Annotated in this window: 210 protein-coding genes and 2 tRNA genes (2 of these 212 only partly in view); 115 read left to right on the top strand and 97 right to left on the bottom strand. The window is 62.5% G+C overall.

Features of this window, described 5'->3' with window-relative positions; all coding sequences use genetic code 11:
• Both ACWHXP_RS09845 and ACWHXP_RS09840 read right to left on the bottom strand, forming a co-directional pair.
• On the bottom strand, positions 1-124 hold the 5' portion of the coding sequence (locus ACWHXP_RS09845) for an FxDxF family PEP-CTERM protein (protein ID WP_489633932.1). Its footprint begins 425 nt before the window's first position; 124 of the gene's 549 nt are visible here — the first part of the coding sequence; the start codon lies at positions 122-124; its stop codon lies beyond the left edge, outside the window.
• Positions 125-851: 727 nt separating this feature from the next.
• Positions 852-2,018 carry a glycerate kinase gene (locus tag ACWHXP_RS09840; protein ID WP_489633933.1) on the bottom strand — a complete coding sequence of 389 codons (1,167 nt, stop codon included), beginning with the start codon at positions 2,016-2,018 and terminating at the stop codon, positions 852-854.
• Positions 2,019-2,304: 286 nt separating this feature from the next.
• Between ACWHXP_RS09840 and ACWHXP_RS09835 the strand changes: the two genes are divergently transcribed.
• The 3 genes from ACWHXP_RS09835 (at position 2,305) to ACWHXP_RS09825 (ending at position 3,789) form a co-directional block, all read left to right on the top strand.
• On the top strand, positions 2,305-2,538 hold the full coding sequence (locus ACWHXP_RS09835) for a hypothetical protein (protein ID WP_489625345.1): 234 nt from the start codon (positions 2,305-2,307) through the stop codon (positions 2,536-2,538).
• Positions 2,539-2,720: 182 nt separating this feature from the next.
• Positions 2,721-3,581, top strand: a complete 861-nt coding sequence (locus tag ACWHXP_RS09830; RefSeq protein WP_489625346.1) for a hypothetical protein — start codon at positions 2,721-2,723, stop codon at positions 3,579-3,581.
• Positions 3,582-3,712: 131 nt separating this feature from the next.
• Positions 3,713-3,789: transfer RNA gene (locus ACWHXP_RS09825), tRNA-Pro, on the top strand.
• A gap of 240 nt (positions 3,790-4,029) precedes the next feature.
• Here the strand turns inward: ACWHXP_RS09825 and ACWHXP_RS09820 are convergent.
• Complete coding sequence (locus tag ACWHXP_RS09820; protein ID WP_489633934.1) at positions 4,030-5,109, bottom strand: acyltransferase family protein; 1,080 nt, start codon at positions 5,107-5,109, stop codon at positions 4,030-4,032.
• A 269-nt stretch (positions 5,110-5,378) separates the two neighbouring features.
• On the opposite strand from ACWHXP_RS09820, the gene ACWHXP_RS09815 reads away from it, so the two are divergent.
• Entirely contained in the window at positions 5,379-5,621 is a 243-nt protein-coding gene (locus ACWHXP_RS09815; RefSeq protein ID WP_489633935.1) for a hypothetical protein, read from the top strand.
• 88 nt (positions 5,622-5,709) lie between these two features.
• Here the strand turns inward: ACWHXP_RS09815 and dmeF are convergent, their stop codons facing one another.
• Together dmeF and ACWHXP_RS09805 are read right to left on the bottom strand one after the other, a co-directional pair.
• Positions 5,710-6,690 (bottom strand): CDF family Co(II)/Ni(II) efflux transporter DmeF, encoded by a 981-nt coding sequence (dmeF, locus tag ACWHXP_RS09810; RefSeq protein ID WP_489633936.1) that lies wholly within the window; start codon positions 6,688-6,690, stop codon positions 5,710-5,712.
• Positions 6,691-6,706: 16 nt separating this feature from the next.
• Positions 6,707-6,982: a metal/formaldehyde-sensitive transcriptional repressor gene (locus ACWHXP_RS09805; RefSeq protein ID WP_034330055.1), complete on the bottom strand. Its 276-nt coding sequence runs from the start codon at positions 6,980-6,982 to the stop codon at positions 6,707-6,709.
• Between the two features lie 247 nt (positions 6,983-7,229).
• On the opposite strand from ACWHXP_RS09805, the gene ACWHXP_RS09800 reads away from it, so the two are divergent.
• The 11 genes from ACWHXP_RS09800 (at position 7,230) to ACWHXP_RS09750 (ending at position 19,684) form a co-directional block, all read left to right on the top strand.
• Positions 7,230-8,813 carry a methyl-accepting chemotaxis protein gene (locus tag ACWHXP_RS09800; protein WP_489633937.1) on the top strand — a complete coding sequence of 528 codons (1,584 nt, stop codon included), beginning with the start codon at positions 7,230-7,232 and terminating at the stop codon, positions 8,811-8,813.
• 303 nt (positions 8,814-9,116) lie between these two features.
• On the top strand, positions 9,117-9,989 hold the full coding sequence (locus ACWHXP_RS09795; RefSeq protein WP_489633938.1) for a CheR family methyltransferase: 873 nt from the start codon (positions 9,117-9,119) through the stop codon (positions 9,987-9,989).
• On the top strand, positions 9,986-10,591 hold the full coding sequence (gene cheD, locus ACWHXP_RS09790; RefSeq protein ID WP_088753731.1) for a chemoreceptor glutamine deamidase CheD: 606 nt from the start codon (positions 9,986-9,988) through the stop codon (positions 10,589-10,591). The genes ACWHXP_RS09795 and cheD overlap by 4 nt, the downstream gene beginning before the upstream one ends.
• A gap of 77 nt (positions 10,592-10,668) precedes the next feature.
• Positions 10,669-11,745 (top strand): protein-glutamate methylesterase/protein-glutamine glutaminase, encoded by a 1,077-nt coding sequence (locus ACWHXP_RS09785; protein ID WP_034329513.1) that lies wholly within the window; start codon positions 10,669-10,671, stop codon positions 11,743-11,745.
• A 177-nt stretch (positions 11,746-11,922) separates the two neighbouring features.
• Complete coding sequence (gene cheY / locus ACWHXP_RS09780) at positions 11,923-12,318, top strand: chemotaxis response regulator CheY (RefSeq protein ID WP_006712751.1); 396 nt, start codon at positions 11,923-11,925, stop codon at positions 12,316-12,318.
• The gene (gene cheZ / locus ACWHXP_RS09775; protein WP_489625349.1) at positions 12,311-12,970 is read left to right on the top strand and encodes a protein phosphatase CheZ; all 660 of its coding nucleotides are present in this window, start codon (positions 12,311-12,313) and stop codon (positions 12,968-12,970) included. Before cheY ends, cheZ begins: the two co-directional genes overlap by 8 nt.
• A gap of 359 nt (positions 12,971-13,329) precedes the next feature.
• The gene (gene flhB, locus ACWHXP_RS09770; protein WP_489625350.1) at positions 13,330-14,505 is read left to right on the top strand and encodes a flagellar biosynthesis protein FlhB; all 1,176 of its coding nucleotides are present in this window, start codon (positions 13,330-13,332) and stop codon (positions 14,503-14,505) included.
• Between the two features lie 2 nt (positions 14,506-14,507).
• On the top strand, positions 14,508-16,616 hold the full coding sequence (flhA, locus tag ACWHXP_RS09765) for a flagellar biosynthesis protein FlhA (protein ID WP_039788504.1): 2,109 nt from the start codon (positions 14,508-14,510) through the stop codon (positions 16,614-16,616).
• Complete coding sequence (gene flhF, locus ACWHXP_RS09760) at positions 16,613-18,103, top strand: flagellar biosynthesis GTPase FlhF (protein WP_489625352.1); 1,491 nt, start codon at positions 16,613-16,615, stop codon at positions 18,101-18,103. The genes flhA and flhF overlap by 4 nt, the downstream gene beginning before the upstream one ends.
• A gap of 34 nt (positions 18,104-18,137) precedes the next feature.
• Positions 18,138-18,941: a MinD/ParA family ATP-binding protein gene (locus ACWHXP_RS09755; protein ID WP_489635861.1), complete on the top strand. Its 804-nt coding sequence runs from the start codon at positions 18,138-18,140 to the stop codon at positions 18,939-18,941.
• Positions 18,942-18,946: 5 nt separating this feature from the next.
• Positions 18,947-19,684: an RNA polymerase sigma factor FliA gene (locus ACWHXP_RS09750; protein ID WP_039788499.1), complete on the top strand. Its 738-nt coding sequence runs from the start codon at positions 18,947-18,949 to the stop codon at positions 19,682-19,684.
• 128 nt (positions 19,685-19,812) lie between these two features.
• Here the strand turns inward: ACWHXP_RS09750 and ACWHXP_RS09745 are convergent, their stop codons facing one another.
• The 3 genes from ACWHXP_RS09745 to flgA form a co-directional block, all read right to left on the bottom strand.
• Positions 19,813-20,271: a flagella synthesis protein FlgN gene (locus ACWHXP_RS09745; protein ID WP_134222202.1), complete on the bottom strand. Its 459-nt coding sequence runs from the start codon at positions 20,269-20,271 to the stop codon at positions 19,813-19,815.
• A 31-nt stretch (positions 20,272-20,302) separates the two neighbouring features.
• Entirely contained in the window at positions 20,303-20,617 is a 315-nt protein-coding gene (flgM, locus tag ACWHXP_RS09740; protein WP_039788497.1) for a flagellar biosynthesis anti-sigma factor FlgM, read from the bottom strand.
• Between the two features lie 213 nt (positions 20,618-20,830).
• Complete coding sequence (gene flgA / locus ACWHXP_RS09735) at positions 20,831-21,568, bottom strand: flagellar basal body P-ring formation chaperone FlgA (RefSeq protein ID WP_489633939.1); 738 nt, start codon at positions 21,566-21,568, stop codon at positions 20,831-20,833.
• 229 nt (positions 21,569-21,797) lie between these two features.
• Here flgA and flgB point away from each other — a divergent pair, with 229 nt between their 5' ends.
• From flgB to flgL, 11 genes are all read left to right on the top strand, one after another.
• Entirely contained in the window at positions 21,798-22,226 is a 429-nt protein-coding gene (flgB, locus tag ACWHXP_RS09730; RefSeq protein WP_039788493.1) for a flagellar basal body rod protein FlgB, read from the top strand.
• A 5-nt stretch (positions 22,227-22,231) separates the two neighbouring features.
• The gene (flgC, locus tag ACWHXP_RS09725) at positions 22,232-22,636 is read left to right on the top strand and encodes a flagellar basal body rod protein FlgC (protein ID WP_034329665.1); all 405 of its coding nucleotides are present in this window, start codon (positions 22,232-22,234) and stop codon (positions 22,634-22,636) included.
• Positions 22,637-22,650: 14 nt separating this feature from the next.
• Positions 22,651-23,376 carry a flagellar hook assembly protein FlgD gene (locus tag ACWHXP_RS09720; RefSeq protein ID WP_489625354.1) on the top strand — a complete coding sequence of 242 codons (726 nt, stop codon included), beginning with the start codon at positions 22,651-22,653 and terminating at the stop codon, positions 23,374-23,376.
• 39 nt (positions 23,377-23,415) lie between these two features.
• Positions 23,416-24,696 carry a flagellar hook protein FlgE gene (gene flgE, locus ACWHXP_RS09715; RefSeq protein ID WP_489633940.1) on the top strand — a complete coding sequence of 427 codons (1,281 nt, stop codon included), beginning with the start codon at positions 23,416-23,418 and terminating at the stop codon, positions 24,694-24,696.
• 110 nt (positions 24,697-24,806) lie between these two features.
• Positions 24,807-25,544 (top strand): flagellar basal-body rod protein FlgF, encoded by a 738-nt coding sequence (flgF, locus tag ACWHXP_RS09710; RefSeq protein ID WP_034331591.1) that lies wholly within the window; start codon positions 24,807-24,809, stop codon positions 25,542-25,544.
• Between the two features lie 65 nt (positions 25,545-25,609).
• Complete coding sequence (gene flgG, locus ACWHXP_RS09705; RefSeq protein ID WP_034331590.1) at positions 25,610-26,392, top strand: flagellar basal-body rod protein FlgG; 783 nt, start codon at positions 25,610-25,612, stop codon at positions 26,390-26,392.
• A gap of 60 nt (positions 26,393-26,452) precedes the next feature.
• On the top strand, positions 26,453-27,112 hold the full coding sequence (locus ACWHXP_RS09700; protein ID WP_489625546.1) for a flagellar basal body L-ring protein FlgH: 660 nt from the start codon (positions 26,453-26,455) through the stop codon (positions 27,110-27,112).
• Between the two features lie 38 nt (positions 27,113-27,150).
• Positions 27,151-28,281: a flagellar basal body P-ring protein FlgI gene (locus ACWHXP_RS09695; RefSeq protein WP_134135252.1), complete on the top strand. Its 1,131-nt coding sequence runs from the start codon at positions 27,151-27,153 to the stop codon at positions 28,279-28,281.
• Positions 28,282-28,327: 46 nt separating this feature from the next.
• A complete protein-coding gene (gene flgJ, locus ACWHXP_RS09690) occupies positions 28,328-29,299 on the top strand; it encodes a flagellar assembly peptidoglycan hydrolase FlgJ (protein WP_039788487.1) in 972 nt (323 codons plus the stop codon).
• Between the two features lie 145 nt (positions 29,300-29,444).
• Positions 29,445-31,766: a flagellar hook-associated protein FlgK gene (gene flgK, locus ACWHXP_RS09685; protein WP_489625355.1), complete on the top strand. Its 2,322-nt coding sequence runs from the start codon at positions 29,445-29,447 to the stop codon at positions 31,764-31,766.
• A gap of 20 nt (positions 31,767-31,786) precedes the next feature.
• Entirely contained in the window at positions 31,787-32,920 is a 1,134-nt protein-coding gene (gene flgL, locus ACWHXP_RS09680) for a flagellar hook-associated protein FlgL (RefSeq protein ID WP_034331585.1), read from the top strand.
• Between the two features lie 114 nt (positions 32,921-33,034).
• Here flgL and ACWHXP_RS09675 read toward each other — a convergent pair whose 3' ends face one another.
• The 16 genes from ACWHXP_RS09675 to fliF all read right to left on the bottom strand — a co-directional run bounded on the left by ACWHXP_RS09675 (position 33,035) and on the right by fliF (position 49,334).
• Positions 33,035-34,435, bottom strand: coding sequence for an efflux transporter outer membrane subunit (locus ACWHXP_RS09675; protein ID WP_489633941.1), 1,401 nt, complete (start codon positions 34,433-34,435; stop codon positions 33,035-33,037).
• A gap of 11 nt (positions 34,436-34,446) precedes the next feature.
• Positions 34,447-36,411, bottom strand: a complete 1,965-nt coding sequence (locus ACWHXP_RS09670) for a MacB family efflux pump subunit (protein ID WP_489633942.1) — start codon at positions 36,409-36,411, stop codon at positions 34,447-34,449.
• Positions 36,412-36,418: 7 nt separating this feature from the next.
• A complete protein-coding gene (locus ACWHXP_RS09665; RefSeq protein WP_489625358.1) occupies positions 36,419-37,633 on the bottom strand; it encodes an efflux RND transporter periplasmic adaptor subunit in 1,215 nt (404 codons plus the stop codon).
• 132 nt (positions 37,634-37,765) lie between these two features.
• Entirely contained in the window at positions 37,766-38,569 is an 804-nt protein-coding gene (gene fliR, locus ACWHXP_RS09660) for a flagellar biosynthetic protein FliR (RefSeq protein ID WP_489625359.1), read from the bottom strand.
• A gap of 36 nt (positions 38,570-38,605) precedes the next feature.
• Positions 38,606-38,875 (bottom strand): flagellar biosynthesis protein FliQ, encoded by a 270-nt coding sequence (gene fliQ, locus ACWHXP_RS09655; protein WP_034331685.1) that lies wholly within the window; start codon positions 38,873-38,875, stop codon positions 38,606-38,608.
• 18 nt (positions 38,876-38,893) lie between these two features.
• Positions 38,894-39,691 (bottom strand): flagellar type III secretion system pore protein FliP, encoded by a 798-nt coding sequence (gene fliP / locus ACWHXP_RS09650; protein WP_371925453.1) that lies wholly within the window; start codon positions 39,689-39,691, stop codon positions 38,894-38,896.
• Positions 39,675-40,277, bottom strand: a complete 603-nt coding sequence (fliO, locus tag ACWHXP_RS09645) for a flagellar biosynthetic protein FliO (protein WP_489633943.1) — start codon at positions 40,275-40,277, stop codon at positions 39,675-39,677. The genes fliP and fliO overlap by 17 nt, the downstream gene beginning before the upstream one ends.
• A 19-nt stretch (positions 40,278-40,296) precedes the next feature.
• Positions 40,297-40,752 (bottom strand): flagellar motor switch protein FliN, encoded by a 456-nt coding sequence (gene fliN / locus ACWHXP_RS09640; protein ID WP_121039746.1) that lies wholly within the window; start codon positions 40,750-40,752, stop codon positions 40,297-40,299.
• Between the two features lie 2 nt (positions 40,753-40,754).
• Entirely contained in the window at positions 40,755-41,759 is a 1,005-nt protein-coding gene (gene fliM / locus ACWHXP_RS09635; RefSeq protein WP_017450944.1) for a flagellar motor switch protein FliM, read from the bottom strand.
• 29 nt (positions 41,760-41,788) lie between these two features.
• Positions 41,789-42,304, bottom strand: a complete 516-nt coding sequence (fliL, locus tag ACWHXP_RS09630) for a flagellar basal body-associated protein FliL (RefSeq protein ID WP_121039749.1) — start codon at positions 42,302-42,304, stop codon at positions 41,789-41,791.
• Between the two features lie 125 nt (positions 42,305-42,429).
• Complete coding sequence (locus tag ACWHXP_RS09625) at positions 42,430-43,767, bottom strand: flagellar hook-length control protein FliK (protein WP_489633944.1); 1,338 nt, start codon at positions 43,765-43,767, stop codon at positions 42,430-42,432.
• A 104-nt stretch (positions 43,768-43,871) separates the two neighbouring features.
• Positions 43,872-44,312 (bottom strand): flagellar export protein FliJ, encoded by a 441-nt coding sequence (gene fliJ, locus ACWHXP_RS09620; RefSeq protein ID WP_034338552.1) that lies wholly within the window; start codon positions 44,310-44,312, stop codon positions 43,872-43,874.
• 37 nt (positions 44,313-44,349) lie between these two features.
• Complete coding sequence (gene fliI, locus ACWHXP_RS09615; protein ID WP_121039755.1) at positions 44,350-45,756, bottom strand: flagellar protein export ATPase FliI; 1,407 nt, start codon at positions 45,754-45,756, stop codon at positions 44,350-44,352.
• A 38-nt stretch (positions 45,757-45,794) separates the two neighbouring features.
• A complete protein-coding gene (gene fliH, locus ACWHXP_RS09610) occupies positions 45,795-46,502 on the bottom strand; it encodes a flagellar assembly protein FliH (protein WP_039788445.1) in 708 nt (235 codons plus the stop codon).
• A gap of 59 nt (positions 46,503-46,561) precedes the next feature.
• Entirely contained in the window at positions 46,562-47,557 is a 996-nt protein-coding gene (gene fliG / locus ACWHXP_RS09605) for a flagellar motor switch protein FliG (protein ID WP_034338562.1), read from the bottom strand.
• Positions 47,550-49,334, bottom strand: a complete 1,785-nt coding sequence (gene fliF / locus ACWHXP_RS09600) for a flagellar basal-body MS-ring/collar protein FliF (protein ID WP_489633945.1) — start codon at positions 49,332-49,334, stop codon at positions 47,550-47,552. The genes fliG and fliF overlap by 8 nt, the downstream gene beginning before the upstream one ends.
• A gap of 248 nt (positions 49,335-49,582) precedes the next feature.
• On the opposite strand from fliF, the gene fliE reads away from it, so the two are divergent.
• Entirely contained in the window at positions 49,583-49,939 is a 357-nt protein-coding gene (gene fliE / locus ACWHXP_RS09595) for a flagellar hook-basal body complex protein FliE (protein WP_489633946.1), read from the top strand.
• Positions 49,940-50,057: 118 nt separating this feature from the next.
• Here the strand turns inward: fliE and ACWHXP_RS09590 are convergent, their stop codons facing one another.
• The 10 genes from ACWHXP_RS09590 to lexA form a co-directional block, all read right to left on the bottom strand.
• A complete protein-coding gene (locus ACWHXP_RS09590) occupies positions 50,058-50,813 on the bottom strand; it encodes a flagellar brake protein (protein WP_121039763.1) in 756 nt (251 codons plus the stop codon).
• 23 nt (positions 50,814-50,836) lie between these two features.
• The gene (locus ACWHXP_RS09585; RefSeq protein ID WP_034332781.1) at positions 50,837-51,181 is read right to left on the bottom strand and encodes an EscU/YscU/HrcU family type III secretion system export apparatus switch protein; all 345 of its coding nucleotides are present in this window, start codon (positions 51,179-51,181) and stop codon (positions 50,837-50,839) included.
• The gene (gene fliK / locus ACWHXP_RS09580; protein ID WP_121039766.1) at positions 51,168-52,352 is read right to left on the bottom strand and encodes a flagellar hook-length control protein FliK; all 1,185 of its coding nucleotides are present in this window, start codon (positions 52,350-52,352) and stop codon (positions 51,168-51,170) included. The genes ACWHXP_RS09585 and fliK overlap by 14 nt, the downstream gene beginning before the upstream one ends.
• Before the next feature lie 2 nt (positions 52,353-52,354).
• Positions 52,355-52,684, bottom strand: coding sequence for a flagellar protein FliT (locus tag ACWHXP_RS09575; RefSeq protein ID WP_034332793.1), 330 nt, complete (start codon positions 52,682-52,684; stop codon positions 52,355-52,357).
• A gap of 5 nt (positions 52,685-52,689) precedes the next feature.
• Positions 52,690-53,151, bottom strand: coding sequence for a flagellar export chaperone FliS (fliS, locus tag ACWHXP_RS09570; protein WP_034332785.1), 462 nt, complete (start codon positions 53,149-53,151; stop codon positions 52,690-52,692).
• A gap of 28 nt (positions 53,152-53,179) precedes the next feature.
• The gene (fliD, locus tag ACWHXP_RS09565) at positions 53,180-55,249 is read right to left on the bottom strand and encodes a flagellar filament capping protein FliD (RefSeq protein ID WP_134222213.1); all 2,070 of its coding nucleotides are present in this window, start codon (positions 55,247-55,249) and stop codon (positions 53,180-53,182) included.
• Positions 55,250-55,480: 231 nt separating this feature from the next.
• Positions 55,481-55,840 carry a flagellar protein FlaG gene (locus tag ACWHXP_RS09560; protein ID WP_034332788.1) on the bottom strand — a complete coding sequence of 120 codons (360 nt, stop codon included), beginning with the start codon at positions 55,838-55,840 and terminating at the stop codon, positions 55,481-55,483.
• A 78-nt stretch (positions 55,841-55,918) separates the two neighbouring features.
• Entirely contained in the window at positions 55,919-57,007 is a 1,089-nt protein-coding gene (locus ACWHXP_RS09555) for a flagellin N-terminal helical domain-containing protein (protein ID WP_489625362.1), read from the bottom strand.
• Positions 57,008-57,329: 322 nt separating this feature from the next.
• The gene (locus ACWHXP_RS09550) at positions 57,330-59,312 is read right to left on the bottom strand and encodes a tetratricopeptide repeat protein (protein ID WP_489633947.1); all 1,983 of its coding nucleotides are present in this window, start codon (positions 59,310-59,312) and stop codon (positions 57,330-57,332) included.
• A gap of 202 nt (positions 59,313-59,514) precedes the next feature.
• A complete protein-coding gene (gene lexA / locus ACWHXP_RS09545; protein ID WP_034332791.1) occupies positions 59,515-60,171 on the bottom strand; it encodes a transcriptional repressor LexA in 657 nt (218 codons plus the stop codon).
• Positions 60,172-60,498: 327 nt separating this feature from the next.
• Here lexA and rpsF point away from each other — a divergent pair, with 327 nt between their 5' ends.
• The 7 genes from rpsF to ACWHXP_RS09510 all read left to right on the top strand — a co-directional run bounded on the left by rpsF (position 60,499) and on the right by ACWHXP_RS09510 (position 65,565).
• A complete protein-coding gene (rpsF, locus tag ACWHXP_RS09540; RefSeq protein WP_006462645.1) occupies positions 60,499-60,864 on the top strand; it encodes a 30S ribosomal protein S6 in 366 nt (121 codons plus the stop codon).
• A 23-nt stretch (positions 60,865-60,887) separates the two neighbouring features.
• Positions 60,888-61,187 carry a primosomal replication protein N gene (gene priB, locus ACWHXP_RS09535; RefSeq protein ID WP_288066116.1) on the top strand — a complete coding sequence of 100 codons (300 nt, stop codon included), beginning with the start codon at positions 60,888-60,890 and terminating at the stop codon, positions 61,185-61,187.
• 55 nt (positions 61,188-61,242) lie between these two features.
• Positions 61,243-61,527 (top strand): 30S ribosomal protein S18, encoded by a 285-nt coding sequence (gene rpsR / locus ACWHXP_RS09530; protein WP_006462643.1) that lies wholly within the window; start codon positions 61,243-61,245, stop codon positions 61,525-61,527.
• Positions 61,528-61,553: 26 nt separating this feature from the next.
• Positions 61,554-62,006 (top strand): 50S ribosomal protein L9, encoded by a 453-nt coding sequence (gene rplI, locus ACWHXP_RS09525; RefSeq protein WP_121039788.1) that lies wholly within the window; start codon positions 61,554-61,556, stop codon positions 62,004-62,006.
• A gap of 204 nt (positions 62,007-62,210) precedes the next feature.
• A complete protein-coding gene (locus tag ACWHXP_RS09520) occupies positions 62,211-63,656 on the top strand; it encodes a replicative DNA helicase (protein WP_039788420.1) in 1,446 nt (481 codons plus the stop codon).
• Between the two features lie 203 nt (positions 63,657-63,859).
• On the top strand, positions 63,860-64,486 hold the full coding sequence (locus ACWHXP_RS09515) for a DUF47 domain-containing protein (RefSeq protein WP_034330265.1): 627 nt from the start codon (positions 63,860-63,862) through the stop codon (positions 64,484-64,486).
• Positions 64,487-64,557: 71 nt separating this feature from the next.
• On the top strand, positions 64,558-65,565 hold the full coding sequence (locus ACWHXP_RS09510; RefSeq protein ID WP_039788418.1) for an inorganic phosphate transporter: 1,008 nt from the start codon (positions 64,558-64,560) through the stop codon (positions 65,563-65,565).
• Between the two features lie 98 nt (positions 65,566-65,663).
• Here ACWHXP_RS09510 and ACWHXP_RS09505 read toward each other — a convergent pair whose 3' ends face one another.
• The 10 genes from ACWHXP_RS09505 to ACWHXP_RS09460 form a co-directional block, all read right to left on the bottom strand.
• Positions 65,664-67,367, bottom strand: coding sequence for a PhoH family protein (locus tag ACWHXP_RS09505; RefSeq protein ID WP_199725020.1), 1,704 nt, complete (start codon positions 67,365-67,367; stop codon positions 65,664-65,666).
• A gap of 461 nt (positions 67,368-67,828) precedes the next feature.
• Complete coding sequence (locus ACWHXP_RS09500) at positions 67,829-68,305, bottom strand: peroxiredoxin (RefSeq protein ID WP_489633948.1); 477 nt, start codon at positions 68,303-68,305, stop codon at positions 67,829-67,831.
• Between the two features lie 92 nt (positions 68,306-68,397).
• Entirely contained in the window at positions 68,398-69,339 is a 942-nt protein-coding gene (locus ACWHXP_RS09495) for a polysaccharide deacetylase family protein (RefSeq protein WP_134222218.1), read from the bottom strand.
• A 271-nt stretch (positions 69,340-69,610) separates the two neighbouring features.
• Entirely contained in the window at positions 69,611-70,666 is a 1,056-nt protein-coding gene (locus tag ACWHXP_RS09490; RefSeq protein ID WP_051057356.1) for a bifunctional UDP-4-keto-pentose/UDP-xylose synthase, read from the bottom strand.
• 29 nt (positions 70,667-70,695) lie between these two features.
• Positions 70,696-71,613, bottom strand: a complete 918-nt coding sequence (locus ACWHXP_RS09485; RefSeq protein WP_489633949.1) for a formyltransferase — start codon at positions 71,611-71,613, stop codon at positions 70,696-70,698.
• Positions 71,610-72,566, bottom strand: coding sequence for a glycosyltransferase (locus ACWHXP_RS09480; RefSeq protein ID WP_034330258.1), 957 nt, complete (start codon positions 72,564-72,566; stop codon positions 71,610-71,612). Before ACWHXP_RS09480 ends, ACWHXP_RS09485 begins: the two co-directional genes overlap by 4 nt.
• A 219-nt stretch (positions 72,567-72,785) precedes the next feature.
• Entirely contained in the window at positions 72,786-73,907 is a 1,122-nt protein-coding gene (locus ACWHXP_RS09475) for a DegT/DnrJ/EryC1/StrS family aminotransferase (protein WP_134135257.1), read from the bottom strand.
• A 98-nt stretch (positions 73,908-74,005) separates the two neighbouring features.
• Positions 74,006-74,377, bottom strand: coding sequence for an EamA family transporter (locus tag ACWHXP_RS09470; RefSeq protein ID WP_121039800.1), 372 nt, complete (start codon positions 74,375-74,377; stop codon positions 74,006-74,008).
• Complete coding sequence (locus tag ACWHXP_RS09465; RefSeq protein ID WP_489625365.1) at positions 74,374-76,101, bottom strand: glycosyltransferase family 39 protein; 1,728 nt, start codon at positions 76,099-76,101, stop codon at positions 74,374-74,376. The genes ACWHXP_RS09470 and ACWHXP_RS09465 overlap by 4 nt, the downstream gene beginning before the upstream one ends.
• 56 nt (positions 76,102-76,157) lie before the next feature.
• Positions 76,158-76,538 (bottom strand): Mth938-like domain-containing protein, encoded by a 381-nt coding sequence (locus ACWHXP_RS09460; RefSeq protein WP_039788406.1) that lies wholly within the window; start codon positions 76,536-76,538, stop codon positions 76,158-76,160.
• Between the two features lie 390 nt (positions 76,539-76,928).
• Here ACWHXP_RS09460 and ACWHXP_RS09455 point away from each other — a divergent pair, with 390 nt between their 5' ends.
• Together ACWHXP_RS09455 and ACWHXP_RS09450 are read left to right on the top strand one after the other, a co-directional pair.
• Complete coding sequence (locus tag ACWHXP_RS09455; protein WP_489625366.1) at positions 76,929-78,158, top strand: pyridoxal phosphate-dependent aminotransferase; 1,230 nt, start codon at positions 76,929-76,931, stop codon at positions 78,156-78,158.
• Between the two features lie 72 nt (positions 78,159-78,230).
• Positions 78,231-79,541: a homoserine dehydrogenase gene (locus tag ACWHXP_RS09450; protein WP_034340975.1), complete on the top strand. Its 1,311-nt coding sequence runs from the start codon at positions 78,231-78,233 to the stop codon at positions 79,539-79,541.
• Positions 79,542-79,638: 97 nt separating this feature from the next.
• On the opposite strand, the gene ACWHXP_RS09445 is transcribed toward ACWHXP_RS09450, so the two are convergent.
• On the bottom strand, positions 79,639-80,076 hold the full coding sequence (locus ACWHXP_RS09445; RefSeq protein WP_034340981.1) for a surface-adhesin E family protein: 438 nt from the start codon (positions 80,074-80,076) through the stop codon (positions 79,639-79,641).
• 332 nt (positions 80,077-80,408) lie between these two features.
• Between ACWHXP_RS09445 and thrC the strand changes: the two genes are divergently transcribed.
• The 10 genes from thrC (at position 80,409) to ACWHXP_RS09395 (ending at position 90,236) form a co-directional block, all read left to right on the top strand.
• Positions 80,409-81,869 (top strand): threonine synthase, encoded by a 1,461-nt coding sequence (gene thrC / locus ACWHXP_RS09440; protein ID WP_489633950.1) that lies wholly within the window; start codon positions 80,409-80,411, stop codon positions 81,867-81,869.
• Positions 81,870-82,093: 224 nt separating this feature from the next.
• On the top strand, positions 82,094-83,323 hold the full coding sequence (locus ACWHXP_RS09435; RefSeq protein ID WP_489635862.1) for a molybdopterin molybdotransferase MoeA: 1,230 nt from the start codon (positions 82,094-82,096) through the stop codon (positions 83,321-83,323).
• A 16-nt stretch (positions 83,324-83,339) separates the two neighbouring features.
• A complete protein-coding gene (locus tag ACWHXP_RS09430; RefSeq protein WP_039788398.1) occupies positions 83,340-84,182 on the top strand; it encodes a DUF817 domain-containing protein in 843 nt (280 codons plus the stop codon).
• Between the two features lie 28 nt (positions 84,183-84,210).
• Positions 84,211-84,468, top strand: coding sequence for a molybdopterin converting factor subunit 1 (gene moaD / locus ACWHXP_RS09425; RefSeq protein ID WP_489625367.1), 258 nt, complete (start codon positions 84,211-84,213; stop codon positions 84,466-84,468).
• A 1-nt stretch (position 84,469) separates the two neighbouring features.
• Positions 84,470-85,123 carry a class I SAM-dependent methyltransferase gene (locus tag ACWHXP_RS09420; RefSeq protein WP_489625368.1) on the top strand — a complete coding sequence of 218 codons (654 nt, stop codon included), beginning with the start codon at positions 84,470-84,472 and terminating at the stop codon, positions 85,121-85,123.
• Positions 85,124-85,254: 131 nt separating this feature from the next.
• Positions 85,255-86,652, top strand: a complete 1,398-nt coding sequence (locus ACWHXP_RS09415) for a GntT/GntP/DsdX family permease (protein ID WP_489633951.1) — start codon at positions 85,255-85,257, stop codon at positions 86,650-86,652.
• Positions 86,653-86,719: 67 nt separating this feature from the next.
• Positions 86,720-87,172, top strand: a complete 453-nt coding sequence (moaE, locus tag ACWHXP_RS09410; RefSeq protein WP_134222225.1) for a molybdopterin synthase catalytic subunit MoaE — start codon at positions 86,720-86,722, stop codon at positions 87,170-87,172.
• Positions 87,173-87,236: 64 nt separating this feature from the next.
• Positions 87,237-88,583, top strand: a complete 1,347-nt coding sequence (locus ACWHXP_RS09405) for an Nramp family divalent metal transporter (protein ID WP_489625370.1) — start codon at positions 87,237-87,239, stop codon at positions 88,581-88,583.
• A gap of 75 nt (positions 88,584-88,658) precedes the next feature.
• The gene (locus tag ACWHXP_RS09400) at positions 88,659-89,948 is read left to right on the top strand and encodes a type II toxin-antitoxin system HipA family toxin (protein ID WP_489633952.1); all 1,290 of its coding nucleotides are present in this window, start codon (positions 88,659-88,661) and stop codon (positions 89,946-89,948) included.
• Entirely contained in the window at positions 89,949-90,236 is a 288-nt protein-coding gene (locus ACWHXP_RS09395) for a helix-turn-helix domain-containing protein (protein ID WP_121039830.1), read from the top strand. It abuts the gene before it with no gap.
• A gap of 53 nt (positions 90,237-90,289) precedes the next feature.
• On the opposite strand, the gene ACWHXP_RS09390 is transcribed toward ACWHXP_RS09395, so the two are convergent.
• From ACWHXP_RS09390 to ACWHXP_RS09375, 4 genes are all read right to left on the bottom strand, one after another.
• Complete coding sequence (locus ACWHXP_RS09390) at positions 90,290-91,264, bottom strand: HlyD family secretion protein (RefSeq protein WP_489633953.1); 975 nt, start codon at positions 91,262-91,264, stop codon at positions 90,290-90,292.
• Positions 91,265-91,331: 67 nt separating this feature from the next.
• Positions 91,332-91,532 carry a DUF1656 domain-containing protein gene (locus ACWHXP_RS09385; protein WP_039788384.1) on the bottom strand — a complete coding sequence of 67 codons (201 nt, stop codon included), beginning with the start codon at positions 91,530-91,532 and terminating at the stop codon, positions 91,332-91,334.
• Complete coding sequence (locus ACWHXP_RS09380; protein ID WP_489633954.1) at positions 91,522-93,726, bottom strand: FUSC family protein; 2,205 nt, start codon at positions 93,724-93,726, stop codon at positions 91,522-91,524. Before ACWHXP_RS09380 ends, ACWHXP_RS09385 begins: the two co-directional genes overlap by 11 nt.
• Positions 93,723-95,186 carry an efflux transporter outer membrane subunit gene (locus ACWHXP_RS09375; RefSeq protein WP_489633955.1) on the bottom strand — a complete coding sequence of 488 codons (1,464 nt, stop codon included), beginning with the start codon at positions 95,184-95,186 and terminating at the stop codon, positions 93,723-93,725. The genes ACWHXP_RS09380 and ACWHXP_RS09375 overlap by 4 nt, the downstream gene beginning before the upstream one ends.
• A 210-nt stretch (positions 95,187-95,396) precedes the next feature.
• Here ACWHXP_RS09375 and ACWHXP_RS09370 point away from each other — a divergent pair, with 210 nt between their 5' ends.
• The 6 genes from ACWHXP_RS09370 (at position 95,397) to ACWHXP_RS09345 (ending at position 103,694) form a co-directional block, all read left to right on the top strand.
• On the top strand, positions 95,397-96,377 hold the full coding sequence (locus tag ACWHXP_RS09370; protein WP_489633956.1) for a LysR family transcriptional regulator: 981 nt from the start codon (positions 95,397-95,399) through the stop codon (positions 96,375-96,377).
• Between the two features lie 19 nt (positions 96,378-96,396).
• A complete protein-coding gene (gene crcB, locus ACWHXP_RS09365) occupies positions 96,397-96,771 on the top strand; it encodes a fluoride efflux transporter CrcB (RefSeq protein ID WP_121039842.1) in 375 nt (124 codons plus the stop codon).
• Positions 96,772-96,876: 105 nt separating this feature from the next.
• Positions 96,877-99,465, top strand: a complete 2,589-nt coding sequence (gene clpB, locus ACWHXP_RS09360; RefSeq protein WP_489625374.1) for an ATP-dependent chaperone ClpB — start codon at positions 96,877-96,879, stop codon at positions 99,463-99,465.
• Between the two features lie 474 nt (positions 99,466-99,939).
• Positions 99,940-101,688, top strand: a complete 1,749-nt coding sequence (locus ACWHXP_RS09355) for a diguanylate cyclase (protein WP_489633957.1) — start codon at positions 99,940-99,942, stop codon at positions 101,686-101,688.
• 49 nt (positions 101,689-101,737) lie between these two features.
• A complete protein-coding gene (gene rraA / locus ACWHXP_RS09350) occupies positions 101,738-102,238 on the top strand; it encodes a ribonuclease E activity regulator RraA (protein ID WP_489625375.1) in 501 nt (166 codons plus the stop codon).
• Positions 102,239-102,333: 95 nt separating this feature from the next.
• Positions 102,334-103,694, top strand: a protein-coding gene (locus tag ACWHXP_RS09345) for an IS3 family transposase (RefSeq protein WP_489637770.1) whose coding sequence is annotated in 2 segments (ribosomal slippage) — positions 102,334-102,817 and positions 102,817-103,694 — 1,362 coding nt in all. Because the reading frame shifts where the segments join, the coding sequence is not laid out codon by codon here.
• Positions 103,695-103,766: 72 nt separating this feature from the next.
• Here the strand turns inward: ACWHXP_RS09345 and ACWHXP_RS09340 are convergent.
• The gene (locus ACWHXP_RS09340; protein ID WP_343725060.1) at positions 103,767-105,998 is read right to left on the bottom strand and encodes an FUSC family membrane protein; all 2,232 of its coding nucleotides are present in this window, start codon (positions 105,996-105,998) and stop codon (positions 103,767-103,769) included.
• 493 nt (positions 105,999-106,491) lie between these two features.
• On the opposite strand from ACWHXP_RS09340, the gene aceA reads away from it, so the two are divergent.
• The gene (gene aceA, locus ACWHXP_RS09335; protein WP_034333643.1) at positions 106,492-107,796 is read left to right on the top strand and encodes an isocitrate lyase; all 1,305 of its coding nucleotides are present in this window, start codon (positions 106,492-106,494) and stop codon (positions 107,794-107,796) included.
• 153 nt (positions 107,797-107,949) lie between these two features.
• On the opposite strand, the gene ACWHXP_RS09330 is transcribed toward aceA, so the two are convergent.
• From ACWHXP_RS09330 to modA, 3 genes are read right to left on the bottom strand one after another with little or no spacing between them, the layout of a single operon-like run.
• On the bottom strand, positions 107,950-108,618 hold the full coding sequence (locus ACWHXP_RS09330; protein ID WP_489633958.1) for a sulfate/molybdate ABC transporter ATP-binding protein: 669 nt from the start codon (positions 108,616-108,618) through the stop codon (positions 107,950-107,952).
• A 46-nt stretch (positions 108,619-108,664) separates the two neighbouring features.
• On the bottom strand, positions 108,665-109,339 hold the full coding sequence (gene modB / locus ACWHXP_RS09325; RefSeq protein ID WP_489633959.1) for a molybdate ABC transporter permease subunit: 675 nt from the start codon (positions 109,337-109,339) through the stop codon (positions 108,665-108,667).
• Positions 109,340-109,360: 21 nt separating this feature from the next.
• Positions 109,361-110,131, bottom strand: a complete 771-nt coding sequence (modA, locus tag ACWHXP_RS09320; RefSeq protein WP_204725402.1) for a molybdate ABC transporter substrate-binding protein — start codon at positions 110,129-110,131, stop codon at positions 109,361-109,363.
• A gap of 147 nt (positions 110,132-110,278) precedes the next feature.
• Between modA and ACWHXP_RS09315 the strand changes: the two genes are divergently transcribed.
• From ACWHXP_RS09315 to ACWHXP_RS09300, 4 genes are all read left to right on the top strand, one after another.
• A complete protein-coding gene (locus ACWHXP_RS09315; protein WP_134135268.1) occupies positions 110,279-110,656 on the top strand; it encodes a winged helix-turn-helix domain-containing protein in 378 nt (125 codons plus the stop codon).
• Positions 110,649-112,385 carry a ClcB-like voltage-gated chloride channel protein gene (locus tag ACWHXP_RS09310; RefSeq protein ID WP_134222238.1) on the top strand — a complete coding sequence of 579 codons (1,737 nt, stop codon included), beginning with the start codon at positions 110,649-110,651 and terminating at the stop codon, positions 112,383-112,385. Before ACWHXP_RS09315 ends, ACWHXP_RS09310 begins: the two co-directional genes overlap by 8 nt.
• Before the next feature lie 199 nt (positions 112,386-112,584).
• Positions 112,585-113,472, top strand: coding sequence for a 23S rRNA (adenine(2030)-N(6))-methyltransferase RlmJ (locus ACWHXP_RS09305; protein ID WP_121039868.1), 888 nt, complete (start codon positions 112,585-112,587; stop codon positions 113,470-113,472).
• Between the two features lie 151 nt (positions 113,473-113,623).
• Positions 113,624-114,982: an EAL and HDOD domain-containing protein gene (locus ACWHXP_RS09300; protein WP_134222239.1), complete on the top strand. Its 1,359-nt coding sequence runs from the start codon at positions 113,624-113,626 to the stop codon at positions 114,980-114,982.
• An 89-nt stretch (positions 114,983-115,071) separates the two neighbouring features.
• On the opposite strand, the gene ACWHXP_RS09295 is transcribed toward ACWHXP_RS09300, so the two are convergent.
• Both ACWHXP_RS09295 and ACWHXP_RS09290 read right to left on the bottom strand, forming a co-directional pair.
• Positions 115,072-115,686, bottom strand: coding sequence for a hypothetical protein (locus ACWHXP_RS09295; RefSeq protein ID WP_489625379.1), 615 nt, complete (start codon positions 115,684-115,686; stop codon positions 115,072-115,074).
• Between the two features lie 7 nt (positions 115,687-115,693).
• Complete coding sequence (locus ACWHXP_RS09290; RefSeq protein WP_489635863.1) at positions 115,694-116,581, bottom strand: methylglyoxal synthase; 888 nt, start codon at positions 116,579-116,581, stop codon at positions 115,694-115,696.
• A 192-nt stretch (positions 116,582-116,773) separates the two neighbouring features.
• Between ACWHXP_RS09290 and greB the strand changes: the two genes are divergently transcribed.
• Both greB and ACWHXP_RS09280 read left to right on the top strand, forming a co-directional pair.
• Positions 116,774-117,331 carry a transcription elongation factor GreB gene (gene greB, locus ACWHXP_RS09285; RefSeq protein WP_034334847.1) on the top strand — a complete coding sequence of 186 codons (558 nt, stop codon included), beginning with the start codon at positions 116,774-116,776 and terminating at the stop codon, positions 117,329-117,331.
• A gap of 122 nt (positions 117,332-117,453) precedes the next feature.
• On the top strand, positions 117,454-118,794 hold the full coding sequence (locus ACWHXP_RS09280) for a DUF3422 family protein (RefSeq protein ID WP_489633960.1): 1,341 nt from the start codon (positions 117,454-117,456) through the stop codon (positions 118,792-118,794).
• Between the two features lie 72 nt (positions 118,795-118,866).
• On the opposite strand, the gene ACWHXP_RS09275 is transcribed toward ACWHXP_RS09280, so the two are convergent.
• The gene (locus ACWHXP_RS09275) at positions 118,867-119,475 is read right to left on the bottom strand and encodes an FMN-dependent NADH-azoreductase (protein WP_489633961.1); all 609 of its coding nucleotides are present in this window, start codon (positions 119,473-119,475) and stop codon (positions 118,867-118,869) included.
• Between the two features lie 142 nt (positions 119,476-119,617).
• Between ACWHXP_RS09275 and ACWHXP_RS09270 the strand changes: the two genes are divergently transcribed.
• On the top strand, positions 119,618-120,586 hold the full coding sequence (locus tag ACWHXP_RS09270) for a LysR family transcriptional regulator (protein WP_039788350.1): 969 nt from the start codon (positions 119,618-119,620) through the stop codon (positions 120,584-120,586).
• Between the two features lie 7 nt (positions 120,587-120,593).
• Here ACWHXP_RS09270 and ACWHXP_RS09265 read toward each other — a convergent pair whose 3' ends face one another.
• The 5 genes from ACWHXP_RS09265 to ACWHXP_RS09245 form a co-directional block, all read right to left on the bottom strand.
• A complete protein-coding gene (locus ACWHXP_RS09265) occupies positions 120,594-121,820 on the bottom strand; it encodes a DUF2252 family protein (RefSeq protein WP_489633962.1) in 1,227 nt (408 codons plus the stop codon).
• A 212-nt stretch (positions 121,821-122,032) separates the two neighbouring features.
• Complete coding sequence (locus ACWHXP_RS09260) at positions 122,033-124,294, bottom strand: RelA/SpoT family protein (protein WP_039788346.1); 2,262 nt, start codon at positions 124,292-124,294, stop codon at positions 122,033-122,035.
• Positions 124,295-124,329: 35 nt separating this feature from the next.
• Positions 124,330-124,533 (bottom strand): DNA-directed RNA polymerase subunit omega, encoded by a 204-nt coding sequence (rpoZ, locus tag ACWHXP_RS09255; protein WP_008328299.1) that lies wholly within the window; start codon positions 124,531-124,533, stop codon positions 124,330-124,332.
• 75 nt (positions 124,534-124,608) lie between these two features.
• A complete protein-coding gene (gene gmk, locus ACWHXP_RS09250; protein WP_039788345.1) occupies positions 124,609-125,247 on the bottom strand; it encodes a guanylate kinase in 639 nt (212 codons plus the stop codon).
• A gap of 67 nt (positions 125,248-125,314) precedes the next feature.
• Positions 125,315-126,229 (bottom strand): YicC/YloC family endoribonuclease, encoded by a 915-nt coding sequence (locus ACWHXP_RS09245; protein WP_121039897.1) that lies wholly within the window; start codon positions 126,227-126,229, stop codon positions 125,315-125,317.
• A 315-nt stretch (positions 126,230-126,544) separates the two neighbouring features.
• On the opposite strand from ACWHXP_RS09245, the gene rph reads away from it, so the two are divergent.
• From rph to sodC, 6 genes are all read left to right on the top strand, one after another.
• Positions 126,545-127,273 carry a ribonuclease PH gene (gene rph, locus ACWHXP_RS09240; RefSeq protein ID WP_039788342.1) on the top strand — a complete coding sequence of 243 codons (729 nt, stop codon included), beginning with the start codon at positions 126,545-126,547 and terminating at the stop codon, positions 127,271-127,273.
• A 153-nt stretch (positions 127,274-127,426) separates the two neighbouring features.
• Positions 127,427-128,017, top strand: coding sequence for an RdgB/HAM1 family non-canonical purine NTP pyrophosphatase (gene rdgB, locus ACWHXP_RS09235; RefSeq protein ID WP_489633963.1), 591 nt, complete (start codon positions 127,427-127,429; stop codon positions 128,015-128,017).
• On the top strand, positions 128,014-129,258 hold the full coding sequence (gene hemW, locus ACWHXP_RS09230) for a radical SAM family heme chaperone HemW (protein WP_489625384.1): 1,245 nt from the start codon (positions 128,014-128,016) through the stop codon (positions 129,256-129,258). Before rdgB ends, hemW begins: the two co-directional genes overlap by 4 nt.
• 141 nt (positions 129,259-129,399) lie before the next feature.
• On the top strand, positions 129,400-130,599 hold the full coding sequence (locus ACWHXP_RS09225) for an EAL and HDOD domain-containing protein (protein ID WP_489625385.1): 1,200 nt from the start codon (positions 129,400-129,402) through the stop codon (positions 130,597-130,599).
• Between the two features lie 5 nt (positions 130,600-130,604).
• Positions 130,605-132,677, top strand: a complete 2,073-nt coding sequence (locus ACWHXP_RS09220) for a putative bifunctional diguanylate cyclase/phosphodiesterase (RefSeq protein WP_489625549.1) — start codon at positions 130,605-130,607, stop codon at positions 132,675-132,677.
• Positions 132,678-132,936: 259 nt separating this feature from the next.
• Entirely contained in the window at positions 132,937-133,473 is a 537-nt protein-coding gene (sodC, locus tag ACWHXP_RS09215) for a superoxide dismutase family protein (RefSeq protein WP_034335522.1), read from the top strand.
• A 264-nt stretch (positions 133,474-133,737) separates the two neighbouring features.
• Here the strand turns inward: sodC and ACWHXP_RS09210 are convergent.
• The 3 genes from ACWHXP_RS09210 to ACWHXP_RS09200 form a co-directional block, all read right to left on the bottom strand.
• Positions 133,738-133,831 (bottom strand) — tRNA-Ser (locus ACWHXP_RS09210).
• 143 nt (positions 133,832-133,974) lie between these two features.
• The gene (locus tag ACWHXP_RS09205; RefSeq protein ID WP_006462578.1) at positions 133,975-135,228 is read right to left on the bottom strand and encodes an aspartate kinase; all 1,254 of its coding nucleotides are present in this window, start codon (positions 135,226-135,228) and stop codon (positions 133,975-133,977) included.
• Between the two features lie 528 nt (positions 135,229-135,756).
• Entirely contained in the window at positions 135,757-136,035 is a 279-nt protein-coding gene (locus ACWHXP_RS09200; RefSeq protein ID WP_489625386.1) for a DUF4148 domain-containing protein, read from the bottom strand.
• Positions 136,036-136,285: 250 nt separating this feature from the next.
• On the opposite strand from ACWHXP_RS09200, the gene ACWHXP_RS09195 reads away from it, so the two are divergent.
• The gene (locus tag ACWHXP_RS09195; protein WP_489633964.1) at positions 136,286-137,197 is read left to right on the top strand and encodes a LysR family transcriptional regulator; all 912 of its coding nucleotides are present in this window, start codon (positions 136,286-136,288) and stop codon (positions 137,195-137,197) included.
• 37 nt (positions 137,198-137,234) lie between these two features.
• On the opposite strand, the gene ACWHXP_RS09190 is transcribed toward ACWHXP_RS09195, so the two are convergent.
• Positions 137,235-137,663: a thioredoxin family protein gene (locus ACWHXP_RS09190; protein ID WP_034329278.1), complete on the bottom strand. Its 429-nt coding sequence runs from the start codon at positions 137,661-137,663 to the stop codon at positions 137,235-137,237.
• Between the two features lie 111 nt (positions 137,664-137,774).
• Here ACWHXP_RS09190 and tsaB point away from each other — a divergent pair, with 111 nt between their 5' ends.
• The 4 genes from tsaB to ACWHXP_RS09170 are packed head-to-tail and all read left to right on the top strand — an operon-like array spanning position 137,775 to position 141,028.
• Positions 137,775-138,494, top strand: coding sequence for a tRNA (adenosine(37)-N6)-threonylcarbamoyltransferase complex dimerization subunit type 1 TsaB (gene tsaB, locus ACWHXP_RS09185; RefSeq protein WP_286867423.1), 720 nt, complete (start codon positions 137,775-137,777; stop codon positions 138,492-138,494).
• Positions 138,491-138,988, top strand: coding sequence for a ribosomal protein S18-alanine N-acetyltransferase (gene rimI, locus ACWHXP_RS09180; protein WP_310835541.1), 498 nt, complete (start codon positions 138,491-138,493; stop codon positions 138,986-138,988). The genes tsaB and rimI overlap by 4 nt, the downstream gene beginning before the upstream one ends.
• Positions 138,985-140,004: a uracil-DNA glycosylase gene (locus ACWHXP_RS09175; protein ID WP_489633965.1), complete on the top strand. Its 1,020-nt coding sequence runs from the start codon at positions 138,985-138,987 to the stop codon at positions 140,002-140,004. Before rimI ends, ACWHXP_RS09175 begins: the two co-directional genes overlap by 4 nt.
• Positions 140,005-140,017: 13 nt before the next feature.
• The gene (locus ACWHXP_RS09170; RefSeq protein ID WP_489633966.1) at positions 140,018-141,028 is read left to right on the top strand and encodes a DUF1853 family protein; all 1,011 of its coding nucleotides are present in this window, start codon (positions 140,018-140,020) and stop codon (positions 141,026-141,028) included.
• A gap of 33 nt (positions 141,029-141,061) precedes the next feature.
• Here the strand turns inward: ACWHXP_RS09170 and lplT are convergent, their stop codons facing one another.
• Positions 141,062-142,333: a lysophospholipid transporter LplT gene (lplT, locus tag ACWHXP_RS09165; RefSeq protein ID WP_121039922.1), complete on the bottom strand. Its 1,272-nt coding sequence runs from the start codon at positions 142,331-142,333 to the stop codon at positions 141,062-141,064.
• A gap of 268 nt (positions 142,334-142,601) precedes the next feature.
• Between lplT and alr the strand changes: the two genes are divergently transcribed.
• On the top strand, positions 142,602-143,681 hold the full coding sequence (gene alr, locus ACWHXP_RS09160) for an alanine racemase (protein WP_489625390.1): 1,080 nt from the start codon (positions 142,602-142,604) through the stop codon (positions 143,679-143,681).
• An 83-nt stretch (positions 143,682-143,764) separates the two neighbouring features.
• Complete coding sequence (gene radA / locus ACWHXP_RS09155) at positions 143,765-145,150, top strand: DNA repair protein RadA (RefSeq protein WP_489633967.1); 1,386 nt, start codon at positions 143,765-143,767, stop codon at positions 145,148-145,150.
• 12 nt (positions 145,151-145,162) lie between these two features.
• Here radA and ACWHXP_RS09150 read toward each other — a convergent pair whose 3' ends face one another.
• The 3 genes from ACWHXP_RS09150 to ompR are packed head-to-tail and all read right to left on the bottom strand — an operon-like array spanning position 145,163 to position 147,882.
• Entirely contained in the window at positions 145,163-145,732 is a 570-nt protein-coding gene (locus ACWHXP_RS09150; RefSeq protein WP_489625392.1) for a flagellar protein FlhE, read from the bottom strand.
• Positions 145,725-147,086: a sensor histidine kinase gene (locus tag ACWHXP_RS09145; protein ID WP_204725417.1), complete on the bottom strand. Its 1,362-nt coding sequence runs from the start codon at positions 147,084-147,086 to the stop codon at positions 145,725-145,727. The genes ACWHXP_RS09150 and ACWHXP_RS09145 overlap by 8 nt, the downstream gene beginning before the upstream one ends.
• Before the next feature lie 37 nt (positions 147,087-147,123).
• Positions 147,124-147,882 (bottom strand): osmolarity response regulator transcription factor OmpR, encoded by a 759-nt coding sequence (gene ompR, locus ACWHXP_RS09140; RefSeq protein WP_039788315.1) that lies wholly within the window; start codon positions 147,880-147,882, stop codon positions 147,124-147,126.
• Positions 147,883-148,071: 189 nt separating this feature from the next.
• Here ompR and ACWHXP_RS09135 point away from each other — a divergent pair, with 189 nt between their 5' ends.
• Complete coding sequence (locus tag ACWHXP_RS09135; protein WP_039788314.1) at positions 148,072-148,353, top strand: hypothetical protein; 282 nt, start codon at positions 148,072-148,074, stop codon at positions 148,351-148,353.
• 98 nt (positions 148,354-148,451) lie between these two features.
• On the opposite strand, the gene ACWHXP_RS09130 is transcribed toward ACWHXP_RS09135, so the two are convergent.
• The 8 genes from ACWHXP_RS09130 to dapC form a co-directional block, all read right to left on the bottom strand.
• Positions 148,452-149,111, bottom strand: coding sequence for an amino acid ABC transporter permease (locus tag ACWHXP_RS09130; RefSeq protein WP_199900340.1), 660 nt, complete (start codon positions 149,109-149,111; stop codon positions 148,452-148,454).
• A gap of 95 nt (positions 149,112-149,206) precedes the next feature.
• Positions 149,207-150,010, bottom strand: coding sequence for a cystine ABC transporter substrate-binding protein (locus ACWHXP_RS09125; RefSeq protein WP_121039936.1), 804 nt, complete (start codon positions 150,008-150,010; stop codon positions 149,207-149,209).
• 134 nt (positions 150,011-150,144) lie between these two features.
• Positions 150,145-152,127 carry an ATP-binding cassette domain-containing protein gene (locus tag ACWHXP_RS09120; protein WP_209580587.1) on the bottom strand — a complete coding sequence of 661 codons (1,983 nt, stop codon included), beginning with the start codon at positions 152,125-152,127 and terminating at the stop codon, positions 150,145-150,147.
• 51 nt (positions 152,128-152,178) lie between these two features.
• Positions 152,179-153,069, bottom strand: coding sequence for a 50S ribosomal protein L3 N(5)-glutamine methyltransferase (gene prmB / locus ACWHXP_RS09115; RefSeq protein ID WP_489633968.1), 891 nt, complete (start codon positions 153,067-153,069; stop codon positions 152,179-152,181).
• 23 nt (positions 153,070-153,092) lie between these two features.
• Complete coding sequence (gene dapE / locus ACWHXP_RS09110; RefSeq protein ID WP_489633969.1) at positions 153,093-154,220, bottom strand: succinyl-diaminopimelate desuccinylase; 1,128 nt, start codon at positions 154,218-154,220, stop codon at positions 153,093-153,095.
• 2 nt (positions 154,221-154,222) lie between these two features.
• Positions 154,223-154,582 carry an ArsC family reductase gene (locus ACWHXP_RS09105; protein ID WP_489637769.1) on the bottom strand — a complete coding sequence of 120 codons (360 nt, stop codon included), beginning with the start codon at positions 154,580-154,582 and terminating at the stop codon, positions 154,223-154,225.
• A gap of 118 nt (positions 154,583-154,700) precedes the next feature.
• Positions 154,701-155,534 (bottom strand): 2,3,4,5-tetrahydropyridine-2,6-dicarboxylate N-succinyltransferase, encoded by an 834-nt coding sequence (dapD, locus tag ACWHXP_RS09100; protein WP_039788307.1) that lies wholly within the window; start codon positions 155,532-155,534, stop codon positions 154,701-154,703.
• 65 nt (positions 155,535-155,599) lie between these two features.
• Entirely contained in the window at positions 155,600-156,811 is a 1,212-nt protein-coding gene (gene dapC, locus ACWHXP_RS09095) for a succinyldiaminopimelate transaminase (protein ID WP_489633971.1), read from the bottom strand.
• A 356-nt stretch (positions 156,812-157,167) separates the two neighbouring features.
• On the opposite strand from dapC, the gene ACWHXP_RS09090 reads away from it, so the two are divergent.
• The 6 genes from ACWHXP_RS09090 to def all read left to right on the top strand — a co-directional run bounded on the left by ACWHXP_RS09090 (position 157,168) and on the right by def (position 168,164).
• Complete coding sequence (locus ACWHXP_RS09090; RefSeq protein WP_489633972.1) at positions 157,168-158,940, top strand: methyl-accepting chemotaxis protein; 1,773 nt, start codon at positions 157,168-157,170, stop codon at positions 158,938-158,940.
• A gap of 208 nt (positions 158,941-159,148) precedes the next feature.
• Positions 159,149-162,679 carry a chromosome segregation protein SMC gene (gene smc, locus ACWHXP_RS09085; protein WP_084320190.1) on the top strand — a complete coding sequence of 1,177 codons (3,531 nt, stop codon included), beginning with the start codon at positions 159,149-159,151 and terminating at the stop codon, positions 162,677-162,679.
• 400 nt (positions 162,680-163,079) lie between these two features.
• Positions 163,080-164,420, top strand: coding sequence for a cell division protein ZipA C-terminal FtsZ-binding domain-containing protein (locus ACWHXP_RS09080; RefSeq protein ID WP_489633973.1), 1,341 nt, complete (start codon positions 163,080-163,082; stop codon positions 164,418-164,420).
• 24 nt (positions 164,421-164,444) lie between these two features.
• Positions 164,445-166,517, top strand: a complete 2,073-nt coding sequence (gene ligA / locus ACWHXP_RS09075) for an NAD-dependent DNA ligase LigA (RefSeq protein WP_489633974.1) — start codon at positions 164,445-164,447, stop codon at positions 166,515-166,517.
• A gap of 126 nt (positions 166,518-166,643) precedes the next feature.
• Positions 166,644-167,534, top strand: a complete 891-nt coding sequence (gene galU / locus ACWHXP_RS09070) for a UTP--glucose-1-phosphate uridylyltransferase GalU (RefSeq protein ID WP_039789660.1) — start codon at positions 166,644-166,646, stop codon at positions 167,532-167,534.
• Positions 167,535-167,627: 93 nt separating this feature from the next.
• On the top strand, positions 167,628-168,164 hold the full coding sequence (def, locus tag ACWHXP_RS09065) for a peptide deformylase (RefSeq protein ID WP_489625397.1): 537 nt from the start codon (positions 167,628-167,630) through the stop codon (positions 168,162-168,164).
• Between the two features lie 79 nt (positions 168,165-168,243).
• Here def and cphA read toward each other — a convergent pair whose 3' ends face one another.
• Together cphA and ACWHXP_RS09055 are read right to left on the bottom strand one after the other, a co-directional pair.
• The gene (cphA, locus tag ACWHXP_RS09060; protein ID WP_489633975.1) at positions 168,244-170,817 is read right to left on the bottom strand and encodes a cyanophycin synthetase; all 2,574 of its coding nucleotides are present in this window, start codon (positions 170,815-170,817) and stop codon (positions 168,244-168,246) included.
• A 61-nt stretch (positions 170,818-170,878) separates the two neighbouring features.
• The gene (locus tag ACWHXP_RS09055; protein ID WP_134222264.1) at positions 170,879-173,077 is read right to left on the bottom strand and encodes a cyanophycin synthetase; all 2,199 of its coding nucleotides are present in this window, start codon (positions 173,075-173,077) and stop codon (positions 170,879-170,881) included.
• A gap of 647 nt (positions 173,078-173,724) precedes the next feature.
• On the opposite strand from ACWHXP_RS09055, the gene ACWHXP_RS09050 reads away from it, so the two are divergent.
• Complete coding sequence (locus ACWHXP_RS09050) at positions 173,725-176,001, top strand: cyanophycin metabolism-associated ABC transporter (protein WP_489633976.1); 2,277 nt, start codon at positions 173,725-173,727, stop codon at positions 175,999-176,001.
• A gap of 3 nt (positions 176,002-176,004) precedes the next feature.
• Positions 176,005-176,490: a cyanophycin metabolism-associated DUF1854 family protein gene (locus ACWHXP_RS09045; RefSeq protein ID WP_121039976.1), complete on the top strand. Its 486-nt coding sequence runs from the start codon at positions 176,005-176,007 to the stop codon at positions 176,488-176,490.
• A 75-nt stretch (positions 176,491-176,565) separates the two neighbouring features.
• Here the strand turns inward: ACWHXP_RS09045 and ACWHXP_RS09040 are convergent, their stop codons facing one another.
• The 3 genes from ACWHXP_RS09040 to map all read right to left on the bottom strand — a co-directional run bounded on the left by ACWHXP_RS09040 (position 176,566) and on the right by map (position 180,945).
• A complete protein-coding gene (locus ACWHXP_RS09040; RefSeq protein WP_034332946.1) occupies positions 176,566-177,312 on the bottom strand; it encodes a pseudouridine synthase in 747 nt (248 codons plus the stop codon).
• Between the two features lie 110 nt (positions 177,313-177,422).
• Complete coding sequence (locus tag ACWHXP_RS09035; RefSeq protein ID WP_489633977.1) at positions 177,423-179,975, bottom strand: [protein-PII] uridylyltransferase; 2,553 nt, start codon at positions 179,973-179,975, stop codon at positions 177,423-177,425.
• A 145-nt stretch (positions 179,976-180,120) separates the two neighbouring features.
• Positions 180,121-180,945, bottom strand: a complete 825-nt coding sequence (gene map / locus ACWHXP_RS09030; protein ID WP_489633978.1) for a type I methionyl aminopeptidase — start codon at positions 180,943-180,945, stop codon at positions 180,121-180,123.
• A gap of 341 nt (positions 180,946-181,286) precedes the next feature.
• Here map and rpsB point away from each other — a divergent pair, with 341 nt between their 5' ends.
• The 17 genes from rpsB to ACWHXP_RS08945 all read left to right on the top strand — a co-directional run bounded on the left by rpsB (position 181,287) and on the right by ACWHXP_RS08945 (position 197,994).
• Positions 181,287-182,027 (top strand): 30S ribosomal protein S2, encoded by a 741-nt coding sequence (gene rpsB, locus ACWHXP_RS09025; protein ID WP_039788284.1) that lies wholly within the window; start codon positions 181,287-181,289, stop codon positions 182,025-182,027.
• A gap of 136 nt (positions 182,028-182,163) precedes the next feature.
• A complete protein-coding gene (gene tsf, locus ACWHXP_RS09020; protein WP_034332958.1) occupies positions 182,164-183,051 on the top strand; it encodes a translation elongation factor Ts in 888 nt (295 codons plus the stop codon).
• A 316-nt stretch (positions 183,052-183,367) separates the two neighbouring features.
• Positions 183,368-184,084, top strand: a complete 717-nt coding sequence (gene pyrH / locus ACWHXP_RS09015) for a UMP kinase (RefSeq protein ID WP_006462540.1) — start codon at positions 183,368-183,370, stop codon at positions 184,082-184,084.
• 116 nt (positions 184,085-184,200) lie between these two features.
• Positions 184,201-184,761, top strand: coding sequence for a ribosome recycling factor (frr, locus tag ACWHXP_RS09010; RefSeq protein WP_034332968.1), 561 nt, complete (start codon positions 184,201-184,203; stop codon positions 184,759-184,761).
• A 193-nt stretch (positions 184,762-184,954) separates the two neighbouring features.
• Positions 184,955-185,713 (top strand): polyprenyl diphosphate synthase, encoded by a 759-nt coding sequence (gene uppS, locus ACWHXP_RS09005; RefSeq protein WP_083859609.1) that lies wholly within the window; start codon positions 184,955-184,957, stop codon positions 185,711-185,713.
• Positions 185,713-186,540, top strand: a complete 828-nt coding sequence (locus tag ACWHXP_RS09000) for a phosphatidate cytidylyltransferase (protein WP_039788277.1) — start codon at positions 185,713-185,715, stop codon at positions 186,538-186,540. The genes uppS and ACWHXP_RS09000 overlap by 1 nt, the downstream gene beginning before the upstream one ends.
• A 26-nt stretch (positions 186,541-186,566) precedes the next feature.
• Complete coding sequence (ispC, locus tag ACWHXP_RS08995; protein ID WP_489625401.1) at positions 186,567-187,739, top strand: 1-deoxy-D-xylulose-5-phosphate reductoisomerase; 1,173 nt, start codon at positions 186,567-186,569, stop codon at positions 187,737-187,739.
• On the top strand, positions 187,736-189,109 hold the full coding sequence (rseP, locus tag ACWHXP_RS08990; protein WP_310157683.1) for an RIP metalloprotease RseP: 1,374 nt from the start codon (positions 187,736-187,738) through the stop codon (positions 189,107-189,109). The genes ispC and rseP overlap by 4 nt, the downstream gene beginning before the upstream one ends.
• A gap of 193 nt (positions 189,110-189,302) precedes the next feature.
• Positions 189,303-191,678: an outer membrane protein assembly factor BamA gene (bamA, locus tag ACWHXP_RS08985; RefSeq protein WP_489633979.1), complete on the top strand. Its 2,376-nt coding sequence runs from the start codon at positions 189,303-189,305 to the stop codon at positions 191,676-191,678.
• A 45-nt stretch (positions 191,679-191,723) separates the two neighbouring features.
• Positions 191,724-192,233: an OmpH/Skp family outer membrane protein gene (locus ACWHXP_RS08980; RefSeq protein WP_227022628.1), complete on the top strand. Its 510-nt coding sequence runs from the start codon at positions 191,724-191,726 to the stop codon at positions 192,231-192,233.
• Positions 192,234-192,361: 128 nt separating this feature from the next.
• Positions 192,362-193,450, top strand: coding sequence for a UDP-3-O-(3-hydroxymyristoyl)glucosamine N-acyltransferase (gene lpxD, locus ACWHXP_RS08975; RefSeq protein ID WP_121039991.1), 1,089 nt, complete (start codon positions 192,362-192,364; stop codon positions 193,448-193,450).
• Entirely contained in the window at positions 193,443-193,907 is a 465-nt protein-coding gene (gene fabZ, locus ACWHXP_RS08970) for a 3-hydroxyacyl-ACP dehydratase FabZ (protein ID WP_006462531.1), read from the top strand. The genes lpxD and fabZ overlap by 8 nt, the downstream gene beginning before the upstream one ends.
• Positions 193,908-194,042: 135 nt before the next feature.
• Complete coding sequence (gene lpxA, locus ACWHXP_RS08965) at positions 194,043-194,831, top strand: acyl-ACP--UDP-N-acetylglucosamine O-acyltransferase (RefSeq protein ID WP_039788266.1); 789 nt, start codon at positions 194,043-194,045, stop codon at positions 194,829-194,831.
• Positions 194,815-195,990 carry a lipid-A-disaccharide synthase gene (lpxB, locus tag ACWHXP_RS08960; protein ID WP_489633980.1) on the top strand — a complete coding sequence of 392 codons (1,176 nt, stop codon included), beginning with the start codon at positions 194,815-194,817 and terminating at the stop codon, positions 195,988-195,990. The genes lpxA and lpxB overlap by 17 nt, the downstream gene beginning before the upstream one ends.
• 59 nt (positions 195,991-196,049) lie before the next feature.
• On the top strand, positions 196,050-196,682 hold the full coding sequence (gene rnhB / locus ACWHXP_RS08955) for a ribonuclease HII (RefSeq protein ID WP_121040000.1): 633 nt from the start codon (positions 196,050-196,052) through the stop codon (positions 196,680-196,682).
• Positions 196,683-196,693: 11 nt separating this feature from the next.
• A complete protein-coding gene (locus ACWHXP_RS08950) occupies positions 196,694-197,485 on the top strand; it encodes a TrmH family RNA methyltransferase (protein WP_288066209.1) in 792 nt (263 codons plus the stop codon).
• Between the two features lie 14 nt (positions 197,486-197,499).
• Positions 197,500-197,994, top strand: a complete 495-nt coding sequence (locus tag ACWHXP_RS08945) for a DUF6314 family protein (RefSeq protein WP_489633981.1) — start codon at positions 197,500-197,502, stop codon at positions 197,992-197,994.
• Here ACWHXP_RS08945 and ppsR read toward each other — a convergent pair.
• Complete coding sequence (ppsR, locus tag ACWHXP_RS08940; protein WP_039788257.1) at positions 197,975-198,829, bottom strand: posphoenolpyruvate synthetase regulatory kinase/phosphorylase PpsR; 855 nt, start codon at positions 198,827-198,829, stop codon at positions 197,975-197,977. The two genes, ACWHXP_RS08945 and ppsR, sit on opposite strands and share 20 nt — an antisense overlap.
• 49 nt (positions 198,830-198,878) lie before the next feature.
• On the opposite strand from ppsR, the gene ACWHXP_RS08935 reads away from it, so the two are divergent.
• The 5 genes from ACWHXP_RS08935 (at position 198,879) to ACWHXP_RS08915 (ending at position 204,380) form a co-directional block, all read left to right on the top strand.
• Positions 198,879-199,184, top strand: a complete 306-nt coding sequence (locus ACWHXP_RS08935) for a hypothetical protein (protein ID WP_489633982.1) — start codon at positions 198,879-198,881, stop codon at positions 199,182-199,184.
• A 10-nt stretch (positions 199,185-199,194) separates the two neighbouring features.
• A complete protein-coding gene (gene ppsA, locus ACWHXP_RS08930) occupies positions 199,195-201,549 on the top strand; it encodes a phosphoenolpyruvate synthase (protein ID WP_240733890.1) in 2,355 nt (784 codons plus the stop codon).
• A 151-nt stretch (positions 201,550-201,700) separates the two neighbouring features.
• Complete coding sequence (locus ACWHXP_RS08925) at positions 201,701-202,135, top strand: NfeD family protein (RefSeq protein ID WP_489625408.1); 435 nt, start codon at positions 201,701-201,703, stop codon at positions 202,133-202,135.
• Between the two features lie 43 nt (positions 202,136-202,178).
• Entirely contained in the window at positions 202,179-203,090 is a 912-nt protein-coding gene (locus ACWHXP_RS08920) for an SPFH domain-containing protein (protein ID WP_034336986.1), read from the top strand.
• 69 nt (positions 203,091-203,159) lie between these two features.
• A complete protein-coding gene (locus ACWHXP_RS08915) occupies positions 203,160-204,380 on the top strand; it encodes a serine hydrolase domain-containing protein (RefSeq protein WP_489633983.1) in 1,221 nt (406 codons plus the stop codon).
• A 107-nt stretch (positions 204,381-204,487) separates the two neighbouring features.
• Here ACWHXP_RS08915 and ACWHXP_RS08910 read toward each other — a convergent pair whose 3' ends face one another.
• Positions 204,488-205,912, bottom strand: a complete 1,425-nt coding sequence (locus ACWHXP_RS08910) for an ATP-binding protein (RefSeq protein ID WP_039788249.1) — start codon at positions 205,910-205,912, stop codon at positions 204,488-204,490.
• Position 205,913: 1 nt separating this feature from the next.
• A complete protein-coding gene (locus tag ACWHXP_RS08905) occupies positions 205,914-206,603 on the bottom strand; it encodes a response regulator transcription factor (protein WP_039788247.1) in 690 nt (229 codons plus the stop codon).
• A gap of 371 nt (positions 206,604-206,974) precedes the next feature.
• Here ACWHXP_RS08905 and ACWHXP_RS08900 point away from each other — a divergent pair, with 371 nt between their 5' ends.
• Positions 206,975-207,712, top strand: a complete 738-nt coding sequence (locus tag ACWHXP_RS08900; RefSeq protein ID WP_489625410.1) for a hypothetical protein — start codon at positions 206,975-206,977, stop codon at positions 207,710-207,712.
• A gap of 46 nt (positions 207,713-207,758) precedes the next feature.
• Positions 207,759-209,339 carry a glycosyltransferase family protein gene (locus tag ACWHXP_RS08895; protein ID WP_489633984.1) on the top strand — a complete coding sequence of 527 codons (1,581 nt, stop codon included), beginning with the start codon at positions 207,759-207,761 and terminating at the stop codon, positions 209,337-209,339.
• Between the two features lie 73 nt (positions 209,340-209,412).
• Here the strand turns inward: ACWHXP_RS08895 and smpB are convergent, their stop codons facing one another.
• A complete protein-coding gene (gene smpB, locus ACWHXP_RS08890) occupies positions 209,413-209,862 on the bottom strand; it encodes an SsrA-binding protein SmpB (RefSeq protein ID WP_088753876.1) in 450 nt (149 codons plus the stop codon).
• A gap of 67 nt (positions 209,863-209,929) precedes the next feature.
• Between smpB and ACWHXP_RS08885 the strand changes: the two genes are divergently transcribed.
• From ACWHXP_RS08885 to ACWHXP_RS08855, 7 genes are all read left to right on the top strand, one after another.
• Positions 209,930-210,361 carry a type II toxin-antitoxin system RatA family toxin gene (locus ACWHXP_RS08885; protein ID WP_034336959.1) on the top strand — a complete coding sequence of 144 codons (432 nt, stop codon included), beginning with the start codon at positions 209,930-209,932 and terminating at the stop codon, positions 210,359-210,361.
• The gene (locus ACWHXP_RS08880) at positions 210,354-210,659 is read left to right on the top strand and encodes an RnfH family protein (RefSeq protein ID WP_039788241.1); all 306 of its coding nucleotides are present in this window, start codon (positions 210,354-210,356) and stop codon (positions 210,657-210,659) included. Before ACWHXP_RS08885 ends, ACWHXP_RS08880 begins: the two co-directional genes overlap by 8 nt.
• Positions 210,660-210,791: 132 nt before the next feature.
• A complete protein-coding gene (guaB, locus tag ACWHXP_RS08875) occupies positions 210,792-212,261 on the top strand; it encodes an IMP dehydrogenase (protein WP_489625412.1) in 1,470 nt (489 codons plus the stop codon).
• A 105-nt stretch (positions 212,262-212,366) separates the two neighbouring features.
• Positions 212,367-213,959 carry a glutamine-hydrolyzing GMP synthase gene (gene guaA, locus ACWHXP_RS08870; protein WP_039788239.1) on the top strand — a complete coding sequence of 531 codons (1,593 nt, stop codon included), beginning with the start codon at positions 212,367-212,369 and terminating at the stop codon, positions 213,957-213,959.
• An 80-nt stretch (positions 213,960-214,039) separates the two neighbouring features.
• Positions 214,040-214,231: a hypothetical protein gene (locus ACWHXP_RS08865; protein WP_489633985.1), complete on the top strand. Its 192-nt coding sequence runs from the start codon at positions 214,040-214,042 to the stop codon at positions 214,229-214,231.
• Between the two features lie 105 nt (positions 214,232-214,336).
• Complete coding sequence (locus ACWHXP_RS08860; RefSeq protein WP_489633986.1) at positions 214,337-214,660, top strand: helix-turn-helix domain-containing protein; 324 nt, start codon at positions 214,337-214,339, stop codon at positions 214,658-214,660.
• 157 nt (positions 214,661-214,817) lie between these two features.
• Positions 214,818-215,525: a hypothetical protein gene (locus tag ACWHXP_RS08855; protein ID WP_489633987.1), complete on the top strand. Its 708-nt coding sequence runs from the start codon at positions 214,818-214,820 to the stop codon at positions 215,523-215,525.
• 4 nt (positions 215,526-215,529) lie between these two features.
• Here ACWHXP_RS08855 and nadB read toward each other — a convergent pair whose 3' ends face one another.
• Entirely contained in the window at positions 215,530-217,134 is a 1,605-nt protein-coding gene (gene nadB / locus ACWHXP_RS08850) for an L-aspartate oxidase (RefSeq protein WP_121040032.1), read from the bottom strand.
• Between the two features lie 169 nt (positions 217,135-217,303).
• Complete coding sequence (purT, locus tag ACWHXP_RS08845) at positions 217,304-218,515, bottom strand: formate-dependent phosphoribosylglycinamide formyltransferase (RefSeq protein WP_489625416.1); 1,212 nt, start codon at positions 218,513-218,515, stop codon at positions 217,304-217,306.
• 322 nt (positions 218,516-218,837) lie between these two features.
• On the opposite strand from purT, the gene ACWHXP_RS08840 reads away from it, so the two are divergent.
• A complete protein-coding gene (locus ACWHXP_RS08840) occupies positions 218,838-219,092 on the top strand; it encodes a hypothetical protein (protein ID WP_083859734.1) in 255 nt (84 codons plus the stop codon).
• Between the two features lie 58 nt (positions 219,093-219,150).
• Here ACWHXP_RS08840 and ACWHXP_RS08835 read toward each other — a convergent pair whose 3' ends face one another.
• The 3 genes from ACWHXP_RS08835 to ACWHXP_RS08825 are packed head-to-tail and all read right to left on the bottom strand — an operon-like array spanning position 219,151 to position 222,158.
• Entirely contained in the window at positions 219,151-219,456 is a 306-nt protein-coding gene (locus ACWHXP_RS08835; RefSeq protein WP_034336919.1) for an AtuA-related protein, read from the bottom strand.
• Between the two features lies 1 nt (position 219,457).
• Complete coding sequence (locus ACWHXP_RS08830) at positions 219,458-220,813, bottom strand: acyclic terpene utilization AtuA family protein (protein ID WP_489633988.1); 1,356 nt, start codon at positions 220,811-220,813, stop codon at positions 219,458-219,460.
• Positions 220,814-220,856: 43 nt separating this feature from the next.
• Entirely contained in the window at positions 220,857-222,158 is a 1,302-nt protein-coding gene (locus ACWHXP_RS08825) for a CitMHS family transporter (RefSeq protein ID WP_489633989.1), read from the bottom strand.
• Between the two features lie 214 nt (positions 222,159-222,372).
• Between ACWHXP_RS08825 and ACWHXP_RS08820 the strand changes: the two genes are divergently transcribed.
• Positions 222,373-223,311, top strand: coding sequence for a LysR family transcriptional regulator (locus tag ACWHXP_RS08820; RefSeq protein ID WP_121040041.1), 939 nt, complete (start codon positions 222,373-222,375; stop codon positions 223,309-223,311).
• Here the strand turns inward: ACWHXP_RS08820 and ACWHXP_RS08815 are convergent.
• The 6 genes from ACWHXP_RS08815 to ACWHXP_RS08790 all read right to left on the bottom strand — a co-directional run.
• A complete protein-coding gene (locus tag ACWHXP_RS08815; RefSeq protein WP_166675059.1) occupies positions 223,308-224,297 on the bottom strand; it encodes a methyl-accepting chemotaxis protein in 990 nt (329 codons plus the stop codon). The two genes, ACWHXP_RS08820 and ACWHXP_RS08815, sit on opposite strands and share 4 nt — an antisense overlap.
• Position 224,298: 1 nt before the next feature.
• Positions 224,299-224,673 (bottom strand): response regulator, encoded by a 375-nt coding sequence (locus ACWHXP_RS08810; RefSeq protein WP_034309554.1) that lies wholly within the window; start codon positions 224,671-224,673, stop codon positions 224,299-224,301.
• 76 nt (positions 224,674-224,749) lie between these two features.
• Positions 224,750-224,989 (bottom strand): hypothetical protein, encoded by a 240-nt coding sequence (locus tag ACWHXP_RS08805; protein ID WP_034341450.1) that lies wholly within the window; start codon positions 224,987-224,989, stop codon positions 224,750-224,752.
• Positions 224,986-227,397, bottom strand: coding sequence for a chemotaxis protein CheA (locus ACWHXP_RS08800; protein WP_489625419.1), 2,412 nt, complete (start codon positions 227,395-227,397; stop codon positions 224,986-224,988). Before ACWHXP_RS08800 ends, ACWHXP_RS08805 begins: the two co-directional genes overlap by 4 nt.
• Positions 227,394-227,780: a response regulator gene (locus ACWHXP_RS08795; RefSeq protein ID WP_034309545.1), complete on the bottom strand. Its 387-nt coding sequence runs from the start codon at positions 227,778-227,780 to the stop codon at positions 227,394-227,396. Before ACWHXP_RS08795 ends, ACWHXP_RS08800 begins: the two co-directional genes overlap by 4 nt.
• Positions 227,777-228,587 carry the 3' portion of a CheR family methyltransferase gene (locus ACWHXP_RS08790; protein WP_489633990.1) on the bottom strand. 50 nt of this gene lie beyond the right edge of the window, so the window shows 811 of its 861 coding nt (coding positions 51-861); its start codon lies off the right edge, out of view; it ends in the stop codon at positions 227,777-227,779. The genes ACWHXP_RS08795 and ACWHXP_RS08790 overlap by 4 nt, the downstream gene beginning before the upstream one ends.

Below are 228,587 nucleotides of genomic sequence, written 5' to 3'. Positions count from 1 at the left end.
ACTTGGGCGAGCTGATAGCTGCGGTACCGCCGGTGGTATCCAGCGCAAAGGTAGTTGCGTAGGCTGCGGTGCCGGCCATCGAGAGTGCCAGTGCAATGGTGGTAGTGGCGAGAAGTTTTTTCATGGGACCAATCCTTAAGTTCGTAACTATGTGTGAAGAGGATTGCGCGTGGCGCTCTCCATTCATAAGCAGATCAACTCACTTTGCTGCTGGATTGCCCTGAGACACTTGCGTCGCAGTCAATCTTTTTATTGCCCGAAAACAAACAATTCCTGACAAAATCTGACGGTTGTTACAAAAAATGTGTTGATGTCGGAAATATAACATTCTGACCTCAGCAGGGCAATGATTTTTGGTCTCAAAATTCACTTTTTTATTTTTTTGTCGTTAGCCAGAAACCCGCTCCAGTAAAGGCTTTCAACAGTTTCTGCGGGGCACTATTGCTGAGTTGTGCGCTGCGGAAACGAACAAATCTGCACGGCAATATTATTGATATTTAAACAATGAAATGTGCGGGATTTATTATCTAAATGATATCTTAAATTATATTTTTATTAATGACAAATTGGAAATAGCGAGAGGCTCATCTTTACATGCGTGCAGCGGTGCAAAAAAGCTGTACAGTTCGCTCGAATTGGAGTTTGGTTGTTTTTTTGGAAATGACTGGGGACTTGTCCAGCGTTGGACGCGAAAGAGCGATTGACTACCCGGCGGTGCGGAAAGCTTAGTTGGTCATGCGAATGCATTCCCGGCGCAAGCGAGGCCGTGTCTAAAGCTGAGAAAGAGGGGGGGCGAGAGGAGGGGGAGTGGGGGGGCAGATCACTGGCGCCCCCTTGCACACGCAGTCTGCCTAGCCTTGTCGGACTGCAGAAGCCTGCCACAGGCGTGCCAGCTGCTCGCCGCTGTCCTTGAGCAGTCCAGGTGCTTGTGCGATCGCGTCCGGCAGGCTCATGGGCCCGAAAGCAATCGAAAAGCATCCCGAGAAGCTGCTTTGCAGTTTCTCCAGTGACTTCATGTCGATACCGCCGGAGAGCAGGGTTGTCGGCACCCCGGCGCGACGCGCGCGCTGGCTGGCGATGAAGGGCGCCTTGCCGTGCAGCGTCTGAGCATCGCTGCGGCCTTCCCCGGTGATGAGCCAATCTGCCCCTGCCAAGGCCTGATCCAGTCCAATATGGTCGGCCACGGTTTCTGCGCCAGAGCGGAACTGTGCGCCCAGCATCAAGAGGGCATAGCCAAGTCCACCTGCGGCACCTGCGCCGGGCAGGCGGGACGCCTGGCGGCCCAGTGCCGCCTCCAGAAGGCTGGCAAAGTGGGCGAGGGCCTGATCCAGCGGGGCCACCTGCTCCGGCTGGACGCCTTTCTGGGGGCCAAACACGGCGGTAGCACCTTCTTCGCCGCACAGTGGGTTGTCAACATCCGACATGGCAACGAAGTGCGCTTCCTTCACGCGGGGATCAAGCGCAGAGGTGTCAACACTGGCAATGCGCTGCAACTGTGAAGCAATCGGGGGCACGGAATCGCCCGAGGCATCGAGGAACTTCACGCCCAGTGCCGCCAGCAGGCCCGCGCCACCATCGTTGGTGCTGCTTCCTCCTAACGCCACCAAGAAATGGCGGGCACCGCGATCGAGCAAGTCCAGGATGGCATCACCCACGCCCAGGGTGGTGCGCTCTGCGACGGCGACGGCAGTTCCAGCCAGGTCGGTCAATCCGACGATGGCCGCCGATTCCACCACGGCGCTGCCGTTTTTGAGGATGCCTACCGGGGCGCTGAAGTATTGGCCTGCGGCATTGCGGCAGTTGACGCTCAAGTGCTCGCCACCGGCATGCATGAGCGCGTCCAGAGTGCCTTCACCGCCGTCGGCAATCGGGCAGAGCCGGACCTGGGCATCAGGAATTGCGGCCCGAATGCCGGCACCGATGGCAGTCGCAACTTCCTCAGCGGAAAGTGAACCTTTGAATGAATCGGGGGCGATGACTACGACAGGGGCACGGCGCGAGGAGGTAGGGGTGGTCATGGTGAGCGGCTTGTTCTGGAACCCGGCGCCGCGAGGGCAAAGCGCGCGAGTGGTCTCGTTTTATGATGGACCGGCGATCGTCCGGCCCGGCTTGGTAATGCTAAATTATATAAGTTGCTCTCGGTCGTATTATGCTCGCGCTGGTATAGACAGTCGAAATGGTGGGTGGGCATTCGCTGCTCGCCTGGATGGTGGGCTCCCGTAACAAACGGTAAGCAGATTGGTCATTGCGGCGTGTCTGAGGGATAGTATGACGTTGGCGTTGCCACGCCTGAGGAGCATTGATATGAAGCATCTGGTGCGTGTTGCACTCATGTTGTCAGGGCTGTTGGCCGTGCTGGTGTTGACTGGTTGCGTGGCAGTGCCTGCTAGCCCCTATAACGGAGTAGCTGTTTATCCGGCGCAGCCGGTCTACTCGCCCTATTATGCTTACCCTGCCTATCCGGCATACGGTTATCCTTCTTCTTCCTTCTACTTCGGCTATAGCAGCGGTTGGGGCGGGCACGGCCGTTGGCGATGACGGGTATGCGTCGCGTTTGTGCGCATCGTGCTCAGGTGTTCGGGTCAAAACCGGCTAGAATGACGCCTTTATTGATCGGAATGCATGGAAGGATAGGAGCGGGGCAAGGCGCATGGGGTGCCTGGACCAGCGTTAGTGTGCGTTAATCGCAGATTGTTCAGCCATCGCTGTCTTCACACCGTATGAGTTTTTCCGTTTTGTCGACCCGAACAGATGTGATCTTGCGATCCCGGTGCCGTACCGCGCTAGGGATTGTTTTGTCCGTGCTGGTACACGCGGTATTGTTCATGTTTGTTCGGGCCAAGCTGAATGAGGCACCTCCAAAGTTTGATGCCCCTGGCCGACCTGATGCGCCGTTGCAGGTGAGCTTCGTCCGACCTGCTGCGACAGTGGTGCAGCCTGAGCTGCCCAAGCCTGTGCTGGAGCCCAAAAAGCCCGAGCGGATTCCGAAGAAGCCGATGGCCAAACCAACGCCCCGGCACAACACTCCGTCGGTGCGGCAGTCCGTGCCTCAGCGCACGCCGCTTCCGGTGACGCAGGCCCCAAGCAGCAATGCGCCTGCGGCCGCAGCGGATGTGCCCGCTGAAGACTTCATGACCGCCATCAATCGCAATCGTCAGAAGCGGCAAGAGGCTGAGCAGGCAGCCGCGCAGGAAAATGCCGCAGCGCGCGCTGCGGAAAATCCTTCTGCCAACGAGATAGCACGCGCCAACATCGCCTTTCAGGAGCAACGTGGTCGAGGCACGAATGGTGTCTTCCAGATCCTGAGCATGGGGCCACGCGTGGCGCAATACAGTTTCCGTGGGTGGACTACCGACCAGCGGCGCAGCCAGAATCAAGTCATTGAGGTCGATGCTGGCTTTGGCGGCAACGTACAGTTGGCGGTGGTCAATAGCATGATTACCTTGATCCGGCGCTACTATCAGGGAGACTTCAATTTTGATTCGCAAAAGCTGGGTAGGGTGGTGACCTTGTCGGCGCGATTGGAGGACACCAAGGGGTTGCAGAGCTTCTTGCTGAACGAGTTCTTTGGGGGGCGGTGAATACTTGAATTTTGCGGTGGCCAAATACTCTTGCAGAACCGTCGACCTTTCCTCCGCATCTAATGATTAAAAATGTTTTGCAGAAACAGTTGATTTAATAACACAGGCAATCTATAATCTTTGTCTTCAGTCGGGGCGTAGCGCAGCCTGGTAGCGTACTTGCATGGGGTGCAAGGGGTCGTGTGTTCGAATCACACCGTCCCGACCAAACAAACAAAGCAGCATAGTAAAAACGATTGGCATAAAACGGCACTACGAATTTCGTAGTGCCGTTTTGCTTTGTGTCCTCGTTTTTCGTGGTGATGGATCTCCCCGCTTGCGGTCTGCTTGATCAGAATGTGCGCAGTCAGAATGTTTGCGGCTTCATGGCCGAACGGGGCAAGTGATCATTCACAGAGCCCACTCCCTTTCGAGTGCAAAGCCAGTCGCGGTAGCTCTGCAAGCAATCTCATTTCAACTGTGCGCCTGCACTGGATGCCGAAAATGCTTTTGCGCGCGCGTTGATGTAATTGCGCAAGGGCGCGTCATACCAGTGATGAAGGGCCCAGGCAATCGTGATCAGGGCGGCAAGAAATACGATCCCGGCCCACGGAGTGAATTCAGCCAACTGGCGCCCGCCGGTGAAAGCCGGAAACGCGTTCCTGACCAGTTCAGCCAAGGGGCTGTGGGCGATGTAGATTGGATACGAGATCACTCCGAGAAACTGGCAGATCCTTGCCAGGTGGCCCGTGGGCTGGAAGCGCATCCCTGCATACACTAGTAGCGGGAAAGCCATGCACACTGCAAGGATGTCATAGAGGGGAACCAGGCTTGCAGGCGGGGTCATCATCAACGTTACCGCTACGCCGAGGGTGATGAGCGCTGTCCGGGTGTTGCTGATCGTGGTGCGTTGACCTTTGCGTAAAACTCGACGATACAGCAAGACCCCAGCTGCAAAAGAAAATCCCACGCGCAACAGGCTGACATAGTAGGTCTGTCGATGGAAGCCTGCGTCCAAGCTTTGCTGGGAAGACAGGACCACAAAAAGAATCATTCCGGCCAGGCAAGCCAGCATCAGTGCTGTCAGCACGCGGTCGCTCAGCTGGCGGACTTTCCAGCCATAGACAACGTTGGCGATCATTTCCGAGGACAGTGACCATGCTGGACCATTGAGCGGAAAGAGTACGGTCGAGTAGAGTGCCGGAAGCATCAGTAGCCCGGTCAGCGCCGCAATCGGCAATTTTCCCTGGAAGGCCGACAAGCCAGCTACTACCGCGAAAATCCCGATGCAAATCCCCAGAAAATAAAGCGGATACAGTCGCAGCAAGCGGATCCACATGAATCTGCTCAAACTCATGTCATTCAGTAGTCGCTGCTCGTAAGAGCGTGCCACGACGGCACCACTGAGCAAGAAAAACAAATCCACGGCCAGATAGCTGGAAAAGAAGGGGTTATCGCCGAAATACCAGGTGCTATGCCTCAGCACAACTAGGAGGGCGGCAATACCGCGGAAGCCATCCAACGTAAGAAAGTGGTCTTTATGGCTCATGTTCAGCTCGCGATTCTTGGTCAGTTTTTTGGCTTCACTTCGCGGTGCCGGACGCGCCTTCGAAGCTGCTGGCAATTTGAGCGATGCTGACCAAGTAGTTCCCTGATGAGCTTGGGTTTATTTTTGCGCGGTCGATGATTGCGTTACAAAAACAAACAATTTGGCGTGTTCTTCCTCACGTCTGTGTTCGTTATCTGTTCACCACCATCGTGGTCAACGGCGTCTGCTCACGCCGTCACATTCCGCCAAACAAATTCAGGAGCAAGACCATGAAATCCCTACTATTGATCCCGGCACTGGCCGCGGCCTTCGGCCTGAGCGGCTGCGTGGTGACCCCGCCCACGGTACACCCGGCCTATGTGGCCCAGCCGGCCTACGTTGCGCCGCCGGGGGTGGTGTACGTGCAGCCCACCTATGCTTCGCCCGGTCCGGGCTGGGTCTGGGAATACCACTCCTACTATGGCTGGGGCTGGCATCACCCGCACTACGGCTGGCATCGCGGCTGGCGTTGAGCCAGCACGCTGCACCCGGCAGATGTAAAGACAGCGGCCTCGGCCGCTGTCTTTTTTGTTCATCGTTTCACGCCAGCCTGCCGCTCACTCATCCGGCCTGATGCAGTTCCAGCGTCAGATGGCGCAGCTCGCTCACCGCCGCCAGTTTTACCCGCAAGCGTGCTTCCGTGACGGACTGACCGCCGGACACGCTGACGATCGCCGCGCGCGCCGCAGGACCGATGCGCCAGACGTGCAGGTCCTCGATGTGCACCGCTTCGTCCGCCAGCGCCTGCTCGATGCGTGCCGCGACCTGTGCATCGGTCACATCCAGCAGCACCGCAGCACTGCTCTGCAGCAGGCTCCACGACCAGCGCGCAATCACCACCGCACCCACCACGCCCATCAGCGGATCCAGCCAGGTCCAGCCCAGGTAGAGGCCGGCCAGCAGGGCGGCAATGGCCAGCACCGAGGTGAGCGCGTCGGCCACCACGTGCAGGTAGGCAGAGCGCAGATTGTTGTCGTGGCCGTCATGGTCATGGTGCTTGTGGTGTCCATGCCCGTGCGCTTCATGCCCGTGCTGCGCATGTCCGGCGTCGTGCGCATGTGCATGACCGTGGCCATGGTCGTGTCCATGATGTCCCTCACTGAGCAACAAGGCACTGGCGATGTTGACGATCAGTCCGACGATGGCAATCGGGATCGCCTCGCCAAAATCCACCGTGCTCGGACTGGCCAGCCGCCACACTGATTCGCCGCCAATGCCGATGGCGATCACCGCCAGCACCAGCGCCGATGCAAAACCGGCCAGGTCGCCGACCTTGCCGGTGCCGAAGCTGAAACGGCCATCATGCGCGTGGCGACGTGCGAACACGTAAGCGCCGGCAGCAATGGCCAGCGCGCCGGTATGGGTGGCCATGTGGAAACCGTCCGCCAGCAGGGCCATGGACCCCGTGAAGTAGCCGGCGGCGATCTCGGCCACCATCATCACGGCGGTCAAGGCCACCACCCACAGCGTGCGGCGGGTGTTGCGGTCATGGTTGGAACCCAGATACATATGTTCGTGGCGGTAAGTGGCGGGACTGGTCATGGCGACTCCTTGGACTTCATTTGGCATAGCGCCGAATTGCCTCCAGGACTTCTTCCAGTCCCTGTTGGCGTTGTTCATCGGTCAGGCCGGGGGCGGCCACGTGTTCCCGCGCATGCGCTTCGATCAGCTCGTCCATCAGGCCATGCACGGCGCCACGGATGGCTGCCGCCAGATGCAAGGTCTTGGCACAGTCTGCTTCGCCTTCCAGTGCGCGTTCCAGTGCCTGCACCTGGCCGCCGATGCGACGCACGCGCTTGAGCAGGGCATCCGTCTGTTGTGTGAGATGGGCCATATACCATACCCCCCTATCCTATTAAAGGAGGGAATTATAGCTTCATTGCGCTGGACAAGTGCAATTGGCCTTGGGGCAGGGGTACCGGCGCTCTTGTGCTGTGGCAATATGGCTATATGAAGCGTTGTTCATTCAGTTACGCGTAAGCTGGCCGCTATAGCCTCTGGACAATGCGGCGTGTTTCGTCCGCACTCAAACCTGTAGTGGATCAGGTGAAGAAAAGCGGAAAATCCGCGAGGAGACAAGGATGGGGAAGAACAAGGGAGCCGGTGCATCCGCCCGGGCATGGACGGGTGGATTGCCCTGGGTGGCGGGCCTGGTGCTGGGTGGGGCAGGGGCCCTGGCCCTGCAGGCGACCGGTGCCGCGCAATGGCTGAGCGCGCCTGGTTGCAGCGGTGTGGCCGTGGTGCTGGGGCTGGCCGGGTTTGCCCTGGCGCAGCGGCGCGCACAGCCCGGAGAAGGACAACTGGTCGACAAGATCAGCGGCGAGATCGATCACATCATGATCGGGGCGGCGGAGACCTCCTTCTTTGTCGATACCATCAAGACCAAGATCAGCAAGGACGTGGTCGCCGCCGACCGCATCGCGGCCAGTGCCGAGCAGAACGCCGCTACCACTGAACAGATTGCCGCCAATGCCGAGCGCGCCTCGGCCATTGCGGCGGAGGTGCGTACCGAGAGTGTCAGCGGCCGCTCGGAAGTGGATCGCGGACTGCAGCAGATCGGGCAGGCCCGCACGGATGCCTTGTCGGCCTCGTCGATGATGGCGCAGCTGCAGGAAAAGTCGCGCCGCATCCACGGCATCACCGAAGTCATCAGCGAGATCGCGGCCCGCACCAACCTGCTGGCCCTGAACGCCGCCATCGAGGCGGCGCGCGCCGGCGAGCAGGGGCGCGGGTTTGCCGTGGTGGCGGGCGAAGTGCGCCAGCTGGCCCAGCGGACCAAGGAAGCCACGGATGATATCGGCGTGATGGTGCGGGCCATCACCGAAGAAGCCGAGCGCGCGGCGACCGGCATGAATTCGCTCAGCAGCCGGGTGCTGGAGGCGGCCCAGAATGTGGAGAAGGTACACGGCCTGCTCAACAGCATCGAACGCTCTTCCAGCCAGTCGCAGGAGCAGATCGAGGAGATCGCGGTGGCCTCGCGCGAACACGTGCAGACCACGCAGGAGATTGCCGAGGCCATTACCGACATCCGCAACGGCATGCTGCACACCGATCAGGAACTGCCGCGCGTGGCGGCGTCCGCCATGGTGTTGTCGGAGCGTGCCGAAGCGGTGTTCGAAGCCATCATCGATGGCGGCGCTCGCAGCGGACACGACGATATCCGTGTCGCCGCCACGGGTGCGGCGCAGGCCGTAGGCAAGCTGTTCGAGACCGCGATCCGTTCCGGCCAGATCAGTGAGGCGGCCCTGTTCGACCGTACTTACAAGCCTATCCCCAACACCTCGCCGCAGAAGCATTCCAGCCAGTTCGACGGCTTTACCGACCGGGTGCTGCCAGCGATCCAGGAAGCCCTGCTGGCCAGCATGCCGCAACTGGCCTACGCGGGTGCAGTGGACAACAACGGCTACTTCCCGACCCACAACAAGAAGTTCTCCCAGCCCCTGACCGGCGACTACGACACCGATCTGGTCAACAACCGCACCAAACGCATCTTCAGCGACCGCACCGGCAAGCGCTGTGGATCCAATACCAGGCCCTTCCTCCTGCAGACCTACAAGCGCGACACTGGCGAGGTCATGCACGACCTGTCGGTGCCGATCTACGTGAACGGCAAGCACTGGGGCGGCTTCCGGGTGGGTTATCGTTCCAGTCACGCACCGGTATAGGCTCCCGGGATGGCGCCTGCGGCGTTTGGCTGTGGCAGTGCCAGCCTCGGCCCGGCGCAGTTGCCCGGGCGCTCCGTCCCACGTTTTCCGTGAGGATTTCCAAGGATTGAGAAGTCTATGCACGGCTGCCCCCGATTGACTTGTCGCAATAGGGGGGTAAAACCGTTTCATTTCCAAGGCTGATTCGCTTGACCCCGCCAGGCGGCTGATAGATTATGCGCCAAGGGGATGTCCGCCCAGATGGGGCGGGCGACAGATAGCAAGCAGCGCCGCGACGTGCGCTGCGCCAGGGAAGGGAAGACAGTGAAGCCGACGGTACCAGGCAAGGGCGAATCATCCGGCAAGGAGTTCGATTTCAACAGCCGTGATTTCGAGCGAGTGCGTGGCCTGATCTACCAGCGGGCCGGCATCGCATTGGCCGACAGCAAGCAGGAAATGGTTTACAGTCGCCTCGCGCGACGCCTGCGCGCCACCGGCATCACTTCCTTCCAGCAATACCTGGACATGCTGGAGCGCACCCACGACTCCGAAGAGTGGGAAGCCTTCACCAATGCGCTGACCACCAACCTCACCTCGTTCTTCCGCGAGGCGCACCATTTCCCCATCCTCGCCGACTTCCTCAAGACCCTGAAGGAACCCGCGACCATCTGGTGTTCGGCTGCCTCCACCGGAGAGGAACCCTATACCATCGCCATGACCGCCTGTGAAGCCTATGGCTCGATGACGCCGCCCGTACAGATCGTGGCCACCGACATCGATACCAATGTGCTGGCCACCGGTGCCAATGGCGTCTATCCCATGGAGCGCATCGAGAAGATGTCGCCCGAGCGCGTCAAGAAGTTCTTCCTGCGCGGCAAGGGCAGCCATGAAGGCTACGTGCGCGTGCGTCCCGAATTGCGCAAGCTGATCACCTTCAAGCAACTGAACCTGCTGGGCGATGGCTGGCCCCTCAGCGGCCAGTTCGACGTGATCTTCTGCCGCAACGTGATGATCTATTTCGACAAACCTACCCAGAGCAAGATCCTGTCCCGATTCGTACCCTTGATGAAGCCTCACGCCTTGCTGTTCGCCGGCCACTCGGAGAACTTCCTGTATGTCTCCGACGCCCTCAAGCTCAAGGGCAAGACGGTCTATGAGCTCAACGCCAACCAGCGCGTCGTGAGGGCCAAGCAATGAGCCACGCCTCGGAGCAGATTGCCACCAATCTCTACTACGACCGCACTTTCGATTGCGACGCGGCCAAGATCCTGCCGGGCGAGTACTACTTCACCAGCAAGGACATGATGATCGTCACCGTGCTGGGCTCCTGCGTCTCGGCCTGCATCCGTGACCGCGTCTCCGGCATCGGCGGCATGAATCACTTCATGCTGCCCGATGGCGGCGGCGACGATGGCAGCCCGGTGTCGGCCTCGGCGCGCTACGGCACCTATGCCATGGAAGTGCTGATCAACGAAGTGCTCAAGTCCGGCGCGCGGCGCGAGAACCTGGAGGCCAAGGTGTTCGGCGGCGGCAACGTGCTGCGCGGCTTCTCGGCCATCAACGTGGGCGAGCGCAATGCCGAATTCGTGCGGCGCTATCTGAAGGCCGAAGGCATCCGCGTGGTCGCCGAAGACCTCAATGATATTTATCCGCGCAAGGTGTACTTCTTCCCGCGTACCGGCAAGGTGCTGGTCAAGAAGCTGAAGCAGATGCACAACGACACCCTGGTGAACCGCGAAAAAGCCTACGCCAGCAAGCTGGTCACCAAGCCGGTCGGCGGCGAGGTGGATCTGTTCTGATGGGGCAGGGTGGACGACACCCGACCCATCTCAGGGCAACCTGCAACATTGAGTTTGAGTGATTGAGTGATTGAGTGATGAAAATTAAAGTTCTTATCGTCGACGATTCGGCACTGATCCGCAGCGTGATGCGCGAGATCATCGGCAGCCAGCCGGACATGGAAGTGGTCGGCGTGGCGCCGGACCCGATCATTGCCCGCGAGCTGATCAAGCAGACCAATCCGGACGTGCTGACGCTGGACGTGGAAATGCCGCGCATGGATGGCCTGGATTTCCTGGAAAAGCTGATGCGCCTGCGCCCCATGCCGGTGGTGATGGTGTCTTCGCTGACCGAACGCGGCTCCGAAATCACCCTGCGTGCACTGGAGCTGGGTGCGATCGATTTCGTGACCAAGCCCAAGATCTCGATCCAGAGCGGCATGCAGGAATATGCCGACATGATCGCCGACAAGATCCGCGCCGCCGCCAAGGCGCGCGTGCGCGCCCGTCCGTCGCGCGCCGCCGAGCAGGCGGCCACGCCCGGCGAGGTCTTGCCGCAGATCCGCAATCCGCTCACCAGTAGCGAAAAACTGATCATCATCGGGGCCTCCACCGGCGGCACCGAAGCCATCAAGGAATTCCTGATCCGCATGCCCTCGGATTGCCCGGGCATCCTGATCACCCAGCACATGCCGGAGGGCTTTACGCGCTCCTTCGCCCAGCGCCTCAACAACCTGTGCAAGATCTCGGTGGTGGAGTCCGCCGGCAACGAACGCGTGCTGCCGGGCCATGCCTACATCGCGCCGGGCCACTCGCACCTGAAACTGGTGCGCAGCGGTGCCAACTACATGACCCAGCTCGACCAGGGCCCGCCGGTGAACCGGCATCGTCCTTCGGTGGATGTCCTGTTCCAGTCGGCCGCTACCTGTGCCGGCAAGAACGCGGTCGGCGTGATCCTGACCGGCATGGGCAAGGATGGTGCCCAGGGCATGCTGGAGATGCGCAATGCCGGGGCCTACAACTTTGCCCAGGATGAAGCATCCTGCGTGGTCTTCGGCATGCCGCGCGAAGCGATTGCGATCGGGGCCGCGCACGAAGTGCTGTCGCTGCAATCCATGCCGGGGCGGGTGCTGGCGTGGCTGGCAGAACACGGAAGCCGCGCATTGCGGGTATGAAGCATTTTTCAGCGCTTATTGTTCTGCCAATTTTGTTTTGCTGCACTACAATGCGTTGCAGATAAGAGGCAGCATGGGCTCTCCCGCCCGTGCTGAGGTAAAAAAGAGAGGTCGGTTCAAGTTCGTTGCGCAACTTGCCGATCATCAAGAATTCAATTGTTCAGATGGAGTCTTAGCATGTCGGGTCCCAATACCAAGTTCTTAGTCGTCGATGACTTTTCGACCATGCGCCGCATCGTGCGCAACCTGCTCAAGGAATTGGGCTACACCAACGTGGACGAGGCCGAAGACGGCGTGCAGGCGCTGCAGAAACTGCGCAGCGACCAGTTCGACTTCGTCGTCTCCGACTGGAACATGCCCAACATGGATGGCCTGACCATGCTGCAGGAAATCCGCAAGGATCCGGCCCTGTCCAAGCTGCCCGTGCTGATGGTGACGGCCGAAGCCAAGAAGGAAAATATCGTCGCCGCCGCCCAGGCCGGTGCCAATGGCTACGTGGTCAAGCCTTTCACCGCGGCGACGCTGGATGAAAAGCTGGGCAAGATCTTCGAAAAAATGGCCGCAGGTGGCTGAGGTGGACAACGCCGCTCATCCTGCTCGCACGCCCTCCGCCGAGGGCACCGGGGTCAACGACGAGGTGCTGGTCCGTATCGGCCACATGACGCGCAACCTGCACGACAGCTTGCGCGGCCTGGGCTTCGACCGGCTGCTGGAAAAAGCCGCCAGCGACATGCCGGACGCGCGTGACCGCCTGGAATACGTGGCCCGCATGACCGAACAGGCCGCCCAGCGCGTGCTCAACGCTACCGAACTGGCGAGCCCGCTGCAGGAGCGCATCAATGAAGGTGCCAGCGAGCTCAAGGCGCAATGGGATGCGGCTGCTACCGCCAGTTTTGCCGAAGCCGATGTCCGCGCGCTGGCGGCGAAGACCTCCGCCTTCCTGGCCCAAACCAGCGAAGACAGCAGCGTCACCAAGCAGCAACTGCTGGACATCATGATGGCGCAGGACTTCCAGGATCTGACCGGCCAGGTCATCAAGCGCGTCACCAAGCTGGCGCACGACCTGGAATCGCAACTGGTGCAGCTGCTGGTGGACTACGCGCCCACCGAGACCAAGCGCGAGGATACGGGACTGCTCAACGGTCCCCAGATCGATCCTGCCGGCAAGGATGTCATCGCCAACCAGGGGCAGGTGGACGACCTCCTGGAGAGTCTGGGCTTCTGAAGCCGCTTTCTCCGCATCTCCCGACCCGGACAGACGCTTCGGCACTTGCCAATCAGGCAAGTCCGGAGCGTTTTGTCTTGATGTGGCCGCTACGCCACGCCGGGCGGGCTTTTCAGGCCGGGCGGGTGGCCGCAAGTGCCCGTCCAGCTTGACTTTCTTCATATTTTGACGGCCCGATACGCAGCGTTTTGTCCAAGGCAGACCCTTGCGGTTTTGCCTAGTCCGAAATGGGGGACCTTTTCGCCCCTATTCCCCTGATGATCCGGGCGGCCGCTCGCCAATAATCCTAGCCTATTGTTCTACAAATCCGTCCAGCGCCGGCGCTGGCGGAAAAGCGGTTTAGCAGGGGGATACGGCGGATGGCCGAAGACAGCGACATGGAGCGGACCGAACCCGCCACGGGCAAACGCATTGAGCGTGCCCGTGAGCAGGGGGATGTCCCGCGTTCGCGCGAATTGGCCACGACCTTGATGCTGCTGGTCGGCGGCAGCTGTGTCTGGCTTTTCAGCGGCCCCGTAGTGACCGCCCTGGATCGCATCATGGTGGCGACCCTGACCTTCGAACGGGCGGCCGCCTTCGACCCGGTGCTGCTGTTCGACATGCTCAGTGCCCATATGCTGGATGTGGCCGTTTCCATGATCCCGCTGGCCTTCCTGATGACCCTGGCCGCCATGGCCGCGCCGCTGATGCTGGGCGGCTGGCTGTTCAACGTCGATTCGCTGGCGCCCAAATTCAGCAAGCTCAATCCCATCAGCGGCTTCGCCAACATGTTCTCGATCAATTCCCTGGTCGAACTGGGCAAGGCGGTGCTCAAGACGCTGCTGGTCGGTACCGTGGCCTGGATCGCCATCCGCAGCCAGCTCGATGCCGTCATGGGCCTGGGCGTGGAATCGCTCAAGACCGCCGGTTCACATGCCGCGCAGCTGCTGTGGATCAGCTTCATCACCATGGTCTCGGCGCTGATCCTGATCGCGGCGCTGGACGTGCCTTATCAGATCTGGAATTACGGCCGCAAGCTGCGCATGACGCGCGAAGAGGTCAAGCAGGAACACAAGGAATCCGAAGGCGATCCGCACATCAAGGGCAAGATTCGCGCGATGCAGCGCGCCATGGCCCGCCGCCGCATGATGGCCGAAGTGCCGACCGCCGATGTGGTGGTGACCAACCCGACCCACTTCGCGGTCGCCCTGAAGTACACCGAAGGCAAGATGGGCGCGCCCAAGGTGGTGGCCAAGGGCGCCGACGACGTCGCCGCCAAGATTCGCGAACTGGCACGCGAGCACAAGGTGCCGTTGCTGGAAGCGCCGCCGCTGGCACGTGCGCTGCACGCCCATACCGAGATCGGCGACGAGATTCCCGAAGCGCTCTACACCGCCGTGGCCGAAGTGCTGGCCTACGTGTTCCAGTTGCGTACCTTCGGTCAGTTCGGCGGCAACCGTCCGGTGGAACCGACCGAACTGAACGTGCCCAAGGACCTTGATCCGGCCACTGCGCCCAAGAAGCCTCGCGGCCCCAAGAATAGAAACAGGCAGTAACGATGGCAACCAAACTCAATACCATGAAAATCCCGGCCTGGGTCCCGCTCAAGAGCGGCCGGGCGCTGGCGGCCCCGATCCTGATCGTCATGATGCTGGCGATGATGGTGTTGCCGCTGCCGGCTTTCATGCTGGATCTGCTGTTCAGCTTCAACATCTCGCTGTCGGTGATCGTGCTGATGACTGCGCTGTACACCGTCAAGCCGCTGGACTTCATCGCCTTCCCGGCGGTTCTGCTGGTGTCGACCATGCTGCGCCTGTCACTGAACGTGGCCTCCACCCGGGTGGTGCTGACCGAAGGCCACACCGGTCCGGATGCGGCCGGCAAGGTGATCGAAGCCTTCGGCCACTTCCTGATCGGCGGCAACTACACCGTCGGTATCGTGGTGTTCGTGATCCTGACCATCATCAACTTCATGGTGGTGACCAAGGGTGCCGGCCGTATTGCCGAAGTGGGCGCGCGCTTCACCCTGGACGCCATGCCCGGCAAGCAGATGGCGATCGACGCCGACCTCAACGCCGGCATGATCGGTGAACCCGAAGCCCGCGCCCGCCGCAAGGAAGTGGCGCAGGAATCCGAGTTCTACGGGGCCATGGACGGTGCCTCCAAGTACGTGCGCGGCGATGCCGTGGCCGGCATCATCGTGACGGTGGTCAACATCGTCGGCGGCCTGGTGGTGGGCATGGTGCAGCACGACCTGGCCTTCGATGCCGCGCTGAAGAACTACACGCTGCTGGCCATCGGTGACGGCCTGGTGGCGCAGATCCCTTCGCTGATCATCTCGACCGCCGCCGGTGTAGTGGTCTCGCGCGTGGCCAACGACCAGGACGTCGGCGGGCAGCTGATCAATCAGCTCTTCGCCAAGCCGGAAGTGCTCTACATTACCGCCGTCATCATCGGCGGCATGGGCCTGATCCCGGGCATGCCGCACATCGCCTTCCTGCTGCTGGCTGCGGCCATGGCCGGCGGTGCCTACGCCATCAGCAAGCGGGTGCAAACGGCCAAGGCCGAAGCCGCCGCGGCCACTCCGCAGGCCGCTGCCGCCGCAGCTGCGCCCTCGGAAGCGGAAGAGGCGACCTGGAACGACGTCATGCCGGTCGATACCCTGGGCCTGGAAGTCGGCTATCGCCTCATCCCGCTGGTTGACAAGGGGCAGGGTGGCGAACTGCTCAAGCGCATCAAGGGCATCCGCAAGAAATTCGCCCAGGAAGTCGGTTTCCTGTCGCCGCCGATTCACATCCGCGACAACCTGGAACTGAAGCCGTCGGCCTACCGCATCACCCTGAAGGGTGTGGAAGTGGGCAACGGCGAGGCGCATGCCGGCCAGTACTTGGCCATCAATCCGGGCATGGTGACTGGTCCGCTGCCAGGGATGATGACCTCCGATCCCGCTTTCGGCCTGCCGGCCGTGTGGATCGACAGCAGCCTGCGCGAACAGGCTTCCACCATGGGTTACACCGTGGTCGATGCCGGTACCGTGGTGGCGACGCACCTGAATCACCTCATCACCACGCACGCGGCCGAGCTGCTGGGCCGCCAGGAAGTGCAGAGCCTGCTGGATCACCTGGCCAAGGAAGCCCCCAAGCTGGTGGAAGACCTGGTGCCCAAGATGCTGCCGCTGGGCACGCTGCAGAAGGTCTTGCAGAACCTCTTGCTGGAAGGCGTGCATATCCGCGATATGCGCACTATCATCGAAACATTGGCCGAACACGCCGCCCGCATTCAGGATCCGACCGACCTGACGGCGATTGTACGGATTGCGCTGGGACGCGCCATCGTGCAACAGATTTTCCCGGGCGAGAGCGAGCTGGCCGTCATGGCCCTCGATTCCAAGCTCGAACGCCTGCTCATGCAGGCACTGCAGGCCAGTGGCGACACCGGCGGCATCGAGCCGGGCCTGGCCGATTCGCTGGTGCAGCAGACCGAAATGGCGGCGCAGCGCCAGGAGCAGATGGGCCTGTCGCCCGTGCTGCTGGTCGGCGCACCGCTGCGGACCTTGCTGGCGCGCTTCCTGCGCCGCGCCATGCCGCAGTTGCGCGTGCTGTCGCACGCTGAAGTACCCGAGTCGAAAACGATTAAAGTTACCAGCCTAGTTGGAGGGCAAGCATGAACGTCAAGAAATTTATCGCCAATTCTTCTCGCGAGGCCTGGCGTCAGGTGCGCGAGGCGCTTGGCCCGGATGCCGTCATTCTCTCCAACCGCAATATTCCTGACGGGGTGGAGATCCTGGCCATGGCCAACGAGGACATGACCACCCTGGTGGCCCCGACCGGCGCGCGCGACCCCAATGCTCGCCCGCAGGCGGCCTCGCTGCAGCAGCAGTCCGGTGCGCCGAACGCACAGCAGGCCAAGCGTCCGGCGCTGCTGTCGTCGCCGCTGGCCCAGCAGCCGCCCCGCGCCGCGCGCCCCGAGCATGCGCCATTGCTGGACCAGCCGGCCCACGGCCGCGCGCCTGCGCGCCCGGTGGAAGCTGCTCCGGCCAGCGATGCCCGCGTCTGGCGCAGCCGCCGTGCGGAGCAGGAGGCCGGTGGCCGTCCGGCCTCGGCCCAGCAGGCGCAGGAATCTGGTGAACATGACCAGCGTCCACGTTCGGCCCTGCCTGAATTCGATGGCAAGGACTACGACGAAATCCTTTCCGAAGTCATGAGCGAGATCCGCTCCATGCGCGGCGTGCTGGAAACCCAGCTGGCCGAGATTTCCTGGGGCGGTACGCAGAAACGCGATCCGCTCAAGGGCGTGGTACTGAAGGAAATGCTGGCGGCCGGCTTCTCGGCCAGCCTGTCGCGCCTGATCACCGAAAACCTGCCTGCCAACTCCAAGTCGCAGGACATCATGTTCTGGGTCAAGTCGGTGCTGGCGCGCAATCTCAATACCCTGGCCAACGAAAACGAACTGCTGGAAAACGGCGGCGTCTTCGCGCTGGTCGGCCCCACTGGCGTTGGCAAGACCACCACCACCGCCAAGCTGGCGGCGCGCTGCGTGATGCGCCACGGCTCCGGCAAGCTGGCCCTGATCACGACCGACGGCTACCGTATCGGTGGTTACGAACAACTGCGCATCTACGGCAAGATCCTGGGTGTGATGGTGCACTCGGTCAAGGATGAGACCGACCTGCGCATCGCCCTGGAAGAGCTCAAGGGCAAGCACACCGTACTGATCGATACCGCCGGTGTCGGCCAGCGCGACCAGATGGTGGCCGAGCAGGACGCCATGCTGGCCGGTGCCGGCGTGGACATCAAGCGCCTGCTGTGCCTCAATGCCACCGCCACCGGCGGTACGCTCAATGAAGTGGTACATGCCTATTCCAGCTCCGGGCTGGCCGGCTGCATCATCACCAAGCTGGACGAAGCCGCCACCATCGGCAACGTGCTGGATGTGGTGATCCGCCACAAGCTCAACCTGCATTACGTGGCCAATGGCCAGCGCGTGCCGGAAGACCTGCACGTGGCCAACAAGCTTTATCTCGCCGACCGTGCCTTCAAGCAGAAGCGTGAAACGGCCCCTTTCGAATTCCAGGAAGGTGAGTTGCCGGGCGTGATCGGTCCTACTGCCATGTCCATGAATGACCGGGGACTGCGTGAGGTGAGCTTTGGCTAGTTACGATATCGACCAGGCAGCAGGGTTGCGCCGGATGCTGGAGCGTCCGGTGCCCAGGCTGTTCACCTTCTTCTCGGTGCTGGGTGAGGAAGAGAAGAGTGCCATGCTCATCAATCTGGCGGCGTCACTGTCACAGGCCAAGCACAGCGTGCTGGTGGTGGATGGCGACGTGGCCACAACCGGTCTGCTGACCCGCATCGGCCTGCGTCACGACGTGGCGACGCTGCAGGAAGTAGCGCGCATGGAGCGTCCCATGGCGGAAGCCACACGGCTCCTGCCGGAAGGTTTTTCGATGGCGCGCATCGCCCGCCGCAACGTGCCCTCGGCGACCGATCCGCATGCCGGCCGTCTGGCGGAGATCTTCGACAGCCTCATCGAGCAGGCCGAGATCACACTGGTCAATGGCGTGCTGGCACGCGACCTGTCGCTGCCTGTGCCGACCATGGAAATGGGTGAGATCGTGATCCAGGTCTCGACTACGGCGTCTTCGATCAAGGCGGCTTATGTGCTCCTCAAGAGCCTGAGCGACCGCATCGGTCGCCGTCCTTTCAGTCTCATCGTCAACGATGCCACCGAAGCCGAAGCCCGTACCGTCTACGCCAACATGGCCCAAGCGGCCAGCCGCTACCTGGCGGCGCAGCTCAATTTCATCGGCGCGATTCCGGCGGATGACCATATTCGCCGCGCCACCGGACAGGGGCGGGCGGTGATGGACGTGTTTCCCTTTGCCGGTGCCGCGCTGGCCTTCCAGCGCCTGTCCAAGCGCTTCACCGCCGGTCCGGATGCGGCCCGCAGCAGCTACGGGATGGCCACCGACGGCGCCAGTCTGGGAGTGTGACGTGCATGTATAACGTCAAGGGAAAAAAGGGCAAGAACGACGTACTGGAGCAGCATGCGCCGCTGGTCAAGAAACTGGCGCATCAGCTCAAGGCCAAGCTGCCCCCCAGCGTAGAGGTGGACGACCTGATCCAGGCCGGCATGATGGGCTTGCTCGACGCCGTCAACCGCTACGAGGAAACCCATGGCGCGCAGTTCGAGACCTACGCCGTGCAGCGTATCCGTGGTGCCATGCTGGATGAGCTGCGCAGCAGCGACTGGCTGCCGCGCAGCATCCGCCAGAATGCGCGCAAGGTGGAGGAAGCCATGCAGTCCCTGCTGCAGCAACTGGGCCGCCAGCCGCAAGAAGCGGAAGTGGCGCAGCACATGAAGATCAGCCTGGCCGAGTATCAGTCGCTGCTGACCGACTGCGGCGGCCACCAGTTGATCTATTACGAAGATTTCCACGACGACGATGGCGGCCACGAACACTTCCTGGACCGCTACCAGACCGGCGACGGCGAGGATGATCCGCTGCAGAGCCTGATCAATGGCGGTTTCCGCGAAGCCGTGGTGGATTCCATCAAGGCCTTGCCCGAGCGTGAGCAGATCCTGATGGCGCTCTACTACGAGCAGGAAATGAACCTCAAGGAAATCGGCGCCGTCATGGGCGTTTCCGAATCGCGCGTGTGCCAGTTGCACAGCCAGGCGATCTCGCGCATGCGTTCGTATCTGCGCGAGCATTCCTGGAGCGGGGTGGCCTGAGGCTGCCTGCCTTCAGGGCGCAGATCCGAGAGAGGACGCAGGACTCGTTAACGACAAAGCCCGGCAAATGCCGGGCTTTTTGTTGATGCGATCTTGCTGTGCTTCCGTGAGCGGGAAGCGGCTGAAACTTATACCACGCCCAGACGGCGTCCCGAGGATCGGATGCTGTTCTGGCCGTCCGGGCCATAGAAATTGCCGGTGCCGGTCTTGCCTTGCAGGATGGTCAGGGCGCTCTGATTGATGGAGAGCTTCTTGCCAATCAGCAGGCCATTGACGCGGTTCAGTTCCTTGGCGTCCTGCGCCAGTTCGAACAGGCTGGCCCAGATCTCGCGGTCAGCGTCGCTGGCTTGCTCATTCATCCACTGTTGCATGCCGCTTTCATCTGCACTGTAGCCGAGGCTGCCCAGCAGCGCGTGGCGATTGCCGGCCAGCGTGGACATTTCAGCAACGATAGCGGCCTTTTCGGTAATGATGTCGGTCAGGCCTTCGGCGGTGGCTTCCGCCAGCAGTGCCTGTTCCTGGCTCAGTTTTTCCACCAGGCGCGACAGCGCGGCGTGTTCCAGGGACAGGTTGCTGGCCGGATTCATGCGAAAGATCCTCTGAGCGGTAAAACGGGAATCAGGCCGGGCGGGCGCTGATGAGATTCTTGACAGTATCGATCACGCCGTCGGCGATCTTGTCGGCATCGATCTGGAAAGTGCCGTTGGCGATGGCCGCTTTCAGCTTTTCCACTTTTTCGGCATTGAAACCGCCGTTTTTGGTGTCCTTGGTTTCCAGCGCCTGATAGGTGCTGGACAAGCGCACGCTGTCCGAAGCCGCTTTGGTGGCGGCCGGGTCGGTGCCCGCAGGATTGGCGGCAGTCGTGTTGCGGGTCTGCGTTTGCGTCTGCTCGGTGTTGAGGGCAGCAGATTTGAGGGCGTCGTTAACGTTCACGGCAGTATTCCTTGTAGGGTGGGGGCGCTTCGCACCCGCCTGTCGTATGGATTATCGACCAGTTCTGGGCAAACTTTAACATTCCCGCACCTGAATTAAGCTGAATTCGGGTACTTTTCTTCATATTCCTGTCCGGGCGATCCGCTGCGTTCCGCGCAGGACTTGCCCTGCGGGAAATTGCTTCATATCAATAGAGAAACCGCGGCCACCGGCTCAATAGTTGATTTCCAGAATCCCGCCCGCTTTGGCAATACCGCTCACCACCTGGCCGGCCGCCGTCCGGGCCTGGGCCATCTGGCCTTCGTTGGCATTGGTCAGGGCGCGCGCTTCGGTGGAAATCTGGAAGCCCGGACCGATCGATACGACCCGTACCGCCTGGCCTTGCTGCACCACGCGCTGGTTGCGGATGGTGTCGAGGCGCAGCGGCGTACCGGCGCGCAGCGACATGTTGGCGACGCGGCCGATGACCTGTGATTCTTCGGTGATCACGCCGCTGGGCAGCGCCGACATGTCGCCGCGAATGCGCGTGATGTCGCTGGCGCTGATGGTCTGGCCCTGGGCCAGCGGGACCGCGGCGACCAGGTAATCCGAGATCACCTGCACGTTGGCGCGCAGGTAGATGGTCCAGGGGGAGGGGGCCACGCACTTGATGCCGACCGTGGTGCGGCCGAACAGGCGGCCGCCATTGGGCATGAAGGCTTGCGGTTCAAGACAGGCCGCCAGCGTCAGGCGTGCATCGGCCGGATCGATGGTGACCGTGACGCTGCCGGGCAGGCCCAAGGTCTGGCTTTTCAGGAATTGCTCCGCCACTTGTTGCAAGGCTTGCAAGTCCTGCTTTTGGGGGGAGTTGGGGTCGTTCTGGGCGAGTGCAGGCGCAGTCGCCCCCAGGCCGGCTGCAAGCAAGGACAGGACGGCGAAAGTGCGGCGCAGGGCGCGGAAAGCGTGTTTCATTTTGTGCAACTTGCCCGCAGGGCATAGGCGAATCTTGGCACTCATGGTACGTCGCGCGCGCGAGGTCAAAAGGGCAAACAGGGGAGGCTTTTCTCTCTTTATCGCCCCTTAGAGTTCGGGGTGCGAACGTATGATCAAGCCTACGTAATTCCATCATCGGCGCAGTCCGCAAGCGGCCCGGCAACCGGCCGGGCAGGACAGGGGGGCGCTGGTACTTCCGGAGGACCTGATGGTCTCTAAGCTCGACGATTATTTCCGTTTCAACGAGATGGCGCTGAACCTGCGGTCGCAGCGCCAGCAGGTGCTGGCGTCCAACATCGCCAACGCGGACACGCCCAACTACAAGGCGCGTGACGTCAACTTTGCCGACGCGCTCAAGAATGCGCTGGACAGCAAGTCCAACACGATCCCGCCGCTGCAGCTGGAGCGCACCGCTGCCACCCACGTGGCCGGCACTGCGCCCGACAACGGTCCGGGCAGCATCGGCGGCACCGCTTTGCAGTACCGCACGCCGGCCCAGGGCAGCGTGGACGGCAATACGGTCGATATGGATGTGGAGCGCAATGAATTCCTGGACAACGGCATCCGCTACGAAGCCGGCGTCACCTCCGTGAACGGCCAGATCAAGGCCATGCTGAACGCTATCCAACCGGGCTGATAAACATGTCTCTTTCCAACATCTTCAACGTCGCCGGCTCGGCCATGAGCGCCCAGGCACAGCGCCTCAACGCCACGGCCAGCAACATCGCCAACGCCGACAGCGCGACCAGCCCCGATGGCACGCCCTACAAGGCCAAGCAGGTGGTGTTCGAAGCCATTCCGGTGGGCAGCGTCAAGGACAGCGGCGTGAAAGTGGCGGCCGTGGTCGAGAATCAGGCCCCGCCCAAGCTGGTCTACGACCCCAAGCATCCCATGGCCGATGGCAATGGCTACGTCGCCATGCCCAACGTCAATCCGGTCGAGGAAATGGTCAACATGATCTCGGCCTCCCGCTCTTACCAGACCAATGTGGAAACGATGAACACGGCCAAGGCCATGCTCGTCAAGACCCTCACCATCGGCCAATAACCAGGACCTGAATCATGGCAATCGTCTCCAGTGATCTGCTCACCGCAATGAATGGCACGAGCAGCAGCTCGTCCACCACCACCAGCTCTTCCAGCCTGGACAACAACAGCCCGGACGCGATCCAGAACCGCTTCCTGACGCTGTTGATCGCGCAGATGAAGAACCAGGACCCCAGCAACCCGATGGACAACTCGCAGCTGACTACCCAGATGGCACAGTTGTCGACGGTCACGGGCATCAGCCAGCTGAACGATTCGCTGTCCACGCTGATGAGCAACCTCAATTCCTCGCAGGCGCTGTCGACCGCCAACATGATCGGCCACAGCGTGCTGGCCCCGGGCAACAGCATCCAGCTGACCAGCGATACCACCAAGGATGCCAGCGGTACGGAAACCACCAGCCAGAAGGCGGTGTTCGGCGTGAATCTGTCCGGTACCGCCTCGTCCGTGGTGGTCACCATCAAGGATTCCTCGGGCGCCGTGGTGCACACCACCGACTTGGGCACCCAGGCCGCCGGCGTGGTGCCGGTGATCTGGGACGGCTCCAACGATACCGGCGGCAAGGTGGCCGACGGCAATTACACCTTCACCGTCAGTGCCTCCAACAACGGCACTGCAGTCACCGCTTCGACCCTGTCGTTCGGTACCGTTTCCAGCGTCTCGACTGCGTCGGACGGCGTCAAGCTCAACGTCACCAATGTCGGCACCATCAAGCCGACCGACGTCGTGCAAATTCTTTAATCGTCATTACCGACAACATTCGGAACAAGGGGATATCTCATGAGTTTTCAGCAAGGTCTGAGCGGACTGAACGGCGCAGCCAAGAGCCTGGACGTCATCGGTAATAACGTGGCCAACGCCAGCACGGTGGGTTTCAAGCAGTCGCAGACGCAGTTTGCCGACATGTACGCCAATTCCATGAACCGTTCCGGCAATTCGCCGGTCGGTATCGGTGTGACAGTCGCCAATGTGGCGCAACAGTTCACCCAGGGCAATATCACGTCGTCCAACAACCCGCTGGATATCGCCATCAATGGTGACGGGTTCTTCCAGTTGGCCGCCAGCTCCAGCGACCTGTCGCCGATGTACGGGCGCAATGGCCAGTTCCAGCTCGACAAGAACGGCTACATCGTCAACCCCAGCATGAACGGGGCCTTCCTGATGGGTTATGCAGCCGGTGTGACCGGTGGCGATCCGGTGCGGCTGCAGATTGATACCTCCTCGATCCCGGCCACCGCCACCACCACGATCAGCACCAAGGTCAACCTGGATTCGCGCGTGACCGTGCCGACCACGACCACCTTCAGCGCCACCGACCCGACCTCGTACAACAACTCGACCGGTGTGACCATCTACGACAGCTTGGGCAACCCCTATAGCGTCCAGACTTTCTATGTCAAGAACACGCCGACCGGCACGCCGCCCACGACCACGTGGGACGTCTATGCCACCGTCGATGGCACTACGCTGACCACTACCTCAGGCGGCACTACGCCCTTGAAGCTGGGTTCAATGGTGTTCGACTCGACCGGGACACTGACTTCGGGTGGCGCGATGACCATCGACTTGACCACTGCTGGCACCAATCCCGGCATCGCCAAGGCCGGCGGCAACTTCGCCAGCACCATCGCGCTGAGCTACACCGGCTCGACCCAGACCGGTTCGGCCTTCGTCAACCTGGCGCAGAGCCAGAACGGCATGCCCCCGGGCACCCTGTCGAGCTTCTCGATCGACAAGGACGGTACCATCGTCGGTTCCTACAGCAACCAGCAGACCAAGAATCTGGGCAGCGTGGTGCTGGTCAATTTCGCCAACCCCAACGGCCTGCAGCCGCTGGGCAACAACCTGTACTCCGCCACGGCGGCCGCCGGCAGCCCGCTGGTGGGCAAGCCGACCACCGGTACCTTCGGTACCCTGCAGGCCCGTGCGGTGGAAGACTCCAACGTCGACCTGACCGCCGAGCTGGTCAACATGATCGTGGCCCAGCGTGTCTACCAGGCCAACTCGCAGACCATCAAGGTGCAGGATACCGTGCTGCAGACCCTGGTCAGCCTGCGTTAACAGGGTGATCCGGCGCGCCTTGCGGCGCGCCTGCTTCAAGGCTGCCGGCGTCGCCGGTGGCCGGTTTCAACCGGTGGTGCCAGGGATGGGTGCCACCACTAAGGGGTGATATGGATCGTCTGGTCTATACAGCGATGTCGGGCGCCAAGCACACGCTTGAGCAGCAAGCCAGCGCCAGCAACAACCTGGCCAATGCCACGACCACGGGCTTTCGTGCCCAATTGAATACCTTCCGTTCGGCACCGGTGGTGGGGCAGGGCTTGCCGACGCGTGCTTTCGTGGTGGACTCCACCGCAGGCAATGATTTTTCGCAGGGTCCGATCCAGGACACCGGCCGTGCGCTGGATGTGGCCATTCAGGGCCGTGGCTGGATCGCGGTGCAGACCGCCGATGGCGGCGAAGCCTACACCCGCAACGGCAGCTTCAAGATCAACGAGAACGGCATCCTGCAGACCCAGAACGGCCAGTCCGTGCAGGGTGACGGCGGTCCGATCACGATTCCGCCCGATACCACCGTGGCCATCGCGGCTGACGGCACGGTGTCGTCGATCCCGACCAACGGCATCCCCAATGCGGTCAACGTGCTGGGCCGCATCAAGCTGGTCAACCCGGACGAGAAGAACCTGAAACGCGGCGACGACGGCCTGTTCCGCACCATCACCGGTGCCGCCCAGCCCGACGCCAATGTGCGCCTGGCCAGCGGTGCGGTCGAAGGCAGCAACGTGAACGTGGTGGAAGCGATGGTCAACATGATCAACCTGTCGCGCCAGTTCGAAATGAACATGAAAGTGATCCAGACCGCCGAAAGTGATTCCACCAAGGCGACCACGATCCTGTCGCTGTCTTGATGCTGCTCACGCACCTGACCTCACCGATGCACCCGCAGCGCAAGCGCTGATTACCGGAGAAACAAATGATTCGTTCCCTGTGGATTTCCAAGACCGGCCTGGATGCGCAACAGACGCAACTGGACGTGATCTCCAACAACCTGGCCAACGTCAGCACCAACGGTTTCAAGCGTTCGCGCGCCGTGTTCGAAGACCTGCTGTACCAGACCGTGCGCCAGCCCGGTGCCCAGTCCTCGCAGCAGACGCAATTGCCCTCGGGCCTGCAGATCGGTACCGGCGTGCGTCCGGTCGCCACCGAACGTATCTTCACCCAAGGCAACGTCAACCAGACCAACAATGACAAGGATCTGGCGATTCAGGGCAACGGCTTCTTCCAGATCCTGCTGCCGGACGGCACCACCGCCTATACCCGCGACGGTTCCTTCCAGACCGACAGCCAGGGTCAGATGGTGACCTCCAGCGGCTATACGCTGCAGCCGCCGATCACCATTCCGCTCAACACCACCAAGCTGACCGTGGGCCGTGACGGTACCGTCTCGATCATGCAGGCCGGTTCGACCGCCACCACCCAGATCGGCACCATCCAGGTCGCCACCTTCATCAACCCGGCTGGTCTGGAAAGCCGTGGCGAGAACCTGTACGTGGAAACCGCCGCTTCCGGTACCCCGAACCCGAACACCCCGGGCACCAACGGTGCCGGTGCCCTGTGGCAGGGTTATGTGGAAACCTCCAACGTGAACGTGGTGGAAGAACTGGTGAACATGATCCAGACCCAGCGCGCCTACGAAATCAACAGCAAGGCCATCACCACTTCCGACCAGATGCTGGCCAAGATTTCGCAGCTGTAATGCAGTCGTGCAGTGGTTTTTGAACAAGGCAGTCGGTAGCAGAAGAAGGACGAGGCAATGATGAAAAGCATGCTGAAATTGGCCACCATCGTGGGCGTGTTGGGCGTGAGCGCCTGCACCACCGTGCCGGACAGTATCGTGACCGGGCCGAAGACGGCGCGTCCGCAACCGGCTTCCTATGCGCCGCCGACCTCGGGCGCGATCTTCCAGTCGGCGGTCTACCGGCCGTTGCTGGAAGACCGTCGCGCGCGCCTGGTGGGTGACACCATCACCATCGTCATCAACGAAAAGACCAGTGCCGTCAAGTCGGCCGGGAGTTCGGCCAGCAAGACAGGCACGGTAGCCTCGCCGGCACCGACCATCTTCGGCACATCCATCAAGGAGTTGTCCGCCTCCGGTACCTCGTCCTCCAAATTCGAGGACAAGGGCGCCACCAGCTCCAGCAACACCTTCACCGGCACCATCGGCGTGACCGTGGTGGAAGTGCTCCCCAACGGCAACCTGGTGGTCTCGGGTGAAAAGCAGGTGGCGCTGGACAAGGGCGTGGAATATGTCCGCTTCTCCGGCACCGTCAGCCCCGACAACATCCAGACCGGCAACACCGTTTCGTCTACCCTGGTGGCTGACGCCAAGGTCGAATACCGTACCAATACCCGCGTCGACATGGCTGACTTCATGTCCTCGCTGGGCCGTTTCTTCTTCAGCGTTTCTCCTTTCTGATGTGGAGTAGTGCAATGACCCGGAAAGGATTTTTCGCCATGGACATGATCAGGATGGGCAGCAAGCTCCTGTCAGCTGCTGCCGTGGCCGCACTGTGCGTGGCCGCTGCTGCGCCGGCCCACGCCGAGCGCCTCAAGGACCTGGCCAGCATCCAGGGCGTGCGTCAGAACCAGCTGGTAGGTTACGGGCTGGTGGTAGGTCTTGACGGCAGCGGTGACCAGACCACACAGACACCCTTTACGGTGCAGAGCGTGGTGAGCATGCTGCAGCAACTGGGCGTGAACGTGCCCAGCGGCACCAGCAGCAACATGCAGCTGAAGAACGTGGCGGCAGCGATGGTGACGGCGACTTTGCCGGCCTTCGCGCAGCCGGGCCAGCTGATTGACGTGACGGTTTCTTCCATCGGCAACGCCAAGAGCATTCGCGGCGGCACGCTGCTGATGGCTCCCCTGAAGGGTGCGGACGGCCAGATCTATGCCATCGCCCAGGGCAACATCGTGGTCGGTGGTGCCGGAGGTTCGGCTGCCGGCAGCAGCACCGTCATCAACCAGCTGTCGGCAGGCCGCATCTCGGGCGGTGCGACCGTGGAACGGGCGGTGCCCAGTTCCCTCGGTGGCGGCGACATGGTGATGCTGGAACTGAACGACAATGATTTCTCGACCGCCAGCCGGGTGGTCGATGCGCTCAACAAGCGTTTTGGCAGCGACACCGCCGTGGCCCAGGATGGCCGCGTGATCCGGGTGCGCGCACCGATCTCCAGCGGCGACCGCGTGGCCTTCCTCGGCGCGCTCGAAAACGTCGATGTCACCCCCGGCAAGCTGGCCGCCAAGGTGATCCTGAATGCCCGTACCGGCTCGGTGGTGATGAACCAGAGCGTGATGCTCGATACCTGCGCGGTCTCGCACGGCAACCTGTCGGTGGTGATCCAGGCCGACAATGCCGTCAGCCAGCCCAATGCCCTGGCCGGTGGCCAGACCGCGGGCGTGCAGAATGCCCAGGTCTCGATCAACAAGGAGCCGGGCAAGGTCATGCTGTTGAAGGGCGGCGCCTCGCTGTCCGATGTGGTCAAGGCGCTCAATGCCATCGGTGCCACGCCGCAGGACTTGCTGGCCATCCTGCAGGCCATGAAGGCGGCCGGTTCGCTGCGCGCAGAACTCGAAGTGATCTGACGCTCCGGACTGATCCGACACCCAACGCTTTCCTCCAAGGTAATCCATGCTCAACAAGATCAACCCATCCAATCCGACCGAGGGACTTGCCGTCGATGCGAATGGGCTGAACGGCCTGCGTGAGGCTGCCAAGCAGAACACGCCGGAGTCCGTCAAGGGCGCAGCCAAGCAATTCGAGGCGCTGTTCCTGAACATGGTGATGAAGAGCATGCGGGATGCCACCCCGCAGAACGGCCCGTTCGACAACGAACAGACCAAGATGTTTACCTCCATGCTGGACCAGCAACTGAGCCAGAGCCTGGCCCAGCGCGGCGTGGGCCTGGCTGACGTGCTGACGCGCCAGCTCTCGGCCTCGCTGCCCAAGAAACTGCCGGACGCGCAGGACCTGGAAGGCAGTCCCTTGCCGGGCGAGGAGGGCCTGCCGATGGGCATTCCGCTGGTCAAGGACATGAGCGATGCCGACCGCGCCAAGTTCATCCAGAGCTTCGCCAGCCAGCAGGCGGCGGAGAGTACGGACCAGGATGGCCGCAACAAGCAGCGCCGCAATTCCAACAAGCCGGCCCACGTCGAAGCCTTCCAGAACCGCCTGCAGGCCGACGCCGAAATGGCCAGCAAGATGACCGGCATTCCGGCCAAGTTCATGCTGGCGCAGGCCGCGCTGGAAACCGGCTGGGGCAAGAAGGAAATCGTCACGCGCGATGGCCGCTCGGCGCACAACCTGTTCGGCATCAAGGCCACCGGCAACTGGACCGGCAAGGTGGTCGAAGCCACCACCATCGAATACATCAACGGCAAACCGCAGAAGCGCGTGGAGAAATTCCGCGCCTATGATTCCTATGCGGATGCCTTCAAGGATTACGCCAACTTGCTGCGCAGCAATCCGCGCTACGAGAAGGTACTGGCCAGCGCCCAGGATGCCCACGGCTTCGCCTATGGGCTGCAGCGCGCCGGCTATGCGACCGATCCGCATTATGCGGAGAAGCTTTCGCGCATCATCCGCCAGTCGCTCTCGGCCTGATTTTTCAGCGCCGCAGGGCGTGTCCGGGCGGCAAGCTCATCGGTTCCGGCCGGAAACAAATTTGGCCCGCAGCCTCTAAAGTTTTGGTCAATCCTGCCGTTGACTTGGTTATTCCGCTAAAAGCTTTCAGGGACGACAACCTAGCATGGCAACTAACATCTTCAGTATCGGGCAAAGCGCGTTGCAGGCGGCCATGGCGGCGCAGGCCACCACCAGCCACAACATCTCCAACGCCACCACTCCCGGCTACAACCGTCAGGAAGTCGTGCAAAGCTCGGCCGGCGGCATCAACTACGGTTACGGTTTTGTCGGGCAGGGCACCCAGGTCACCGAGATCAAGCGCATCTACAACGACTTCCTGACCAAGCAGGCGCTGGCCTCGCAGAGTTCGGCCAGTTCGCTGGATTCGTACTACTCCCAGATCTCGCAGATCAACAACATGGTGGCCGACACCAAGGCCGGCCTGTCGCCCGCGCTGCAGGATTTCTTTGCGGCAGTCCAGAACCTGGCCTCCAACCCGAATACCCAGGCTTCGCGCCAGTCGGTGCTGTCGCAGGCGTCGACGCTGGTGGCGCGCGTCTCCAGCATCAATGACCAGCTGGCCCAGAGCAGCGCCAGCGTCAACAGCCAGATCACCTCCACGGTGACCAGCATCAATTCCTATGCCCAGCAGATCGCCAAGCTGAACCAGGCGATCGTCAATGCCAACGGCACCGGTGGCGGCCAGCCGCCCAACGATCTGCTGGACCAGCGCGACCAGCTGGTGTCCGAGCTGAACAAGTACGTCAAGATCACCACCGTGCCGCAGGATACCGGCGCGGTGAGCGTGTTCATCGGTACCGGCCAGGCGCTGGTGACGGGCGACCAGGTCACCCAGATGGTGGTGACCAATTCGCCGACCGACGTCTCGCGTCTGCAGATTGGCCAGGTCACATCGGGTGGTGGTACGGTCACGATCCCCGACAGCTTCTTCTATGACGGCGGCAGCCTGGGCGGTCTGCTCAAGTACCGCACGGAAACGCTGGATCCGACCCAGAACGCTTTGGGGCGCATTGCCATCGCCATGGGCACGGCCTTCAACCAGCAGCAGAAGCTGGGCCTGGACCAGAACGGCAATGCCGGCACGGCCATGTTCAACGTCAGCTCGCCCAACCTGATCGGTTTCCCCGGCAATACCGGGACCACCGACCTGACGTCGACCATCAGCGATCCCTCGGCCCTGAGCACCAGCGACTACACGCTGAGCTATGACGGCACCAACTACACCTTCACTCGACTGTCGGACAACACCAAGACCGTCAAGGTCGCGGGTGATTTCCCGGTCACGCTCGATGGCGTGACCTACTCCAACGGTGCGACCCCGGGTGGTGCGCCGACCATGGCCAGCGGCAACACCTACAAGATCCAGCCGACCGCCAATGGCGCAGCGGCCTTCTCGCTGGCGCTCAACAATACCCAGTTGCTGGCCACGGCCGCGCCGATCACCACCGCGATCAACGCCACCAACAACGTCAATGCCAGCACGCCGGGCACCAATACCGGCAATGCGATCATCTCCAACACCTCGCTGGATCCGACCACCTTCACGCAGGGTTCCTCGGTCGCCTTCACGGCTTCGCTGAGCGGCACCCAGGTGCAGTTGACGGCGGCCTGGACCGGAGCAACGCCGGCACCTGCGGTGACGTATACCAATCCGGACGGCACCACCGGTTCGGTGGCAGCCGGCACGGCATTCAACTACACGCCGGGCATGACCATCAGCAGCGGTGGCGTGACTTACTCGCTGACAGGCACACCATCGGCCGGCGACCAGTTCAACTTCGCGCCGGTGGCGGCCAACAAGGGCACGGCGACGATCGACACCGGTTCGGTCACGGCGGCTTACCTGACCACCACCACGCCACTGACCAAGCCGACCACGCTGACCTACAACACCGCGGCCACGCCGCCGGCGTTCACCATTTCGCCGGCCGTGCCTGCCGGTGGCGGCACCATCACCCACCAGGATGGCACCACCACCGCCATCGCGGGCGGTGCCACCAGCCTGGCCTATACCGCTGGCGACACCTACGAGATCAGCGGCGTCAAGTTCAAGATTTCGGGCCAGCCGTCCAATGGCGACCAGTTCACCATTGCCGCCAACACCAGCGCCGCGTCGGACAACCGCAACGCGCTGGCCATGGCCAACCTGCAGACGGCCAACACCATCAATGGCACCAGCTTCCAGGGTTCCTACTCGCAGCTGGTGGCCACCATCGGCAACAAGACTAACGAGATCAACGTCACCAACACGGCCGAGAAGACGCGCCTGACGGCGATCCAGGCCCAGCAGCAGTCCGAGTCCGGGGTCAACCAGGACGAGGAACTGGCGCAGATGATCAAGAACCAGCAGCAGTACCAGGCCGCGGCCAAGATCATCCAGGCCGCCAGCGACATGATCAATGTCCTGCTCACCCTGGGCGGTTAATCAGTTAAAGGAAGACGACCATGCGTATTAGCACCCAGATGCTCTATCAGTCGAGCAACAATGACCTGACCAGCATGCAGAGCCAGATCCTGAAGCTGACGCAGCAGGTGACGGCGCAGCAGAAGGTGTTGCTGCCGTCGGATGACCCGGTGGCCGCCGCCCGCGCCTTGGACATGACCCAGACCTCGGCCCTCAACGACCAGTACAAGACCAATCGCCAGAACGCCAACAGCGCGCTGTCGACCGTGCAGGGGACCCTGGACAGCCTGACCAACATGCTGACGAAGCTGAAGTCCAACGTCATCACGGCCGGCAATGCCTCCTATTCGAACGCCGAGCGCATCAACATGGCGTCCGAGATCAAGGGCAACCTCAACGAAGTGCTGGGCTATGCCAATGCCCAGGACGGACAGGGCAACTACATCTTTGCCGGCTTCAAGAGCACGACGCAACCCTTCACGCTGGACGGTACCGGCGGCGTGGTCTACAACGGCGACCAGGGTGCCATGACGCTGCAGGTGGACTCGACCCGCCAGATGGATATCAGCGCCTCGGGCCAGACGGTGTTCCAGGGCAATGGCCAGGACATCTTCAAGACCATGACCAACCTGATCAACGTCTTGTCGGTGCCGGTGACCGAAGCCGCCAACAAGGCCGATGACACGGCCGCCAACAACTACGTCTATCCCGCCGGCAGCGGCCAGACCCCGATCGCCGCCTACAAGGCGGCCCAGGCTACCCTGGATGCCATGAAGCCGGACGATCCGGGCTACCAGGCGCAGTTCACCTCGACCGCCGCGCTCAAGCTGCAGTCGGATGCGGCCAATGCGGCACGTACCCCGGTGGTCGGCAGCCAGGCGGCACTGGCACGCAACCTGGCGCAGTTCAATACCCAGATCGACTCGATCTCCAGCAGCGTGTCCACCGTCAAGGCATCCATCGGCGCGCGCCAGAACGAGCTGGACAACCTCGACGCCGCCGGTGAAGTCAACAAGGAAAACTATACCCAGACCATCAACAACCTGCTGGGCCGCAACCTGTCCGATACCAGCGAGCTGATCAGCGACCTGACGCTCAAGCAGACCTATCTGTCGGCGGCGCAGAAGGTGTTCGTCACCACCAGTGGCCTGACTTTGCTGAATTACCTGAAATAATGAATTAACTTTCACAGCGACGGCGTTCCAGGCCGATCGCCGTGAAGGAAAATGCAAAAAAGGCGAACCCGCGGGTTCGCCTTTTCATTTGCTGCGGACACAAACCGCCGCCGCTCATTGCGGCGGAGTCGCACGGGCATCGCCGCCCAGGGCCTGGTACAGCGTCATCTGGTTTTTCAGCTGGTTCAGGCGGACCTGCGCCAGCGTATTCTCGGCACTGCGGCGTTTGTCCTGCTGATCCAGCCAGGATTGCAAGGTCACCGAGCCGGCCCGGTAACGCAGTTCGTAGAGCTGTTCGGCTGCCCGTGCCACCTCGACGTTGCGCGCCAGCAGCGCCTGCTGCCGGGCATATTGCGTGCGCGCCGAAAGGGCGTTCTCGACGTCGCTGAAGGCGGCGTACAGAGTCTGGCGGAACTGGGTGACGGCGCTCTCATAGTCGGCCTGCGAGACCTTGATCTGCAGCTTCATCTGGGTCTGCTGCAAAAACGGCAGGCTCAACTGCGCCGCCAGCGAGGCCACCGGATTCTGCACCAGGCGCAGCAAGGCGTCGCTGCTGGTCCCCAGCGACCCGGTGAGGCTCAGCTTCGGATAGAAGCTGGCGCGCGTCAGGTCGACGTTGGCCAGCGACTCGCGCAATCGCAACTCGGCCGCCCGCAGATCCGGACGCCGCGCCAGCAGCTCGGCCGGCAGTCCCGCCTCCAGCACCGGCAGGGGCTGCTCCGGCAGCGCCGGTGGCAGGCTGCGGCGCTGGCCGGGTGGACTGTCGAACAGGATGGCCAGGGCATTGTCATTTTCCACCTGCTGCTGCACCAGTTCGGTATAGCTGGCTTGCTGGCTCAGCAGGTTCTGCTGTGCGGTCAGCACATCCACTGACGACACCGCCCCTGCGCGATACTGGGTATTGATCAGGTCCAGGGTCTTCTGCGCATAGGCGATGCTCTGCTCGGCAGTGCGCAGCCGCTGGTTCAGGTAGGCACCGGTCCAGTACAGGTTGGCGGTGGTGCCGACCAGCGAGAGCGCCGTGGCCGCGCGGTCTTGCTCGGTGGCCAGGGCTTCCCAGCGGGCCACGTCGTAGTTGGCCCCCAAGCGGCCCCACAGGTCGACTTCATAGGACAGGCTCAGCGAGTTCTGGCTGCTGCGGGCGGTCTGGCGATTGCCATCGAGCGCCTTGCTGGCGGTGCTGCCCACTTGTCCGCTGAGCGCCGGGACGAAGGCATCATTGGCGATCCCGGCCTGCAACTGGGCGCGCCGGACCTTGATGGTTGCCAGCGCCAGGTTGTTGTTCTTGCGCAGGGCCTCATCGATCAGGGCGCTGAGGGTCTCATCGCCGAAGCCTTGCCACCAGCGGCTGGCGTTGACGGCAGCGGCCGGGTCGCGCTGTTGCCAGGCGGGCGGGGTCTGGGTCACTGGTGCGGTGTAGGGCGTGCGCACCAGCGAACTGCAGCCGCCCAGCAGGGCCAGCGCCAACAGCAGCGCGAGGCGGGAAGGAGGAGGGAAGGACAGGAACTTGGACATGACGGGCAATTTCATTCGCGGGCGAGGGCATCCACCGGATTGAGGCGCGCAGCATTGCGCGCCGGCAGGAAGCCGAACACCACGCCGATCAGGGTAGAGCAGGCGAAGGCACTGACGATGGAGGCAGTGGAATAGATCAGGTGGAAGCTGCTGACGAAGTGCGCAAACACCGCCCCGAAGGACAGCGCCAGCAGCACGCCCAGCAGGCCACCGGCCAGGCAGACCAGTACCGCTTCGATCAGGAACTGCTGCATGATGTCGCCCTGGCGCGCGCCTACGGCCATGCGCACCCCGATCTCGCGGGTACGCTCGGTGACCGAGACCAGCATGATGTTCATCACGCCGATGCCCCCGACCACCAGCGAGATCAGCGCAATCATCGACACCAGCAGGGTCAGCGTGGCCGTGGCCTTTTCGATGGTCTGGCGGATGCTGTCGGTGTTGAAGATGTAGAAGTCCTTGGTGCGATGGCGCAGCGTCATCAGCTGGGTGATGCCTTGCTCCGCTGCCGCGCCGGGGACCTTGTCGCTGACCCGCACCGTGATGCCGCTCAGGTAGCGCTGGCCGATCACGCGCGTCATGGCGGTGGTATAGGGCACCCAGACATTGAGCGAGCTGTTGTTGCCGAAACCGTTCTCGCGCTTCTGCGTCACGCCGATCACCCGGCACGGCACGCTGCCGAGGAAGATCACTTCACCCAGCGCATTGCCGCCGTTGGGAAAGAGCTTCTTGTAGGTATTGGCATCGATCACCACTTCCTGCGCCTGGCGGCGGATGCTGTCGTTGTCGAAGCTCATGCCCTGTGCCATCTTCAGTCCGCGCACGCGGAAATACTGTTCACCTACGCCATTGATGGTGGCCGTGACCGAGATGTTGCCGTAGCGCGCCGAGGAGGCTGTGGACACGCTGGGCGTGACGCTGTCCACGTAATTCTGTTCAGCCAGGGCGGCGGCATCGGCTGGCGTGAGGGTGCGGATGGCGGCGGACTTCATGTCGCCGAAATCAGTGCCGGGGAAGATGTCGATGGTATTGGTGCCCATGGAGCTGATGTCGGACAGGATCTGTTCGCGCGAGCCACTGCCCAGGGCGACCACCGAGACCACCGAGGCAATGCCGATGATGATCCCCAGCATGGTCAGGAAGCTGCGCAGGCGATGTGCGTTCATCGCCAGCAGCGACATGCGCAGCGCTTCCTTGAAGCGGTCCAGCGCGGCGCGCCAGGCGCTGGCTTGCCGGTGTTGCTGGCGCTCCTGCTTGATGATGCCGCTCACCGCTGCCGCTTCGGGAGCGTTGTTGCGGCGATCCGCGATGATCAGGCCATCCTTGATCTCGATGATGCGCTGGGCATTGCTGGCCACCTGCATGTCGTGGGTGACGATGATGATGGTGTGGCCTTCGGCGTGCAATTCCTTGAGGATGTTCATCACCTCGTGGCCGCTGTGGCTGTCCAGCGCGCCGGTGGGTTCGTCGGCCAGGATCACGTCGCCGCCGTTCATCAGCGCGCGCGCAATCGAGACACGCTGCTGCTGCCCGCCCGAGAGCTGGCCGGGCTTGTGGTGGCCACGGTCGGCCAGACCGAGGCGCGCCAGCAACTGGGCGGCGCGCTGGCGACGCTGCGCCGGTTCCTGGCCGGCATAGACGGCGGGCACTTCCACGTTGGCGGTGGCGTCCAGGTCCGACAGCAGGTGATAGCGCTGGAAGATGAAACCGAAATGCTCGCGCCGCAGCTGTGCCAGTTCGTCCGGGGCCAGCTTGCCGGTCTCGCGTCCGGCGACCAGGTAGCTGCCGGCGCTGGGCTTGTCGAGGCAGCCAAGGATGTTCATCAGCGTCGACTTGCCCGAACCGGAGGCCCCGACGATGGCGACCATTTCGCCGGCGGCGATGTCGAGGTTGACGTCGTTGAGCACGGTGATGCTGTCATCCCCGGCCGGGAAGTCGCGGCGCAGTGCGCGCAGTTGCAGCAATGGCGTCGTCATGGCCACCTTACATGCGCGGCGGCGGACCGCGATGTTCGCTGCTGCTGTCCGCCGTGCCCGGAACGGCGGTGCCGGTGACGACGCGCTCGCCGGCCTTCAGTCCTTCGATGATCTGCACCTGGGCATTGGTATTGATGCCGGTGCGCACCTGGCGCTCCTGGGCCTGGCCTTGCGCATCCAGTACGCGCACGGTGTAGCGGCCCTGGGCATCCTTCGCACCCAGCGCCGTGGAGGGCACCACCAGCGCGTCCTTGGCCTCGGAGAGCACGATGTTGACCTGGGTGGTCATCGAGATGCGCAGCTTGCCATCGGGATTGGGCAGGTCCAGCAGGCCGTTGTAGTAGATCGCCGTCGAGCTGGAACTGCTGGTGGTAGTGCTGGTGGTGCTGGTGGTGGTGTCATCCTGCAGGATCGAGTCCGGTGCCGGTTCGATGGCGCGCAGGGTGGTGCGGTAGCGATGCTCGGGGTCGCCGAGGATGGTGAAGTACACCGGCAGGCCGGGCTTGACGCGTACCACGTCGGCTTCCGAGATCTGCGCCTTGACGGTGACCGTATCCATGCGTGCCACCTTGATGATGGTCGGGGTGGACTGGTTGGCGTTCACGGTCTGGCCTTCCTGAGCCACGATGGCGACCACTTCGCCATCGATGGGAGCGGTGATGCGGGTGTAGCCCAGGTTCAGGCGGGCGGTGTCAACCTTGATGGCACCGTCCTTGATCTGCGCCTGCAGGGCGGCGATGTCGGCACGGGTGGAGTTGAGGGTGGCTTCGGCCGTCTCGAAGTTCTCGCGCGAGCTGGCGTCGCCGGCCAGCATCATCTGCTGGCGCGCATAGGCCAGTTGCGCCTGTTTCAGCGTGGCTTCCTTGGCGCGCAGCTGGGCCTGCAGGTTCTGCAGCGAATATTCGGCGCTGGCCAGGGCATTGGCCTGGGTCAGGGAATCGATCTCGGCCACCAGTTGGCCCTTCTTGACGCGCTCGCCCAGCGCCACCTTGAGCGATTTGATCTGGCCCGACACCTGCGCGCCCACGCTGACCTGCTTGTAGGCCTTGACGGTGCCGCTGGCCAGGACCACGTCCTGGATATCGGCTACGGACGCGGTGGCGGTCAGGTAGCTGGGCGGCGCTGGCGGCGTGAGTGCGCGATGCACGAGGTAGCCCCCTGCCAGCAGGACGGCGAGACTCAGGAGCAGGATCTTGGGGCGGCGGAAGTAGGCGATATTCATGCGAGAAAATGAGGGGCGGCCACAGGGGCGGCCGGATGCACAGCGGTGCCGCAGGCAAAGGCGTCATTGTGAGGCCGTCGCTGCCGTGCGTGTGTCAGCAGACGTAAATGTTGTGCAAGCAAAGCTTGCCGCTTACGGTTTGGGCAGCGCATTGACCGGCGGCACGCTGCCCAGCAGGCGGACCATCTCGACGCCATCGGACAGGAAGCGCTGCAGCGGGGTGAGCATATAGGGCAGGGCGAAGGCGATCAGGATGAATCCCGCCAGCATGGTAATCGAAAAACCGATCCCGAAGAGATTGAGCTGCGGCGCGGCGCGGGTGAGGATGCCCAGGGCGAAGTTGGTGATGAGCAGTGCGATCAGCAGCGGCAGCGACAATTGCAGTCCCATGCTGAAGACCTTGGCCCCCCACAGGCCGAGCTGATGGAAGCCCTCGGTGGTGATCGGCACGCCCGTGATGGGCAGGGTGTGGAAGCTCTCTGCCATCACCTGCAACAGCAGCAGGTGGCCGTTCAGGTTGATGAACACCATGGTGGCCAGCAGCGAGAACACCTGGCTGATGACGGCCGTACGGCCCTGTGTCTGGGGATCGAAGAAGGCCGCGAAGGACAGGCCCATGGTCGAGCTGGTCAGTTCGCCCGCCGCTTCCACGGCGGCGAACACCACGCGCATGGCAAAGCCCATGGACAGGCCGATCAGCAATTGCTGCAGCAGGATCAGCAGCCCGGTCATCGACATCGGATCGATGGCCGGCGGAATCGGCACATCCGGTGCCAGCACCGCGCCGATGACGATGCCCAGCAGGATCTTGACCAGCATGGGCACGCTGGCGCTGCCGAAGGGCGGGGCGATGGACAGCAGCCCGAGGATGCGCGTGGTCGGCCAGATGAACATGGCGACCCAGGCGTAGAGTTGCTGGCTGGTGAAGGTGAGCATGGATCAGGAGCCGCCGGGCCTGCCCGGCGGACCGGCTTACTGGACCATGGCGGGAATCCCGCTGAACATGGTGTGCATGTAGTCGAGGATGATGGTCAGCATCCACGGGCCGGCGATGATCAGTGCCAGGAACACGCCCACCAGCTTGGGAATGAAGGCCAGGGTCTGTTCGTTGATCTGGGTCGCGGCCTGGAAGATGCTCACCAGCAGCCCGATGAGCAGGGCCGTGATCAGCATCGGGGCGGCGATCAGGAGAGTGACTTCCATGGCCTGGCGGCCCATGGTCATGACGCTTTCGGGTGTCATACGTATCCTTGCCTTGGGCTAGTAGAAACTCTGGGCCAGGGAGCCGATCAGCAGCTGCCAGCCATCCACCAGCACGAACAGCATCAGCTTGAAGGGCAGCGAGACGATGGCCGGAGACATCATCATCATGCCCATCGACATCAGGATACTGGCCACCACCATGTCGATGATCAGGAAGGGGATGAAGATGGCGAAGCCGATCTGGAAAGAAGTCTTCAGTTCACTGGTGACGAAGGCCGGGACCAGCAGGCGCAGCGGCACATCCTCCGGACCTTGCAGGGCCGGACCGCGCGACAGCTTCACATACAGCGCCAGGTCGGACTGGCGGGTCTGCTTGAGCATGAATTCCTTGAGCGGCGCGGCTCCCTTGTCCAGGGCTTCCATCATCTGGATCTTGTTTTCCGCGAAGGGCTGATAGGCCTCGGTATAGATGCGGTCGAACACCGGACTCATGACGAAGAAGGTCAAAAACAGCGACAGGCCGACCAGCACCTGAGTGGGCGGCGTGGACTGCGTGCCCAGCGCCTGGCGCAGCAGCGACAGCACGATCACGATGCGGGTGAAACAGGTCATCATCAGCAACGCCGCCGGTATGAACGACAGCGAGGTGAGGAACAGCATGGTCTGGATCGGCAGCGAATAATTCGTACCGCCGCCCGGGGCGGGCATGCTGTTGAGCGCGGGCAGGCCTTGCTGGGCCGAAGCGGCCAGCGGCAGGCACAGCAGCGCCATCCACCAGTAGCGGCTGCGCAGCAGCGCGCCGCTCCGGCGGAGCAGGAAAGAGAGAAGGCCTTGCGGCTTAGGATGTGCTGCCATCATTACCCGGACGGTCGCCGTTGCCGGCACCGCCATTTCGTTTGTCCATGGTGTGCTTGAGCCAGCTGGCGAAGGCCGGTCCGGCGCTGGCGGGTTGGGCGGCGACGCCTTCCTGGCGCGGCAGGGTGGCCAGGGCATTGACCCGCCCGGGAGCGACGCCGACCACGATCCACTGGTCGCCCACTTCGACCACCATCACCCGTTCGCGCGTGCCGACCGACACGCCCCCGACCACCTTGGCCACGGCATTGCCGCCCAGGCTGTTGGCCAGGCCCATGCGCTTGAACAGCCAGGCGACGGCAGCCATGACGGCCAGCACCGCCACCAGTCCGAAGAGCATGGTGAACACACTGCCGGAGGAAGAGGGAAGGGAAGCGCCGACAGCCACTGGCGCGGCTGCAGCCGGAGCGGCCGGCGCTGTTGCAGGTGCCGCCGCAGCGGCAGTGGCGCTGCCGGCGGGGGCATTGTCGGCCCAGGCGTGGGCGGCAGCCACCAGGCTGCCCCCCAGGAAGACCAGGGCCGACATCGGCGCCGGACGGATCCGGCGCAGGCCCTGCCACATCGATGCTGCGTAAAAACGTGTCATCAAACTCAAGCCATCCCGCTCAGCGGTTGAGCTTGCGGATGCGTTCTGCCGGCGTGATGATGTCGGTCAGGCGGATACCGAACTTGTCATTGACCACCACCACTTCGCCTTGGGCGATCAGGCAGCCGTTGACCAGCACGTCCATCGGTTCACCGGCCATGCCGTCCAGTTCCACCACCGAGCCTTGCGCCAGTTGCAGCAGGTTCTTGATGGCGATCTTGGTGCGGCCCAGTTCCACGGTCAGCTGCACCGGGATGTCGAGGATGAAGTCGATATCGTTGGGAGTGTTGGTCTTGATATCGGCGGCGCTCAGGTCCTTGAAGACGGTGGCCATCGCAGGGGCTGCGGTGATGCCTTTCTCGTCTTCCATCTCGCCTTTTTTCTGCGCCTCTTCAGCCTCGGTTTGCTCGGCCATGGCCGCGCCCCACGGATCGTCTTCCGCTGCGCCTGCGCCTGCTACGTTCTCATCAGCCATTACTAATCTCCTTGAAAGCTTTCCGGTGTTTCTTGATGGGTGATGGACAGCAGTTTTTCAACGCGCAAGGCGTATTGGCCATTGGACTGGCCGTAGCTGCATTCCATCACCGGTACGCCGTCAACCTGTGCCTCGACGGTCGTATTGGTCTGCAGCGGAATGACGTCGCCGACCTGCATGTGCAGCAGATCGGTGAAATTGACACGGGCGGTGCCGAAATTGACGATCAGTTCGACCTCGGCCGTCTGGATCTGCTGCTTCATCAGGCGGATCCAGCGCTTGTCCACTTCCAGCGCCTCGCCTTGCATGCTGCTGGTGAGGCGGTCACGCACCGGTTCGATCATCGAATAGGGCGTGCAGATGTGAATCTCGCCCGACACCGGTCCCAGCTCGACGGTGAAGGTGGTCGAGACCACCACTTCGTTGGGCGTGGCGATGTTGGCGAACTGCGTATTCATTTCCGAGCGAATGAACTCGAATTCGATCGGATAGATCGGTTCCCACGACTTGGCGTAGGTCTCGAAGGTGATCTCCAGCACGCGCATGATGATGCGCTGCTCGGTGGGCGTGAATTCGCGGCCTTCGATGCGGGTGTGGAAGCGGCCATCGCCGCCGAACATGTTGTCCACCAGCATGAACACGAACTGCGGGTCGAACACCACCAGCCCGATGCCACGGAAGGGCTTGATGTGCACCAGGTTCAGGTTGGTTGGCACCACCAGGTTGCGGATGAATTCACTGTACTTGGACACCTTCACCGGACCGACCGAGATTTCGGCGGTACGGTGAATGAAGTTGAACAAGCCGATGCGGAACAGACGCGCGAAACGCTCGTTGATGATTTCCAGCGTGGGCATGCGCCCGCGCACGATGCGTTCCTGCGTGGCCAGGTTGTAGGTACGTACCGTACCAGGAGCTTCTTCGACGATTTTTTCTTCGTCTTCATCTCCCGTCACGCCCTTCAAAAGGGCATCGACTTCTTCCTGTGATAGAAAATGCTCGGCCATGGTCGACGATCTCTGACTTCGATACGGTGTTACTGCTGTTGGATCACGAACGAGGTGTAGAACACGTCGGTGATCTGCGGTCCCTTGCCCTTGCCCGAGAACGGTTCGCCCAGTTGGTCGATGATCTCGTCGGTCAGGCGGCGCTTGCCTTCGCTGGTGAGCAGCTCCGAGGCCTTCTTGCTGGACAGCACCATCAGCAGGCGGCTGCGTACTTGCGGCATGTACAGTTTGAGGGCTTCAGCGGTCTGGCCGTCCGGCACTTGCAGGGTCATTGCCACTTGCAGGTACTGGTCGCCGGTTTCCTGCTGCAGGTTCACCACGAAGGGTTCGATCACCACGAAGGTCGGTGCCTTGGCTTCAACCTTCTCTTCAGCGTGATCATCACCCTTCTTGCCCTTGCCACCCATCATGAAGAACGCTGCAGCACCGCCGATGACCAGCACCAGCACTGCGCCCACGATGATGAACAGCATCTTCTTGCTGGATTTTGCCGGTGCTGCATCTGCTTCAGCTCCCTTGGCCGGGGCTTTTCCTTTTGTTGCCATCTACTGTTCCTTTCAGTTCGTCAGCGCGGTATGTGACGTTATCTGCTTATCGGCAGGCAAATCACATTGTTGAGTCTTGCACAGACGAAAATTGCTTGATTTTTAAGGTTTCCGGGGCCCGCCGCTTATGCGAAGGTGTCGACCAGGCCGAGTCCGCTGGTGGTCGCCGTCGCGGTGGCCGTGCCGTTGACGGCCACATCGGCCTCCTGCTCCTTGCCGAAGCTGCCGGAAGAACCACTGCGCGCCTGCTGCTGACCGTTGTCGGCACCTTGCTGCTGATTGGGCATGCCGGTCTGGACATTGGCCTGTCCGAGCTGGATGCCGGCCTGGTCCATCATTTCACGCAGCTTGGGCATGGCCGCTTCCAGCGCCTGCTTCACTTCGGGCTGGGCGGTGATGAAGGTAGCGTCGGCTTGCTGGTTGTGCACGTTCAGCACCACCTGCATCGGGCCGAGGTCGGGCGGATTCAGGCTTAGCGAGGCGCTTTGCATGCCCGCCGTGGCCATCCAGGTGATCTTGGTGCCCAGGGCCTGATTCCAGCCGGCACTGCCGACGTTGGACTGGATCTTGTCGCTGTAGGCCGGGGTGAACACGGCCTGCGGCTGGCTGGCGACAGCGGCTTGCTGCATGGCTGGCAGCACCACCGGGGTCGGCGCGGCCGAGGCAGCATCCTGCTTGGCGGCCGGAGCGGCGAGCTCGGGCGTGGCCTTGTTCAGTTGGGCGCGGGCGGTGAGGGCGCTGGCATCGTCCTTGGGTTCGGCCTTGGCGGCAGCACCCAGGTCGATGGCGGGCTTGGCGTCCTTCGTATTGCTCGCCTGCGGAGCCGGGTTGGCCTCGGCATTGCTCTTGCGGGCCAGTTCGCTGGCGGCGGCATCCTGCTTGCCCTTGGCGGCGGCCAGGGCATCCTGCAGGGCGGCCGGGTCGACCTTGCCTTGCTTGTCGTCCGCCAGGGCTTGCTGCTGGTCGCTCAGGGACAGCTTGCCGCTGCCGCGCTTGCCCTGGGCCAGCAGGTCGGCTGCGCTGCCGTCACCCTTGGCCTTGCCATCGGCGGCCGGCTTGACGGCGTTCTGGGCGATGTTGGCGACCAGAGCCAGCAATTCAGCCGAGGCCTGGGTGGCGGTGTCGCTGCTGTCCTCGTCTTCATCCTTGTCGCTGACCTGGCTGCTCTGGTCGCTGCCATCGTTGGCGGCGCTCTTGCTGGCATTGTTGGCGGCAGTCTGGGATTGCTGATTGGCAGCGGCCTGCTTGGCGGCAGCCTGGGCATTGGCCGCCTGGGTGTCGGCATTCTGCTGGGCCTGGCGCGCCTGCGCCTGGTTGTCCTGTACGCGCGTGCTGACCTGGCTGTTGAGGACCTGGTTGAAAGGCACATCGGCCGAGAAGCTGTCGGCAGGATTGCCCGAGCGCGAACCCGTGGCGGCCTGGGAGCCGGTGATCACGTTCAACAGCGGCAGGGAAGTGTTCATGATGGTGGCCTGTCGGTAAATGCGGTCTGCTGCTCTGGATGCTGGTTGCGATTCTGTACTTGCGCGCGTTCGGTTCGGTCTTGCCTGGCTGGCTGCTTCAGCGGTCAGCGCTTGTAGAAGCTGATGCGGGCGGCATGCTCGTCCATGGACTTCTGGTCGCGCTTGTTTTCCTTGCGCATTTCCTGGTCGCGCGCCCGCGTGGCCAGTGTGTCGTAGGACATGCGCTTGCGCTCGCAGGCCTGCCATGCGGTACGGGCCTCGGCCACGCGCTGCTGGCTGCTTTGCACCACGTTGACCTGGCCATCGATGGCATTGTCGATCTTTTCCAGGAACAGCTGGAAGTTGCGATACGCCAGCGCGGTCAGGCCATTGGTCAGGGTTTCCTGGAAGCGCGCGGCGTAATCGTCGCGGTATTGCTGCAGGATCCCCAGCTTCTGTTGTGCTTCTTCACTCACGCGAATAGCCCGGCCGAGGCGTTTGGTCGCTTCGTCGGTTTCTTTGGTCGCCAATTCAATCAGCGTATCAAGTGCGGAGGGAGTAGCCATGATCACTCTGATTATATTTTTGAGGATGCGCGCTCAATCACCCGAATAGAGCGGTAAGTTGCCTCAAGCTCTCTGATACATCGGCCTGCTCATGGATGCCCTGCTGCAAAAAGGACTCCATTCTTGGCAACAAGGCAATAGCTTCATCCAGCACGGGGTCGCTGCCGGCGGCGTACGCGCCGACGCTGATGAGGTCGCGGTTGCGCTGGAAACGTGAATACAATTGCTTCAGATGCCGCGAACGCCGCTGATGGTCGGCATCCGTGATGCTGTGCATGGCACGGCTGATGGATTGTTCGATATCGATGGCAGGATAGTGGCCAGCCTCGGCCAACTGGCGGTTCAGCACGATGTGGCCGTCCAGGATGGCGCGGGCGGCGTCGGCGATCGGGTCCTGCTGGTCGTCGCCTTCGGTCAGCACGGTGTAGAAGGCGGTGATGGAGCCGCCGCCTTCATCGCCATTGCCGGCGCGTTCCACCAGGGCCGGCAGCTTGGCGAACACGGAAGGCGGGTAGCCCTTGGTGGCAGGCGGTTCGCCGATGGCCAGGGCGATTTCGCGCTGGGCCATGGCGTAACGGGTCAGCGAATCCATGATCAGCAGCACATCCTTGCCCTGATCGCGGAAATACTCGGCAATGGAGGTGCAGTACGCAGCGCCCTGCAGGCGCATCAGCGGCGGCGTGTCGGCGGGCGCCGCCACCACGACCGAGCGCGCCAGCCCTTCGGCACCCAGAATCTGTTCGATGAATTCCTTCACTTCGCGGCCGCGTTCGCCGATCAGTCCGACCACGATCACATCGGCGCTGGTATAGCGCGCCATCATGCCCAGCAGCACGCTCTTGCCCACGCCGGAACCGGCGAACAGGCCCATGCGCTGGCCACGGCCGACGGTGAGCATGGTGTTGATCGCACGAATGCCGGTATCCAGAATGTCGCGGATGGGCGCGCGTCCCAGCGGGTTGGCCGCACGCACGGCCAGCGGGGCCGAGCGTTCGGTATGCAGGGGGCCGAGATTGTCGAGCGGGCGGCCGGCTCCGTCGAGCACGCGGCCCAGCAGCTCGTCGCCGACCGGCAGGCGACGGCTGTGCTCGTCGACGCGGCGCGGAGTGAAGCTGATGGGGCCGGTGCGCGGAGGAGGGCGCACCGGTTCGACCGGATAGACGCGGGTGCCAGGGACGATGCCTTCGACATCGCTCTGCGGCATCAGGAACAAACGTTCATCCTGGAAGCCGACGACTTCCGCTTCGATCATCGTGCCGTTGGGCAGCGGGACGTTGCAGGGGCTGCCCACAGGAAGCTTCAGTCCGACCGCTTCCATCACCAGGCCGGCTACGCGCGTGATGCGCCCGGCCGTGCGGGTAGGCTCGGCCATGGCGACCAGGCTGCGACAGTTGTGCAGGTAGGCTTGCCACAGGCTGCTATGGGAAGGCATCGGGGAGTTCATGCGGGTCTCCCGTTCAGGTAACTATCACTTCGGATGAATCATTCCAGCCAGTCGAGCTGCTTGGACAGCGACTCGCCCAGGCGCTGCCAGCGCGTCGGGGTGGTGGCATCGATCTGGTTGGTGCGGGTTTCGACACGGCAGCCGCCGCGGTCGAGATGGGCGTCTTCCTCGATCTTCCAGCCTTGCTGGGCCAGTTCCTCGCCCAGGTGTTTGCGCACCAAGGCGGCATCTTCGGGATGCAGCGTCAGGCTGGCCGGCAGCTGCAGCACCGGCAAGGCGTGGATGGCCGCGCTGACGGTCGGCAGAATCAGTTCGGGACGCACGTTCAGGGCCGTCTTGAGCATGGATTTGGCCAGGTCCAGCGCCAGGTCCAGCAGTTCGGGGGCCATCTTTTCACTGCACTGTGAGACTTCGGTGCTGAAATTGACTGCGATCTGGCGGAAGTGCTGGATGATTTCGTTGACTTCCTGCTGGCCTTGCTGGAGCCCGGCGACGTAGCCTTCGGAGCGGCCAGCCTGCAGGCCGTGTTCGCGGCCCTCGGCAAAACCTTCCTGGCGGGCGGCCTCGCGGATGGCATCAAGCTGTTCGGCTGTCAGTTGCGGGACCGGTGGCGGCTCTTCGAGGAATTCTTCTTCCTCGGGCAGCATTTCGGGCTGCGGCTCCGGTTCGGGTTCTTCGTTGAAGGACGCCAGCTCCCATCGCTGGTAGGGCGTCATCTCTTCCTTGGGAATGATCTTTGCACGCATGGCTTCTTTGACTCCTCAGGCCGGCATGCCGACGGCACCCTGCATCTGCCTCAAACGCATCAGACGAACGCGTCCTCGCCCTTGGCACCCAGCACGATCTGGCCTTCGTCGGCCAGGCGGCGCACGATCTGCAGGATGGCCTTCTGTTGCGCATCGACTTCGGACAGGCGCACCGGTCCCTTGGATTCCAGGTCTTCCTTCATCATCTCGGCCGCACGCTGCGACATGTTGGCGAAGATCTTGTCGCGCAGGCCTTGCGAGGCACCCTTCAGCGCCACGATCAGCGACTCGGACTGGACTTCGCGCAGCAGCAGCTGGATGCCGCGGCCGTCGATGTCGATGATGTTCTCGAAGACGAACATTTCGTCCATGATCTTCTGCGCCATGTCCTCGTCGTAGGAACGCAGGTTGTTCATCACCGCGGTCTCGTTCTCGCCCGACATGAAGTTGAGGATCTCGGCCGCGGTGCGGATACCGCCCATCTGTTGTTTCTTGAGGCTTTCGTTGCCGGTCAGCAGCTTGGTCAACACGTCGTTGAGTTCGCGCAACGCGGCCGGCTGCACGCCGTCCAGGGTTGCAATACGAAGGATGACGTCGTTGCGCAAACGTTCCGTGAAATTGTTGATGATGCCGCAGGCATGGTCGCGCTCCAGGTGGACCAGGATGGTGGCGATGATCTGCGGGTGTTCGTTGCGGATGAGCTCGGCCACCGACTGCGCGTCCATCCACTTGAGGCTTTCGATACCGGAGGCATCGCGCCCGCCCAGGATGCGGTTGAGCAGGGAAGTGGCCTTGTCGTCGCCCAGCGCCTTGGTCAGCACGCTGCGGATGTATTCATCCGAATCCAGCCCCAGCGACGAGGCCTGGCCGGTTTCGGCGACGAAGGCTTCCAGCACTTCGTTGATTTCCTCGAAGCTGACGTTGCGCAGGGCCGACATGGCCGCGCCCAACTTCTGGACCTCTTTCGGGCCCAGGTATTTCATGACTTCGGCGGCCTCATCCTCGCCCAAGGCGAGCATGAGGATGGCACCTTTCTGAACGCCGTCGTTACTCATTGTTCACCCATGACTTGATGATGCTTGCCACCAGCTTCGGATCATTCTTGGCCCACTGCTTGGCGGTTTCCAGGTTGGCCTTGTACTGTGCACGTTCGTCGACTGCCGGCTCGCCGGAGAGGTTGACGATGGCGTCCGGATCGTCCGGATCGAAGCCGGCGGCAACCGCTGCGGCAGCGGCGGCGGCCTCGGCCTCGGCCTTTTCCTTGGCCAGGCGCTCGCGCTCTTCGCGGCCCGACAGCTTCCAGACGATCGGGCGCAGCACGCGGAAGTAGAGGAACAGCAGGACCGCGGCCACCAGCACGTATTTGCCGATTTCCTTGGCCAGTTCGATCATGCCTGGCTGCTTCCACAGCGGCACTTCCGGTTCCATGTCGGTGCTGAACTGGGTATTGACCACGTTGAGCGAGTCGCCGCGATCCTTGTTGTAACCCATCGCTTCCTTGACCAGGTCGGTGATCTGGTTGCGCTCGGCCTCGGTCAGCGGGCGCATCACGATCTTGCCGGTATTGTCCAGGGTACGCTTGTAGTTCACCACCACGGCCACCGTCAGGCGGCGCACGCCACCCATGGGTTGTTGGGTGTAGCGCACGGTCTTGTCGACCTCGTAGTTGATGGTCTCGTCCTTGCGCGAATTGCCGCTGGCCGCGGGGGTCGGTGCTGCGCCGTTGGGCGTGGCCGCCGTACCGTTCTGGTTGGCCGCACCATTGGCCACTGCCGGGTTGACGATCGGCGCGGTGGCAGGGGCAGGGGGCTGGTTGGTCAATGCACCCGGAATGCCCGAGGTACCCGAGGTCGCGCTGTTGGCCTCGCTGCTCTGCTTGCTGCGCACGGCAGCGGTGTCGCGCGTCTGGTTGGGCTTGTAGGCCTCGGAGGCCTGCTCGCTGCGGGAGAAATCGACATCAGCCGTGGCCTCGGCGCGGACGTTGCCGTTGCCGACGATGGGGGCGATGATGGACTCGACGCGCTTGACGATGTCCTGCTGCATGTCCTGGACATACTTCAGCTGGGTCGGGTCGAGCGTGTTGGTCTGGGCTTGCTTGGTGGTGTCGGAGAGCAGATTGCCGTTCTGGTCGACGATGGTCACGGCCTTGGGCGAGAGCTCAGGCACGCTGCTGGCCACCAGATGGACGATGGCGCTGACTTGCTGCTGGTCCAGGAAGCGGCCTGGGTAGAGGCTGAGGATCACCGAGGCGGTCGGCTTCTGCTGGTCGCGGACGAACACCGAGGCCTTGGGCAGGGCCAGGTGAACACGGGCGGTCTGCACCGAAGCCAGCGATTGTACCGAGCGTGCCAGTTCGCCTTCCAGCGCGCGCTGGAAGTTGACCTGCTCCAGGAACTGGGAAATGCCCAGCTTCTGGTTTTCCATCAGTTCGAAACCGACGTTGCCGCCCTTGGGCAGGCCTTGCGAGGCCAGCTTCAGGCGAGCGTCATGCACCATGTTCTCGGGGACCAGGATGGCCGTGCCGCCGTCCGAATACTTGTAGGGCACGTTCATCTGCTGCAGCGAGGCCACGATGGCTCCGCCATCGCGGTCGTTGAAATTGGCGAACAGGACGCGGTACTCGACCTTCTGGCTCCACAGCCAGATGCCCGCCATCAGCGCCAGCGTGGCGGCGGCGGCAATGATGAGCAGAATGCGCTTGCCCTGCGGCGAACGGGCGTAGCCCATCACGCCGCCTTGGGCGGCCTGCCCGTGGGGCATACCCTCAATATTGCCGAGTTCGCCCGGATTGTTGGGTTCGCCGGTCATCGTGCCGTCGGCTGCTACCGCCATGATTTCCCCTCTGGCGTTCCCTCGATTGCCAGCTTGATAAAGACTTTGATCACTGCCTACCTTTGTGAGGTTTTTTGCTCAGTGTGGATTGTCCGTTGGCAGGAAGAATTTGATCGCCCGAACAGAATGGCAAATTCCCCGCTTATTGGTGCGATTTGTCAATGCAGCAGTGTTAAGGTGCTGCTGTAGATGGCGAAGGTGCGTATTGTGCTTTTGCCAAGCGGCAAAATGAACTCAAGAGGTGGCAGATGGCAATCGACAGTGTGATTGATACCAGCAAGATCGAGGCAATGGTGGCCCAGCTGAAGGCTGCGGCAGCCCGCGCCCAGGGTGGCGTGGACTCGGTCCAGAGCGGCGTCGCGGCGGAGAAGCCGGCGCAGCGCGTGGACTTCGCCGACGTGCTCAAGGGCGCGATTGACCAGGTCAATGATTCCCAGGCAAAAGCCGCCAAGATGTCGCAGGCCTTTGCCATGGGGGATGACAGCGTGAATCTGTCGGATGTGATGATCGCTTCCCAGAAGGCCAGCATCTCCTTCCAGACCAGCATCCAGGTGCGCAACAAGCTGGTTTCGGCCTACCGCGACATCATGACCATGCAGGTGTGAAGTTTTCTGCTGTGGGGCGGGCTGGATTGTTGCTCGTCCTTCCATGAAAAAACACCCCAGAACCGGTTTCCGGTTGCTGGGGTGTTTTTTCATGGGCGCGCCGGGAAGCGGCGTAGAATTACATCATGCCCGAGGCCTTGGCGTTCTGTTCGCGTTCCAGCTTGGTGATGAAGCGTTGGATGGCGGCCAGGACGGTGCGCGGGATGTCGATGAACTGGCAGCCGAAGCGATTGACGACCTTGCCGTTGGTCATCTTGAACTCCTTGCAGTCGCGCACCTGCAGCTTGACCGAGACCAGGGTGTTATCTCCCAGTTCGAGCTGGCAGTCTTCATACATGGCGCCCGGGGTAGTGGGCAGCAGCTTCTTCTCGTCGGTGATGCCGACGCCGCCGGCGCTGATGTTGTTGAGCAGCGTGACCACCGTGACGAAGGAGCCGTCTGCTTGCGTGATGCGGAAGGTGCAGCGCAGAGGCTTGGCGATCGGAGTCGGGATGCGGAAATACTCACGGCGCTGCAGGCGCACCAGGCTTTCCGGAATGCCGACCTTCAGCGCCGGGCGGCTCTGATACTCCACCTGCCGTGCGCCGTCCACGTTGAAGGTGATGCGGATGCTGTTGTACAAGGCTTCGAAGCCGATGCGCTTGCTGGCCACGATGCTCTCGTTGAGCATGGCGCTGGGAGCCGCGTCGATGATGAGCGAGTCGTCATCGGCATCGACTTCCAGAATGGAAGTGATCACGGACTCGGATCCGCCCTTGATCAGCAGGCTCAGGAGCTGGTTTTTCTCCATCATGCTGGTCAGCAGGGCAATGATCTCCCGCCGTGAATGAACCCGGTATGGGCTGTCGTCGTCGATCTCGTCGTTGTTAGCCATCTGTGCGTCGTGTACGTCGGAATTCAGCGAGTAGGATCGCTTTCCCCAGAGGAATTATTGGAATAGTTTGACCCTGTATCATACATCACTGACCCGCTTAATTGCATATTTTCAATACGATATAGCCAGGCCAGCAATTCGGCGACAGTGCGGTACAGGGCGGGGGGGATTTGCTGGTCCAGTTCGACCTGCATCAGCAGCGAGACCAGTTCCTTCGATTCATGAACGTAGACGCCGGCATCACGCGCCCGCGCGATGATGGCTTCGGCCACCAGGCCGCGGCCCTTGGCCACTACCTGGGGGGCTGCCTGGCTGGCGTTGTAGGCCAGGGCCACGGCATTTTGCAGCGGAATATTAGGTTTCTCCATCGGCTTGCTTGACGATCAGGGAGTCGAGAGAGGTGCCGGCTGCCGCCATGGCATTGGCAAACAGGCCGGTGTTGCCGCGCAGGGCTGCGGTGGCAGCGTCATTGTCCGCCTTGACCTGCACGTGGATCTGCTGGCCGATCAGGCGGATCGAAGCCGAGACGCTGCCCAGGTGGGCGAAGTTGAAGCGCACCACGCTGTGCCAGGTGGGGGCGTTTTCGTCGTCGGTGGCACCCTGTTTCGGGGAGTCCTGGCCATGTTCCTGGTTGATTTCCCATTCCATCTTCTGGCCCGGCCAGACTTCGCCGTGCCAGACCACACGCTGCTGTTCCAGTGCATTGAGCTGGAGATTGATGATCTGCCCCAACTGGTTCTGGGCGGGGTCGCTGTCGCTGAGCAGGTTGATGTTGCCGCCCTGGCGCGCCGCGACCTGGGCTTGCGGTTCCTTCATCAGTTCGTCGGCCGGGCGCTGGCCGGCGGCCCAGGCAGCGACGTGCGATTCATAGAAGACTCCGCTGTGGGCAATGGCATCCTTCAGGGCCGAGGCCATCTGGTCGACAGGGACGCCGGCCTTGGGCAGCAAGGGTGTGGCCGCATTGATGTGATCGGTGACGTCGCCTTGTTGCGACGCGTGCAGCAGCGTGTCGATGAGACGGCCGGCGTTGCTGAGGGTGGTAGTGCTGCTGGCGGGCGGGCCGGACTGCCCCTGGCGCGCACCCTTGGCCTGGGCATCGGCGATGTCCTCGTTCTGGGCGATCTGTCCGGCACCGCTTTCGTCACGGGTGACGAACTGCAGCGACTTGAGGTCCTTCTGCATCGCGCGGCCGGCGGTGCTCAAGGCGACCGATGCACTTTCCTCGTCGGGACGGATGCTGCCTTCATTGACCGAGAAGGTCGGACGCGGATCCTTGGAGACCAGCGTCAGGGTCAGGGTGTCGCCGACCTGGGCGCTGTTGGGCAGCACCATGCGCGCCGCCGTATTGGCGATGCGCACCAGGAAGGTACCGTCGTTGAAGTTGGAGAGGATGCGGCCCGACATCTGCTGGCCGATCGCAATCTGGGCCAGGCGGCTGAAGGCTTCCTGCCGGGCATCAGCAACCGAAACGACGGCCGTGGCCGCTTCGACAGGATTGACGGGCTGGACGGCGCTGGCGATATCGGCCCGCGGCAACATGGTCAACTACCCATGCCGTAGGTATTGAGGAGCTTCTGTTCGGTCTGGTTGCTCTGGATCAGCGCCGACAGCTTGCGCAGTCCCGGTTCGGTGAGATTGCGGATGTCGCGGTCGTCTTCCAGGATTTTCTTGATGATGTCGACCTTGCGATGGCGCAGCGGCTCAGGCAGGGTGATGTTTTCCTCGCTGTCGCGCAGGCTGGCGATGTGCTTGCCGCACTGGGCTTCCAATGCTGCCAGCAGATCCCAGTCGCCGGCACGGGCGGCCGACAGCATCTCGTTGGTCAATTGCGAGATCGACTCATAGAGGGCGATGACGTCGTCACCGTTCATGTCAGTCATGCCTTTGCAAAGCTGGAAAGAGAAACATCCTGGGTCATGGCCATCGGCGGGGCAGCAGACTGCACTGCATTCGGTCCGATCTGTTCCCAGGCGGAGCGGATGTCGTCGAGCAAACCGTGGATTTCGTCGAGGATGGCCGGATTGTTCGTGGCATTGGCCTCGAACAGGCGGCGGCTCATGTATTCATACAGCGAATCCAGATTCAGCGCCAGTTCGCCGCCGACTTGCTTGTTCAGGCTGGCGCGCAGTCCATTGTCGATGATCAGGATGGCCTTGGTGATGGATTCGCCCTTGTCCTTGATATTGCCTTCGCCCATGGACTTCTTGCCCAAGGCGATGGCCACCAGTGCACCGTCGAAGAGCATGGTGATCAGCTTGTGCGGGCTGGCGGCGATCACGCCGGTTTCCACCCCGATGTTGGCGTAGGCATTGGCCCCGCGCTTCATGCTTCCGAACATGACGTTCTCCTATGTTCGCGGTGTCGCTTCAACTGCTCTTGGCCAGACTGGCCAATTGCTGGGTCAGGTAGCTTTGCGTGGACTGCATGCTGGCCAGCGTGACGTTGAGGCGGTTGAACTGATTGGTGTAGTCATCCTTCAGATTCGACAGGCGGGTCTGCACCGTGGTCTGGCGATCCTGATTGATCTTCAGGCTGGCCTGCAGGCCATTCGTCTTGGAGGCGATGATGCCGCTGTCACTCAACAGACTGGTCATCAAGGTCTGCAACTTGGTGACGATACCATTTTTGGACGACGTAGTGTTGGTCGTATCCGGATCGGTGCCAGTGAAGAGATTGGCAATGCCGGCGAAATTGTTGGTAGCCGCCGTGGCCAGCTTGGTGGAGTCCAGCGCGAGGGTGCCATCCTTCTGGAAGCTGATGCCGATGTCGGACAGGCTGCTGATTCCATTGCCGCCGTCCACTGTGGCGAACAGGGTATTGCGCAGCTGGTTCATGATGGTCTGCACCGACGACTCGCTGGCCAGCGGAGCCGAGTTGTTGGCCTGGCCCAGGGTGGTGGAGGGCGTCTGCGCAGTCATCCCGGCCACTGCCTTGGCCAGCGTGTTGTAGGCCGTCACGAAGCTGTTGGCGGCGGTGGTGATGCCGGAGGTGTCGTTGCTGATGTTCAGGGTGAAGTTGTCAGAAGAGGTGGTGACCTTGGCCAGATTGAGTGTCACGCCTGAGATCGCGTTCTCGACCTTGTTGCTGGTGCTGGTCACCGCCACGCCGTCGATGGACAGCTTGGCGTCCTGCGCCTTGAGCAACTGGCCCATGCCGCTCATGGTCAGTCCCGAATAATCGCCGCTGCCGGTCAGCGAGACTGCCGCCGTCGCACTGCTGCCAGTCGGAGTCAGTACCAGGTGGTTGTTGGTGCCGTCGTTGCTGATGGAGGCGGTCACGCCTGCGCTGGCGCTGTTGATGGCGCTCATGACCTGGTTCAGGTCAATGTTGCCGCTGCCATTGGCGGTCGGGTTGATGGCCACCGTGGTGTCGCCTACCTTCAGGCTCAGCGTGCCGGAGCTGTAAGTCTGGCTGGTGCTGACGTTGGGCGAGATCACGGTCCCGCTGGGGTCGGCGCTGAAGACGGAATAATTGCCGGTGCCGGTGATCTTGATGGTATTGGCCGCGCCGCTGTCCTTGGCAGTAATCACCAGGTGGTCGTTGGTGCCGTCGCTGACGATGGTGGCGTTCACGCCGGCATCGCTGCTGTTGATGGCATCGCGCACGCCAGCCAGAGTGTTGGTGGCAGGCTGGATGATCGCGGTGGAACCGGTGCCGGTCTTGATGGCCAGAATGCCGTTGTCAAAGGTCGTGCCCGGCGTGATGCTGGCCGAGCTCAATTTGGCCGTTTGCGCCAGTTGCGACACGGCCACCGAGTAGGTGCCGGATGCGGCTTTGGTGGCGTCGCGCGGGGCCTGGATCTGCGTCATGGTGCTCGGTGTCGAGCTCGACGGATCATAGGCAAATGCGGACAGGCTGTTGTTGGCCGTGACCTTGATGGTGTTGGCTGTGCCGCCGGTGGCCGATTCCAGGACCAGGTGGTCGCCACTGCCATCGGTGGTGATGGAGGCGGTGACGCCTGCCTTGGAGGCATTGATCGCATCACGTACGCCAGCCAGGGTCGAGTTGGCTTGCAGGGTGATGAAGGTGGGCGAATTGGTGCCGATCTTGATGGCGATCGAATCGCCGGCGTTGTAGGTCGTGCCGCTGCTTACGCCGGCCGACTGCAGTTTCTGCGCCAGGATCTTGGTCGAATCGTCGCTGTTGACATCGGCGGTGAACGGGTCGGTGGTCAGCGTGGTGCCGGTGCCGGCGTTGCTTACCGAACTCTTCTGGGAGCTGAAGCTGGCCGAGGTCAGTGAGGTGATGGCCGACTGATAGCTCGACAATGCGCTCTTGAGGCTGCCATAGGCGGAAATGAGGGTGTTGTAGCTGCTCGCCTGGGTGGTCAGCGGCGTCAGCTGTGTCTGGCTTTCGGCCGAGATCAGTTGACTGACCAGTGTGGAAACATCGAGCGGGCCTGCCGATGTGGAAATGGTGCCGGTGGAAGTCGCCACGGTTCAACTCCTGAAACTTTGCGTGAGGCACAGCGCTGTGCGGTTGTCCAGCGCGGTCAAGAGGAGATGGGCTCTCAAGTACGGCGTCGGGTAGGGCAGAGGGACGCTGTGCGGAATAACTATCTGAATCCGTTATGAACTGGGGTAGCCGATTCCGTCATGCGCAATGGACGGGCATTGACGCATGCGGTTGTTCAGCCACTGCAGTTCGTACCAGACTCGAGGGGATACTCAAGCCTTTTCCTTGATCAGCAAGCCTTGCATCTTGTCGATCGATTTGGCGATGGCAATCGCTTCTTCGCTGGGAATCTGGCGAATCACGGTGTCAGTAGCCGTATCGACAACCTTGATGATGGTCTTGCCGGTGTCCTGGTCTTTCGAGAAATTCAGTGCGGCAGCATTGGCGGCCGCAAAGTCGTTCAACTTGCCGACGGCATCGTTGACTTCACTTTCGGTTGCGCGGCGTGCTTCCGGAGTGGCCGCCGGTGCGACCGTCGATACCACGGGATCGGGCTTCTCGGCGGTCTTCGGTGCTGCATAGGCAGTACCGGAGTCACCAGCAGCAGTGATATTAAGTGGGGCAATCGACATGGTACTACTCCCTTCCTTAAAGGAACGTGCGGAGAATAAGGTCTATCCCCCGCACGTCATCCTACCTAGCTATCTGGCTTATTTCAACAGCGAGAGAACCTGCTGCGGTGCCGAGTTGGCCTGCGACAGCATCGCGGTACCAGCTTGCTGCAGGATCTGCGCACGGGTCAGGTTCGCGGTTTCCTGCGCGTAGTCGGTATCCATGATACGGCTGCGCGACGCGGTGATGTTTTCGCTCGACACTTGCAGGTTGCTGATGACCGCGCTGAAGCGGTTCTGCACTGCACCGAATTCTGCACGCTTGGAGGAGATCAGGCTGATGGCCTTGTCCAGGTTCTGGATGGCCTTCTGAGCGTCGCTCTGAGCGGACGGGGCGGCAACTGCCTGATCCAGCGACAGCTTGGCGCTGTCAACGGCAGCTTGCAGGGTCACGGCCGACGAAGCCAGTGCCGAGGAGGACAGGGACGAACCGGTAGCGAACAGGTTGTCCAGGGCAGCCTTGGCCGAGGTGTAGGTCGCTTGCGCGGTGCTCACGCCGGAGGTGTCGCCCAGACCGATCAGGCCCTTGGCGCTGGTGCCGATGACGGTAGCGATGGTGGAGTTGTTCGACAGGTCATCCAGGGTGATGGTGATCTGGTCGTTCAGCTTGTTGTCTTGCACGTTGGCGCCGACCTGGAACGACAGGGTCAGGGAGGCCGACACGTTGTTGGCGTCGGAGCCAGTACCGGCCGATGCGCCTTGGCCAACACCGGTGAACAGGTTCTGGCCGTTGAAGCTGGTGCCGTTCAGAACACGGAACACTTCCTGCGACAGCTGGGTGTATTCGTCGTTCAGGGTCTTGCGGTCTTGTGCGCTGTTGGTGCCGTTGGCTGCTTGCACAGCCAGTTCACGCATACGCTGCAGGTTGTCGCCGACGGTCGACAGAGCGCCTTCAGCGGTTTGCGCCATCGAGATACCGTCGTTGGCGTTACGTTGTGCAACTGCCAGACCCTTGATCTGGGAGTTCATGCGGTCGGCGATGGCCAGGCCGGCGGCGTCGTCCTTGGCGCTGTTGACGCGCAGGCCGGACGACAGACGTTGGATCGAGGTATTGAGCGACGACTGCGAGGAATTCAGGTTCCGTTGCGTATTGAGCGACGGAATATTGGTATTAATGACTGCTGCCATGTTAATTCTCCTAAGATTTGAGACCGATGATCCGAGTTTCAGTGCCTAACGTTGGTCTTCTACCCATGAGCCCCAGGCGTTTCAACCTCTGTTGATTGCTTTATCGGGCAGTCTTGGAAAAAGTTTAGGGCTTTTGCAAAAAATCTTTTTCAAGGCTTTCCGAACTAAAACTGCGTGCTTTGAAACTCCAAGCAAATCCTTTTTCGACGGCAATTCCAAAAACTTTAGGAAAATTGCTGTTGCGGCCAAGAAAAATGTTCCGAAAAGCAAAAACCGCCCGGGAAGGGCGGTTTCCTGCAATGGCTGGGCGCTCCTTGCCAGCTCAGCCTTGGGCTTTCTTATGTTGCAGCAGCGTTAATTCTTCGCCAACCTTTTTCAGGACCGAGTCCCAATCGCTGACTGCCGGCTGGCGGAACAGGCGCATGCCGGGATACCACGGGGAATCATCGCGGTCGTTGAGCCACCGCCAGTCGGGGACATGCGGCAGCAGTACCCAGGTGGGGTGGCCTAGTGCTCCGGCCAGGTGGGCCACCGAGGTATCCACGCAGATGACCAGGTCAAGATTGCTGATGGCGGCAGCGGTATCGGCGAAGTCCTGGCACTCATTGCCCAGGTCAAAGACGGGCCAATCGGTCGGCAATTCCTTCAGGCCGTCTGCCGGCTTGCCTTTTTGTAATGAATAAAACTCCATCCTGGGAATTTCAAACAACTGCTTGACTTTCTCCAGCGGAATCGAGCGATGGCGGTCATTGCCATGCTCCGGATTGCCGCCCCAGACGATGCCGACGCGCAGATTGTCCGCTGATCGTGTCAAGGTGGAAATCTTCTGCTTCCAGTGCGCCGCCAGCGACGCATCGGCAGACAGATAGCCTTTCGCATAGCGCGGGATATCCTCTACGCTATGGGTGCGCAGGGCATAGGGCAGGCTCATGAGCACATAGGCGCAGTCGCAGGGTGGCAGGGGGTCGCTTTCGCGCACCAGTGTCACTGCCGGTGTGAAGGATTGGAACAGGCGGTACAGAGGATTCTTCACATGCAGCGCCACGCTGGCACCTTGCTCCATGAGCAAGCGGGCATAGCGCAGGAACTGGATGCTGTCGCCAAAGCCTTGCTCGTGCATCAGCAGGATGCGCTTGCCCGCCAGCGAGGACTTGCCATCCCATTTCGGAATGACCTCGAACAGCTTGTGGATCAGGCGGTAGACGTGGGCGCGTTCCTTGGTGGTGAGGCGGCTCTCGTGGCACTCCCAGCCTTCCTCGAACTGTCCGCGCAGCAACAGGGTCAGTGCCAGGTTGTGCTTGGCGGTCGGGTAATTCGGCCGCAGCGCCAATGCCGTGCGGAAATTGCCGAGCGCATCGTCATAATCGCCATGATCGTGCTGGATCGCGCCGATGTTGTTGTAGGTGAGGGCGTGCTTGGGGTCCAGCGCCAGGGCCTGCTTGAACATGCGCATGGCATCGTCGAAGCGGTCGCCCGTGTTGAAGTAGCTTGAACCGAGCTTGACGTAGCCATTCGGATCCTTGGGCGCGATCTCGATGACGCGCAGCAGGTGTTCGTGAGCTTCTTCGATTTTGTTGATTTTCAGATAACTATCGGCGATCTTGTTGTGGGCGTAGGTGTCCTGGGGATCGAGCAGGATGGCGGTCTTGTGGGACTCTACGGCCTCCTTGTACATCTCCATGGCATGAAAGGCTTCGCCCAGGGCGGTGTGGGAGGGAGCGAAATTGATCTGGTATTCGAGCGACTTCAGAATCGTGGCGACCGCCTCGTCAAAGCGCCGTGCGTCGATCAGGGCGCGGCCCAGGTGCGACAGCGGGCCCGGCGCATTCGGTTCGCGTCGGGCCGCATCCTCGAAATATTTGATCGAGGCTTCCGGATCATTCTTTTCGTGCAGGGCATTGGCCAGGCCGATGCGTGCCGCCCGGTTCTCCTTGTCGATGGCGATGGCGCGCTCGTAGATGGCGATGGACTCGTCGATGCGATCCTGACTCAGCACCGTGCCGGCCAGGTTGCTCAGGTATTCGGCGTTGTTCGGATCGGCCTCGATGGCCTTGCGCAGGTATTGCTCGGCTTGGGCGAACTGGCCTTCCTGCATGGCGATCAGTCCGCGCGCGTGGTTGGCAAACACCAGATTGGGGGCGCGGGCCAGTACGGCTGTACAGATCGTCTTGGCTTCCTCGGTCTTGCGATTGTCGAGCAGGTCCAGACATTTGCGAACGTCCAGCAGATCCTGCAGGTTGGACTTGGCGGCCGCCGGGGCCGGAATATGTTTGCCGTGCTTGTTGCTGCTCTTGCGCGTCGACATCGAAAAGGGTCCTCTTGGTTGGGCGCATCCATTGCGCCGGGCATAGCTGTCCAGCAAGGATGATATGCGTAACCGGTCACAGGTGAAGAGCTAAATAGAAAGCAAAAAACCTCCGTTTTAAGCGGAGGTTCATGCATAAACAAGCGATCAGTCGCCGCTGGCAGCGTCTTTCCTGCGGTCGGGCCTGCGCGCCGGCCTGAATTCAGTTCCAGCTGCGCAGCAATCCCACGGCCAGTCCTTCGAGTGCGAACTGGTCGTCTTCCGGCTTGACGATGATGGGCTCGAATTCCGGATTCTCGGGGAAGAGGGTGATGACGCTGCCGCTCTTCTGGTAGCGCTTGACCGTGACCTCGTCAGCCAGGCGGGCCACCACGATCTGGCCATTGCGCGCCTGGTCGGCGCGCCGCACGGCCAGCAGGTCGCCGTCCAGGATGCCGGCGTCGCGCATGGACATGCCGCGCACCTTGAGCAGGTAGTCGGGCTTGGCCGGGAACATGGCCGGGTCGACCTGGTAAGTCTTTTCCACGTGTTCCTGGGCCAGGATGGGGGAGCCCGCTGCGACGCGCCCGATCAGCGGCAGGCTCAGCTGCATCAGGGCGGGATGGGGCAGGGCCATCTGGCGTGCAGTACTGATGCCTGTGGTACCTGATTCGCGCAGGCGGATGCCGCGCGAGGTGCCGGGGGAAATCTCGATGGCGCCCTTGCGGGCCAGGGCCTGCAGATGCTCTTCGGCGGCGTTGGCGGAACGGAAGCCCAACTCGGCAGCGATCTCTGCACGCGTGGGAGGGAAGCCGGTGTTCTCGATGGCGTTCTTGATCAGGTTCAGGATCTGTTCCTGGCGCGCAGTCAGTTTGAGCATGAGGGTGGCCTTTCTCGGAGGGAAGGCTGTCTGGATGAACAGTCTGTATTTTTATACAGGTGCAATCCTTGTGTCAACGGCAACATGCATATTCCGGGGCGGAAAAGGCAAGCTTTCTCATTTATATAGAGCGCGCTGCAACTGAAGAATCTGGTTTTGAGCCGCTGGCGGCGATGTGCAGGGCCCGCGTTGTGGCCCCGCGGCCGCAGTGGCGTGACGCTGGCATTGCTGTCAGGACGGAAACCTAGTATGATCTCGGGTTTTCCTCTTCCCACACCCGTCTTGACGCCGGGGTGGGCGTCTTCAATAAGTCCATAAGGAGTCTACATGCGTCATTATGAAATCGTATTTATCGTCCACCCGGACCAAAGCGAGCAAGTGCCGGCGATGATCGAGCGTTACAAGGGCATCGTCACCACCCGCGGCGGCAAGGTCCACCGTGTCGAAGATTGGGGCCGTCGCCAACTGGCTTACCAGATCCAGAAGCTGGCCAAGGCTCACTACGTCTGCCTGAACATCGAAGTCGACAGCGAAACGCTGGCTGAAATCGAAACCGGCTTCAAGTTCAACGACGCCGTCCTGCGCCACCTGACCGTCAAGATGAAGAAGGCCGAAACCGGTCCTTCGCCCATCCTGAAGGCAGTGCAGAAGGAAGACGCGGCCAAGAGCCGTACCGAAGCTCCGGCAGCTTAAGCGCTGCGACACCATAGCGGAGAGTGAACCAGCTTCAAGTCATCGCCAGCCTGGCCGAACGTGATGTATTGCGTTATACGCCGGCCGGTATCCCGATTGTCACTGCCAGGTTGCAGCATCAGTCGGAGCAGACGGAGGCTGGCATGAAGCGTCAGGTCGAATTCGAGATCGCGGCGCTGGCAGCGGGGGAAATCTCCGGTGCGCTCAACAGGGCGGCACTGGGTGAAGTCTTCCGGTTCACCGGCTTTTTGGCCCGCAGGAATCGCAACAGCAAGAGCGTCGTGTTTCATATCGTTGATTTTGGCCCGGTCGCGCCGGATTGAGCGGCGCAAGGTAGCCAAACAGACCTTACCCAATTTTTAGATACAGGAGCCAACCATGGCATTCGGTAAAAAGTTCGATAAAAGCAAGCTGAAAAACAAGCGCCAACAGCAAAACCCGCTGTTCAAGCGCAAGAAATTCTGCCGTTTCACCGCCGCTGGCGTTGAACAGGTCGATTACAAGGACGTGGACACCCTGAAGGACTTCGTCCAGGAAAACGGCAAGATCATGCCGGCACGCCTGACCGGTACCAAGGCCCACTACCAGCGTCAAGTTGACACCGCCATCAAGCGCGCGCGTTACCTGGCCCTGCTGCCGTACACCGATCTGCACAACGCCTAATCAGCGTCGAGAAATAGGAGAAAAACATGCAAGTCATTCTGTTGGAAAAAATCGTGAATCTCGGCGGTCTGGGTGATGTCGTGCGCGTCAAGGACGGTTTCGCACGCAACTTCCTGATCCCCCAACGCAAGGCCCGCCGTGCTACCGATGCAGCCATCGCTGAATTCGAAGCCAAGCGCGCTGATCTGGAAAAGGCTGCCGCCGAGAAGCTGGCCGCTGCCCAAGCCCAAGGCGAAAAGCTGGCCGGCGCTACCGTGGAAGTGTCGCAGAAGGCCGGCGTTGACGGCCGTCTGTTCGGTTCCGTGACCAACTTCGACATCGCTGAAGCCCTGGGCAAGAAGGGTTTTGCTGTCGAGAAGTCGCAAGTGCGCCTGCCCAACGGCCCGCTGAAGACCGTTGGCGAACACCCCGTGTCGGTGGCTCTGCACACCGACGTGGTGGTCGATGTCACCATCGCAGTCAAGGGCGAGCAAGCGTAATACGCCTGTTTGCTGCAATTCGTTTTGCAATAGAAAAGCCGGGTTCGCCTGGCTTTTTTATTGTCAGTTGTACCAAGACACGCCGCCACTGGCCATCGTCATGGCGCGGCTTGTCAATGGCTTCATATTGCATTCGTTCGCATGAAGCATCTGGTCGTGCAAAAACGTTCGGCCGGACCTACGGCTTCACATCAGCAGGTTATAATGCGCGCCATGAAAGAATCGTCCCGCGGCAATCCAGAATTTTTCCGTGGCCAGAGAGAGTCATCGGACCCCCAGCTCGATGCGCTCCGTGTGCCGCCCCACTCCATCGAGGCCGAGCAATCGGTGCTGGGCGGCCTGCTGCTGGACAACGCAGCCTGGGACCGTATCGCCGACTTCGTCAGCGCTGAAGACTTTTACCGCTACGATCACCGCATCATCTTCGAGCACATCGTCAAGCTCATCAACAGTACCAAGCCGGCCGACGTCATCACCGTCTACGAAGCCATGTCCACCAGTGGCAAGGCTGAAGAAGTGGGCGGGCTGGTTTATCTGAATGCACTGGCGCAAAACACGCCTTCTGCGGCCAACATCCGCCGCTATGCCGAGATCGTCCGTGATCGCGGCATTCTGCGCAAGCTCATCACCGTGGCCGACGAGATTTCCGGCAATGCCTTCAATCCGCAGGGCAAGGATGTGAAGTCCATGCTGGACGAGGCCGAATCCAAGATCTTCGCCATCGCCGAAGAAGGGTCGCGCGGCTCTCAGGGCTTCATGGAAATCCAGCCGCTGCTCACGCAAGTGGTCGAGCGCATCGACGAACTTTACAATCGCGACAATACCAGCGACATCACCGGCGTTCCGACCGGTTTCATGGATCTGGACAAGATGACCTCCGGCCTGCAGCCGGGCGACCTGATCATCGTCGCCGGCCGTCCTTCCATGGGTAAGACCGCTTTCTCGATCAACATCGGCGAACATGTCGCCATCGAGTCGGGCCTGCCGGTCGCCGTGTTCTCCATGGAAATGGGTGGCGCGCAGTTGGCCATGCGTATGCTGGGTTCGGTCGGACGCCTGGACCAGCACCGCCTGCGTACCGGCCGCCTGCTGGACGAAGACTGGCCGCGCCTGACGCACGCCATCCAGAAGATGAACGATGCGCAGTTCTACATCGACGAAACGCCGGCGCTGTCGCCCATCGAATTGCGCGCCCGTTCGCGCCGCCTGGCGCGCCAATGCGGCAAGCTGGGCCTGATCATCATCGACTACCTGCAGCTGATGTCGGGCAACGGCGGCAGCTCTTCTGAAAACCGCGCCTCCGAAATCTCGGAAATCTCGCGTAGTCTGAAGGGCCTGGCCAAGGAACTCAACTGCCCGGTGATCGCGCTGTCGCAGCTGAACCGCTCGCTGGAACAACGTCCCAACAAGCGTCCCGTGATGTCCGACTTGCGCGAATCAGGCGCTATCGAACAGGATGCTGACGTTATTTTGTTCATTTACCGTGATGAAGTTTACAATCCGGACTCGCCCGACAAGGGCACGGCGGAAATCATCATCGGCAAGCAGCGTAATGGCCCCATCGGCAGCATTCGCCTGTCCTTCCTGGGGATGTATACCAAGTACGACAACTATATCGGCAATCTGGCGCAGCCTTACGGCGGCGACTGATGCCATCGGCGGCGCGCCACCAGGGCGTGTCGCTGCACAAGGATCACGGGCGGCGTCGGGCCGCCCGTGTCATGCAAGGCGAACGGTCCCCAAGGCCGTTCGTGCAGGACCGGCAGGGCGGGGTACCGGCTTCCAAGGGGGTAGCCGCAGGCCGGTTCGAAACGGCGCTTTACATGAGCGCTAACCATTGATGAGAGAGAAAAATGTTTGGACGATTGATGCCGACTGAAGGCAAATTCTTTGACCTTTTCAATCAGCATGCAGAGCTGGCGGTCAAGTGCGCGAAAGAAATGGTGGCGCTGATGACCAATTTCGACGACCTTGAAATTCGCGTGCACGCCATTGAAGCCGTCGAGAAGGAAGCCGACAAGGTCACGCACAATGCCATCGAACTGCTGCACAAGACCTTCATCACGCCGCTGGACCGCGATGACATCCACCAGCTGATCACCCGCATGGATGACATCCTGGACCTGCTCGAAGATGCGGCCCAGACCATCTCGCTCTACGACATCAAGGCCATCACGCCGGAAGCCAAACGCCTGGCCGAGCTGTGCCTGTCCTGTGCGGAGAAGGTGCAAGCCGCCGTGGGCCTGCTGTCGAACATGGACAACTCGCGCCAGATCCTGTCGATCTGCCAGGAAATCGACCGCCTGGAATCCGACGCCGACCACGTCATGCGTGCGGCCATGTCCAAGCTGTTCCGCGATGAACCGGACGTGCGCACCCTGATCAAGCTCAAGGCCATCTACGAAATCCTGGAAACCGTCACCGATCGCTGCGAAGACGTGGCCAACATCATCGAAGGCATCATCGTCGAAAACGCCTGATCTCGCGGCGTAGCGGCGATTCCCTCGATTTCCGACGGGGACGCCGCTGGTTTCACACAACGGTTTCCCCCATGCAAACAATCCAAATCAGCTTACATATTCTCGCGTTGTTGATCGTCCTGGCGCTGCTGTTCGACTTCATGAATGGTTTCCACGACGCCGCCAACGCGATCGCCACCGTGGTCTCCACGGGCGTACTGCGTCCGCAGACCGCCGTGGCCATGGCCGCCTTCTTCAACCTGGCGGCCGTGTTCGTGTTCCATCAACTGCACGTGGCGGCTTCGGTGGGCAAGGGCACCATCGAACCGGCCATCGTTGACCAGTACGTCATCTTCGGTGCCCTGATCGGGGCCATCTTCTGGAACCTGGTGACCTGGTATTACGGCATCCCGTCCTCGTCCTCGCATGCCCTGATCGGCGGCCTGGTCGGCGCGGCCGTGGCCAAGGCCGGTACCGGCGCGCTGATTTCGGCGGGCCTGCTGAAGACGATTCTCTTCATCGTGCTCTCGCCCGTGCTGGGCCTGGTATTTGGCTCCCTGATGATGCTCGTGGTGTCGTGGATCTTCTTCCGCTCCACACCACGCAAGATCGATGGCTGGTTCCGCCGTCTGCAGCTGCTGTCGGCCTCCATGTACAGTCTGGGTCACGGCGGCAATGACGCGCAGAAGACCATCGGCATCATCTGGATGCTGCTGATCGCTTCGGGCTATTCCTCCCCGGATGCGCCGCCGATGTGGGTCATCATTTCCTGCTACTGCGCCATCAGCCTCGGTACGCTCTTCGGTGGCTGGCGCATCGTCAAGACCATGGGCCAGAAGATCACCAAGTTGAAGCCCGTCGGCGGTTTCTGCGCCGAAACCGGCGGTGCGATCACCTTGTTCATCGCCACCGCCCTGGGCATTCCGGTCTCGACTACCCACACCATCACCGGCGCCATCGTCGGCGTGGGCGCGGCGCAGAAGATGTCGGCCGTGCGTTGGGGCGTGGCCAGCAACATCGTCTGGGCCTGGATCTTCACCATTCCGGCCTCCGCCTTCGTGGCGGCGATCGCCTGGTGGATTGGCGTGCACGTGCTGTAACAAGCCGTCATTCATGGTCGCTGCCAGCGCGGCGGCCGCCCAAAAGCAAAAAGCCACGTTTTCACGTGGCTTTTTGCTTGGGTGCTGAAGAAAAGTGCTTACAACACGTCGCTGGCGTGATCGGCCAGGCGCGAGCGTTCGCCGCGCGCCAGGGTGACATGCCCGCTGTGCGCCCAGCCCTTGAAGCGGTCGACCACATAGGTCAGGCCGCTGGAGCCTTCGGTCAGGTAGGGCGTGTCGATCTGGGCGATGTTGCCCAGACAGACGATCTTGGTGCCGGGGCCGGCACGGGTGACCAGGGTCTTCATCTGCTTGGGCGTCAGGTTCTGGGCTTCGTCGATGATCAAGAACTTGTTCACGAAAGTGCGGCCGCGCATGAAGTTGAGCGACTTGATCTTGATGCGCGAGCGGATCAGGTCCTGGGTCGCAGCGCGGCCCCATTCCCCGGCATCGCCATCGGACTTGTTGAGCACTTCGAGGTTGTCATCGAAGGCGCCCATCCAGGGGCCCATCTTCTCTTCTTCCGTGCCCGGCAGGAAACCGATGTCTTCACCGACCGGCACCGTCACGCGGGTGACGATGATTTCGTTGTAGAGCTTGGTCTCCAGCACCTGCGCCAGGCCCGAGGCCAGTGCCAGCAGGGTCTTGCCGGTACCGGCCTGGCCCAGCAGGGTGACGAAATCACACTCCGGGTTCATCAGCAGGTTCAGCGCGAAGTTCTGCTCGCGGTTGCGCGCAGTGATGCCCCAGACGCTGTTCTTGGCGTGGCCGAAGTCGCGCAGGGTCTGCAGCACGGCAGTCTTGCCGTTGATCTGGCTGACCTGGCCGTAGAAGGCCGGTTCACCATTCTTGGGCTCGATGAAGACGAACTGGTTGACCAGGAGCGAGGGCACGTAGGGGCCGGTGACACGGTAGTAGGTGTAGCTGCTGCCGTGGCGGCTTTCCTGCCAGGACTCCATGCCCTTGCCATGCTTGTTCCAGAAGTCATCTGGCAGCTGCTGGATGCCCGAATACAGCAGGTCGGTATCTTCCAGCACATGGTCGTTGAAGTAATCTTCCGCGGGCAGGCCAATGGCACGCGCCTTGAGGCGCATGTTGATGTCCTTGGAGACCAGCACCACCGGACGTTCCGGATACTGCTGGTCCAGCGCGCGCACCACGCCCAGGATCTGGTTGTCGGCCTTGCCTTCGGGCAGGCCTTCCGGCAGGGCGGCGTTCTGCAGCTTGGTCTGGAAGTACAGGCGGCCCTTGGCATCCTTGTTGCCCAGCTTGGCCAGCGGGATGCCCAGGTCGATCGAATCCTCGGCCACGTCGGACACCAGCGCATCCAGCGAACGCGAGATCTGGCGCGCATTGCGGGCCACCTCGGACATGCCCTTCTTGTGGTTGTCCAGCTCTTCGAGCGTGACCATGGGCAGGTAGATGTCATGCTCCTCGAAGCGGAACAGCGAGGTCGGATCGTGCATCAGCACGTTGGTATCCAGCACGAACAGCTTGGACTTGCCCAGCTTGTCGGCCACGCGGCTGGTGGGCGACTTGGGTCGGGCTTCTGCGCTCTTGGGAGCGGCTTTCGGTTTCTCGGCCACGGCGGCAGTCTTGCCGGTGATGCGCGCGCGGGGCGCGGTGACCTTGGTATCGGAGACGTCGGCAACGGCAACTGCAACTGCTTGGGGTGCAACTACGGGAGCGGAGGTTTCAACGAGAGTGATGTTCGGTTTGACGGGCTTGTTGCGATCGGCCTTGGGATAGTCCTCGGGAGACAGCATCGAAGCTGGTTTGCTCGGCATTTTGGGCAGGGGCATCAGGACCTCGGAAGTGGATGAAGAAAACACCGCTTTGTCAGAGCGAACAGGTGAAGCAATACATCAGACAGCAAAGAAAGGGATCTTGCTGCAAGGCCGGGCATGCCAATGAAATCCTTGCACCTGTGCTGCAACGTAGCGACCGTTGCCGTACGGAGGGCAGACAGGGGTTGGGCGAGGGCTTGATTGGCCGGGACGGCAGGGGTGGCAAAGTAAAAAGTAAAAAAGCCGTTTCGGCAGGCCTCGGGCCTTAACCTGAAACGGCTTCCAGCAAACGTTTTTCTGTTTGAATTCAATGGCTTGTATCGTTTGACCGCATGGTTGGAACGCGTCGCAGCTACTTGCCAGGTCTCCGCGCCGCGGCCTGAATCGATCGTTGCCGTCCGGACCCTGCGCGCAGCAGCCGGGTGGGCTATTGCGCTGCAGCAACCGGACCGCCTGTCTCAGGAATCGAACTTCATTCAGGCCACGGTTTTGATGAAGGCCAGCACCTCATCCACGTGTGCAGGAACCTTCACTCCACGCCATTCTTTCACCACTTTGCCTGCGGCGTCAATCACAAACGTGCTGCGCTCCACGCCACGTACCTGCTTGCCATACATGTTTTTCATCTTCATGACGTCGAACATGGTGCACAGGGTTTCATCGGGGTCGGAGATCAGCTCGAAGGGCATGCCCAGCTTGCCCTTGAAGTTTTCGTGGGACTTCAGGCTGTCGCGGCTGATGCCGAAGATGTCGGTATTGGCAGCCTGGAACTGCGGATGCAGGTCACGGAACTGCATGCCCTCGGTGGTACAGCCGGGGGTGTTGTCCTTGGGGTAGAAATACAGGACCAGGTTCTTGCCGCGATAGTCGGCCAGGTTGAAGGTCTTGCCACTGGTCATGGCGGCCGAGAAGTCCGGCACGGTCTTGTTCAGGAGGGATGGTCGGTCTGTCAAAGTGGCGCCCCGTAGGTGAAGTCTTGTTGGTGGATGGTTGGCGGGCCGGGGTCACCGGCCCTGATGAAGCCATGATCAAATCCTGTGCAGCCTTACATCGCCTGCACGATCATCTCGCCCGACCGGCCGGGCAGTTCGCCCCAGGCGATCGGCAGGATGGGCAGGACGTCATTCTTGATGCTCTGGTAGTAGTCGCCCATGGAGACCAGTTCGTAGCCTTGGGCACGCCAGCCGGTGAGCAATTGTTCGAAAATGGGGCCGAGTTTCTGTCCTTCAAGCTCCGCGTGAAGAGTGAAGACATGGTCACGCGGTTCCTTGGTCAACTGAAGCAAAAATTCAGCAGCATTGCTCGCGTCGATCATCTTGCCGCCGATCTCGCGGCCCAGGATTTCATCCAGCGTGGGCAGGGTGGTGGGCAGTTGCACGCAGGAGAGCGGCTTGCCGAAGGCCGACAGGCGATGCGGGCCGGCATCGGCATCGGCCAGGCGGCCGTTTTCCCGCAGCTGCGAGCGTCCGTCCGAGGAGTAGGCCATGCCGAACTGGTCCAGCTGGACGAAGGCGTGATCGTTCATCTGCCAGCCCGCAGCGCCGTGCGTACGGGGTGCCTCACCGAAAATCTCGCGATAGCGGGCATGCGACTTGTGCATGGTCTCCACGGTCCACTGAGCGTCGGCAGTGCGAACGTCGTCCTGCCAGACTCGGTGGTCCCAAGTATGGATGCCGCATTCGAAACCCGCGTCCCTGGCTGAGCGCATGAAATCGGCACAGGTCTTGCCGATGTCGGGGGCGGGCAGCAGGGTGCCGTACATCAGCGTTTTGATGCCATAGTGTTCCACCACCGAAGTGCGCGAGACCTTGCTGAAGAAGCCCGGACGGAAGATCTGCTTCAGCGCCCAGCCGGTGTGGTCGGGCCCGAGCGAGAACAGAAAGGTGGCACCGGCACGATGGCGGCGCAGCTGGTTGATCAGGTTGGGGACGCCCACGCGGGTGCCGCGGTACGTATCGGCGTCGATCTTGAGAGTGAGTTTGGGCAATTCGCTGGACCGGAAAGAGGGTGATCGGCGGTGGTCCGCCATGGTGTTGCTGACTGTCGGGGTAGTGCGCCGGGCGTTGGACTGCGGCGGCTGACGACAAGTTGCGAGACTAGCATCCTGCGCCGGATAGAACAATATGCAGCAGCGCAGCATGCGGGGCAATACGGTGTCACGACGGCGATCTGTTCCGGCGCAAGCCAGACGGAAATGGCCGGAAAAAGCAAAACCGCGCCGAAGCGCGGTTTGCATGAGATCGTCAGTCAGCGGCCAATCAATCCATCAGCGCACGTGCCTGAGCCACCTGGCTGCGGTAGGCATCGAAGATGTTGCGCAGGGTGTCGGCCATGGTGGTCTTGGGGGCCCAGTTCAGTTCGTCACAGGTGTTGGTGATCTTGGGCACGCGGTTCTGCACGTCCTGATAACCCTTGCCGTAGTAGGCGGCGGAGGTGGTCTCGACCAGCTTGACCTGCTTGGCGGTCTCGGCGTATTCCGGGTACTCGGCGGCCAGCTTGAGCATCATGTCGGCCAGGTCCTTGATGGAATAATTGTTCACCGGATTGCCGATGTTGTAGATCTTGCCGGAGGCCACGCCGCCTTCGTTGGCGATGATCTTCATCAGGGCGTCAATGCCGTCATCGATGTAGGTGAAGGCGCGCTTCTGCTGGCCGCCGTCGACCAGGGAGATGTTCTCGCCACGGACGATGTGGCCGAAGAACTGGGTCACCACGCGCGACGAACCTTCTTTCGGGGTGTGGATCGAGTCCAGGCCGGCACCGATCCAGTTGAACGGACGGAACAGGGTGAAGTTCAGGCCGGCTTCCATGCCGTAGCCCCAGATCACGCGGTCCATCAGCTGCTTGGCGCAGGAGTAGATCCAGCGCGGCTTGTTGATCGGGCCGCAGATCAGTTCGGATTCTTCCGGATCGAATTCCTCGTCATGGCACATGCCATAGACTTCCGAGGTCGAGGGGAAGACCAGGTGCTTCTTGTACTTGGCGGCCGAACGCACGATCGGCAGGTTGGCTTCGAAGTCCAGCTCGAACACGCGCAGCGGGGCGTTCACGTAGGTCGACGGGGTCGCGATGGCCACCAGCGGCAGGATCACGTCACACTTCTTGACGTGGTATTCCACCCATTCCTGGTTGATGGTGATGTCGCCCTCGAAGAAGTGCATGCGCGACTTGTAGGCCTCGTTTTCCAGAATGTCGGTGATGCGGTCGGTCATCATGTCCATGCCATAGACGTGCCAGTCCGTGGTTTCCAGAATGCGCTTGGACAGGTGGTGGCCGATGAAGCCGTTGACGCCGAGAATGAGGACTTTTTTCATAATGTAGAGAGCTAGTGAATGGCCGGACTTCAGGAGGCCATGTATTTCAGGTAATTGTTGAGTGAAGCATCCTGATCATTGATCAGGATGCCCAGGATCTGGAGGAAGTTGCCATCGCCACAACGTGCGTACAACTTGCCGCCTTCGAAGAACTTGTCTTGCGTACCGTGGGCCCGCTGCAGCGCAGGATGGGCCGCCGGCGGAACCAGCCGGGTTCTCGTGACCGTAATTTTATCACCCGCGATTTCCTCGAAGGCACCCGGATAGGGCGGGGCCACCGCGCGCACCAGATTATGGACCTCGCCGGCGGTACGCCGCCAGTCGATACGGCCATCTTCCGGCTTGCGGCCGCTGAAGTAGCTGCCGTGCGAGAGGTCATTGGGCAGGTTGGGCGTATTGCCCGCCAGCATGGCCGGCAGCACGTTCCAGAGCGTCATTTCTGCCGCCACGACCACCTTGCCAAAGACTTCATGCGCGGTATCGTCCGGCAGAATCGGTACGGCAGTCTGCGCCACGATGGCACCGGCGTCGGGCTTGACCGTCATCTCATGCAGGGTGGCACCGGTTTCGGTCTCGCCGTGCAGCACCGCCCAGTTGATGGGGACGCGGCCACGATACTTGGGCAGCAGCGAGCCGTGCATGTTGTAGGCACCGCGCCTGGCGCAGGCCAGCACTTCCACCGGCAGCATATGACGGTAGTAGAAACTGAAGAGGAAGTCCGGCTGCAGCGCCTGCAACTGCGCCAGCAGCTGCGGCGAGCGTGGGTCAGCGGGGGTGATGCAGGCAATGCCATGTTCGCGGCACAGGCTGGCCACGGAACCGAACCAGATATTCTCGGTAGCGCTGTCCTCGTGGGTCACCACCAGCGACACCTGCACGCCACGCGCGAGCAAGACCTTCAGGCAGCGGACGCCCACATCATGGTAGGCAAAGACGACGGCGTTCATAGGGCTTGCTTGTCTTCTGAAGAGGATTGCTCAAGGATGGCCTGCACCACATAGCGCGGGCGCGAGCGCACCTGCATGTAGATGCGGCCGATGTATTCGCCCAGCAGGCCGATGGAGAACAGGATCACGCCCATCAGGAAGAAGGTGATGGCGAACAGCGTGAAGACGCCACCGACTTCCGCGCCGATCAGCATGCGGCGCAGCACGATCAGGATGAACAGCGCCGCCGACGCGAACGACAGGCCGATACCCAGCAGCGAAAAGAATTGCAGCGGCACCAGCGAGAAGCCGGTGACCAGATCGAAGTTCAGGCGGATCAGGCTGTAGAAGGAATACTTCGATTCGCCCGCCGAGCGCTCTTCATGTTCCACCACGATCTCGGTCGGATTGCGCGAGAAGGTGTAGGCCAGGGCCGGCACGAAGGTATTGACCTCGCGGCACTGGTTGACCAGGTCGATGACGTTGCGGCCATAGGCACGCAGCATGTTGCCCTGGTCGGTCATCTTGATGCGCGTGATCTTCTCGCGCAGGCGGTTCATGGCCTTGGAAGCGTAGGTGCGCCAAGCCGAATCCTGGCGCTTGCGGCGAATCGAGCCGACGTAGTCGTAGCCTTCGCGCATCTTGGCCACCAGGTTGCCGATTTCTTCCGGCGGATTCTGCAGATCGGCATCCAGCGTCACCACCACTTCGCCACGAGTGGCTTCGAAGCCCGCCATGATCGCCATGTGCTGGCCGTAGTTGCCATTGAACAGCACCACCCGCGTCACGTCCGGGCGCAGGCGGTATTGCTCGGCCAGGATGCCGGCGGAGCGGTCGCGGCTGCCATCGTTGACGAAGATGACTTCATAGCTGTAGCCCAGGGCGTCCAGCGCCGGGTAAAGGCGCTCGAACAATTTGGAGAGCCCGGATTCCTCGTTGTAAACCGGGATGACGACGGACAGTTCTGGTTTCATCAAATATCAAAAAATAAAGGCTGGAATGCCTGGCCCTGGAGCCCGCATCCAGCGGTACTGAAAGCGTGTTCTGCAATAAATCAATGGCCCGATGCGCCACGAAACAGGGTCATCGCGGCGTTCAGGCCAGGGGAAATGCAGGAGACCAGCTTGCGAAAATGCAAATAAAACGAATTATGCCGAATTTTTTCGTCGAATTCTTTGCATTATCCGCAAAAATCAACCAAGCACCGATTTTACCGTTTCCACCGAGCGTTCCACGTCCTCTTTACTCATTGCATTGAACATGGGCAGCGACACGATGCGCTGGCCGACGCGTTCGGCCACCGGGAACATGCCTTCCTTGAAGCCACGTTCACGATAGAGCTTCAGCAAGTGAATGGAAGGGTAGTGGTAGCCGATGCCGACCTGCTTTTCCATCATCTTTTCCATGAAGGCGGCGCGAGTGATGCGCTCCGGCAGGACCAGCTGGAACATGTGCCAGTTGGAGTTCTCGAAGTCGGCCACTGGCAGCTGGGCACCGAAGCTGGCTTCGAAATCGCTGCCGAAGCAGGCGAAATAGTGGCGCGCCAGCTCCTTGCGGTGGGCGGTGACGGCATCGATGTGGGCGAACTGGCCCAGGCCGATGGCGGCGGCCACGTCGGTCATGTTGAACTTGCCGCCCAGAACATCCACTTCCAGGCCGTCGAAGCCGCTGCGGGTGACGCCCTGCAGGCGGTATTTCTCGGCCAGACGGGCTTCCTCGGCATTGTTGAGCACCAGGAAACCGCCTTCGGAACTGGTGATGTTCTTGTTGGCCTGCAGGCTGAAGGAGACGAAATCGCCGAAGGCACCGATGCGCTTGCCCTTCCAGGTCGAACCCAGCGCCTGGGCGGCATCTTCCACCACGCGCAGATTGTGCTTGGCGGCAATCGCGTAGAGGCGGTCCATGTCCAGCGGCAGGCCGGCCAGGTAGACCGGGATGATGGCCTTGGTGCGCGGGGTAATGGCGGCTTCGAGGCGGTCCAGGTCGATGTTGCGGGTGACCGGATCGATGTCGGCGAACACCGGGGTGGCGCCGGTTTCCAGGATCACGTTGGCGGTGGCGACCCAGGAGATGGGAGTGGTGATGACTTCATCGCCCGCGCCGATGCCGGCGATGCGCAGCGCGATTTCCATGGTGCAGGTGCCGGAGTTGAAGGTACGCACGATGCGTCCGCCCAGGTAGTCCGACAAGGCTTTTTCGAACGCCTGCACTTTGGGGCCGCTGGTGATCCAGCCCGAGCGCAGCACTTCACCGACGGCGGCGATGGTGGCTTCATCGATGGTGGGTTTGGAAAACGGCAGGAAAGGCAGGCTCATGGTGGAATCCGGTCAGACTAGGTTCAAGGGGAGGGCGCTGCCGCAGCGGGCAGCGCAGTGGCCGGCACGCCGGGCGCGCGGCAACCCGGTATTGTAAATCAGCTTCTGGTCAGCAAGACCACGCCGACGATGATCACGCCGATGGCCAGCAGGCGCTGCAGGGAGATGGCTTCGCCCAGGAAGTACCAGGCACCGATGGCATTGATGATGTAGCCCAGCGAGAGCAGCGGGTAGGCGATGGTCACGTCCACCCGCGACAGGCCGATGATCCACACGCCCACCGAGATCACGTAGCAGGACAGGCCGCCGATGATGGGCAACTGGGTAGCCAGCTTGAGGCCGGTGGAGAACCAGTTGTCCGCCGTCAGGTGGATCGCGCCGACGGCATTGGTACCGGCCTTGAGCAGCAGTTGTGCAACGGCGTTCAGGCAGATGCCGACGAAGATGAAGCCAAAGGTAGTCAGGTTCATTTCGCCGCCTTCTTCTCGCCGGCGACTGCTGCGGCAGGTGCCGGATCATTGGCCACGATCACGCGGCGCGGGTCCTGGCCGATCAGGCGCATCGGCAGCTTGCGCTCAACCAGCTGCTTGTAGATGGTCGGATCGATGATGGCGATATCCTTCTTGCCAGCCGCGTTGTCGGCCACCCATTGCGCCACGAAGGCATCGATGGTGGGCAGCCACAGCTGCGGTTCCTGCTTGAGACCGAACTCCATTTCGTCGGCATGCTGCACCAGGGTCATGGTGCGGCGCAGGTAGAAGGGCAGGGCCTGTTCATAGCGGCCGACCAGGTAGATCGGGGTTTCCGGCTTCAATTCAGCCTGCAATGCCGGCACGTAGTCCACGCCCGCCGAGTAGCGGCCCTGCGGATCATGGCCCAGCATCAGCAGCTGGCCGGCCACGAAGGCGGTCGCCGCCAGCGCGGTCACGGCCCAGTCCTTGTGCTGGCGTGCCAGGCGGATGGCGGCGATGCCGCCGACGAAGAAGATCAGGGTGGCGGCGTACAGGTAGGGCACGTGGGCCTCCACCAGCGGCAGCGAGTAGGCATCCTTGGCCAGCGAGGGCACGCGCGGGATGAAGGCCAGCGCCACCGCCGAGGGCAGGGCCACCAGCGAACCGGCCCAGGCCAGCGCCTTGTAGTCCGCTTCGTCCAGGTAGCAGGCGATCAGCAGCGCCAGCGCAGGGAAGATCGGCAGGATGTAGGAGGGCAGCTTCGAGTCCGAGATGCTGAAGAACACGAAGATGAACACCGCCCACACCAGCAGCATCCGCTTGGGCTGGAAACGTCCGCCGTTGAGGCTGTTGTAGCCGGCGGTGTCGCGTTGCTCGCGGGTGCCTTTCCACAGGCTCTGGAAGAACACGCCCAGCCAGGGAATGATGCCCAGCACCAGGATGGGAATGAAGTAATACCACGGACCGGTGCGGCTATGGATCTTGGTGGTGAAGCGCTGGAAGTGCTCGTGGATGAAGAAGAACTGCGGGAATTCCGGATTGCGCAGCGACACCGCGACGAACCACGGGGTGCAGATCGCAAAGAACAGGATCAGGCCCTTGACCAGATGCAGTCGCTTCCAGATCGCCCAGTCGCGCGCAAACAGGGTATAGAGCACCAGCACCGCACCGGGCAGAACGATGCCGATCAGGCCCTTGGACAGCACCGCCAATGCCATGCCGGCCCAGCACAGGAGCATCCAGTTGCGCTGGCCTTCACGGGAGGCACCGTCGCGCTGCGCCATCAGCAGCGAGCACAGGGCGATGGTCATCATGCCCGACAGGCCCATGTCCAGCGTATTGATGTGGCCCATGCCCGCCCAGAAGAAGCTGGAGGCCAGCACCAGGGCGGCATAGAAGCCGACGCGGCCGCTGAAGACGCGGGTGCCGGTATAAGCCGCCAGGCCGATGCCCAGCAGGCCGCAGAGGCCGGTCCACAGGCGCGCCTGCCATTCACCGAGGCCGAACAGCTCGAAGGTGATGGCATTCATCCAGGTTTGCAGGGGCGGCTTCTCGAAGTACTTGATGCCGTTCAGGCGGGTGGTGATCCAGTCCTGCGTGGCCACCATTTCGCGCGCCATCTCGGCATAGCGGCCTTCGTCGGTGGGCACCAGTACACGGGCTCCGAGCATCCAGAACCAGACCAGCAGGAAGAGAATGAGCAGCGTCCAGACGAACGCCTTGGATTTATACAGTTCGCGCATTGACAGCGGTTCCTTGTTGCGTGTTCTTGGGTTTCTTGTCGCGGCAGGTGCCGGCGTCAGGCCTGGGGCGCAATGATCAGCGCCAGCGCCACCTTGCGCCCTTCGGCCATGAGAATGTTGTAGGTCCGGCAGGCGGCCTGGTTGTCCATGCACTCCACGCCGATGCGGCGCGCAGTCAGCACCGTGGTCAGCTTGGGATGGACGAAGCGCTGGCGCTCGCCGGTGCCCAGGATGACCACGTCCGGTGCGGTGGCATCGATCTGGGCAAAATGCTCGGGAGTGAGCGCCTCGAAGCTCTCTGCCGGCCAGGGCACCGGCTCGGTCTCGGGCAGCACCAGGAGGCTGTTGGTGAAACGGATGGCATTGAGCTCGACGCCGTCCTCATCATAGGCGGTGACGGTCTGGTATTGCTTGGTTTCGGTCGAATGGAGCTTCATCGCAGATGGGCAGGATGGGTTGCAGGCGGCCCCGCGGGGCGAACGGCCGGGCCATGATGTCAAGTCGACATGCATCGCAGCAACGCGGTCGTAAAGTGCGCCATTGTAGCCGTTTCCGACCCCGGCGCACGCCTATTTGATTGATAAAATGCTTAGCTTTGGGCAAAATGGCCGGTTCCCGGCAAGCCCATGAGGCAGCGCCGCAGGCCGCTTTGCAGGTGCTTTACATTGCACTGCAGCAGGCAAAAACGTGCAGGAAAATGATGGCAAGCGTGGTAATGGAGGGGAGCCGCAGGATAAAGGTTCCGGTCCGGTGCCCGCGGCCGATGAAGCAGGACAGGACGGGCAGGGGCCGACGCCGCCTGTCGCGAAACGATTAGAGGAAGAGCTGTGCGACCGATTCAGAAATCCAAGAAGCTGTCAGATGTGTGTTACGACATTCGGGGTCCCGTGCTGGAAAAGGCGCGCCAGATGGAGGAAGAAGGCCACAAGATCATCAAGCTCAACATCGGCAACCTGGCCGCCTTCGGCTTCGATGCGCCCGACGAGATCGTGCAGGACATGATCCGCAACATGGGCAATGCCTCCGGCTACACCGATTCCAAGGGCCTGTTCGCGCCCCGCAAGTCGGTCATGCACTACACCCAGCAAAAGAAGATCGAAGGCGTGACCATCGATGACATCTACCTGGGCAATGGCGCCTCCGAACTGATCGTCATGAGCGTCAATGCGCTGCTCAATACCGGCGACGAAGTGCTGGTGCCGTCGCCCGACTATCCGCTGTGGACGGCCGCCGTGAGCCTGTCCGGCGGTACTCCGGTGCATTACGTCTGCGATGAACAGCAAGGCTGGCAGCCCGACATCGCCGACATCAAGAAGAAGATCACCCCCAACACCAAGGCCATCGTCGTCATCAACCCCAACAACCCGACCGGCGCGCTGTATTCGGTGGAGGTGCTGAAGGAGATCATCGAACTGGCGCGCCAGCATCAACTGATCATCCTGGCCGACGAGATCTACGACAAGGTGCTCTACGACGGCAACACCCACACCTCGCTGGCCTCGCTGGCCGACGATGTGCTGTTCATCACCTTCAACGGTCTGTCCAAGAACTATCGTTCCTGCGGCTACCGCGCCGGCTGGATGGTGGTTTCGGGCGAGAAGAAGCATGCGCGCGACTACATCGAAGGCCTCAACATGCTGGCCTCGATGCGCCTGTGCGCCAATGCGCCCGGCCAGTTCGCCATCCAGACCGCGCTGGGCGGCTACCAGAGCATCAATGACCTGGTCGCCCCCAATGGCCGCCTGACCAAGCAGCGCGACCTGGCCCACAAGCTGCTCACCGATATTCCCGGTGTGACCTGCGTCAAGCCCAAGTCGGCGCTCTACATGTTCCCGCGCCTGGATCCGGAGGTTTATCCGATCAAGGATGACCAGGAATTCGCCTACGAACTGCTGGCCGAGGAAAAGGTATTGATCGTGCAGGGCACCGGCTTCAATTGCCCGACGCCGGACCACTTCCGCGTGGTGTTCCTGCCCAATACCGACGACCTGACCGAATCCATGGGGCGCATCGCGCACTTCCTGGAAGGCTATCGCCGCCGCCACGGCACGGCCTGATCCGTTTTGCAGTACCCGTCACGTCCGCGGCCTGCGGCGTGGCGGTCATTTTTCACCAATCACGAAGACAATATGAAATCCATCAAAGTAGGTTTGCTCGGCATCGGCACCGTGGGTTCCGGTACTTTCAATGTTCTCAAGCGCAACCAGCAAGAGATTGCGCGCCGTGCAGGCCGGGGCATTGAAATTACCATGGTCGCCGCTCGCAATACTGCCCGCGCGACCGAACTGACCCAAGGAGAAGTCAAGGTCGTCAATGACGGCAACCTGGTGGTGAACGATCCCGAGATCGATATCGTCGTGGAGCTGATCGGCGGCGATGACATCGCCCGCGACCTGGTGCTCAAGGCCATCGCCAACGGCAAGCACGTGGTCACGGCCAACAAGGCCCTGATCGCCAAGCATGGCAATGAAATCTTCAAGGCGGCGCAGGAAAAGGGCGTCATGGTGGCCTTCGAGGCGGCCGTGGCCGGTGGCATCCCCATCATCAAGGCCCTGCGCGAAGGCCTGACCGCCAACCGCATCCAGTGGGTGGCCGGCATCATCAACGGCACCACCAACTTCATCCTTTCCGAGATGCGCGACAAGGGCCTGGACTTCGACGTGGTATTGAAGGAAGCGCAGCGTCTGGGCTATGCCGAAGCCGATCCGACTTTCGACATCGAAGGCGTGGATGCCGCCCACAAGCTGACCATCATGGCCTCGATCGCTTTCGGCATCCCGGTGCAGTTCGACAAGGCCCACGTGGAAGGCATCACCAAGCTGCAGGCAAGCGACATCACCTATGCCGAGAAACTGGGCTACCGCATCAAGCTGCTGGGCATCACCCGCCAGACTGCCAAGGGCATCGAACTGCGCGTGCACCCGACGCTGATTCCGGCCTCGCGCCTGATCGCCAACGTTGAAGGCGCGATGAATGCCGTGGTGGTGCGTGGCGACGCCGTGGGTGAAGCGCTGTACTACGGCAAGGGTGCCGGTTCCGAGCCGACCGCCTCGGCCGTGATCGCCGACCTGGTCGACATCACCCGCCTGGCGACCGCCGACCCCGAACACCACGTGCCTTCGCTGGCCTTCCAGCTCAACGCCATGGCCGATACCCCGGTGCTGCCGATGAGCGAAGTCGTGACCAGCTACTACCTGCGCATCCGCGTGGCCGACCAGGCTGGCGTGCTGGCCGATGTGACGCGCATCCTGGCGGATTCGACCATTTCCATCGACGCCATGCTGCAGAAGGAGCCGGCTGAAGGCGAGCAGCAGACCGACATCATCATGCTGACCCACCAGACCCAGGAAAAGAACATCGAGGCTGCCATTGCCAAGATCGAAGCCCTGGCGACAGTGGTCGGCCAGGTCACCAAGATCCGCCTGGAAGAGCTGAGCTGATTCGATCTGCTGTCATTGCATCAAGGAAAAACGGAGCCCGCGGGCTCCGTTTTTCTTTGGATCGGGAAGAAGGGGGGGTGGTAAACGCCCCCTATGATCATTTCTTCAGTTCGAAATTGCAGACTGCCTGCAGCATGGCGTCGCCGACCGACATCGGCTTGGGCTTGATGAACTCTTGTCCCTTCAGGGCATCGCTGTGGTCACGCTTGTCGCCCTTGCCATCGTTCTCGGCGAAGATGATTTCGCGCACCAGCTTCATGCTGCCGGCCTTGCAGTTGTACTGGTGCAGGTCCTTGTAGGATTTCAGCGCGGGGAAGCTCTTGTCGCCATTGTTGGGACGCGCTTCCTTGAAGTTCCACATCGACCAGGCTTCGCGGATGCCGCCCGATTCGACGATGGAGTCGGTATCGACCAGCAGTTCGGACGTATCCGAGCCACCCAGCGATTGCCAGTTCTCGGCGTGCGCCGGCAGGCTCGCCAGCAGGGTGCCGAACAGGCCGGCCGCGGCCAGCAGGGTCTTGATCTTGTGGTTCATGCCGTTTTCCATCCTTTTGAGTTTGAAGTGCATCTTTGATGTGGCCAGCGTGCAAACATTCCCGCCATCCCGGCGGCGCTGCACGAAGTGGCGCAGCATAGCCCGGGCATGCGCGGCTTTCAAGGGTGGTAACGTTTTATTTCAGCTTGCGCCGGCGCCATGATGATTCAGTGCAACAAATGGCCTGTCAGCCCGAGACCCTGCGCCACCGCCCTGTCTGCAGGTGCAGCTTTCTTCCATGCCGCGCTTTTGTGCAGCGCCCGCTGGCCGTATAATCGTGCACTTTCCTCCCATTCCACGCTCCCGCCGCCTGCCGGCGCATTCTAATCGACATGCAATACGTTTCCACCCGCGGTCACGCTGCAACTCCTTCCTTTTCCGACATCCTGCTGGGCGGCCTGGCCCCTGACGGCGGCCTGTACCTGCCGGCCACGTATCCGCAGGTCAGCGGTGCCGAGCTGGACCAGTGGCGTACGTTGTCGTATGCCGACCTGGCCTTCGAGGTGCTCAAGAAATTTGCCACCGACATTCCCGAAGCCGACCTGAAGGCGCTGGCCCACAAGACCTATACCGCCGACGTCTACCGCAACACCCGCGCCGGTGAAGATGCCAGCCAGATCACCCCGCTGCGCACCCTGCAGGAAGAAGACGGCAAGAAGCTGGTGCTGCAGAGCCTGTCCAATGGTCCCACGCTTGCCTTCAAGGACATGGCGATGCAACTGCTGGGCAACCTGTTCGAATATGCGCTGGCCAAGAAGGGCGCAGAGTTGAACATCGTCGGCGCCACCTCCGGTGACACCGGCAGCGCCGCCGAATACGCCATGCGCGGCAAGAAGGGCATCCGTGTCTTCATGCTGTCGCCGCACAAGAAGATGAGCGCCTTCCAGACCGCGCAGATGTTCAGCCTGCAGGACCCGAACATCTTCAACCTGGCCGTGGAAGGCGTCTTCGATGACTGCCAGGACATCGTCAAGGCCATCTCCAACGACCTCGAATACAAGGCCGCCAAGAAGATCGGCACCGTCAACTCGATCAACTGGGCGCGCGTGGTGGCGCAGGTGGTGTACTACTTCCGCGGCTATCTGGCAGCGACGACCAGCAACGAGCAGAAGGTGTCCTTCACCGTCCCCTCGGGCAACTTCGGCAACATCTGCGCCGGCCACATCGCCCGCATGATGGGCCTGCCCATCGACAAGCTGGTAGTGGCCACCAATGAGAACGACGTGCTCGATGAATTCTTCCGCACCGGCCACTACCGTGTCCGCAAGTCGGCCGAGACCTATCACACCAGCAGCCCCAGCATGGACATCAGCAAGGCCTCCAACTTCGAGCGTTTCGTCTACGACCTGCTGGGCCGCGACAGCGCACGGGTCAAGGCGCTGTTCCACAAGGTCGAGACCGCAGGCGGCTTTGACCTGAGCGGCCAGCCCGGCAGCGACGGCAATGAATTCGCCAGCGTCCTGCAGTATGGCTTCGCCTCCGGCAAGTCGACCCACGCAGACCGCCTGGAGACCATCCGCTTTGCTGAAAAGGCCTATGGCATCACGGTGGACACCCATACCGCCGATGGCATCAAGGTAGCGCGCGAGCATCTGACGCCGGGCGTGACCATGATCGTGCTGGAGACGGCCTTGCCGGCCAAGTTCAATGAAACCATCCGCGAAGCCCTGGGCCGCGACGCCGACCGTCCGGCGGGCTTCGAGAACATCGAGGCGCTGCCGCAGCGCTTCGAGGTGATGCCGGCCGATGCCGCCCGGGTGAAGGCTTACGTGGCCGAGCACACCGGTCTGTAAGCCGCGCCTTACCATCTCTACGCCGTCCGCGCCATTGGCCCGGACGGCGTTTTTCATGGAGCGCGTACGGGCGGCGATTGCATTAGAATGTCGGGTCGCTGTATCGACCAGAAAACAACGCTTCACCCTTGTCCCGAACTTCGATCTTCTCCGTCAGGCCTGCCATGTCCTCCACGCCCGTTCCTTCCGCAGCCCCCTCATCCGACAAGCCGGCCCGCCCGCCCATGCAAAGCGTCAGCCAGGCGCTCGATACCTTGTTGTCGGCCGCCGTGCCGGTGGTGGAGAGCGAGACCGTCGATACGCTGGAGGCGTGTGGACGCGTGCTGGCAGCGCCGGTGACGGCTTCCATCGACGTGCCCGGCATGGACAATTCGCAGATGGATGGCTACGCCGTGCGGGCGGCGGATTGCGCATCGGGCCAAGCGCGCCTGCGCGTATCGCAGCGCATTCCGGCGGGCCACGTGGGCCAGCCGCTGGAACCGGGGACGGCGGCGCGCATCTTTACCGGTGCGATGATGCCGCAAGGGGCCGACGCCGTCGTCATGCAGGAAGCCTGCGAGACCGAGGGTGAGCACGTGGTGATCCGCCATGTCCCCAAGAGCGGTGAATGGGTGCGCCTGATCGGTGAAGACATCCGCCAGGGCAGCACCATCCTCGCCGCCGGTACCCGCCTGCGTCCGCAGGAACTGGGGCTGGCGGCCTCCATCGGACAGGCGCAGTTGCAGGTACTGCGGCCGGTGCGCGTGGCGGTGTTCTTCACGGGCGATGAACTGACCATGCCCGGCCAGCCGCTCAAACCGGGCGGCATCTACAACTCCAATCGCTTCCTGCTGCGCGGCCTGTTGCAGAAACTGGGCTGCCAGGTCAGTGACTTCGGCATCGTTCCCGACAGTCTGGAGGCGACCCGGCAGACCCTGCGCGAGGCCGCGCGCGAGCACGATCTCATCATCACCAGCGGCGGCGTCTCGGTGGGGGAAGAAGACCATGTGAAGCCTGCTGTCGAAGCCGAGGGCCGCATCAACATGTGGCAGATCGCCATGAAGCCTGGCAAGCCGCTGGCCTTCGGCCAGGTGCGCCGCGGGCCAGGGGCGGAAGAACAGGGAAGTGAAGCTTTCTTCCTGGGGTTGCCGGGCAATCCGGTGTCGTCCTTCGTCACCTTCCTGCTCTTCGTCAGGCCCTTCATCCTGCGCCTGCAAGGGCTGCCGCGCGAGGCGGTGTTGCCGCAACCGGTGGCCATGCGCGCCGACTTCGACTGGCCACGTGCCGACCGCCGCCAGGAATTCCTGCGCGTGCGCCGCAATGCGCAGGGCGGACTGGATCTGTTCCCCAGCCAAGGGTCGGCAGTCCTGACCTCGACTGCCTGGGCCGATGGCCTGATCGACAATCCGCCGGGGCAGACCATTGCCGCCGGCGACACGGTGCAGTTCCTGGCTTTCGATCACCTGCTGAACTGAACGCAGCGGAGCATCGATGAGACTGGCGAAAATCGATCAGTACCTGAGCAGCAGCATTCCCAGCGAAGCCACCGGCTGGCGGCGCTTCGTGCTGGAGTTCCTCATGTTCGGCCTCAAGGAGGCGCGCTGCTGCCTCTTTGCGGGGCTGTTCTTTGCGGCCGTGTTCCTGATGCCGCGCGCCGGTCTGTTCGGCATTCCGCGCTATGACGCCTTGCTGCTCTTCGCCTTGCTGGTGCAGGTCTGGATGGTATCGACCCGCATCGAGACCATCGCCGAACTGAAGGCCATCAGCGTCTTCCACGTGGTCGGTTTTGCGCTGGAGGTGTTCAAGACCTCGGGGGCGATCCAGTCGTGGAGCTATCCTGACTTTGCCTATACCAAGCTGTTCGGGGTGCCGCTGTTCTCCGGCTTCATGTATGCCGCCGTGGGCAGCTACATCATCCAGGCCTGGCGGCTGTTCGACCTGCGCATCCAGCATCATCCCCCTTACTGGATGGCGACCCTGATCGCCTTGCTGATTTACGTCAATTTCTTCACCCATCACTACATCGGCGACTACCGCTGGTACCTGGCGGCCTGTGCACTGGGTCTCTATGCCCGCTCCACGGTGCTGTTCCGTCCGCTGGACCGCGATCGCAAGATGCCGCTGCTGCTGGCGTTCCTGCTGATCGGGTTCTTCATCTGGCTGGCCGAGAACATCAGCACCTTCTTCGGCATCTGGCGCTACCCCAACCAGATGGGGGCCTGGTCCACCGTGCACCTGGGCAAGTGGAGCGCCTGGTCGCTGTTGGTCATGATGACCTTTACCATCGTGGTGCATCTCAAGCATATCCGCAGCAAGATTCATATCGCCCACTAAGGGCCTGCTGCCACCCTCAAGGAAATCCATGAAAATCGAACTCCGTTTCTTCGCCAGCGTGCGCGAAGCCCTGCAGACCTCGCAGGAAATCATCGAGCTGCCCGACAGCGTCAGGACCGTCGGCGACGTGCGAGCCTTCCTGATGGGCCGCGGCGGCATCTGGGCCGAAGTGCTCGGCCCCGAAAAGAATTTGCGCATGGCCTACGACCATGAGATGACGGAGGCCGATACCGAGGTCGTCGACGGCGGCGAAGTGGCCTTCTTCCCGCCCGTCACCGGAGGCTGAGGTGAGCCCCCACCGCGATCCCGTAGCCGGCACCATTGCGCATTACAGCAGCCATGCCGAGAGCTTCCGCGAAGGGACCTGGGATCATGACGTCAGCCAGAACATGGCTGCCCTGCTGGACGCACTGCACGCCAGGGCGGGAGCCGCCGGGCAGGGACCGTTCACGATCCTCGATGTCGGCTGTGGTCCGGGACGCGACCTGATCGAATTCACCCGGCGCGGCCATGTGGCGGTGGGTTTGGACGGTACCGCCGAGTTCGTCGAAATGGCACGAGCGGCGAGCGGCTGCGAAGTCGTGCACCAGGACTTCCTGCAACTGGATCTGCCGGTGGCGCGCTTCGACGGCATCTTTGCCAATGCCTCGCTGTTCCATGTGCCGGCGGTGCATTTGCCGCGTGTGCTGGGGCAGTTGCATGCCAGCCTGAAGCCGGGCGGCATCCTCTTCAGTTCCAATCCACGCGGCAATGACCTGGAAGGCTGGAGCGGTCCGCGTTATGGCGTGTGGCATAGCTTGGAAGGCTGGCGTGGCTACCTGCTGCCTGCAGGCTTCGTTGAATTGCGGCATTATTACCGCCCTGACGGATTGCCACGCGAGCAGCAGCCGTGGCTGGCCAGCGTCTGGCAAAAGACGGAAGACCCGCATCCAGCGGGCTGAGATCGACCATTCGGAATCCCGATTCTTTGGGAGGAGACCAGGCCTGCGCCAAACAGGTCTGCGGAGGGGGTGCAAAAGACATCGTTCAATGAAGCGATGCGCATTCATCCACACCTGTAGAAGGATCTATCTTGATTTCGACCCATCTGGCCGCCTGGGCGGCCCAGGACACGCAGTTGCTGCTGGTGACGCTGGCGGCACTGGTCACCATCGTGGTGCTGATCAGTTTCCTGTCCATCGCACCTTTCCTGTCCATCCTCATCGGTACCTTCGTGGCCGGCATCGGTGCCGGCCTGCCGCTGGAAGACATTGCCAAAGCCTTCAGCAAAGGGGCCGGCAGCCTGCTCGGCGAAGCCGGCATCATCATCGCGCTGGGGGCCATGCTGGGCGCGCTCATGGCCGAATCGGGCGCAGCCGACCGCATCGTCAATACCCTGCTGCGCTATGCGCGCGGCAGCATCATCCCCTGGATGATGGCGCTGGTGGCACTGGTGGTTGGCCTCCCGCTGTTCTTCGAAGTGGGGCTGGTGATGATGGCACCGATCATCTTCGTGATGGCACGCCGTTCCGAACTGCCCATCATGCGCGTGGCCATTCCCGCACTGGCCGGCATGACTACTTTGCACGCGCTGCTGCCGCCGCATCCGGGCCCGCTGATCGCCGTGTCCGCGCTGCATGCCGACCTGGGCACGACCATGCTGCTGGGCTTCATCGTGGCCATTCCGGCAGTGGTCATTGCCGGTCCCCTGTACGGCAACTTCATCGCGCCGCGCCTGAACCTGGCCGAACCGGACCAGATCGGCAAGCTGTTCAGCGCCCGTGAAGGCCAGTCGCAGCCCAGCTTCCTGGTGGCGCTGGTGACCATCCTGCTGCCGGTGGTGCTGATGACCATCCTGCTGCCGGTGGTGCTGATGCTGGGCCGCACCGTGGCGCGCATCTGGGTCACGCCCAAGACCGAGCTGTTTGAAATGCTCAATTTCTTTGGCGAACCCATCATCGCGCTGACCGTGACGGTGCTGTTTGCGGTGGTGGTACTGGGCTGGGGGCAGGGCAGCAGCCGCTTTGAAGTCGGTGCCACGCTGCGCCGCGCCTTGCCGCCCATCGCCGGTCTGTTGCTGACCATCGGTGCGGGTGGCGGACTGAAGCAGACCCTGCTGTCGGCCGGTATCAGCGACACCATCACCAAGATCGCCGATGGCACCCACATGCCGTTGATCTTGCTGGCCTGGATCATTGCCGTGGCGCTGCGCCAGGCCACCGGCTCGGCCACTGTCGCCACGACCGCCACGGCCGGTATCGTGGCGCCGCTGGTGGCGGGCCTCTCTGCCACCCACAACTCGCTCATGGCACTGGCCATCGGTGCCGGCTCGGTGTTCTTCTGTCACGTCAATGACGCCGGCTTCTGGATGGTCAAGGAATACTTCGGGCTGAACCTGAAGCAGACCCTGGCTACCTGGTCGGTGATCCAGACGCTGGTCTCGGTGATCGGGCTGGGCATGACGCTGCTGTTGTGGGGACTGCTGGTGTAACGCCGCTGCACTCGCGCACGGGCTGGCGCTGGTAGAATCGCAGCCTGCATTCATTTCCTGTTGAACCATGCCCGTCCGCGTCCAGACTGCCGATTTCGATCTCTCCACTGAAGTGGCGCAGTTGCGCCTGGCCAATCCGCGCGTCGGCGCGGTGGTCAGTTTCGTGGGCACCGTGCGCGATCTCAACGATGGCGCGGCGGTCTCGGAGATGGAACTGGAACATTATCCGGCCATGACCGAGCGGGCCCTGGAGCAGATCGTGGAACAAGCCAAGGCACGCTGGCCCATCTTCGATGCGCTGGTGATTCATCGCGTCGGCCCGATGCAGCCGGGCGAGCAGATCGTGCTGGTGGCGGTGACCTCACCGCATCGGGGCGAAGCCTTTGCCGCCTGCGAATTCATCATGGATTACCTCAAGACCCAGGCCCCGTTCTGGAAGAAAGAGCAAACACCCGACGGTGCCCGCTGGGTCGATGCCCGCGAAAGCGACGACACGGCGCTGGCTAAGTGGGCGCAATAAGTCAGCATCGCCCGGGACACTGATCCCGGCGACGCCATCAACGGCACACAGGGGGATTTTCGTCTTGCCATTCACTTTCCGCTTTCCCCGCATCCCGGGTTTGCCCACGACGGCCACGGCACCGTTCTGTCCTTCCGAAGTGGCCGGTACCGTCAACGTGCCGCGTGGTGCTTCTGTTTGGCAGAAGCTGCGCATCTACGTCGGCCCCGGGCTGCTAGTATCGATCGGCTATATGGATCCGGGCAACTGGGCCACGTCCATCCAGGCGGGTTCGCAGTTCGGTTATCAGCTGCTGTTCGTTGTAATGCTCTCCAGCCTGGCTGCCATCGTGCTGCAATGCCTGTGCGCGCGGCTGGGCATCGCTACCGGCAAGGATCTGGCGGTGCATTCGCGCGAGCACTATCCGCCCGCCGTGGGCAAGGGCATGTGGGTGCTGGCCGAACTCTCCATCATCGCCTGCGACCTGGCCGAGGTGCTGGGCTGCGCGCTGGCCTTCAACCTGCTGCTGGGGGTGTCGTTGCCGGTGGGCGTGCTGCTGACCGCGCTGGATACGCTGATCGTGCTGGGCTTGAAGGGCAGGGGATTCCGCCAGGTCGAAGCCATCATCCTGGGCCTGGTCATCACCATCGCCGCCTGCCTGCTGGCGCAACTGGCCTTCGTCAAGGCGGACTGGCACGAGGTAATGCAGGGCTTCGTCCCCTCGCTGCAGGCCATTTCCAGCCGCGAGCCGCTGTACCTGGCCATCGGCATCATCGGGGCCACGGTGATGCCGCACAATCTCTACCTGCATTCCTCCATCGTCCAGACCCGCAGCGTGCAGCGCGATCCGGCATCGCTGCTGGAGGCGGTGCGCTATACGCGGGTCGATACCACGGTGTCGCTCCTGATCGCCATGGTCATCAACGCCACCATCCTGATCCTGGCGGCCTCGGCCTTCCACAAGAGCGGCAATACGCAGGTTGCCGAGCTCGATCAGGCCTACCACCTGCTGGACCCGATTACCGGCTCGGCCATGGCGGCCATTCTGTTTGGGGTAGGCTTGTTCGCCTCCGGACAGAGTTCGACCTTCACCGGCACCATCGCCGGACAGGTCATCATGGAAGGCTTCCTCAAACTGAAGATTCCGTGCTGGCAGCGCCGCGTCATCACCCGCGCGCTGGCCCTGGTACCGGCGCTGATCGGCGTGCTCACGCTGGGGCCGCATTCGGTAGGCAAGCTGCTGGTCGCCAGCCAGGTGGTGCTGTCGCTGCAGCTGCCCTTCGCCATGTATCCGCTGATCCGCCTGACCAGCCGCCGCGATCTGATGGGCGATCTGGTCAACCGCTGGTGGGTGAGCGTATTGGTCTGGCTGCTTTTCGTGACCATTTCGGCGGCCAATGTGTGGCTGGTGTGGCAGGTGTTTGCCGAGTAGCACAAGATCATTTGCACATCAAAATATCATGATTGAACTGGATTTTCGGGTCAATAATGATAGTATGATGTGTATATGAAGACTTCCTGCACACTTCAAGTTCATATCGACGGGGCCTGGCGGCAGGCCGGTGCGTTGTCACTGACTGCGCCGGTCGAGCTGGGCATGGCGGCCTCGACTTACTTCAGCTATGAAGCCGTGCACGCCATCGATTACATGGGCAGGCGCGATGCTGCGGCCTTGTCGGTGAACGTGCCGGTGGGGTTGGAGAGCCTGAGCGAAGCGCGCTGGCCAGCTTGCCTGATCGATCTGCTGCCGCAAGGTTATGGCCGTGGCGAGCTGTTGCGCCAGCTGGGGCTGGATGAACGCGCCGAAGCCAGCGCCGACTGGCCGCTGCTGTGTGCTGGCGCGGGCAATCCCATCGGCAACCTGCGCGTGCAGGAAGCCTGGGAGTGGGTGCAGGCGCGCAGCGGACCGCAACTGCGCGGCTTTGCGATGGAGGACATCGCTGCACGCTCCGAAGACTTCAATGAATACCTCGCCCAGCATGGCCTGTTCCTGGCGGGCTCGTCGGGGGTACAGGGCGAGTGGCCCAAGATCCTGCTCACCCGTGCCCGCGATGGCCTGTTCTACCTCGACCACGCCTTGCCCGATGAGCAGGCCGAGCGCCATTACATCGTCAAGTTCGGACGCGGGCCCGACCCGGATCTGGCCGACATCCTGCGTCTGGAGGCCCCCTACATGCAGCTGGCGATGCACTTGGGCCTGAAGGTCCACGGCGCGCTGCAACTGCATGGCAAGGCCTTGTTCATCCCCCGTTTTGACCGCGAAGTGCGCGGGACCGAAGTCGTACGCCACGCACAGGAAAGCATTGCTTCCCTGTGCGGCGTGACGGGCTTTGCGGCCATCCCGTCGCACAATGTTGTCTGCGCCAGGCTGGGTGAAGTCGCCACCGATCCGCTGCCCGAGATCATCGAATATCTGAAGCGCGACATCGCCAACATCGTCCTGCGCAACAAGGACAATCACGCCCGCAATACCGCCATCCGGCGCGATGCACAGGGGCGGATCAGCCTGACGCCGCTGTTCGACTTCGCCCCGATGTGGCTGCATCCGGATGGCATTGCACGGCGCATGCGCTGGGAACGCGACGATGGTGGCTCACCGCAGTGGGCCAGCGTCATCACGCAGGCCTGCGAAGCCGCGCAGATCGAACAGGAACCGGTCAGATCGGCCTTGCGCGAGATGGCGTCGCCGCTGGCGGACCTGCTGCCATATGGCCGCAGCCTGGGTATCGAAAGCACCTTCCTCGACCCGCTGGCCGCCACCGTGGACCAGGTACGGGCACAGCTGGAGGCGCTCTGAATGGACAAACGCTTCAAGCCCCTGACCGCCATCGAGCAGATGGAAGAGCGCCGCGCACTCTTCGACGAACTGGCCGCCGATCCCACGCTGCCGGTGCCGGCGGTGGTCCGCAAGATCCGCACCACCTTGCGCCTGACCATCGCCGAATATGCCAAGGTGTGCGGCGTATCGGCCCGTACCCTGCAGGACATCGAACGCGGTGAGTCCAGTCCCACCCTGGCCACGGCCGACAAGCTGCTCAAGCCGGTAGGCATGTGCGTCGGTGCCGTCATGCGCAAGCGTCCATAAAAAAAGCGACCTGTCGCCAGGTCGCTTCATCGTTTCATCTCAATGCAACGTCATCAATTCTTTGCCATCGCCTGCTGCTTGCCGCTGCCCGGCTCCAGCACCACCGTGCAGGTCAGCCCCGAGGCCAGCAAGACGTTTTCCGGCACCTTGTCCAGGTGGATGCGCACCGGGATGCGCTGGGCCAGGCGCACCCAGTTGAAGGTCGGGTTGACGTCGGCCGTCAGTTCGCGGCTCTGCGGGTTGTCGCGGTCATAGATGCCGCGGGCGATGCTGTCCACGTGGCCTTCCATGGATGCGCCGTTGATCAGCTGGATTTTGGCGTGGTCGCCGATCGACAGGAGTGGCAGCTTGGTTTCTTCGAAGTAGGCATAGACCCAGAAGGAATGGCTGTCGATCACCGCGATCTTGGCTGCACCGGCGGCCGCATAGTCGCCCCGGCGCACGCTCAGGTTGGTGATGTAGCCATCCACGGGCGAGAAGACCTTGGTGCGTTCCAGGTTCAGCTTGGCCGTATCCCGCTGCGACAACGCGGCCTGGTATTGCGCCTGCGCTCCCTGGAATTGGGCCTGGGCAGCTTCCAGCTGGGCTTGCGAGGCGGTGACCTGGCTGCCGGCATCTTCGCGGGCTTCGCGCGAGACCACCAGCGCATCCACATCGGCACGGCGGCGGGCTTGCGCCCGGCGCATGTTCAGGTCGGCGCGGCGCGCTTCCACTTCCGCCTTGCGCACGTCCAGATCGGCCTTGCGCGCCGTGACGGCAGCCTCTGCCTGCTGCAGCGCCAGGGTGTAGCGGGCCGGGTCGATTTCCATCAGCAGGTCGCCTTTCTTGACCAGCTGGTTGTCGCGCACCGGCAAGGCCACTACCTGCCCGGAGACATCGGGGGCGATATTGACCACGTCGGCGCGCACGCGGCCGTCACGGGTCCAGGGGGAATGCATGTAGTGCTGCCACAGGCTCCAGGCCAGCAGGATGGCCAGCAGGAAGATGGCCGTGGTGATGAGAACGCGGAAGATCGATTTGACCGGCATGATGAACTACTCCTGATTGTTTCTTTATCTTTTCGTAAGGGATGAGTACGCAAGGAAGTCCGGTGCGCTAGCGATACACCGCCAGCCCCAGCAAGGACGCCAGACAGACGAACAGGCTGACCCGGAACAAGGCGGGGTGCCAGGTCAGCTCGTAGAAGCCGAAGCGCACCAGCACGCGGTCGGCCAGCATGGCCAACACGGCGGCTACCACCGCCAGAAGCAGGACGGTCGGAATATAGGCGTCGAAGAAGGAAATCTCACGTGGCATGGCGGGCTCCCGTTGTGTTGTTCTGGCCCCCGGCGCGCATGGTGTGCAGCGGTGATTGCTCGTCCAGCAGGGCGGTACGGATGAAATGCAGGTAACTCAAGGTGCGCTGCAGGCGATGGCGTTCGCTGCGTTCGCGGTAATGCGGACCGATGGCGGCCTGGACTTCGGCGATGGTGGCATCGTTGGCGGCCAGCGCCGCCGACAGGGTGGCCGCCGAGGGCTGTGCAAACAGCGCCGGAATGGCTTCACGCAGACGGTTCAGGGCGGCATGGGCAGAGGCTGGCAGCAGGTCCGGGGCCTCCGAGCGGATGCCCTGCAGCTCGTTGCGCAGTTCGATGATGGCGTGGCCCACTTCCAGCGTGGCAAACATCCAGCCCAGCGCTTTCTGACGCAGCAGGGGACGGCTGCTGGTGAACATGGTGATCTGGTGCATCAGGTCGCGGGTACCGCTCTCGAACTTCAAGGCCAGGTGGGCCAGCTTGCCGAAACAGGCATCGACCACCTGCTTGCGCAACTGCTTTTCCAGTACGCGCACGGTCCAGTCGGTGGTCGGCGGCAAGAGCAGCATGAAGGCCACGGCTGTGACGATCAGCGATACCACCAGCGCCACGGATTCGTTCAGATAACCGGCCGCATTGAAGTGCGCAAAATTGTCCGGCACCGCGAGGAAGGGGAAGAAAATGCAGATCCCCAGGCCATAACCTGCATAAGCGGGTCGGGTGGTCAGGTAGACGGCCAGCATCAGCACCGGCATCAGCGCGCTGGCCAGCATCCAGTAGCCATCCAGGCGCGGCAGGATATGGAAGGTGTACAAGTAGCCGGCTACCGCAGCAAATAGCACGCCAATGGCCACCGTGCGGGTCGCCTTGGCCGGATCGGGCGCGGCCGAGGTGATGGCACAGAAGGCGGCGGCATTGAGCACGGCCACGTCGCCGCTGGGCCAGCCGCTGACGATCCAGAACGCGGCCAGGGCCAGCATCACGATGGCGGCGCGGGCACCGGCAATCAAGGCAGTAGTCATGCTGGTCTTGGGGGCATAGGAATGCTCCCATTGCTCGCGCTCGTGGTGGCGCTGGGTCAGCGAGGCATAGGTCAGCGTATAGGCGTGCAATTCCTCGATGACGCGGTAGAGCAGTTCGGAGGCCGTATCGAAGTCCAGCATGGCGCTGTCGCTCTGGCACTGCTCGGACAGCGTATGGCGCGTGGCCCGCACGCGGCGCGGCAGTTCACGCTTGTAGGCATCCAGCTTCAGGGCCGCATCGGCGGCGTCCAGCGCGCTCATGACCGGCTCGCCGCTGGCGCGGGTGAGCAGGGGCTGCACTTCGCGGTAGTAGGGTGAAATGGCCTCGATCACCACCCGGGCACTTGGCGCCGGGTTGGCATGCAAGCGGTTCATCAGCTGGTGCAGCGCATGCACGCGAGTCGACAAGGCCATGAACTCGCTGTTCATGCGCGAGAGGCGGCCACTGCGCAGGCGCACTTCGGGATCTTCGAAGATGGCCGAGCTGCGCATGGCTTCGAGGCCGATGATGTCGCCCACGAAACGGGCATTGGTGGCTTCGAGCTGCTTGCGGTCGGCGGTGCCGCCCAAGGTCGCACTGACCATGTCGACGAAGGCGGTGAAGCGGCCGCGGATGATGCGCACCAGTCCGGGGGCGCTGGCCTGCGGGAATACCAATGCGCTGACCAGGCCCACGCAGACGATGCCGACCATGATCTCGCTGACCCGCGTCATCACCGAATCGAAAGTGACGGCCGGGTGCAGGGCCGAGGGCAAGCCGATCAGCGCCACCGTATAGCCGGAGAGCACGAAGCCATACGAACGAAAATTGCGGTTATGGGCCGAGCCCACGGTACAGAGCCCGATCCACAGTGCCGAGGCCAGCAGGAACAGTTCCGGGGTCTGGGCAAACAAGCCGACGAAGACCACCACCGCGGCCGAACCGACCAGCGTACCGATGACGCGATAGAAGCTCTTGGCCAGGATCATGCCGCTTTGCGGCTGCATGACGATGAACACGGTAATGAGGGCCGAGCGCGGTGATTCCAGATCCAGGCCGTAACCGATGCCCAGCGCCAGCAAGCCGGCGAAGACCATCTTGAAGACATAGACCCAGGTCGGCGCATCGCTGCGCCACCAATCGGTGGCAGCTTCGCGCAACTGGGCTTTGATGGAAAGGGCAGGGGTGTTCATTTTGCCGCCACCTTGGCCGGTGCTTCATCCTCGATGCCGCCGCCCAGTGCGGTCTGCAGGGCCGCGAAGGCCGCCAGGCGCTGTGCCTGCAATTGCTGCACGATCTGTTGCTGGCGCAGCCACTGGGTCTGCGCATGCAGGATGTTGAGATAGTCGCTCAGGCCGCGCTGGTAGGCGCGAGTGGCGATGTCGACGTTCTTCTGCGCCGCTTGCACCGATTCCTGCGCCTGCTTCTGCTGGCGCGCCACCGACTGCAGGGTCACGACCTGGTCGGAGATGCCTTTCAGGGCTTGCGAGAGCAGGGCGTTGTAGTGTTCCACCTCGATGTCATAGCCGGCACTGGCCGCGCCCAGCTGGCCGCGCAGGCGTCCGCCTTCGAAAATGGGCAGCGAGATCGCCGGACCGTAGGTGGTTTGCAGATTGGGGGCCGAGAGGAACGAGAACAGCCCGCCACCGGCGGCGGCGGGGCCAATGCCGGCCAGCAGGTTGATGTTGGGATAGAAGGCGGCCTTGGCCACCGAAATGCCCTTGGCGGCCGCTTCCACACGCCAGCGGGCGGCGCTGATGTCAGGGCGGCGGCCGACCAGGTCGGCCGGCAGCGCACTAGGCAGGCCGAGCGAGGTCTGCAGTTGCATGGTCGGCCGCGTGATGCCGTCGGCAGCACCGGGGCCAGCACCGAGCAGCGCGGCCAGCTGATTGCGGATCAGGGCAATGTTTTCCTGCAGGGCTTCCATCTGGCGGCGGGTTTCCGGCAGCGGGGATTCGGCCTGGGTGATTTCCAGCTGGGTACCGAGGCCGCCCTTGAAGCGACGCTGGGCCAGGTCGAGGATCTTCTGTTCCTCCTTGAGCATGGCCTCGGTGTTGTCCAGCAGACCGTACTGCAGCGCCAGTTGCACGTAGGTGCGCACCACATTGCCTTCCAGCTCGAGCTGGGCGGCACGGGCGTCGGCGGCCACGGCGTGCATTTCATCCTGGGCACGCAGGGTGGTGTTCTTGTTGCGGTCCCAAAGGTCGACGTTGTAGGACAGACCCAGGGTCGCGGTGTTGTTCCAGGTCAGCTTGTCGCGGAAGGCCGCGCCGTAATAGACGTTGTCGGACCAATCCTTGCGGCCGACCGACACGTCCAGCTGGGCACTGGGCAATTCACCGGCATGGGCGACGACGGCCATCGACTGCGCCTGGCGCACGCGAGCGGCTGCCACGGCCATGCTGGGGTTGCCGGCGACGGCGCGGGTCACCAGCTGGTTCAGTTGCGCATCGCCATAGGCTTGCCACCAGGCACGCTGCGGCCATCCCGCTTCGCTGGCGGCCTGGCGGATGGCCTGGCCGGCGTCCAGCGCGGCGACGTCGCGCAGCTGGGCCTGCGGCTGGATGCCGCCCTGGTCGGCACAACCGGCGATTGTCAGCGAAAGCGCAATGACGGTCAGCGCGGACAGCTTGGAGAAGGCGATACGTGTCATGGAATTACCCAAAAAAATGCAAATATCAGAAGTTGTGTATTCTATTTTGTAATTATTCTCGAAAAAATCCGCTATTTCGCAATTGTTTATATCAGTTGCAGCAACAATGATTGCTCAATTCTGGGTAACAATGCTGTCATGGCACAGTGTGTCCGCAGCGGCAAGTTCGGCCAGACGGACGCCTGCGCTCAGTACAGTGATAGGAAAACGATGGATACCCTGCAAAACATGCGCGTCTTCGCGCGCGTGGTCGAGGCTGGCAGCTTTACTCAGGCGGCCCAGCAGATGAGTCTGACCACCGCCCATGTTTCGCGCGCCGTGGCCGATCTGGAGCGGCATCTGCGCACCCGCCTGTTGAACCGTACCACGCGCCGCATTGCCCTGACTGAAGCGGGCGAGCGATATTTGCTGCGTTGCCAGCAGATCATGGCCTATGTGGACGAAGCCGAGGCCGAGGCCAGCGCGGCCTACGTGAAACCCTCCGGCCGGCTGCGCATTCACGCCATGACCAGCCTGGGCCAGCGCTACGTGATCCCGTCGATCTCGGGCTATCACAAGCGCTATCCGGAGGTGGCGGTGGAGCTGACGCTGGCGCAGCGCATCCCCGACATGCTGGAAGAGGGCTACGACGTCTCCCTGGTGGTGGCGCGCGAGCTGCCCGATTCCGGCCTGATCTACCGCCAGCTGGGCAGTACCTTCAGCATCCTTTGTGCCGCGCCCGCCTATCTGGATAAATACGGACTGCCGCAGCATCCCGGCGATCTTCTGAACCACGCCTGCCTGCAACTGGTGAGCCCCATTTCTCCGCTGATCGAATGGGCGCTGGAAGGGCCGGAAGGCCAGACCGTGATCCCCGTCAGGAGCAATTTCCAGGTCAACGTGGCCGAAGCCATGCTCACCGCCGTGCGAGAAGGGATGGGCATCGGCGTGCTGCCCATTTATGCGGCGGTGGACGCGTTGCGCGCTGGCACCATCGTGCGGGTGCTGCCGCAGCACCGGCTGCAGAACATGGGGGTGTATGCGCTGTATCCTTCACGTCAGTACCTGGATGCCAAGATCAGCACTTGGGTCGACTGGATGCACGAAACCGTAGACAAGACCTTGCAGGAAGACCATCAGGCATTGGAACGCCTGGGCAGTCTGCGCGAGGAAATGCAGGGCCTGGCCGCACGCGGTGGTACGCTGGACTGATCAATCGAGGGGGAATGCGATGGGATGGCTGGCGGTCGGGATGGGAGCAGCGCTGGGCGCCTGGTTGCGCTGGCGCATCTCCGTGGTATGGAACGTGGACGGGCACTTCGTGCCGCTGGGCACGCTGGCGGCCAACTGGATCGGGGCCGGCGTGATCGGTTTTCTGGTCGCCTATTTCGAGCAGCATCCGGCATTGGCACCGGAATGGCGGCTGTTCGCCGTGACCGGCGTGCTTGGCGGGTTAACCACGTTTTCGACCTTCTCGGCCGAGTCCATGATCCTGCTGCAGCGGGGCGATTACCTGTGGGCCATCGGGCACTCGGGCCTGCATCTGCTGGGCTCTGTCGTGCTTTGCGTTGCCGGGTTTGCAAGCTATCGCGCTTTGGCTGGATGACTACTTTGAGCGACATGATGCAGATCAAAACAGACGGCACGATCATTGCTTGAAAATCGCAGGCGCTGGCCCAACTTTCATCTCATTGAAAAATTGGAGCGAACCATGCGTCTCGACAAACTCACCACCAAATTGCAGGAAGCGCTGGCCGACGCGCAATCCCAGGCAGTCGGCCACGACAATCAATATATCGAACCCGTTCACCTCATCCTGGCACTGCTGAACCAGGATGACGGCGGCGCGCGCTCGCTGCTGCAGCGCGCCGGCGTGAATGTGAACGGTCTTTCCACCGCTTTGCAGGCCGCCGTCAAGCGCCTGCCGCAGGTCTCCGGCAACGGCGGCGAGGTGCAGGTCGGCCGCGAGCTGGTAGCCCTGCTGAACCTGGCCGACAAGGAAGCGCAAAAGCACGGCGACCAGTTCGTCGCCAGCGAAATGGTGCTGCTGGGCCTGGCGGACGACAAGTCCGACGCCGGCCGTGCCGCCCGTGAAAACGGCCTCACCCGCAAGTCGCTGGAAGCGGCCATCAAGGCGGTGCGCGGGGGCGCTTCCGTGTCTTCGCAGCAGGACGAAGGCCAGCGTGAAGCCCTCAAAAAGTACACCCTGGACCTGACCGAGCGCGCCCGCGCCGGCAAGCTCGATCCGGTCATCGGCCGCGACGATGAAATCCGCCGCGCCATCCAGGTGCTGCAACGGCGCAGCAAGAACAATCCGGTGCTCATCGGCGAACCCGGGGTGGGCAAGACCGCCATTGTTGAGGGCCTGGCCCAGCGCATCGTCAACGGCGAAGTGCCGGACAGCCTCAAGTCCAAGCGCGTGCTGTCGCTGGACATGGCCGCATTGCTGGCTGGTGCCAAGTATCGCGGCGAATTCGAGGAACGCCTGAAGGCTGTCCTGAAGGAAATCGCCCAGGACGAAGGCCAGACCATCGTCTTCATCGATGAGCTGCACACCATGGTCGGCGCCGGCAAGGCCGAAGGCGCCATGGATGCCGGCAACATGTTGAAGCCGGCCCTGGCCCGCGGCGAACTGCACTGCGTGGGCGCCACCACCTTGGACGAATATCGCCAGTACATCGAGAAGGATGCCGCTCTGGAACGCCGTTTCCAGAAGATCCTGGTGGATGAGCCCAGCGTGGAAGCCACCATCGCCATCCTGCGCGGTCTGCAGGAAAAGTATGAAGTGCACCACGGCGTGGACATCACCGACCCGGCCATCGTGGCGGCTGCCGAGCTGTCGCATCGCTACATCACCGATCGCTTCCTGCCGGACAAGGCCATCGACCTGATCGACGAAGCTGCTTCCAAGATCAAGATCGAGATCGACTCCAAGCCGGAAGTCATGGACAAGCTCGACCGTCGTCTGATCCAGCTGAAGATCGAACGTGAAGCCGTCAAGCGCGAGAAGGATGAAGCCTCGCAGAAGCGCCTGCAGCTGATCGAGGAAGAAATCGAGAAGCTGGAGCGCGAATACGCCGATCTGGAAGAAATCTGGAAGGCCGAGAAGTCGACTGCGCAGGGCGGCCAGCAGTTGAAGGAAGAAATCGAGAAGGTGCGCCTGCAGATGGAAGAGGCCACCCGCAAGAGCGACTGGCAGAAGGTCTCCGAGCTCAAGTACGGCAAGCTGGCCGAGCTGGAGGCCGCGCTGGAAGTGCAGAACAAGAAGGATGCCGCGGGCGTCAAGGCCGAGAAGCCCAAGCTGGTCCGCACCCAGGTCGGTGCCGAGGAAATCGCCGAGATCGTGGCGCGCGCCACCGGCATCCCGGTCTCGCGCATGATGCAAGGCGAGCGTGAGAAATTGCTGCACATGGAAGACGTGCTGCATGAACGTGTGGTCGGCCAGGACGAAGCCATCGTGGCCGTGTCCGACGCCATCCGCCGTTCGCGTGCCGGTTTGGGTGACCCCAGCAAGCCGTATGGTTCGTTCATGTTCCTGGGCCCGACCGGCGTGGGCAAGACCGAGCTGTGCAAGGCGCTGGCCTCGTATCTCTTCGATACCGAAGAAGCCATGATCCGCATCGACATGAGTGAATTCATGGAGAAGCACTCCGTGGCCCGCCTGATCGGCGCGCCGCCGGGCTATGTCGGCTACGAAGAGGGGGGCTATCTGACCGAAGCCGTGCGCCGCAAGCCCTACAGCGTGATCCTGCTGGATGAAATCGAAAAGGCGCACCCGGATGTCTTCAACGTCCTGCTGCAGGTACTCGACGATGGCCGCATGACCGATGGCCAGGGCCGTACCGTGGACTTCAAGAACACCGTGATCGTGATGACTTCCAACCTGGGTTCGCACAAGATCCAGAGCATGGAAGACAGCGATCCGGCCTTGGTGAAGCTGGCGGTGATGGCTGAGGTGCGCACGCACTTCCGCCCGGAATTCATCAACCGTGTGGACGAGATCGTGGTGTTCCACGCGCTGGACGCCAAGAACATCGGTGCCATCGCCAAGATCCAGCTGCGCATCCTGGAACAGCGCCTGGCCAAGCTGGAGATCGGCTTGCAGATCAGCGAGGCTGGTTTGCAGAAGATCGCCGAGGCCGGCTTCGATCCGGTCTACGGGGCGCGTCCGCTCAAGCGTGCCATCCAGCAGGAGATCGAAAACCCGCTGTCCAAGCAGATCCTGGCGGGCAAGTTCGGTCCCAAGGACCTGGTCCACGTGGAGGTGCAGAACGGCCAGCTGGCTTTCAGCAAGGGCTGAGGCCCCTGGTCTGCCCGGTCTCGCGGCCGGTCAGACCAGCTCCCTCATGAAAGCGAAGGTCCTGGTATTCAGGGCTGACAAGCGGCGGGACATGTGTTCATGTCCCGCCGTTTTTTCATGAATTTGCGCCAGCAAAAGCGCAAGCAGGGCGGCCTGGCTTGCACAGGTGTCCGTAAAAGTTGTAATACATTTACTATAATTGGCGAAATGGCACTTCTCCGCGCCCAGTGCGGCTCTTGGCGAGGTTGACGGGTGTGCTTTATTACGCCGCATCGCAAAAAAACCCTCCCCAAGCGAGGGGGAATGTGATATTTACTTCACTACAAGGGGGACGCGCCTGAACCGACAAGACCGGTGCGCCATCGATAAAAGGAGCAAGCCAGCGCGGCAACGGCCGGGCGGGTTTGCGATACCTGGCAGCAAGGAATTCATGGTCATATCCGTCATTTGGGGTCACGTCAGCAGCAGGGGCGTATGGGGGCGATTCTGAAGCAATCGTCCTTGCAGCGGCTGTTCATCTTGCCGTTCATCTTCTTGATGGTCTGCCTGATGCTGACCATCGGCTGGTTCCTGTACCGGGCGGGCGACGATGCCACCGAGGTGCTGGCGCGCAATGCCCTGACCGAAGTGATGGGCCGCGTCAGCCAGGCCATCACGCGCCAGACCATGGGGGCCCGCGAAACCCTCAACGTCATCGCGCCGCCGCCGGTACCGCCGGCCGAGGCCGGGCAGGCACCGGCTGCGCTGCCTTTCCCCAAAAGCCGCAAGGAGCTGGAAGACCGGCTGTGGCTGGCCAATTCGCTCTTCGATGAGCCCAGCTACGTCTATTTCGGCGGTGCCGATGGCAGTTTCCTGGGAATCAAGCAGGAGCAGCCGCAGGTCTTCATGTACAGCGTGCGCGAGCCGGGACAGAAGAATTTCGTCTACTACCTGCGCGGTCCCGGGACCGAGATGAAACTGACCGCCGTACAGGACTACGAACCGCGCAAGCGGCCCTGGTACCTGCAGGCCGTGCAGCAGGGCCGGGAGACCTGGTCACCGGTCTATGTCGACTACCGCAACAAGGCCATCGTCGGCATCAACCTGTCCAAGCCGATCTTCGCCGAGGATGGCAGCCTGCTCGGTGTGGCCAACAGCAGCATCGGATTGCAGCAGCTGACCGATCTGCTGCGCCAGGTGCCTCTGAGCGCCCAGGGCGTGGCCTTCGTCACGGAGATGAAGGGGGACATGGTCGCCACCTCCCTCGATGAACCCATCTACCAGGCCGGCGAGAACGGTGGCGAACCGCTGAGGCTCAATGCCGGACAGAGCAAGTCGCCGCTGGTGCGGCAGGCTTTCGAGGAAGTGCAGCGTTACCTGGGTACGCATCCGCCCGAGCCGGACAAGCTGATCCTGCTGGGATCGCGCAGTGAAGGCAGCAAGATCGAGGTGGCCTTTCGCCTCTATCGTGATCCCGCCGGACTGGCCTGGCTGTCCATCAGCGCGGCACCGCGCTCGGACTTCCTGGGGTCGGTCACCAGCGGCGTCTACCAGACACTGACGCTGGGCCTGATGGCGGTCTGCCTGACCTTCGTGATCGGTTTCCTGCTGCTGCGCTGGGTGCTGCGCGATATCCGCAAGCTGACCCTGGCCGCCAAGAGTATCGGCAACGGCAGCCCGTTCCCGGCCCTCAACATCGACCGCAATGACGAAATCGGCCAGCTCGCGCAAAGCTTCGTGGAGATGGAGCGCAACCTGCGCACCGACCGGCTTACCAATGTCCTCAATCGCGATTCGCTGATCGCGCAGATCGATTTCCGCCGACGCAACAGTTCGCAGGCCGTGCCGCTGCACTTTGCCTTGCTCTTCATCGATCTCGACCGGTTCAAGGCAGTCAATGATGAATACGGCCATGACGAGGGCGACAAGGTCCTCATTGCCATCGCCGAGCGCCTGCAGCACAGCCTGCGCCATGATGATTCGGTGGCGCGCTTCGGCGGCGACGAATTCGTGGTCTACCTGCATGGCGTGACCGAGATGGACGTGGCCCGCAGCATCGCCGACAAGATCCGGCACGCCGTCAACAAGCCCATCGCAGGGCGGGATGGCCAGGACTATACGGTCGATGCGTCGGTCGGCGTGTCGCTCTATCCGGACGACGGGCTGGATGTCGAAACCTTGCTGCGGGTCGCCGATTCACGTATGTTCGACCAGAAGCGCCTGCATCGCATCTTGTCAGTTTGATTTGCGTTCAGGTGTCCCCAGACCCACCATCGAACGCCCGGAGAATCCCATGACCCTTGCCAGCTTTGCCACCTGTGACCTGTGCGACGCCAACGAAGACAAGCTGAGCGCCGGCACGCTGCACGTGCTGCCGCCCATCTTTGCCTCTTTTGGCCGCAAGCAGGTCTTCGCCGGTCCGGCGCGTACGCTCAAGGTCTTCGAGGACAACGTGCTGGTGCGCAAGGCCCTGGAAACCCCGGGCAATGGCGACGTACTGGTGGTCGATGGCGGCGGTAGCCTGCGTTGCGCCCTGGTCGGCGGCAATCTGGCACAGCTGGCGCAGGACAATGGCTGGGCCGGCATCCTGGTCAATGGCTGCGTGCGCGATGCGGCTGAACTCAATGCCTGCGAGGTCGGCATCCGGGCGCTCGCTACCCATCCGCAGCGCAGCTTCCGCAAGGGGGCAGGGGATGCCGACATCAAGGTCGGCATTGCCGGCGTGGCGGTGTATCCGGGCGACTGGATCTATGCCGATGTGGATGGGGTGCTGGTGTCGCGTACCCGGCTTTGAGCGTTTTCCTTCACCTTCTGTTGCAAGCTTTCAAGCCCGCCGCGTGAACTGCACCCCAAAAGTTGGACACCGATCCAACCTTTGGGGTGTTTTTCATGGCGAAGTACGACACGAAGTTTAAATATGAAGTGGTCAGGCGCTGCTTGAAGGGCGGCAAAAGCGCCAGAGCGGCGGGTAAAGAATTCGGAATTGATCATGCAACTGTACACCGCTGGGTGCAGAGGTACCGGCACCATGGTCTCAATGGCCTGAACAAGAAGCACGAGTATTACAGCGCCGAATTCAAGCTTTCGGTATTGAAACGAATGAAGAAGGAAGGCTTGTCCTACCGGGAGGTAGAGGCGATGTTCAATCTTCGGGGAGTAAGCACGGTCAGCCGGTGGGAGCGTCTGTATCATGAGCATGGCTTGGATGGATTGAAACCCAAGCCGAGAGGACGCCCAAAGATGCTGAAGCCTAAAATTCCCCCTAATCCACTCAAGACCAAAGCCGAGGATGCACGTACGCGGCAAGATTTACTCGATGAAATCGAGTATCTGCGCGCGGAGGTGGACTACCTAAAAAAGCGGAAGGCCTTGATTCAAGCAAAGCAAGCAGCTGCGCAAAAGTAGCGCGACTAGTGCAGGAATTGAGGCCACATCACAAGCTGTCGATTCTGTTGAGAATTACAGGATTGGCACGCAGCACCTTCTATTACCAAGTCCGGGCGCAGGCAGCCGACGATAAGTACGCTGCCGTGAAGACCCACATCTGCAAGGTTTATGAGCTCCACAAAGGCCGATACGGCTATCGGCGGATTACGACCACATTAAGAAAAGCTGGCGAAGTGATCAACCACAAAACCGTTCAGCGCCTGATGCTCCAACTTGGTTTGAAATCGCTAGTGAGGCCGAAGAAATACCGCTCGTATCGCGGCCCTGGCCATGTCAGTGTAGCGAACGTACTCCAACGGCAATTCAAGGCGGAGCGATTCGGGGAAAAATGGGTAACGGATGTGACGGAGTTCAACGTCAGCGGGGAAAAGCTCTATCTCTCGCCCGTCATGGACCTGTACAACGGCGAGATCGTGGCGTATCAGACAAGCCGTTCACCGCAGTTTCATCTGGTCAAGAGCATGCTCAAGAAAGCCATAGCAACCTTAAAGGGAGTAACCCGGCCGATGCTTCATTCCGATCAGGGGTGGCAGTACCAGATGCATGCTTATCGGCGTACCTTGGCGGAAACTGGCATCACACAGAGTATGTCGAGAAGGGGAAATTGCCTGGACAACGCGGCCATGGAAAGCTTCTTCGGCACACTCAAATCGGAGTGCTTTTACTTGCACAGATTCTCTTGTATTGACCAGTTGCAGACCGAGATCCGCAAGTACATCCATTACTATAACCATCACCGCATCAAGACCAAATTAAAAGGACTGAGTCCCGTGCAATACAGAACTCAGTCCTCTGGGCCTTAACCGGCTAATGACCGTCCAACTTTATGGGGTCAGTTCACGCGTGCGGGCTTTTGTTTGAGCCCGCAAAGCCGCTCAGTCGGGGGTTTTGCGCAGTACCCGGTCGATGGCCTCGGTCTGGCTGACAATTTCCTTCAAATCCTGATTCAGCAGGCTGGTCCGGCGGCGCAGGTTGTCCCAGCCCGACCAGGCGCTGGCCTCGGCCGGTACCGGCTCCGGCGTGACCGGGCCGATCAGTTCGATCTTGCCGGACAGGGCCTTGTCCTCGGCTGCGTCGGGTGACACCACCACGGCACCGCCACGCTTTCTTGGCTTGGGGGCCAGCAGGCGCTGGGCTTCGGCCAGGTGCTGGCTGGCTTCCAGATAGGTCTCCTCGATCAGCCTGGCCACCGCGCTTTGGGGCATGTTTTCCTGATGCCGCCGCAGCATCAGGCGCAGGGCAGCAATGTGGGCCGCCACCAAGTAGTTCTGCACGATGAAGCGGTTCAGTTCACGCACTGCGCGCTGCTTGGTGGCCGGTTCATCCATCATCCGTACCAGCGCCGAGATGAGCGCGGCCAGGCTGTCCATGAAGCCCTTGCGGCAAACCCGGTAGAAGAAATCATCCTTGACCTTGCCCTCCAGCAGATCGCGGCTGGCCGTCAGATAGCGCTGGCTGGACTTGAGCACGTTGCGCAGCAGTTTGGGCAGGTCGCGGTACTCCCAGGCTGGCAGCACGTAGCTGAAGACGGTGGCGATGACCACGCCGATGAGCGTATCGATGAGCCGCTCGCCGATCACGCCCTGGTGACCGGCCGGTACCAGCAGGTTGAGCAGCATCAGGATCTGCACCGAGGCCGCAATGGCCGTGTAGCGGTACTTGATGTAGGTGAAGGCGGGGGCCGCCACGCTGGCGGCGAACAGCACCGCCAACTGGCCCAGCGGATTGTGTACGAAGCGCAGGATCAGCATGGTGATCAGGCAGCCGATCACGGTGCCGATCAGGCGGTCCGCCATGCGCTGCTTGGTGGCGCTGAAATTGGGCTTGAGGATGATGACGATGGTCAGCACGATCCAGTAGCCGTGCGCCATGTAGGGCAGCAGCCCGGCAATCCACAGGCCGGTGGTCACGGCCAGCGCCACCCGGATGGCGAAGCGGAAGATCGGCGACTGCCAGCGCAGGTTCACCAGCAGCATGTTGAACTTGAATTTCTGCTGGGTCAGGAAGGGCGTCATGTCCGAACCCGGCAGAATGGGCAGCGGATCGACCGGGTTCTGCGTGGCCTGGTGGACCTGGCCGATGAATTCGATGATGTCGCGGATCTTGTTGTAGGTCACGCGCAGCAGCGTGAGCGCTTCCTGCGAGGCCTGGCGCGGACCGGGCTGGGCCAGTTCCTGCATCTCGAACTGCACCGCGCGCAGCTCGGCCTTGTAGTTCACACTGGGTTCGGAGGCCTTCTTGCGGGTAATCGCATAGGCGATCGATTCGATGTCCTGCGCCGCCTTGGTTGCCAGGTCGCGCAGGAAGATCATCACGTCGGACTCGCCGAAGTGCTGGCGCAGGAGGGCATAGTCGGCGTGGGTGGAGAGCACCTGTTCATACAGTTCCAGCATCGACAGGTGTACCTGCACCAGCAGGCCATCCTGCTTGGTATGCAGGTCGCGCAGGATCAGGTCGCGCGAGGCCTGCTGCTTATCGGCCACCACGATCTGCTGGCGCACCAGCTGGTTGAACTGGCTGGCCAGGTCATGCTTGACGTCATAGAAGTCGGCCTTGATGCGCAGGTAGCGTGCCAGCTCGAACAGCGCCTCGGCCAGCACCTGCTGCTTGATGCGGCGGCGCAGGAACCACGATACCGTCATCGAATAAGCCAGATAGCCCAGCCCGCCGCCCAGGAACAGGCCCGCATGCAGGAAGGCGTCGGCAATGGGGACCTGGTTCTCCATCGACAGCGTCATCACCATGAGCGCAGCGAACTGCAGCGGCATGGTCTTCTTGCCGTAGACCACCATCATGCTGGCGAAGAAGCTCACCACTACCATCATCGCGCTCACCAGCCACGGCACCGGCGCACAGAGGCTGATGACCAGCATCACCACCGTACAGAGCAGCACCCCGGCCAGCATCTCGTTGAACTTGTGGCGCAGCGGGCTGGGCAGGTCCATCAGGCTGGTACAGAGGGCCCCCAGGAAGACCGTCATCGTGGTCGGCATGTCGGCGACGTTGAACACCAGCAGGGTCAGGCCGACTACCCCGATCGCGATCCGCACACCTGTATAGAAATAATGACTGAAGAGGAAGGTGCGAATGTCCAGGGCGTAATGCATGTAGACAGGGCGGCGTTGCATCACCGCTTTGGAATGAGTTAGGCGCTTATTCTCTGCCTTCTTTTGCAATTAGACAACCCGAGCGCCTTGGGTCGTGGAAGACAGTTTGACGAGTCGATAGATGAAGGAAAAAACGGATCTTCGGACGCCAGTGCGGCCTGGATCGGTCAAAAACGTCATCAACGATCGCGGTGATATGAACGATGAGCGTGCAAGAGGTTTCATCTTCGTGCTTTTTTTACGATACGAAATCGTCATTTCGTATGGTGAAAAGTACGAGTGCGCTGCATCAAAAATCCTTTTCATTCTCCGGATTTTCGTTTCGTATCGCAAAATAGATCGCGTAAGTGTATGATTATATTGGTATAAAAATTTTACAGATATCTTATATAAGACATTGTTGCTCCGCTCCGCCAGGCCTACTATGAAGTCATGGAATCAACGATTTCATCCGGTTTCAAGCCACTTCATATTGACCAACAAGGAGATCCACATGAGCACACGTGAACAGCAAATCCAGGCCCTGGAACGCGACTGGGCAGAGAACCCCCGCTGGAAGGGCATCAAGCGCAACTACAGCGCCGCCGACGTGGTCCGCCTGCGCGGCTCGCTGCAAATCGAGCACACCCTGGCCAAGCGTGGTGCTGACAAGCTCTGGAACCTGGTCCACAACGAACCCTTCGTCAATGCCCTGGGCGCGCTGACCGGCAACCAGGCCATGCAGCAGGTGAAGGCCGGCCTGAAGGCGATCTACCTGTCCGGCTGGCAAGTTGCCGGCGACGCCAACCTGGCCGGTGAAATGTATCCCGACCAGTCGCTGTACCCGGCCAACTCGGTGCCGATGGTGGTCAAGCGCATCAACAACACCTTCGCCCGTGCCGACCAGATCCAGTGGTCCGAAGGCCGTGACGACATCGACTTCTTCGCGCCCATCGTGGCCGATGCCGAAGCCGGTTTCGGTGGCGTCCTGAATGCCTTCGAACTGATGAAGTCGATGATCGAAGCCGGTGCGGCCGGCGTTCACTTCGAAGACCAGCTGGCCTCGGTCAAGAAGTGCGGCCACATGGGTGGCAAGGTGCTGGTGCCGACCCGCGAAGCCTGTGAAAAGCTCAACGCCGCTCGCCTGGCTGCCGACGTCATGGGCACCAAGACCCTGGTGATCGCCCGTACCGATGCCGAAGCCGCCGACCTGCTGACTTCCGACGTGGATGCCAACGACAAGCCCTTCCTGTCGGGTGAGCGCACCGTGGAAGGCTTCTTCAAGACCCATCCGGGCATCGACCAGGCGATCTCGCGTGGCCTGGCCTACGCGGAGTATGCGGACATGGTCTGGTGCGAAACCGGCAAGCCCGACCTGGCCTTTGCCAAGACCTTCGCCGAAGCCATTCACGCCAAGTTCCCGGGCAAGCTGCTGGCCTACAACTGCTCGCCGTCCTTCAACTGGAAGAAGAACCTGGACGACGCCACCATCGCCAAGTTCCAGCGTGAACTGGGTGCCATGGGCTACAAGTTCCAGTTCATCACGCTGGCCGGTTTCCATGCGCTGAACTACTCGATGTTCAACCTGGCGCACGGCTATGCCCGCAACCAGATGTCGGCCTTCGTGGAACTGCAGGAAGCCGAATTCGCCGCCGCCTCCAAGGGCTTCACGGCGGTCAAGCACCAGCGCGAAGTCGGCACCGGCTACTTCGACGCCGTGACCCAGGCCATCCAGCAAGGCCAGTCGTCGACCACGGCCCTGCACGGTTCGACCGAAGATGAACAATTCTTCGACGACAAGGCCAAGAAGGCCGCCTGAGCCAGGACGATGCCGAAGTTTGAGTGAATGTGTGTGATGTAACGCCGGCCCGCATCCTTGCGCGGGCCGGCGGGGAGATCCCCGAACTTGATGCCGCACTCCACAAGAGTGCGGTTTTTTTTCGACCGTCTCCCGGAAATCAGGCGGCCAGGATCAGGGATGATGCAGGCGGCCGTCGCGCAGTTCGAACACGGTCTGCCCCAGCGCTTCCACATCGGCCGGGTCATGGGTGATGAGCAGCATCGGCACCTGCAGACGGCTTTGCAACTCGGCCAGCTCGCTGCGCATGCGCTGGCGCAGGGACAGGTCGAGCGCGGAGAAGGGTTCATCCAACAAGAGCATGTCGGGTTCGGCCACCAGCGCGCGCGCCAGTGCCACTCGCTGCCGCTGGCCGCCGGAAATCTGCGCCGGACGGCTGTGGGCGATGGCCTCCAGTTCAAAGGCCTGCAGCCACTGGCGCACGGCCGGATGCTCGGCGGGGCGGCGCAGGTTGATGCTGCCGCGTGCCAGACCGAAGGCGATGTTCTGCGCCACCGTCAGATGCGGGAAGAGGGCGTAATCCTGGAACAGGTAGGCGACGTTGCGCTCCTGCACCCGCACATCAATGCCTTGCGCACTGTCGAAGAGCGTGCGGCCCTGGATGCGGATGTGGCCGCTGTCAGGGCGCATCAAACCGGCGATGGCCTTGAGGGTGAGGCTCTTGCCCGAACCCGAAGGGCCGTAGAGCACGATGCGCTGGCTGTCGGAGGCCAGGGTGATGTCGAGCGAAAAGACGCGATCGGCAGCGCGCAGCTCTTTCTGAAGGTGAAGGTCGACGCTCACGTGATCGTTCAGGTGTCAGATGGCAGGAGGGGAAAGTGAAGCAATCTTACCGGAGCGGCAGCTGCACGCGGTCCGGCATCAGGCGCCCGGCCACCATCAACAGCACGATGCAGGTGATCGAGGTCACCACGACCAGGACGGTGGCCGCCCCGTCGTCCCCGGCTTGCACGGCTTCGTAGATGGCCACCGACAGGGTTTGCGTGCGTCCCGGCAGGTTGCCGGCCACCATCAGGGTGGCACCGAATTCGCCAAGGGCGCGTGCAAAGGCCAGCAGCACCCCGGCCGTGATCCCGCCCGTGGCCAGGGGCAGGCTGACCCGGAAGAATACCCCGGTTTCAGAGACGCCCAACACGCGGGCGGCATCTTCCAGTTGATGATCCACGCTCTCGAAGGCCGCCCGCGCCGCCTTGAGCACCAGCGGAAAGGCCACCACGGTGGACGCCAGCACTGCCCCCTGCCAGGTGAAGACCAACTCGATGCCCAGGCTCTCCAGCCAGGCCCCGAAGGTGCCGCGCCGGCCGAACAGCACCAGCAGGTAATAGCCCAGCACGGTCGGCGGCAGTACCAGTGGCAGGGTCAGGATCGAATCGATGAAATCGCGCAGCGGCGAGCGCCAGCGCGAGAGTCCCCATGCGGCGGCCACGCCCAGCACCAGGTTGAGCAAGGTCGCCAGTCCCGCGACCTTGAGCGAGAGCAGCAGGGGAGTCCAGACCGGATGCATCAGGCGCGCCGTGTCAAGCGATCAGGGCTTCTGGAAGCCATAGCGCGCCAGCACCGCCTGCCCGCTGGCCGACAGTACGTGCGCCACAAACTGCGCGGCCAGTGCCGGCTGCCGGGTACCGGCAGTCACCGCGATGGGATAGGTGGCCGGGGTGGTGGAGGGGATGCGCAGGGCAACCTTGACCTTCTCCGGCATGACCGCCGCATCGGTGGCAAAGACGAAGCCGGCATCGACTTCGCCGCGTGCCACGTAATCCAGGCTGGTGCGCACGTTCTCGGCCATCACGCCCTTGGCCTGCACTTGCGTCCACAGTCCGGCCTGCTCCAGTGCGGCCTTGGTGTAGCGGCCGAACGGGACGGAGGCAGGATTGCCCAGCGCGATGCGCTGGTAGCCTGCGCCGGTGAGGTCCGCCAGCGTCGCCGGTTGCAATCTGGCGTCATGCGGCACGATCACCACGATCTGGTTGGCGGCAAAATTCTTGCGGGTAGAGGAATCGACGGCTTTTTCGGCGGCGGCTTTATCCATGGCGGTCTGGTCAGCCGAGGCGAAGACATCGGCGGGGGCACCGCGCACGATCTGTTGCATGAGGATGTCAGAGGCGCCGAAGTTGGTAATGACCTTCACACCCGGATGCTGCTGTTCGAAGCTTTGGGCCAGTTCCTTGAAGGCATTGGTGAGGCTGGCTGCGGCCGACACCACCAGGTCGGTGGCCTGCGCGCTGGTCGTGGCCAAGAGCAGCGTAGCGGCACAAGCCGCACCCAGAGCGGCTTTCAGGCGGGCGATCTTTAGCATCGTGCAGTCCTTGGTCGAGATAAATGAAGAAAAAGGCAAAAAAGCGCAAGCGCAGCAGGTCGGCGAAATATACGCAAGGATATAACGAACGTCAATTGCGTGCAGTCGCCTGGCCGCAGCGGACTGCCCACTAGTACAATCACGCGCATGACTGATTCCAAGACCCTACGAGTGCGCGTGATGCAAGGCGAGACCATCGCCTTCGGCCCGGGGAAGGCCGACCTGCTGCAGGCGATTGCACGGACCGGATCGATTTCCGGTGCGGCGCGCGAGATGGAGATGTCCTATCGCCGCGCCTGGCTGCTGGTGGAGGAGATGAACCGCTGCTTCGCCAGCCCGCTGGTGGCGACCGCCACGGGCGGCGCACGCGGGGGCGGTGCGGCCGTCACTGAGCTGGGGCAGGAAGTGCTGGCGCGCTATCGCCGCATGCAGAAAAAGGCGGCGGCCAGTATCGCCGCCGATCTCAGGCATCTGCAGGGCTTGATGAGCGCCGTCCAGCCGGAGGGCGAAGACGACCATGCATGAGCTGTGGATCAAGTACCGGCTGCGCGTCCTCAATGCCTGCCGCGTTTCCGAAAATCATTCGATGCTGCTGTGGGGCGCGCTGGCCGGCTTCGTCGGGGCGCTGGCCACGATCGCTTTCCGTGAATGCATCGCGCTGCTGCAGATCTGGCTGACCGGGCATGATGGCAGCTTCGTCGATATCGCCAAGGGGCTGTCCTGGCCGGTGCGGGTGCTGCTGCCGACCTGCGGCGGCGTGATTGCCGGCCTGTTCCTGGTATGGGCCAAGCGCACCCCGGCCGGCAATGGCGGCGATTACATGGAAGCGGTAGCCATCGGTGATGGTGCCATTCCGGTGCGCAATACACTCTTGCGCAGCATCTCTTCGCTGGCCTCGATTGCCTCGGGCGGTTCCATTGGCCGCGAGGGGCCGATGGTGCAGCTCTCGGCACTGTGCGCCTCGCTGGTGGGCAAGTTTTCGCATTTTCCTTCATCTCGCCTGCGGCTGCTGGTGGCCTGCGGGGCCGCAGCCGGCATTACCTCGGCCTATAACGCGCCGATTGCGGGCGCTTTCTTCATTACCGAGATTGTCCTCGGTTCGCTGGTGATGGAGAGCTTCGGTCCGGTGGTGGTGGCCTCGGTGGTGGCCAACATCACCATGCGCGAGCTGCCGGGTTATCGCGCCGCCTACGAGATGCCGTATTTCCCCGAGATCGGCGGCTGGGAAGTGCTGCTGTTTCTGGTGCTTGGGGTGCTGGCCGGGATCCTGGCACCGCAGTTCCTGCGAGTGCTGGAACTGGGCAAGCAGGGTTTCGGCAAGCTCAAGTTGCCGCTGCCGGTGCGCCTGGGTGTGGGCGGGCTGCTGGTCGGGCTGATCTCCATCGAAGTGCCCGAGGTCTGGGGCAATGGCTACAGCCTGGTCAATTCGCTGCTGCATACCACCTGGCTGTGGCAGGCGGTGCTGATGGTGCTGGTCATCAAGGTGCTGGCCACCGCCATCACCGTCGGGTCGGGTGCGGTGGGCGGTATCTTCACGCCAACGCTGTTCGTCGGCGCGGCGGTGGGTTACCTGTTCGGCGATACCGCGCAGGCCTTGCTGCCGTTCCACATGTCGCAGCCCTTCGCCTACGCCATGGTGGGCATGGGGGCCTTCCTGGCGGCTGCGTCCTATGCGCCGCTGATGGCGATCCTGATGATTTTCGAGATGACCTTGAGCTATCAGGTGGTGCTGCCGCTGATGCTGTCCTGCGTGGTGGCCTATGTGGTGGCGCGCAGCACGGACGGGCGTTCCATGTACGAGATCACCCTCAAACGCCATCGCGACAACGAAGAGCGGCTGCGCCTGCGCGGCACCCACATGAGCGACCTGATCCGCCCGGCCGACACGGTGCTCAGCGAGACAGCCAGCCTGGAAGAGGTCAGCGCGCTGTTCCTCAAATACCCGGTCAAGTACGTCTACATCGTCGATGCCCATGAGCGCTACCTGGGCGTGGTGGCCTTGCAGGACATCACCTCCTGGCTGCTGGACAAGAAGGAACCTGCAGGCCGGGTCGCGCGGGACTTCCTGCGGCCGCACTTCCTGCATGAAGTCACGCCAGACATGTCTTTGGGCGAGGCGCTGCAGCTGTTCCTCGATCACCAGGGGGAGCGCCTGCCCGTCATCGCCAGCGCGGAAGACCCGCGCCTGTTGGGGGTGGTCTTCAAGACATCGCTGCTGGATGCCTATTTCCGCCTGGATCGCGCCGGAAACTGAGGGCAGGGAAGGCGGGAGACTCGCTTGTCGCCGCCGCTGGCAGCGCCGTTGTTTGTAACAATGGCGGAGCTGTCCGACAACTGCTCACTTATCCTTGATAAAATGCGAAACGTTCCACCTCAACGGTGGCCGTGGCGCAGAACTCGTTCGAGCCGATGCGTCACCCGATTTCAACCCCCATCCTAGAAGTGAATTTTCCATGCTGAGTTATCGCCACGCTTTCCACGCCGGCAACCACGCCGATGTCCTGAAGCACATGGTGATCATCCAGTTGATGCGCTATCTCGGGCAGAAAGACCCTGCCTACATGGTCATCGACACCCATGCCGGCGCAGGCGTCTATGCGTTGGATGGAGATTACGCCAGCAAGAACGCCGAATATGAAACCGGCATCGCCAAGCTGTGGGACCGCAAGGACCTGCCGGCGATGGTGAAGGAATACGTCGATCTGGTCAGGTCGCTCAATCCCAGCGGCAAGATGCGTTACTACCCCGGCTCTCCCTACTGCGCCGAAAAGACCATGCGCGAGCAGGATCGCCTGCGTCTGTTCGAAATGCACCCCAGCGAAGTGAAGGTGCTGGAAGACAATTTCCGCAAGCTCGAGGCCCACGCCGCCGCCCAGGGCCAACGCCCGGCTGCACGCGGCAAGCGGGTGATGGTGTACCGGGGCGATGGTTTCCAGGGCCTCAAGGCCTTGCTGCCGCCGCCGTCGCGCCGCGGCCTGGTGCTGATCGATCCGCCCTATGAAGACAAGCGCGATTACACCCACGTGGCCCAGGTGCTGGCCGATGCGCTCACGCGTTTCCCGACCGGCACGTATGCGGTGTGGTATCCGGTCCTGCAGCGCAACGAATCGCGCCAGTTGCCCGAACGCCTAAAGCGCTTGGGGGCCAAGAGCTGGCTCAACGTCACGCTGGCCATCCATGGCCCGGCGCCCGATGGTTTTGGTCTGCACAACAGCGGCATGTTCATCCTCAATCCGCCCTGGACGCTGGAAGCCCAGTTGAAGGAGGTCATGCCCTACCTGATCGAGGTGCTGGGTGTGGATGACACCGCGGAGTACGTGCTCGAATCCGGCGAAAACTGAATCGCGTGAATGCGGGTTTGTGAATATTCGTGAGTTTTTTCCGTTTGGAATAGTCATGATGTCGCTGAAACAATGCCAAATCGGCATACAATAAGCGGATTTCTGTACGTCAAGATTGATCGCAACGCCAGGGGCCCGTAGAAAAACAACCATGTCAGACCAGTCCGCCGACCCAACCGCTTCGCCCCTTCCTGCGCACCAGGCCCTGGATTTCTTCCTGGCGCGCCAGCCCATCCTGAGCCGCGAGCAGGATCTGATCGGCTATGAACTGCTGTTTCGCAGCGCCGCATTCGGTCCGGCCAATGTGAAGGATGACGTCACGGCCACGGCGGCCGTGATTGCCCATGCTTCGGAGCTGGGGCTGTCCAACGTGATCGGCAATCTGCACGGCTTCATCAATGTCGATGCCGCCGTGCTGATGAGCGACTTCATCTATTTCCTGCCGGCCGACAAGGTGGTGCTGGAAATCCTCGAAACCGTGCGCGTCACGCCCGAACTGGTGACGCGGGTGCGTGAACTCGTGGCCGCCGGTTACGTATTCGCGCTGGACGATGTGGTGGCTGAGTCGCAGGAGATCGAAGAGCTGCTGCCGCTGGTGAAGATCATCAAGATCGACGTGATGGAAGTCGATCCCAGCAAGCTGCTCAAGCTGTCGGTGCATTTCAAGCGGGCGCAAAAGGAACTGCTGGCCGAGAAGGTCGAGAGCCTGCAGGTGTTCAATGACTGCATGACGTTTGGCTTCGATTATTTCCAGGGCTATTACTTCGCCAAGCCGATGATCCTCCAGGGCAAGAAGCTGGAAGCCTCGAAGATGATCATCATGCATCTGCTCACGCTCCTGGTGCGCAATGTCGACAACGCCGAGATCGTTCGTTACATCAAGCGCGACGTGGCCCTGTCGCTCACGCTGCTGCGGCTGGTCAACACGCCCGTCTACGGTTTCCAGAAGTTCATCGATTCGCTGGGCCAGGCGCTGATCGTGCTGGGCCGCCGCCAGCTCAAGCGCTGGCTGCAGATCCTCCTGTTTGCCAATACCGACAAGGATCGCGCCCATTCCATGTCGCCGCTGATGATTCTGGCGGCCACACGCGGCAAGATGCTGGAACTGATCACGGCCAAGATTCGCCCCGGCCGTCGCAAGATGTCGGAGATGGCCTTCACGGTCGGCATCATGTCGCTGGTGGATGCACTCTTCGGTATGAGCATGGAAACCGTGCTGCGCCAGATCACCGTCAGTACCGAGATCCGCGAAGCGCTGCTGCGCCGTACCGGTTTCTACGGCACCGTGCTGCGCCTGGTGGAGTGCACCGAACTGCGCGCACCCGACCAGGAGGAGATGCAGCGCCTGCTGGAAGAGCTGCAACTGTCGGCAGACGATTTCTTTGCCGCCGAAAAGCAGGCCTTCGAATGGGGCAACAGCATCGCCAACAACAACATCGGCCAACAGGCCACGATGCAGATGTCGCCGCCGCCGGAGGGCTACATCGATGACGACGATGACGATGACTGATTGCGCCGCTGCCGCATGAGCGGACGTGTCTTCATGAAGTAAGGGCTGCTTTAGCAGCCCTTTTCATTTTTGAAGTCAGCAAGATGAATCTATTTGCTCCGCATGCGGGCCACCAGCCGGCGCAGCAGCCGCAACAGGCGAGAGGACGGCGCACCGGGGCGTGTGACGATGCGGGCGGCCAGCTTGCGCTTGAACTCTCCAATGGCCGACTTGACCGCCTTGAGCAGACGCTGCACCTGCTGCCAGCCGGCCGTGGCCTGCAGTTGCGCGGTGAGCCGGGCTTTGATGTCCAGCAGCCGGGTGTGATAGCGCTGGAACCACTCCAGCGACAGCAGGCTACGCCGCGTGAGCGCATAGATGCGCGCTACCAGCGCCGTGCCCAGCACCTTGGCCGTGAGCACGATGATCACGCCCAGGGTAGGGTGGCCATGCGCGATGGACATCAGCGCCAGAATCTTCACCGGCAAGAGCAGCAGGGTTGGTGCCAGGAAAATCAGCAGCGCCGCGTAGGGCGAGAGCCGTTCCACCCAGCGCTGCAATTGCACCAGCCAGGGCCATTCGGGGATGCGTGCCAGCACCGCCTGGGTGGCATCCCACAGCCATTCTTCCAGCATGAGCAGCAGGGCTGCGGTGTAGATCAGCGGTGCCAGCAGCCGTCGACGCCAGCGGGGCGGCCGGCGCGGCGGCAAGGTCGGGTCAGTCATCCAGCGATCAGACGGCGCGCGCCTTGATGAGCGAGAGCCAGCGGTCGCCCCACTTCACGTCGCTCATGCAGGAGGCATAGCCGGTGACGGTGCGGGCGGCGCGTTCCAGCAGCTGGATGTCGGCCTCGTGCTGGCGTGCCACGTGCGGGTCTTCCAGGAACAGTACGCGGCGGCACTGGCGTTCCAGGATCAGTTCGGCGATCTGGGCGTCCCCGCCCAAGGGACCGGAGAGGAAGGGCTTGACCCAGTTGCGGCCAGCTTCGCCTTTCATCTTCACCGCCAGCTGGTTGAGCAGGCCGCCGGTGGTGCCGGTGGCACAGCGGAAGGCAAATCGGTCGAGTACCTCGAAATGCTTTTCGGCCAGCTCCAGCATGCGCGTTTTCATGGCGTCGTGGGCGATCAGGGCGATGCCTTCGTCCTTCAGATGGAAACGGTCATCCAGGAAACTGTCGGGCGCGGCCCCGTTGGCCAGGGCTTCCAGCTCGAACCACTCCTGGGCACCGGCCAGGGTCGAGAGGAAGGGCTTGCCGTGGATCACGCACTGGCGCTTCAGGGCCACCGCTTCCGGGAAGGTGGAGGAGGGGTCGACCGGATCGATCAGGTAGATCACCGCATCGAGGGTGCGGGCGGGATCGGGGTCCACGGTACGCGACACCAGCTTCATCAGGCCGCCGTGGCGACCATAGGGAAAACGCACCAGATGCTCGTAGCCAGGCAGAAGATTCATTTGTCCGATGGCATCGAGCGTGCGGCCGACCACGATCAGTTCGGGTTGCAGGCTTTCGATGCGATGGCGCGAACCGGTCAGCAGCTGGACCAGGGCGGAATCCGAAGCGTCCTGATGGGCGCGGTTGGCAATGAGACCGATGCGATAGCGGGGAGCGATGGAAGACATGGGCGCGAGCAGGCGAGTTGGAGAACCTGGCATGGACGGCATGCGCAGGCGCGAGTGCAGATTATCGCCGAGTGCGCCCCAAAGGGCGAGCCCGGCACGGTGCCCCGCGCATTAATCGCCGCAACTGTACCGTTGCAGGCGCTCGCATGCGGCTACAATAAGCGTCAACCTGCATACCAACCCCACTCCAGCATGAACAAGGCTTTTGTAAAAGAATCCGACGGTGCCGACGACGATGACGAAATCGCCTTGCCGGCCATCCCCGCCGGCAGCAAGAACTACATGACCCCGCAGGGGCATCAGCGCATCAAGGATGAACTGCTGCACCTGATCGATGAAGAGCGTCCGGAAGTGGTGCGCGTGGTGTCCTGGGCCGCCTCCAACGGCGACCGTTCCGAAAACGGCGACTACCTCTACGGCAAGAAGCGCCTGCGCGAGATCGACCGCCGCATCCGCTTTCTGACCAAACGGCTGGACAATGCCGAGGTGGTCGATCCTTCCGTGCACCACGGCAGTGACCAGATCTTCTTCGGCGCGACCGTGACCTACGAAAACCAGCGCGGCGAAGAGCACACCGTCACCATCGTGGGCATCGATGAACTCGATCCCCTCAAGGGACTGATCAGCTGGATCTCGCCGGTGGCGCGGGCGCTGACCAAGGCCCGCGAGGGCGATGAAGTGGTGCTGCAGACACCGTCGGGGGTAGAGCAGCTGACCATCCTCGAAGTGACGTATCCGGCACCGCAGTAGCGCTCCTCCCTCTTTCTTGCTGACGGCGGCCCGGCGTGCAAATTGCATGCGGGCAGGCCGTCGCCGCGTGCGCCGCTTCCTGCGCCGGGCACCCCGAATTTCAATCTTCCACGAGAACCTTCATGTCCATCGTTTTTGCCAGCCTGAATCACCCGCAGCGCGTCGTCCTGGCGGCCGAGGTGCATTCGCGCCCCTTCCTGCAGCTCACGCGCTCGGAAACCCTGACGCATTTGGCCGTCTACGTACGCGAAGACGGCAACGGCGGCCGTCACGCCAGCGCCCAGCATGTCCTGCTGGACGAACTGTGCGCCCACTTCGGCGTGGTCGCGCCGGGCGGCGAGGCCAAGCACTTCTATCATGACTTCGGCCGCTTCCGCCTGAAGTGGGAGTGCCATACCGAGTTCGCCACTTACACCTTCGCCCAGGCGCACGAGGAAGAAATGGGCACCGACCACGCCTTTGCCCGCGCGCCGCTGGCGCATATTCCGCAGCAATGGCTGCTGGGTCTGAAGGGGAAGCTGATGGTGGCCGCGCACGTGGTGGTCGAGCCGGGCGTTGACGATACGGCTGCGACCGCGCGCCAGATGCAGCGCATCTTCGAAGGCAAGCTGATGAGTTCCAGCAAGGTCTTGCAAGGGGGCGAGATCTGGACCGATTTCCAGATCCAGTCGGATGGTTTTTCGCGCTTCGTGGTACGCGATATCGGCCTGCGCGAATTGCAGGGCGGACGCCTGGCGCAGCGCATTCTTGAAATCGAGACCTATCGCATGATGGCGCTGCTGGGCTTGCCGCATGCGCAGCAGTCCGGCCCTTTGCTCAATGAAATCGAAGGCGACCTGGCCGCGCTGACGGCAGCCATGGTGCAGTCCGAACAATCCACCAGCGGCACGCCGGAAGAGATGGCCGAGGATGAGCGCATCCTGCGCAAGATCACCGGACTGGCGGCGCGCATCGAAAAGCTGTCGCTGGAGAACAGCTATCGCTTCTCGGCCTCGCAAGCCTATTTCCGCCTGGTGCAGGCGCGTATCGAAGAATTGCGCGAGCAGCGCATCGAGGGTGTACCGACCATCGGCGAATTCATGGAGCGCCGCCTGGCCCCCGCCATGAATACCTGCCAGGCCATCGCCCGCCGCCAGGAAGCGCTGGCCGAGCGCATCGCCCATACCAACGACCTGTTGCGTACGCGGATCGGCATCGTGCAGGAGCGCCAGAACCGCCAGATCCTGGAATCCATGAATGCCCGCGCCGCCCAGCAACTGAAGCTGCAGCAGGCCGTGGAGGGCTTGTCGGTGGCGGCGATCTCGTATTACGTGATCGGTTTGCTGGGCTATGCCGGCAAGGCGGCCAAGGCGGCGGGCCTGCCCATCAATCCCGACCTGGCCACCGGCCTGGTGGTGCCGGTGGTAGCGGCCTGCGTCTGGCTGGGCTTGCGCCGCATGCACAAGGACCTGGGCAACCATTGACGGCGCGCCAAAGCAAACGGGGCGCACCACGTTGGCGGCGCACCCCGTTGCTGGGAATTGCTCTGGCGAGGATCAGACAGTGGCGTTGATCTTGGCTTCTGCACCGGCCACGGCGGCCTTGGCAGCTTCTTCGCCCATGGACACACCCTCGGCGACCACCAGTTCCACGTCGGTGATGCCGATGAAGCCCAGTGCGCCCTTGAGGTACTTGCCCTGGAAGTCCAGTGCTTCCATCGGGCCTTCGGAATACTTGCCGCCGCGCGAGAGCATGATGACGGCCTTCTTGCCCTTGACCAGGCCGACCGGGCCGGTCTCGGTGTAGCTGAAGGTGCGGCCGGCGCGGAAGACGTGGTCGATCCAGGCCTTCAGGGTCGACGGCGGGGCGAAGTTGTACATCGGCACGCCGATGACGATGGTGTCGGCGGCCAGCAGTTCGTCCACCAGGGCGTCGGATTGCTTGATCACTTCAGCCTGTTCGGCGCTGCGCGCGTCGGCCGGGGTGAAATAGGCACCCAGCATCGATTCGCTCAGGTGCGGCAGGGCATTGGCCGCCAGGTCACGGTGCACCACCTTGCCGCCAGGGTTCTTGGCTTGCCATTGCTGGGCGAAGGAAGCGGTCAGCTGACGGGAGATGGAACCGCCGCTGCGGGCGCTGGAGTCGATGTGCAGAAGAGTGCTCATGGTGTGTCCTTTCGTTGTTCGGTGGGCAAGGCCTTCGGTGAACGCCTTGCATTGGGGTCAACGATACCCAGTTTTCATTTCTTCCAATAGATGCGAGAATCGCATTTCACTGATCCATTTTTGGTGGGAATCGAATATCGCCATGCTAGACCTCAACGACATCTGGCTTTTCGTCCATGTAGTGCGTGCCGGCAGCTTCGCCGCCGCCGGGCGCAAGCTGTCCATGCCGCCCAATACCATCAGCCGCCGCCTGCAGGCGCTGGAAGCGGCCATGGGGGTGCGGCTGCTGCAACGCTCGACGCGCCAGCTCAACATGACGGCGGCGGGGCGGGAATTCTTCGAGCGCTGCGCGCCGGGCCTGGAAGACATCGAGCACGCCAGCGCCAGTCTCACCCAAAGCCAGGGGGAACCGTCTGGCAGCCTGCGCGTGGCTGCCCCGGTGGACTTCTTCGACAATTTCTCCATCGAGTGGATGCATGAGTTCATGCATCTCTATCCCAAGGTGCAGTTGGAGTTCGTGCTCAATGACGGGCGCGCCGACCTGATCGCCGAGGGTATCGATCTGGCTTTCCGGGGTGGGGTGCTGCCCGACTCCAGCCTGGTGGCCAGGAAGCTGGTGCAGAGCCATATGGCCCTCATTGCCAGTCCGCGTTACCTGGAGCGCGCAGGCACGCCGCAGGCCCTGGCCGACCTGGTGGGCCATGCCTGCCTGGCGACGTCGCAGGCACCCCAGCATACGGTGTGGAAACTGGAAGGGCCGCACGGTCCGGAAAACGTGCGGGTGGTACCGCGCCTGTGCATCAACACCGCACAAGGGCAGTTGCGTGCGGCGCGGGCAGGATTGGGCATTGCGCTGCTGCCGACCATGCTGGCCTCTGAAGACCTGCGCAATGGCAGCCTGATCAACATCCTCCCGGATTACCAGCGCGACACCATGGGCTTCTATGCCGTGTACGTGCACCGGCGGCAATTGCCCAGCGCGGTCAGTGCGCTCATCGAATTCTTCGCCGACAAGCTGGAGCGCGGCATTGCCGACAAGGGCGCACAGGCCTGCCAGGAGCATCTGAAACGGGAGGCCGCTGTGCAACCGCTACCGCAGAAAGCGGCCTGAGTCCGTCTCAGAACTCCACCGCCTGTTCGGCCAAGGCATAGCGGCGGCAATGTTCCAGATAGGCGCGCTCATGGTTGGCCACCAGGTCGACCACGCTGCGCCACAGCCAGGACGGCACTTCCAGCGTCTTCGACCGTTGCCGCGCCAGTTCGGTGTACCACGCGCGGCAGGTTGCTTCATCCATCTGGCGCGCATGCGCCTGGCCAACGACGCGGGCCAGGTAGCGCGCCGCACGCAGGGCCTCTTCCTGGCTGACGTGATCGATTTCCAGCTTCAGGTCCTGCGGCAGCAGCTCGCGCACGAACACCGGGCGCTCCAGCAGGCGCGTGGCCAGCATGCGTGAACCCAGGTGTGGCGCAAGATGGCGTGCGCCGGTGACGACGCGTTCGGCGTTGTCGCGCGGCATGCCGGCATCGCGGTAGCGGGGCGCGGCGGCGGTGACGGCTTCCTTGATATCGAAAAGGCACAGGTCGCTGCTTTCGCTGGCCTGTTCGTTCACATCCAGCAGCACGGCAAAGCGCAGCAGGCCCAGCGAGCTGCATCCCTTCATCCAGTAGGCGGTATCGAGCATCTTGATGGCAGCGTCGTCCTCGCGATGCCGCAAGGACGTCAGCAAGGCGCGCGCCGGTGCTGACTCCACCAGCGCGGTGATCTCTTTTGTTTCCTGTCGCGAGGCCGACCAGAAGCGTTTGCCCAACGGGATATGCACGGTCTTGCCTTGCATGCGTTCGTGCGCCAGTTCCTTCCAGGTGCGGCGATGTGCAGTCTTCAGGGCCACGCGCACGGACTTGGGTTTCTTGCCCAGTCGCAGGTCGTCACCGGGCCGGAAGGCAGATTCATATCCCTCCACCAGCACCTCCATCATCTTGGCCGTGATCACGCCCGGCAGGTCCGAACTGCGCGCGGCCATGGCCAACGACAGTGCCAGGCGGATCAGGTCGTGCGATGGGTTGCCGATGACGGTCTGGTCGAAGTCACGGATCTGGATGTCGATCTTGCCCTCGGCATTGGCCACCGGGCCCAGGTTGCCGATGTGGCAGTCACCACAGATCCAGATGGCCGGACCTTCGGGCAGGCTGCTGGCCTGGGTCTCGTTGAGCCAGTTGTAGAAGCGCAGGGTGCTGCCGCGCACGTAGGCGTGGGCAGAGCGGGCCATTTTGAGGTTCTGGGCGGTTTTCAGGATGTCCTGGCGTGCGGAGGGACGAGGCGTCCTCGTGATCAGTTTTTTTGGCATGGCGATTTATATTATTTATATTCATTTTTTTTGCGGGCGGATGAAGCCCGATGTTCAGTTTCCTCGCCTCTTCGCCGCTTGCCTATCAGAGAAGCGAGACTTGCCTTGTCAGACTCACGGCCATGCGCTGCCTGCACGCTGCCCGCAAAACGGATCCCGGAAAAGACAAACGCCCGCATCAGCGGGCGTTTGCAGAGGGGGGCAGGGCAGGATCAGCCGCGTTCGCGCAGGATACGTGCGACGCTGTCGATCTTGCGGATGCCACGCATCAGGCGCGCCAGGTGCACGCGATCCTCGATCTGGATGGTGAAGCGCAGGTACTTCATGGAGCCATTGCCGCCTTCGTCATCCATGGCCACCGAGACGATGTTGGCATCGGACTCGCCGATCTCGGCAGCGATGCGCGCCAGCGTGCCGCGCTCGTTGTGGATCAGAATGGTGATGCGGCAATCGAAGCGGCGATTGAGATCATGGCCCCAGACCAGGTCGATCCAGCGGTCCGGCTCCTTCTCGTGCAGGCGCTTGGCGGTCTCGCATTCCTGGGTATGCACGATCAGGGTCTGGTCCGGCTTCAAATAGCCGGTCAGGCGATCGCCTGGGATCGGCATACAGCAGGACGACAACTGCGCCGAGGCCCCTTCGCTGCCGGTGATGACCACCGGATCCGGCTTGTTGGGCAGCATGTGACCTTCCGGATCGAGCTGCGGCACGCTCACGCCGGTATCCATCATGGTCATGATGTGGCGTGCCACCAGCGGGGCCATGCGGGTGCCGATGCCGATCTCGGCATACAGGTCATCCATGGTCTTGGCGCTGGATTCGTTGAGCAGGCGCTCGACGATATGGGAAGGAAGTTCAGGTTCGATGCCCAGCGTATGAAGAGCATTGCCCAACAAGCGGCGTCCGACGGCTTGCGACTCGACCTTGTTGGCCGTGCGCAGGCGGTGGCGGATGGCCGAACGGGCCTTGCCGGTGCGCACGTAGCCCAGCCAGTTGGGGCTGGGGCGCGAGGTCGGCGAGGTGATGATCTCGACGATGTCGCCGTTGTGCAGCTCCGAGCGCAGCGCGGCCGGTTCGTGGTTGATGATGGCCGAAGTGGTCTGGTCGCCGATGTCGGTGTGGATGCTGTAGGCGAAATCGAGCGCCGTGGCACCACGGGGCAGGGCGATGATCTTCGATTTGGGCGTGAAGACGTAGACCGAATCGGGGAACAGGTCGACCTTGACGTGCTCCAGGAACTCCGCCGAATCGCCGGTCTGCTTCTGGATGTCCAGCAGCGACTGCAGCCAGGCGTGGGTCCGCTGCTGCAGGTCGGTGAGGCTGCCTTCGTCATCCTTGTAGAGCCAGTGCGCAGCCACGCCGGATTCGGCCACGCGATGCATGTCGGTGGTGCGGATCTGGAACTCGACCGGGGTGCCGTAGGGGCCGATCAGGGTGGTGTGCAGCGACTGGTATCCATTCAATTTGGGAATGGCAATGTAATCCTTGAACTTGCCCGGCATGGGCTTGAACAGCGAGTGCAGGGTGCCCAGCGCCACGTAGCAGTTGGCGAAGCTGTCCACCACCACGCGGAAGCCGTACACGTCCAGCACCTGCGAGAAGCTCAGGTGCTTGTTGCGCATCTTGCGGTAGATGCCGTAGAGGGTCTTTTCGCGGCCATCGACCTGGGCCGGGATGCCGGCGGCGATCAGGGTGCTGGTGACCGATTCCATGATCTTGGTCACCACTTCGCGGCGGTTGCCGCGCGCAGCCTTGACGGCCTTGAGCAGGGTGCGATGGCGCAGCGGATGCAGGTGGGCGAAGGACAGCTCCTGCAGCTCGCGGTAGATGTTGTTGAGGCCCAGGCGGTGCGCGATGGGCACGTAGACTTCCATGGTCTCGCGCGAGATGCGGCGCTTTTTCTCGGGCGGCATGGAGCCCAGCGTGCGCATGTTGTGCAGGCGGTCGGCCAGCTTGACCAGGATTACCCGCACGTCGCGCGCCATGGCCAGCAGCATCTTGCGGAAGTTTTCCGCCTGCGCTTCGACCTGGCTCTGGAATTCGATCTTGTCCAGCTTGGAGAGGCCATCCACCAGCGAGGCCACGGAGGCGCCGAAGCGCTCGATCAGCTCTTCCTTCTTGACGCCCTGGTCTTCCATCACGTCGTGCAGGAAGGCCGCCATCATGGCCTGGGCATCGAGCTTCCATTCGGCGCAGATCTCGGCCACTGCCAGCGGATGCGAGATGTAGGGCTCGCCGGACTTGCGCATCTGGCCCAGGTGCATCTCGTCGGCGAAGCGATAGGCTTCCTTGACCTTCTTCAGTTCGGAAGGGGTCAGGTACTCTTCGAGCTTGGGGATCAGATGCGCGAAAGTCGCCACGCCGCTGTGGGCGGCAGGGGCGACTTCGAGGGGAGTTGCGGTGCGGCCGGAACCGGCGGCACGTTTGGAGCTAGCAGCGGCTGATAAGGTGGAGTCGGTAGTGGTGAGGCTCATACTTGTCCGTTATCAGCTTCATGGACGGACCAGGATCAGGCCGGAACCTTCTTGAGCATCTCGATACCGACTTTGCCAGCGGCGATTTCGCGCAGGGCGGTCACGGTCGGCTTGTCCTTGGCTTCCACCTTCGGGGTGTGGCCTTGCAGCAGCTGGCGGGCACGGTAGGTGGCCGACAGGGTCAACTGGAAGCGGTTGGGGATCTGCTTGAGGCAATCTTCGATGGTAATGCGGGCCATGTGATACTCCTGAATGACGGTCTTGCTTGTGGATTGATGGGTCCGGCGCCGGGTTGCTGGTCTGGCTTGTGCGGCTTAGCTCGCGTGGATGCCCAGCTGGGTGAAGAGGTAGGCATTGCGGGCGGCTTGCTGCGGGAAGCGGCAGCGGGCGGCCTGGACGATTGCCGTCAATTCGGACAAAGCGACGGCAAACTCTTGATTAATAATAACATATTCGAACTCCGGCGAGTGAGCGATTTCGCCGCCGGCGGCCAGGATGCGGCGCGTGATGACGTGTGGTTCGTCCTGTCCGCGCTTCTTCAGGCGCTCTTCCAGCGCGGCAATCGAAGGCGGCAGGATGAAGATGCCGATCGCATTGGTAAATTGTTTCTTCACCTGCTGCGCGCCTTGCCAGTCGATCTCCAGCAGCACGTCGGTACCATTGGCGATCTGGTCGGCAATCATCAGGCGCGAGGTGCCGTAATAGTTGCCATGCACTTCGGCCCACTCAAGGAATTCGCCCTCGGCTTGGCGCTTCAGGAAATCTTCCACGTCAGTGAAATAATATTCACGGCCATGTTCTTCGCCCGGACGCGGTGCGCGGGTGGTGTAGGAGATCGACAGCTTGATGGCCGGCTCCTGCTTGAGCAGGGCGTTGACCAGGGTCGATTTGCCGGCGCCGGACGGGGCAACCACCATGAAAAGGCTACCGGATGTGGGTTTTTGGACGGGCATGGGGTCCTCGCTGAAAAATGTCTTTTAACTAATCAATATCGGTCGGAATGGGGCTGTGCGGCTGGGGTCATTCCAGATTCTGCACCTGCTCGCGCATCTGGTCGATGAGCAGCTTCAGTTCCATGGAGGCATCGGCCAGTTCCTTGACGGCGGCCTTGGAGCCGACCGTGTTGGCCTCGCGGTTCAGTTCCTGCATCATGAAATCGAGGCGCTTGCCGACCTGGCCGCCCTTTTTGAGGATGTGGCGGGTTTCGCCCAGGTGGGCCGACAGGCGTGCCAGTTCCTCGGCGATATCGATGCGGATGCCGTAGAGGGTCACTTCCTGGCGGATGCGTTCCAGCGATTCCTCGCGGGTGGCCACGGGCGTTGCGCCATTCTGCGTCTGCAGGGCCAGGCCCAGAGCTTCGGTCATGCGTTCGGTGGCCTTCTGCTGGAATTGCTCGACCAGCTGCGGCACCAGCGGGGTGATGCGGGCCACGATGGCTTCCATCGCATCCACCCGGGCCAGGATCACGGCCTGCAGGGCCGCACCTTCACGGGCGCGCGATTCGACGAAGGCGTCCAGGGTCTGCTGCATCGTGGCCAGGATGTCGGCTTGCAGGGTGTCCTGGCTGATCTCGGCTTCTTCCATCACGCCCGGCCAGCGCAGCAGTTCGTTGATCGACAGCGGCGCGGCATCAGGGAATTGCGCGCGCAGCTGGTCTTGCAGGCTGGCCAGCTGGCCTACCAGGGTGTGGTTCAGGGCCTGGCTGTTGCCACTGGCGACCTTGCGGCCGAAGGACAGGCGGCATTCCACCTTGCCGCGCACCAGGCGGCCCATGATGGCTTCGCGCAGCATCGGTTCGACCGCACGCAGGTCATCGTTGATGCGGAACTGCAGGTCGAGGAAGCGCGAATTGACGCTCTTCATTTCCAGGGTGACCGTGCCGGCAGTGGTTTCACGGGTGGTGACGGCATAGCCGGTCATGCTGTAGATGGTCAAGGTCGGGACTCCATAAAGCGGGCGGGCGGCGCAGCAGGGCGCGCCGGCGAATAAGGGTTGCGGGCGGGGCGGGCAGGGTGGCCAGAGAGGTAAATGGAGGATGCCGCGACGGCGGACATCGTGTTCCTTTACAATGCCGGACTTGAACGTTCCGGCACCGCCTGTGCGGCCTGCCCGGGTGCCACCCGGTCGGAGCCCGCATTTTAATGAAGTTTCGCGGCGCCGCGCTATCAAAAACATCAAACCGGCGGTTTTGGGGGCCAATTGGCCGCCCGCCATCCGCCCAGCCTCGCCCAGACCAAGACAAGGATCACCATGACAGCTTCCCATCGCCCCAGCGGCCGCAGCGTTTCGCAATTGCGCGACGTGCGCCTGACCCGCCAGTACACCAAGCACGCCGAAGGCTCGGTGCTGGTCGAGTTCGGGGACACCCGCGTGCTCTGCACCGCCTCCATCGAGGAAAAGGTCCCCGGCTTCCTGAAGGGCAAGGGCCAGGGTTGGCTCACCGCCGAATACGGCATGCTGCCGCGCTCCACACATACCCGCATGGACCGCGAAGCCGCCAAGGGCAAGCAATCCGGCCGTACCCAGGAAATCCAGCGCCTGATCGGCCGCGCCCTGCGCGCCGCCTTTGACCTGGAAGCCTTCGGCGAACGCACCCTGCAGCTGGACTGCGACGTGCTGCAAGCCGATGGCGGCACGCGCACCGCCGCCATCACCGGCGCCATGGTGGCCGCCTATGACGCCTTCAACGTGCTGAAGTCGCGCGGCCTGATCGAAACCATTCCGGTCAAGCAGTTCGTGGCCGCGATTTCGGTCGGCGTCTACCAGGGCGTCCCGGTGCTCGATCTGGATTACCTGGAAGACTCGGATTGCGATACCGACATGAATGTGGTCATGACCGACGGCGGCCATTTCGTCGAAGTGCAGGGCACCGCCGAAGGCGCCGCCTTCGACCGCGCCACCCTCAACAACCTGCTGGACCTGGCCCAGCAGGGCATCGCCACGCTCAACGGCTTGCAGAAGCAGGCCCTGGGCCTGTAATCCCCGGCCACGCCGCGGCGCAAATCGCCGTACAATGCCGCCTAGAAGCGATATGAACAAAAACGCCATGTGCCGCACCGACATGGCGTTTTTCATTGGGGCGCAGCGGCTGTCATGCCCATCCCGTGCGCCTCGCCAAGATCAGGACCAGACATGCAACCCAAGCAAAAGATCGTGATGGCGTCCAACAACGCCGGCAAACTGAAGGAATTCGCCAGTCTCCTGGGCGACATCGGACTGGACGTGCGCCCGCAAGGCGAATTCGACGTGCCCGAAGCGGAAGAACCCTTCGGCACCTTCGTCGAGAATGCCCTGACCAAGGCCCGCCACGCCGCCCGCCTGACCGGTCTGCCGGCCCTGGCCGATGATTCCGGTGTGTGCGTGAATGCCCTGGGCGGTGCGCCCGGAGTCTATTCCGCCCGCTACGCCGGCGAGCCCAAGTCGGATGCCAACAACAACGCCAAGCTCATCGCCGATCTGGCAGCCCATGCCGACAAGTCCGCCTATTACTACTGCGTGCTGGTCTACGTGCGCCATGCCGACGATCCGCAACCGGTCATCGCCGATGGCGTCTGGAAGGGCGAGATCATCGACCAGCCGCGCGGCCAGGGCGGCTTCGGCTATGACCCGTATTTCCTGCTGCCCTCCCTGGGCAAGACGGCCGCTGAACTGACGGCCGCCGAGAAGAATGCCGTCTCGCACCGTGGCCAGGCCTTGCGTGCCTTGTTCGAGAAGCTGGCATGATCCCCATCAAGCCGATCCCGGCCGATATCCCGCCTGGCCAGGCGGCCAGCGGCCCGGCTCAGGCCGCGCTGGCCTTCCTGAAGCCCGGCAGCCTGCAGCTGACGGCTTTGCCGCCGCTGTCGCTGTACGTGCATTTCCCGTGGTGCGTGCGCAAGTGCCCGTATTGCGACTTCAATTCCCATGAGGTCAAGGGCAGTTTCCCTGAAGAAGCTTATCTGGATGCCCTGCGCAGCGACCTGGAGCAGTCGCTGCCGCTGATCTGGGGCCGCAAGATCCATACGATCTTCATCGGTGGCGGCACGCCCAGCCTGCTGTCGGCCGCCGGTCTGGATCGCTTGCTGTCGGACCTGCGCACCTTGCTGCCCTTCGATGGCGACATCGAGATCACCATGGAAGCCAATCCGGGAACGTTTGAAGCCGACAAGTTCCGCTCCTACCGGGATAGCGGCATCAGCCGCCTGTCGATCGGTATCCAGAGCTTCAACGGCCAGCACCTGCATGCCCTGGGCCGCATCCATGATGGCGACCAGGCGCGCAAGGCGGTGGAGATCGCGCAGGCCAACTTCGACAATTTCAACCTCGACCTGATGTACGCGCTGCCGCAGCAGACGCTGGCAGAGGCCAAGTCCGACATCGAAACGGCCATCGCCTTCGCGCCGCCGCACCTGTCGCTGTATCACCTGACGCTGGAGCCCAACACGCTCTTCGCCAAGTATCCGCCGCCGGTGCCGGATGACGATGCCAGCGCCGACATGCAGGACATGATTGCCGAGCTGACCACGGCTGCCGGTTACGTCAACTATGAGGTCTCAGCCTATGCCCAGCCCAAGCGGCGCGCCCGCCACAACCTCAATTACTGGCAATTCGGGGACTACCTGGGCATCGGCGCGGGGGCGCATTCCAAGCTCTCGTTCCCGCACCGCATCGTGCGCCAGATGCGTTACAAGCATCCCCAGTCCTACCTGGAGCATGCCAAGGCCGGCACGCCTGTCCAGGAAGAAGCGGAAATCGGCCGCGATGCCCTGGGCTTCGAATTCATGCTCAACGCCTTGCGCCTGACGGAAGGATTCTCACCGAATCTCTTCGCCGAGCGGACCGGCATGAGCCTGAACCAGATCGAAAAATCACTGAATCTGGCCGAGCAAAAAGGCATGTTGTATCGCGATCACGCTTTGATCCGGCCGACCGATCTTGGGCGTCGTTTTCTCAATGATTTGCAGGAAATTTTCTTGTCAGAATAAACCCATGTTGCAAGGTGGCTTTTATCGGGTATATTTAGAAAAAATTTAATTTTAATTAAGTATTCTGCTGGGAAACTTGTTAATATTTTTTTAACATTGCAGAGCGTCTCAGCAAATAATGCGGCGCGCCACGATAAAAATATGGCTGTTCAGGATAAAAGCGTTCCATTCCCACTCGTGTTTTTGCAGCCCGTCGCGGACGTCCACCACGTCTGGACAGCGCTGTCCTTGCATATTTCACCTGCGGTCGAAGACGACAATGCCTTGCTGTCTCGCCTGTTCAATGAGTTCGATCTGCATGATGCACTGGGCGGACTGAGCTGCATCATCCCGGTGCGTGATCCTGCGGTCTTCGCGCCGGAATTCCGGCAAGAGATCCCGCAAGGGCAGCTCGCATTGCGCGTGCCGGTGGAGCATTGTGTGGACCCGGGCAAGATCGATGCGCTGGACTGGCTCTACAGCCGCGGCTTCGCCATCATCGCCGATGGCTTGCCGGCGCAGGGCGCGAGCGTTTTTCCCTTTGTCGAATCGATGGCGCTGGACGCCGGGGTGGGGCACCTGCCTGAAACCGGGTATTGGCTGCACCGCCTGCGTGGACCGCACTTGGCCGAGAACGTGGGCGATGCCGTTCAGTTTGATGCCTGCCGGGTGGAAGGTTTCCGCTGGTTCTCGGGCGACTATGCCTTGCATCCCGACAGCCGCCTGTCGCAAAAAAATTCCATTTCCCGTGCGCGCCTGTTGAAATTGCTGGAGCTGGTGGCACGCGACGCCGATGCCAATGAACTGGAATCCCTGCTGAAGCAGGACCCGGCCTTGTCCTATCAGCTCTTCAAGCTGGTCAGCTCGGCCGCCTTCGGTTTCTCGGCCCATATCACCAATTTCACCCAGGCCATCAACCTGCTGGGCCGCCGCCAGCTGCAGCGCTGGCTGCAGTTGCTGCTGTACGCACGCTTCCCCGGCGACGAGTCCGCCAATCCGCTGCTGCCGCGTGCCGCGGCGCGCGCGGCGATGATGGAATCGATGGCGCAGAAGGTGGACTGCACCCAGGAAGAACTGGACCGCGCCTTCATCACCGGCATGTTCTCGCTGCTGGATATTTTGCTGGGCATGCCGCTCAACGACATCATCGAGCCGCTCAAGCTTCCGGTGGATATCGTCAATGCGCTGGTGTACCGTACCGGCCGGCTGGGCAAACTGCTGAACGTGGTCGAGCGCTCCGAAGATGGCCGCATTCCGCTGCGTCATGTCGACCTTGATGCAGCCGGTCTCGATGCCGAGGTGTATTGCCGTTGTCTGATCCAGGCCTTCAATTGGGCCACGCGCGTCAGCACTGAGGCGTGATGACAATGATTTCCTCCGTGGGCACTGACGATCTGGCATGCTGTTCGGCACTGCTGGACGCCATGCAGAACCTGCAGGGCATGGCCTTGCATGCGGCACTCGGAGGGATTGCATCCGGTTTCCTCAAGCGTCCCGGTGGCCGCTATGTGGTCAGCCCGCCGCCGGAGTCGGCCAGCGGGCTGTGCCAGGTGGTGGAGCATGAGGGCGCGCGCTTCGGCCACTTCGTCTTTCCGGCGCTGACCCGCCCCTATACCGAACTGGAACGCACGCGTCTGGCGATGCTGGCGGCTTTCCTAGGCCGCCTGATGCAGCGCCGCGCCGAGACCGACAAGCGCGCCCGTTCGCTGGACCAGATCGAAGCCAAGCTGGAGCAGCAGGCGCAGATCCTCAATCAGATGCACGAGTCGGTCATCACCATGGATCCGGCCGGTTTCATCACCAGCTGGAACCGTGGGGCCGAGCAGCTGTTCGGCTACAGCGCGCTGGAAGCCATCGGCCGCAACGTGCTGTTCCTCTACGAGAACGAAGAGGAAGAGGATTCGCTACACGACCTGTTCCTGGAGCAGGGTGGCCGCGAGATGGAGGTGCGTCGCCGCAAGAAGTCCGGCGAGGTGTTCTGGGCCAGTCTGTCGCTGTCCGTGATGCGTGACCAGCACGGCCATCCGATTGGCCTGATCGGCTATCTCAACGACATCACCGAACGCAAGAACGCCGAAAAGCTGATCCATCATCTGGCCTACTACGATGCCCTGACCGGACTACCCAACCGCACCTTGCTCACCCGCACCGTGGATCAGGCGCTGACCGAAGCCCGGCATGAGAACATGCACGGCTGCGTGATGTTCATCGACCTGAACCGCTTCAAGCCCATCAACGACACGCTGGGCCACGTGGCCGGCGACATGTTGCTGGTGGAAGTGGCGATCCGCCTGCGCCGCGCCTTGCGCGAGCAGGATGTGGTGGCACGCCTGGGGGCGGATGAATTCGCGGTGGCGCTGTTCGACATCGACAAGGATTACCATCCCGGCTTTGTCGCCCAGAAGCTGCTGGCCGTGTTTGATGATCCGTTCTTCATCGACGGCCATGAGCTGCGCGTGGGGGCCAGCATTGGCGTGAGCATGTACCCGGAAGACGCGACCGATACCGAAACCCTGCTGCGCCTGGCTGACATCGCCATGTACCGGGCCAAGCAGGGTGGCGACAACAACGAAAACGGCTACGTCTATTACAGCGAAGAGATGAATCGCAACACGCTGGACTTGTTGCGCATCGAAACCGGTTTGCTGCACGCCTTCGAATACAACGAATTGCTGCTGTACTACCAGCCCAAGGTGGATATGAACACCTTGGCGATCACCGGTGGCGAGGCCCTGGTGCGCTGGCAGCATCCGGAGCGCGGATTGCTTTTGCCGGGTGAGTTCATCCCGATTGCTGAAGAAACAGGCTTGATTGTGCAGTTGAGCGATTGGGTGCTGGACGCAGTATGCCGCCAGGCGCGCTCGTGGAGGGATGCCGGCCTGGCTCCGATCCGCATCGCCCTGAACGTGACGGCGCGCGAATTCACCCGTTCGCTGCCGGACCGCGTGCGTGCGGCGCTGAACCGCCATTCGCTCAGTGGCGACTGGCTGGAGCTGGAAATCACCGAGAGCATGCTGATGCACAGCACCGATCGCGTCATTTCCATCATGGAAAAGATCTGCAGCCTGGGCATCACGATTTCGCTGGATGACTTCGGGACCGGCTATTCCAGTCTCTCGTACCTGAAGCGCTTCCCCATCAATACGCTCAAGATCGACCGTTCCTTCACCATGGGCATTCCGGACGATACCAATGACTGCGCCATCGCCAGCGCCATCATCGGCATTGCCAAGCAATTGCGCCACAAGGTTATCGCCGAAGGGGTGGAGACGCAGAAGCAATTCAACTTCCTGCGCGAAGCCGGTTGCAATGAATTGCAGGGCTATATCTTCTCGCGCCCGATTCCGGCGGTGGATTTCCACGCCATGCTGCTGGAGGGGCGCAAGCTCAACTTTGTGCCGGAAATGCCGGCTTCCGCTGAAGACCTTCCTGATCAATAAGGCTGGCAGCCGGTGCGTGGTGTTGCGCTGCCCGGCAACTGGCTGCTTCTCTTCCAGATTCCCCTGTTGTCCTGCGCCGGATGCGGTCCTATGCTGAAGGCCGTGTTGCGAGAGATTTAATCCCTTCGGGCATTCTCTCGAAGTTTTTCGGTCTGATGGGAGAATATTGTCCAGATATCATCAGCAATTTTTCAGGTTTTCGGCGTACTGCCGTGTCAGTGCCTATTCTTCACCTTTCAACCAACGAAGGAGAACGATCATGAAACGACGTATTGCACAGCTGGCCTTGCTGGCCTGCGCATCTGCGGCTTCGGCTGCCATGGCTGCCGAAGCGCCGCTCAAGGTGGCGCTGAACCTGGTCAACGCGCAAGGGGTGGCGTCCCCGGCGGGCGAGGTGACCATCAGCGAGACGCCTTATGGGCTGCTGTTCCAGCCGGCCTTGTCGGGCTTGCCGGCGGGCGTGCATGGCTTCCATGTGCACCAGAATGCCTCCTGCGCGCCGCTGGAGAAGGATGGAAAGATGGAGCCGGCGCTGGCCGCCGGTGGGCATTGGGATCCGCAAAAGACTGGCAAGCATGAAGGTCCCTATGGCGAAGGTCATCTGGGCGACTTGCCGGCCTTGTATGTCACGGCCGATGGCAAGGCAGAGAACCCGGTCCTGGCCCCGCGCCTGAAGACGCTGGCCGAAGTGCGCGGACATGCGCTGATGGTGCATGTGGGCGGGGATAATCACTCGGATCATCCGGCTCCGCTGGGTGGTGGGGGTGTGCGACTGGCGTGCGGGGTGATTCAGTAAGCGTTCGTCCTGACATGCCATCAGGATGTGGATCAGGAAGTGCGTTCTAGCGGGCGCACTTCCTGTTCGATCCGCGCGCCGTGGTCACGCTGCTTGACCTTCAGATGGAGGGGTATTTGCCGGTTCAGTCAGGACCCAATCAGCAGCGAGAATTAAAGTTGCCCTGAACGAGTCGGTGCAAGCGGGGATTTTTTGAGTAAGAGATAAAGCCGGAAGGGGAAATGAAAAACGGGTCCATCAGGACCCGTTTTTCATTTGAAGCTTTGGCGGAGACGGAGGGATTCGAACCCTCGATACAGGTTTAAGCCCGTATGCTTCCTTAGCAGGGAAGTGCCTTCGACCACTCGGCCACGTCTCCACACTGAAGGCTGTTATCGCATTGCTGCGTTGCCTCAGCGAAGACCGAGATAATATCTTCTCATTTGCATCCGGTCAACAGTGGTCTTGCAAAAAATCACTGTTTTTTCACCGGTGCGGTCTTCGCTTTGCGCGGTGCGTGATTTACTTGGCGCTGTCCAGGTCAAAGGCCTTGTGCAGGGCGCGCACGGCCAGTTCCATGTACTTCTCGTCGATCAGCACCGAGATCTTGATTTCCGAGGTGGAGATCATCTGGATGTTCACGCCTTCTTCCGACAGCGTGCGGAACATCTGCGAAGCGATGCCGACGTGGCTGCGCATGCCCACGCCGACCACCGAGACCTTGGAGACCTTGGTGTCGCCATTGATGGCGGCTGCACCGATGTGTGCCTTGACGCTGCTGTTGAGTACTTCCACAGCCTTGGCATATTCGGCGCGCGGCACGGTGAAGGTGAAGTCGGTCTTGCCTTCCACCGACTGGTTCTGGATGATCATGTCCACTTCGATGTTGGCGTCGGCCACCGGGCCCAGGATCTGGTAGGCGATGCCCGGACGGTCGGGTACGCCCAGCACGGTAATCTTGGCTTCGTCGCGGCTGAAGGCGATGCCGGTGATGGTTGCTTGTTCCATGTTCTTGTCTTCCTCAAACGAAATCAGGGTGCCGGAGGCGGCTTCTTCGGCCAGCGGCGTGAGCGGGTCGGTCAGCGACGACAGCACGCGGGTCGGCATCTTGTAGTTGCCGGCGAATTCCACGGAGCGGATCTGCAGGACCTTGGAACCCAGGGACGCCATTTCCAGCATCTCCTCGAAGGTCACGGTCTTCAGGCGCCGGGCATCGCTCACCACGCGCGGGTCGGTGGTGTAGACACCATCCACGTCGGTGTAGATCAGGCATTCCGCCGCCTTGATGGCAGCGGCCACGGCCACGGCCGAGGTGTCCGAGCCGCCACGGCCCAGGGTGGTGATGTTGCCGTCGGCGTCCACGCCCTGGAACCCGGTGATCATGACGATCTTGCCAGCGTTCAGATCCTTGCGGACCTTGGCGTCATCGATGGAGCGGATGCGCGCCTTGGTGAAGGCCGAGTCGGTCTTGATGGGGACTTGCCAGCCGGCGTAGGAGACGGCTTGCTTGCCCAGCGCCTGCAGGGCGATGGCCAGTAGCGCCACCGAGACCTGTTCGCCGGTCGAGGCCAGCATGTCCAGTTCGCGGCCGTCGGGCTGGGCCATGATTTCCTTGGCCATGCCCAGCAGGCGGTTGGTTTCACCAGACATCGCCGAAGGCACGACAACGATCTGATGGCCGGCGTCGTGCCATTTGGCAACGCGCTTTGCGACATTCTGGATGCGCTCGATTGAGCCCATCGAGGTGCCGCCGTATTTGTGAACGTATAAAGCCATAGGGGATAAAAAAAGGTGGCCCGACTTTGACAAGAAAACCCTGAGCCAGGCGGGAAGGAACAAACCCTTGACTTTACATGCGGTGCGCCAAAATCTCAAGGAAAAGCTCGGTTTGACAAGGTTTTCCGGGGATTTTTGCATGTCGCATCGCAGCAAAAAAGCGCATTGAATGCATCAGTCATGCACGATCTGGCCGGCTCATGCGGTGAGAATGCACGTCACTTGCGGCCAGGGCGCGATCAGTGAAAAAAGAAGGGGAGCCAAACGTGGGGAGGAGGGAGGCTGGTGCACCAGCTGTCATGCGCCCGGCAAGACGTGGCGGCATGGCAGGTGGTGCTGCGGTACGGGGACTGCGGTACTGCGGGTAGTGCGTTGCTGCGGTATAGCTTCATCCTGGCACGGTGGTTCGGACGCAGGCGGTCGGCATTCGTTCGCGTTCATTCACGTTCAACGCGGGGCATGCGCCGGTGCGGAACACTGCCGTGGCGGAATCGGTCCATCCGGACATCGGATGCGGATCGGTTCCGATCAAGCGCCGCTATACAGGCTTTGTGCTGCGCTGTTGGCTTGTTGCGCCTGGTTGGCGACATCCTGGCGGCTCAGTTGCGAGGGGGCTTGGCGGATGATGGGATATTCATTGCGCGTGGCGATCTCGTGATTGGCTTGAGCGCGTTGCAGTTCGGCCTTGACGTCAGCACGGGTCTGGGTCGAGTGGAACGGGGTTTCCGGCGGATACGGAGCTTCAGCCATGGCGGCACCAGCAGCGGCGAGCAGGGAGGCGGCAACGATGATGTTCTTGATGTTCATGATAATGTCCTCTGTTTGGGTAAGTGGGGGTTGCTCTTCTCCAGGGCCGGCGAGTCGCGGGAGTGATCCATGCTCTCCTTGTGGGAAAGCCCACTCGTGGGCGACCTGGTGGAGCCGGTCAGCGCGATCTTTGTTGCTTTGTTGCGTTGCGCTAACCGATGACTGAAGTGTAAATATTGCGAAGACGAAGAAAAATAGGTTTAATCGGAATTGACTATTTCTCTTTGTGGAACAATCAGGGGCTTGAAAAATGGATCGTCTGCAATCAATGCGGGTGTTTGCAAAGGTGGTGGAGCAGGGCAGTTTCGTGCGTGCCGCCGAGTTGCTGGACATTTCCAATGCGGTGGCAACCCGTTTCATCGCCGATCTGGAGGCACACCTGGGGACCCGCCTGCTCAATCGCTCGACCCGCCGCCTCTCGCTTACGGAGGCCGGGCAGGCCTATCTGGAGCGGGTTCACATGATCCTGGCCGAGGTCGATGATGCCGAAGCGCTGGTATCCATGGAAACCAAACGTCCGGCCGGGACGCTGGCGATTTATTCCAATGCCGGTTTCGGCCAGTCGCAACTGGGCGAGATGCTGGCTGCCTATGCCGGGATCTATCCTGACGTGGGGCTGGACGTCTATCTGTCCGACCGCTCCATCGACCTGGTGGAGGAAGGCATCGATATCGGTTTCTTCAGCAGCATGCAAAAGTTCGATGCCAGCATGATCGTGCGACAGCTGGGTGTAGCCAAGGTGATCCTTTGTGCTTCACCTGCCTACCTGGAGTGCGCCGGAGCGCCCGCACAGCCCGAAGACCTGTCGCGCCACAGCTGCCTGAACTTCTCGCATGAATATTTGCGCCATCACTGGCATGTCAATACTGAGGCCGGCGTGATGGATGTGCCCATCGTCAGCAAGGTGGTCTCCAACAGCGGCGTGCTTTTGCGTGACCTGGCACTGGCTGGCATGGGTATCGTGCTGCGGCCCTCCTACTCGCTGGGCGATGACCTGCGCTGCGGCAAGCTGGTGCAGGTGCTGCCCGGCTTTGACATGGGGCAGGTGGTGATTTCGATGGTGTATCCGAGCCGCCGGCTGCTGTCGGCCAAGGTGCGCAGTTTCGCCGATTTCATCAGTGCGCGCTTCCCGCACCCGGAAACCGATCCCTGGCTGACCTGAAGTACGCAACCAGAAGCGACGCGCGTTGAGGGAAACTTCAGCCGATCACATCAGCCAGCTTGTCCAGCAGGCTGCAATCTTCCTGCCAGGTGCGGCGCTCGGCGGAACTGGCGGCTTCACGTTGCAGGTCGGCGTCGCTCTTGTCGACCTGGGCCAGCAGGATGCGCTCGGCCAGGCGGGTGTCCGGTTCCATGGGGCCGAAGAAGGCGACCGTGGCACCGCGCTCGATCAGGAGGGTAGGGAAGTTGTCGATGTCGAGATCGCCGACCAGGTCGGCCTGGTCCTCGATATCGATCCACACGAAGTGATGCTGCGGATAGCGGGCCGCCCAGGCCTGGAAGGCGGCTTCATATTCACGGCAGCTGCCGCACCAGTTCGCGCACAGGCAGGCCACGACCCAGGTGTCGTTGCGAAGCGCCTCGGCGAGCGGGCGGCGGTTGGTTTGGTCTAATTTCTGGTAGGACATGGCGCGCTTATTTTACCCCCTTCGGCGCGAAGGGTTTTGCGCTGCCGCACAAAGGCTCACCTTAGATGCGAACGCACCGAACAATTGCGCGCCGCACGGTAAAATAGCGGGATGTCCACGATTCTTGCCATTGAAACCTCCACCGAGCTGGCCTCGGCGGCCTTGCTCTACCAGGGCGAACTGATTGCGCGCCAGTCTGCTGGTACCCAGACGCACTCGGACGCCATCCTTCCCATGATCCAACAATTGCTGGCCGATGCCGGCCTGGCGCTGTCGCAATGCGATGCGCTGGCCTTTGGCGTGGGCCCCGGCTCCTTCACCGGCGTGCGCACGGCGTGCGGCGTGGTGCAGGGGCTGGCCTTTGGCTGTGACCGTCCGGTGGTCCCGGTGGTGACTCTGGAAGCGGCGGCCCAAGCCTGCCGTGATGAAAATCCGCAGGCCAGCGATGTGCTGGCCATCCTCGATGCCCGCATGGGTGAAGTCTATTGGGCGCGCTACCGCGCCCGTACCGATGGCGGTTGGGAGACGCTTGCCGAACCGGCCCTGTCGTCTGCCGCTCAGGTACCGGTCGAAGGCCGCCCCCATGCCTGCGGCAATGGTTTGTCGGTGTATGCCGAGCATTTCAGCGCCAACTTCTGCACGGCCGCCTTCGCCAGTGTGCAGCCACAGGCGATGCCCCATGCGCGCCAGGTGGCGACGCTGGGACAGGTGCATTTCAGCGCCGGCCTGGCCTTGCCGGCACAGCAGGCGCAGCCGCTCTATCTGCGTAACAAGGTGGCCCTGACCACGGCCGAGCGCGAAGTGCGCGATGCGGCCAAGGGTGTGGCATGAGCGAGCAACTGGCCGTGCCGCTGCCTGTCTCGCATCCGCGTTACGGGCGGCTGCAATTTGCGGCCATGGGCGCGAGTGACCTGGATGCGGTGGTCAGGATCGAAGAGGCCGTCTACTCCCATCCCTGGACGCGCGGCAATTTTCAGGATTCGCTCTACAGCGGCTACCAGGCGCAGACCCTGCGGGATGCCCACGGCGAATTGCTGGGCTACTTCCTGGTGATGCTGGCCGTGGATGAAGCCCATCTGCTCAATATCAGCGTGGCCGCCCTGCATCAGCATCAGGGCCTGGGCCGCATGCTGCTGGACCAGGCGACCGGGCTGGCACGCCAGCACCACATGCGGACCATGTTGCTGGAGGTACGTGAGTCCAACGTGCATGCCGCCAAGGTCTATCGCCAGTACGGCTTTACTGAAATCGGGCGGCGCAAGAATTACTATCCCGCCGCCAACCAGACCCGAGAAGGGGCTATCGTCATGAGTCTGCCCTTATGAATGAAGAATTGAAACAAGATCCGGGCTTCGGCTCCTCCCTGGCCCTGCTGGATGCGCTGGGCATTGGCCCGGTCTGGGTGCGGCGTGAGCTGGCGGTGGAAGAGGTGCAGGCCGCGCAGGCGGAAGTACCTGCTCAGGAAACGGCCGCGGCCGTGCCCGCTGCCCCTGTCGACGCGCCCAAGGTCATCGCGCCTGAACCCGTCGTGGCTCAATCCAGGCCGCCCGTCGCTGCTCCGGTGGTGCAACCGTCCACGCCTGCTGCTCGTCCGGCTCCCGCCGCCCCCGCTCGTCCGCGTGCGCCGGTCGATGAAGACGGCGGCCCGCCTTCCTGGCTGGACGAGATGGACTTCGGTACTGCGCTGGAACCGATGCTGATCCCGGACGGCGACGACGAGGAAGACGCCCCGGCCGTTGACCCCATGATTGCCCGCATCAAGGCCATGGACTGGCCGCAGCTCAAGCAGCAGGTTGCTGAGTGCCGCCGCTGCGGGCTGTGCGAAGGCCGCAAGAATACCGTCTTCGGCGTAGGCGATGAAAAGGCCAAGTGGCTCTTCATCGGCGAAGGCCCGGGCCGCAACGAGGATCAGCAGGGCGAACCCTTCGTCGGCCCTGCCGGCAAGCTGCTGGACAACATGCTGCTGTCCATGGGCGTCAAGCGCGGTGAGAATGCCTACATCGCCAACATCGTCAAATGCCGTCCCACCGACGACAACGGCCGCGACCGTCCGCCCTCGCCGCAGGAAGTGGCCTCCTGCCTGCCTTATCTGCAGCGCCAGATCGAACTGATCCAGCCGACCGTGCTGGTAGCACTGGGCAAGACGGCAGCCATTTCGCTGCTGGGCATGGATCCGGCCACGCCGGTTTCGCGTCTGCGCGGCACGCTGCATCGCTATCAGGACCTGCCGCTGGTGGTGACCTACCACCCGGCCTATCTGCTGCGCACGCTCACCGACAAGAGCAAGGCCTGGGCCGACCTGTGCCTGGCCATGAGCACTTACGCTGCGCAAGCCCGCTGAAGCGATGGCCGGCATGGACCTGAGCTCGCATCAGGCGCGTTTCCACCAGCGCTGGCCCGATCTGCGGGATCCGCACGTGCGCGCACTGGCCTGGCTGTTGTATGCGCCCGATCTGCTGGCGCCGGAGGCCGTCTGCTGGGAGGGCCGGGTCGCCACGCTGGGCCAGCTGTCACCCGAGGTGGCCGGCTGGCTGCACGACCTGCAATACGATCCGGCCATCAATGCCACCTTGCACGCCCACCTGGCGCAACAGCCATCAGGACGCCTGGGCCGGTACGCCGAAAAGCTGCTCGGTTTCTATCTGCGCCAGCAGGACTGCCTGGTCGCCGCCAATTTGCAGGTCCGCAATCAGGGACCGACGCGAGAAACACTCGGCGAATTCGATTTCCTGATCCGTTCCCCCGAGGCGGAGAACGACGGCGGCGTCGTGCATTGGGAGTTCGCCACCAAGTTCTATCTCTTGCAGGCGCGGGAGCTGGCCGCCACGGCGCAGGCGGATGCCTTCGTCGGTCCCAACCTGGCCGATTCGCTGGGCCGCAAGATGCGCAAGATCATGCAGCAGCAACTGAAGCTTTCCGAACATCCGGCCGCCCAGGCGGTACTGCCGGCTCCTGTGGTGGCGGCGCGCGCCTTGGTCAAGGGATGGCTGTTCTACCCGCTGGGTGCGGCGCTGAGCTTGCCGCCCACCATGGGCATTGCTGCCGATCATTGCCGGGGATTCTGGTGTGATGCGGCCTCGCTGCCGCGTATTGAAGAAGAGACGATGTGCTATGCCGTCCTGCCGCGCCTGTCCTGGCTGGCACCGGCGCGCCTTCCAGCCGGGCAGGGCATGACCCTGGCACAGCTGCGGAGCACCTTGGAAGACATGTTCAGTGCCGACGACAGTCCGGTCATGGTGGCGCAATGCCGCCTGCATCGGAGTGCTGAGCCGGAATGGCTGGAAGTGATGCGCGGCTTCGTCGTGCCGCCGCAGTGGGAAGCGCGTGCCGCCGCAACGGTGCAGCACGCCGTCGTGCCGGTCTGAACCGCCGGTCCAGACCTTCAATCCATCTTGAAATCAGTGGTGGGGATGCTTGTCCTCGCCGATCAGCGCCAGCGAGTCATGCTCGCGCTGGTTGGCGGCATGGCGGCGCATGATGAGATACATGATGCCGGCCACGAAGGAGCCGAAGATGATGATGACGGTATTCACATCCAGGTTCATGCGCACCATGAAGGCATACAGCACCAGCATGGTCAGCACCGAGAGGTTCTCGTTGAAGTTCTGGACGGCAATCGAATGGCCTGCGCTCATGAGCACGTGGCCGCGATGCTGCAGCAGGGCGTTCATCGGCACCACGAAGTAGCCCGACAGTGCGCCCACGATCACCAGCAGCGGATAGGCCACCCACACCGAGGTGGTGGTGGTCATCAGCATTACCACGATGCCCATGATGATGCCCAGCGGCATGACGGTCAGTGATTTTTTCAGCGGCACGAAACGGGCGGCGGCTACCGCGCCCAGAGCTACGCCTACGGCGACGATGCCCTGCAGGATGGCGGCCTTGTCCAGCGGCATGTGCAGCGACTTTTCCGCCCATTTCAGAACGATGAACTGCAATGTCGCCCCGGCGCCCCAGAAGAGCGTGGTCACGGCCAGCGAGATCTGGCCCAGCTTGTCCTTCCACAGGGTGGTGAAGCAGCCGGCGAAATCGACGATGAGGCGGATGGGATTGCGTTCCTGATGCTCGTAGCGGGCACCGGTATCAGGAATGTAGAAGTTGAAGAGGGCGGCGACGATGTAGATGCAGGAGATGATGCACAGGGCCGCTTCGGTGGGGGTGTCAATGGGCAGGTCGACCATCGGGAAGTCGAAGCTGAGGATCACCGCTGAAATCTTGGGATTGACCAGCGCCCCTCCAAGGACCGTGCCCATGATGATGGAGCCCACCGTCAGCCCCTCGATCCAGCCGTTGGCCGCGACCAGTTTTTCCGGCGGCAGCAGTTCGGTGAGGATCCCGTACTTGGCCGGTGAATAGGCCGCTGCACCGAAGCCGACCACGGCATACGCCAGCAGAGGATGCACGGTAAAGAACATGAGGGAACAACCGACGATCTTGATCATGTTGGTGATCAACATGACCTTGCCCTTGGGGAAGGCGTCGGCGAACGCACCCACGAAGGCCGCCAGCAGCACATAGGAAAGCACGAAAAACAGCTTCAGCAGCGGGGTCATCCACGCTGGCGAATGCATTTCGGCAAGTAGGGCGATGGCGGCGATCAGCAGCGCGTTATCGGCGAGCGACGAAAAGAACTGCGCCGCCATGATGGTATAGAAACCGCGATTCATCCCTGTCCAAGATGTATAACAAATGATGTCCGGGTAGCTTTATACCATGAAACCATGCACGCTCCGTCATAAGTCAAACCATAAAGATGTTCGTCCGGTAAAATGCCCGCTTGTTCCCCGCTGGACAAAAACTTCCGGGCGAACCGCGACAGGCAGGCCCATGGCGGCCTTGCTGCTCGCCGTGCGCATTGCCAGCCGAGATCGGCCGTTCGCCTACCCGCGAAGGCCCTCTGTGAGCCATCTGCCCTCGTTACTGCCACTGGATATCATGCCAAGACCGATCGTCGCTTCCATCAGCATTTCCGCACTTCAACACAATCTTGCCGTCGCCCGCGCCCATGCGCCCAACGCCCGCGTCTGGGGGGTACTCAAGGCCAATGGCTACGGTCACGGGCTGGAACGCGCCATGCGCGGTTTCGCCGATGCCGACGGCCTGGCGCTGGTCGAACCGGATTATGCCGTTCGCCTGCGCGAGCTGGGCTGGACCAAGCCCATCCTGTTGCTGGAAGGGTTCTTCGATGCCGAGGACCTGCCAGTGCTGGCCCGCCACGACATCCAGTTTGCCGTGCATTGCGATGAGCAGATCGCGCTTTTGGAACAATTCGTCACCGACGCCGCCTTCCATGTGCACCTGAAGATGAACAGCGGCATGAACCGCCTGGGTTTCAAGCCCGAGGCCTTTCACGCCGCCCATGCGCGCGTGAGCAAGATCGCCAGCGTGCGCAGCATCACCATGATGACCCACTTCGCCAATGCCGACGATGCGCTCAACCCGTCCTTGCCGCTCTCCGAGCAGGTACGCCGCTTCCAGGCCGGCACCGAAGGGCTGCCCGGCGCGCGCAGCCTTTGCAATTCCGCTGCCGACCTGATGCATGGCGAACTGGCCCATGACTGGGTGCGCCCCGGCATCATGCTGTACGGCGCTACCCCGGGCGGTGGCAGTGCCGCCGACTTTGGCCTGCGCGCGGCGATGACGCTGGAAAGCCAGATCATCGGCGTGCAGGACATCCCCACGGGTGAAGCCATCGGCTACGGCAGCCGCTTCGTGGCGGACAAGCCGATGCGTATCGGTGTGGTCGCCTGCGGCTATGCGGACGGCTATCCGCGCCATGCGCCGACAGGCACGCCCGTGCTGGTCGACGGTATCAAGACCGGCACCGTCGGGCGGGTCTCGATGGACATGCTGTGCGTGGACCTGACCGAACTTCCCGGCGCGAGTGTCGGCAGCCGCGTCGAGCTGTGGGGCCGGCAATTGCCCATCGATGAGGTTGCCTTTGCGGCGGGTACCATCGGATATGAACTGATGTGCGCACTGGCCCCACGGGTGGCGGTGCGTGAAGTGGACTGAACGAAAAAAGATGAACCTCCTGACAGATTTCCGGGAAGTTTCAGCAGGCATACCCAGGTAGAGCAGAAAGCAGCAAGGCGACGATGGCGAAGGTCAAGACCAATTACACCTGTACCGAATGCGGCGGGGTCAGCAACAAATGGGCCGGCCAGTGTCCGGCCTGCGGCCAGTGGAATACCCTGGTCGAGACGCTGGTGGAGAGCGGTGGCGGGAATCGCTATTCGTCGACCCCGCAAAGCCTGGCGCAGACCGCACCGGTACTGAGCCTGGCCGATATCGAAGCGATCGACGTGCCGCGCTTTGGTACTGGCATCGAGGAATTCGACCGCGTGCTGGGCGGTGGCCTGGTGCCGGGCGGAGTGGCGCTGATCGGCGGCGATCCCGGCATCGGCAAGTCGACCTTGCTGCTGCAGGCGCTGGCCAATATCTCCAAACTGAAGAAAGTGCTTTATGTGAGCGGCGAAGAGTCCGGCTCGCAGATCGCCTTGCGCGCCAAGCGCCTGGCAGTCGATGCCCGTGACTTGCAATTGCAGGCCGAGATCCAGCTGGAAAAGATCCTGGCGACCCTTGCCGAGCACAAGCCGGAAGTAGCCGTGATCGACTCGATCCAGACCGTCTACTCGGATGCCCTGACCTCGGCCCCCGGCTCGGTGGCCCAGGTGCGCGAATGTGCGGCGCAACTGACGCGGGTCGCCAAGACGTCCGGCATCACCATCATCATGGTCGGCCACGTGACCAAGGAAGGCGCGCTGGCCGGGCCCCGCGTGCTGGAGCACATCGTCGATACGGTGCTGTACTTCGAGGGCGATACCCACTCCAGCTTCCGCCTGGTGCGCGCCTTCAAGAACCGTTTCGGGGCGGTGAACGAATTGGGCGTCTTTGCGATGACCGAGAAGGGCCTGAAAGGGGTCTCCAACCCTTCGGCCCTGTTCCTTTCCCAGCACGAAAACCAGGTCCCCGGCTCCTGCGTCATGGTGACCCAGGAAGGCACGCGTCCGCTGCTGGTGGAAATCCAGGCCCTGGTGGACAGCTCGCACGTTCCCAATGCGCGCCGGCTGTCGGTCGGCCTGGAGCAGAACCGGCTGGCCATGCTGCTGGCGGTACTGCACCGTCATGCGGGGGTGGCCGCTTTCGATCAGGATGTCTTCATCAATGCAGTCGGCGGGGTGAAGATTACTGAACCCGCCGCCGACCTGGCGGTGCTCCTGGCGATCAATTCTTCGATGCGCAACAAGCCCTTGCCGCGTGGCCTGGTGGTGTTCGGGGAAGTCGGTCTGGCCGGAGAGATCCGTCCGGCGCCGCGCGGCCAGGAGCGCTTGCGCGAGGCCGCCAAGCTGGGCTTCTCCATTGCCGTGATCCCCAAGGCCAATGCGCCCAAGCAAGCCATCGAGGGCTTGAAGGTGATCGCGGTGGAACGGATCGATGACGCCTTGCAAAAGGCGCGCGATATCGACGACTACGCCGCCTGAAGCTGCTCCGGATCAGCCGGGCGTGTCGAAGGTGACGATGACCTGGTTGACTTCGCCCTTGATGGGGGGCTCGCCCGTGCGGGCCGTACCGCGCACGCCGTAATGCAGCTGGAAGGGCTGGCTGGCGTCGCGGCCATTGAAGAATTCGGTACTGCCGGCATTGGCCTGGCTTACGTCCCAGCATACCCCGGCATCCTTCCAGCACAGTTTGGCCTCGAAACCGGGCGGCTTGCTGGCCAGCGTATAGCGCCAGCTGACCTTGCGGATGATTGCGCCGGCCGGTATCTGTCCCACCACCTTGAATTGCGTGATGTAGTCGGCGTTGCGGGCGCGGATGTCCGGGCCTGGCTCGTCGGAAGCATAAGCCCCTGCCGGACCGCCCTGTGGCGGGGCAATGCTGAGCGGTGAGGGACCGTTTGGAATGACCGGCGAAATGATCACGATGGGACGCTTGCTGCCCTCACTGCCGGCAGCGGGCATGCTCAGGTTGCGATCCGCATAGGTCTGGGCCATGGCCAGGACGGGCAGGGCGGCTGCCAGCAGGCAGGGCAGGTGCCGCCAGTGGAGGGACCGCTCAGGCATGGCGGCGATGGCCCTTCAAGGGCAGGGAAATCTGGATCAGCAGGCCGCCGTGGGTGTCTTCATGTCCCTTCAACAGCAGCTTGCCATTGTGCTTGAGCACGATGCGGTTGACGATCGCCAGTCCGAGGCCGGAACCATTGGCCTGGCCGCGTGCGGTATCGAGCCGGGTGAAGGGGCGCAGCAGGCGTTCGCACTCGCTCTCGGGCACGCCCGAGCCATGGTCGAACACTTCCACCACCACCTGATGTCCTTCGATGCGGCTGCGCAGATGAATTTCTGCGCAGTCGGTGCCGGGGGTCTTGCCGTAGCGGCGCGCATTTTCGATCAGGTTGCTGAAGACACGCGCCAGCTCGGTGCCATTGCCGGCGACTTCGGTGGCGGGCGTGATCTCGGTAGTGAGCTTCACGTCCGACAGGCGCGCAGACTTGGCGGCCACATCTTCCAGCACGCCGGCCAGGTCGATGCTTTCCAGGCTGTTGGCATCGAATGGCTTCGCGTAGTCGAGGAACTGGCCGATGATGCTGTCCATCTGTGCCAGGTCCGAATGCATGCCGTCGCGCGATTCATCGGACAGGTTGGCCATCTCCACTTCCAGTTGCATGCGTGCCAGGGGCGTGCGCAGGTCGTGCGAGATGCCGGCCAGGATGAGGGCGCGATCCGATTCGATGCGATTGAGGTCGGCCACCATCTGGTTGAAGCTGCGGTTGGCTTCCTCGATCTCGGTCGGGCCGGATTCCGGCAGCGGCTCGGGCTGGCGGCCCTTGGCAATGGCGCGAGCGGCCGCCGTCAGCCGCGCCAGCGGCTGGTTGATGAGGGTGGAGATGAAGACCGCACCGATCAGCGACAGGAACAGCGCGATCGAGCCCCAGCCCAGCCATTGCAGGCCGGACGTGCGGTCCAGCCTTCCGCGGTCGAGCATCAGCCAGTATTGGTCATCGTCGATATTGAAACTGATCCAGAAGCCTTCCACTTCATTCACGCTGGAGGCGAAGATGGTGTTCTCATCCAGCGACTGGCGCACGTAGTACTCCAGTTCCGGGATGATGGGCGAGTCCTCGGGCGGGACGATGCGGTCGCTCTTTTCCAGCGGATAGATGCGGATACCTTCATTGCTGGCCAGGTCGAACAGCAGTTCCCGGCGCATCTCGGGGGCCGAGTGCGTCAGTGCCGCACGGGTGATGGTGACCACCGAGACGATCTGCGCGGCCAGCTGTTCCGCACGCGGTCCGCGTTCGACCATGCGAAAGCTGGCCACCCAGGCCACCATGCTGGCGGTGATCAGGAAGGTCAGGAGGAAGAAGGTGCGCCAGAACAGGCCGTTGCTGAACCATCCGGATTGAGGGCGGGTTTTCATCGGCAAACGGCCTGCAGGTCAGGGGTGAAGCGGGAGGTCAGCGCGGTTTCCCTTCCGGGATGAAGACATAGCCCAGGCCCCACACGGTCTGGATGTACAGCGGATTGGCCGGATCGGGTTCGATCAGCTTGCGCAGGCGCGAGATCTGCACGTCCAGGCTGCGGTCAAAAACTTCATATTCGCGGCCGCGCGCCATTTCCATCAGCTTTTCACGCGACAGCGGCTGGCGGGCGTTGCGTGCAAATACCTTCAGTACCGAGAATTCGCCGGTGGTCAGGGAAATGGTTTCGCCGTTCTTCTTCAGGGTACGGGTACCCAGGTCGAGGATGAAGTCGCCGAATTCGAAGGTTTCCGGGGTTTCCGAAGGCGCACCCGGCAGTTCATCCGGACCCTTGCGGCGCAGCACCGCATTGATGCGCGCCACCAGTTCGCGCGGGTTGAAGGGCTTGGGCAGGTAGTCGTCCGCGCCCATTTCCAGACCGATAATGCGGTCCACGTCCTCGCCCTTGGCGGTGAGCATGATGATGGGCGTCTGGTCGCCGGCACCGCGCAGGCGGCGGCAGATGGCCAGGCCATCTTCGCCGGGCAGCATCAGGTCCAGCACCAGCAGGTCGTAGCGTTCGCGGATCCAGAGCTTGTTCATGGCCTGGGCGTTTTCCGCCGTGACCACGTTGAAACCCTGCTCGGTCAGATAGCGGCGCAGCAGGTCGCGCAAGCGGATGTCGTCATCCACCACCAACACTTTGAATTGATTGGCGGATGTTGTCGTATTAGTATTGCCGTTGGTCGTATTCATGTTGCCTATGGTAGCGTCTTGGCGATTTTGAGCAAGTCGGGGCTGTTGATCCATTACAAACTGTTACATACCTTACCTTAATCATCTTATACCATCGCGGCCTGCGGCCTAAACTGGAATCACGTCGGGAAAGCAACGTCGATACCGCTTTCTCTTCCCTGATTCTCTGTCTCCGGAAAAAATCGCATTATGAAGATTGCAGTCGTCAACAAGCTATGTCTGGCAGCGATGCTGGCGCTCGGTGTGGGAGCGGCCGCGCTGGCTGGCCCTCCGCAGGGCGGCCGGCCGATGCCGGGGCAGCCGGGCGACTTCAGGCAGCATGCCGGTGACTTCAACCCGCAGGATCACCGCAACCAGATCGCCAGCGACCAGGACCAGCGCCGCAACGGCAAGCTCAGTGCCGATGAACGCCGCGAACTGCGCCGCCAGATCAATGAAGTCGGCCAGGATATCTACCGCGTCAAGCGTTGAGTTCCGCGCGGATGAAAAGATTCCCGCCCCGGTCAACAAAAAGCTGACGAAAAAGCCCGAGTGCATCGCATTCGGGCTTTTTTCCTTGGGGCGGGCGATCAGTGCTGGTGCGCCTTGCCCAGCCGCTTCTCCAGCCGGTGCTGCAAGGCTTCGAAGCACAGGCTCAGGATCCAGTAAATGGCTGCCGCCGCCAGATACAGCGGGAGCGGGCGGAAGGTCACCGCAATGACTTCCTTGGTGGCCAGCATCAATTCGGTCACCGTGATGACTGATACCAGCGAGGTATCCTTGATCAGGCTGATCAGGGTATTGCTCATCGAGGGCACGGCTATGCGCACTGCCTGCGGCACGATGATGTAGCGCAGCGTCTGGAAATACGTCAGTCCCACGCTGTAAGACGCATTCCACTGGCCATGCGTCACCCCCAGGATGGCACCGCGCAGGCTTTCCGAGAGGTAAGCGCCGGCGTTGAGGCTCAGGGTCAGCACCCCCGCTGTCAGCGGCGAGAATTCGATCCCGATCCCCGGCAAGCCGTAATAGACCACGAAGATCTGCACCAGCAGCGGCGTGCCACGCATCATGCTGACGTACACGGCAGCCGGCCAGTGGATGGGCCGCCAGGGAACGATGCGTGCCACCGCCAGCACGAAGCCCAGCACCAGGCCGCCGACCATCGAGGCCAGCGCGAAGAGCAGGGTGTAGCCCACGCCCTTGGCCAGGGTCGGGGCGGCTTGCTGTAGCAGTTCGAGGATTTCCATAAGCATTCGAATAAAAAAATTATCCCCGCGATGCGGGGATAAGTCGGTCCGCCCGGAACGTGCCGGGCGGCAGGGAGCGCCAGTTCAGGCGCGCCTTATTGTGCTTTCGGCGGCTGGCTCACGTCAATGCCGAACCACTTCTCGGAAGCGGCCTTGAAGCTGCCGTCCGCCTTGATGTCGGCCAGGGCCTTGTTCAGTGCAGCCTTGAACTCCGGATTGCCCTTGCGGAAGGGAATGCCGATCTTGTCGACGGTGCCGATCGGGCTGCCAGCCTTCAGCGGCAGGTTGGTCGACTTCAGGATGTAGCCGACCAGCAGGCTGTCGTTCAGGGCAGCATCGATGCGACCGGCGGCCAGGTCAGCCAGATACTCGGGCGAACCCGGATAGGTGCGCACGTCGATGCCGGCCACGGCCTTGGCCTTCTGTTCGAAGTTGGTGCCCTGACCCAGGCCCAGCTTCTTGCCCTTCAGGTCGTCCAGGCTCTTGAATTCGCGCTTTTCATCCTTGCGCACGATCAGTTGGGCGCTGGAGAGGGTGTACGGATCGGAGAAGTCGAAAGCCTTCTGGCGTTCGTCGGTGATGCCGACCTGGTTGATGATGACGTCGTACTTGCCTGCGCCCAGACCGGCCAGGATGCCGCTCCATTCGGTGGTGGTGAAGACCGGCTTGACGCCGAGCTTGGCCGCCAGCAGTTTGGCCACATCGACCTCAAAACCGGTCAGTTCTCCGGTCTTGGCATCCTTGAAGTTGAACGGGGGATAGTTGCCCTCCAGCGCCACCTTCAGGGTGCCGCTGCTCTTGACCGATTCCAGCAGGTCGGCCGCCGACACGCTCAGGCTGGACGCCAGCAGGGTTGCGCCGACACCGGCCAGCAGCCATTGCTTGATATTCTTCTTCATATGTTCATGTCCTTATAAAAACTTTCGCCACAAAAACTGCGGCCAGGGCGCAATGATGCCCTCGTTTTGCCGAACTGCAAGGGCTGGCTTAATACTTTGATGTAGAAAGCTTATGCCCGACGCGGTTCCGCAGCTCAGGCCTGCAACTGCTCCAGCGCCTCCTGCTGTTCCAGCCATTCATTTTCAAGCTGGTCCAGCTCCTTGCTGCAATAGGCCTGGTCGGTGATGAGCGTCTTGAGTTCTTCCTTGTTGGCGGCGTCGTAGATATCCGGGCTGGCCAGGCGCGCATCGATCTCTCCCTTGCGCGCATTGAGCTTGGCGATCTGTTCGTCGAGGCGCTTGATGCGGGCCTCAATCGGTTTTTTGAGGGCCGACATCTTCTGGCGCTGCTCGGCCTCCAGACGCTTCTGTTCCTTGCGGTCCACCAGCGAGGCCGGGGCCTCGGCCACCGGCTGGCTGGCCGTGGGCAGCGGCGCGGCAGCCGCCGCATCGTTGCGGGCGGCCAGCTTGGTCTTGAAGAGCCAGTCCTTGTAGTCGTCGAGGTCGCCATCGAAGGGTTGCAGCTTGCCTTCGGCCACGATCAGGAACTGGTCGGTCGTGGCGCGCAGCAGGTGGCGATCGTGGGAGACCAGCACCAGCGTGCCTTCGAACTGTGCCAGCGCCATGGTGAGCGCTTCGCGGGTTTCCAGATCCAGGTGGTTGGTCGGTTCATCCAGCAGCAGCAGGTTGGGGCGCTGCCAGACAATCAGAGCCAGCGCCAGGCGCGCCTTTTCTCCGCCCGAGAAGGGAGCGATGGAGGAGGTCGCCATGGTGCCGTTGAAATTGAAGCTGCCCAGGAAGTTGCGCAGTTCCTGCTCGCGCACATCCGGTGCCAGACGGGTCAGGTGCCATAGCGGCGATTCGTCATGGCGCAGCATTTCCACCTGATGCTGGGCGAAGTAGCCGATCACCAGTCCCTTGCCCAGGCGGGCCGTACCGGACAGCGGATCGATCTCGCCGGCCACGGTCTTGATGAGCGTGGACTTGCCCGCGCCGTTGACGCCCAGCAGACCAATGCGCTGCCCACTCTGCAGCGAGAAATCGATGCCATGCACGATGATCTTGTCTTCATCGGGCGCGCCATTCTTGCCCTCGATGTGATAACCCGCGTTGACCTTTTCCATCACCAGCAGCGGATTCGGTGCCGACAGGGGCTCACGGAATTCGAAGGAGAATTCGGCGGCCGCCCGCAGCGGTGCCAGCTCTTCCATCTTCGACAGGGCTTTCATGCGGCTCTGCGCCTGGCGTGCCTTGGTCGCCTTGGCCTTGAAGCGGTCGATGAAGGATTGCAGGTGCGCACGCTGGCGCTGCTGCTTCTCGATCATGCCCGCCATCAGCTCCAGCTGGGCCGAGCGCTGGCGCTCGAAGCTGCTGTAGTTGCCGGAATAGCGCTTGAGTTTTCGATCATCGATATGAACGATCACGTTCACCACGCCATCCAGGAAATCGCGGTCGTGGGAAATGATGAGCAGGGTGCCCGCGTAGCGCTTCAACCAGTCTTCCAGCCAGATGATGGCATCCAGGTCCAGGTGGTTGGTCGGTTCGTCCAGCAGCAGCAGGTCGGACGGGCACATCAGTGCCTGCGCCAGGTTCAGGCGCATGCGCCAGCCGCCGGAGAAGCTGGCCACGGGCCGCGCCATCTGCTCCAGCGAAAAGCCCAGACCCAGCAGCAATTGCTCGGCGCGCGAGCGCACGGTGTAGGCATCGGCATCGGCCAACGCGGTATGCAGCTCGGCGATATGGTTGCCGTCGTGTTTGTCGTCCGGCTGCGCTTCGGCGCGGGCCAGATCGGCTTCCAGCTGACGCAGGTGAGCGTCGCCATCGATGGCGTACTCGATGGCGGGACGATCCAGCGCCGGCGTTTCCTGCGCGACGTAGGCCATGCGCCAGCGCGCCGGGAAATCGACATTGCCCTGGTCGGCATGCAGCTCGCCGCGCAGCATGGCGAACAGGCTGGACTTGCCGGCGCCATTGGCACCGATCAGGCCGATCTTGTCGCCCGGATTGAGCGTCAGGTCGACATTGTCCAGGAGCGGCTTGACGCCGCGCTGGAGGGAAACTTGCTGGAAACGGATCATCGGTGATTCACAATCGTTGGAGCGCGCTAACGCGGATGCTGACGCTCAGGGTCAGGCCAGTTGCAGTTGTTCGGCCGTGACCAGGAACACCATGTCGTCACCGGCACTGGTGGTCAGCCAGGTCAGTTCCAGTTCCGGGAAGGCCGCTTCGGCGAAGGCGCGCTCATTGCCGATCTCGACCACCAGCACGCCTTCGGGCGTGAGGCGCTCGGCAGCGCCGGCGACGATCTTGCGTACCAGGTCCATGCCATCCTCGCCACCGGCCAGGGCCAGTTGCGGTTCGCGCAGGTATTCCTGGGGCAGCTTGCTCATGGAACCGGAATTCACATAGGGCGGATTGCTGATGATCAAGTCATACTTGCGCAGCGGCAGTTGCGAGTACAGGTCGGACTCGACCAGGTTGATGCGCTCCTGCAACTGGTATTCGTCCACATTCTTGCGCGCCACGGCCAGCGCGTCGGCAGAGATGTCGACCGCATCGATCTGCGCGTTCGGGAAGGCATCAGCCAGCAGGATCGGCAGGCAACCGGAACCGGTACACAGGTCCAGCGCGTTGACGATGGCTTCCGGATCCTGGATCCAGGGCGAGAAATGCTGCGGAATCAGTTCGGCGATGAAGGAACGCGGCACGATCACGCGTTCATCCACGTAGAAGCGATATGCGCCCAGCCAGGCTTCATTGGTGATGTAGGCCGCCGGGACGCGGTCCTTGCTGCGGCGTTCGATCACGCGCATGACGGAAGCGATTTCCTCGGGGAGCAGACGCGCATCCAGGAAGGGATCGAGCTGATCCAGCGGCAATTTGAGTGTATGCAGGATCAGGTAGGCTGCCTCGTCGAGCGCATTGCTGCTGCCGTGGCCGAAGAACAGTTGCTCGGTGTTGAAGCGGGTCACGGCGTAGCGCAGCAGGTCGCGCACGGTGGAGAAATTGTTGGGGGTCATGATGTTCTCTTCAATGCTTGGGCTTACGCCAGCAGGTTTTCCAGCGTCTTGCGGTAGATGTTCTTCAGGGGATCGATATAGCGCACTTCGATGTGCTCATCGATCTTGTGGATGCTGTCATTGGGCGGACCGAACTCGATCACCTGCGGGCAGATCCGGGCGATGAAGCGGCCGTCTGAGGTGCCACCGGTGGTTGACAGTTCGGTATCCAGTCCGGTCTCGTCCTTGATCGCCTTGGACAGCGCATCCGACAGGTCGCCGCGCGGGGTCAGGAAGGGCAGGCCGCCAACGGTCCACTTCAGGTCGTATTCCAGGCCATGCTTGTCGAGGATGGCATGCACGCGCTGCTGCAAACCTTCCACGGTGCTGGCGGTGGAGAAGCGGAAGTTGAAGTCGATCACCACTTCGCCGGGGATCACGTTGGAGGCGCCGGTGCCGCCATGGATATTGGAAATCTGCCAGGAAGTCGGCAGGTAGTATTCATTGCCCGCATCCCACTGCTCGGCCACCAGTTCGGCCAGTGCCGGCGCAGCCTGGTGGATGGGATTGCGCGCCAGTTGCGGATAGGCGATATGGCCCTGGATGCCCTTGACGGTCAGCTTGCCCGACATGGTGCCGCGGCGGCCGTTCTTGATCATGTCGCCCAGGGTCTTGGCCGAGGTCGGCTCGCCGACGATGCAGTAATCCAGCTGTTCGCCGCGCGCCTTGAGGGCATTGCAGACGACGACCGTGCCATCGATGGCCGGGCCTTCTTCGTCGCTGGTGATGAGGAAGCCGATCGAACCCTTGTGATCGGGATGGGCCGCCGTGAACTCTTCGCAAGCCACCACCATGGCGGCGATCGACGTCTTCATGTCGGACGCGCCGCGACCGTACAGGCGGCCATCGCGCAGGGTCGGCTGGAAGGGATGCGACTGCCACTTCTCCAGCGGGCCGGTGGGCACCACGTCGGTGTGACCGGCAAAGACCACCAGCGGCTGCGCCGTTCCCTTGCGCGCCCACAGATTGGTGACGTCGCCGGACTGGATGGTCTCGCAGACGAAGCCCAGCGGCGCGAGCAATTCCGCCAGCCGCGCCTGGCAGCCTTTGTCTTCGGGGGTGACGGAAGAAAGGGACATCAATTCCTGGGTCAGGGCCAGCGTCTTGCTCATGATCATTTCTCGAAACTGTGTTGATACTGATCGGCCTTGAAGCCGACGTGATAATGCTTGCCATCGAACAGCACCGGACGCTTCACCACCGATGGGTTTTCCACCATCAGGGCCACCGCAGCGGCGTCATCGGTGATGGCGGCCTTGCGCTCATCCGGCAGGGCGCGCCACGTGGTCCCCTTGCGGTTGACCAGCACGTCGCGCTCCACGTCCTTCAGCCAGGCCTGGGCCTGTTCGGCAGTGAGGCCGGCCTTCTTGAAATCGTGGAAGTGAAAGGCGATGCCTTGCTCGTCCAGCCACACGCGGGCTTTCTTGACGGTGTCGCAGTTGGGAATGCCAAAAAGGGTGATCTTGTCGCTCATGTTCGCTTTCTCAATGGGGCTGGCTATCGGGGGCCAGAACACGACGCCGCGCCGGTGTGCGAGACGACCGGCGCGGCGCGTGGGTACTTCAGGCCTTCAGCAAAGCCGCAGCGCGGAATTACTCGCCGCGCAGCAGTTCGTTGATGGAGGTCTTGGAGCGGGTCTGGGCATCGACCTTCTTGACGATGATCGCGGCGTACAGGCTGTACTTGCCATCCTTGGACGGCAGGTTGCCCGGCACCACCACCGAGCCCGCCGGCACGCGGCCGTAGTGGACTTCGCCGGTTTCGCGGTCGTAGATCTTGGTCGACTGGCCGATGTACACGCCCATGGACAGCACCGAGTTCTCTTCGATGATGACGCCTTCGACCACTTCCGAACGGGCACCGATGAAGCAATTGTCTTCAATGATGACCGGACCCGCCTGCACGGGCTCCAGCACGCCACCGATGCCGACGCCACCGGAAAGGTGAACGTTCTTGCCGATCTGGGCCGCCGAACCGACGGTGGCCCAGGTGTCGACCATCGTGCCTTCGTCGACGTAAGCGCCAATGTTGACGTAGGAGGGCATCAGCACCACGTTGCGGCCAATGAAGGAGCCATGACGCGCCACCGCCGGCGGCACCACGCGGAAGCCGCCCTTGGCGAAATCTTCCGCAGTGTAATTGGCGAACTTGGTCGGCACCTTGTCGTAGAACTGCGGATAGCCAGGTCCGGCCGACATCGGCACGTTGTCTTCCAGGCGGAAGGACAGCAGGATGGCCTTCTTCACCCATTGGTTGACTTCCCACTGGCCGACGCCCTGACGGTTGGCCACGCGCAGGGTGCCATCATTCAGGCCTGCGATCACTTCGGCCACCGCATTGCGGATGTCGGCCGGGGCGCTCTTGGGAGACAGGCTGGCGCGATCTTCCCACGCCTGATCGATGATGTGCTGAATGGACTGTGTCATGTTGATATCGATGAACTCTAGTGTGAACGGGAGAGAAACTGGCACCGGGGCCGGTGCGGACAAGCTCAAGCCTGGCCGGCCAGTTTCTTCGTGAAGGCGACGATGCGTTGCGCAGCTTCCAGGCATTCGCCCACTTCGGCCACCAGCGCCATGCGGATGCGGCCCGCGCCCGGATTGACGCCATGCGCTTCGCGTGCCAGGTAGCTGCCCGGCAAGACTGTGACATTATATTCGGCGTACAGACGACGGGCGAATTCGGTGTCGCTGATGTCGACCAGCTTGTCGACCTTGGCCCACAGGTAGAAGGCGGCATCGGGCAGGGCGACGTCCATCACTTCCTGCAGCAGCGGGGTCACCTGGGAGAACTTGGTGACGTACTTGGCGATGTTGTCCTGCACGTGGGTTTCGTCCTGCCAGGCCAGCACGGAGGCGGCCTGGATCACCGGGCTCATGGCCGCGCCGTGGTAGGTGCGATAGAGCAGGAATTTCTTGAGGATGGCTGCATCGCCGGCCACGAAGCCCGAGCGCATGCCTGGCACGTTGGAGCGCTTGGACAGGCTGGAGAAGGAAACCAGGTTGCGATAGTCACGGCCCAGCAGACGCGCGGCCTGCATGCCGCCCAAGGGCGGATCCTGCTTGAAGTAGATTTCCGAATAGCACTCGTCGGAGGCGATCACGAAACCATAGCGATCCGACAGGGCGAACAGTTCCTTCCAGTCTTCCAGCGTCAGCACGGCGCCGGTCGGGTTGCCCGGCGAGCAGACGAACAGCAGTTGCACGCGTTCCCATACTTCTTGCGGTACCTGGCTGAAATCGGGCGCAAAGTTGCGCGCCGGGTCCGAATTGACGAAATAGGGCTCGGCGCCGGCCAGGTAGGCCGAACCTTCATAGATCTGGTAGAACGGGTTGGGGCACATCACCAGCGCGCCGGGCCTGGTCGGATCGACCACGGTCTGGGTCAGCGAGAACAGGGCCTCGCGCGAACCGATCACCGGCAGGATCTCGGTGGCCGGATCGGGACGCGGGATGTCGTAACGCTTCTGCAGCCAGTCAGCGATCGCACCGCGCAGGGCGTCGCTGCCCAGGGTGGCCGGATACGAGGCCAGGCCGGACAGGTTGTACGTCAGCGCCTGCTGGATGAAGGCAGGGGTAGGGTGCTTGGGCTCGCCGATGCCCAGGCTGATCGGACGATAAGCCGGGTCGGGCGTGATGCCGGCGAAGAGCTTCTTGAGCTTTTCGAAGGGATAGGGCTGCAGTTTGTCGAGTAGGGGATTCACGTCGCTGGACTGGAGTAAAGCTTTCCGGGCCAGCATCTCGCGAGGAGCTCGGCCGGCCACGGCAAAGGGCTGGGAAAGTTGGCGATTATACCGTCATTTGAGGGCATTGCCGCGCTCCCAATCGGCCCGGTGTTGAGTCCTTGGCATGTCTGGCGCACAAGAAAACGGCTGTGGTGATCCTGATCGGGCGCGTGTTTACCTTCCTGCACGCTGGCAAAGAAAAGGTGCAATCCGGAAAATCAGGGACAGTTACGCGGTGTATTCAGGGGATTGTCAGGGAGAGTCAGAGAGTATTGTGGTCGCTCGCCAAAACGGGACCGTTCACAGGGCGGCCCACCCATTCCCGGAGAACAAGAATGAAAAGCCTCAAGGCGCAGCTACTGTCTGCGCTGGTCGTGATGTGGATCGGTTTGCTGGCGCTGGCCGCCTGGTCCGCCTTCAGCGCCCGTGAAACCATGATCGAAGAACGCAAGGATGGCCTGCGCCGCGTGGTGGAAGCCGCCAACGGGGTGGTCAACAGCTATGTGGCCGATGTCGCGGCAGGCAAGATTTCCAAAGAGGAAGCCCAGAAGAACGCGCTGGAACGCATCGCCGCCATGCGCTACGACGGCGACAACTATCTCTTCATTTTCGATTCGCGCCCGGTGGTGTTGATGCTGCCCTCCAACAAGGCGATGATCGGCAAGAACGTGGCCGACCGCAAGGATTCCGAAGGCAAGGCCTATTACGTCGAGATGATGAAGGTCGGCCAGGAAAAACAGCACGGCTTCGTGCAATACATGGGCCGCCTGCCTGGTACCGACGACAGTAACCGCACCCCAAAAATGAGCTATGTGGTGCACAACAAGACCTGGGACTGGTTCATCGTCACGGGCGTGTTCCTCTCCGATGTGCAGGCCCAGTTCCGCTCCGACCTGTTCAAATTGCTCGGTATCCTGGTGGTGGTCGGTGGACTGGTCTCGCTGATGATGCTGGCCATCATCCGCCGCATTACCGGTAGCCTCGGTGGCGAGCCGGCCTATGCGGTGGCCATCGCCACGCGCATTGCCAACGGCGACCTGACGGTACGGGTCGACACCCGTGCCGGTGACAACCGCAGTCTGCTCTTCGAGATGGCCACCATGCGAGAGCGGCTGGGCGGCGTCATCAAGGGCATCCGCCAGGGCACCGATGCCATCGATATCGGCGCGCGCGAGATTGCAGCGGGCAACCTGGACCTGTCTTCGCGCACCGAAGAGCAGGCTGGTTCGCTGGCCACTACGGCCTCCAACATGGATACCCTGACCGCCACCGTCAAGCAGAACGCCGACAACGCCCGCCAGGCCGGCCAACTGGCCAACAACGCCTCGGAAATCGCCAGGCGCGGCGGCGAGGTGGTGGGGCAGGTGGTGCAGACCATGGAGGGCATCACGGAAAGCTCGCGCAAGATTTCCGACATCATCGGCGTGATCGATGGCATTGCGTTCCAGACCAATATCCTGGCCCTGAATGCGGCGGTGGAAGCCGCCCGCGCCGGCGAGCAGGGGCGTGGCTTTGCGGTGGTGGCCTCGGAAGTGCGTTCGCTGGCCCAGCGCAGTGCCCAGGCGGCCAAGGAGATCAAGGCCCTGATCGAGGATTCGGTGCAGCGCGTGGGCGATGGCTCGGACCAGGTGGCCCGCGCCGGGGAGACCATGGGCGAGGTGGTGTCGGCGGTGCATCGCCTGACCGACATCGTCAGCGAGATTTCGGCGGCGTCCGAAGAGCAGCGCCGGGGCATCGAGCAGGTCAACCTGGCCATCGGCGAGATGGATCAGGTGACCCAGCAGAACGCGGCCCTGGTCGAAGAGGCTGCTGCCGCAGCCGGTTCACTGGAAGAGCAGGCGCGACGCCTGAAGGCCGCGGTGGCGACCTTCCGCGTCGAAGGAGAGGAGGGCACCGCAGCGCCCGCGCCGATGGCTGCCCCCAAGGTTGCGCCTGTTGCGGCCAAGGCAGCGATCCCGGTCAAACCACTGCCCAAGCCTGCGGCCAAGTCGCTGGTCAAGGCGGCGGCGCCGCTGCCACCACCAGGCAAGCCTGCAGCCCCCGCCAAACCGGCCTCTGCGGGCAGGTCATCGCCCGCAAACGATGATGGGGATTGGGAGACCTTCTGATTTTCTCGGATTGAAATGAAGAAATGGACGCCGTACCGGGTGCGCTCGGTGCGGCGTTTTTCATGGCGGCCGGCGCATGGGACAGAAGGGCGGAAGCAGGCATCCTGGCGCGGTTTTTGGTCTGGCCGGGCCCGTGCGATGTTATGATACCGGCCGTTCCGGAAGCAAAAATCCCGCTTCCTCTTAACTGATTCAATTTGTCGATAACGTGCGTCTAACTTCCATCAAATTATCTGGATTCAAGTCCTTCGTCGAGCCTACGCACTTCCAGGTTCCGGGGCAGCTGGTGGGTGTGGTCGGGCCCAATGGCTGCGGCAAATCCAACATCATCGACGCCGTGCGCTGGGTCCTTGGCGAATCCAAGGCCTCCGAGCTGCGTGGCGAGTCGATGCAGGACGTCATCTTCAACGGCTCCACCCACCGCAAGCCGGCCGGGCGCGCCTCGGTCGAACTGGTGTTCGACAACTCCGCCGGCAAGGCGGCCGGCCAGTGGGGCCAGTACGCCGAAATTGCCGTCAAGCGCACGCTCACGCGCGACGGTACGTCCTCGTACTACATCAACAACCAGTCCGTGCGCCGCCGCGACATCCAGGACATCTTCCTCGGTACCGGCCTGGGCCCGCGCGCTTACGCCATCATCGGCCAGGGCATGATCTCGCGCATCATTGAGGCGCGTCCTGAAGAGCTGCGCATCTTCCTGGAAGAAGCCGCGGGCGTGTCGAAGTACAAAGAGCGCCGCCGCGAGACTGAAAACCGCCTGCACGACACCACCGAAAACCTCACGCGCCTGGAAGACATCCTGCGCGAACTGAACGCCAACCTGGAAAAGCTGGAAGCGCAAGCCGCCGTGGCCAAGAAATTCCACGAGCTGCAGAACGACCAGGAAGAAAAGCAGAAGCTGCTCTGGCTGCTGCGCAAGAACGAAGCCAAGGCCGAGCAGGAGCGCTTCTTCAAGGAAATCGAACGCGCCCAGATCGACCTGGAAGAGCAGACCGCCAAGCTGCGCCACGTCGAAACTGAACTGGAGCACATGCGCCAGGCGCACTACGCCGCCGGCGACCGCCTGCACCAGGCGCAGGGCCATCTGTACCAGACCAATTCCGAGATCGGCAGCCTGGAAGCGCAGATCAAGTTCGTCATCGAATCGCGCAATCGTCTGCAGGCGCAACTGAACTCGCTGGGCGCGCAGCGCGACCAGTGGCAGCGCCAGGGCACGCAGCAGCAGGAAGAACTGGCCGAAGCCGAAATCCAGCTGGAAGAATTCGGCATGCGCGTGGAGCAAGCCCAGCACGCCGTGCAGGACACCAGCGACCGCCTGCCTTCGCTGGAATCGGCCTGGCGCGAGTCGCAGGTCAAGACCACCGAGTCGCGCGGCAAGATCATGCAGGTGCAGCAGCAGATCGAACTGCAGTCCACGCACCAGCGCAATGCCTCCAACATCCTCTCGGGCCTGGCCGTGCGCCGCGAACGCCTGCTGCAGGAAAAGAGCGGCATGGCCCTGCCTGACGAGACCCACCTGTCCAACCTGCGCATGCAGCTGGAAGAAAAGCAGGCCTCGCTGGAAGAGGCGAGCATGTATCTGGAAGAGGCGCAGGAGCAACTGCCGCGCCTGGAAGAAGAGCGCCGCACCGCCCAGGAACTGGTCAGCAAGGAAACCTCTGCCAACGCCCAGCTGGAAGCTCGCCTCACCGCCCTGAAGCAATTGCAGGAAAGCGTGCAGGCCCAGGGCAAGGTCCAGCCCTGGCTGGAAAAGCACGGCCTGGCCGAGCTGCCGCGCCTGTGGCAGAAGCTGCACATCGAATCCGGCTGGGAAACCGCGCTGGAAGCGGTGCTGCGCGAGCGCATGTCGGCCCTGGAAATGTCCAACCTGGACTGGGCCAAGGCCTTCTTCAGCGACGCCCCGCCGGCCAAGCTGGCGCTGTACGCCCCCAATGCCGGCCTGGCCCAGCCCGAAGCCCAGCCGGTGGCGGGCCTGAAGCCCTTCGTGACCCTGCTGCAGCTGAACGATCCGGGCCTGCGCGCCCTGATGAACGACTGGCTCAATCACATCTACATCGCCGACGACACGGCCACCGCCTTTGCCGAGCGCGCCAAGCTGCCGCTGGGCGGCTTGTTCGTGACCCGTCAGGGCCATGTGGTGAGCAATGCCAGCGTGCGTTTCTATGCCTCCGATTCGGAGCAGGACGGCATGCTGGCGCGCCAGCAGGAAATCGAGAACATCACCAAGCAGCAACGTGCCCAGGCTATGCTGGCTGAGGAGGCCAAGGGCCGTGCCGTGCGAGCCGAGGCAGCCCTGTCGGGCGCATCGCAGCGTCTGCAGGAACTGCGCCAGCGCGTCAATTCGCTCACGCAATCGGCACACAGCCTGCAGATCGAGGTGATGAAGTTGGCCGAAGTGCAAGAGCGCTTCAACCAGCGCAGCACCCAGATCGCCACTGATCTGGAAGAAATCGGGATGCAGGAAGCCGAGCAGCAGCAGGTGCAGGCCGAATCCGAGGCCCGCTTCGAAGAGCTGGACATCGAACTGGCCGAACTGCAGGAACAGCACGAGAACGGCCAGACCGATTACCTGAACAAGGAACAGCAGCTCAACGACGCTCGCACCCGCCTGCGCGAGCTGGAGCGCGCCGCCCAGGAAACCGAGTTCGCCGAGAAGTCGCATCGCAACAAGATCGAGGAACTCAAGCGCGGCATTGCCACCGCCTTGGAACAGGCGGCGCAACTGTTTGCCAGCATGCAGCAAGGCTCGCTGGAACTGGAAAGCCTGGACGACCAGGCCGCTCAGGCCGGCCTGCAGGAATTGCTGGATCGCCGCAGCGAGCAGGAACGTGCGCTGGCCGATGCGCGCCACGAGCTGGATCAGCTCTCGCAGCAACTTCGTTCACATGAAGAATCGCGCATGCAGGCCGAACGCAGCCTGCAGCCCCAGCGTGACCGCATTACCGAACTGCAACTGAAGGAACAGGCCGCGCGCCTGAACCAGGAGCAATTCTCCGAGGCGCTGGCACAGACCCAGGCCGACGAGGCTGCGCTGTCGGAAAAACTGACCAGCGACATGCGTCCGTCCTACCTGCAAGGCGAAGTGACGCGCCTCACCAATGCCATCGCGGCGCTGGGGGCGGTCAACCTGGCCGCACTGGATGAACTGGCGACCGCCTCCGAGCGCAAGCACTTCCTCGATGCCCAGCACGCCGACCTGAACGAAGCCATCACCACGCTGCAGGATGCGATCCACAAGATCGACATGGAAACCCGGGATTTGCTGCAGGACACCTTCGACAAGGTCAACCACCACTTCTCGGAACTGTTCCCGGTGCTCTTCGGCGGCGGCCAGGCCAAACTCATCATGACCGGCGACGAAATCCTCGATTCCGGCGTGCAGGTCATGGCGCAGCCGCCGGGCAAGAAGAACGCCACGATTCACCTGCTCTCCGGTGGCGAGAAGGCCCTGACCGCCACGGCCCTGGTCTTCTCCATGTTCCAGTTGAACCCGGCGCCGTTCTGCTTGCTCGATGAAGTGGACGCGCCGCTCGACGATGCCAACACCGAACGCTTCGCCAACATGGTCAAGCGCATGTCGGAGTACACGCAGTTCCTCTTCATTTCCCACAACAAGATCGCCATGGAAATGGCGCAGCAGTTGATCGGGGTGACCATGCAGGAGCAGGGCGTGTCGCGCATCGTGGCGGTGGACATGGAGTCGGCCGCCAACTTCTCCAGCGCCGAGCAGGCCGCCTGATGATTTGTGCGGCAATGGCCTGCGGCTTTGTCGGCTTGACAAGCAGGGGGTGTGACCGTACCCTGAAAACCTTGCCGGCCAGCCCGCAGCGGGCGCAAGCCCCAGCTGGAACCGTTCTGATTCGGCCCCCACGGGCCATGGAAAAATAACAATATCTTGACCGCGCACTTGCCGTACCCGATCCGTCCGATTCCCCTGCATGGCTCCGCTGAGCCGGTGCAGGCGGCTGCCAGCGCTGCGGCAGCATCGACGGAGCGCCGTGTGAGCGGCCCGCGCGGTCCAGGCTTTCTTGGATTGATAGGATTCGGATTTCTTCGATGAGCAGCTTTTCCCAGCCGACCATGCCACGCGGCGCCCATGATGGCGCCCTCCAGCCCGCCAGCCTGAAAGGTCGTGCAGCATGATGATGGATCTCCAGACCAGCCTGATCATCCTGGGCGGCGTCTTCGTCGCCGGGGTCATCACCTACAACAAGTGGCAGGAGCACAAGGCGCGCAAGACCGTGGAGCGCGCCTTTTCTTCGTCCCATGATGATGTCCTGATGTCGCCGGACGAGCCGGCGGCCACGGCCGAGCCCATGTTCGCACCGCCCGTGTCCGAGCGCACTGCGCCTGCGCCGCGGATGGCCGAGCCGACGCTCGAGCCTGATGCCGGACGCGCCGAGCCTTCCTTCTATGATCTGCCCGAACGCAAGCCGGTACCGGCCCCGGTGAAGGCTTACCAGGAGCAGGCCGAGTTCGAGCCGCGTGAACCCTTCCTGGGTGAGCCGCCGGTGAGCACTGCTGCGCCCGCCGGAGCAGCTGCCGATGAAGCCGTGCTGGGTGAAGCGATAGCCCAGGCACCGCAATCGACGGTGGCCCAGGTCATTGCCGGAGCGGAAGAGCAGGGCGATACCGTGCCCGCCTTCACGCCGCCGCCCGAGATGCAGGCCCGCCTGGCCCCCAAGCGCGAATTGCCGGTGGACGAACTGATCGACTGCAACATCCCCATCGCCCTGGACAACCCGCTGCGCGGCGACAAGCTGCTGCCGATGCTGCAAGGCCTGCGCCATGTCGGCAACAAGCCGGTGCATTTCATCGGCCGCACCACCGACGGCGACTGGGAAGCCATCGCCCACGGCAGCATCTACAACGCCTTGCTGGCCGGTGCGCAGCTGGCCAATCGCAGCAATGCCATCAACGAGATCGAGTATTCGGAACTGGTCATGCGCCTGCGCGACCTGACCGATTCGCTCTCGGGCGAGCCGGAACTGCCGGACATGCCGGACGTCATCCGCACCGCCCAGGCGCTGCACCAGTTCATCATTGACCATGATGCGCAACTGTCGGTGAACGTGCGTTCGCAAGGCGCGCCCTGGAGTCTGGCGACCTTGCTGGCCGCGCTGACCCGCCAGGGTTTCGATCGCCGTACCGAAGGCTATCTGGTAATGCAGGATGGCGAAGGTGAAGTGCTCTTCGCCCTCTCCACCAATGCCACGCCGACCGATGAAACCACCGATCGCCTGACCCTGTTGCTGGACGTGCCCCGTGTGGCGCCGTCGCGCGATGGCTACGGTGCTCTGGTGGCCTGCGCCAAGTCGCTGTCGGCTCGCCTGGGTGGCGTCATCGTCGATGACAGCGACCAGCCCCTGACCGATGAAGCCCTTTCCGATATCGCCGAACAGGTGGCCGCGTTCTACAGCGCTATGGAATCGGCCGAGATCCCTGCCGGTTCCACCCGTGCCTTGCGCTTGTTCAGCTAAGGCCGCGTTTTTACTCCCCCTACGATGCAACACGACTTGTTTTCCGCCGGACGGCCCCCGCAAGGGGAGCCGGACTGGCTGTCGCGCGCCCGTGTGCTGCGCGACGAACTGAACCGCCACAACCACAGCTATTACGTACTCGACCAGCCCAGCATCCCGGACGCGGAATATGACCGCCTGTTCCAGGAACTGCAGGCACTGGAAACCGCCCATCCCGAACTGTTGACGCCTGATTCGCCGACGCAACGCGTGGGTGCCGGGCCGCTGCCGCAGTTCGAGCCGGTGCGCCATGACATCCCCATGCTCTCGCTGGGCAACGGTTTCGCCGACGAAGACATCGAAGCCTTCGACAAGCGCGTGCGTGATGGCCTGGAAACCTTGCAGGAAGTGCGCTACGCCACCGAGCTGAAGTTCGACGGCCTGGCCATCAGCCTGCGCTACGAGAATGGCGTGCTGGTGCAGGCCGCCACCCGCGGCGATGGCACCACGGGCGAGAACGTGACCGCCAACATCCGCACCGTGCGTGCCATTCCCCTGCGCCTGCACGGCGAGAGCCTGCCGCAAGTGATCGACGTGCGCGGCGAAGTGCTGATGTACAAGGACGACTTCGCGCGCCTGAATCAGCGCCAGCGCGATGCCGGGCAGAAGGAATTCGCCAACCCCCGCAATGCCGCCGCCGGCAGTCTGCGCCAGCTGGATTCGCGCATCACCGCGCAACGCACGCTGCGCTTCTTCGCCTATGGCATTGGGGTGCTGGAGGGGGCCGAGATGCCGGCTTCGCACTCGGCCCTGCTGGACTGGTACCAGCAACTCGGCCTGCCGGTGTGCAAGGAGCGCGCCGTGGTGACGGGGGCTGCCGGTCTGCTGGACTTCTTCCGCAGCATCGGTGCCAAGCGCGAGAGCCTGCCTTACGAGATCGATGGCGTGGTCTACAAGGTGGACCGGCTGGACCAGCAGAAGCACCTGGGCTTCGTCTCGCGCGCCCCGCGCTTTGCGCTGGCCCACAAGTTCCCGGCGCAGGAAGCGCTGACCGTGGTACAGGACATCGAAGTGCAAGTCGGCCGCACCGGTGCCATCACTCCTGTGGCGCGCCTGAATCCCGTCTTCGTCGGTGGGGTGACAGTCACCAACGCGACCCTGCACAACGAAGATGAAGTCCGCCGCAAGGACATCCAGATCGGCGACACCGTCATCGTGCGCCGCGCCGGTGACGTGATTCCGGAAGTGGTGGCCTTCGTGCCCGAGAAGCGTCCGGCTGATGCGCGCCCCTTCGTCATGCCGGCCAACTGCCCGGTGTGCGGCTCGCCCATCGTGCGGGCGGAAGATGAAGCAGTGGCACGCTGTTCGGGCGGCTGGCTGAAATGTTCAGCACAGCGCAAGGGCGGACTGCAGCATTTTGCTTCACGCCGCGCCATGGATATCGAAGGTCTGGGCGAGCAACTGGTGGAGCAACTGGTGGATCGCCAGGTGGTCAACACGCCGGCTGACCTGTATCGACTGGGCTTGTCGGCGCTGGCCGAACTGGACCGCATGGCCGAGAAATCGGCGCAGAACGTGCTGGATGCTCTGCAGAAGTCCAAGAGCACCACGCTGGCACGTTTCATCTATGCGCTGGGCATCCGCCACGTGGGCGAAGCCACGGCTAAGGAACTGGCGCGCCATTTCGGCGGCATCGACAAGCTGCTCGCCGCCAGTGAAGAACAACTGCTGGAAGTGGCCGATATCGGTCCGGTGGTCGCCGCCTCGATCCGTGCCTTCTTCAATGATCCGATCAACGTCGAGCTGGTCGAGCAATTGCGCGCGGTCGGCGTGCAGTGGCCCGAAAGCGAGGGCGTCGATGCCGGTGCCAAGCATCTGGCCGGCAAGACCTTCGTGTTGACCGGCACCTTGCCCAACCTGTCGCGCGATGATGCCTCGCAGCTGATCGAAGCGGCCGGTGGCAAGGTTTCCGGTTCCGTGTCCAAGAAAACCAGTTACGTGGTCGCCGGGGCCGAAGCCGGCAGCAAGCTGGCCAAGGCCGAGGAGCTGGGCATCGCCATCCTCGATGAGGACGCACTGAAGGCGCTTTGCGCCGGTCAGGATGCGTCAGAAACGTAATCACCTTGTCTTTTTATTCATATAGAATGCCGCCCGTAAGCAGTCCCGTTCCCGGGACTGCGGTGCAGGATTCAACGCATCACGCCATAACAACATAACAAGACCCATCCTTACCTCGGAGTCATGATGATCAAGAAGATCAAGAAAGCCGTTTTTCCTGTCGCCGGTCTCGGTAGCCGCTTCCTGCCCGCCACCAAGGCCCAGCCCAAGGAAATGCTGCCCATCGTCGACAAACCGCTGATTCACTATGCCGTGGAAGAGGCGGTCGCCGCCGGCATCACGGAAATGGTGTTCATCACCGGCCGCAACAAGCGCGCCATCGAAGACCACTTCGACAAGGCCTACGAGCTGGAATCCGAACTGGAAGCCGCCGGCAAGAAGAAGCTGCTGGAGATCGTGCAGAACGTGGTGCCCAAGAACGTCAACTGCATCTTCATCCGTCAGTCCGAGCCGTTGGGACTGGGCCACGCCGTGCTGTGCGCGCGTCCGGTGGTGGGTGAAGAACCCTTCGCCATCCTGCTGGCTGATGACTTCATGGACACCGATGAGGGCGTCAAGCCGGTGCTGGCACAGATGACCGACATCTATGCACGTGAAGGCATGAGCATGCTGGCCGTGCAGGAAGTGCCCAAGAACGATACCCGCCAATACGGCATCGTCAGCGCCACGCCTTACCAGCCGGACCTGGAGCGCATCAACGCCATCGTCGAAAAGCCGGCCCCGGAAGAAGCCCCGTCCACGCTGGCCGTGGTGGGTCGCTATGTGTTGAACAGCCGCATCTTCCATTACCTGGAAAACATCCCGCGCGGCGCTGGCGGCGAGATCCAGCTCACCGACGGCATCGCCAAGCTGATGCAGGCCGAATCCGTGCTGGCCTACCGTTACCAGGGCCAGCGTTATGATTGCGGTTCCAAGCTGGGTTACCTCAAGGCCATGGTGGCCATGGGCCTGAAGCACCCGGAAACCGGTCCGGCCTTCTCGGAATACCTGCAGGAAGTGGCCAGCAAGGCACGCTGATCGCCGCTGCGGTCCAGCGCCAGCCTCTGGCGTGGCGCACTGCTTGCACAATGACGCCCGGTTCCTGCCGGGCGTCTTTCATGGAGAGCTTCAATGGCAATACGCGAGATCCTCAAAATGGGCGACCCGCGCCTGCTGCGCCAGGCGCAGCCGGTCACGCAATTCGATACGCCTGAACTGGCGCAACTGGTGGACGACATGTTCGAGACCATGCGTGCCGTCAACGGTGCCGGGCTGGCCGCGCCCCAGATCGGGGTCGACCTGCAGCTGGTGATCTTCGGCTTCGGCCACAACCAGCGCTATCCGGAGGCACCGGCGGTGCCGGAGACGGTGCTCATCAATCCGGTGCTGACGCCCTTGTCGGACGAGGAAGAAGAGGGCTGGGAAGGCTGCCTGTCGGTGCCCGGCATGCGCGGCGTGGTGCCGCGCTGGAGCCGTTTGCGCTATCAGGGCCTGGACTTGCACGGCAACGAGATTGACCGCACCGTCGACGGCTTCCATGCCCGCGTGGTGCAGCATGAGTGCGATCACCTGCAGGGCATCCTGTATCCGATGCGCATCCGCGACTTCCGCCAGTTCGGATTCACGGAAGTGCTGTTCCCGGATCTGGATCCCAACCAGGACGACTGAACAAGGACGCTGCAAAAAAAACATCCCGGCACCAGGCCGGGATGTTCGTTTCAGGACCGATGAAACCGCATATCGGCCATCAGGCGTTTTCCTTCACACGCTGGTCGATGTGCGCCAACGCCTCTTCCACCTGGTCGATCAGGATCAGGCACAGGTCGCCGGGCTGCAGGGTAGCGAGGGCAGTATCGATGGCGACGAATTCGCCGTTGATTTCCTTCACATCCTTGGTACGCTTGGCCCCTTCGAGGCCCTGGCGCAGCAGCGCAATCACTTCGCCGTCTTCACGGCCGCGCTGGCACTGATCCTGATACAGCACCACTTCATCGAAGGCATCGCCCAGCAGTTCGGTCTGGCGGGTGATGTCGACGTCGCGGCGGTCGCCGGCACCGCTGATGACCACCGAGCGGCGCTTGGCGGGCAGGCTGTCGACGGCCTTGATGAGGGCCTGGATGGCATCCGGATTGTGGCCGTAGTCGGCGATCAGGGTGGCCCCCTTGTAGTCGAACAGGTTGAAGCGACCCGGTGCGGTGCCGCTGTCGCTGATGAAGCTGGCCAGGGCACCGGTGATCTGTTCCCAGTCCAAGTTCAGGGCCCAGGCCGCACCCACGGAAGCCATCACGTTCTCGACCTGGAAGCCGATGGCACCGCTGCGGGTCAGCGGAATGCCGGACAGCTTCAGGCGTTTTTCAAACGTGCCTTGCGCGGCCACGATGGCGTCGCCGTCTTGATAGACGATGCGGTGGCCCTGCGCGCGGTGGGTGGCCATGATGGGGTGGGTCGGGTCCAGCGCGAAGAAGGTCACCGAGCCGGGGCAGGAGGCGGCCATCTTGGACACCATCGGGTCCGCCGCATTCAACACGGCAGTGCCGGTCGGCGCCACGTTCTCGACGATGACGCGCTTGACCACGGCAAGGTCTTCCACGGTGCTGATGTAGGACAGGCCCAGGTGGTCCCCCATGCCGATGTTGGTGACCACGGCCACGGCGCAGCGGTCAAAGCCCAGGCCTTCACGCAGGACGCCGCCACGGGCGGTTTCCAGTACGGCGGCATCCACGTCCGGGTGGAACAGCACATTGCGGGCGCTGCGCGGGCCGCTGCAGTCGCCGGTGTCGGTGCGCTGGCCATCGATGTAGACGCCATCGGTGTTGGTCATGCCCACGCGCAGGCCGGTCTTGGCCAGCAGGTGGGTGATCAGGCGCACGGTAGTGGTTTTGCCGTTGGTACCGGCCACGGCCACCACGGGGATGCGGCCATCGTCGCCATCCTCGTACATGGTCGAGATGATGGCTTCGCCGACATCGCGCGCCTTGCCGTAGGACGGCGAGAGGTGCATGCGCAGGCCGGGTGCGGCGTTGACTTCGACGATGCCGCCGCCTTGTTCTTCCAGCGACATGTGCACCGAATTGCAGACCACGTCCACGCCGCAGATGTCGAGCCCGACCATTTGCGCAGCGGCGATGGCGCGTGCGGCCACATCCGGATGCACGTCGTCGGTGACATCGGTGGCGGTACCGCCGGTGGAGAGGTTGGCGTTGTTGCGCAGGACCACGCGCACGCCCTGGGCGGGAATGGCTTCCGGGTCCAGGTTCTGGCCGGACAGCACCGACAGGGCGATGTCGTCCAGGCGGATCTTGGTCAGCGAGGTGGCGTGGCCGTCGCCGCGCAGCGGATCGGCGTTGACCTGGTCGATCAATTGACGGATGGTGTGCACGCCGTCGCCGATGACTTGCGGCGGATCGCGGCGGGCCGCCGCCACCAGGGTCTTGCCGATGACCAGCAGGCGGAAGTCGTGGCCGGGCAGGTAGCGCTCGACGATGACTTCATCGCTGATCAGGGCGGCGTTGTTGAAGGCGCGAGTGATCTGTTCGGGGGTGCTGATGTTGACGGCCACGCCCTTGCCTTGGTTGCCGTCCAGCGGTTTGATGACCACCGCCGAACCGATTTCCTCGGCGGCCTTCAAAGCATCTTCTACGGTCTCGACCACGCGGCCGTTGGGGACCGGCACGCCAGCGGCGTGCAGCAGCATCTTGGTCAGGTCCTTGTCTTGCGCAATCGATTCGGCGATGGCGCTGGTGTTGCTGGTCTCGGCGGCCTGGATGCGCTTCTGGCGGCTGCCCCAGCCGAACTGGACCATGCTGCCCTGGGTCAGACGGCGATACGGGATGCCGCGCTTGATGGCGGCGTTGACGATGGAGCCGGTAGAAGGGCCCAAGCGTACATCTTCATCCAGTTCGCGGATGCGGGCCAGCGCACCAGTCAGGTCGAAGGGGGTGTCGGCCTGGGCGGCGCGCACCAGTTCCAGTGCCAGGTCGAAGGCCAGGCGGCCGACTTCTTCTTCGCTGTACTCCACCACCACCTGGTAAATGCCGGTCTCGACGGTGGAGACCGTGCGGGTGAAGGTCACCGGGCAGCCGGCCTGGTTCTGCAGCGCCAGGGCGGCAGCGGCCAGGGCGTGCGCCATGGAGACGACCTGCTTGCCGCCATCGGGTTCGAGGAAGCCGATCTGCGGGAAGCGGGCGCGCAGGCGCAGTTCGAAGCCGGGCATGTCATCGATGACGCGCTCGTTTTCCGGGCAGGAAACGATGGCCTCGATGGCAGTGTGTCTGCTCCAGAGATTGGGGCCGCGCAGGGCGCGAATGCGGGATACGTCCATGGACTCGTTTTCCTAGATGTCTCTTGATCTTGATTCAGTCAGTCTTGCAGGTCACGCCGGTTCAGGCGGCCTGGCTCTTGAACTTCAGGCCTTGCTCCTCGGCGCGCTCGGTGCCGAACAGCTCGATGCCGGCACGGATCACCTCCGGGCCGATGCCCAGGGCCCAGGCGGCGCCGACGGCGGCCAGCACGTTCTCGACCTGGTAGGCCACCGCGCCGTTTTCGGTCAGGGGGATGGCATCCACCGAGCTGACCTTGCACTGGCGCTCGCCATCGGCCTGGATCAGGTCGCCATCGCGCAGGAACACGGCGCGGCCGCCTTCCTTCAGGTGGCTGGCCAGCAGTTCGGAAGCCGGGTCGGTGCTGAAGAAGATGACTTCGCCATCGCACAGCTGGGCCATGTCGGCCACCAGCGGGTCGTCGGCATTGAGCACGGCAGCCCCTTCCGGCAGCACCAGGTCGACCTGGGTACGCTTGACCTTGGTGGCGATCTGCTCGGCGTTCTCGATGTAGAACTCGGGCAGGCTGTCGGTGGGATCGATATTGGCGACCACGCCGACCAGGCAGCGGTCATAGGCCAGGCCTTCGGCCAGGATGGCGGCGCTGCCATTCTCGAACACGGCAGCTTCCACGGCGCGGTTGAGCAGCACGCGATGGGCGGCATCCCAGGTGGCGCGGTTGCCGCGCTCGATCTGGCGTTCGCCGAAGTACAAGCCCTCGCCGCAGGCCAGGCCCACGTGCTTGCCCGACAGGTGCACGATACGGGCGATCAGGCGCGAAATGGTGGTCTTGCCATGCGTGCCGGTGACGCCGACGATGGGGATGCGGCCATTTTCTTCCGGGCCGAACAGGTTGTCGATGATGGCTTCGCCGACCGGACGCGGCTTGCCGTCCGAGGGCTTCAAATGCATCAGCAGGCCGGGGCCGGCATTGACTTCGACGATGGCACCGCCCTGGTCCTGCAGCGGGCGCGAGATGTCTTCGGCCACGATGTCGACACCGGCGATGTCCAGGCCGACGATGCGCGCGGCCAGGGAAGCGGCAGCTGCCACGCTGGGGTGGACCAGGTCGGTGATGTCGGAGGAGACATTGCCATTGCGCAGCAGCAGGATGCGGCGGCCGGCGGCGGGGACCGATTCGGTGGTCAGGTTCTGGCGCTGCAGTTCCAGCACGGCGGCCGGTTCGCGGTCCAGCAGCACCGGGTCCAGCAGGTGTTCTTCCAGCAGGCCGCGGCGCGGGTCGCGGTTCAGTTCATCCAGCAGGTCCTGCACGGTGGACTTGCCGTCGCCGACGATGAAGATCGGTTCACCACGGGCGGCGGCGGCCAGCTTGCCGCCGACGATCAGCAGGCGGTGTTCCAGGCCCGGCACGAAGCGCTCGACCAGCACGCCGCTGCCTTCTTCCAGCGCGACCTTGTAGGCGGTCTCGATTTCTTCCCGGGTGTTCAGGTCGATGAAAACGCCGCGGCCATGGTTGGCATCGCAGGGCTTGACCACTACCGGCAGGCCGATGTCCTGGGCGGCATCCCAGGCGTCTGCGGGGCTGTCCACCAGACGGCCTTCGGGCACCGGCACGCCACAGGTTTCCAGCAGCGACTTGGTGAGATCCTTGTCACGCGAGATGCCTTCGGCAATCGCGCCGGTCTGGTCGGATTCGGCGGTCCAGATGCGGCGCGACTTGCAGCCGTGGCCCAGTTGCACCAGGTTGCCTTCGGACAGGCGAATGGTCGGGATGCGGCGCTCGTCGGCGGCGTCCACGATGCAAGCGGTGCTGGGGCCCAGGCACAGGCGATCCACCATGCGGCGCAGCTTGCGCAGAGTGGTGTCGAGGTCGAAGGGCTGGTTTTCCATGGCGGCCAGCACCAGGTCGCGGGCGGCAAAGAGCGCTGCGCGGGTGACCGTTTCATGGCGCGCACGCACCACCACCTTGTAGACGCCGCGCACGTTGGTCTCGCGCGCCTTGCCGAAGCCGCCAGGCAGCCCGGCCAGGTTCTGCAGTTCCAGGGTCACGTGTTCCAGGATGTGGCCGGGCCAGGTGCCTTCGTGCAGGCGGCGCACGAAGCCGCCGCGCTCTTCGTAGCTGCAGCGGTGTTCGATCAGGGTGGGCAACCAGGTGGTGAGGCGGTCGACGAAGCCGGGAATGGTATTGGAGGGAAAATCTTCCAGTTCGCCGATATCGATCCACACTTCGAGGGCGGAGCGGTAGGTCCAGATGTTGGGACCCTTGAGATTCAGAAAACGGAGGAATTCGATGTTTTTCATGTGTGGTGGATAGTCCGCTGTAATTGCCCAAGCCAGGATGCCGATGCTGGCTGCATCGCACGTGCCGCCCTGCGCATGCCGGTCAGCGCTCTGTCAGAATAACGCATGGTTCACTAACGCGCAGGGCGAGTTTTGGTTTACTGCATTTGCCAACTGGAATAACTGAATGAAATGGAGTGTTGCCTTGTGGCAATCAAGAACTGGCTCCGCAGGTGAGAGGGCAGGCCGGAAGGTGCAGGCGAAATGCGAGAATCATGCGGGCAGGCTGGGGGTGGATATGAACGATATTGTCGCAGACTGTCCCGTTGCCGTGGCAATGCGGCCGGAAAAAACGCGCACGCCGTCGTGACCTGAAGCTTTGGGCAGATCAGCCATTCGCATCATGCGGGAAAGATCACCCCCGCGTAGTCGGAAGTGAAATTGCCGGTACACCGTTTGCGGCGCTCTTGCGTTATCGGAGGGCCGCTGCCCGATCGATACCCACGAGGCGGCGCAGTTCGTGGATTTGCAGCAGGGGACGCTGCGCTATAATCGCGCGCTGCCCGCTGGCACATCCTTGCAGGCATCAAGACAACAGGTCCGGCGAGACCTGCACCTCCTAAAACAATAGCCAAACTGCTCACTTCGGGCCTCAACGCTGCCGTTACATGACTACTGACTCAATACCTTCCGCGACCGCCAGCCTGCCCGAGCGCTGGCAAACGGAAACCGCTGCCCGCCTGGTCCAGGGTGAATCCGTGCTGGCCTGGCTGGAACTGGACCTGGACGCCCAGCTGCAATTCAACGCTTCGCTGGTGCTGGCCACCGACCGCCGCCTGCTGGCGCTGGCCCCGGACCGCCAGCAATGGCAGGAGTGGGCCTATCGGCCCGAGCTGCAACTGAAGCATGTCGACCACGCCGGTGTGGGTACCCTGGAGCTGTGCGACGCTGCCAGCCGGCTGGCCGCCTGGCGTTACACCTTGGCCCAGAATCCGCAGGCGCTGCGCCTGGTCAAGCTGTTCGAGCAGCAGCGCGACCTGCTGGCCTCGGGCGTGCAGGCCGAAGAGGAGGGCGACGTCTGCCCGACCTGCAAGGCCGTGCTGCCGGAAGGACAGGAAACCTGTGCCATCTGTCCGGAAACCAAGGAAGCGCCGCCGTCGACCTGGGCGCTGTTCCGCCTCTCGCGCTTCGCCAAGCCCTACAAGGGCTCGCTGCTGCTGGGCTTCCTGCTGACGCTGGCCTCCACCGCCGCCACGCTGGTGCCGCCCTACATGACCATGCCGCTGATGGACAACGTGCTGATCCCGTTCCAGAACGGCACTCCCATTGACACCCACCTGGCCACGCTTTACCTGTCTGGCCTGCTGGGCGCGGCGGTACTGGCCTGGGGACTGGGCTGGGCGCGTACCTACATCCTGGCGCTGGTGTCCGAGCGCATCGGCGCAGACCTGCGCACCACCACCTATGCGCACCTGCTGCGGCTGTCGCAGGAGTATTTCGGCGGCAAGCGCACCGGCGACCTGATGGCCCGCATCGGCTCGGAAACCGACCGCATCTGCGTGTTCCTGTCGCTGCACCTGCTGGATTTCGCCATCGACGTGCTGATGATCATCATGACGGCGGCCATCCTCATTTCGATCAACCCTTGGCTGGCACTGGTGACCTTGTTGCCGCTGCCGTTCATCGCCTGGATGATTCACGTGGTGCGTGATCGTCTGCGCCACGGTTTCGAGAAGATCGACCGCATCTGGTCGGAAGTGACCAATGTGCTGGCCGATACCATCCCCGGCATCCGCGTGGTGAAGGCTTTTGCGCAGGAAAAGCGCGAAGTGGCGCGTTTCCGCGAAGCCAACCGTCACAACCTGATGGTCAATGACCGGGTCAACAAGATCTGGTCGCTCTTCACGCCCACGGTCACCTTCCTGACCGAAGTGGGCTTGCTGGTGGTGTGGGTGTTCGGGATCTGGCAGGTCTCCAGCAACCAGATCACGGTCGGTGTGCTGACCGCCTTCCTGGCTTACATCAGCCGCTTCTATACCCGTCTGGATTCGATGAGCCGCATCGTCTCGGTGACCCAAAAGGCCGCCGCCGGTGCCAAGCGCATCTTCGACATCCTGGACCACGTCTCCAGCGTGCCGGAACCGGCCAACCCGGTGCACCTGGAAAACGTCAAGGGCGCCATCGAAGTGCGCAACATCGGCTTCCGCTACGGCAACCGTGCGGTGATCCGCAACATGAGCCTGTCCATTGCGCCGGGCGAGATGATCGGACTGGTCGGCCACAGCGGTTCGGGCAAGTCCACCATGGTCAACCTGATCTGCCGCTTCTACGATGTCTCCGAAGGGGCGATCCGCATCGATGGCGTGGACATCCGTTCGCTGCCCATTTCCGAATACCGCCGCAACATCGGCCTGGTGCTGCAGGAACCCTTCCTGTTCTTCGGCACCATTGCCGAGAACATTGCCTACGGCAAGCCGGAAGCCACCCGCGAGGAAATCATCGCGGCGGCCCGTGCGGCCCATGCGCATGAGTTCATCCTGCGCCTGCCGCAAGGCTATGACTCGCTGGTCGGTGAGCGCGGCCAGGCCCTGTCGGGCGGTGAGCGCCAGCGCATCTCGATTGCGCGCGCGCTGCTGATCGACCCGCGCATCCTGATCCTGGACGAGGCCACTTCCTCGGTCGATACCACCACCGAAAAGGAAATCCAGAAGGCGCTGGACAACCTGGTCCAGGGCCGTACCACGATTGCCATCGCGCACCGCCTGTCGACCCTGCGCAAGGCTGATCGCCTGGTGGTACTGGATCGCGGCCAGGTGGTCGAAGTCGGCAACCACGAAGAATTGATGGCCCGGGAAGGGCATTACTACAAGCTCTACCAGGCCCAGGCGCGCAATCCTGAGGGCGATGCCGAGGTCTCGGTGAGCGAAGAAGAGAAGGGCGAATAAGCCATGAGCACCACCAACAATTCTGCCCAAAGCTTCACCCTGGAACGCAATGCTTTCGGACGTCTGGTCTTGACCGACGCCCAGGGCGGCCTGCACGAGCACGTGATTCCGGTACGTGCATTTCCGGTCACATCGCCCGATCGCGGCCTGTCTCTGGTCAGCAGCGACGGCCACGAGCTGGCCTGGATCGATACCCTGGAGGAAGTGGATGCGCCCACGCGCCGCCTGATTGAGGAAGAACTGGCCAGCCGCGAGTTCATGCCGGAGATCCAGCGTATCGTCAGCGTGTCGACCTTCGCCACGCCCAGCGACTGGACCGTGCAGACCACGCGCGGTACCACCACCTTCACGCTCAAGGGCGAGGAAGACATCCGCCGCCTGGCCGCGCCGGCGCTGCTGATTGCCGACAGCCACGGCATCCAGTTCCTGATCCGCGACCAGAAGGCGTTGGACAAGCACAGCCGCAAGATCCTGGATCGTTTCCTCTGATCCTTTTTGCCTGCGGCAAAAAAGAACGGCCCTGATGATGAATCAGGGCCGTTCTTGTATGGAGCGGGTTGAGGCTCAGAACTTCTCATCCGGCCGCAGGTAGCGCCACTGTCCGGTCGGCAGCTCACCCAGCTTGACCCCGCCGATGCGCACGCGCTTCAAGCCGATTACCTTCAGTCCGACCATGTCGCACATGCGGCGGATTTGGCGCTTCTTGCCTTCGCGCAGGGTGAAGCGCAACTGATCCTCGTTCTGCCACACCACCTTGGCCGGACGCAGCGGCTTGCCATCCATGATGAGGCCGTGGTTCAGGCGCTTGAGATCGGATTCGGGCAGCTTGCCGGGACGCGTGTATTGCACGCGCACCAGGTATTCCTTGTCGACCGCCGAATCCTCGCCAATCAACTGCTTGGCGATGCGGCCATCCTGGGTCAGTACCAGCAAGCCCACCGAATCGATGTCCAGCCGCCCGGCCGGCACCAGGCTCTTCAGCTGGCGCGGGTGGAAGCGCATCTCGGTCTGGTCTTCAGCCCAGCGCGATTGTTCATTGACCAGCACCATGGCCGGCTTGTAGCCATCCTCGGCCTGGCCGCTGACGTAGCCCATGGGCTTGTTGATCAGGATGGTCACACGCTGGGCCTGCTCGGCGCTGGCTTGGCGTTCCACGGTGACCTTCTGGTGCGGCAGCACCTTGCTGCCCAGCACCGACACCACCTGGCCATCCACGCGCACCCAGCCTTTTTCTATCCATTCGTCGGCTTCGCGGCGCGAGCACAGGCCGAGTTCGGACATGCGTTTGGAAAGTCGTACAGGTTCAGTCATGGGGATTGCCTTGCGAAAAACGGAGGCCGGCCAGCGGCGAGGGTGAGATTGTACGGCCAGCCGCGCCGCCGCGCCAGACTGGGGCGGCAGCGCGGACAGGGTGATGCGGGTCAGATGCGCAGGGTCTGCAGCAGTTCGGTTTCCAGCATGATCTGGTTGCGCGGCTGGGACAGGCCGGGGCCGTCGATCAGGAAGACGTCTTCCACGCGCTCGCCCAAGGTCATGACCTTGGCGGTATGCAGGTTGATGCGGTACTTGGCCAGCACGTTGGAGATCGAATACAGCAGCCCGGCGCGGTCATTGGCCGAGACCGACAGCAGGTAGTACTGGCCGCGCTCATCCGGGCGCAAATCCACCGACGGATTGACCGGGAAGGTGCGCGACAGGCGCGACAGGCGAGCCTTGGAAGGAGCCGGCAGCGGGGCGTCGGACTGCAGCAGGGCCCCCAGTTCGTGCTCGATCAGGTTGATGATGTCGCGGTAGTTCTTGGCGAACACCGGGGCATTGATCAGGAAGGCGTCCAGCGCGTAATCGTTGCGGGTCGTGTGGATCTTGGCGTCGAAGATGCTGAAGCTTTTTTCGTCGAAATAGCTGCAGATGCGCGCAAACAGGTCAGGGCGGTCGGGCGTGTAGACCGCTACCTGAACGCCTTCGCCAATGGGCGCCAGGCGGCAGCGCACCAGCGGTACGCCGGTATCGACCTTGTCGTAGAAGCAGCGCGTCTGCCAGGCGATGTCGGAGGCGTCGTGGCGCAGGAAGTAGGCCACGTCCAGCTGCTTCCACAGCGCTTCGTGGGCGTCGGCCGGCAGGCCGTACAGGCGCAGGGTCTTGATGGCTTCCTGCTGGGTATTCTTCAGTTCGCGGTCGGCCGAGGGCGCTTCGCCGCCCAGCACGCGCAGGGTCATGCGGTACAGGTCTTCCAGCAGCTTGCCCTTCCAGGCGTTCCAGACCTTGGGGCTGGTGCCGCGGATGTCGGCCACCGTCAGCAGGTAGAGCGCGGTCAGGTGGCGTTCGTCCTTGACCAGCTGGGCGAAGGCGGTGATGACGTCGGGGTCCGACATATCCTGCTTCTGGGCCACGTGCGACATGGCCAGATGCTGCTCCACCAGGAACACGATCAGCTCGGTATTGTCCGGCGAGATGCCGTGCTGCTCGCAGAAGGCGCGCGCATCGTCCATGCCCAGCTTGGAGTGGTCGCCGCCCCGGCCCTTGGCGATGTCGTGGAACAGCGCCGCGATGTACAGCACCCAGGGCTGGCCGAAGTTGGCCATGAGCTGGCTGCAGAAGGGATATTCATGCGCATGTTCGCTCATCGTGAAGCGGCGTACGTTGCGCACCACCATCAGGATGTGCTGGTCCACCGTGTAGACGTGGAACAGGTCATGCTGCATCTGGCCGACGATCTGGCGGAAGTTCGGCAGGTAGCGTCCCAGCACGCTGGTGCTGTTCATGCCACGCAGGGCGTGGGTGATGCCGCGCTTGCTCTGGATGATCTGCATGAACAGGCGATGATTTTCCGGATTGGCGCGGAAGGCATTGTCGATCTTGAAGCGCGCATGCCATAGCGCACGCAGGGTGCGCGCCGACATATCCTTCAGTTCCGGATGCTCGGAGAGCACCAGGAAGACTTCCAGCATGGCTGACGGCGTCTCCTCGAAGACCTTGTCATGGGCGATGTCGACGAAGCCGTTGACCTCGTTGAAACGCTCGTTGAGCGGGCGCGGCACCGCCTGCTGCGGGAACAGGTGGGCTTCGATGTTCTGCAGCAGGATGGTGTTGAGCTGCGTGACCGCCTTGGCCGCCCAGTAGTAGCGCTGCATCAGATATTCGCTGGCGCGGCGGGTGTCGGTGGTCTTGAAGCCGAAGGTCTCGGCGAGCTGGGTCTGGATGTCGAAGACCAGCCGGTCTTCGCGGCGGTCGGTCAGGATGTGCAGGCGGATGCGAATGTCCTTGAAGGCGCGTTCCTTCTGGCGCAGCTGGCGCGCCTCGGTGGAGGTCAGCATGCCGTGTTCGGCCAGCTCGCCCCAGGAGTTGCCCAGGCCCGCCGCCTTGGCCACCCACAGGATCACCTGCAGGTCGCGCAGGCCGCCGGGGCTTTCCTTGCAGTTGGGTTCGAGGCTGTAGGGCGTATCTTCATATTTGATGTGGCGCTGGCGCATTTCCAGGGTCTTGGCCTGGAAGAAGGCCAGAGGGTCCAGCGCGGCATGGTAGCGCTCCTGCAATTTCTTGAAGAGGGCGCGGTTGCCGGTCACCAGGCGGGCTTCCAGGAGGCTGGTCTGCACCGTGATGTCGGCGGCCGATTCATCCAGGCATTCGTCGATGGTGCGGATGCTGTGGCCGATTTCCAGGCCGATGTCCCAGAACAGCTGCACCAGGGATTCCAGCTTTTCCTTCTTGGCGGCATCCGGGGCCTGGTCCAGCAGGATCAGCACATCCACATCCGAATGCGGGAACAGCTCGCCCCGGCCATAGCCGCCCACGGCCACCAGGGCGGCATTGCCGGACATGCCCAGTTCTTCCCAGGCAGTGGTGAGGGCTTCGTCCACGTTGCGGCGCAACTGGGCCAGCAACTGCTCGGTCTTGTGGTTGGACTGGAACACCTCGATGGCTTGCTGGCGCGCGGCCTTGAGCTGTTTCTTGAGCGTGATGGCGAGTGTGGGCATCGTGGTCGGCAATTAAGGCAAGCAGGGCGGCGGGGCGGCGCCTATATGAACAAAGCCGCATCCCCATGCGGCTTTGCGCTCGAAGCAGGTTTCGTGCCGGAAACTGTGTGCAGGGTGGAGGGGCACATGGTTCCGGCCGCCTGGGTCACGCCGGGGTGGCGGCCTGGTTCTGGATGAAGGCCGGCGGTGCCGGCATGCCGGGCGACACCGTCAGCACTTCGAAGCCGGTCTCGGTGACCAGCACGGTGTGTTCCCATTGGGCTGACAGGCTGCGGTCCTTGGTCTTGATGGTCCAGCCGTCGCCCATTTCGCGGATCTCGCGGCGGCCGGCGTTGATCATCGGTTCCACGGTGAAGATCATGCCGGCTTCCAGCTTCTCCAGCGTACCGGGGCGGCCGTAGTGCAGGACTTGCGGTTCTTCATGGAAGACCTTGCCGATGCCGTGGCCGCAGAACTCGCGCACCACGCTGTAGCCGGCCTTTTCGGCGTGCTGCTGGATGACGTGGCCGATGTCGCCCAAATGTGCGCCCGGCTTGATCTTGGAGATGCCCAGCCACATGCATTCATAGGTGATCTCGGTCAGGCGGCGTGCCAGGATGGACGGCTCGCCCAGGAAGAACATGCGGCTGGTGTCGCCGTGGTAGCCATTCTTGATGATGGTGACGTCGATGTTGAGCACGTCGCCGTTCTTCATCACCTTGTCGCCGGGGATGCCGTGGCAGATCACGTCATTCAGTGAGGTGCAGATGGCCTTGGGGTAGGGCGTGTAGCCCGGCGGGCAGTAGTTCAGTGGGGCCGGGATGCTGCCTTGCACGTTGGTCATGTACTCGTGGCAGAGGCGGTCGATCTCGCCGGTGGTCACGCCCGGCTTCACGAAGGGGGTGATGTAGTCCAGTACCTCGGCGGCCAGGCGGCCGGCCACGCGCATGCCTTCGATGTCTTCGGCGGTCTTGATGGTGATGTTGCCCATGATGAATCGCAATTCGCTAGAAAATCGTCAAGACGGGATTATAGACGACGGGGGTGCTTTCTGTTTTGCCGGCTCCGGCCGACAAGCCGGGGACGGCGTTTGGCTGCGTTCCTTATCTTCATGTGCTACTTGAACAAAAGTGATGGGTCGAGTAGAATGCCGGGCTGATCTGAAAACCTCAGGTCGGTTGTCGAATGCGGTGTGCGGAATGATTCTTCATGTCTGTTTGGCAATAAGTGTCGTAAATTATCTTTTGAAACGCGAATCCGTTCGCTAAAAGGGTGTCCGGCTGCATGAGCCGGATGACCGAGCGGATTCCAGACCTAACCCTGGAGAAATTCATGTCCGTTACCATGCGCGAAATGCTGGAAGCCGGTGTCCACTTCGGTCACCAAACTCGCTTCTGGAACCCCAAGATGGCCCCCTTCATTTTCGGCCATCGCAACAAGATTCACATCGTCAACCTGGAAAAGACCCTGGGCATGTACCAGGAAGCCGTCAAGTACGTGCGCCAGCTGTCGGCCAACCGTGGCACCATCCTGTTCGTTGGTACCAAGCGTCAAGCCCGCGACATCCTGTCTGCTGAAGCGCAACGCGCTGGCGTGCCCTACGTTGACCAGCGCTGGCTGGGCGGCATGCTGACCAACTTCAAGACCATCAAGACCTCGATCAAGCGCCTGAAGGACATGGAAGCTGCCATCGAAGACGGTTCGGTCGAGAAGCTGTCGAAGAAGGAAGCCCTGCTGTTCACCCGTGAACAGGAAAAGCTGCAAAAGGCCATCGGCGGCATCAAGGACATGGGCGGCATTCCTGACGCCATCTTCGTCATCGACGTCGGCTACCACAAGGGCGCCATCACCGAAGCCGCCAAGCTGGGTATCCCGGTCATCGGCGTGGTCGATACCAACCACTCGCCCGAAGGCGTCACCTACGTGATCCCGGGTAACGACGACTCCGCCAAGGCGATCGCTCTGTACGCTCGCGGCATGGCTGACGCCGTGCTGGAAGGCCGCGCCAACGCCGTCAACGACGTCGTCGAAGCAGTCAAGGGCGATGAATTCGTCGAGGTCGAGCAGGCTTGATTCTGCTCTTCCGGTAGTACGGTAGTCCAAAAAGGGGTGACAGCGGGTAGTGACGCAGTGGCCCCTTTTTTTTGATTCAATTTTCGAGTTTCAGGCATGCCGCAAGCGCGGGATGCCTCCAAGTCAGGAGAAAAGTATGGCGGCAATTACCGCAGCAATGGTGGGCGATCTGCGTGCGAAGACCGACGCGCCGATGATGGAATGCAAGAAGGCGCTGACCGAAGCCGATGGCGACATGGCCAAGGCCGAAGAGATTCTGCGCGTCAAGCTGGGCAGCAAGGCTTCCAAGGCCTCTTCCCGCATCACCGCAGAAGGCGTGATCTCGGCCTACATCGCTGGCAACGTCGGCGCGCTGGTCGAAGTGAACTGTGAAACCGACTTCGTGACCAAGAACGACGAGTTCATCGGTCTGGTCGAAGCTGCTGCCAAGCTGGTGGTCGAACAGAATCCGGCTGACGTGGCTGCCCTGGGCGCCTGCAAGCTGGCCGACGGCAAGACCCTGGAAGAACTGCGCACCGAACTGATCGGCCGCATCGGCGAGAACATGTCGTTCCGTCGCTTCCAGCGCTTCGAAACCACCGGCAAGCTGGCTGCCTACCTGCACGGCACCCGCATCGGCGTGATCGTCGAGTTCGACGGCGCTGAAGAGCAAGTCGGCAAGGACGTGGCCATGCACATCGCTGCCATGAAGCCGGTCGCCCTGTCGGCCGAGCAAGTGCCGGCCGACCTGATCGAGAAGGAACGCTCGGTCGCCGCCCTGAAGGCTGCCGAATCCGGCAAGCCGGCTGACATCGTCGCCAAGATGGTGGACGGTTCGGTGCAGAAGTACCTGAAGGAAGTGTCGCTGTTCAACCAGGCTTTCGTGAAGAACGACAAGCAAAGCGTTGAACAGATGCTGAAGGCGGCCAATACCACCGTCAAGTCGTTCGCCATGTACGTGGTCGGCGAAGGCATCGAGAAGAAGCAAGACGACTTCGCTGCCGAAGTGGCAGCGCAAGTGGCTGCAGCGAAACAAGCTCAGTAAGCGTCGCAGGAAAAACGGGCCGAGAGGCCCGTTTTTTTAAGCCGGATTCCGGGAACTTTCGGAGTCGCCCGCGTCTACAGTCAGGGTCGTCCGTCGGATGAATGATGACGCGCAGGGCAGGCCGCCTGGCAACGGCAATATGGGTAGCTAAAGCAATACTGGCAGCACACGGCAAGACAGAATAGGGCGCAGCAGTACATCCCCTCATGCGTTCGGACCTGCCCCTGATGACGAAAAAGCGCCATTTCGTCGGGTGACAGCGAGTGCCGGCGCGTCAATACGTAATTCAACCTCGGACAGAACACGGAGCCCTGCAATGACAACACCAGCCTACAAGCGCGTACTCCTCAAACTCTCCGGCGAAGCACTGATGGGCGACGACGCCTACGGTATCAATCGCGCGACCATCGAACGCATGGTCGCGGATGTAGCAGAAATCAGCAAACTGGGCGTGGAACTGGCCATCGTGATCGGTGGCGGCAACATCTTCCGCGGCGTCGCGCCGGGCGCCCAGGGCATGGATCGTGCAACCGCCGACTACATGGGCATGCTGGCCACCGTCATGAACTCGCTGGCCCTGGCTGATGCCATGCGCCAGGCCGGCCTGACGGCCCGCGTGATGTCGGCCATCGGCATCGAGCAGGTGGTCGAGCCCTATGTGCGCCCCAAGGCGCTGCAATACCTGGAAGAAGGCAAGATCGTGGTGTTCGCCGCCGGTACCGGCAACCCCTTCTTCACCACCGATACCGCCGCCGCCCTGCGTGGCTCGGAAATCGGCGCCCAGATCGTGCTGAAGGCCACCAAGGTGGATGGTGTCTACACCGCCGACCCCAAGAAGGATCCGGCCGCCACCCGCTACCAGTCGATCTCCTTCGATGAAGCCATCGCCAAGCACCTGCAGGTGATGGATGCCACCGCCTTTGCGCTGTGCCGCGACCAGAAGCTGCCGATCAAGGTGTTTTCCATCGTCAAGCCGGGCGCGTTGAAGAGCGTGGTCATGGGTGACGATGAAGGCACCCTGGTTCACGTCTGATCGATATTGCAGTGCAGAAACCGGCCGCAGGCCGGGATTCCCGTTTACAATGCCCGTCTTTCAGGCATTTGCCATCAAGACAAGCCAAGTTATTGCACCAAAGTTAGGAGAGCAGCATGAGTGTCGCTGACGTCAAGAAAAATACCGAGCAGAAGATGGCCAAGTCCATCGAAACCCTGAAGGCCAACCTGGCCAAGGTCCGTACCGGCCGCGCCCACACCGGCCTGCTGGACCAGGTCATGGTGGAATACTATGGTTCGCCGACAGGCCTGTCGCAAGTCGCCAACCTGACCCTGATCGATGCGCGCACCATCGGTGTGCAGCCGTTCGAGAAGAAGATGGCCGCCGTCATCGAGAAGGCCATCCGTGAAGCCGACCTGGGCCTGAACCCGGCCACCCACGGCGACCTGATCCGTGTGCCGATGCCTGCGCTGACCGAAGAGCGCCGCAAGGAAATGGTCAAGCTGGTCAAGAGTGAAGCCGAAGATGCCAAGATCGCCGTGCGCAACATCCGCCGCGAAGGCAATGAAGGCCTGAAGAAGCTGGTCAAGGACAAGATCGCCTCGGAAGATGAAGAGCGCCGCGGCCAGGACGAGATCCAGAAGCTGACCGACAAGTTCGTGGCTGACATCGACAAAATGGTCACCGACAAGGAAAAGGAAGTGATGACGGTTTAAGCCGTCCTGCAGGTCTCACGCGCGGCTGCCATGGCGGCCGCGCTGCACGAACAAGTCCAAGACAGCAAAAGTGCAGGCGGGAAGTGAGAGCGGCAATGGGGGGAGGAGGCTGGCCGGTTTGTCAAAGCGGCGCGTGCCCGTTACCATGTTGCGCTTCACCATCCGGCGCACGGAAAAGTAATAAATCATTTACATGAAGCATCAAAGCTCAACTCTGGCGGTTCCGGAGACTTCCGCGGTTCCGCGCCATGTTGCCATCATCATGGACGGCAACGGTCGTTGGGCGACCAAACGTTTCCTGCCGCGTGTGGCGGGGCATGCCAAGGGCGTGGATGCAGTGCGCTCCATTGTCGAGGCCTGCGCCGAGCGCGGTATCGAATTCCTTACCCTGTTTGCCTTCAGTTCCGAAAACTGGCGTCGCCCTGCCGACGAAGTGTCGGTGCTGATGCGTCTGTTCATGACGGTGCTGGAGCGTGAAGTCGGCAAGATGGCCAACAATGGCATCCGCCTGCGCATCGTCGGCGACATGAGCCGCTTCGATCCGAAATTGCAGGAGATGGCGGCCAAGGCCGAGGCGCAGACCGCCGGCAACAGCCGCCTGACGCTGACCGTCTGCGCCAACTATGGCGGGCGCTGGGATGTCATGCAGGCCGTTTCCAAAATGGTCAAGGACAAGCCGGGCGCGACCGACTACACCGAAGAAGAACTGGCCCCGTATCTGGCCATGGCGTATGCCCCTGAGCCCGATTTGTTCATCCGTACCGGCGGTGAACAGCGCATCTCCAATTTCCTGTTGTGGCAGCTGGCGTACAGCGAGCTGTACTTCACCGAAACCTTCTGGCCCGATTTCGACGACAAGGCGCTGGATCAGGCGATCGGCTCCTACCAACAACGCGAGCGCCGCTTCGGGCGCACCAGTGCCCAGGTACTGGACCAGAAAAAGGCTTCCTGATGCTCAAGACGCGTGTCATCACGGCGTTGATCCTGCTGGCAATCCTGTTGCCCATCCTGTATTTCGGTTATTTCCCGGCCTTTGCCATGGCGGTGCTGGTGTTCTTCGCCGCCGGTTCGTGGGAATGCTTCCGTCTCTTCAAGAGCCCGCGTCCCACCTTGTGGGCTGCCGTGTGGACGTTGGTCTTCAGCGTCATCCTGTTCTTCTCCGGCTTGCCCAGCGTGCGCGCCCTGTATGTGCTCTGCGTGCTGTTGTGGGCCTTGCGCTTCGTGCCCGCGCTTGGCCTGGGCCTGCCCCGGATCGAAGCTTTCGGCAATAGGCTGCTCAACGGCACTTACATGCTGTCCATCCTCGGCTGCTTTGTTGCCATCGTGGACCTGTTCCAGCATTCGCCGCTGTATCTGCTGTCGGTGATGGCCGTGGTGTGGGTGGCTGACATTGGTGCCTATTTCTCTGGCAAGGGCTTCGGACGCCACAAGTTGGCTCCCACCATTTCCCCGGGCAAGTCCTGGGAGGGTGCCATCGGCGGCTGGCTGGCGGTGCTGGTGATTTCGGCGGCAGTGGCCATGTCCATGAGTGGTGGCGAGACCTTCCAGTATCACCTGTTCAATCGCTGGGGCTGGGGCGGCTTTGTCGGCGTGCTCAGCCTCATGGTGGTGGCCAGCGTGGTCGGTGACTTGTTCGAGTCGCAACTTAAGCGCCGCGCCGGCATGAAGGACAGCAGCAACCTGCTGCCCGGCCACGGCGGCGTGCTCGACCGCATCGATGCGCTCATCCCGGTGCTGCCGCTGGCAGCGCTGGTCGATCTCTGGCTGGCGGCTGCCTGAGCCGCCGCTTTCCTTCTGGAAATTCCATGCAGTCCATCAGCATTCTCGGTGCCACCGGTTCCATCGGCGTGTCCACGCTGGACGTGGTGGCCCGCCATCCCGACCGCTATCGCGTCTTTGCGCTGAGCGCCCATTCCCGTGTTGCTGAACTGGCCGAGCAATGCCAGCGCTTCCGTCCGCAAGTGGCCGTGGTCGGTTCCGCCGAAGCGGCCGCGCAGTTGCAAACCTTGTTGCGCGCAGCCGGGCTGTCCACCGAAGTGGCCTACGGTCCGCAAGCCTTGTGCGAGATCGCGTCCGCCGACGGCTGCGACATGGTCATGGCGGCCATCGTCGGTGCCGCAGGACTGGCCTCCACGCTGGCCGCCGCACGTGCCGGCAAGAAGATCCTGCTGGCCAACAAGGAAGCTCTGGTGATCTCCGGCCAGCTGCTGATGGATGCGGTGCAGGCACATGGTGCCAGCCTGCTGCCCATCGATAGCGAACACAATGCCATCTTCCAGTGCCTGCCCGCCGGCTACACCCGTTCGATGACGGCGCATGGTGTCGAGAAAATCCTCCTGACGGCCTCGGGAGGTCCGTTCCTCCATCGGGAGGTGAATACGCTGGATCAAGTCACCGTGGAAGAAGCCGTGGCCCATCCCAAGTGGGTGATGGGGCGCAAGATCTCGGTGGATTCCGCCACCATGATGAACAAGGGCCTGGAAGTGATCGAAGCGCACTGGCTCTTCGGCGCGCCGGCGGACAAGATCGAGGTGGTGATCCACCCGCAGAGCGTGATTCATTCCATGGTCTCGTATGCCGATGGCTCTGTGCTAGCGCAGTTGGGCAACCCCGACATGCGCACGCCCATTGCCAATGCGCTGGCCTATCCGGAGCGTATCGCCTCGGGCGTGGCAGCGCTGGATCTGGCGCAGATCGCGCAATTGTCCTTCTTGCCGCCTGACTATCAGCGCTTCCCCTGCCTGAAACTGGCGTATGATGCGCTGCGGGCCGGCGGTACGCTGGCGGCGATCCTTAATGCCGCCAACGAAGTCGCCGTGCAAGCCTTCCTCGATGGCCGCATCGGCTTCGGGAAGATCGCTCCCCTGATCCACGAGGTCATGTCCGCCATCCCCAACCGGCAAGCCGATGACATCACGGCGCTGCTGGAGCAGGACCGGCAGGCGCGTGACCACGCCGAGGCACTGATTTCACGATGAACCTGCTGCATACCCTGATCGCTTTCTTCGTTGCCCTGGGCACCCTGGTGGTAGTCCACGAGCTGGGGCATTACCTGGTGGCGCGCTGGTGCGGTGTGAAGGTATTGCGCTTCTCGGTCGGCATGGGCCGGGTGATCTGGTCGCGCCGCTTCGGCCGCGACCAGACCGAATGGGCGCTGTCGGTGCTGCCCTTGGGCGGCTATGTGAAGATGCTGGACGCGCGCGAACAGCCGCTGGAAGACATTCCGGAAGCCGATCTCAAGCGCGAATTCACGCGCCAATCCGTCTGGCGTCGCATCGCCATCGTGGCGGCCGGACCGATCGCCAATTTCCTGCTGGCCATTCTCCTCTTTGCTGGTCTCTACATGCACGGCGTGCCGGAGCCGGTGCCCGTGCTGCGTGCAGCGACCGCGCAGTCGGCCGCCTACCAGGCCGGCTTGCGCGCCGGTGACCGTATCACGGCCATCAATGGCGCGCCGGTGCAGGTCTGGTCCGAAGTACGCTGGAAACTGATGCAACTGGTGCTGGAAAAGGCCGATGCCCGCATCGACGTCGAACGTCCCAATCCCAATGGCAGCGGCAAGCTGCTCAACTCGGTCACGCTGCGTCTGGGCGGCATTGACAGCAATGAGCTGGAAGGCGACTTCCTCGGCAAGCTCGGCCTGTCGCTGGCGCGTCCGCCTGCCGTGCTGGGCAAGATCATGGAGGGTCCGGCCAAGATGGCAGGACTGGAGAGCGGCGACCGCATCACCGCCATCGATGGCGTGCCTGTTCAGGATGGCCTGGCCTTCGTGGAAAAAGTGCGCGAATCCGCCGGCAAGCCTCTGCTGCTGCAGGGCGTGCGCGGCACGGCGCCGATCGAGGTGCGCGTCACGCCGGAGTCGGTGGAAGAGGGTGAAAGCGGCAAGCGCATCGGCCGCATCAAGGTCGAAGTGCCGCTGGCACCGGAGATGGCCACCGTCAGCGATGGCCCGTTGACGGCCGTGGCCAAGGGCGCGCAGCGCACCTGGGATACCAGCGTGATGACCATCAAGATGATCGGCAAGATGATCATCGGGCAGGTCTCGCTGAAGAACATTACCGGCCCCATCACCATCGCCGACTATGCCGGACAGACCGCCCGCGTGGGCCTGGTGAGCTACCTCAGCTTCCTGGCCTTCATCAGTATCAGCCTGGGAGTGATGAATCTGTTGCCAATCCCGGTTTTAGACGGCGGTCATTTGCTGTATTATGCGCTGGAGATTTTGACAGGGCGGCCCGTTTCCGAGCGGTTTGGGGAAATCGCGCAGCGCGCCGGCCTGGGATTACTGATGGCGCTGATGCTCGTTGCCGCTTTCAACGATATCGTGCGACTGATGTTCCAAGGATGAATCCGGCCTGATGCCGGCCCCGTCGAGCAAGCAAGATCGGCGGGGCGGCCAGAAAGACCGGATTTTTTACATTTGCCGGCCAACCCCGATGGCAGTTGTTAAGCAATTGGCAATGGATCAGGAATCCGTTTTCAATTGCTTACCAGCATCATGTCAGGCAGTGCCGCAGCGAAAAACTGTTGATGAACGATAGATGAAATTACACCCTGCGCAACATCCCATTCCGACTCTCTCCCGTCGCCTGATTGCCGCTGCCGCCTTTGCCCTGTGCTCCAGCCAGGCCATGGCCATTACGCCGTTCGTGGTCAAGGATATCCGCGTCGAAGGCATCCAGCGTACCGAAGCCGGCACCGTCTTCAGTTACCTGCCGGTGCGCGTGGGCGATACCTTCAACGATGAAAAGGCCACCGCCGCCATCAAGGCGTTGTACGCCACCGGATTCTTCCGTGACGTGCGCATCGAAGCCGAAGGCGACGTGCTGGTGGTGCAGGTGGTCGAACGCCCGGCTATTGCCAGCGTCGACTTCTCCGGCATCAAGGAATTCGACAAGGAACAGCTGACCAAGGCCCTCAAGGAAATCGGCGTAGCCGAGTCGCGGATCTTTGACCGCTCGCAGGTCGATCGCGCCGAACAGGAACTGAAGCGTCAGTACCTGTCGCGCGGCCTGTATGGTGCCAAGGTGTCGACCACCGTCACGCCGGTCGAGCGCAATCGCGTCGCCATTACCTTCGCCGTGGATGAAGGTGAAGTTTCGCGCATCAAGCAGATCAACTTCGTCGGCAACAAGGTGTTCTCCGACAGCACCCTGCGCGACCAGATCAAGCTGACCACCCCGGGCTGGTTCACCTGGTACACCAAGGCCGACCAGTACTCCAAGGAAAAGCTGCAGGGCGACATCGAAACCCTGCGCTCCTACTACCTGGACCGTGGCTATCTGGAGATGCAGGTCGAATCGACCCAGGTGTCGATCACGCCCGACAAGAAAGACATCTACATCACCGTCAACATCAAGGAAGGCGAGAAGTACACCGTCTCCGACATCAAGCTGGAAGGCGAGATGTTCGGCATGGAGCCGGAACTGGCCAAGCTGGTGCAGCTGAAGAAGGGCGACGTCTATTCCGGCGCCAAGCTGACCGACAGCACCAAGAAGATCGGTGAGCGTCTGGGCAACTTCGGTTACGCCTTCGCGAACGTCAACGCCAACCCCAATGTGGACCGCGAGAAGAAGGAAGTTGCCTTCACCATCATGGTCGACCCGGGCAAGCGCGTCTACGTGCGTCACGTCAACATCGCCGGCAACACCAAGACCCGCGATGAGGTGATCCGCCGCGAATTCCGCCAGTTCGAGGATTCCTGGTACGACGGCGAGAAGATCAAGCTTTCGCGCGATCGCGTCGACCGTCTGGGCTACTTCAAGGAAGTGACCGTGGATACGCCTGAAGTGCCGGGCACCAGCGACCAGGTCGATGTGAGCATGAAGGTCGAGGAAAAGCCGACCGGCAACATCATGGTCGGTGCCGGCTTCTCGCAGTCCGACAAGCTGAGCCTGACCGGCTCGATCTCGCAGGAAAACGCCTTCGGCAGCGGCAACACCGTCGGTATCGACATCAACACCAGCTCGCGCTATCGCACGATCTCGCTGTCGACCACCAATCCGTATTTCACGGATGACGGCATCAGCCGCACCTATGAGATCTACCTGCGCACGATTCGCCCCTCGGTCTACGCGACCGGTGACTACAAGGTCAAGACCCTGGGCGGCAGCATCAAGTTTGGTGTGCCGTTCTCGGAGCTGGATCGCGTGTTCTTCGGTATTGGCGTGGAAAACACCAACGTCAGCACCGACAGCACCAGCCCGACGCTCTATCGCCAGTACGTGCGTGACTTTGGCGGCGTGGGCGCGAGCGATTGTGATGTGACCTCCAGCACCAACAATTGCGGTGTGGGCAGCGCCCGTACCACCAGCATCCCGCTGACCGTGGCATGGCAGCGTGACGGCCGTGACTCGGCCCTGGTGCCGACCACCGGCCGCTATCAGCGCGCCAACTTCGAGGTCTCCTATGTGGGCACCCTGAAGTACTACCGTGCCAGCTACCAGCAGCAGTACTTCCAGCCGTTCTTCAGCAAGGCCGTGACTCTGGCGCTGAATGGCGAAGTCGACTACGGCCGCGGCCTGGGCAGCAAGCCGTACCCGGTGTTCAAGAACTACTACGCCGGCGGTATCGGCACCGTGCGCGGCTATGAAGCGTCCTCGCTGGGTAGCCTGAAGGACCAGTACGGTGACTCCATGGGCGGCGCTTCGCGTCTGTACGGCAATGCCGAACTGCAATTCCCGTTCCCGGGTTCGGGCCAGGACCGCACGCTGCGCTGGTTCACCTTCTTTGACGGCGGCAACGTCTTCGCCGACGGCGAAAACATCAAGCTCAACGACCTGCGCTATTCGGCCGGTGTCGGTATCAGCTGGGTGTCGCCGATCGGTCCGCTGAAGCTGAGCTTCGGCAAGCCATTGAACCTGAAGGCGGGTGACAAGTCTCAAACCTTCCAGTTCCAACTGGGTACCGGCTTCTAAAGCGGTCATCATTGATTCGTAATACGGAGAGTAATCTTGAAGTTCATGACCAAATCGTTCCTGTCCCTGCAGACCATCGTGATGGCTGCCTGCCTGTTGAGCTTTGCCCCCGCCCACGCGCAGGAAAGCTCGAAAATCGCCTTCGTGAGCACCGAGCGCATCTTCCGCGAAGCGGCGCCTGCCAAGGCCGCACAAACCAAGCTGGAAGCCGAGTTCGCCAAGCGTGACCGTGACCTGCAAGACATGGCTGCGCGTCTGAAGGCCCAGTCCGACAAGCTGGACAAGGATGCTGCCGTGCTGTCGGATTCCGACCGCGCCAAGCGCCAGCGTGACCTGTCCGACCTGGACAAGGAATTCCAGCGCAAGCAGCGTGAATTCCGCGAAGACCTGAACCAGCGCCGCAACGAGGAACTGGCCGTGGTCCTGGAACGCACCAACAAGGTGATCCGCCAGATCGCCGAAGCCGAGAAGTACGACATCGTCTTCCAGGAAGCCGTCTACGCTTCCAAGCGCATCGACATTACCGACAAGGTCCTGAAGGAACTGGCCAAGTAATTGCCGCCTTCACCATGCGGGCGCCGGGCGGCAACGTCCTGCGCCCGCATGTCGCTTCAGGGGCTGCCTTCAGGGCGGCCTTTGTTCTACCGTAAGCCAAGCAACGCCTACCATTCGGAAAAGCCAAGATGAGTATTCGACTGCAGCAACTGGTCGAGCGCCTGGGCGGTCAGCTGAAGGGTGATGCGACCATCGCGGTCGATGGCATCGCGCCGCTGGATGCCGCCGGTGCCAGCCACATCACTTTCCTTTCCAATCCCAAGTTCCGTGCGCAAGCCGACCAGACCCAGGCGGCGGCGCTGATCCTGTCCGAGACGGACGACGCCCAGGTGCAGGGCTATGCCGGTGCCCGCATCGTCACCCGCAATCCTTACGCCTATTTCGCCCGCGCGGCCCAGCTGTTTCAGGCTCAGGCCGAAGTGCGCGCGCCTGCCGGCATCCATGCCAGCGCCGTGGTCGATCCATCGGCCCAGGTCGCGGCGGATGCGGTGATCGGCCCGCTGGTGGTGATCGAAGCCGGTGCCGTCATCGGTGCCCGCGCCCGTATCGACGCCGGCAGCTTCATCGGCCACCACGCCAAGGTTGGTGAGGACACCCATTTCCACGCCCGTGCCACCCTGCATCACGCCTGCGAAATCGGGGCGCGCGGCATCGTCCATTCGGGCGCGGTGATCGGGGCCGACGGCTTCGGTTTCGCCAACGAAGCCGGGCAATGGATCAAGATCCCGCAAGTTGGCCGCGTGATGATCGGCGATGACGTCGAAATCGGTGCCAATACCACCATCGACCGTGGTGCCCTGGCCGATACCGTGATCGAGGAGGGCGTCAAGCTCGACAACCAGATCCAGATCGCCCACAACTGCCACATCGGCGCCCATACCGCCATTGCCGCCTGTGCCGGCATCGCCGGCAGCGCGAAAATCGGCAAATACTGTTCCATCGGCGGCGCGGCCATGATCCACGGCCACATCACCATCGTGGACAAGGTGCACGTCTCGGCCGGTACGCTGGCCCTGCGTTCCATCCTTGAGCCAGGGCAATACACCGGCTTCTATCCCATCACCGAACACCGCGACTGGGAAAAATCAGCTGCATTGGTGCGCAATCTGGGCACGATGCGTGAGAAAATCCGGGCGTTGGAAAAATCGCTTAAAACGTTGACACAAGAACAAGCAGGCCAAGCCCCGCTTTCAGAGAATCAAGAAGAGAATGAATAGCCTCGACATCAATCAAATCAAACAGTACCTGCCGCACCGTTATCCGCTGCTGCTGGTTGATCGCGTGCTGAACTGGGAGAGCGGCAAGACCATCACCGCGATCAAGAACGTGACCGTGAATGAAGAATTCTTCAACGGCCACTTCCCGCACAAGCCGGTGATGCCGGGCGTGCTGATGATCGAGGCGCTGGCCCAGACCGCTGCGCTGCTGTCCTTCCTGACCGAAGGCCGCAAGCCCGATGAGAACACCGTGGTCTACTTCGTCGGCATCGACAATGCCCGCTTCAAGCGTCCGGTGGAACCGGGCGATCAGCTCAAGATGGAAGTGGAAATCACCCGCCGTGCCCGTGGCATCTGGAAATACCGTGCCGTGGCCACCGTGGACGGCCAGGTGGCTGTGGAAGGCGACCTGATGTGCACCATGCGCAGCGCCGCCGACGCCAGCCAGAGCGCCTGACCCCAGGCCTGCCTGCAGGCTTGACGCATCAAGCCAGGCCCGGCGGTGATCGGCAAGATCGCGCCGGGCCTGATTCATTGTGCAGATTGCTTCATTGCAAGATGTGCAACAAGTGAACCCATCGAAGCACAGGACATGTCCAAGATCCATCCCAGCGCAGTGATTGCCCCCGGAGCGCAGATCGACGAATCGGTCGAGATCGGCGCGTATGCCGTCATCGGTCCTGACGTGCGCATCGGCGCGGGCACGCGCATCGGTCCCCACGTGGTGATCGAAGGCCACACCACCATTGGCCGTGACAACGAGATTTTCCAGTTCGCCTCCATTGGCGCCGCACCGCAGGACAAGAAGTACGCCGGCGAGCCCACCACCATGGAGATCGGCGACCGCAACACCATCCGCGAATTCGTCACCTTCAACCGGGGTACCGTGCAGGATGGCGGCGCGACCCGCATTGGCAACGACAACTGGATCATGGCCTACGTCCACCTGGCGCATGATTGCCAGCTGGGCAGCCACATCATCCTGGCCAACAATGCCACGCTGGCCGGTCACGTGCATTTGGGCGACCACGTATTCCTGGGCGGTTTCACCACCGTGCACCAGTTCTGCCATATCGGTGCCCATGCCATGACCGCCTTTACGGCGGCCGTGAGCCAGGACGTGCCACCCTTCGTGACGGCGGCAGGCAATCGCGCCGTGCCGGCCGGCATCAACAGCGAGGGCCTGAAGCGCCGTGGCTTCACCAGCGAGCAGATCATGGAGATCAAGCGCGCCTACAAGGTGATCTACCGTGCCGGCCTGCCGCTGGAAGAAGCCAAGCAGCAGCTGGCGGAGATGGAGGCCAAGTCGGCCCACAGCGCCGAGCACATCCGCCTGCTGCGCGAATTCATCGAGGCTTCGGCCCGTGGCATCATCCGCTGACATCACGCGCCGCCAGTCGATCGCACTGGTGGCCGGCGAAAGCTCGGGCGACCTGCTGGGCAGCCGCCTGCTGGCCGGGGTGCGCGAGCGCCTGCCGGAAGTGCGCCTGCATGGCATTGGCGGCGAGCACATGATGGCGCAAGGTTTTGCCAGCGACTGGCCGATGGACAAACTGACGGTGCGTGGCCTGTTCGAGGTGATTCCGCGCTACCGCGAGATCAAGGGCATCCAGGAGTCGCTGCGCGACAAGCTGCTGGCGGACCGGCCTGATGTCTTCGTGGGCGTGGACTATCCCGGCTTCAACCTGGGCCTGGAAGAGCAGCTCAAGAAGGCCGGCATCCCGACCATCCACTTCATCGGCCCGCAGATCTGGGCCTGGCGCGGCTGGCGCATCAAGAAGATCCAGCGCGCGGTGTCGCACATGCTGGTGATCTTTCCCTTCGAGGAAAACCTGTACCGCCAGGCGGGCGTCCCGGTGACCTACGTCGGCCATCCGCTGGCCGAAGTGATCCCGCTGCAGCCCGACACCGCAGGCGCACGCCAGCGCCTCGGACTGGCGGGGCCGGGCAGGGTGGTGGCCATCCTGCCGGGCAGCCGCATGAGCGAACTGAAGCAGAACGGCGAAGGTTTCCTCGCCGCGGCACGGCTGTTGCGGCAGCGCGACCCCCAATTGCAGTTCATCACGCCCATGGCGGGCGACCGGCAGATGGCCTTTTTTGAAGACCAGATTCGCCAGGGCGGATATGAAGATCTTGGCATCAGCGTCATCCGTGGCCAGTCGCACAGTGCGATGGAAGCCTCGGATGCAGTGCTGGTGGCCTCGGGCACGGCCTCGCTGGAAGTGGCCTTGTACAAGAAGCCCATGGTGATCTCCTACAAGGTCAACTGGGCCTCGTACCAGATCATGCGGCACATGGCTTACCAGCCCTGGGTGGGCCTGCCCAATATCCTGGCGCGCGACTTCCTGGTGCCGGAACTGCTGCAGCACCAGGCCACGCCCCAGGCCCTGGCCGATGCCATGTGGCACCAGCTGGAAGACCATGCGCACCAGCAGCGGCTGGTGCGGCGCTTTGCCGACATGCACCAGTCCCTGCTGCGCGATACCAGCCGGGAGAGCGCCAACGCGGTCTGTGAAGTCATTGGCGCGCGCCGTCGTTGACGGACCGAAAGAAGGATCGCTGCGGCGATCCGTGTGAGAGTTTGATGAAGGAAATTGCTATGCCCAAGGCGGCCCCCCAGACCCTGGCTTTGTTTGACGACTACACCGGCGAGATCATCTGCGGCGTCGATGAGGCCGGCCGTGGTCCGCTGGCCGGTCCGGTGTTCGCTGCCGCCGTGATCCTCGATCCGGCGCGTCCGGTCAAGGGCCTGCGCGACTCCAAGAAGCTTTCCGAAGCCGCGCGCGACAGCCTGGCGCTGGAGATCAAGGAATCGGCGCTGGCCTGGGCCATTGCCTCCTGCAACGAGCAGGAGATCGACGAGCTCAACATCCTGCACGCCAGCATGCTGGCCATGCGCCGCGCGGTGGAGGCACTCTCCACGCTGCCCACGCTGGCCCTGATCGATGGCAACCGCTGCCCGGTCATGAGCATCCGCTCCGAAGCCATCGTCAAGGGCGACGACAAGGTGCCGGCCATCTCGGCCGCCTCCATCCTCGCCAAGACCGCGCGCGATGCGGCGCTGCTGGTCTTGCACGACACCTATCCGCATTACGGTTTCGACCGCCACAAGGGCTATCCGACCCCGCTGCACCTGGAAATGCTGCGCCTGCATGGCGTCTCGCCGGTGCATCGGCGCTCCTATGCGCCGGTCAGGGCCTTGCTGTCCGGCCAGACGGTGGTGATGGCGTGAGCGAGGCAGGCATGAAACTGATCACCTCCAAGGACAACCCGGTCTTCAAGGATTTGAAGCAACTGGCCACCAGCAGCCAGGCTCGCCGCCGCGCCGGCCAGAGCCTGCTGGATGGCGTGCACCTGGCGCAGGCCTGGCTGCAGCATCGCGGCGCGCCGCAGGTGTGCGTGGTGGCCGAGAGCGCCCAGTATCACCCGGAAGTAGCGCCCATCCTGGCGCAATGTGAAGCCTTGCACGCGCAATGCCTGGTGCTGGCCGACAAGCTGTATGACGCCATCAGCACCGTGGAGAACGGCGTGGGCCTGCTGTTGCTGGTGAGTACGCCCGAGCCGGTGGCCCCGGCTTCCTTGAAGGAATCGGCGGTGCTGCTCGATGGTCTGCAGGATCCGGGCAATCTCGGCTCCATCCTGCGCAGCGCAGCCGCAGCTGGGGTGAAGCAAGTGTTCTGCTCGGCAGGTACCGCCGCCGCCTGGTCACCCAAGGTGCTGCGGGCCGGCATGGGCGCGCATTTCGTGCTGGACATCTTCGAGAATGCCGACCTGGTCGCCCTGTGCGCCGCCAGCCGCATCCCCTTGCTGGCCACCAGCTCGCACGCAGCCCAGACCATTTACGATTGCGACCTCTCCGGTCCGGTGGCCTGGCTGCTGGGGCATGAAGGGCAGGGCGTGTCGCCGGCCTTGCAGGATGCGGCCACCCATGAAGTGGTGATCCCGCATCTGGGCGAGATGGAATCGCTCAACGTGGCGGCGGCAGCGGCGGTCTGCCTGTTCGAACAACTGCGCCAGCGCACTGTCGGGCGCTGAGGGCGGCGCGCATCATGGCGGCCTTTCCCCCCATCGATCTGGCCGCCATGGCCGATTACTTCCTCGGGGAATGGATCTTCAGCCGCACCATCTGGGAAGCCAGCGAAAACCCCCAAGCTACGGCGTCAGGTGAACTAAGTTTCACTAGAGGCGAGACGCCGGGCCAACTGGTCTACCGCGAGCGGGGCCAGCTGCGCATGACCGGCGCGCCTGGCCGCTTGATTCCGTTTTCCCGCGTCTTTGACTATCGCTTCGGCCCGGAGCGCCTGTGCGTGCTGTTCGCCGACGGCGAGCGCGTCGGCCAGCCTTATCAGGACTATCTGTTACGCGGACAGGAACTGATACCGGCCGCCGATCACCTGTGCGGCCCGGACTGCTATACCGCGGTGTATACCGCCCATAGTGAAGACTCCTTCACCATGGAAACCACCATCAACGGTCCGAAGAAGCGCACCCGCGTGCGCACTGAATTTTCACGCCGAAAGTCGGTCAGCGCGTCTCCAGCTTGATCTCCTGCAGGATGGTGGCGGCGATTTCCTCGATGGACTTGGTGGTCGACGACATCCAGCGTATCCCTTCGCGGCGCATCATCTTCTCGGCCTCATTGATTTCATAGCGACAATTTTCCAGCGCGGCGTACTTGCTGCCGGGACGGCGTTCATTGCGCACTTCCGAGAGGCGTTCGGCGGCGATGGTCAGGCCGAAGATCTTTTTCTTGTGCAGTACGAGCCCGCTGGGCAGCTTTTCGCGTTCGAAGTCTTCCGGGATCAGCGGATAGTTGGCGCACTTGATCCCGAACTGCATGGCCAGGTACAGGCTGGTCGGGGTCTTGCCCGAGCGCGACACGCCCACCAGGATCACGTCGGCTTCCGACAGGTTCTTGTTGGACTGGCCGTCATCGTGTGCCAGCGAGAAATTGATGGCCTCGATGCGGTTGCGATATTCCTCGGAATCGGTGGTGTTGTGGCTGCGGCCGATGGTGTGGGTGGACTTCATCTCCAGTTCCTGCTCCAGCGGCTCCACGAAGGTCTGGAACAGGTCCATGTGCATGGCCTTGGCGCGCCGGATCACCGAGGACAGTTCCGATTTCACCAGCGTGGAGAAGACGATGGGCAGCTTGCCATCCACCGCATAGGCTTCATTGATCTTGCGGGTGGCGTCGTGGGCCTTTTCCAGGGTATCGATGAAGGGCAGGCGGATCTGCTTGAAACGCAGCTCGAACTGGCTCAGCACCGAATGCCCGAAGGTCTCCGCAGTGATCCCGGTACCGTCGGAGACGAAGAACACGGTGCGGTTGGCGGCCACGACGGGGGAAGGGTGCGGGATCGGCATGGGGTCGAGCATTTAGTTGTCTTTTGGAAAATAGAAAAAGTATTGGGTGCTACGAACAAAAATGATTTCACGCGGTACAATGCTTGGCAACAATTTCGAGAAGCCCATCTTGATGACCGTCATGTCGCTGCGCAATTTGCCCGAATTCCTGATGATGTTTGCACTGGCAAACGTCCTCGGTGTGGCTGCGCGCCTGATGCTGTCCCTGGGCTGGTCCTCGAAGCCGCACCTGCTGCCGCAACCGTCGCAGAATAACAAAAATAAACCGATCCATGCCGCGCCCGCGAAGATTTCTTATCATCAAGCTAGGGGTTGTCATGTCCAACGCAGTAAACACCCAGGGGGCGGTATACGTAGCCTCCTTTGAAACTCTTCGCATGACGGACGTCGAGTCCGTCGGTGGCAAAAACGCATCGCTGGGAGAAATGATTTCCCAGTTGGCCGGCGCCGGTGTACGCGTGCCGGGCGGTTTCGCCACGACTGCGCAAGCTTTCCGCGATTTCCTGGAGCACAGCGCCGATGGCGGTCCGACCCTGGCCGCCCGCATTGCCCAGCGCCTCGAAGGCCTGGACATCGATGACGTGCGCTCGCTGGCGCAAGCCGGTGCCGAGATCCGTCAATGGATCATCGAGACCCCGTTCCAGCCCCGCCTGGACCAGGAAATCCGTGCCTTCTACGACAAGCTGGTGGCCGATTCGACCGCCGAGATGTCCTTCGCCGTGCGCTCCTCCGCCACCGCAGAAGACCTGCCTGACGCGTCCTTCGCCGGTCAGCAGGAAACCTTCCTGAACGTGGTCGGCATCGACAACGTGCTCGAAGCGATGAAGCACGTCTTCGCCTCGCTCTACAACGACCGCGCGATTTCCTATCGCGTCCACAAGGGCTTCACGCACGCCGAAGTGGCCCTGTCGGCCGGCGTGCAGCGCATGGTCCGTTCGGACGTGGGCGCGGCTGGCGTGATGTTCACCATCGACACCGAATCCGGCTTCAAGGATGTGGTCTTCATCACCTCCAGCTATGGCCTGGGTGAGACCGTGGTGCAGGGTGCCGTCAACCCGGACGAATACTACGTCCACAAGCCCATGCTGGAACTGGGCAAGCAGCCGGTGATCCGCCGCAACCTGGGTTCCAAGCTGATCAAGATGGAATTCACCGGCGAAGCCAAGGCCGGCCGTTCGGTCAAGACCGTGGATGTGCCGGTGGAACTGCGCAACCGCTATTCCCTGACCGACGCCGAAGTGGTGGAACTGGCCAAGTACGCCACCATCATCGAGAAGCACTACCAGCGTCCGATGGACATCGAATGGGGCAAGGACGGCCGCGATGGCAAGCTCTACATCCTGCAGGCCCGTCCGGAAACCGTGAAGTCGCAGCAGAAGGCGACCGATGCGCAGCAGCGCTTCAAGCTCAAGAGCTCGGGTACCGTGCTGGCCACCGGCCGCGCCATCGGCCAGAAGATTGGCGCCGGTCCGGTGCGCGTCATTAGCGATCCGGCTGAAATGGAACGCGTGCAGCCCGGCGACGTGCTGGTGGCTGACATGACCGACCCCAACTGGGAACCGGTCATGAAGCGTGCCTCGGCCATCGTCACCAACCGTGGTGGCCGTACCTGTCACGCCGCCATCATCGCCCGTGAGTTGGGCGTGCCGGCCGTGGTCGGCTGCGGCGACGCCACCGAAGTGCTCAAGGATGGCACCCTGGTGACGGTCTCCTGCGCCGAAGGCGACGAAGGCAAGATCTATGATGGCCTGCTGGAAACCGAAGTGACCGAAGTGGCCCGTGGCGAACTGCCCCCGATCCCGCTGAAGGTGATGATGAACGTGGGCAACCCGCAGCTGGCTTTCGACTTCCAGTCGATCCCCAACGGCGGTGTCGGCCTGGCGCGTCTGGAATTCATCATCAACAACAACATCGGCGTGCACCCCAAGGCCATCCTGGAATACCCGAACATCGACGCCGACCTGAAGAAGGCCGTCGAATCGGTCGCCCGTGGCCATGCTTCGCCCAAGGCTTTCTACGTCGACAAGCTGGCTGAAGGCATCGCCACCATCGCGGCGGCCTTCTGGCCCAAGCCGGTGATCGTGCGCCTGTCGGACTTCAAGTCCAACGAGTACAAGAAGCTCATCGGCGGTTCGCGCTACGAGCCGGACGAAGAAAACCCGATGCTGGGCTTCCGTGGTGCCGCGCGTTACCTGGCCCACGACTTCGCTGAAGCCTTCCAGATGGAATGCCAGGCCATGAAGCGCGTGCGTGAAGACATGGGCCTGACCAACGTCGAGGTGATGGTGCCCTTCGTGCGTACCCTGGGCCAGGCCGAGAAGGTCATTGGTCTGCTGGGCAAGTATGGCCTGAAGCGTGGCGAGAACGGCCTGCGCGTCATCATGATGTGCGAAGTCCCGTCCAACGCCATCCTGGCCGAGCAGTTCCTGGAACACTTCGACGGCTTCTCCATCGGTTCCAACGACCTCACCCAGCTGACCCTGGGCCTGGACCGCGATTCCGGCATGGAACTGCTGGCCGCCGACTTCGACGAGCGCGATCCGGCCGTGCAGGCCTTGCTGACCAAGGTCATCGCTACCTGCCGTGAAAAGGGCAAGTACGTCGGTATCTGCGGCCAGGGTCCTTCGGACCATCCGGACTTCGCCGAATGGCTGATGGAGCAGGGCATCGAGTCCATCTCGCTGAATCCCGATACCGTCATCGACACCTGGCAGCAGCTGGCCAAGAAGTGATGAAGCAAGGAGTGGTGAAGCTTTAAGCGTCACTCACGACCAACTTCGAAAGAAGTGAAAGGCGCGGACAGAAATGTCCGCGCCTTTGTTTTATTTTCTCAAGCTGCAGTAGACTGCGGGTGTTTGCAGTTTTCTTCATGGGGATTCGACGATGACGGACTGGTCACTCTGGCTGGTGCTGGCCGGCGCGCTGTTAGGTGCAGAACTCTTCACAGGCACCTTTTACCTGCTCATGATCGCGCTGGGACTGGTGGCCGGCGCCATCGCCGCCTGGTTCGGCTTGATGCTGGAGTGGCAGTTGCTGGTGGCCGCCGTGGTCGGCGTGGCGGCGGTGCTCGGCCTGCGGCGCAGCCCGTATGGCCGGCTGCGCCGCAGCAGCGCCAACGATGATCCCAATCTTTTGCTCGATATCGGCCAGAGCGTCGAGGTCCCGGCCTGGCAGGTGCACGGCAACCAGTTCATGGCGCGCGTGCCTTATCGCGGTGCGCAGTGGGATGTCGAGCTGCTGCCCGGCCATCATGCCAGTCCCGGCAGCTTCGTCATCCGTGAAATCCGTGGCAGCCGCTTGCTGGTTGCGCCGCGCTGATCGGGTCTTCACTTCTTCCCCCTCTCGTTTTCAGGAGAATTTCATGCTGGGTAGCGTCACTCTGGTCATCTTCTTCCTTGCCATTGTCTTCGTCGTGCAGACGGTCAAGGTGGTCCCGCAGCAGCATGCCTGGGTGGTCGAGCGCCTGGGCAAATACCACGCCACGCTGGCTCCTGGCCTGAACATCGTGGTGCCCTTCATCGACCGCGTGGCCTACAAGCACATCCTCAAGGAAATCCCGCTGGACGTGCCGCCTCAGGTCTGCATCACCAAGGACAACACGCAATTGCAGGTCGACGGCATCCTGTACTTTCAGATCACCGACCCGATGCGCGCGTCCTACGGCTCCTCCAACTACATCGCGGCGATCACCCAGCTGGCGCAGACCACGCTGCGCTCGGTGATCGGCAAGATGGAACTGGATAAAACCTTCGAGGAACGCGACCACATCAACACCGCCATCGTCAGTGCCATCGATGAATCGGCCGAGAACTGGGGCGTGAAGGTGCTGCGCTATGAAATCAAGGACCTGACCCCGCCCAAGGAAATCCTGCACGCCATGCAGGCCCAGATCACCGCCGAGCGCGAAAAGCGTGCCCTGATCGCTGCCTCCGAGGGTCGCAAGCAGGAACAGATCAACATCGCCACTGGTGAGCGCGAAGCCGCGATTGCCCGCTCCGAAGGCGAGAAGCAGGCCTCCATCAACCGTGCCGAAGGCCAGGCTGCGGCCATCCTCGCCATCGCCGAAGCCAGCGCCGAGGCGATCCGCAAGACGGCTGCCGCCATCGAGCAGCCGGGTGGTTCGGATGCGGTCAACCTGAAGGTCGCCGAGCAGTATGTCGATGCCTTCGGCAAGCTGGCCAAGACCAATAACTCCATCATCGTGCCGGCCAATCTGGCGGACATGAGCGGACTGATCGCCTCGGCCCTGCAAGTCGTCAAGCAGCAGAAGTAAGCCATGCATCCACGTTTTACGTCCGTTTTTGCATGCAAACCGCTGGCTGCACTGATGGCGGCAGGCCTGATGCTCGCTTCCGTTTCCGTGCTGGCGCAGGAAAGCCCCGACATGGCCGCCCTGGCCGAACGCGTCGACCAGCAGATGACGCAATTGCTCGGTCAATATCCCGTGCCCGGTGCCAGCATCGCCATCGCCTATCAGGGCCGGCTGGTGTATCAGCGTGGCTACGGCATGGCGGTGACCGAATCGAATACGCCGGTCACGCCGCTGACGCGTTTTCGGATCGGCAGCGTCTCCAAGCCGGTCACGGCGGTGGCGGTGCTGAAGCTGTTCGAGAAGGAGCTGCCGCAGGTCCTGGATCGTCCCGTGTTCGGTCCGGAAGGATTGCTGCCGGACGCCGCCTATCCTGACTTTGCCCAGCCCTTGGACCAGCGTGTCCTGAAGATCACCTTGCGCGAGCTGTTGCAGCACACCAGCGGCTGGGGTGGCAGCGATTACGATCCGCAATACGACTTGGTCAACATTGCCAAGGCGCGCCAGGTAGCCGCACCGGCCTCGGCCCGCGACGTGATCGCCTACGTGCTCAAGCAGCGCCTGCTGGATGCAGCGCCTGGGACGGAGTATTTCTACAGCAATTTTGCCTACAACGTCCTGGGACGCCTGGTGGAGCAGAAGTCCGGCATGTCTTATGAAGAGGCGGTGCAGGCACTGGTCTTCAAGCCCGCTGCGGTGGAGGATGCCGCCATCGCCGGTGACCGCCGCATCGAGCGTGCGGCCAACGAGACCATCTATTACGACGATCCACGCTGGCCCGCTGTGGCCGATCGCGATGGCAGTGGCGCCACCGGTCCGGAATCCTATTCGGCCCTGCATTTCAAGGCCATGGATGCCACTGCGGGCTGGATCGCCACGGCGGCCGACCTGGTGCGCTTTGCCGATGCGGCGCAAGGGCGCGGCGCTCCCGCCTTGCTGCAACCGCAGACGCTGGCGCTGATGAAGCAGCGCAATCCCGCACAGGCCGAGAACAACTATGGCCTGGGCTGGGTGGTGACCCGCAGCAATGGGGTGGAGATCCTCTCCCACAGCGGCGCCCTCACCACCGGCACCTACGCCTACCTGCAATCGCGCGCCGATGGCTGGACCTGGGCGGTGCTGATGAACCGCCTGCCGATTCCTTATCCACCCGAGCAGGGCGTGAGCGAGTTGCAGGCCTTCCAGGTGGCGGTGCAGCGCGGGTTGATGAATGCCATCGTCAATCCGGCCGCGGTGCCTTCTGCTGCACAATAATTCATACAGCAAACGCCCATTGAAAAGCCCCGCCCGGCGTGAAACCGGACGGGGCTTGGTCTTGGTGCATATCGTTCATATCGTGCCTGTCGCCCGTGAGGCGGCGATCAGATCTCGGCAGTGTCTCCGCGTGCCGGCTCATCGGCCATGAAGGGCAGGGTGATGTCGACTCGCAAGCCGCCGTCGCTGCGATTGGCGGCGCGGATAAAGCCTTGGTGCGCTTCGACGATGCGGCGCGCAATCGAGAGCCCCAGTCCGTGGCCGGCGCTGTTGCTCTTGGTGCGGCTGCTGCGGAAGAACAGCTCGAAGATGCTGTCCATTTCTTCTTCCGGCACACCCGGTCCGCGATCCAGGATGGACAGGTGCAGCAGCTTGTTGACCTCGTCGATCTCGGCCACGAATTGCACGGCCGTCTCGGGTGCCGTGTGCTTGATGGCATTGCGCAGCACGTTCTCGATGGCGCGATAGAGCAATTCCGGATTGCCCTTGACCTGCACCCGGCAATCGATGCGGCTCTCCACCCGCTTGCCCAGCGCCTCGGCCTCGAAGCTGGCGTCATTGGTCATGTCGGCCAGCATGGCCTGGATGGCGATGGCTTCTTCCATCGAACCAGGCACGTTGGCTTCCAGCCGCGACAAGGTCAGCAATTCGCCGACCAGTTTGTCCATGCGCACGCTTTCGCGTTCGATGCGCTCCAGGGTCAGTTCCAGCTTGTCCTTGTCCTGCACGCGTGCCAGGCCGATGGCCATCTGCAGGCGCGCAATCGGCGAGCGCAGCTCGTGCGAGACATCGTGCAACAGCCGGCGCTGGCTTTCCATCAGGGTACGCAACTTGGCCGTCATGGCGTCGAAGTCGCGTCCCAGGTCGGCCAGTTCATCGTTGCGCGCGCTCATGACCGGTTCCAGCGCCTGGTCCAGATTGCCGTTGGCGGCCTGGTTGAAGGCATTCTTGAGATGCCGGATCGGATGCGAGAAATACCAGGCCAGCAGCAACGCAAACACCAGACTGGCCACCAGCGCCACGGCAATGGGCATGGTCGGGAAGAACAGCGGCTTGGGCCCGCCGCGATCCTTCATGTAGCGCGGCTCGCGGCCCGGCATGCCGCCCGGGGGCGGGCCGAACTCGTCGTTGGGCGTGGGAATGAACATCAGGTAGCTGTGGCCGTTGGCGGCCTTGACCAGTTCCACCACCCGGCGATCGCGTTCGGTGGCCAGCACGCGGCGCGCCTGTTCCACCAGATGCGGCGAGACTTCGCGGCCCATCAGGTCCTGGTTGTCTTCATCCACGGCATACAGCTGCAGGCGATGCGGGCGCCCCTCGTTGATCAGGCTGCGCAAGGCTTCCGGGCCGCCGAACTGCAGGGTGGCGGCGGCCGCGCGGATCATGAAGGAGGCCGGTGGACTGAGGTCGATCTCCGAATTGCGGTTGCTGCGTTCCAGGTTCTCGATCCAGAACAGCACGCCCACGCCGAAGGTGGCGGTGATCTGGGCGATCGCAATGAAGAAGAAGAACTTCCAGAAAAGCCGGCCCACATTATTCCTTGATGAACTGGTAGCCCAGGCGGTAGACGGTCTGGATGCAGCTCTTGTCGCTGCCCAGTGCGGCGATCTTCTGGCGGATGCTGGAGAGGTGGACGTCGATGTTGCGGTCGAAGCGCGCCAGCGGACGGCCCAGGCCTTGCTCCGACAGGGTCTGCTTGCTGACCGGCTTGCCGGCATTGCGGGCCAGCACTTCAAGCAGGTTGAATTCGCTGCTGGTCAGTTCCAGCGGACGGCCGTTCCAGGTGGCACGGCGCTGTTCCGGCCACATCGACAGGGCCCCCACGGCCAGCGGCGAATAGGGCGCCTGCTCGCTGCTTTCGGCCGAGGCGCGACGCAGGATGGCACGGATGCGGGCAGCGATCTCGCGCGGCGTGCAGGGCTTGGGGACGTAGTCGTCGGCACCGAGTTCCAGACCGATGATGCGGTCGGTGTCATCGCCCTTGGCGGTCAGCATCACGACCGGCATGTTGCTCTTGGCGCGAATGCGGCGCAGGGTGTCGACGCCGTTCAGGCGCGGCATCATCACGTCCAGCACGGCGATGGCGTACTGGCCGGTGAGCGCCTCGGCGGCACCGGCTTCGCCGTCATGGGCGACGTTGACTTCAAATTTTTCCTGCTCCAGGTATTCCTTGAGCATCTCGACGAGCTCCACGTCATCGTCGATCAAAAGCACTTTAGACATTGCTGCATTCCATTCTCGAATTGCCCTGCCTTCAGGCCGCAGGGCGTCGGCAGCCCGTAATATGCCGTAAAAGGTTTTGCAGAAGTGTTTCAGGCCTTCTTTACAATTGCATCTTTACATTCATTTACCGCGGCCGGCCGCTGCCTGCCAAAGTACGAGAACTCGCATTTTTCTTGCTTTCCATTCATCAGTGCCTGACGGCAACCCGCACCGGGCCTGGCTGGGGCGCTGAGGCCGGACGAGCGCGCTTAACAAGACTTTACTCGGCTTTACGCAGCAGGCATCAACTTAACACGTCTTGATGACCGATACTTTTGGCATGTACAAGGGAGCGATGCATGGGGCATCGCGCACAATAAAAGGAGTCCGTCATGGCCATCAGCAGCGTGTCGTCCAGCAATTTCAGTCTTGCCGATCTGTCGGCGTTGTCTGCAACCAGCGGTTTTTCGACCAGCGCCACGCCGCGCATGGATGCGCCGCCACCGCCGCCGCCGCGTGGTGACAAGGGCGGGGGCCTCATCGGGGCGCTCAAGGATATCCTGTCCGCGCTGGGCGTCGATCTCGACAGCTCGGCCACCAGCGCCACTTCGGTCACGTCGGCTACCACCACTTCCTCCAGCAGCAGCATCTCGTCGGCCAACGTCGATTCCAAGCTCGATGCCTTCCTGCAGGAATTGATGGCGGCTCTGAAGGGCCAGAACAATCCGCCGCCGGGACCGCCCCCGGCCAGCTCCACGTCTTCCAACGACAGCAGCACCAGCAGCGTATCGGCCACCAGCGATACCAGCAGCACGAGCAGCAGCACCAGTTCGACCAGTACCGACACCACCGCACGCGCCTACACGCCGGGCGGCCGTCCGCCGCCACCGGGAGGAGGGCTGGAGGCGGATCTCCAGAGCCTCATTTCCAGCCTCTCCGGCAGCAGCAGCGGCACTGATGCAGGCTCAGGAGACGGCACCGTCTCCTCGCTGGAAAGTGCATTCAGCAACCTCCTCAGTTCCTTGGGCGCGTCGTCATCCACGACCTCGCTCTCGAGCTTCCTGCAAAGCCTGCAGAGCAAGCTGGCCGCAGGCAAGACCACTGGCAACCTGATCGATACCACGGCGTGACGGGAAGGGCCGTGCCCGGGCCGGCAGCCATGCTAAGCTGCCGGCCATGAATGCTCCCGACCCCGCCACCCTGGCTGGCATCATGGGCCTGATGTGCGAGGCCATCGCCCTGCGCGGTGCAGGCCAGCCTGCCGCCGCCCTGGCCGCTCTCGATCAGGCCCTGCGACTCGATGCCGGCTTCCTGCCCGTGCTCATGCAGCGTGCCAGCCTGTTGCAGGAAAACGGCGATCTTCCTGCCGCGGCCGCTGCCTACCAAGCCTGCCTCGATCTGCTGCCCGATTACGACGAAGCCCGTGTGGCGCATCGTGCCGTCTTGCTGCAATGGGCCGATGCGCTCCAAGCGCGGCGGCTGCAGGAGGGCGCAAGGCCTGTCGATCAGCGGGTGTTGCTGGCGCGCTTGTACCACCAGCTGGACCAACCCCATGCGGCCTTGTCCGCCATCGAACCTGCCCTCCCGCTGCCGGCGCTGGAGGACCAGGCCCTGCATGCCGATATCCTGCTGCGGCTGAATCGCCATGAAGAGGCCTTGCGCTGCTATCCCGACGACGCGGCCGAGGATGAGGCGCGCGCCCTGATCGCCTTCAATCGGGCCGACATCCTGCGTCGCATGGGCCGGATCGAAGCGGCTCAAGCCGGATATGAAGAAGCCTTGCGCTGGCATGCCGACTTTCCGCAAGCCCAGGTGGGGCGTGCACATATGTTGCTCACGCGCGGGGACTTCGCCGAAGGTTGGCGCGAACATGAAGCGCGCTTCCGGATTCCGGAATTGGCCCGGCGCGCCATCACCACGCCCAGTCCGTGCTGGCAGCACGGCGAGTCGCTCAGTGGCAAACACATCCTGCTGTGGTCTGAACAAGGGCAGGGCGATTGTCTGCAATTTGCTCGCTATCTGCCGCTGGTGGCAGCGCAGGCGGCACAGGTCACCCTGTGTGCCCCGGCGGGCTTGCTGGCAGTGCTCGCGCCGTCCTTTGCGCAGGTTCGCTGCGTGGCGCATGTCAGTGAAGCCGGTCCGCATGATTGTCACGCTTCCTTGCTCAGTCTTCCGTATTTGCTGGATCTGCCGCATCCGAGCCAGGCTCCGGCCGCGCCTTACCTGAATGTGGATCCGATTCGCCTTCAGCAATGGCAGCAGCGTCTGGCCGAGACAGCGGCGGCTTCACCGCGCCGTCCGCGCATCGGCCTGGCCTGGGCCGGTCGCCAGTACGCCACGCCGCATCCCAGCCGCGACGTGCCACTGGCCGAGTGGCTACCTTTGTTTGAGTTGCCGGTAGAGGTGGTCTGCCTGCAAGTCGAGATCCCGCTGGCCGATCAGGGCGTGCATCAGGAGCTGTCTGGCCGGCTCCGCACCTTCCCGCTGGCGGACTGGGCCGATTCGGCAGCGCTGGCCTGCGCGCTGGATCTGGTCATCAGCGTCGATACCGCCGTGGTGCACCTGGTCGGCGCGTTAGGCTTGCCGTGCTTCCTGCCGCAGCGGCTGGAGGGCGAGTGGCGCTGGGGCTTGCAGGGCGAGCAGACTGCCTGGTATCCCTCGGTGAAGCTGTTCCGCCAGCAGCAGCGGGGGCAGTGGGGCAGTGTGGTGGAGGAGATCGTCGCCGCTTGCCGTGAACGGTTTGAGGGTTGGGCGTAAGCGCGTTGCAAGCGGACATGAAAACGGCTGCACAAGGCAGCCGTGGTCGCAGTCAAGGAGAGGCAGGAAGGGATCAGCGGCGATGCTGCTTCATCGCCGTCTGGATTTCGCGCTGGGTGTCGCGCTGTTTTTCGGTCTCGCGCTTGTCGTGCTGCTTCTTGCCCTTGGCCAGGCCGATGTCGCATTTGACGCGGCCTTTGCTGTAGTGCAAGTTCAGTGGCACCAGCGTGTAGCCGGAGCGTTCCACCTTGCCGATCAGCTTGCTGATCTCGGCGGCATTCAGGAGCAGCTTGCGGGTGCGGGTGGTTTCCGGATGCACGTGCGTGGAGGTGCTGGTCAGCGCACTGATGTGGCAGCCGAACAGGTAGACCTCGCCATTGCGCACGATCACGTAGGCTTCCTTGAGTTGCACGCGGCCGGCGCGGATCGATTTGACTTCCCAACCTTGCAAGACGAGGCCTGCTTCGAATCGCTCTTCGATGAAGTAATCGAAAAAGGCCTTTTTGTTATCAATAATGCTCATCTAAATAAAAATTCGTCTCGTCGGTTAAAATTGTGCCTTTGCGATTTTATCAAACGGATCACCCTCGATGGCAGTCGTACACAAAACCGTCCTGATCAACTATAGCGCGGAGCAGATGTTCAACCTGGTCGACAAGGTTGAGGATTACCCTGAATTCCTGCCCTGGTGTGGCGGTGTCGAGGTTTCCGAGCGCAGTGATGACAGCCTCACGGCCAAGATCAAGATCAATTATCACGGCCTCAAGCAATCCTTCAGCACCCAGAACACCAACGTGCGCCCGACCAGCATGACCATGCGCCTGGTGGAAGGCCCGTTCAAGCATTTCGAAGGCCGCTGGACCTTCAAGCCGCTGCGCGAGGATGCCTGCAAGATCGAATTCGACATGGAATATGAATTTTCCAGCCGCATCCTGGAAGGGGTGATCGGGCCGGTCTTCAGCATGATCGCCAACAGCTTCGTCGATTCCTTCTGCAAACGCGCCGAACAGATATATGGCTGAAGAGGCCTTTTTGCAAGTGCAGCTCTGCTACGCCGCGCCCGGCCTGCAGATCCTGCAGGACCTGCAGGTAGCCCCCGGCAGTACCATCCAGCAGGCCATTCTGGACAGCGGCCTGCTGCGCGAGCAGCCGGCCATCGACCTGTCGGTGTGCAAGGTCGGCATCTTCGGCAAGATCAAAACGCTCGACACGGTGCTGCGCGCACGCGACCGCATTGAGATCTACCGGCCGCTGATTGCGGACCCCAAGCAGTCGCGCCGCCGCCGCGCCGCGCACCGGGAGCAAGCGGACCGCCCTTGAACGGTGCTGTTGCCCGGCCCGGAATCCCAGCCTTCCGGCATTTTTACGACGCCCGGAGGGAGAAACGCAAGTAGAGCAAGACGCGCGTTCAGCTTTTCTGTATAATTCGGTTTTGCGCCTATAGGAAACACTATGCGTCTTCTCCAAAAAGCACTCACGTTCGATGATGTGCTGCTCGTTCCGGCCTTCTCGGACATCCTCCCCAAAGACACTTCCCTGACCACGCGCCTGACGCGCAACATCTCGCTGAACATTCCGCTGGTCTCCGCGGCAATGGATACCGTGACTGAATCCCGCCTGGCCATTGCCATGGCGCAAGAGGGCGGCATCGGCATCATCCACAAGAACCTGACGCCCAAGGAACAGGCGCGCGAGGTTTCCAAGGTCAAGCGTTTCGAGTCCGGCGTGGTCCGTGACCCGATCACCATCCCCCCCACCATGAAGATCCGTGACGTCATCGCGCTGTCCAAGCAGCATGGCATTTCCGGCTTCCCGGTGGTGGAAGGCAAGGCGCTGGTCGGCATCATCACCAACCGCGACCTGCGCTTTGAAGAAGAACTGGACGCAGAAGTCCGCGCCAAGATGACCCCGCGCGACAAGCTGGTCTACGTCAAGGAAAACGGCTCCAGCGCCGATCCGGAAGAAGCCAAGCGTCTGATGAACAAGCACCGCCTGGAGCGCGTGATGGTGGTCAACGATGCGTTTGAGCTGCGCGGCCTGATCACCGTCAAGGACATCGAAAAATCCACCGAACACCCCTTCGCCTGCAAGGACGAACACGGCAAGCTGCGCGTGGGTGCCGCCGTCGGCGTCGGCCCGGACAATGACGAGCGCATCGAGCTGCTGGTCGCCGCTGGCGTGGACGTGATCGTGGTCGACACCGCCCACGGCCACTCCGCTGGCGTGCTCAACCGCGTCAAGTGGGTCAAGACCCGCTACCCGCACGTCGAAGTCATCGGCGGCAACATCGCTACCGCCGCTGCCGCCAAGGCTCTGGTGGAACATGGCGCGGATGCTGTCAAGGTCGGTATCGGCCCCGGCTCCATCTGCACCACCCGTATCGTCGCCGGCGTCGGCGTGCCGCAGATCTCGGCCATCGCCAACGTCGCTGAAGCCCTCAAGGGTACTGGCGTTCCGGTGATCGCCGACGGCGGTATCCGTTTCTCGGGCGACGTCGCCAAGGCGCTGGCCGCCGGCGCTTCGGCCGTGATGATGGGCAGCATGTTCGCCGGTACCGAAGAAGCCCCGGGCGAAGTGATCCTGTACCAGGGCCGCAGCTACAAGTCGTATCGCGGCATGGGTTCGCTGGGTGCGATGGCTGACGGTTCGGCCGACCGCTACTTCCAGGACGGCGACAACACCGCAGACAAGTTCGTGCCGGAAGGCATCGAAGGCCGCGTTGCCTACAAGGGCTCCGTGGTTGCGATCCTGTATCAGCTGGTGGGCGGCGTGCGCTCCTCCATGGGTTACTGCGGTTGTGCCTCCATCGACGACTTCCGCGAGCGCGCCGAGTTTGTCGAGATTACCGCGGCCGGCATGCGTGAATCGCATGTCCACGACGTGCAGATCACCAAGGAAGCCCCGAACTACCGCGCCGAGTAATTTTCGATGCGGCCACAGCCCGACAGTCCACCGGCCTTGTGCCAGGCTGTCGGGCTGTTGATCTTTTCAGAAGTCCATTTTTAACGTAGCCAGACCTCACTGCCCATGTCCACGCATTCGCATTCGAAAATCCTGATCCTCGACTTCGGTTCCCAGGTGACCCAGCTCATCGCTCGCCGCGTGCGCGAAGCCGGTGTGTTTTCCGAGGTATTCCCGCATGACGTGACCGACGAGTTCGTGCGCAACTACGGCGCGGCCGGCGTCATCCTCTCCGGCGGCCCCAACAGCGTCACCGAAGGCGACACGCCGCGTGCCCCGCAAGCGGTCTTCGAACTGGGCGTGCCGGTGCTGGGCATCTGCTACGGCATGCAGACCATGGCCGAACAACTGGGCGGCAAGGTCGAGAACGGCCACCTGCGTGAATTCGGTTACGCTGAAGTGCGCGCGCACGGCCACACCAAGCTGCTGGACAACATCAGCGACTTCACCAATGCGCAAGGCCACGGCATGCTGAAGGTGTGGATGAGCCACGGTGACAAGGTCAACGAACTGCCCGCCGGCTTCAAGCTCATGGCCTCCACGGGCAACTGCCCGATCGCCGGCATGGCCGACGAAGAGCGTCGTTTCTACGGTGTGCAGTTCCACCCGGAAGTGACTCATACGGTGCAGGGCAAGGCCATGCTGGGCCGCTTCGTGCACGAGATCTGCGGCTGCCAGTCGGACTGGAACATGCCGGACTACATCGCCGAAGCCGTCGAGATGATCCGCCAGCAAGTGGGCAGCGATGAAGTCATCCTGGGCCTGTCGGGCGGTGTCGACAGCAGCGTGGCGGCAGCGCTGATCCATCGCGCCATCGGTGACCAGCTGACCTGTGTGTTCGTCGACCACGGCCTGCTGCGCCTGGACGAAGGCAAGATGGTCATGGAAATGTTTGCCAAGAACCTGGGTGTGAAGGTGATCCATGTTGACGCCACTGCACAGTTCATGGGCCACCTGGCGGGCGTGACCGATCCGGAAGCCAAGCGCAAGATCATCGGCCGCGAATTCGTGGAAGTGTTCCAGGCCGAATCGGCCAAGCTGACCAGCGCCAAGTGGCTGGCCCAGGGCACGATTTATCCGGACGTGATTGAAAGCGCCGGCAAGGGCAAGAAGACCGCCCACACCATCAAGAGCCACCACAACGTCGGCGGCCTGCCGGAAACGCTGAACCTGAAGCTCCTGGAGCCGCTGCGCGAACTGTTCAAGGACGAAGTGCGCGAACTGGGCGTGGCGCTGGGCCTGCCGCCGGAGATGGTGTATCGCCATCCGTTCCCAGGTCCTGGCCTGGGTGTGCGTATCCTGGGTGAAGTGAAGAAAGAGTACGCCGACCTGCTGCGCCGTGCGGATGCGATCTTCATCGAAGAACTGCGCAATACGAAGGATGAAGATGGTCAAAGCTGGTATGAGAAGACCAGCCAGGCCTTTGCCGTGTTCCTGCCGGTGAAGTCGGTGGGCGTCATGGGTGATGGCCGTACCTACGAATACGTGGTGGCCTTGCGTGCGGTGCAGACGCAGGACTTCATGACGGCGCACTGGGCGCACCTGCCGCATGAGCTGCTGGGACGCGTGTCCAATCGCATCATCAACGAGGTGCGTGGCTTGAACCGGGTGGTTTATGACATTTCGGGGAAGCCGCCGGCGACCATTGAGTGGGAGTGATCCTGCGCCTGTCGTTGACGAAGAGGGGATCTCGGTCTGCATGGATTGACTAAGTACGGGTATCCCGTATAATTCGATCCATGCGCACCGTGATCGAAACTCCGACCTTCCAGAAGCAGGCCGAGAAGCTGTGGTCAGAGGATGAGCGACTGGCCTTCATCGGTTGGATTGCTTTGAACCCGCTGGTCGGGGATGTGATCCCTGGTGCTGATGGTGCACGCAAGTTCGCTGGAGCCGTTCGGGATCAGGCAAGTCAAGCGGCGCGCGGGTGATCTACTTCAACCTGACGGAGCAGGAAGTGGTGTTGCTGGTGACGGCGTATGCGAAGGCCGAACGCTCCAACATGCTTCCCGCTGACATCAAGAAGGTGGCGTGATATGGGCATAAGCAAAATCGACGTTGAGAGAGTAGCAAAGGCTATCGAGGCTGATGCCGGCGAGGCTCTTCCCGATCTGCGGCAAGCACTTGCAGAGGCGAAGGCAGGGATTGGACGTGTTACAACCCCGGAGCAGATCATCGTGCGTCAGGCACGGGAGAAATCCGGGCTGACGCAAGCCGCTTTTGCCGAGCGCATCGAAACCCCGGTAGCGACATTGCGCGATTGGGAGCAAGGACGGTTCGCGCCACCAGGAGGAGTGCTATGTCTGCTAAGGCTGATCATCAAGCACCCCGAGTTGTCCGAAGAGTTGAGCGTCGTATGAAGTTTCCCGAACCTGACCATTCTGAAAAAACCCGCTGAAGGCGGGTTTTTTCATATCCGGAGGGCGACCGTGGCGCGCTATCATTGGCTTCGCCCCCATTGCACCGCTGTTTCAGGCAAAGTCGTGGTCTTGAATCTTCATATCGCCCCTGAACCTCATGCCCTCACCGCAAATCCACTTCCGCTGCGATCCTGCGCTGATTGACCACCTCCCACGTCCCCGCCTGGCCCGCGAGCTGATCCCCGACTGGATCCGCAGCATGCCGGCCAAGGCCTTCTCCGCGCTGCATGACCGCGATATCCGTACCGTCAAGCAATGCCCGCCCTTCATCGATGCGATGGCCCATGGCTTCATGATCTTGCTGCCCTGCGACGTGCACGTGGACAAAGGCAGCTTCAGTTGGGATTGGGAAGCCCCGGCGACCACCGTGGAGGGCCATCCGCGTGCGCCATTGAGTTTTCATCCGCCCGCGCAGGTCACCGGCACACCGTTCGAACACGGCGATGCGCTGGTGCTGAAGTTCAACAGCTTCTGGACCATCGAACTGGAACCTGGCTGGTCACTCTTCGCGACGCATCCGGTGAACCGTCACGACTTGCCGTTCAGGCTGCTCTCAGGACTGGTGGATGCGGACCAGTTCCATGACGCCGGAATCAATTTCCCGGCCGTCTGGACCGATGAAGAGTTTGTCGGCGTACTGCCCAAAGGCATGCCGGTCGCGCAATGCATGCCCGTGCCGCGCGAACGGCCCGTGCTGCACTTCGATACCCTGGAAGGAGAGGCCGCCACCCGCTACAGCCAGACCGTCGCCGACGTGCTGGCCGCCCCCAACGTCTACCGCAAACAATACCGCCAGAGCAAATAGCCGCTTACGGGCGTCCCGGCAGGATGGTCGGTGTGGCGCGGGGCAGGGTGCGTGGATAGTCCTGGCTGAAGTGGAGGCCGCGGCTTTCCTTGCGCATCAGGGCGCTGGAAACGATCAACTGCGCCACATCCACCAGGTTGCGCAGCTCCAGCAGATCGCGCGAGATGCGGAAGTTGGCGTAGTACTCGTCGATCTCTTCCTTGAGCAGGCGGATACGGTGCTGGGCGCGTTCGAGACGCTTGTCGGTGCGCACGATGCTGACGTAATTCCACATGAAGCGGCGCAGCTCGTCCCAGTTGTGGGCGATCACCACTTCCTCGTCGGCATCGCTGACGCGGCTTTCATCCCATTGCGGTACCTCGGCGATGCGCCAGGTGCCCGCGGACAACTCCCGTTCGATATCTTCGGCCGCCGAGCGGCCCAGCACCAGGCATTCCAGCAGCGAATTGCTGGCCAGGCGATTGGCGCCATGCAGCCCGGTATAGGCCGTCTCGCCGACCGCATACAAGCCTGGCAGGTCGGTGCGGCCGGCCATGTCGGTCACCACGCCGCCGCAGGTGTAGTGCGCTGCCGGCACCACCGGGATGGGCTGGCGCGTGATGTCGATGCCGAACTCCAGGCAGCGCGCCTGGATGGTCGGGAAGTGCTCGGCGATGAAGGCCGGGCTTTGATGACTGATGTCCAGGTCGACATGGTCCAGCCCGCGTTTTTTCATCTCGAAATCGATGGCACGCGCCACGATGTCGCGCGGGGCCAGCTCGGCACGCTCGTCGTGTTCCGGCATGAAACGCTGGCCCGCCAGAGCACCCGCCGAAGCCGGCAGCTTGAGCAAGGCCCCTTCGCCGCGCAAGGCCTCGCTGATGAGGAAGGATTTTGCGTAAGGGTGATACAGGCAAGTCGGATGGAACTGGATGAATTCCATGTTGGCCACCCGGCAGCCGGCGCGCCAGGCCATGGCGATGCCGTCGCCGGTGGCTGAATCGGGATTGGAAGTGTAGAGATACACCTTGCCGGCCCCGCCCGTGGCCAGCACCGTGCGGCCGGCCGCAATGGCCAGCACGCGGCCGCTGGCGGTGTCCTGGACATGCACGCCCAGGCAGCGCGGTTCGGCCTTGGGATCGAGCTTGCGCGCATGGATCAGGTCGATGGCGCAGTGATGCTCCAGCAGCGTGATGTTGGGGTGGGCCCGCACGCGCTGCTCCAGCGTCACCTGGACGGCGTGGCCGGTGGCATCAGCGGCGTGGATGATGCGGCGCTGGCTGTGGCCACCTTCGCGGGTGAGGTGATAGCCCAGCTCGGCGCTGTCGTCGCGGGTGAAGGGCACGCCCTGCGCGATCAGCCATTCGATGGCCTCGCGGCCGTGTTCGACGATGTAGCGGGTGGCACTTTCATCGCACAGGCCGGCACCGGCCACCAGCGTATCGTCGATATGCTGGGCGTGGCTGTCGCCCGAATCGAGCACGGCAGCAATGCCGCCTTGTGCCCAGTTGCTGGCCCCGTCCAGCAGCTCGCCCTTGGAAACGACCACCACCTGGTACTTCTCTGCCAGATGGAGGGCCACGGAAAGACCGGCCAGACCGCTGCCGAGGATGGCGACATCACACTTCATGATCGTGAGCAAAGCTGCTGTTGTGGAGGGAGACGGTGATTATAGCGGCATGCCGCGGGCATATCGTTTATATCGTTTCTGGCTCCCCGGCGAGGTATTTGCCCGCATAAAACAAAACGGGCGCCGATTTTCGTCGGGGCCCGTTCACGTCATGCGACTGAGCGCAAGATCACTGCGGAATGACCGGTTTGACCTTGGCCGCAGCCTGCTTGGCGCGGATACGTGCGGTTTCGACGCTGTCACCGGAAGCCAGCGCCACGCCCATGCGGCGGCGGGCGAAGGATTCCGGCTTGCCGAACAGGCGAATGTCGGCACCCGGGATGCGCAGCGCTTCAGCCACGCCATCGAAGGCGATGCCCCGGGCGTCATGCTGGCCGTAGATCACGGCGGAGGCACCGGGGCTCCTGAGGGCGGTATTGACCGGCAGGCCGAGGATGGCCTTGGCATGCAGTTCGAATTCGCTCTGCACCTGGCTGACCATGGTGACCATGCCGGTGTCATGCGGACGCGGGCTGACTTCGGAGAACCAGACCATGTCGCCCTTGACGAACAGTTCCACGCCGAACAGACCCAAGCCGCCGAGGTTCTCGGTGACCTTGCGGGCGATGTCGCGGGCCTTTTCCAGCGCGGCGTTGGGCATGGGGTGCGGCTGCCACGACTCGACGTAGTCGCCCTTGACCTGGACGTGGCCGATGGGGTCGCAGAAGCTGGTGATGGTGTCGCCGTTTTCGTTGAGCGAGCGCACCGTCAGCAGGGTGATTTCATAGTCGAAGTCGATGAAGCCTTCGACGATCACGCGGCCGGAGTCGACGCGGCCACCGGCGGCGGCGTAGTTCCAGGCGGCTTCGATTTCATCGGGGCCGTCGATCTTGGACTGGCCCTTGCCGGAAGACGACATGACCGGCTTGATCACGCAGGGGAAGCCGATCTGGTCAATGGCCGCCTTGAGTTCGTCCAGGCTGTCGGCAAAGCGGTAGGGCGAGGTTGCCAGGCCCAGGGTTTCACCGGCCAGGCGGCGGATGCCTTCGCGGTTCATGGTCAGCCAGGCAGCGCGCGCGGTCGGGATCACGCGGGCACGGCCGACTTCTTCCAGCTTGACCAGGGTCTCGGTGGCAATGGCCTCGATTTCGGGCACGATCAGGTCGGGCTGCTCCTGCTCGATCAGTGCGGCAAGGGCGGCACCGTCGGTCATGTTGATCACGTGAGCGCGATGGGCGACCTGCTGGCCAGGGGCGTTCTCATAACGGTCAACGGCAATGACTTCCACGCCCAAGCGTTGCAGGGCGATGATGACTTCCTTGCCGAGTTCGCCGGAGCCCAGCAGCATGACTTTGGTGGCGGAAGGAGACAGAGGAGTGCCGATTCGGATTGGTTTTTTCATATCGGGGGGAGTGTGTCAGCGGGGGGCGCTGATGCAGTGCGAGAATCAATCACGGGCGGACGATACCAAATCTTGCAGGGTTTGGACAGTCGCAATATGCCTAGTTCTGACAAGAAGTATCGGCGAAAAATTGCTTATTTTTCCTTTGGGAAATGAATTTTGACTACGGTACCGACGCGGATCGAATAACGTCGGTCTTTTCTCGCGTTTTTGCAGTGAATGAGCGCAACCGAGCACGTTTCCTACGAGACGGGACTTTGGCGCTGGACGAGTTTGAATTGTTGCGCCAAATTCGGCGATCTCAACATAAAAGCGAACATCCATGTCCAAGACAGATCAACCGCCATTTCTTTCGAGCAAATCTTTGGCGCCTAGCTTGCGCGCTGCCCTGCAGCCATACAGCCCTGAAGCAGAGGTCCCTGAATTAGTGAACGGTGTGGCGGAGCCTGGCGGTCATCTGCGAATGGGCGACGCGCTCTGCCAGATGAATCGAGAGCATGGCCTCATCAATGAGGATGTGAGCGCGCTGGAGGACCTTCTTGATCGCAGTCCTGCCGAGCCGATCCGGTTCGAATGATCGCACCCGTATTCATGGAGGCTGCGAGCCTTTGACACCGCCTGCAAGGGCGACTTGGTCAGTAGTCCAGCTCCAAGTCCAGCATCACCCCCGACAACGCCTTCCCATGCGCATCCAGCGCCAGTGACCGGGTAACCCCTCCGCCCAGCGCGCGTTGCATCACGAAGTTGAGTGCCCCCAGATGCGGCAGCGCGTGGCGCACCACTTCCCCATGGACCACGCCGGCAAAATGCGCACGCACCCGCTCGGCCGTCAGGGTGCGCTCCAGCAGCGCATAGTCCTCCTGCCGATAGGCGATTACGGAGATATTCGATATGTCGCCTTTGTCTCCGGCGCGCGAATGAGCAATTTCTCTGAGCAGCATCTCAGGCTTCCTCGATGAAAACGGATGGATGCACCAGCGTGCGCGGCAGCAGCAGCGACAGCACGGCGATGACTTCGCGGGCCGACTTGGTGGCGCCGCCGCCACCGGCCGGGCCGTTGGTATAAAGCGTCTCGACTTCGTTGCCGATGCGGACCGCCTCTTTCATGCTGGCCGTTCGTCCCGTCACGCGCAGGCGGACTTCGTGCGGCTCGGGCGCATGCGCCGACATCTGTTCACCGGCAATGGCATTGATGCCGATCAGGTCCACGCGCAGTTCTTCAGTCTGTACACCCGTGAGCGCCAGCCGCTCGCGCACGATCTCGCCGGCCAGTTGCGCACGCGCTTGCGCGCCCGGCCCGGCATACGAGATCTGGCCTTCGCCAATGAAACTGTCGCGGTAGCCCAGCGTGGTCTTGAGCGTCTGCGGTCGCGCACGGCCACGGCCGCCGGTGACGGCGACGCGGTCCGGCCCGACTTCTTCGATGCGGACTTGCGAGAAATCGGCAATCACATCCGGCGTGAAGTAGGCGCTCGGATCATGGATCTCATAGAGCAATTGCTCCTTGCAGGTGCGGGCCGTGACTTGTCCTCCGGACCCTGCCACCTTGGTGATGACGGCACTGCCATCAGCCTTCACTTCACCAATCGGAAACCCCAGCCGCGCCAGTCCGGCCACGTCCTTCTTGCCGGGATCAGCAAAATAGCCACCGGTAATCTGTCCGGCGCACTCCAGCAGGTGGCCGATGAGGGTGCCCTGGCCGAGCTTGTCCCAGTCATCGGCGACCCAGTCGAATTCGTGTACCAGCGGTGCCAATACCAGCGCGGGATCGGCCACGCGGCCGGTGATGATGACCTGGGCACCGGCCTGCAGGGCTTCGACGATGGGGGCGATGCCCAGATAGGCATTGGCCGAGATGAGGCGGCTACCGAGGGAAGCGACCGGCTGGCCATTGTCCTCGATGCGCCATTCGTCCTGCTGCACGGCTTCCAGCACGTCGTCTCCTGCCACGGCTGCTACCTTCAGTCCGCTCAGTCCCAGTTCACGCGCGATCTCGCGCACGCGTTGCGCCGCCGCCAGCGGATTGGCCGCGCCCATATTGGTGATGAGGCGGATGCCTTGGGTGGCACAGGTCTTGAGCACAGCATGCATGCGTTCGGCCAGCAGCGGGTCGTAACCCTTGCTCGGGTCTGCCAGCCGCGCTTGCTGGCCGATGGCGATGGTGCGCTCGGCCAGGCATTCGAAGATCAGGTAATCCAGCTGGCCGTGTTCGGCCAGTTCGGCGGCCGGCTCGATGCGGTCGCCTGAATAGCCGGCACCGGCGCCGATGCGCACGGTGCGTTGTGGATCTTGGGTCATGCGCTTCTCCAAAACAGGGTGTTGCACTTCCAGTGGCCCGCGCTCAGAACAGCGGGAACAGCCCCAGTACTACGCAGGCGATGGTCATCACCACGGAGGCACCGAAGAGGAAGGGAATGGTGTATTTCTGGTGGTCCGCCAGTTCGATCCCGGCCAGGCCGCACACCAGGAAGGTCGCGGGCGTGAGCGGGCTGACCGGGAAACCGGTCGTCATCTGGCCCAACAGCGCTGCCTGGGCCACCTGGATGGTCGGTACGCCCAGCATGTGGCTGACCTCGGCGATCACCGGCAGCACGCCGAAGTAGAAGGAATCCGGATCGAACAGCAGCGACAGCGGCATCGACAGCACGCCCAGCACCACCGGGATATGCCCGGCCATCTCGGGCGGCACGAAGCCGACCGCGGTCTTGGCCATGGCCGAGAGCATGCCTGACTTGGTCATGATGCCGGTGAACACGCCGGCCGCAAACAGGATGCTGGCCATCAGCAGGGCCGCCTTGGCGTGGGCGTCGATGCGCTCGCGCTGCATGGCCACGTCGCGATAGTTGATCATCAGCGCCAGCACCACGCCGATCATGAACATCACCACCGGATCGACCTTGCCGCTGATCATCACGCCCAGCACGAAGACCGTCAGCACGATGTTGGCCCAGAAATTCTGCGGGCGACGGATCTTCAGTTGCGCCTCGCTCAGTTCATGCTGCTGCACGAAATCGACGCTCGATCCCTTGCCCAGCCCGAGCCGGCGCTCTTCCTTCAGGCCCAGCAGATACGAGGCGATGAACACGAACGCCAGCCCCACCAGTTGCACCGGCACCAGCGGAGTGAAGATGTCCGAGACCGGGATGTGCAGCGCCGCCGAGGCGCGGATCATTGGCCCGGTCCACGGCAGGAAATTCACGCCTGCCGCCATCGAGGCCACGCAGGCCAGGATGCGCTTGTCGATGCCCAGCCGCGTGTACAGCGGCAGCATGGCGGGGATGGTGATGAGGAAAGTCACCGCACCCGAGCCATCCAGGTGGATCAGCAGCGCCAGCAGCGCCGTGCCCGGCACGATGCGGGTAGGGCGGCTGCCCACGGTCTTGAGGATGCGGCTGATGATCGGGTCCAGCATGCCGGCATCGGTGACGATGCCGAAGAACAGGATCGCAAAGACGAACATGCCGGCCACCGGCGCAATGGCGGTTACGCCCTGGACGATGAACTTGGAGGTCTGCAAGCCGAAGCCACCGACCAGCGCGGCAATGATGGGAATGGCGATCAGCGCCACCAGGGGCGACATCCTCTTGGTGAGGATGGCCATGAACAAGGATACGATCGTGACAAAGCCGAGCAGGGCCAACATGCGTGTCTCCGGTTTTTTTGATGTGATGTTCTTGTCGTGTCAGCACATCCGGTACCGGTTCGTTCTTTTTTGTGCTTCAGCTTCTGTACATGATTCCGTACAGGGTGCGCGGATGTGAGCAGGGCGAGTGTAGGTGGCGGCCGATTTTGTTGTAAAGTCGCTTTTTTCGATTGATTGACCTGCTTTCCAGCATAATCTAATCCCGTTTTCCACCATGCACGCCAACCTCTCCACGCGCCTGCTGCACGCCTTCCTGGCCTTGGCCGACTGCCGTCATTTCGGCCATGCAGCCGAGCGCTGCCATGTGTCGCAGTCCGCCTTCAGCGCCATGATCCAGAAGCTGGAAACCGCGACCGGCGCGCGCCTGTTCGAGCGCGATACCCGCAACGTGAGCCTCACGCCCGAAGGTGAAGTCTTTGTCGAAGTGGCGCGCCAGCTGGTGGCGGACATGGAGGCGGCGCTGGCGGACATGAACGATTACGTCGCACGGCGCAAGGGCAGGGTGGCCATCGCGGCCTTGCCATCGCTGGCGGCGGGGTGGCTGCCGCCGGTGCTGGCGGCTTACCGGCAACGTCATCCGGGCGTGGCGGTGGAGCTGTTTGATGCCATATCGGATCAATGCCTGGACCTTCTGCGCCAGGGCAAGGCCGATATCGCCCTCACCGCGCCGGGCCCCAATCTGCTGGAGTTCACCACGCAGCCCCTGTGCGCCGATCCGTTCTACCTGGTCTGCCGCAAGGACCATGCGCTGGCCGGCAAGCGCCGCATCAAGGTGGCCCAACTGGCCGGGTGCGAAATGATCCACCTGGCGCGCTCCACCAGCGTGCGCCAGCATCTGGATGCCGTGCTGCGGCCGGGCGCGGTGATCCACACCGGGCTGGAGGTCGAACACCTGGCCACCCTGGCGGCCCTGATCGAAAGCGGCTTGGGCGTGAGCGTGGTGCCGGAGCTGACGCTGTTCCAGTTCCGCCTGCCCAATCTGGTGGCCATTCCGGTGGACGCGCCCGAGCTGGTGCGGCCGCTGCTGATCGTCACGCCCAAGGAGCGCAGCCTGTCCATCGCCGCACAAGGATTGCTGGACCTGATCCAGGCCAAGGCGCGCGCTGAAAGCGCAACCCCCGCGCGGCGCGGCCGCAAACCACAGGCTTCCTAGAACAATTCCATGGCCGGCAAGTCCGGCTCGCGCACCAGGTGGCGGTGCTCCTGTTCCACGTAATCGATGACCACCTGCGCGATCACCGTGGCCGCCTCATGCGCGGGCAGGATCACCGTGGTCTCGCCCGCCATTTGGGCCAAGGCCGCATTGCGCCGGTCCACGGCGTACTGGACGCGCTCCACGCATTGCCGCACTACGTCCTGGAACTGCAGATGGCCCAGCATGTTGCCGGTGGTCGCGACCAGTTCCTCGCCATGCGCCATCATCTGCGCGTATTGCTGGTCACTGGTATCGCGCACGTGCTCGAAGCTGCTACGCAGCCTGCCCACGGCCTCGGCGGTGGCGGCGATGCGATCGAGGTCGGCCGCCGACTGGGCTGTATTGCCGCCCAGTTCGTCGTGCAAGGTCTTGCGCACTTCCGACAAGGTAGTGCGAATCCGCGCCGCTGCGGTATGCGAATTGGCTGCCAGGTTGCGTACCTCCGAGGCGATCACCTTGAAAGCCGCGCCTTGCGGGCCGGCACGGCTGGCCTCGATGGCCGTGTTGATCGACAACAGGTGCGACTGCGTACTGATGCCTTGGACGCTCTGCGCCAGGTCCGAGAGATTGTCGATCTCCACGGCAATACGGCCGATGCTCTCGACGTCGCGGCGCATGCGTTCCGGCAGGCTCTTGAGGAATTCCGTCATGGCGACCAAAGCATCGACCGTCTCCAGCATCTCGTCGCGTACGCGCTCGTTTTCCTGGCTGGCACGCTGCATGCGCTCCAGCAGTTGCGCAGAGCGGTCGCACAGGGCGCGCGCTTCGCTCATGATGGCCAGCGAGGAATTCTCGGTCTGCTCCACCGCACCCTTGAGGCGCACGGCGATTTCTTCGTCGAGTTGCATGCTGGCCACCAGGGCAGCCTGGCAGGTCGGTCCCGGTTCCACCGGCATGTGCGGCTGGGCGCGTACCCGGGTGCGCAGGGCGTGGATGATTCCCATGTCAGGCTCCCGGCAGCACCTGTTTGACGATCTTGAGCAGCTCGGCGCCCGGCACCGGCTTGACCATCCATCCGCTGGCCCCGGCACTGCGGGCTTCATCGCGCTTGGCCTGCTGGCTCTCGGTACTGAGCACCAGGATGGGCGTGAAGCGGAAACCCGGCAGGGCGCGCGCCTTGCCGATGAATTCGATGCCGCCCATGTTGGGCATGTTGATGTCGGTGATGATGAGATCCGGCTTGGGCGCCTGGCCCAGGCGGGCCAGGGCGGCCGCACCGTCGTTGGCCGTGATGACCTTGAAGCCGGAAATTTCGAGATTGTTTTTCAGGCTCAGGATCATGGTGCCTGAATCGTCCACTACCAGGATGGTCTTGCTCATTTGGGTACTCCTTGCTGGTTGATGCTGCTTGTCTGGCTTGTCTGGTTTGTCCGGGTTGTTGGCGGCGCAGGCGGCCTCAGTGCTGCGGCAAGGCCGCGCGCAGCCATTCGCTGAGTTCCGGCGCGCCCGGCCAGGCGCTGATGCTGGCTGCACTTGCCATCAAGACCTGCAGGCAGGCCGTATGTACATGCTCGCAGGCGGAGAGGTCCACCGGGGCCGCCGGATGGCCGGCCACCAGGGCCAGCAGGGCCTCGGCATCCTCCACGGCCAGTACGCCCGCACAGTGCAGGGTGTCGTCCTTGAATTCGATCGTCATTTCAGCAGCTCCTTGGGGTTGATGACCATCAGTACCGAGCCGTCGCCCAGCAGGGCCGATCCGGCATAGGCCGTGAGGCCGGCGAGCACGCCCGAGAGCGGCTTGAGGATCACTTCCACCACCTCCCGGAAGTCATCGATCACCAATCCCAGGTACTGCCCGTGCACGCGCAGGATCAGGGTCGCCCATTCGTCGTGCTCGTTGCAGCGCTGCGGGGTGTCCAGTCCGAGCAGGCTGTTCAGTTCAAGCAGCGGCACGATGCGCCCGCGCAGGACGGCGGCATTGTGCTGCTTGATGCGGTGTACGTCGGCGGCCGGGACGCGCACCGTTTCCACCACCGCTTCCATCGGCAGGCCGTACTGCACGCCGCCGGACTGCACGATCATCACGTTGGTCACCGCCATCGACAGCGGCAACGACAGTTGCAGGCGGGTGCCCTGGCCGGCCTGGCTCTCCAGCTGCACGCTGCCGTGCAGGCGTTCGATGGCGGTGCGCACCGCGTCCATGCCCACGCCGCGCCCGGAGAGATCGGTGACGGCCTCGGCCGTGGAGAAGCCGGGCAGGAACACCAGGTTCACGGCCTCGCGGTCGCTCATCCGTTCCAGTGCCGCTTCATCCACCAGGCCGCGCGCATAGGCCTTGCGGCGGATCACGGCGGGGTCGATGCCGCGCCCGTCGTCGGCGATCTCGATGACCACGCAATCGGCTTCCTGGCGTGCGCTCATGACCAGCTTGCCGGTGGCCGGCTTGCCGGCGGCGCGGCGTTCTTCGGGCGTTTCCATGCCGTGGTCCAGCGCATTGCGCACCAGGTGAACCAAGGGGTCGGCCAAGGCCTCGATGACGTTTTTGTCGGCCTCGGTGGTCTCGCCTTCGAGCAGCAGTTGCACCTCCTTGCCCAGCTTGCGCGCGATGTCGCGCACCAGGCGCGGGAAGCGCTGGAACACGAAGGACACCGGCATCATGCGCACCTGCATGATGGCATCCTGCATCTCCTCGACGATGCGGTTGATGACCGCATGCTGGGCCCGGATATCGCGGCCCAGCTCGCGCTCGCCGTACTGGTTCTCGGCACGGGAGGCCAGGTAGGGCAGGCCGTTGCGGGCCACCACCATCTCGCCGATCAGGTTCATGAGGCGGTCCACTTTTTCCTGTTCCACCTTCAGGACCCGCGCGCCATTGCTGTCCTCGGCACGGCGTCCGAAATTGACGGGAGCCTCTCCCTCGGGAGTTGCGGGGGCGATTGCCGCCGTCGCCGGGGCGGCGGCCGCCGCCACCGCGGCCGGTGCGGCGATTTCTGCCGCGATCATTTCTTCTTGTACATCAGCGTCTGCGCTCATCTCGGCCACCGACTGCACTTGCGCATGCTGCTCGATCCAGGCCACCACCGGCGCCACGCTCGACAGCGCAAGGGCTTCCTCGGCGCAGGCTTCCAGTGCCGGCAAGACATCCAGGCGTCCGATGGCGCGCATGCAATTGGCGATGGTCGTGACGGCGGCCTTCAGATGGCCCGGGACCCAGGGCGCGCCTTCGAGTGCCCACAGTGCATCATTCTGGGTTTGCACGATCATCAGCGCATCGTTGGCCCGGGTCTGGTCCTTGACTTCGATGGCCGCTGCCGGCAGGGCGGTGATCCAGAACTGGCCCGGCACGTAGCGGAAATGATCATCCAGCAGGCTGCGGTCGGCGGTCGTTACTGCCTGGAATACCAGGTTGGCACGATAGGCATCCAGCTCGGCCAGGGCAGGCCAGGCGCTGCCGGGCAACACGCGGCGCCACAGCACGCCCGGCATCTGCGCGGCCAGGCGCAGCGGATCCTCGCCCTTGAAGAAGCATTCCGGTTCCGGCGTGTATTCCACCCACAGCAAGGTCTCGCCATTGCGGGCTGCATCCGCCCACGCCATCCGCAGGCTGGCCGGCACCCGGCCCAGGGCCTCGGCCATGCGGCTGCGGGCGGCCTCTTCAGCCGCGCGCTGGCTCGCTTGGTGGGCATCGCCACCGCCCTGGGCCAGCTGCATCCCGCAGCGCTGGCGCAGGCGGGCCACCAGTTCTGCGCACGGGGCAGCCTGGACCGGGTCCGGCTGGCCGGCCAGTTCGATGTCGTCGAACTGGCGTGCCACGAAGTCCATGGCTTCCAGCAGCAGGTCGGCCATCTCGCGGTCATAGGCGACCTGGCCGTCGCGTACCGCACTCATCAAGTCTTCGGCCGCATGCAGCACCCGGAACATCTCGGGAAACTCGAACAGCCCGCAGTTGCCCTTGAGCGTATGCACCACGCGGAACAGGGACTCCATCAATTCGGGATCGGCCGGCTGGCGTTCCAGGGCCAGCAGGCGGCTGGCGATCTCCTGCAGGCCGTCGCGCGACTCCTGCATGAATTGCAGCAGCAGGGGAGAGAAGGCGGTCGTCATTGCGTTTCTCCCAGCATCAGTTTGACGTTGCGCAGCAGCGGCACGGGGCGCGCCGGCTTGACGATGTAGAGATTGGCACCGGCCTCGAAGGCCTTGCGGCGATCGCATTCCTGGGCTTCGGTGCTGACCATGATGGCCGGTGCCTGGGGGATGTCGTGCTGGCGCAGGGCGCGCAGGAAAGAGTAGCCATCCATTTGCGGCATGTTGACGTCGACCACGTACAGGTCGAAGGGCTGCTGGCCTTCGGCACAGGCGGCCAGCGCCGTCTCCAGCGCCTCCAACCCGTTGCTGGCTTCGCGGACGGTATAGCCGGCGTCCTCGAAGATGGCCCGTTCATACAGACGGACGGTGGCAGCATCGTCCACGATGAGGATATGTTTCATGCTTGCTCCAATGGCTTCTGGTAGACGATCGCTTGTGCAAACTTGCGGATCGCAAACAGCGATGAGATGCGGCTCATCGACTCCGAGTGGCCCAGGCAGATGAAACCGCCCGGGCGTAATACGTCATAGAAGGCTTCAGCGGCACGGCGGCGCGAGGCGTCGTCGAAGTAGATCAGCAGGTTGCGGCAGAACACCAGGTCGTAGTTGCGGTAGGCTGCCACTTCGGCACGTTCGTTCAGGTTCACGCGGGTAAAGGCCACGACCTCGCGCAGGCTGCGGTTGATGCGCCAGTTTTCCCCCTCGCGGGTGAAATACTTCTGCAGCCAGGCGGCCGGCAACTGGTGCACGGCACGCGGCGAATAGAGGCCAGCCTCGGCCTGGGCCAGGATGCGGGTGTCGATATCCGAGGAGACGATCTCCACATCCCAGCGTGCCAGTTCCGGCCAGCGTTCCAGCAGGTACATGGCCACCGTGTAGGCTTCCTCGCCGGAAGACGACGGCATGATCCAGATGCGCATCGGTTCGCCGCGCGGCTTGCGCGCCACCAGCTCGGGCAGCATCGACTGCACCATGCAGTCGAACTGGTAGTGCTCGCGCATGAAGTAGGTCTCGTTGACCGTCATCTCGTTGACCAGCCGCTGCCATTCGCGGCCCGAGGTCTCGAAGCGCAGCAGCGAGAAGTACTCGCGGAAGTCGGCACAGCCGGCGGCCTGTATGCGGTCGATGAGGCGCTTGTCGACGAAATAGCGTTTGGTCGATTCGAAGTGGATGCCGCTGCGGCGGTAAAAATATTCACGGAAGCGCTCG

It is taken from the genome of Herbaspirillum sp. Her2 (genome assembly GCF_057961375.1).
The sequence above is the reverse complement of the archived record's forward strand: the minus strand, read 5'-3'. Positions and strand labels throughout refer to the sequence as shown.

Coding starts and splice junctions, on each gene's coding strand:
- ACWHXP_RS09840 (WP_489633933.1), bottom strand. CDS start 2,018: ATGACCACCCCTACCTCCTCGCGCCGTGCCCCTGTCGTAGTCATCGCC.
- ACWHXP_RS09835 (WP_489625345.1), top strand. CDS start 2,305: ATGAAGCATCTGGTGCGTGTTGCACTCATGTTGTCAGGGCTGTTGGCC.
- ACWHXP_RS09830 (WP_489625346.1), top strand. CDS start 2,721: ATGAGTTTTTCCGTTTTGTCGACCCGAACAGATGTGATCTTGCGATCC.
- ACWHXP_RS09820 (WP_489633934.1), bottom strand. CDS start 5,109: ATGAGCCATAAAGACCACTTTCTTACGTTGGATGGCTTCCGCGGTATT.
- ACWHXP_RS09815 (WP_489633935.1), top strand. CDS start 5,379: ATGAAATCCCTACTATTGATCCCGGCACTGGCCGCGGCCTTCGGCCTG.
- dmeF (WP_489633936.1), bottom strand. CDS start 6,690: ATGACCAGTCCCGCCACTTACCGCCACGAACATATGTATCTGGGTTCC.
- ACWHXP_RS09805 (WP_034330055.1), bottom strand. CDS start 6,982: ATGGCCCATCTCACACAACAGACGGATGCCCTGCTCAAGCGCGTGCGT.
- ACWHXP_RS09800 (WP_489633937.1), top strand. CDS start 7,230: ATGGGGAAGAACAAGGGAGCCGGTGCATCCGCCCGGGCATGGACGGGT.
- cheD (WP_088753731.1), top strand. CDS start 9,986: ATGAGCCACGCCTCGGAGCAGATTGCCACCAATCTCTACTACGACCGC.
- ACWHXP_RS09785 (WP_034329513.1), top strand. CDS start 10,669: ATGAAAATTAAAGTTCTTATCGTCGACGATTCGGCACTGATCCGCAGC.
- cheY (WP_006712751.1), top strand. CDS start 11,923: ATGTCGGGTCCCAATACCAAGTTCTTAGTCGTCGATGACTTTTCGACC.
- flhB (WP_489625350.1), top strand. CDS start 13,330: ATGGCCGAAGACAGCGACATGGAGCGGACCGAACCCGCCACGGGCAAA.
- flhA (WP_039788504.1), top strand. CDS start 14,508: ATGGCAACCAAACTCAATACCATGAAAATCCCGGCCTGGGTCCCGCTC.
- flhF (WP_489625352.1), top strand. CDS start 16,613: ATGAACGTCAAGAAATTTATCGCCAATTCTTCTCGCGAGGCCTGGCGT.
- ACWHXP_RS09755 (WP_489635861.1), top strand. CDS start 18,138: ATGCTGGAGCGTCCGGTGCCCAGGCTGTTCACCTTCTTCTCGGTGCTG.
- ACWHXP_RS09750 (WP_039788499.1), top strand. CDS start 18,947: ATGTATAACGTCAAGGGAAAAAAGGGCAAGAACGACGTACTGGAGCAG.
- ACWHXP_RS09745 (WP_134222202.1), bottom strand. CDS start 20,271: ATGAATCCGGCCAGCAACCTGTCCCTGGAACACGCCGCGCTGTCGCGC.
- flgA (WP_489633939.1), bottom strand. CDS start 21,568: ATGAAACACGCTTTCCGCGCCCTGCGCCGCACTTTCGCCGTCCTGTCC.
- flgB (WP_039788493.1), top strand. CDS start 21,798: ATGGTCTCTAAGCTCGACGATTATTTCCGTTTCAACGAGATGGCGCTG.
- flgC (WP_034329665.1), top strand. CDS start 22,232: ATGTCTCTTTCCAACATCTTCAACGTCGCCGGCTCGGCCATGAGCGCC.
- ACWHXP_RS09720 (WP_489625354.1), top strand. CDS start 22,651: ATGGCAATCGTCTCCAGTGATCTGCTCACCGCAATGAATGGCACGAGC.
- flgE (WP_489633940.1), top strand. CDS start 23,416: ATGAGTTTTCAGCAAGGTCTGAGCGGACTGAACGGCGCAGCCAAGAGC.
- flgF (WP_034331591.1), top strand. CDS start 24,807: ATGGATCGTCTGGTCTATACAGCGATGTCGGGCGCCAAGCACACGCTT.
- flgG (WP_034331590.1), top strand. CDS start 25,610: ATGATTCGTTCCCTGTGGATTTCCAAGACCGGCCTGGATGCGCAACAG.
- ACWHXP_RS09700 (WP_489625546.1), top strand. CDS start 26,453: ATGAAAAGCATGCTGAAATTGGCCACCATCGTGGGCGTGTTGGGCGTG.
- ACWHXP_RS09695 (WP_134135252.1), top strand. CDS start 27,151: ATGGACATGATCAGGATGGGCAGCAAGCTCCTGTCAGCTGCTGCCGTG.
- flgJ (WP_039788487.1), top strand. CDS start 28,328: ATGCTCAACAAGATCAACCCATCCAATCCGACCGAGGGACTTGCCGTC.
- flgK (WP_489625355.1), top strand. CDS start 29,445: ATGGCAACTAACATCTTCAGTATCGGGCAAAGCGCGTTGCAGGCGGCC.
- flgL (WP_034331585.1), top strand. CDS start 31,787: ATGCGTATTAGCACCCAGATGCTCTATCAGTCGAGCAACAATGACCTG.
- ACWHXP_RS09675 (WP_489633941.1), bottom strand. CDS start 34,435: ATGTCCAAGTTCCTGTCCTTCCCTCCTCCTTCCCGCCTCGCGCTGCTG.
- ACWHXP_RS09670 (WP_489633942.1), bottom strand. CDS start 36,411: ATGACGACGCCATTGCTGCAACTGCGCGCACTGCGCCGCGACTTCCCG.
- ACWHXP_RS09665 (WP_489625358.1), bottom strand. CDS start 37,633: ATGAATATCGCCTACTTCCGCCGCCCCAAGATCCTGCTCCTGAGTCTC.
- fliR (WP_489625359.1), bottom strand. CDS start 38,569: ATGCTCACCTTCACCAGCCAGCAACTCTACGCCTGGGTCGCCATGTTC.
- fliQ (WP_034331685.1), bottom strand. CDS start 38,875: ATGACACCCGAAAGCGTCATGACCATGGGCCGCCAGGCCATGGAAGTC.
- fliP (WP_371925453.1), bottom strand. CDS start 39,691: ATGGCAGCACATCCTAAGCCGCAAGGCCTTCTCTCTTTCCTGCTCCGC.
- fliO (WP_489633943.1), bottom strand. CDS start 40,277: ATGACACGTTTTTACGCAGCATCGATGTGGCAGGGCCTGCGCCGGATC.
- fliN (WP_121039746.1), bottom strand. CDS start 40,752: ATGGCTGATGAGAACGTAGCAGGCGCAGGCGCAGCGGAAGACGATCCG.
- fliM (WP_017450944.1), bottom strand. CDS start 41,759: ATGGCCGAGCATTTTCTATCACAGGAAGAAGTCGATGCCCTTTTGAAG.
- fliL (WP_121039749.1), bottom strand. CDS start 42,304: ATGGCAACAAAAGGAAAAGCCCCGGCCAAGGGAGCTGAAGCAGATGCA.
- ACWHXP_RS09625 (WP_489633944.1), bottom strand. CDS start 43,767: ATGAACACTTCCCTGCCGCTGTTGAACGTGATCACCGGCTCCCAGGCC.
- fliJ (WP_034338552.1), bottom strand. CDS start 44,312: ATGGCTACTCCCTCCGCACTTGATACGCTGATTGAATTGGCGACCAAA.
- fliI (WP_121039755.1), bottom strand. CDS start 45,756: ATGAACTCCCCGATGCCTTCCCATAGCAGCCTGTGGCAAGCCTACCTG.
- fliH (WP_039788445.1), bottom strand. CDS start 46,502: ATGCGTGCAAAGATCATTCCCAAGGAAGAGATGACGCCCTACCAGCGA.
- fliG (WP_034338562.1), bottom strand. CDS start 47,557: ATGAGTAACGACGGCGTTCAGAAAGGTGCCATCCTCATGCTCGCCTTG.
- fliF (WP_489633945.1), bottom strand. CDS start 49,334: ATGGCGGTAGCAGCCGACGGCACGATGACCGGCGAACCCAACAATCCG.
- fliE (WP_489633946.1), top strand. CDS start 49,583: ATGGCAATCGACAGTGTGATTGATACCAGCAAGATCGAGGCAATGGTG.
- ACWHXP_RS09590 (WP_121039763.1), bottom strand. CDS start 50,813: ATGGCTAACAACGACGAGATCGACGACGACAGCCCATACCGGGTTCAT.
- ACWHXP_RS09585 (WP_034332781.1), bottom strand. CDS start 51,181: ATGGAGAAACCTAATATTCCGCTGCAAAATGCCGTGGCCCTGGCCTAC.
- fliK (WP_121039766.1), bottom strand. CDS start 52,352: ATGTTGCCGCGGGCCGATATCGCCAGCGCCGTCCAGCCCGTCAATCCT.
- ACWHXP_RS09575 (WP_034332793.1), bottom strand. CDS start 52,684: ATGAACGGTGACGACGTCATCGCCCTCTATGAGTCGATCTCGCAATTG.
- fliS (WP_034332785.1), bottom strand. CDS start 53,151: ATGTTCGGAAGCATGAAGCGCGGGGCCAATGCCTACGCCAACATCGGG.
- ACWHXP_RS09560 (WP_034332788.1), bottom strand. CDS start 55,840: ATGTCGATTGCCCCACTTAATATCACTGCTGCTGGTGACTCCGGTACT.
- ACWHXP_RS09555 (WP_489625362.1), bottom strand. CDS start 57,007: ATGGCAGCAGTCATTAATACCAATATTCCGTCGCTCAATACGCAACGG.
- ACWHXP_RS09550 (WP_489633947.1), bottom strand. CDS start 59,312: ATGTCGACGCGCAAGAGCAGCAACAAGCACGGCAAACATATTCCGGCC.
- lexA (WP_034332791.1), bottom strand. CDS start 60,171: ATGCTCAAACTGACTGCGCGCCAGGAACAGATCCTGAACCTGATCAAG.
- rpsF (WP_006462645.1), top strand. CDS start 60,499: ATGCGTCATTATGAAATCGTATTTATCGTCCACCCGGACCAAAGCGAG.
- rpsR (WP_006462643.1), top strand. CDS start 61,243: ATGGCATTCGGTAAAAAGTTCGATAAAAGCAAGCTGAAAAACAAGCGC.
- rplI (WP_121039788.1), top strand. CDS start 61,554: ATGCAAGTCATTCTGTTGGAAAAAATCGTGAATCTCGGCGGTCTGGGT.
- ACWHXP_RS09520 (WP_039788420.1), top strand. CDS start 62,211: ATGCGCGCCATGAAAGAATCGTCCCGCGGCAATCCAGAATTTTTCCGT.
- ACWHXP_RS09515 (WP_034330265.1), top strand. CDS start 63,860: ATGTTTGGACGATTGATGCCGACTGAAGGCAAATTCTTTGACCTTTTC.
- ACWHXP_RS09510 (WP_039788418.1), top strand. CDS start 64,558: ATGCAAACAATCCAAATCAGCTTACATATTCTCGCGTTGTTGATCGTC.
- ACWHXP_RS09505 (WP_199725020.1), bottom strand. CDS start 67,367: ATGCCCCTGCCCAAAATGCCGAGCAAACCAGCTTCGATGCTGTCTCCC.
- ACWHXP_RS09490 (WP_051057356.1), bottom strand. CDS start 70,666: ATGAAAAAAGTCCTCATTCTCGGCGTCAACGGCTTCATCGGCCACCAC.
- ACWHXP_RS09485 (WP_489633949.1), bottom strand. CDS start 71,613: ATGAACGCCGTCGTCTTTGCCTACCATGATGTGGGCGTCCGCTGCCTG.
- ACWHXP_RS09480 (WP_034330258.1), bottom strand. CDS start 72,566: ATGAAACCAGAACTGTCCGTCGTCATCCCGGTTTACAACGAGGAATCC.
- ACWHXP_RS09475 (WP_134135257.1), bottom strand. CDS start 73,907: ATGAGCCTGCCTTTCCTGCCGTTTTCCAAACCCACCATCGATGAAGCC.
- ACWHXP_RS09470 (WP_121039800.1), bottom strand. CDS start 74,377: ATGAACCTGACTACCTTTGGCTTCATCTTCGTCGGCATCTGCCTGAAC.
- ACWHXP_RS09465 (WP_489625365.1), bottom strand. CDS start 76,101: ATGCGCGAACTGTATAAATCCAAGGCGTTCGTCTGGACGCTGCTCATT.
- ACWHXP_RS09460 (WP_039788406.1), bottom strand. CDS start 76,538: ATGAAGCTCCATTCGACCGAAACCAAGCAATACCAGACCGTCACCGCC.
- ACWHXP_RS09450 (WP_034340975.1), top strand. CDS start 78,231: ATGAAATCCATCAAAGTAGGTTTGCTCGGCATCGGCACCGTGGGTTCC.
- ACWHXP_RS09445 (WP_034340981.1), bottom strand. CDS start 80,076: ATGAACCACAAGATCAAGACCCTGCTGGCCGCGGCCGGCCTGTTCGGC.
- thrC (WP_489633950.1), top strand. CDS start 80,409: ATGCAATACGTTTCCACCCGCGGTCACGCTGCAACTCCTTCCTTTTCC.
- ACWHXP_RS09435 (WP_489635862.1), top strand. CDS start 82,094: ATGCAAAGCGTCAGCCAGGCGCTCGATACCTTGTTGTCGGCCGCCGTG.
- ACWHXP_RS09430 (WP_039788398.1), top strand. CDS start 83,340: ATGAGACTGGCGAAAATCGATCAGTACCTGAGCAGCAGCATTCCCAGC.
- moaD (WP_489625367.1), top strand. CDS start 84,211: ATGAAAATCGAACTCCGTTTCTTCGCCAGCGTGCGCGAAGCCCTGCAG.
- moaE (WP_134222225.1), top strand. CDS start 86,720: ATGCCCGTCCGCGTCCAGACTGCCGATTTCGATCTCTCCACTGAAGTG.
- ACWHXP_RS09400 (WP_489633952.1), top strand. CDS start 88,659: ATGAAGACTTCCTGCACACTTCAAGTTCATATCGACGGGGCCTGGCGG.
- ACWHXP_RS09395 (WP_121039830.1), top strand. CDS start 89,949: ATGGACAAACGCTTCAAGCCCCTGACCGCCATCGAGCAGATGGAAGAG.
- ACWHXP_RS09390 (WP_489633953.1), bottom strand. CDS start 91,264: ATGCCGGTCAAATCGATCTTCCGCGTTCTCATCACCACGGCCATCTTC.
- ACWHXP_RS09385 (WP_039788384.1), bottom strand. CDS start 91,532: ATGCCACGTGAGATTTCCTTCTTCGACGCCTATATTCCGACCGTCCTG.
- ACWHXP_RS09380 (WP_489633954.1), bottom strand. CDS start 93,726: ATGAACACCCCTGCCCTTTCCATCAAAGCCCAGTTGCGCGAAGCTGCC.
- ACWHXP_RS09375 (WP_489633955.1), bottom strand. CDS start 95,186: ATGACACGTATCGCCTTCTCCAAGCTGTCCGCGCTGACCGTCATTGCG.
- ACWHXP_RS09370 (WP_489633956.1), top strand. CDS start 95,397: ATGGATACCCTGCAAAACATGCGCGTCTTCGCGCGCGTGGTCGAGGCT.
- crcB (WP_121039842.1), top strand. CDS start 96,397: ATGGGATGGCTGGCGGTCGGGATGGGAGCAGCGCTGGGCGCCTGGTTG.
- clpB (WP_489625374.1), top strand. CDS start 96,877: ATGCGTCTCGACAAACTCACCACCAAATTGCAGGAAGCGCTGGCCGAC.
- ACWHXP_RS09355 (WP_489633957.1), top strand. CDS start 99,940: ATGGGGGCGATTCTGAAGCAATCGTCCTTGCAGCGGCTGTTCATCTTG.
- rraA (WP_489625375.1), top strand. CDS start 101,738: ATGACCCTTGCCAGCTTTGCCACCTGTGACCTGTGCGACGCCAACGAA.
- ACWHXP_RS09340 (WP_343725060.1), bottom strand. CDS start 105,998: ATGCATTACGCCCTGGACATTCGCACCTTCCTCTTCAGTCATTATTTC.
- aceA (WP_034333643.1), top strand. CDS start 106,492: ATGAGCACACGTGAACAGCAAATCCAGGCCCTGGAACGCGACTGGGCA.
- modB (WP_489633959.1), bottom strand. CDS start 109,339: ATGCATCCGGTCTGGACTCCCCTGCTGCTCTCGCTCAAGGTCGCGGGA.
- modA (WP_204725402.1), bottom strand. CDS start 110,131: ATGCTAAAGATCGCCCGCCTGAAAGCCGCTCTGGGTGCGGCTTGTGCC.
- ACWHXP_RS09315 (WP_134135268.1), top strand. CDS start 110,279: ATGACTGATTCCAAGACCCTACGAGTGCGCGTGATGCAAGGCGAGACC.
- ACWHXP_RS09310 (WP_134222238.1), top strand. CDS start 110,649: ATGCATGAGCTGTGGATCAAGTACCGGCTGCGCGTCCTCAATGCCTGC.
- ACWHXP_RS09305 (WP_121039868.1), top strand. CDS start 112,585: ATGCTGAGTTATCGCCACGCTTTCCACGCCGGCAACCACGCCGATGTC.
- ACWHXP_RS09300 (WP_134222239.1), top strand. CDS start 113,624: ATGTCAGACCAGTCCGCCGACCCAACCGCTTCGCCCCTTCCTGCGCAC.
- ACWHXP_RS09295 (WP_489625379.1), bottom strand. CDS start 115,686: ATGACTGACCCGACCTTGCCGCCGCGCCGGCCGCCCCGCTGGCGTCGA.
- ACWHXP_RS09290 (WP_489635863.1), bottom strand. CDS start 116,581: ATGTCTTCCATCGCTCCCCGCTATCGCATCGGTCTCATTGCCAACCGC.
- greB (WP_034334847.1), top strand. CDS start 116,774: ATGAACAAGGCTTTTGTAAAAGAATCCGACGGTGCCGACGACGATGAC.
- ACWHXP_RS09280 (WP_489633960.1), top strand. CDS start 117,454: ATGTCCATCGTTTTTGCCAGCCTGAATCACCCGCAGCGCGTCGTCCTG.
- ACWHXP_RS09275 (WP_489633961.1), bottom strand. CDS start 119,475: ATGAGCACTCTTCTGCACATCGACTCCAGCGCCCGCAGCGGCGGTTCC.
- ACWHXP_RS09270 (WP_039788350.1), top strand. CDS start 119,618: ATGCTAGACCTCAACGACATCTGGCTTTTCGTCCATGTAGTGCGTGCC.
- ACWHXP_RS09265 (WP_489633962.1), bottom strand. CDS start 121,820: ATGCCAAAAAAACTGATCACGAGGACGCCTCGTCCCTCCGCACGCCAG.
- ACWHXP_RS09260 (WP_039788346.1), bottom strand. CDS start 124,294: ATGAGCCTCACCACTACCGACTCCACCTTATCAGCCGCTGCTAGCTCC.
- rpoZ (WP_008328299.1), bottom strand. CDS start 124,533: ATGGCCCGCATTACCATCGAAGATTGCCTCAAGCAGATCCCCAACCGC.
- gmk (WP_039788345.1), bottom strand. CDS start 125,247: ATGCCCGTCCAAAAACCCACATCCGGTAGCCTTTTCATGGTGGTTGCC.
- rph (WP_039788342.1), top strand. CDS start 126,545: ATGACAGCTTCCCATCGCCCCAGCGGCCGCAGCGTTTCGCAATTGCGC.
- rdgB (WP_489633963.1), top strand. CDS start 127,427: ATGCAACCCAAGCAAAAGATCGTGATGGCGTCCAACAACGCCGGCAAA.
- hemW (WP_489625384.1), top strand. CDS start 128,014: ATGATCCCCATCAAGCCGATCCCGGCCGATATCCCGCCTGGCCAGGCG.
- ACWHXP_RS09225 (WP_489625385.1), top strand. CDS start 129,400: ATGGCTGTTCAGGATAAAAGCGTTCCATTCCCACTCGTGTTTTTGCAG.
- ACWHXP_RS09220 (WP_489625549.1), top strand. CDS start 130,605: ATGATTTCCTCCGTGGGCACTGACGATCTGGCATGCTGTTCGGCACTG.
- sodC (WP_034335522.1), top strand. CDS start 132,937: ATGAAACGACGTATTGCACAGCTGGCCTTGCTGGCCTGCGCATCTGCG.
- ACWHXP_RS09205 (WP_006462578.1), bottom strand. CDS start 135,228: ATGGCTTTATACGTTCACAAATACGGCGGCACCTCGATGGGCTCAATC.
- ACWHXP_RS09200 (WP_489625386.1), bottom strand. CDS start 136,035: ATGAACATCAAGAACATCATCGTTGCCGCCTCCCTGCTCGCCGCTGCT.
- ACWHXP_RS09195 (WP_489633964.1), top strand. CDS start 136,286: ATGGATCGTCTGCAATCAATGCGGGTGTTTGCAAAGGTGGTGGAGCAG.
- ACWHXP_RS09190 (WP_034329278.1), bottom strand. CDS start 137,663: ATGTCCTACCAGAAATTAGACCAAACCAACCGCCGCCCGCTCGCCGAG.
- tsaB (WP_286867423.1), top strand. CDS start 137,775: ATGTCCACGATTCTTGCCATTGAAACCTCCACCGAGCTGGCCTCGGCG.
- rimI (WP_310835541.1), top strand. CDS start 138,491: ATGAGCGAGCAACTGGCCGTGCCGCTGCCTGTCTCGCATCCGCGTTAC.
- ACWHXP_RS09175 (WP_489633965.1), top strand. CDS start 138,985: ATGAATGAAGAATTGAAACAAGATCCGGGCTTCGGCTCCTCCCTGGCC.
- ACWHXP_RS09170 (WP_489633966.1), top strand. CDS start 140,018: ATGGACCTGAGCTCGCATCAGGCGCGTTTCCACCAGCGCTGGCCCGAT.
- lplT (WP_121039922.1), bottom strand. CDS start 142,333: ATGAATCGCGGTTTCTATACCATCATGGCGGCGCAGTTCTTTTCGTCG.
- alr (WP_489625390.1), top strand. CDS start 142,602: ATGCCAAGACCGATCGTCGCTTCCATCAGCATTTCCGCACTTCAACAC.
- radA (WP_489633967.1), top strand. CDS start 143,765: ATGGCGAAGGTCAAGACCAATTACACCTGTACCGAATGCGGCGGGGTC.
- ACWHXP_RS09150 (WP_489625392.1), bottom strand. CDS start 145,732: ATGCCTGAGCGGTCCCTCCACTGGCGGCACCTGCCCTGCCTGCTGGCA.
- ACWHXP_RS09145 (WP_204725417.1), bottom strand. CDS start 147,086: ATGAAAACCCGCCCTCAATCCGGATGGTTCAGCAACGGCCTGTTCTGG.
- ompR (WP_039788315.1), bottom strand. CDS start 147,882: ATGAATACGACCAACGGCAATACTAATACGACAACATCCGCCAATCAA.
- ACWHXP_RS09135 (WP_039788314.1), top strand. CDS start 148,072: ATGAAGATTGCAGTCGTCAACAAGCTATGTCTGGCAGCGATGCTGGCG.
- ACWHXP_RS09130 (WP_199900340.1), bottom strand. CDS start 149,111: ATGGAAATCCTCGAACTGCTACAGCAAGCCGCCCCGACCCTGGCCAAG.
- ACWHXP_RS09125 (WP_121039936.1), bottom strand. CDS start 150,010: ATGAAGAAGAATATCAAGCAATGGCTGCTGGCCGGTGTCGGCGCAACC.
- ACWHXP_RS09120 (WP_209580587.1), bottom strand. CDS start 152,127: ATGATCCGTTTCCAGCAAGTTTCCCTCCAGCGCGGCGTCAAGCCGCTC.
- prmB (WP_489633968.1), bottom strand. CDS start 153,069: ATGACCCCCAACAATTTCTCCACCGTGCGCGACCTGCTGCGCTACGCC.
- dapE (WP_489633969.1), bottom strand. CDS start 154,220: ATGAGCAAGACGCTGGCCCTGACCCAGGAATTGATGTCCCTTTCTTCC.
- ACWHXP_RS09105 (WP_489637769.1), bottom strand. CDS start 154,582: ATGAGCGACAAGATCACCCTTTTTGGCATTCCCAACTGCGACACCGTC.
- dapD (WP_039788307.1), bottom strand. CDS start 155,534: ATGACACAGTCCATTCAGCACATCATCGATCAGGCGTGGGAAGATCGC.
- ACWHXP_RS09090 (WP_489633972.1), top strand. CDS start 157,168: ATGAAAAGCCTCAAGGCGCAGCTACTGTCTGCGCTGGTCGTGATGTGG.
- ACWHXP_RS09080 (WP_489633973.1), top strand. CDS start 163,080: ATGATGATGGATCTCCAGACCAGCCTGATCATCCTGGGCGGCGTCTTC.
- ligA (WP_489633974.1), top strand. CDS start 164,445: ATGCAACACGACTTGTTTTCCGCCGGACGGCCCCCGCAAGGGGAGCCG.
- galU (WP_039789660.1), top strand. CDS start 166,644: ATGATCAAGAAGATCAAGAAAGCCGTTTTTCCTGTCGCCGGTCTCGGT.
- def (WP_489625397.1), top strand. CDS start 167,628: ATGGCAATACGCGAGATCCTCAAAATGGGCGACCCGCGCCTGCTGCGC.
- cphA (WP_489633975.1), bottom strand. CDS start 170,817: ATGGACGTATCCCGCATTCGCGCCCTGCGCGGCCCCAATCTCTGGAGC.
- ACWHXP_RS09055 (WP_134222264.1), bottom strand. CDS start 173,077: ATGAAAAACATCGAATTCCTCCGTTTTCTGAATCTCAAGGGTCCCAAC.
- ACWHXP_RS09050 (WP_489633976.1), top strand. CDS start 173,725: ATGACTACTGACTCAATACCTTCCGCGACCGCCAGCCTGCCCGAGCGC.
- ACWHXP_RS09045 (WP_121039976.1), top strand. CDS start 176,005: ATGAGCACCACCAACAATTCTGCCCAAAGCTTCACCCTGGAACGCAAT.
- ACWHXP_RS09040 (WP_034332946.1), bottom strand. CDS start 177,312: ATGACTGAACCTGTACGACTTTCCAAACGCATGTCCGAACTCGGCCTG.
- ACWHXP_RS09035 (WP_489633977.1), bottom strand. CDS start 179,975: ATGCCCACACTCGCCATCACGCTCAAGAAACAGCTCAAGGCCGCGCGC.
- map (WP_489633978.1), bottom strand. CDS start 180,945: ATGGGCAACATCACCATCAAGACCGCCGAAGACATCGAAGGCATGCGC.
- rpsB (WP_039788284.1), top strand. CDS start 181,287: ATGTCCGTTACCATGCGCGAAATGCTGGAAGCCGGTGTCCACTTCGGT.
- tsf (WP_034332958.1), top strand. CDS start 182,164: ATGGCGGCAATTACCGCAGCAATGGTGGGCGATCTGCGTGCGAAGACC.
- pyrH (WP_006462540.1), top strand. CDS start 183,368: ATGACAACACCAGCCTACAAGCGCGTACTCCTCAAACTCTCCGGCGAA.
- frr (WP_034332968.1), top strand. CDS start 184,201: ATGAGTGTCGCTGACGTCAAGAAAAATACCGAGCAGAAGATGGCCAAG.
- uppS (WP_083859609.1), top strand. CDS start 184,955: ATGAAGCATCAAAGCTCAACTCTGGCGGTTCCGGAGACTTCCGCGGTT.
- ACWHXP_RS09000 (WP_039788277.1), top strand. CDS start 185,713: ATGCTCAAGACGCGTGTCATCACGGCGTTGATCCTGCTGGCAATCCTG.
- ispC (WP_489625401.1), top strand. CDS start 186,567: ATGCAGTCCATCAGCATTCTCGGTGCCACCGGTTCCATCGGCGTGTCC.
- rseP (WP_310157683.1), top strand. CDS start 187,736: ATGAACCTGCTGCATACCCTGATCGCTTTCTTCGTTGCCCTGGGCACC.
- bamA (WP_489633979.1), top strand. CDS start 189,303: ATGAAATTACACCCTGCGCAACATCCCATTCCGACTCTCTCCCGTCGC.
- ACWHXP_RS08980 (WP_227022628.1), top strand. CDS start 191,724: ATGACCAAATCGTTCCTGTCCCTGCAGACCATCGTGATGGCTGCCTGC.
- lpxD (WP_121039991.1), top strand. CDS start 192,362: ATGAGTATTCGACTGCAGCAACTGGTCGAGCGCCTGGGCGGTCAGCTG.
- fabZ (WP_006462531.1), top strand. CDS start 193,443: ATGAATAGCCTCGACATCAATCAAATCAAACAGTACCTGCCGCACCGT.
- lpxA (WP_039788266.1), top strand. CDS start 194,043: ATGTCCAAGATCCATCCCAGCGCAGTGATTGCCCCCGGAGCGCAGATC.
- rnhB (WP_121040000.1), top strand. CDS start 196,050: ATGCCCAAGGCGGCCCCCCAGACCCTGGCTTTGTTTGACGACTACACC.
- ACWHXP_RS08950 (WP_288066209.1), top strand. CDS start 196,694: ATGAAACTGATCACCTCCAAGGACAACCCGGTCTTCAAGGATTTGAAG.
- ACWHXP_RS08945 (WP_489633981.1), top strand. CDS start 197,500: ATGGCGGCCTTTCCCCCCATCGATCTGGCCGCCATGGCCGATTACTTC.
- ppsR (WP_039788257.1), bottom strand. CDS start 198,829: ATGCTCGACCCCATGCCGATCCCGCACCCTTCCCCCGTCGTGGCCGCC.
- ACWHXP_RS08935 (WP_489633982.1), top strand. CDS start 198,879: ATGATTTCACGCGGTACAATGCTTGGCAACAATTTCGAGAAGCCCATC.
- ppsA (WP_240733890.1), top strand. CDS start 199,195: ATGACGGACGTCGAGTCCGTCGGTGGCAAAAACGCATCGCTGGGAGAA.
- ACWHXP_RS08925 (WP_489625408.1), top strand. CDS start 201,701: ATGACGGACTGGTCACTCTGGCTGGTGCTGGCCGGCGCGCTGTTAGGT.
- ACWHXP_RS08920 (WP_034336986.1), top strand. CDS start 202,179: ATGCTGGGTAGCGTCACTCTGGTCATCTTCTTCCTTGCCATTGTCTTC.
- ACWHXP_RS08915 (WP_489633983.1), top strand. CDS start 203,160: ATGCTCGCTTCCGTTTCCGTGCTGGCGCAGGAAAGCCCCGACATGGCC.
- ACWHXP_RS08905 (WP_039788247.1), bottom strand. CDS start 206,603: ATGTCTAAAGTGCTTTTGATCGACGATGACGTGGAGCTCGTCGAGATG.
- ACWHXP_RS08900 (WP_489625410.1), top strand. CDS start 206,975: ATGGCCATCAGCAGCGTGTCGTCCAGCAATTTCAGTCTTGCCGATCTG.
- ACWHXP_RS08895 (WP_489633984.1), top strand. CDS start 207,759: ATGAATGCTCCCGACCCCGCCACCCTGGCTGGCATCATGGGCCTGATG.
- smpB (WP_088753876.1), bottom strand. CDS start 209,862: ATGAGCATTATTGATAACAAAAAGGCCTTTTTCGATTACTTCATCGAA.
- ACWHXP_RS08885 (WP_034336959.1), top strand. CDS start 209,930: ATGGCAGTCGTACACAAAACCGTCCTGATCAACTATAGCGCGGAGCAG.
- ACWHXP_RS08880 (WP_039788241.1), top strand. CDS start 210,354: ATGGCTGAAGAGGCCTTTTTGCAAGTGCAGCTCTGCTACGCCGCGCCC.
- guaB (WP_489625412.1), top strand. CDS start 210,792: ATGCGTCTTCTCCAAAAAGCACTCACGTTCGATGATGTGCTGCTCGTT.
- guaA (WP_039788239.1), top strand. CDS start 212,367: ATGTCCACGCATTCGCATTCGAAAATCCTGATCCTCGACTTCGGTTCC.
- ACWHXP_RS08865 (WP_489633985.1), top strand. CDS start 214,040: ATGCGCACCGTGATCGAAACTCCGACCTTCCAGAAGCAGGCCGAGAAG.
- ACWHXP_RS08860 (WP_489633986.1), top strand. CDS start 214,337: ATGGGCATAAGCAAAATCGACGTTGAGAGAGTAGCAAAGGCTATCGAG.
- ACWHXP_RS08855 (WP_489633987.1), top strand. CDS start 214,818: ATGCCCTCACCGCAAATCCACTTCCGCTGCGATCCTGCGCTGATTGAC.
- nadB (WP_121040032.1), bottom strand. CDS start 217,134: ATGAAGTGTGATGTCGCCATCCTCGGCAGCGGTCTGGCCGGTCTTTCC.
- purT (WP_489625416.1), bottom strand. CDS start 218,515: ATGAAAAAACCAATCCGAATCGGCACTCCTCTGTCTCCTTCCGCCACC.
- ACWHXP_RS08840 (WP_083859734.1), top strand. CDS start 218,838: ATGTCCAAGACAGATCAACCGCCATTTCTTTCGAGCAAATCTTTGGCG.
- ACWHXP_RS08835 (WP_034336919.1), bottom strand. CDS start 219,456: ATGCTGCTCAGAGAAATTGCTCATTCGCGCGCCGGAGACAAAGGCGAC.
- ACWHXP_RS08830 (WP_489633988.1), bottom strand. CDS start 220,813: ATGACCCAAGATCCACAACGCACCGTGCGCATCGGCGCCGGTGCCGGC.
- ACWHXP_RS08825 (WP_489633989.1), bottom strand. CDS start 222,158: ATGTTGGCCCTGCTCGGCTTTGTCACGATCGTATCCTTGTTCATGGCC.
- ACWHXP_RS08820 (WP_121040041.1), top strand. CDS start 222,373: ATGCACGCCAACCTCTCCACGCGCCTGCTGCACGCCTTCCTGGCCTTG.
- ACWHXP_RS08815 (WP_166675059.1), bottom strand. CDS start 224,297: ATGGGAATCATCCACGCCCTGCGCACCCGGGTACGCGCCCAGCCGCAC.
- ACWHXP_RS08810 (WP_034309554.1), bottom strand. CDS start 224,673: ATGAGCAAGACCATCCTGGTAGTGGACGATTCAGGCACCATGATCCTG.
- ACWHXP_RS08805 (WP_034341450.1), bottom strand. CDS start 224,989: ATGACGATCGAATTCAAGGACGACACCCTGCACTGTGCGGGCGTACTG.
- ACWHXP_RS08800 (WP_489625419.1), bottom strand. CDS start 227,397: ATGACGACCGCCTTCTCTCCCCTGCTGCTGCAATTCATGCAGGAGTCG.
- ACWHXP_RS08795 (WP_034309545.1), bottom strand. CDS start 227,780: ATGAAACATATCCTCATCGTGGACGATGCTGCCACCGTCCGTCTGTAT.